At 36.4% G+C, this 230,686-nt stretch carries 195 protein-coding genes, 2 tRNA genes and 1 pseudogene (2 of these 198 only partly in view); 103 read left to right on the forward strand and 95 right to left on the reverse strand.

Features of this window, described 5'->3' with window-relative positions; all coding sequences use genetic code 11:
- Positions 1 to 2,186 carry the 5' portion of a BamA/TamA family outer membrane protein gene (locus MUB18_RS10330; RefSeq protein ID WP_248755843.1) on the reverse strand. It extends 118 nt beyond the left edge of the window, so the window shows 2,186 of its 2,304 coding nt (coding positions 1-2,186); its start codon is at positions 2,184 to 2,186; its stop codon lies beyond the left edge, outside the window.
- Positions 2,176 to 7,449, reverse strand: a complete 5,274-nt coding sequence (locus MUB18_RS10335; protein WP_248755844.1) for a translocation/assembly module TamB domain-containing protein — start codon at positions 7,447 to 7,449, stop codon at positions 2,176 to 2,178. The genes MUB18_RS10330 and MUB18_RS10335 overlap by 11 nt, the downstream gene beginning before the upstream one ends.
- A 278-nt stretch (positions 7,450 to 7,727) precedes the next feature.
- Between MUB18_RS10335 and MUB18_RS10340 the strand changes: the two genes are divergently transcribed.
- A complete protein-coding gene (locus tag MUB18_RS10340; protein WP_248755845.1) occupies positions 7,728 to 8,162 on the forward strand; it encodes a Dabb family protein in 435 nt (144 codons plus the stop codon).
- A gap of 43 nt (positions 8,163 to 8,205) precedes the next feature.
- Here the strand turns inward: MUB18_RS10340 and MUB18_RS10345 are convergent, their stop codons facing one another.
- The 4 genes from MUB18_RS10345 to MUB18_RS10360 all read right to left on the reverse strand — a co-directional run bounded on the left by MUB18_RS10345 (position 8,206) and on the right by MUB18_RS10360 (position 12,602).
- Positions 8,206 to 8,493: a DUF4342 domain-containing protein gene (locus tag MUB18_RS10345; RefSeq protein ID WP_248755846.1), complete on the reverse strand. Its 288-nt coding sequence runs from the start codon at positions 8,491 to 8,493 to the stop codon at positions 8,206 to 8,208.
- A gap of 68 nt (positions 8,494 to 8,561) precedes the next feature.
- Positions 8,562 to 8,756, reverse strand: coding sequence for a YqaE/Pmp3 family membrane protein (locus MUB18_RS10350; RefSeq protein WP_108159051.1), 195 nt, complete (start codon positions 8,754 to 8,756; stop codon positions 8,562 to 8,564).
- A 136-nt stretch (positions 8,757 to 8,892) separates the two neighbouring features.
- Positions 8,893 to 9,765, reverse strand: coding sequence for a hypothetical protein (locus MUB18_RS10355; protein ID WP_248755847.1), 873 nt, complete (start codon positions 9,763 to 9,765; stop codon positions 8,893 to 8,895).
- Between the two features lie 221 nt (positions 9,766 to 9,986).
- The gene (locus MUB18_RS10360) at positions 9,987 to 12,602 is read right to left on the reverse strand and encodes a valine--tRNA ligase (protein WP_248755848.1); all 2,616 of its coding nucleotides are present in this window, start codon (positions 12,600 to 12,602) and stop codon (positions 9,987 to 9,989) included.
- Positions 12,603 to 12,940: 338 nt separating this feature from the next.
- Between MUB18_RS10360 and MUB18_RS10365 the strand changes: the two genes are divergently transcribed.
- The 3 genes from MUB18_RS10365 (at position 12,941) to mnmE (ending at position 18,262) form a co-directional block, all read left to right on the forward strand.
- Positions 12,941 to 14,821 carry an LTA synthase family protein gene (locus tag MUB18_RS10365; protein WP_248755849.1) on the forward strand — a complete coding sequence of 627 codons (1,881 nt, stop codon included), beginning with the start codon at positions 12,941 to 12,943 and terminating at the stop codon, positions 14,819 to 14,821.
- Between the two features lie 9 nt (positions 14,822 to 14,830).
- On the forward strand, positions 14,831 to 16,762 hold the full coding sequence (locus tag MUB18_RS10370) for an LTA synthase family protein (protein ID WP_248755850.1): 1,932 nt from the start codon (positions 14,831 to 14,833) through the stop codon (positions 16,760 to 16,762).
- A gap of 123 nt (positions 16,763 to 16,885) precedes the next feature.
- Entirely contained in the window at positions 16,886 to 18,262 is a 1,377-nt protein-coding gene (mnmE, locus tag MUB18_RS10375) for a tRNA uridine-5-carboxymethylaminomethyl(34) synthesis GTPase MnmE (RefSeq protein ID WP_045753722.1), read from the forward strand.
- 259 nt (positions 18,263 to 18,521) lie between these two features.
- Here mnmE and MUB18_RS10380 read toward each other — a convergent pair whose 3' ends face one another.
- On the reverse strand, positions 18,522 to 21,164 hold the full coding sequence (locus MUB18_RS10380) for an alpha-L-rhamnosidase (RefSeq protein WP_248755851.1): 2,643 nt from the start codon (positions 21,162 to 21,164) through the stop codon (positions 18,522 to 18,524).
- Between the two features lie 571 nt (positions 21,165 to 21,735).
- On the opposite strand from MUB18_RS10380, the gene MUB18_RS10385 reads away from it, so the two are divergent.
- The 3 genes from MUB18_RS10385 (at position 21,736) to MUB18_RS10395 (ending at position 25,250) form a co-directional block, all read left to right on the forward strand.
- Entirely contained in the window at positions 21,736 to 23,019 is a 1,284-nt protein-coding gene (locus MUB18_RS10385; RefSeq protein WP_248755852.1) for a Gfo/Idh/MocA family protein, read from the forward strand.
- 148 nt (positions 23,020 to 23,167) lie between these two features.
- Entirely contained in the window at positions 23,168 to 24,451 is a 1,284-nt protein-coding gene (locus MUB18_RS10390; protein ID WP_248755853.1) for a Gfo/Idh/MocA family protein, read from the forward strand.
- Positions 24,452 to 25,076: 625 nt separating this feature from the next.
- The gene (locus tag MUB18_RS10395; protein WP_248755854.1) at positions 25,077 to 25,250 is read left to right on the forward strand and encodes a hypothetical protein; all 174 of its coding nucleotides are present in this window, start codon (positions 25,077 to 25,079) and stop codon (positions 25,248 to 25,250) included.
- A 122-nt stretch (positions 25,251 to 25,372) separates the two neighbouring features.
- On the opposite strand, the gene MUB18_RS10400 is transcribed toward MUB18_RS10395, so the two are convergent.
- Together MUB18_RS10400 and MUB18_RS10405 are read right to left on the reverse strand one after the other, a co-directional pair.
- Positions 25,373 to 25,654, reverse strand: a complete 282-nt coding sequence (locus MUB18_RS10400; protein ID WP_045752696.1) for a hypothetical protein — start codon at positions 25,652 to 25,654, stop codon at positions 25,373 to 25,375.
- 525 nt (positions 25,655 to 26,179) lie between these two features.
- Positions 26,180 to 27,178: a beta-ketoacyl-ACP synthase III gene (locus MUB18_RS10405; RefSeq protein ID WP_045752697.1), complete on the reverse strand. Its 999-nt coding sequence runs from the start codon at positions 27,176 to 27,178 to the stop codon at positions 26,180 to 26,182.
- 480 nt (positions 27,179 to 27,658) lie between these two features.
- On the opposite strand from MUB18_RS10405, the gene MUB18_RS10410 reads away from it, so the two are divergent.
- The 5 genes from MUB18_RS10410 to MUB18_RS10430 all read left to right on the forward strand — a co-directional run bounded on the left by MUB18_RS10410 (position 27,659) and on the right by MUB18_RS10430 (position 35,759).
- On the forward strand, positions 27,659 to 28,198 hold the full coding sequence (locus tag MUB18_RS10410; protein ID WP_045752698.1) for a GNAT family N-acetyltransferase: 540 nt from the start codon (positions 27,659 to 27,661) through the stop codon (positions 28,196 to 28,198).
- A gap of 431 nt (positions 28,199 to 28,629) precedes the next feature.
- Positions 28,630 to 30,393, forward strand: coding sequence for an aromatic amino acid hydroxylase (locus MUB18_RS10415; RefSeq protein ID WP_248755855.1), 1,764 nt, complete (start codon positions 28,630 to 28,632; stop codon positions 30,391 to 30,393).
- Between the two features lie 197 nt (positions 30,394 to 30,590).
- Entirely contained in the window at positions 30,591 to 33,401 is a 2,811-nt protein-coding gene (locus tag MUB18_RS10420; protein ID WP_248755856.1) for a TonB-dependent receptor, read from the forward strand.
- 256 nt (positions 33,402 to 33,657) lie between these two features.
- On the forward strand, positions 33,658 to 34,662 hold the full coding sequence (locus MUB18_RS10425) for a metallophosphoesterase (protein WP_248755857.1): 1,005 nt from the start codon (positions 33,658 to 33,660) through the stop codon (positions 34,660 to 34,662).
- Positions 34,663 to 34,685: 23 nt separating this feature from the next.
- The gene (locus MUB18_RS10430) at positions 34,686 to 35,759 is read left to right on the forward strand and encodes a phytase (protein ID WP_248755858.1); all 1,074 of its coding nucleotides are present in this window, start codon (positions 34,686 to 34,688) and stop codon (positions 35,757 to 35,759) included.
- A gap of 84 nt (positions 35,760 to 35,843) precedes the next feature.
- Here MUB18_RS10430 and MUB18_RS10435 read toward each other — a convergent pair whose 3' ends face one another.
- Positions 35,844 to 36,752, reverse strand: a complete 909-nt coding sequence (locus MUB18_RS10435; RefSeq protein ID WP_248755859.1) for a flavin reductase family protein — start codon at positions 36,750 to 36,752, stop codon at positions 35,844 to 35,846.
- Between the two features lie 31 nt (positions 36,753 to 36,783).
- Complete coding sequence (locus tag MUB18_RS10440) at positions 36,784 to 37,758, reverse strand: fumarylacetoacetate hydrolase family protein (protein WP_248755860.1); 975 nt, start codon at positions 37,756 to 37,758, stop codon at positions 36,784 to 36,786.
- A gap of 380 nt (positions 37,759 to 38,138) precedes the next feature.
- On the opposite strand from MUB18_RS10440, the gene MUB18_RS10445 reads away from it, so the two are divergent.
- The 3 genes from MUB18_RS10445 to MUB18_RS10455 are packed head-to-tail and all read left to right on the forward strand — an operon-like array spanning position 38,139 to position 41,739.
- Positions 38,139 to 39,299, forward strand: a complete 1,161-nt coding sequence (locus MUB18_RS10445; protein ID WP_045752704.1) for a homogentisate 1,2-dioxygenase — start codon at positions 38,139 to 38,141, stop codon at positions 39,297 to 39,299.
- Between the two features lie 29 nt (positions 39,300 to 39,328).
- Positions 39,329 to 40,456 (forward strand): 4-hydroxyphenylpyruvate dioxygenase, encoded by a 1,128-nt coding sequence (hppD, locus tag MUB18_RS10450; RefSeq protein ID WP_248755861.1) that lies wholly within the window; start codon positions 39,329 to 39,331, stop codon positions 40,454 to 40,456.
- Between the two features lie 47 nt (positions 40,457 to 40,503).
- A complete protein-coding gene (locus MUB18_RS10455) occupies positions 40,504 to 41,739 on the forward strand; it encodes a Glu/Leu/Phe/Val dehydrogenase dimerization domain-containing protein (RefSeq protein ID WP_248755862.1) in 1,236 nt (411 codons plus the stop codon).
- A 102-nt stretch (positions 41,740 to 41,841) separates the two neighbouring features.
- On the opposite strand, the gene MUB18_RS10460 is transcribed toward MUB18_RS10455, so the two are convergent.
- From MUB18_RS10460 to MUB18_RS10475, 4 genes are all read right to left on the reverse strand, one after another.
- Positions 41,842 to 42,492 (reverse strand): hypothetical protein, encoded by a 651-nt coding sequence (locus MUB18_RS10460; protein WP_045752706.1) that lies wholly within the window; start codon positions 42,490 to 42,492, stop codon positions 41,842 to 41,844.
- Positions 42,482 to 42,994, reverse strand: a complete 513-nt coding sequence (locus tag MUB18_RS10465) for an RNA polymerase sigma factor (protein ID WP_248755863.1) — start codon at positions 42,992 to 42,994, stop codon at positions 42,482 to 42,484. The genes MUB18_RS10460 and MUB18_RS10465 overlap by 11 nt, the downstream gene beginning before the upstream one ends.
- A gap of 190 nt (positions 42,995 to 43,184) precedes the next feature.
- Entirely contained in the window at positions 43,185 to 43,562 is a 378-nt protein-coding gene (locus tag MUB18_RS10470) for a YidH family protein (RefSeq protein WP_045752708.1), read from the reverse strand.
- 337 nt (positions 43,563 to 43,899) lie between these two features.
- Positions 43,900 to 45,432, reverse strand: coding sequence for an NYN domain-containing protein (locus MUB18_RS10475; RefSeq protein ID WP_248755864.1), 1,533 nt, complete (start codon positions 45,430 to 45,432; stop codon positions 43,900 to 43,902).
- Positions 45,433 to 45,953: 521 nt separating this feature from the next.
- Between MUB18_RS10475 and MUB18_RS10480 the strand changes: the two genes are divergently transcribed.
- A complete protein-coding gene (locus MUB18_RS10480) occupies positions 45,954 to 46,937 on the forward strand; it encodes a lipoate--protein ligase (RefSeq protein WP_045756511.1) in 984 nt (327 codons plus the stop codon).
- Between the two features lie 273 nt (positions 46,938 to 47,210).
- Positions 47,211 to 48,335, forward strand: coding sequence for a lipid II:glycine glycyltransferase FemX (locus MUB18_RS10485; RefSeq protein ID WP_248755865.1), 1,125 nt, complete (start codon positions 47,211 to 47,213; stop codon positions 48,333 to 48,335).
- Between the two features lie 103 nt (positions 48,336 to 48,438).
- On the opposite strand, the gene MUB18_RS10490 is transcribed toward MUB18_RS10485, so the two are convergent.
- On the reverse strand, positions 48,439 to 49,830 hold the full coding sequence (locus tag MUB18_RS10490) for a family 10 glycosylhydrolase (protein ID WP_248755866.1): 1,392 nt from the start codon (positions 49,828 to 49,830) through the stop codon (positions 48,439 to 48,441).
- 868 nt (positions 49,831 to 50,698) lie between these two features.
- On the opposite strand from MUB18_RS10490, the gene MUB18_RS10495 reads away from it, so the two are divergent.
- A complete protein-coding gene (locus MUB18_RS10495; protein WP_248755867.1) occupies positions 50,699 to 52,720 on the forward strand; it encodes a site-specific recombinase in 2,022 nt (673 codons plus the stop codon).
- A gap of 112 nt (positions 52,721 to 52,832) precedes the next feature.
- On the opposite strand, the gene MUB18_RS10500 is transcribed toward MUB18_RS10495, so the two are convergent.
- Together MUB18_RS10500 and MUB18_RS10505 are read right to left on the reverse strand one after the other, a co-directional pair.
- Positions 52,833 to 54,047, reverse strand: coding sequence for a trans-sulfuration enzyme family protein (locus MUB18_RS10500; protein ID WP_052627832.1), 1,215 nt, complete (start codon positions 54,045 to 54,047; stop codon positions 52,833 to 52,835).
- 271 nt (positions 54,048 to 54,318) lie between these two features.
- Complete coding sequence (locus tag MUB18_RS10505; RefSeq protein ID WP_248755868.1) at positions 54,319 to 55,533, reverse strand: DUF763 domain-containing protein; 1,215 nt, start codon at positions 55,531 to 55,533, stop codon at positions 54,319 to 54,321.
- A 257-nt stretch (positions 55,534 to 55,790) separates the two neighbouring features.
- On the opposite strand from MUB18_RS10505, the gene MUB18_RS10510 reads away from it, so the two are divergent.
- Both MUB18_RS10510 and MUB18_RS10515 read left to right on the forward strand, forming a co-directional pair.
- On the forward strand, positions 55,791 to 57,272 hold the full coding sequence (locus MUB18_RS10510) for an ATP-binding protein (protein ID WP_094772309.1): 1,482 nt from the start codon (positions 55,791 to 55,793) through the stop codon (positions 57,270 to 57,272).
- 120 nt (positions 57,273 to 57,392) lie between these two features.
- A complete protein-coding gene (locus MUB18_RS10515; protein ID WP_248755869.1) occupies positions 57,393 to 57,758 on the forward strand; it encodes a response regulator in 366 nt (121 codons plus the stop codon).
- A gap of 125 nt (positions 57,759 to 57,883) precedes the next feature.
- On the opposite strand, the gene MUB18_RS10520 is transcribed toward MUB18_RS10515, so the two are convergent.
- Genes MUB18_RS10520 through MUB18_RS10530 form a run of 3 tightly spaced genes read right to left on the reverse strand, consistent with a single transcriptional unit; the run spans position 57,884 to position 60,365 of the window.
- A complete protein-coding gene (locus MUB18_RS10520; protein WP_248755870.1) occupies positions 57,884 to 58,756 on the reverse strand; it encodes a phospholipase domain-containing protein in 873 nt (290 codons plus the stop codon).
- Complete coding sequence (locus MUB18_RS10525; RefSeq protein WP_248755926.1) at positions 58,693 to 59,289, reverse strand: alkaline phosphatase family protein; 597 nt, start codon at positions 59,287 to 59,289, stop codon at positions 58,693 to 58,695. Before MUB18_RS10525 ends, MUB18_RS10520 begins: the two co-directional genes overlap by 64 nt.
- Positions 59,214 to 60,365 carry an alkaline phosphatase family protein gene (locus MUB18_RS10530; RefSeq protein WP_248755871.1) on the reverse strand — a complete coding sequence of 384 codons (1,152 nt, stop codon included), beginning with the start codon at positions 60,363 to 60,365 and terminating at the stop codon, positions 59,214 to 59,216. The genes MUB18_RS10525 and MUB18_RS10530 overlap by 76 nt, the downstream gene beginning before the upstream one ends.
- A 164-nt stretch (positions 60,366 to 60,529) precedes the next feature.
- Between MUB18_RS10530 and MUB18_RS10535 the strand changes: the two genes are divergently transcribed.
- A complete protein-coding gene (locus MUB18_RS10535; RefSeq protein ID WP_248755872.1) occupies positions 60,530 to 61,324 on the forward strand; it encodes an HAEPLYID family protein in 795 nt (264 codons plus the stop codon).
- 73 nt (positions 61,325 to 61,397) lie between these two features.
- On the opposite strand, the gene MUB18_RS10540 is transcribed toward MUB18_RS10535, so the two are convergent.
- The 3 genes from MUB18_RS10540 to MUB18_RS10550 all read right to left on the reverse strand — a co-directional run bounded on the left by MUB18_RS10540 (position 61,398) and on the right by MUB18_RS10550 (position 64,214).
- Positions 61,398 to 61,470: transfer RNA gene (locus tag MUB18_RS10540), tRNA-Ala, on the reverse strand.
- A 207-nt stretch (positions 61,471 to 61,677) separates the two neighbouring features.
- Positions 61,678 to 63,327 carry a serine hydrolase domain-containing protein gene (locus tag MUB18_RS10545; protein WP_248755873.1) on the reverse strand — a complete coding sequence of 550 codons (1,650 nt, stop codon included), beginning with the start codon at positions 63,325 to 63,327 and terminating at the stop codon, positions 61,678 to 61,680.
- 62 nt (positions 63,328 to 63,389) lie between these two features.
- Complete coding sequence (locus tag MUB18_RS10550; RefSeq protein ID WP_248755874.1) at positions 63,390 to 64,214, reverse strand: helix-turn-helix domain-containing protein; 825 nt, start codon at positions 64,212 to 64,214, stop codon at positions 63,390 to 63,392.
- Between the two features lie 207 nt (positions 64,215 to 64,421).
- Here MUB18_RS10550 and MUB18_RS10555 point away from each other — a divergent pair, with 207 nt between their 5' ends.
- Positions 64,422 to 64,724 carry a hypothetical protein gene (locus tag MUB18_RS10555; RefSeq protein ID WP_248755875.1) on the forward strand — a complete coding sequence of 101 codons (303 nt, stop codon included), beginning with the start codon at positions 64,422 to 64,424 and terminating at the stop codon, positions 64,722 to 64,724.
- A 219-nt stretch (positions 64,725 to 64,943) separates the two neighbouring features.
- On the opposite strand, the gene MUB18_RS10560 is transcribed toward MUB18_RS10555, so the two are convergent.
- Positions 64,944 to 66,125 (reverse strand): glycosyltransferase, encoded by a 1,182-nt coding sequence (locus tag MUB18_RS10560; RefSeq protein ID WP_248755876.1) that lies wholly within the window; start codon positions 66,123 to 66,125, stop codon positions 64,944 to 64,946.
- Positions 66,126 to 66,553: 428 nt separating this feature from the next.
- Between MUB18_RS10560 and MUB18_RS10565 the strand changes: the two genes are divergently transcribed.
- Positions 66,554 to 67,708, forward strand: coding sequence for an esterase (locus tag MUB18_RS10565; protein WP_094772316.1), 1,155 nt, complete (start codon positions 66,554 to 66,556; stop codon positions 67,706 to 67,708).
- A gap of 71 nt (positions 67,709 to 67,779) precedes the next feature.
- Here the strand turns inward: MUB18_RS10565 and MUB18_RS10570 are convergent, their stop codons facing one another.
- The gene (locus MUB18_RS10570; RefSeq protein WP_248755877.1) at positions 67,780 to 68,520 is read right to left on the reverse strand and encodes a CPBP family intramembrane glutamic endopeptidase; all 741 of its coding nucleotides are present in this window, start codon (positions 68,518 to 68,520) and stop codon (positions 67,780 to 67,782) included.
- Positions 68,521 to 68,870: 350 nt separating this feature from the next.
- Between MUB18_RS10570 and MUB18_RS10575 the strand changes: the two genes are divergently transcribed.
- Entirely contained in the window at positions 68,871 to 69,653 is a 783-nt protein-coding gene (locus MUB18_RS10575; RefSeq protein ID WP_094772317.1) for a hypothetical protein, read from the forward strand.
- 298 nt (positions 69,654 to 69,951) lie between these two features.
- Here MUB18_RS10575 and MUB18_RS10580 read toward each other — a convergent pair.
- The 3 genes from MUB18_RS10580 to MUB18_RS10590 form a co-directional block, all read right to left on the reverse strand.
- Positions 69,952 to 70,033, reverse strand: a tRNA-Leu gene (locus MUB18_RS10580).
- A 279-nt stretch (positions 70,034 to 70,312) separates the two neighbouring features.
- Positions 70,313 to 70,948 (reverse strand): helix-turn-helix domain-containing protein, encoded by a 636-nt coding sequence (locus MUB18_RS10585; RefSeq protein ID WP_248755878.1) that lies wholly within the window; start codon positions 70,946 to 70,948, stop codon positions 70,313 to 70,315.
- A gap of 11 nt (positions 70,949 to 70,959) precedes the next feature.
- The gene (locus MUB18_RS10590) at positions 70,960 to 71,091 is read right to left on the reverse strand and encodes a cytochrome c oxidase subunit 2A (protein WP_248755879.1); all 132 of its coding nucleotides are present in this window, start codon (positions 71,089 to 71,091) and stop codon (positions 70,960 to 70,962) included.
- Positions 71,092 to 71,569: 478 nt separating this feature from the next.
- Here MUB18_RS10590 and MUB18_RS10595 point away from each other — a divergent pair, with 478 nt between their 5' ends.
- Positions 71,570 to 73,813: a GH92 family glycosyl hydrolase gene (locus MUB18_RS10595; protein ID WP_248755880.1), complete on the forward strand. Its 2,244-nt coding sequence runs from the start codon at positions 71,570 to 71,572 to the stop codon at positions 73,811 to 73,813.
- 275 nt (positions 73,814 to 74,088) lie between these two features.
- On the opposite strand, the gene MUB18_RS10600 is transcribed toward MUB18_RS10595, so the two are convergent.
- Positions 74,089 to 74,631, reverse strand: a complete 543-nt coding sequence (locus MUB18_RS10600; RefSeq protein WP_248755881.1) for a GNAT family N-acetyltransferase — start codon at positions 74,629 to 74,631, stop codon at positions 74,089 to 74,091.
- Positions 74,613 to 75,089 (reverse strand): GNAT family N-acetyltransferase, encoded by a 477-nt coding sequence (locus tag MUB18_RS10605; RefSeq protein ID WP_045754558.1) that lies wholly within the window; start codon positions 75,087 to 75,089, stop codon positions 74,613 to 74,615. Before MUB18_RS10605 ends, MUB18_RS10600 begins: the two co-directional genes overlap by 19 nt.
- 86 nt (positions 75,090 to 75,175) lie before the next feature.
- On the opposite strand from MUB18_RS10605, the gene MUB18_RS10610 reads away from it, so the two are divergent.
- The 3 genes from MUB18_RS10610 to MUB18_RS10620 all read left to right on the forward strand — a co-directional run bounded on the left by MUB18_RS10610 (position 75,176) and on the right by MUB18_RS10620 (position 78,088).
- The gene (locus MUB18_RS10610) at positions 75,176 to 76,033 is read left to right on the forward strand and encodes a LysR family transcriptional regulator (protein ID WP_248755882.1); all 858 of its coding nucleotides are present in this window, start codon (positions 75,176 to 75,178) and stop codon (positions 76,031 to 76,033) included.
- A 541-nt stretch (positions 76,034 to 76,574) separates the two neighbouring features.
- Positions 76,575 to 77,399 carry a sensor histidine kinase gene (locus MUB18_RS10615; protein WP_248755883.1) on the forward strand — a complete coding sequence of 275 codons (825 nt, stop codon included), beginning with the start codon at positions 76,575 to 76,577 and terminating at the stop codon, positions 77,397 to 77,399.
- Positions 77,396 to 78,088 (forward strand): LytR/AlgR family response regulator transcription factor, encoded by a 693-nt coding sequence (locus tag MUB18_RS10620; protein WP_045754562.1) that lies wholly within the window; start codon positions 77,396 to 77,398, stop codon positions 78,086 to 78,088. Before MUB18_RS10615 ends, MUB18_RS10620 begins: the two co-directional genes overlap by 4 nt.
- A gap of 459 nt (positions 78,089 to 78,547) precedes the next feature.
- Here the strand turns inward: MUB18_RS10620 and MUB18_RS10625 are convergent, their stop codons facing one another.
- Complete coding sequence (locus tag MUB18_RS10625) at positions 78,548 to 78,916, reverse strand: nuclear transport factor 2 family protein (protein WP_248755884.1); 369 nt, start codon at positions 78,914 to 78,916, stop codon at positions 78,548 to 78,550.
- A 170-nt stretch (positions 78,917 to 79,086) separates the two neighbouring features.
- Here MUB18_RS10625 and MUB18_RS10630 point away from each other — a divergent pair, with 170 nt between their 5' ends.
- From MUB18_RS10630 to MUB18_RS10655, 6 genes are all read left to right on the forward strand, one after another.
- Entirely contained in the window at positions 79,087 to 79,410 is a 324-nt protein-coding gene (locus tag MUB18_RS10630) for a hypothetical protein (protein ID WP_248755885.1), read from the forward strand.
- A gap of 39 nt (positions 79,411 to 79,449) precedes the next feature.
- Entirely contained in the window at positions 79,450 to 83,475 is a 4,026-nt protein-coding gene (locus MUB18_RS10635) for a hybrid sensor histidine kinase/response regulator transcription factor (RefSeq protein ID WP_248755886.1), read from the forward strand.
- Between the two features lie 246 nt (positions 83,476 to 83,721).
- Positions 83,722 to 86,811: a SusC/RagA family TonB-linked outer membrane protein gene (locus tag MUB18_RS10640; protein ID WP_248755887.1), complete on the forward strand. Its 3,090-nt coding sequence runs from the start codon at positions 83,722 to 83,724 to the stop codon at positions 86,809 to 86,811.
- A 12-nt stretch (positions 86,812 to 86,823) separates the two neighbouring features.
- Positions 86,824 to 88,539, forward strand: a complete 1,716-nt coding sequence (locus tag MUB18_RS10645) for a RagB/SusD family nutrient uptake outer membrane protein (RefSeq protein WP_094772328.1) — start codon at positions 86,824 to 86,826, stop codon at positions 88,537 to 88,539.
- A 109-nt stretch (positions 88,540 to 88,648) separates the two neighbouring features.
- On the forward strand, positions 88,649 to 90,550 hold the full coding sequence (locus MUB18_RS10650; RefSeq protein ID WP_248755888.1) for a family 43 glycosylhydrolase: 1,902 nt from the start codon (positions 88,649 to 88,651) through the stop codon (positions 90,548 to 90,550).
- 26 nt (positions 90,551 to 90,576) lie between these two features.
- On the forward strand, positions 90,577 to 93,075 hold the full coding sequence (locus tag MUB18_RS10655) for a sugar-binding domain-containing protein (protein WP_248755889.1): 2,499 nt from the start codon (positions 90,577 to 90,579) through the stop codon (positions 93,073 to 93,075).
- Positions 93,076 to 93,268: 193 nt separating this feature from the next.
- Here MUB18_RS10655 and MUB18_RS10660 read toward each other — a convergent pair whose 3' ends face one another.
- The 4 genes and pseudogenes from MUB18_RS10660 to MUB18_RS10675 form a co-directional block, all read right to left on the reverse strand.
- Positions 93,269 to 93,460, reverse strand: a complete 192-nt coding sequence (locus MUB18_RS10660) for a DUF2306 domain-containing protein (RefSeq protein WP_248755890.1) — start codon at positions 93,458 to 93,460, stop codon at positions 93,269 to 93,271.
- Between the two features lie 468 nt (positions 93,461 to 93,928).
- Positions 93,929 to 94,351 (reverse strand): annotated as a pseudogene (locus tag MUB18_RS10665) (DUF4385 domain-containing protein).
- Between the two features lie 679 nt (positions 94,352 to 95,030).
- Positions 95,031 to 95,747, reverse strand: a complete 717-nt coding sequence (locus MUB18_RS10670; protein WP_045752879.1) for a LytR/AlgR family response regulator transcription factor — start codon at positions 95,745 to 95,747, stop codon at positions 95,031 to 95,033.
- Complete coding sequence (locus MUB18_RS10675) at positions 95,744 to 96,799, reverse strand: sensor histidine kinase (RefSeq protein ID WP_248755892.1); 1,056 nt, start codon at positions 96,797 to 96,799, stop codon at positions 95,744 to 95,746. Before MUB18_RS10675 ends, MUB18_RS10670 begins: the two co-directional genes overlap by 4 nt.
- Before the next feature lie 279 nt (positions 96,800 to 97,078).
- Between MUB18_RS10675 and MUB18_RS10680 the strand changes: the two genes are divergently transcribed.
- Positions 97,079 to 98,125 (forward strand): hypothetical protein, encoded by a 1,047-nt coding sequence (locus MUB18_RS10680; protein ID WP_248755893.1) that lies wholly within the window; start codon positions 97,079 to 97,081, stop codon positions 98,123 to 98,125.
- Between the two features lie 167 nt (positions 98,126 to 98,292).
- Here the strand turns inward: MUB18_RS10680 and MUB18_RS10685 are convergent, their stop codons facing one another.
- A complete protein-coding gene (locus MUB18_RS10685; protein ID WP_248755894.1) occupies positions 98,293 to 98,778 on the reverse strand; it encodes a hypothetical protein in 486 nt (161 codons plus the stop codon).
- Between the two features lie 36 nt (positions 98,779 to 98,814).
- Positions 98,815 to 99,978, reverse strand: a complete 1,164-nt coding sequence (locus tag MUB18_RS10690; protein ID WP_248755895.1) for an FAD-dependent oxidoreductase — start codon at positions 99,976 to 99,978, stop codon at positions 98,815 to 98,817.
- Positions 99,979 to 100,332: 354 nt separating this feature from the next.
- Here MUB18_RS10690 and MUB18_RS10695 point away from each other — a divergent pair, with 354 nt between their 5' ends.
- Positions 100,333 to 101,298: a helix-turn-helix domain-containing protein gene (locus MUB18_RS10695; RefSeq protein ID WP_248755896.1), complete on the forward strand. Its 966-nt coding sequence runs from the start codon at positions 100,333 to 100,335 to the stop codon at positions 101,296 to 101,298.
- Positions 101,299 to 101,519: 221 nt separating this feature from the next.
- Here the strand turns inward: MUB18_RS10695 and MUB18_RS10700 are convergent, their stop codons facing one another.
- Positions 101,520 to 101,714, reverse strand: coding sequence for a cold-shock protein (locus tag MUB18_RS10700; RefSeq protein WP_094772339.1), 195 nt, complete (start codon positions 101,712 to 101,714; stop codon positions 101,520 to 101,522).
- A 552-nt stretch (positions 101,715 to 102,266) separates the two neighbouring features.
- Complete coding sequence (locus MUB18_RS10705; RefSeq protein WP_248755897.1) at positions 102,267 to 102,701, reverse strand: GNAT family N-acetyltransferase; 435 nt, start codon at positions 102,699 to 102,701, stop codon at positions 102,267 to 102,269.
- Between the two features lie 124 nt (positions 102,702 to 102,825).
- Here MUB18_RS10705 and MUB18_RS21980 point away from each other — a divergent pair, with 124 nt between their 5' ends.
- The 5 genes from MUB18_RS21980 (at position 102,826) to MUB18_RS10725 (ending at position 107,123) form a co-directional block, all read left to right on the forward strand.
- A complete protein-coding gene (locus MUB18_RS21980) occupies positions 102,826 to 102,939 on the forward strand; it encodes a hypothetical protein (RefSeq protein ID WP_411028119.1) in 114 nt (37 codons plus the stop codon).
- Between the two features lie 506 nt (positions 102,940 to 103,445).
- Positions 103,446 to 103,835 carry a cupin domain-containing protein gene (locus tag MUB18_RS10710; protein WP_248755898.1) on the forward strand — a complete coding sequence of 130 codons (390 nt, stop codon included), beginning with the start codon at positions 103,446 to 103,448 and terminating at the stop codon, positions 103,833 to 103,835.
- A 395-nt stretch (positions 103,836 to 104,230) separates the two neighbouring features.
- Complete coding sequence (locus MUB18_RS10715; protein ID WP_248755899.1) at positions 104,231 to 105,055, forward strand: helix-turn-helix domain-containing protein; 825 nt, start codon at positions 104,231 to 104,233, stop codon at positions 105,053 to 105,055.
- A 220-nt stretch (positions 105,056 to 105,275) separates the two neighbouring features.
- A complete protein-coding gene (locus tag MUB18_RS10720) occupies positions 105,276 to 106,097 on the forward strand; it encodes an alpha/beta fold hydrolase (RefSeq protein WP_248755900.1) in 822 nt (273 codons plus the stop codon).
- A 117-nt stretch (positions 106,098 to 106,214) separates the two neighbouring features.
- Complete coding sequence (locus tag MUB18_RS10725; protein WP_248755901.1) at positions 106,215 to 107,123, forward strand: alpha/beta fold hydrolase; 909 nt, start codon at positions 106,215 to 106,217, stop codon at positions 107,121 to 107,123.
- Between the two features lie 445 nt (positions 107,124 to 107,568).
- Here MUB18_RS10725 and MUB18_RS10730 read toward each other — a convergent pair whose 3' ends face one another.
- Entirely contained in the window at positions 107,569 to 108,399 is an 831-nt protein-coding gene (locus MUB18_RS10730) for a hypothetical protein (RefSeq protein WP_248755902.1), read from the reverse strand.
- 157 nt (positions 108,400 to 108,556) lie between these two features.
- Between MUB18_RS10730 and MUB18_RS10735 the strand changes: the two genes are divergently transcribed.
- The 4 genes from MUB18_RS10735 (at position 108,557) to MUB18_RS10750 (ending at position 111,427) form a co-directional block, all read left to right on the forward strand.
- Positions 108,557 to 108,736, forward strand: coding sequence for a hypothetical protein (locus tag MUB18_RS10735; protein ID WP_248755903.1), 180 nt, complete (start codon positions 108,557 to 108,559; stop codon positions 108,734 to 108,736).
- Positions 108,737 to 108,806: 70 nt separating this feature from the next.
- Positions 108,807 to 109,592 (forward strand): hypothetical protein, encoded by a 786-nt coding sequence (locus MUB18_RS10740; RefSeq protein ID WP_248755904.1) that lies wholly within the window; start codon positions 108,807 to 108,809, stop codon positions 109,590 to 109,592.
- 258 nt (positions 109,593 to 109,850) lie between these two features.
- Positions 109,851 to 110,768, forward strand: coding sequence for an Rpn family recombination-promoting nuclease/putative transposase (locus MUB18_RS10745; RefSeq protein WP_248755905.1), 918 nt, complete (start codon positions 109,851 to 109,853; stop codon positions 110,766 to 110,768).
- A 197-nt stretch (positions 110,769 to 110,965) separates the two neighbouring features.
- Positions 110,966 to 111,427 (forward strand): PDDEXK nuclease domain-containing protein, encoded by a 462-nt coding sequence (locus tag MUB18_RS10750; RefSeq protein ID WP_248755906.1) that lies wholly within the window; start codon positions 110,966 to 110,968, stop codon positions 111,425 to 111,427.
- On the opposite strand, the gene MUB18_RS10755 is transcribed toward MUB18_RS10750, so the two are convergent.
- Complete coding sequence (locus MUB18_RS10755; protein ID WP_248755907.1) at positions 111,413 to 112,300, reverse strand: hypothetical protein; 888 nt, start codon at positions 112,298 to 112,300, stop codon at positions 111,413 to 111,415. The two genes, MUB18_RS10750 and MUB18_RS10755, sit on opposite strands and share 15 nt — an antisense overlap.
- A gap of 784 nt (positions 112,301 to 113,084) precedes the next feature.
- Here MUB18_RS10755 and MUB18_RS10765 point away from each other — a divergent pair.
- Together MUB18_RS10765 and MUB18_RS10770 are read left to right on the forward strand one after the other, a co-directional pair.
- Positions 113,085 to 113,264, forward strand: a complete 180-nt coding sequence (locus MUB18_RS10765) for a type II toxin-antitoxin system HicA family toxin (protein WP_248755908.1) — start codon at positions 113,085 to 113,087, stop codon at positions 113,262 to 113,264.
- Positions 113,265 to 113,302: 38 nt separating this feature from the next.
- Complete coding sequence (locus tag MUB18_RS10770; RefSeq protein WP_248755909.1) at positions 113,303 to 113,704, forward strand: type II toxin-antitoxin system HicB family antitoxin; 402 nt, start codon at positions 113,303 to 113,305, stop codon at positions 113,702 to 113,704.
- Positions 113,705 to 113,826: 122 nt separating this feature from the next.
- Here MUB18_RS10770 and MUB18_RS10775 read toward each other — a convergent pair whose 3' ends face one another.
- The 3 genes from MUB18_RS10775 to MUB18_RS10785 all read right to left on the reverse strand — a co-directional run bounded on the left by MUB18_RS10775 (position 113,827) and on the right by MUB18_RS10785 (position 116,385).
- Positions 113,827 to 114,834: a hypothetical protein gene (locus MUB18_RS10775; protein WP_248755910.1), complete on the reverse strand. Its 1,008-nt coding sequence runs from the start codon at positions 114,832 to 114,834 to the stop codon at positions 113,827 to 113,829.
- A gap of 532 nt (positions 114,835 to 115,366) precedes the next feature.
- On the reverse strand, positions 115,367 to 115,894 hold the full coding sequence (locus MUB18_RS10780) for a hypothetical protein (protein WP_248755911.1): 528 nt from the start codon (positions 115,892 to 115,894) through the stop codon (positions 115,367 to 115,369).
- A 47-nt stretch (positions 115,895 to 115,941) separates the two neighbouring features.
- Complete coding sequence (locus MUB18_RS10785) at positions 115,942 to 116,385, reverse strand: hypothetical protein (RefSeq protein WP_248755912.1); 444 nt, start codon at positions 116,383 to 116,385, stop codon at positions 115,942 to 115,944.
- An 88-nt stretch (positions 116,386 to 116,473) separates the two neighbouring features.
- Here MUB18_RS10785 and MUB18_RS10790 point away from each other — a divergent pair, with 88 nt between their 5' ends.
- The 4 genes from MUB18_RS10790 to MUB18_RS21985 all read left to right on the forward strand — a co-directional run bounded on the left by MUB18_RS10790 (position 116,474) and on the right by MUB18_RS21985 (position 119,914).
- Entirely contained in the window at positions 116,474 to 116,812 is a 339-nt protein-coding gene (locus tag MUB18_RS10790; protein WP_248755913.1) for a hypothetical protein, read from the forward strand.
- A gap of 70 nt (positions 116,813 to 116,882) precedes the next feature.
- The gene (locus tag MUB18_RS10795) at positions 116,883 to 117,668 is read left to right on the forward strand and encodes a hypothetical protein (RefSeq protein WP_248755914.1); all 786 of its coding nucleotides are present in this window, start codon (positions 116,883 to 116,885) and stop codon (positions 117,666 to 117,668) included.
- 301 nt (positions 117,669 to 117,969) lie between these two features.
- The gene (locus MUB18_RS10800) at positions 117,970 to 119,355 is read left to right on the forward strand and encodes an ATP-binding protein (protein ID WP_262917526.1); all 1,386 of its coding nucleotides are present in this window, start codon (positions 117,970 to 117,972) and stop codon (positions 119,353 to 119,355) included.
- Positions 119,356 to 119,749: 394 nt separating this feature from the next.
- The gene (locus MUB18_RS21985) at positions 119,750 to 119,914 is read left to right on the forward strand and encodes a heavy metal-binding domain-containing protein (protein WP_411028120.1); all 165 of its coding nucleotides are present in this window, start codon (positions 119,750 to 119,752) and stop codon (positions 119,912 to 119,914) included.
- 165 nt (positions 119,915 to 120,079) lie between these two features.
- Here the strand turns inward: MUB18_RS21985 and MUB18_RS10805 are convergent, their stop codons facing one another.
- Both MUB18_RS10805 and MUB18_RS10810 read right to left on the reverse strand, forming a co-directional pair.
- Entirely contained in the window at positions 120,080 to 121,441 is a 1,362-nt protein-coding gene (locus MUB18_RS10805; RefSeq protein WP_248753055.1) for a HEPN domain-containing protein, read from the reverse strand.
- Positions 121,442 to 121,564: 123 nt separating this feature from the next.
- Entirely contained in the window at positions 121,565 to 122,068 is a 504-nt protein-coding gene (locus MUB18_RS10810; protein WP_248753056.1) for a hypothetical protein, read from the reverse strand.
- Positions 122,069 to 122,658: 590 nt separating this feature from the next.
- Here MUB18_RS10810 and MUB18_RS10815 point away from each other — a divergent pair.
- From MUB18_RS10815 to MUB18_RS10825, 3 genes are all read left to right on the forward strand, one after another.
- On the forward strand, positions 122,659 to 126,180 hold the full coding sequence (locus MUB18_RS10815; protein ID WP_248753057.1) for a SusC/RagA family TonB-linked outer membrane protein: 3,522 nt from the start codon (positions 122,659 to 122,661) through the stop codon (positions 126,178 to 126,180).
- 10 nt (positions 126,181 to 126,190) lie between these two features.
- Positions 126,191 to 127,543, forward strand: a complete 1,353-nt coding sequence (locus MUB18_RS10820; RefSeq protein WP_248753058.1) for a RagB/SusD family nutrient uptake outer membrane protein — start codon at positions 126,191 to 126,193, stop codon at positions 127,541 to 127,543.
- Between the two features lie 100 nt (positions 127,544 to 127,643).
- Positions 127,644 to 128,888, forward strand: a complete 1,245-nt coding sequence (locus MUB18_RS10825; protein WP_248753059.1) for a TlpA family protein disulfide reductase — start codon at positions 127,644 to 127,646, stop codon at positions 128,886 to 128,888.
- A 380-nt stretch (positions 128,889 to 129,268) separates the two neighbouring features.
- On the opposite strand, the gene MUB18_RS10830 is transcribed toward MUB18_RS10825, so the two are convergent.
- From MUB18_RS10830 to MUB18_RS10840, 3 genes are all read right to left on the reverse strand, one after another.
- Positions 129,269 to 129,493, reverse strand: a complete 225-nt coding sequence (locus tag MUB18_RS10830) for a hypothetical protein (protein ID WP_248753060.1) — start codon at positions 129,491 to 129,493, stop codon at positions 129,269 to 129,271.
- A 446-nt stretch (positions 129,494 to 129,939) separates the two neighbouring features.
- Positions 129,940 to 130,518 carry a hypothetical protein gene (locus MUB18_RS10835; RefSeq protein WP_248753061.1) on the reverse strand — a complete coding sequence of 193 codons (579 nt, stop codon included), beginning with the start codon at positions 130,516 to 130,518 and terminating at the stop codon, positions 129,940 to 129,942.
- Positions 130,519 to 130,741: 223 nt separating this feature from the next.
- Positions 130,742 to 131,131 (reverse strand): hypothetical protein, encoded by a 390-nt coding sequence (locus tag MUB18_RS10840; protein WP_248753062.1) that lies wholly within the window; start codon positions 131,129 to 131,131, stop codon positions 130,742 to 130,744.
- Between the two features lie 280 nt (positions 131,132 to 131,411).
- Between MUB18_RS10840 and MUB18_RS10845 the strand changes: the two genes are divergently transcribed.
- The 8 genes from MUB18_RS10845 to MUB18_RS10880 all read left to right on the forward strand — a co-directional run bounded on the left by MUB18_RS10845 (position 131,412) and on the right by MUB18_RS10880 (position 137,264).
- Positions 131,412 to 132,704, forward strand: a complete 1,293-nt coding sequence (locus MUB18_RS10845; RefSeq protein WP_248753063.1) for a hypothetical protein — start codon at positions 131,412 to 131,414, stop codon at positions 132,702 to 132,704.
- Between the two features lie 178 nt (positions 132,705 to 132,882).
- A complete protein-coding gene (locus MUB18_RS10850) occupies positions 132,883 to 133,197 on the forward strand; it encodes a helix-turn-helix domain-containing protein (protein WP_094772378.1) in 315 nt (104 codons plus the stop codon).
- 436 nt (positions 133,198 to 133,633) lie between these two features.
- The gene (locus MUB18_RS10855) at positions 133,634 to 134,278 is read left to right on the forward strand and encodes a DUF6266 family protein (RefSeq protein WP_094772379.1); all 645 of its coding nucleotides are present in this window, start codon (positions 133,634 to 133,636) and stop codon (positions 134,276 to 134,278) included.
- A gap of 73 nt (positions 134,279 to 134,351) precedes the next feature.
- Positions 134,352 to 134,903, forward strand: a complete 552-nt coding sequence (locus MUB18_RS10860; RefSeq protein WP_248753064.1) for a DUF6266 family protein — start codon at positions 134,352 to 134,354, stop codon at positions 134,901 to 134,903.
- Between the two features lie 22 nt (positions 134,904 to 134,925).
- Entirely contained in the window at positions 134,926 to 135,390 is a 465-nt protein-coding gene (locus MUB18_RS10865) for a DUF5675 family protein (RefSeq protein ID WP_248753065.1), read from the forward strand.
- Positions 135,391 to 135,543: 153 nt separating this feature from the next.
- Entirely contained in the window at positions 135,544 to 135,768 is a 225-nt protein-coding gene (locus MUB18_RS10870) for a hypothetical protein (RefSeq protein ID WP_094772381.1), read from the forward strand.
- A complete protein-coding gene (locus tag MUB18_RS10875; protein ID WP_248753066.1) occupies positions 135,755 to 135,919 on the forward strand; it encodes a hypothetical protein in 165 nt (54 codons plus the stop codon). Before MUB18_RS10870 ends, MUB18_RS10875 begins: the two co-directional genes overlap by 14 nt.
- A 238-nt stretch (positions 135,920 to 136,157) precedes the next feature.
- Positions 136,158 to 137,264 (forward strand): DUF4932 domain-containing protein, encoded by a 1,107-nt coding sequence (locus tag MUB18_RS10880; protein WP_248753067.1) that lies wholly within the window; start codon positions 136,158 to 136,160, stop codon positions 137,262 to 137,264.
- Positions 137,265 to 137,367: 103 nt separating this feature from the next.
- Here the strand turns inward: MUB18_RS10880 and MUB18_RS10885 are convergent, their stop codons facing one another.
- The 3 genes from MUB18_RS10885 to MUB18_RS10895 form a co-directional block, all read right to left on the reverse strand.
- Positions 137,368 to 137,760, reverse strand: coding sequence for a hypothetical protein (locus tag MUB18_RS10885; RefSeq protein ID WP_248753068.1), 393 nt, complete (start codon positions 137,758 to 137,760; stop codon positions 137,368 to 137,370).
- A gap of 30 nt (positions 137,761 to 137,790) precedes the next feature.
- Positions 137,791 to 138,183, reverse strand: coding sequence for a hypothetical protein (locus tag MUB18_RS10890; RefSeq protein ID WP_094772384.1), 393 nt, complete (start codon positions 138,181 to 138,183; stop codon positions 137,791 to 137,793).
- A gap of 266 nt (positions 138,184 to 138,449) precedes the next feature.
- Positions 138,450 to 139,043 (reverse strand): Crp/Fnr family transcriptional regulator, encoded by a 594-nt coding sequence (locus tag MUB18_RS10895; RefSeq protein ID WP_094772385.1) that lies wholly within the window; start codon positions 139,041 to 139,043, stop codon positions 138,450 to 138,452.
- A gap of 451 nt (positions 139,044 to 139,494) precedes the next feature.
- On the opposite strand from MUB18_RS10895, the gene MUB18_RS10900 reads away from it, so the two are divergent.
- Entirely contained in the window at positions 139,495 to 139,695 is a 201-nt protein-coding gene (locus tag MUB18_RS10900; RefSeq protein ID WP_248753069.1) for a hypothetical protein, read from the forward strand.
- A gap of 296 nt (positions 139,696 to 139,991) precedes the next feature.
- Here MUB18_RS10900 and fabF read toward each other — a convergent pair whose 3' ends face one another.
- The 3 genes from fabF to MUB18_RS10915 all read right to left on the reverse strand — a co-directional run bounded on the left by fabF (position 139,992) and on the right by MUB18_RS10915 (position 142,385).
- Positions 139,992 to 141,230: a beta-ketoacyl-ACP synthase II gene (gene fabF, locus MUB18_RS10905; RefSeq protein ID WP_248753070.1), complete on the reverse strand. Its 1,239-nt coding sequence runs from the start codon at positions 141,228 to 141,230 to the stop codon at positions 139,992 to 139,994.
- On the reverse strand, positions 141,227 to 141,664 hold the full coding sequence (locus MUB18_RS10910) for a PaaI family thioesterase (protein ID WP_248753071.1): 438 nt from the start codon (positions 141,662 to 141,664) through the stop codon (positions 141,227 to 141,229). The genes fabF and MUB18_RS10910 overlap by 4 nt, the downstream gene beginning before the upstream one ends.
- 127 nt (positions 141,665 to 141,791) lie before the next feature.
- Positions 141,792 to 142,385 (reverse strand): TetR/AcrR family transcriptional regulator, encoded by a 594-nt coding sequence (locus MUB18_RS10915; RefSeq protein ID WP_248753072.1) that lies wholly within the window; start codon positions 142,383 to 142,385, stop codon positions 141,792 to 141,794.
- Between the two features lie 342 nt (positions 142,386 to 142,727).
- On the opposite strand from MUB18_RS10915, the gene MUB18_RS10920 reads away from it, so the two are divergent.
- Together MUB18_RS10920 and MUB18_RS21845 are read left to right on the forward strand one after the other, a co-directional pair.
- Positions 142,728 to 142,898, forward strand: a complete 171-nt coding sequence (locus MUB18_RS10920; RefSeq protein WP_084405240.1) for a class IIb bacteriocin, lactobin A/cerein 7B family — start codon at positions 142,728 to 142,730, stop codon at positions 142,896 to 142,898.
- A 10-nt stretch (positions 142,899 to 142,908) separates the two neighbouring features.
- Positions 142,909 to 143,037 (forward strand): hypothetical protein, encoded by a 129-nt coding sequence (locus MUB18_RS21845; RefSeq protein ID WP_262917491.1) that lies wholly within the window; start codon positions 142,909 to 142,911, stop codon positions 143,035 to 143,037.
- 426 nt (positions 143,038 to 143,463) lie between these two features.
- On the opposite strand, the gene MUB18_RS10925 is transcribed toward MUB18_RS21845, so the two are convergent.
- Positions 143,464 to 143,760, reverse strand: coding sequence for a helix-turn-helix domain-containing protein (locus MUB18_RS10925; RefSeq protein WP_045752172.1), 297 nt, complete (start codon positions 143,758 to 143,760; stop codon positions 143,464 to 143,466).
- Between the two features lie 156 nt (positions 143,761 to 143,916).
- Here MUB18_RS10925 and MUB18_RS10930 point away from each other — a divergent pair, with 156 nt between their 5' ends.
- Positions 143,917 to 144,054, forward strand: coding sequence for a hypothetical protein (locus MUB18_RS10930; RefSeq protein ID WP_248753073.1), 138 nt, complete (start codon positions 143,917 to 143,919; stop codon positions 144,052 to 144,054).
- A 306-nt stretch (positions 144,055 to 144,360) separates the two neighbouring features.
- Here the strand turns inward: MUB18_RS10930 and MUB18_RS10935 are convergent, their stop codons facing one another.
- Both MUB18_RS10935 and MUB18_RS10940 read right to left on the reverse strand, forming a co-directional pair.
- Positions 144,361 to 146,079, reverse strand: coding sequence for an IPT/TIG domain-containing protein (locus MUB18_RS10935; protein WP_248753074.1), 1,719 nt, complete (start codon positions 146,077 to 146,079; stop codon positions 144,361 to 144,363).
- A 19-nt stretch (positions 146,080 to 146,098) separates the two neighbouring features.
- A complete protein-coding gene (locus MUB18_RS10940; RefSeq protein ID WP_248753075.1) occupies positions 146,099 to 147,829 on the reverse strand; it encodes an IPT/TIG domain-containing protein in 1,731 nt (576 codons plus the stop codon).
- A 337-nt stretch (positions 147,830 to 148,166) separates the two neighbouring features.
- On the opposite strand from MUB18_RS10940, the gene MUB18_RS10945 reads away from it, so the two are divergent.
- Positions 148,167 to 148,403, forward strand: a complete 237-nt coding sequence (locus MUB18_RS10945) for a hypothetical protein (RefSeq protein WP_248753076.1) — start codon at positions 148,167 to 148,169, stop codon at positions 148,401 to 148,403.
- Positions 148,404 to 148,522: 119 nt separating this feature from the next.
- On the opposite strand, the gene MUB18_RS10950 is transcribed toward MUB18_RS10945, so the two are convergent.
- On the reverse strand, positions 148,523 to 149,173 hold the full coding sequence (locus tag MUB18_RS10950; RefSeq protein WP_248753077.1) for a rhomboid family intramembrane serine protease: 651 nt from the start codon (positions 149,171 to 149,173) through the stop codon (positions 148,523 to 148,525).
- Between the two features lie 111 nt (positions 149,174 to 149,284).
- Between MUB18_RS10950 and MUB18_RS10955 the strand changes: the two genes are divergently transcribed.
- The 7 genes from MUB18_RS10955 (at position 149,285) to MUB18_RS10985 (ending at position 155,601) form a co-directional block, all read left to right on the forward strand.
- A complete protein-coding gene (locus MUB18_RS10955) occupies positions 149,285 to 150,379 on the forward strand; it encodes an HlyD family secretion protein (RefSeq protein ID WP_248753078.1) in 1,095 nt (364 codons plus the stop codon).
- A gap of 148 nt (positions 150,380 to 150,527) precedes the next feature.
- Positions 150,528 to 152,690, forward strand: coding sequence for a peptidase domain-containing ABC transporter (locus MUB18_RS10960; protein WP_248753079.1), 2,163 nt, complete (start codon positions 150,528 to 150,530; stop codon positions 152,688 to 152,690).
- Positions 152,691 to 152,693: 3 nt separating this feature from the next.
- Complete coding sequence (locus tag MUB18_RS10965) at positions 152,694 to 154,037, forward strand: TolC family protein (RefSeq protein WP_248753080.1); 1,344 nt, start codon at positions 152,694 to 152,696, stop codon at positions 154,035 to 154,037.
- Between the two features lie 10 nt (positions 154,038 to 154,047).
- On the forward strand, positions 154,048 to 154,365 hold the full coding sequence (locus MUB18_RS10970) for a hypothetical protein (protein ID WP_248753081.1): 318 nt from the start codon (positions 154,048 to 154,050) through the stop codon (positions 154,363 to 154,365).
- Positions 154,366 to 154,451: 86 nt separating this feature from the next.
- On the forward strand, positions 154,452 to 154,622 hold the full coding sequence (locus tag MUB18_RS10975; RefSeq protein ID WP_084405257.1) for a class IIb bacteriocin, lactobin A/cerein 7B family: 171 nt from the start codon (positions 154,452 to 154,454) through the stop codon (positions 154,620 to 154,622).
- 15 nt (positions 154,623 to 154,637) lie between these two features.
- Entirely contained in the window at positions 154,638 to 154,814 is a 177-nt protein-coding gene (locus tag MUB18_RS10980) for a hypothetical protein (protein WP_248753082.1), read from the forward strand.
- 184 nt (positions 154,815 to 154,998) lie between these two features.
- On the forward strand, positions 154,999 to 155,601 hold the full coding sequence (locus MUB18_RS10985; RefSeq protein ID WP_248753083.1) for a DUF3267 domain-containing protein: 603 nt from the start codon (positions 154,999 to 155,001) through the stop codon (positions 155,599 to 155,601).
- Positions 155,602 to 156,791: 1,190 nt separating this feature from the next.
- Here MUB18_RS10985 and MUB18_RS10990 read toward each other — a convergent pair.
- Complete coding sequence (locus MUB18_RS10990; RefSeq protein WP_248753084.1) at positions 156,792 to 158,123, reverse strand: hypothetical protein; 1,332 nt, start codon at positions 158,121 to 158,123, stop codon at positions 156,792 to 156,794.
- Between the two features lie 402 nt (positions 158,124 to 158,525).
- On the opposite strand from MUB18_RS10990, the gene MUB18_RS10995 reads away from it, so the two are divergent.
- From MUB18_RS10995 to MUB18_RS11015, 5 genes are all read left to right on the forward strand, one after another.
- On the forward strand, positions 158,526 to 158,678 hold the full coding sequence (locus tag MUB18_RS10995) for a hypothetical protein (RefSeq protein ID WP_248753085.1): 153 nt from the start codon (positions 158,526 to 158,528) through the stop codon (positions 158,676 to 158,678).
- Positions 158,679 to 158,956: 278 nt separating this feature from the next.
- A complete protein-coding gene (locus MUB18_RS11000) occupies positions 158,957 to 160,570 on the forward strand; it encodes an ATP-binding protein (protein ID WP_248753086.1) in 1,614 nt (537 codons plus the stop codon).
- Positions 160,571 to 160,747: 177 nt separating this feature from the next.
- The gene (locus MUB18_RS11005) at positions 160,748 to 162,361 is read left to right on the forward strand and encodes a tetratricopeptide repeat protein (protein WP_248753087.1); all 1,614 of its coding nucleotides are present in this window, start codon (positions 160,748 to 160,750) and stop codon (positions 162,359 to 162,361) included.
- 198 nt (positions 162,362 to 162,559) lie between these two features.
- On the forward strand, positions 162,560 to 164,173 hold the full coding sequence (locus tag MUB18_RS11010) for a tetratricopeptide repeat protein (RefSeq protein WP_248753088.1): 1,614 nt from the start codon (positions 162,560 to 162,562) through the stop codon (positions 164,171 to 164,173).
- A 14-nt stretch (positions 164,174 to 164,187) separates the two neighbouring features.
- On the forward strand, positions 164,188 to 164,853 hold the full coding sequence (locus tag MUB18_RS11015) for a response regulator (RefSeq protein ID WP_248753089.1): 666 nt from the start codon (positions 164,188 to 164,190) through the stop codon (positions 164,851 to 164,853).
- Positions 164,854 to 164,944: 91 nt separating this feature from the next.
- Here the strand turns inward: MUB18_RS11015 and MUB18_RS11020 are convergent, their stop codons facing one another.
- The 5 genes from MUB18_RS11020 to MUB18_RS11040 form a co-directional block, all read right to left on the reverse strand.
- Positions 164,945 to 165,661, reverse strand: a complete 717-nt coding sequence (locus tag MUB18_RS11020; RefSeq protein ID WP_248753090.1) for a hypothetical protein — start codon at positions 165,659 to 165,661, stop codon at positions 164,945 to 164,947.
- Positions 165,662 to 166,292: 631 nt separating this feature from the next.
- The gene (locus MUB18_RS11025; RefSeq protein ID WP_248753091.1) at positions 166,293 to 167,816 is read right to left on the reverse strand and encodes an acyl-CoA dehydrogenase family protein; all 1,524 of its coding nucleotides are present in this window, start codon (positions 167,814 to 167,816) and stop codon (positions 166,293 to 166,295) included.
- Between the two features lie 279 nt (positions 167,817 to 168,095).
- Positions 168,096 to 168,962 (reverse strand): helix-turn-helix domain-containing protein, encoded by an 867-nt coding sequence (locus MUB18_RS11030; protein ID WP_248753092.1) that lies wholly within the window; start codon positions 168,960 to 168,962, stop codon positions 168,096 to 168,098.
- Positions 168,963 to 169,299: 337 nt separating this feature from the next.
- Positions 169,300 to 169,932 (reverse strand): NAD(P)H-dependent oxidoreductase, encoded by a 633-nt coding sequence (locus tag MUB18_RS11035; protein ID WP_045754871.1) that lies wholly within the window; start codon positions 169,930 to 169,932, stop codon positions 169,300 to 169,302.
- A 139-nt stretch (positions 169,933 to 170,071) separates the two neighbouring features.
- On the reverse strand, positions 170,072 to 170,494 hold the full coding sequence (locus MUB18_RS11040; protein ID WP_248753093.1) for a MarR family winged helix-turn-helix transcriptional regulator: 423 nt from the start codon (positions 170,492 to 170,494) through the stop codon (positions 170,072 to 170,074).
- 491 nt (positions 170,495 to 170,985) lie between these two features.
- On the opposite strand from MUB18_RS11040, the gene aspA reads away from it, so the two are divergent.
- Both aspA and MUB18_RS11050 read left to right on the forward strand, forming a co-directional pair.
- Positions 170,986 to 172,398, forward strand: a complete 1,413-nt coding sequence (gene aspA / locus MUB18_RS11045) for an aspartate ammonia-lyase (RefSeq protein WP_248753094.1) — start codon at positions 170,986 to 170,988, stop codon at positions 172,396 to 172,398.
- Positions 172,399 to 172,659: 261 nt separating this feature from the next.
- On the forward strand, positions 172,660 to 173,904 hold the full coding sequence (locus tag MUB18_RS11050) for a PQQ-binding-like beta-propeller repeat protein (protein ID WP_248753095.1): 1,245 nt from the start codon (positions 172,660 to 172,662) through the stop codon (positions 173,902 to 173,904).
- Positions 173,905 to 174,016: 112 nt separating this feature from the next.
- On the opposite strand, the gene MUB18_RS11055 is transcribed toward MUB18_RS11050, so the two are convergent.
- Positions 174,017 to 174,823 (reverse strand): helix-turn-helix transcriptional regulator, encoded by an 807-nt coding sequence (locus MUB18_RS11055; RefSeq protein WP_248753096.1) that lies wholly within the window; start codon positions 174,821 to 174,823, stop codon positions 174,017 to 174,019.
- Positions 174,824 to 175,018: 195 nt separating this feature from the next.
- Between MUB18_RS11055 and MUB18_RS11060 the strand changes: the two genes are divergently transcribed.
- Both MUB18_RS11060 and MUB18_RS11065 read left to right on the forward strand, forming a co-directional pair.
- Positions 175,019 to 176,449 carry an exonuclease domain-containing protein gene (locus MUB18_RS11060; protein ID WP_248753097.1) on the forward strand — a complete coding sequence of 477 codons (1,431 nt, stop codon included), beginning with the start codon at positions 175,019 to 175,021 and terminating at the stop codon, positions 176,447 to 176,449.
- Positions 176,450 to 176,485: 36 nt separating this feature from the next.
- The gene (locus tag MUB18_RS11065; RefSeq protein WP_248753098.1) at positions 176,486 to 176,908 is read left to right on the forward strand and encodes a DUF3995 domain-containing protein; all 423 of its coding nucleotides are present in this window, start codon (positions 176,486 to 176,488) and stop codon (positions 176,906 to 176,908) included.
- Here MUB18_RS11065 and MUB18_RS11070 read toward each other — a convergent pair whose 3' ends face one another.
- The 3 genes from MUB18_RS11070 to yiaA all read right to left on the reverse strand — a co-directional run bounded on the left by MUB18_RS11070 (position 176,909) and on the right by yiaA (position 180,044).
- Positions 176,909 to 178,708: a mechanosensitive ion channel family protein gene (locus tag MUB18_RS11070; RefSeq protein ID WP_248753099.1), complete on the reverse strand. Its 1,800-nt coding sequence runs from the start codon at positions 178,706 to 178,708 to the stop codon at positions 176,909 to 176,911.
- 262 nt (positions 178,709 to 178,970) lie between these two features.
- Positions 178,971 to 179,402 carry a hypothetical protein gene (locus tag MUB18_RS11075; RefSeq protein WP_248753100.1) on the reverse strand — a complete coding sequence of 144 codons (432 nt, stop codon included), beginning with the start codon at positions 179,400 to 179,402 and terminating at the stop codon, positions 178,971 to 178,973.
- A 174-nt stretch (positions 179,403 to 179,576) separates the two neighbouring features.
- Positions 179,577 to 180,044: an inner membrane protein YiaA gene (gene yiaA, locus MUB18_RS11080; protein ID WP_248753101.1), complete on the reverse strand. Its 468-nt coding sequence runs from the start codon at positions 180,042 to 180,044 to the stop codon at positions 179,577 to 179,579.
- Positions 180,045 to 180,176: 132 nt separating this feature from the next.
- On the opposite strand from yiaA, the gene MUB18_RS11085 reads away from it, so the two are divergent.
- Both MUB18_RS11085 and MUB18_RS11090 read left to right on the forward strand, forming a co-directional pair.
- Positions 180,177 to 181,661 (forward strand): hypothetical protein, encoded by a 1,485-nt coding sequence (locus tag MUB18_RS11085; RefSeq protein ID WP_248753102.1) that lies wholly within the window; start codon positions 180,177 to 180,179, stop codon positions 181,659 to 181,661.
- Positions 181,662 to 181,779: 118 nt separating this feature from the next.
- Positions 181,780 to 182,532: a DUF72 domain-containing protein gene (locus MUB18_RS11090; RefSeq protein ID WP_248753103.1), complete on the forward strand. Its 753-nt coding sequence runs from the start codon at positions 181,780 to 181,782 to the stop codon at positions 182,530 to 182,532.
- Between the two features lie 190 nt (positions 182,533 to 182,722).
- On the opposite strand, the gene MUB18_RS11095 is transcribed toward MUB18_RS11090, so the two are convergent.
- Positions 182,723 to 184,057: a GH1 family beta-glucosidase gene (locus MUB18_RS11095; protein WP_248753104.1), complete on the reverse strand. Its 1,335-nt coding sequence runs from the start codon at positions 184,055 to 184,057 to the stop codon at positions 182,723 to 182,725.
- 410 nt (positions 184,058 to 184,467) lie between these two features.
- The gene (locus MUB18_RS11100; RefSeq protein ID WP_248753105.1) at positions 184,468 to 185,256 is read right to left on the reverse strand and encodes a helix-turn-helix domain-containing protein; all 789 of its coding nucleotides are present in this window, start codon (positions 185,254 to 185,256) and stop codon (positions 184,468 to 184,470) included.
- A 75-nt stretch (positions 185,257 to 185,331) separates the two neighbouring features.
- Here MUB18_RS11100 and MUB18_RS11105 point away from each other — a divergent pair, with 75 nt between their 5' ends.
- The gene (locus MUB18_RS11105; protein WP_248753106.1) at positions 185,332 to 186,492 is read left to right on the forward strand and encodes a 2-isopropylmalate synthase; all 1,161 of its coding nucleotides are present in this window, start codon (positions 185,332 to 185,334) and stop codon (positions 186,490 to 186,492) included.
- Between the two features lie 143 nt (positions 186,493 to 186,635).
- Here the strand turns inward: MUB18_RS11105 and MUB18_RS11110 are convergent, their stop codons facing one another.
- A complete protein-coding gene (locus tag MUB18_RS11110) occupies positions 186,636 to 188,921 on the reverse strand; it encodes a TonB-dependent receptor (RefSeq protein ID WP_248753107.1) in 2,286 nt (761 codons plus the stop codon).
- 109 nt (positions 188,922 to 189,030) lie between these two features.
- Between MUB18_RS11110 and MUB18_RS11115 the strand changes: the two genes are divergently transcribed.
- The gene (locus MUB18_RS11115) at positions 189,031 to 189,693 is read left to right on the forward strand and encodes a metal-dependent transcriptional regulator (protein WP_248753108.1); all 663 of its coding nucleotides are present in this window, start codon (positions 189,031 to 189,033) and stop codon (positions 189,691 to 189,693) included.
- A 56-nt stretch (positions 189,694 to 189,749) separates the two neighbouring features.
- Here the strand turns inward: MUB18_RS11115 and MUB18_RS11120 are convergent, their stop codons facing one another.
- A complete protein-coding gene (locus MUB18_RS11120) occupies positions 189,750 to 191,405 on the reverse strand; it encodes a DUF3472 domain-containing protein (RefSeq protein ID WP_248753109.1) in 1,656 nt (551 codons plus the stop codon).
- Positions 191,406 to 191,893: 488 nt separating this feature from the next.
- Between MUB18_RS11120 and MUB18_RS11125 the strand changes: the two genes are divergently transcribed.
- The 7 genes from MUB18_RS11125 to MUB18_RS11155 all read left to right on the forward strand — a co-directional run bounded on the left by MUB18_RS11125 (position 191,894) and on the right by MUB18_RS11155 (position 199,352).
- The gene (locus tag MUB18_RS11125; RefSeq protein ID WP_248753110.1) at positions 191,894 to 192,046 is read left to right on the forward strand and encodes a lmo0937 family membrane protein; all 153 of its coding nucleotides are present in this window, start codon (positions 191,894 to 191,896) and stop codon (positions 192,044 to 192,046) included.
- Between the two features lie 193 nt (positions 192,047 to 192,239).
- Positions 192,240 to 193,244, forward strand: coding sequence for a metallophosphoesterase family protein (locus MUB18_RS11130; RefSeq protein WP_248753111.1), 1,005 nt, complete (start codon positions 192,240 to 192,242; stop codon positions 193,242 to 193,244).
- A 401-nt stretch (positions 193,245 to 193,645) separates the two neighbouring features.
- Positions 193,646 to 193,873: a hypothetical protein gene (locus MUB18_RS11135; RefSeq protein ID WP_146171053.1), complete on the forward strand. Its 228-nt coding sequence runs from the start codon at positions 193,646 to 193,648 to the stop codon at positions 193,871 to 193,873.
- A gap of 544 nt (positions 193,874 to 194,417) precedes the next feature.
- Complete coding sequence (locus MUB18_RS11140; RefSeq protein WP_248753112.1) at positions 194,418 to 195,341, forward strand: hypothetical protein; 924 nt, start codon at positions 194,418 to 194,420, stop codon at positions 195,339 to 195,341.
- 2 nt (positions 195,342 to 195,343) lie between these two features.
- Positions 195,344 to 197,335 carry a TonB-dependent receptor plug domain-containing protein gene (locus MUB18_RS11145; RefSeq protein WP_248753113.1) on the forward strand — a complete coding sequence of 664 codons (1,992 nt, stop codon included), beginning with the start codon at positions 195,344 to 195,346 and terminating at the stop codon, positions 197,333 to 197,335.
- A 50-nt stretch (positions 197,336 to 197,385) separates the two neighbouring features.
- On the forward strand, positions 197,386 to 198,249 hold the full coding sequence (locus tag MUB18_RS11150) for an MbnP family protein (RefSeq protein ID WP_248753114.1): 864 nt from the start codon (positions 197,386 to 197,388) through the stop codon (positions 198,247 to 198,249).
- 74 nt (positions 198,250 to 198,323) lie between these two features.
- Positions 198,324 to 199,352, forward strand: a complete 1,029-nt coding sequence (locus MUB18_RS11155) for a cytochrome-c peroxidase (RefSeq protein WP_248753115.1) — start codon at positions 198,324 to 198,326, stop codon at positions 199,350 to 199,352.
- Between the two features lie 62 nt (positions 199,353 to 199,414).
- Here the strand turns inward: MUB18_RS11155 and MUB18_RS11160 are convergent, their stop codons facing one another.
- From MUB18_RS11160 to MUB18_RS11170, 4 genes are all read right to left on the reverse strand, one after another.
- Positions 199,415 to 199,663 carry a redox-active disulfide protein 2 gene (locus MUB18_RS11160; RefSeq protein WP_248753116.1) on the reverse strand — a complete coding sequence of 83 codons (249 nt, stop codon included), beginning with the start codon at positions 199,661 to 199,663 and terminating at the stop codon, positions 199,415 to 199,417.
- Positions 199,664 to 199,788: 125 nt separating this feature from the next.
- A complete protein-coding gene (locus MUB18_RS11165) occupies positions 199,789 to 200,628 on the reverse strand; it encodes an acyltransferase family protein (RefSeq protein ID WP_262917492.1) in 840 nt (279 codons plus the stop codon).
- The gene (locus MUB18_RS21850; protein WP_262917493.1) at positions 200,616 to 200,909 is read right to left on the reverse strand and encodes an acyltransferase family protein; all 294 of its coding nucleotides are present in this window, start codon (positions 200,907 to 200,909) and stop codon (positions 200,616 to 200,618) included. The genes MUB18_RS11165 and MUB18_RS21850 overlap by 13 nt, the downstream gene beginning before the upstream one ends.
- 535 nt (positions 200,910 to 201,444) lie before the next feature.
- Entirely contained in the window at positions 201,445 to 202,509 is a 1,065-nt protein-coding gene (locus MUB18_RS11170; protein WP_248753117.1) for an NADH:flavin oxidoreductase, read from the reverse strand.
- A gap of 112 nt (positions 202,510 to 202,621) precedes the next feature.
- Between MUB18_RS11170 and MUB18_RS11175 the strand changes: the two genes are divergently transcribed.
- The 6 genes from MUB18_RS11175 to MUB18_RS11200 all read left to right on the forward strand — a co-directional run bounded on the left by MUB18_RS11175 (position 202,622) and on the right by MUB18_RS11200 (position 207,533).
- Complete coding sequence (locus tag MUB18_RS11175; RefSeq protein WP_248753118.1) at positions 202,622 to 202,963, forward strand: winged helix-turn-helix transcriptional regulator; 342 nt, start codon at positions 202,622 to 202,624, stop codon at positions 202,961 to 202,963.
- A gap of 310 nt (positions 202,964 to 203,273) precedes the next feature.
- Positions 203,274 to 205,022: a GAF domain-containing protein gene (locus MUB18_RS11180; protein ID WP_248753119.1), complete on the forward strand. Its 1,749-nt coding sequence runs from the start codon at positions 203,274 to 203,276 to the stop codon at positions 205,020 to 205,022.
- Between the two features lie 84 nt (positions 205,023 to 205,106).
- On the forward strand, positions 205,107 to 205,451 hold the full coding sequence (locus MUB18_RS11185; protein WP_262917527.1) for a sensor histidine kinase: 345 nt from the start codon (positions 205,107 to 205,109) through the stop codon (positions 205,449 to 205,451).
- A gap of 405 nt (positions 205,452 to 205,856) precedes the next feature.
- Positions 205,857 to 206,324: a ferritin-like domain-containing protein gene (locus tag MUB18_RS11190; RefSeq protein WP_045754850.1), complete on the forward strand. Its 468-nt coding sequence runs from the start codon at positions 205,857 to 205,859 to the stop codon at positions 206,322 to 206,324.
- 185 nt (positions 206,325 to 206,509) lie between these two features.
- Complete coding sequence (locus MUB18_RS11195; RefSeq protein WP_045754849.1) at positions 206,510 to 207,031, forward strand: hypothetical protein; 522 nt, start codon at positions 206,510 to 206,512, stop codon at positions 207,029 to 207,031.
- Positions 207,032 to 207,128: 97 nt separating this feature from the next.
- Positions 207,129 to 207,533 carry a hypothetical protein gene (locus MUB18_RS11200; protein WP_248753121.1) on the forward strand — a complete coding sequence of 135 codons (405 nt, stop codon included), beginning with the start codon at positions 207,129 to 207,131 and terminating at the stop codon, positions 207,531 to 207,533.
- An 831-nt stretch (positions 207,534 to 208,364) separates the two neighbouring features.
- Here MUB18_RS11200 and MUB18_RS11205 read toward each other — a convergent pair.
- The 5 genes from MUB18_RS11205 to MUB18_RS11225 all read right to left on the reverse strand — a co-directional run bounded on the left by MUB18_RS11205 (position 208,365) and on the right by MUB18_RS11225 (position 213,051).
- Entirely contained in the window at positions 208,365 to 209,801 is a 1,437-nt protein-coding gene (locus MUB18_RS11205; protein ID WP_094772561.1) for a glycosyltransferase family 2 protein, read from the reverse strand.
- An 847-nt stretch (positions 209,802 to 210,648) separates the two neighbouring features.
- Positions 210,649 to 211,329 carry a type 1 glutamine amidotransferase domain-containing protein gene (locus tag MUB18_RS11210; RefSeq protein WP_411028121.1) on the reverse strand — a complete coding sequence of 227 codons (681 nt, stop codon included), beginning with the start codon at positions 211,327 to 211,329 and terminating at the stop codon, positions 210,649 to 210,651.
- 122 nt (positions 211,330 to 211,451) lie between these two features.
- Positions 211,452 to 212,042 carry a Crp/Fnr family transcriptional regulator gene (locus tag MUB18_RS11215; RefSeq protein WP_228115825.1) on the reverse strand — a complete coding sequence of 197 codons (591 nt, stop codon included), beginning with the start codon at positions 212,040 to 212,042 and terminating at the stop codon, positions 211,452 to 211,454.
- Positions 212,043 to 212,118: 76 nt separating this feature from the next.
- Positions 212,119 to 212,334, reverse strand: coding sequence for a hypothetical protein (locus MUB18_RS11220; protein ID WP_045754847.1), 216 nt, complete (start codon positions 212,332 to 212,334; stop codon positions 212,119 to 212,121).
- A 3-nt stretch (positions 212,335 to 212,337) separates the two neighbouring features.
- A complete protein-coding gene (locus tag MUB18_RS11225; RefSeq protein ID WP_248753123.1) occupies positions 212,338 to 213,051 on the reverse strand; it encodes a DUF3667 domain-containing protein in 714 nt (237 codons plus the stop codon).
- A gap of 703 nt (positions 213,052 to 213,754) precedes the next feature.
- On the opposite strand from MUB18_RS11225, the gene MUB18_RS11230 reads away from it, so the two are divergent.
- Positions 213,755 to 214,420, forward strand: a complete 666-nt coding sequence (locus MUB18_RS11230) for a hypothetical protein (protein WP_248753124.1) — start codon at positions 213,755 to 213,757, stop codon at positions 214,418 to 214,420.
- A 24-nt stretch (positions 214,421 to 214,444) separates the two neighbouring features.
- Here the strand turns inward: MUB18_RS11230 and MUB18_RS11235 are convergent, their stop codons facing one another.
- From MUB18_RS11235 to MUB18_RS11245, 3 genes are all read right to left on the reverse strand, one after another.
- On the reverse strand, positions 214,445 to 214,891 hold the full coding sequence (locus tag MUB18_RS11235) for a GNAT family N-acetyltransferase (RefSeq protein WP_153195684.1): 447 nt from the start codon (positions 214,889 to 214,891) through the stop codon (positions 214,445 to 214,447).
- Between the two features lie 262 nt (positions 214,892 to 215,153).
- A complete protein-coding gene (locus MUB18_RS11240; RefSeq protein WP_248753125.1) occupies positions 215,154 to 216,017 on the reverse strand; it encodes a hypothetical protein in 864 nt (287 codons plus the stop codon).
- Positions 216,018 to 216,221: 204 nt separating this feature from the next.
- Positions 216,222 to 217,439 (reverse strand): hypothetical protein, encoded by a 1,218-nt coding sequence (locus MUB18_RS11245; protein WP_248753126.1) that lies wholly within the window; start codon positions 217,437 to 217,439, stop codon positions 216,222 to 216,224.
- Between the two features lie 131 nt (positions 217,440 to 217,570).
- On the opposite strand from MUB18_RS11245, the gene MUB18_RS11250 reads away from it, so the two are divergent.
- Positions 217,571 to 218,248 (forward strand): hypothetical protein, encoded by a 678-nt coding sequence (locus tag MUB18_RS11250; RefSeq protein WP_248753127.1) that lies wholly within the window; start codon positions 217,571 to 217,573, stop codon positions 218,246 to 218,248.
- A gap of 85 nt (positions 218,249 to 218,333) precedes the next feature.
- Here MUB18_RS11250 and MUB18_RS11255 read toward each other — a convergent pair whose 3' ends face one another.
- Positions 218,334 to 219,389, reverse strand: coding sequence for a 3-oxoacyl-ACP synthase III family protein (locus tag MUB18_RS11255; RefSeq protein ID WP_248753128.1), 1,056 nt, complete (start codon positions 219,387 to 219,389; stop codon positions 218,334 to 218,336).
- Positions 219,390 to 219,701: 312 nt separating this feature from the next.
- Between MUB18_RS11255 and MUB18_RS11260 the strand changes: the two genes are divergently transcribed.
- Complete coding sequence (locus MUB18_RS11260; RefSeq protein ID WP_248753129.1) at positions 219,702 to 220,019, forward strand: hypothetical protein; 318 nt, start codon at positions 219,702 to 219,704, stop codon at positions 220,017 to 220,019.
- A gap of 455 nt (positions 220,020 to 220,474) precedes the next feature.
- Here MUB18_RS11260 and MUB18_RS11265 read toward each other — a convergent pair whose 3' ends face one another.
- From MUB18_RS11265 to MUB18_RS11300, 8 genes are all read right to left on the reverse strand, one after another.
- The gene (locus MUB18_RS11265; protein WP_248753130.1) at positions 220,475 to 221,137 is read right to left on the reverse strand and encodes an alpha/beta hydrolase; all 663 of its coding nucleotides are present in this window, start codon (positions 221,135 to 221,137) and stop codon (positions 220,475 to 220,477) included.
- Between the two features lie 345 nt (positions 221,138 to 221,482).
- A complete protein-coding gene (locus tag MUB18_RS11270; protein WP_248753131.1) occupies positions 221,483 to 221,986 on the reverse strand; it encodes a hypothetical protein in 504 nt (167 codons plus the stop codon).
- Between the two features lie 128 nt (positions 221,987 to 222,114).
- The gene (locus MUB18_RS11275) at positions 222,115 to 222,420 is read right to left on the reverse strand and encodes a hypothetical protein (RefSeq protein WP_248753132.1); all 306 of its coding nucleotides are present in this window, start codon (positions 222,418 to 222,420) and stop codon (positions 222,115 to 222,117) included.
- A gap of 153 nt (positions 222,421 to 222,573) precedes the next feature.
- Entirely contained in the window at positions 222,574 to 224,103 is a 1,530-nt protein-coding gene (locus MUB18_RS11280; protein WP_248753133.1) for a sulfatase, read from the reverse strand.
- Complete coding sequence (locus MUB18_RS11285; RefSeq protein WP_248753134.1) at positions 224,100 to 224,483, reverse strand: hypothetical protein; 384 nt, start codon at positions 224,481 to 224,483, stop codon at positions 224,100 to 224,102. Before MUB18_RS11285 ends, MUB18_RS11280 begins: the two co-directional genes overlap by 4 nt.
- 10 nt (positions 224,484 to 224,493) lie before the next feature.
- Positions 224,494 to 226,320 (reverse strand): RagB/SusD family nutrient uptake outer membrane protein, encoded by a 1,827-nt coding sequence (locus MUB18_RS11290; protein ID WP_248753135.1) that lies wholly within the window; start codon positions 226,318 to 226,320, stop codon positions 224,494 to 224,496.
- A gap of 10 nt (positions 226,321 to 226,330) precedes the next feature.
- Positions 226,331 to 229,825 carry a SusC/RagA family TonB-linked outer membrane protein gene (locus MUB18_RS11295; RefSeq protein WP_248753136.1) on the reverse strand — a complete coding sequence of 1,165 codons (3,495 nt, stop codon included), beginning with the start codon at positions 229,823 to 229,825 and terminating at the stop codon, positions 226,331 to 226,333.
- Between the two features lie 131 nt (positions 229,826 to 229,956).
- Positions 229,957 to 230,686: the 3' portion of a FecR family protein gene (locus tag MUB18_RS11300; protein WP_248753137.1), read on the reverse strand. Its footprint extends 347 nt past the window's final position; only the last 730 of its 1,077 coding nucleotides appear in the window; its start codon lies beyond the right edge, outside the window; its stop codon occupies positions 229,957 to 229,959.

Below are 230,686 nucleotides of genomic sequence, written 5' to 3' on the forward strand. Positions count from 1 at the left end.
AATGGAATTGCAAAATCTGTTCTTAAAATTAAAAAAGTAAAGTCAAATCTTAAACCTAGTCCACCGCCAACAGCCAATTCTGTTAGGAAATCCTTACTAAACTTCGCCCCTGGTTTTTCATCATCCGTATTTTGCAACCACACATTACCGGCGTCAATAAACGCTGCCCAGTGTACAAATCCTGCAAGTTTAGCACGATATTCAGTGTTGAGTTCCAATTTAATATCACCCGTTTGATCCGCATAAAATTTGTCCGTACCAATATTCTGAGGTTTCAACGTTCCAGGACCGATTGCACGTGCTGCAAATGCTCGGATACTATTAGGACCACCCACATAATATTGTTTTAAATAGGGCAGTGCACGTGAGTTTCCATAGGAATAACTTAAACCCACACTAACGCGAGAAGCCAATTGCGAATTTTCACTCAATTTGAGATAGTGTCTACCATCACCACTTATTTTAATATATTGAGAAAAGTAAGCGTTAAATAATTTAAAAGTCTTCCCTTCGTTATAATTAGCACCCTTGAGCAATCCCAAAACGTTACCTGATAAATCCAAATTTCCTTTAAAATAAAAAGTGTTCTTTAAAGTTTTATTCATCGTGTTTGACAAGGTGAAATTGTAGTTTGGACCAATGGTGAATTGCGGCTCAATAGCATGTCTTAACGTAGGCACAGTATCCAATTGAGCTTTATATTCATCAGACACACGACTAGGTTGTACATAAGTGATTTCTAATAATCCTAGATCATGTTGTTTTTCTTGTGATTCTTGCCAAATATAACCGTAGTCGAGTTTGAGTGATCGTAAAGTATACGCTTTGGTTCTATTCAAGAATTCAAACCCTGTTTTAATATATGTTTTTGGTATGTACCTACGACTCGGATCTATTTTAAAAGGTGACAGGATACGCGGTAGTGTCAAGGTCAGATCAGCTCCATAGCGATAATAGCTCGAATTTAAGCTAACACTTCCGCCCGTCTGTGTTTCATAACCACCAAATACATTGAGACTAAGTAATTCAGCTCCTCTAAAGGCATTGTGCAATTGCCAGTTTACATTAAGCTCCGTACCATTATAAACGGATGCCATTTTACCCAAAAGCTCCACCCGAATTGATTTTTTAGGAAGAGGAGTAAGGTAGTAGTAAACATCTAATCCATTTTTAACATCCTTACTATCTACAAAATTGTTTTTAACAAATTTGAAACTGTTTAAATTGACAAGATGACTGATCGTCTTGTTATGTGCATCACGGTTATAAAGATCCCCTTTTCTGAAGAAAATATGATTCGCAAGAACGGGTTTTCTAAAGGTGTTTTGCCTATCTATAAAATAATACGAACTATCAAATAGTTCGGCATTACGAGGTGCACGCTGATAACCTGTTCCGGCATCTGTATAATTTGGATAGATGTATATATTATTAATTTTCGATGGCGCTTTGGCAATTTCTGGTGTTTCAGGCTTCAGGGTTACATACAAATTTACTTTATTGTTTCCAATGGTGCTATCCACTTGTACCAGTAAATAATCAGGACTGAAATAATAGTAACCAATCTTTTTGAGTTCATTGTCTATTCGGTCGCGTTCGTTTAATATATCATCAAGATCATAATGTTTACCCACTATTAAGAGTGATTTTTCACGTGATTGCAATATATCTTGACCAAGCTGAGTGGTGCTATCCACGTCAAATTTGACTGATTTTATTCGGTAGATTAAATTGGTTGTAGCAATATAGTGAATAGTCGCTTCTTTATCTTTAATGGTTGTATCAGATTTAACCTCAGCATTAAAAAAACCGATATTTTCTAGTCGATTCCGAAGTAAATTCTCATTGTATTCTCGGTTAACATCACTTAACAGAACCGGCTCTTCCCCCATTTTTTTCAATTGCTTCTTTATGAAATTTCTTCCAACTGAATCACCAGCCATATTATTGAAAGCTAGTTTATAACGCCATCCAAATAATGATTTATTAGGTTTTGGCATAAGCACTTGTTCCAAATGTGTCGCTAATATCTTTTTTTGTTCTTTAGGAATAGTATCTGATTCAATATCAACATGACCGTCCACATATAAGGATTCACCTTCTTTTAGATTTTTAGTTGTTGAACAAGAAGCAATGAAGAGCCCCAATAATAAAACAAAAGCTATAAATTGATTACTATTTTTCATTCTTCTCCCTTTCTTCATTTCTGATCACTTTTTGTCCAATTGTGTCTGCTTTCTGATTTGTTGAATCAGTTTTATTGTTTGAATCCGTTTTTTGTATTTTTTGCTTTTGATTATTGTAGCGTTCCTTATATTTTTTAGGATCGTTGCGCATAATGCTATCACGTATCACATACCTGACGCTATCACGATAAACAGAATCTGTTTCCATCCGCTCTACATCAAAACGTTTTCTAAAACTTTTGCTGCCAGAATTATATTCGTTAAGCTTCTTAGAATTCATCCAAATTTCTTTGAATTTATTATAGCTCATATTGATGATAAATCCAATACCAGTTTCTACATATTGTCCCTGAAGGGTTACTTGATACTGATTTTTACGATATACCCTTGCAAAATATCTTCCATCAGGAGATAATTGATAGTCCAAACTAATATCTCCAGCAATATTAGCAGCCTGTTCTCCAGGTCTTGAATTACCTTCAACCTCAAAGTTTGAACCAATCGTTATCTTCAATCGATCATTGAATAACATTTTTGAAACCCCAATATTTAAGTCAGTGCGTGTTTCTCCTACTCCGGTGGTGAAATCTTGTTCTGATTGTAAGTCAAAATCTAATTCCACACCTTTTATAAGATCTGATGCCAAGCGATTTAGTTGTGAGGTAAGTAACGAACTAACGCTATTTCGAGCCATGGATTCAACACCACCTCCACCAGATAAACTTTCAAATGGATTGGAAGCCATAAACCGACCTAGCACAATCAAAGAAAAAACTTGCTTATTGATTTCTGAAGGATCTGTACGAAGCTGTGCAAGAGCATTATTGACTTTACTTACAACATCTTGAGAGGCGATTGCATTATTTTCATCCAAATCAATATCAAATCCCAATTTAGGCTCAAAAAGTTGTTCTGTAATCAATAGATTCACATTAAAAGGAACACGTTGTTTGTAAAGATTAGCGTTCTCCGCACCCAGCTGCGTCTGTACGAGTTCTAGGGTAGGAGCTTTTACTTTATACACGGCAGTAATATCCAATCTTGCATCTAAAGGATCACCAGCCCAAGTAATTGTGCTACCTTCTTTAAATAAGAATTCACGTTTAACAGGTCCAAATGAGAAGGAGTAGCTACCTTTTTCAACCGTATATGTTCCTGACATAGTGATTTTATTACTTGCATCAATTCCAGCATTTAATTCTGCCTCCCCTTGAATATTTAGGGCGTCTTGAGAACCTTCATCTAAAATGACTTTAAATTTAGCATTTTTATCCGTTTGTAAATTTAATGTAACATCTATACCTGTAAGCTTAGTGGTGGTTAATGAATCTAATTTAGCAAATACATTAGTCCTTGTCGTATCACTTTTATCCACAAATTCTACCACTCCTTTTCTTTCTACCATTCCAGGCTCATCATTTGGCATAATGAATACAAAATCAGTTTTGTCTTGGACTTTAATATTTCCATCAACAACAGGTTTATCCAGCGTGCCACGTATTCTTAAGTCCGAAGAAACATACATTTTACCAAAAAATAGATCATTATCTTGTCGCGTAGAATTCACGACTTCAAAATTATCTGTTTTAAGATTTAAATTAAAATCATAATCGATGTAGTTTTGAGTTAGAATGGTGCCATTCATAGTACCACTATTTCCTTTCTTATCTTTTATGTTGAAATCCGATAATGTAATGCCTCTATTATTAAAGGCAATTTTTTCGTTATCAATAAAGAATGCCGCATTTAGCATAGCAACATTAAACTCTGCTTTATTAAAGTTCAAATCACCATTGATGGCGGGTTTATCGGTAGTTCCTGAAATTTTTAATTGTCCCTCAACATCTCCCTTTGATTCTTTTAAATAACCAAAACTAAATGCTTGGATGGTTTTCATCTTTAAAGGGGCGATGTTTAGAACAGCATCAAATGTTGCTGCCCCTTTTGGAGGACTTATAAATTCACCGATTAAACTGACGTTATTACCATTTTCAGTAATACTCACATTTGCTGCATATGTATTTTCTTTTTCATTATTTACTTTAATATTGACATTACCAATTGTATCTGTCCCTAAGTAAAATTTATCAATGCCAATGTCAGAAACAAAAACAGGACTGCTTTCCAGACGCGAAATAGTTGCTTGTCCATTAATACCCCCGCCTAAATTCATATCATCTGCAGCGACCATTTTACTGAGAGTTTCAATTCTAAAATTTTTGAAAACGAGATCAATAGGCGAGTTTAGAACACTATCTTGTGATTTAATTTCTAATAATTGTCCGTTGTTTTCAAGGACGAAGTTATGTGCTTGAATACCAGCATTTCCAAATGAAATAACATTTGTACTATCGACATTCCATTTTTCATAGTTTAACATCAGCCCATTTTCAAGTAAGCTAAAGAGAAAGTTTCCACGGTCGACTTTCATATTAGCACCTAAATGATATTGTTCCTTATCTTGTTTATCCTTAATCCAAAGACCAAAATCAAGGTTGTTTTTAATGACCTTACCACTGAAAACAGTATTGATCAATTCAATGTTACTTACTTTAATCTTATTGATAAGAGCTGAATAGTACATTGTGCTGTCAACTGTTGTTAAATCTAGAGATACGCTATTGATATCCGTACCTGCATAAACAATTTTTGGAGCATTGAGTTTAGCTTGGATCAATTTATTCTTACTGTCAAACATACCGTCCAGAGTAATGTCTTTCATCTCAGTAAGATCTGGTAGAAAATCTTTAATAAATTTGGTTCTAGTCAACTGTGCCGAAAATTCGAATCGCTGATCTTCATATTTTGGGAGAACAACTGGTGCACCAGGTTGGTAATAAACATGTGCGATATCCTGGATAGCAGTGCCTAACTCCATTAATTTATATTTACCGACTAAATGGGCATTCAAAAATGCTGATTTCAGCATCAAGAGATTGGAACTAGTGTCCGATTTCGCAATCAGCGATATACTATCAACACTATAGCGATCATTATTATAAGCAATAGAAGAATTGATGATATGTGCTTCCCCATTTAAATAATTTGGATCGGCAGTTTCAAAATTTCCAACCATTTTACCATGATAACGAAAGTCATCATCCATCAATTTTAAATTTTGAAGATTGACACTATCCACCATCAATTCAAAATTAACTTTTGGATATTTTTGACTCATATCGGCCGTAGCATTTAAATTAAATTTGATATTAGGATCAATACTAGTAATATTTGCTTTAATATCTCCTGAATTGGCATTCATGTTCATGTCGATATTATGATAACGGTATCCAAGTGCATCCAATTGAATGAGTTTGCCATCTACGTTAGCAATGGCTTTCTTAGGATCAAGTCCGTGACCTTTTACATTGGCTTCAAAGGATAATATACCTAATACAGAATCTTGCTTTAAAATCTTTCCGATATCAAAGTCCTTAATAGATACAAAAGCATCATATGTCGTATCACGCTTTGAAATATCAAATTTACCATTGACTTTGGCTGTTCCTTTTTCTGTGAGCAATGCCAAGTTGGTATTGAATGATTGCATTCCACCCTTAAATGTTCCCGTTAATCCAATCGCGTTTGGAAGCTCAAGGTTTTTAGGGAAGAGCGATTTCGCAACGAGTTGCTCAATATCTGATCGTCCAGTAGTGAATTTTTTAAGGGTAAGGTCTATGGACATCTTGTCTACATCAGGAAGTCCCTTAATTCGGGCACTGGCAATTACTTTTGTGTTCGATAATGTACTGAAATCTAAGTGTGGGATATTGAGATCATTCAATCTTCCTATAACTTTTCCGTCGATGTTGAACTTTTTATTCATTAATGGATGCATGATCTCCATCGTATCCAAAAAAGGAGCAAAATAATAAATATCGCGCATATCAACGTGACTCTTTTTTATATTGGCATTGACAGTAAGTAATTCTGGTTTCTCTGCTATTGCTTCCAGAGAGGGATATGATATCTTAATATAATCTTGTAATAATGTTTTGGCAGTTGCTGCATATAGATTTTTGATTTCAGCACCAGTATTGGTATAGATGAAATCACCTTTTAAGCTTTTAATTTCGAAACCAGAGTGATCCTTTGCTGTTAAGGATTTTAAAGATCCACTAATCGAGTCTGCACTGTAAAATAAGTCCGTCATTGCAGTATTAATCGCGGGAACTTTGATGTTAAAATAATCAAATCCCTTCATGCGAGCCTGATTATCATCTTTATACCAAACATTGGTATTATTGATGTTGATATCAGAAACAGATACAACCCAATTTACTTTAGTAGGAGGTGATGACGCAGTATTTTTATCCGATACAGGTAAAGTTTTTTTTGCTATTTTATCAAAAAAAACTTGTGAATCAGATCCTTCCAAACTTATTTTTTTTATATCGACAATTTCCTTATTAAGATCAATATTGTTGATATCAGCATATAGTTTTTGAATCGAAAACTTTGTTCTCAATTTGGATGATTTATCCTCATAGTGAACATTTATGTTTCTCAAATCAGCGATGTTAATACCAATATCAGGTAAAAGAGAAGTCGCAATAGTTGTGGGATCTGTAATTCCAAAATCCTCAACACTGGGGCCGTCTCCTTCTTCTGTAGGATTCCATTGTGTTATGATAGCACCCAGACCATCAATATTAATTTTTGGCATGTCAAATGCCATATTTTTCGTTAGGTCAAATTTCTTGATGCGTGTGTCAAAATGTTTTAAATAGACATCGGCATTTGTACCAATGACATCATCTGCATAAACGATATGAAAACGGTCAAATATGACTTTATCCATGTTAAACACCATTGCTGAGGTAGTATCGGATTTTGCTTTGGACGGTTCAGGGCTAGCAAATGCTTTAATTATGTAATCAAAGTTGAAACTGCTATCAGGCATAGATCTATGAATTTTTGCTGTTATACCTGTGGCCTCCAATTGTTGAATCTCGACTGTGCTTTTAAGCAATTTTATCATATTGATCTCGACCTTTATGGCTTCTCCGGCAACTAAGGTATCCTTAGACTGATCTTCAAGATAAATATTCTCTAAAACAAGTTTTTTAGGAAATTCTATGTTAACACGCCCTATACGGACAGGAGTTCCTATCTTTCCTTCCACATAAGTAGTTACTTTTCCCGCAATATAAGTTTGCACAGAAGGAAGTCGTATTAAAAAAATAATGAGAAGTATGAGTCCTATTACAGATCCAATGATCCATAATAGGGTCTTTAATGCGATACGGCTAAATTTATTCAAAATATATTCTAGTCTTTGTAAACCCCTAAATTTAATATTATAACGTAAAACAAGTAAATATGTTTATACTGTGCTCATTATTTTATAAACTTTTATGGTTGCTTGATATGATAATATCCCCCCTCTAATAGTTGAAGGAGGTCAATTTTGCAATATTAGCGATATTAAACAAAAATAATGCCTTAATTTTACAAAAATAGCATACTATTATCGCGGTTTTAGCAAGATTGATAATTAATTTTTTTCTGTGTATATTCGTTAAAATCAACATTAAACAAATGGAAAGAAAAAAATTTTTAAGTTCATTGGCGATAGCAGGCGTCGGTGGCACTATATTCACATCATGCTTAAATTCTGAAGATAAATTACAAAAAGAAAATACAGGTACAGGTTTTTATGATGGATTTATTTTTCATAGTGTCTATTTTTGGCTAAAAGATGGGATTAGTAAAGAAGAAGAAAAGGATTTTTTTAATTTTTTTGAAATTTTAAAAAAAGTGCCGGGAGTTGAATCTTGTCATATTGGAAAACCAGCCGCTACAAATCCAAGACCAGTTGTAGATAATACTTTTTCATACCATATTATGCTCACTTTTGCCAATATTGAAGCAATAACAAAATATGAAACACATCCAGATCATTTAGCAGGTATTGATCAATATAGTAAGTATTGGAATAAAGTGGAAGTAAAAGATACTCTACTAGGAGAGTAGTTCGTTTAAGTAGTTTATGGAGAACTTAATAGTTCTCCATAAACTACTTAACTTCGATATGCTGGGAAGTATCTGGTTTGTCTTGATCATCTTTATCCTTCCTTTCGACGGTTATCGTACACTCTGTTAGTAATGCTGCCATTGCTCCGACTGCTGCAAATATGGGGGCAAATATGAGTCCGATAGCACCCACTGTAACAGGAAAACTCATTATTTCTTTCCCTGATTTATCAGAAATACTGATCTTCGTTACGTTTCCATCAGCAATGAGTTCTTTAATCTTCTTTAATAGATTTTCACCAGTAATCGAAAATGTTTCTTTAATACTCATAATGTTTTGATTTTTAATTGATGACTTTTAAATATAACCATTTTTCATCAGTAATTATAGTGAAAATTTTAAAAGCGGTGTTCGCGTTTAAATTCATTAAATCTGGATTTATTTTTACCATCTACCCTTGATGCTACCGCCCATATTGCTGCGGGCAACCAACCGATAAGTGTACACTGCAAAATCAAACATAAAATTCCAGAAAAAATTTTCCCTCTTAAAAAAAAGGACAACCAGGGTAATAATACAGCTATTAAAATCATATCTTCTATTTTTAAACTTGTTCAAATATAAATTCTATTTTACTGGACATTCGCTGGTTTTAGGTAAGACTATTGAAAATATCGGCGAATACATGCTATTAAAAGGTAAAAGAAGTGTGCGATAATGGGCCATGATTTACTTCAATTCAATCAGCTCGCTTAAAATATGACCATCCCACCTATACTTGATTTGGCTTTTAGTCTCCATATAATTAGGCTCAACCAAATTGTCATCGATATTCTCAGCCTCTACTATTTTTTTATAAATCATCGTCGGATCGCCTTTATGTTCTGAAGGGAATAAAACTGTTTCGTCACGATAGAATACTCCTGCATCAGAAATGGTCATTTTACTTGGAAAATGAATGAGTTCTTGACCATTCCACGCAAAATAGTAATATTGGGTAGCTATCCCACATGCTTCACCTAAAAAAGCTGAACGATGAATATTTTTAATATTTTTTAACCCCATTGCTCCTAAGATCTTAGTATCGGTACCAGTTTGATCGTTTACTTCTGCTTGATATGAAGCGCGAGCAATGACTTTTTTTTCTCGATCAAAGACTTTGATCTCAGCATCATAGTAAGATGCTGAATTTTCTGTAGATGGTCTAAATTTTTTAAAACCATAAATGAATTGTTCGCCATCTTGATTTTGTATACTATTAAGAGCTAACAAACCTAGCCAGATGAAACCTTCTTTTTTAACATTATCTTTTACATAGCTTATTTTATGCCATGGAGCATAAAATCCTCTTACTGTACTACCATTGTATCCATCACTTTTAATTATAACCATTTTACCTTCTTGAAGAGAATCTACTAATTTAGATTTTGTATCTGCATATTCTCGAATATAAGCCATTTCAGCAAAGACATAAGTTGTGTCACCTTTTTGAAGATTCCATAAGTTATACTCTTCGTTTAAAGCATAAGCGGCAGGTTGCTCCTGTGCATGAATCAATAAAAATGCTAAGGAAGATATCAATACCGTGATTATTTTTTTCATTTTTTATTAACTAATTTTCAGTTGTAAAATTCATTTAGTGTGTAAAATCCCAATGTTAATTACAAATCTGAGTCCAAAAAAATAGTTGCGTTTTGACTATCTATTTTTCAATAATAATTTTATCAACAATGAAGATTTTATACTATAATCAGTGGGATAGGCATAAAAATGCCTCAAAAAATAAACATTTTTTGAGGCATTTTTATATTTTACGAGATGAATTAAGATAAACTCGCCAAGCTTTCTGCCAATATTTTCATCTTGGATTCAGCATCAGCTTTTTTATTTTGTTCATTTTGAATAATTTCAGGTTTCGCATTTTGAACGAACCTTTCATTTGATAATTTCTTGTCTACAGAAGACAAAAAGCCTTTTAAATAGTCAATTTCTTTTGTTATCCTTTCGCGTTCAGCGTCCACATCTATGTTTTCTTCAAGAGCGACATAACATTCTTCTTTACCTGCCAAGAAACTAACTGCTCCAATGACTTTCTCTTGTACAAAAGTTAATTGCTCAATATTGGCCAATTTGATGATGCTTTCTTGATAATTTGTAAAATCAATCTCTGTCGCATTGATCGCAAGGGGTAAAGCAATCTTAGGAGAGATTTGTTTGGTATTGCGGATATTCCGAACTTCAGATATAATCTGTTGTACAAAAGTAAACTCTTTGATGATTTTTTGATCGATATCACCTACGGTAGGATATTCAGCAACGATAATACAATCTTTCACATCGCGTTGTCCAAACAATTCATCATGCCATAATTCTTCAGATAAGAAAGGCATAAATGGATGTACTAGTGTCAGTATACGTTTGAAAAATCCTTTTACGACTTCAAACGTTTCCGTTTCAATAGGCGCCTGATATGCTGGTTTTACCAATTCTAAGTACCAAGCACAGAAATCATCCCATATCAATTTATAAGTTGACATCAAGGCATCCGATAGGCGATAATGGTTAAAATGATCTTCTATCTCGATTAATGTAGCATTAAATTTACTTTCAAACCATTTTGCAGCAGTTTTCTGAGCTTCAGTGGCAGGAGTATTTGTGGTCTCCCATCCTTTAACTAAGCGAAATGCATTCCAGATTTTATTCGCAAAATTACGACCTTGTTCACAATACGACACATCAAACATTAAGTCATTTCCAGCAGGAGAAGACAGCAACATACCTACACGTACACCATCTGTTCCGTATTGTGCCATTAATTCGATAGGATCAGGAGAATTACCCAATGATTTAGACATTTTACGTCCTAGTTTATCACGAACGATACCAGTTAAATATACATTTTTGAAAGGAGCTTTACCGGTATATTCATGTCCCATAATCATCATGCGGGCTACCCAGAAAAATAGAATTTCAGGAGCTGTAACCAGATCATTGGTAGGATAGTAATAATTAAATTCTTCATTTTTAGGATTGCGAACGCCATCAAAAACCGACATTGGCCATAAACCAGATGAAAACCAAGTATCAAGAACATCTTCTTCCTGACGGATATTTGATGAAACTTTTCCCTGTGCTTCAAACTCGGTAATGGCTTCAGCTTCAGTTTTGGCAACCACCCATTCATTTTTCTCATTATACCAAGCTGGTATACGTTGTCCCCACCATAATTGGCGGGAAATACACCAATCTTTGACATTTTCCATCCAATGTTTGTAGCTGGATGTAAATTTATCAGGAATTAGATTAACCTCTCCACTGACAACATAATCAAGTGCTGGTTGTGCCAACTTATCCATTTTGCACCACCATTGCATCGATAGCTTGGGTTCAATTGCAGCATCAGTACGTTCTGAAAAACCTACTTGAGATTTATAATCTTCGATTTTTTCGATTTGACCTACTTCTTCTAAAAGTTTTGCAATCTTTTTACGAGCTATAAAACGATCTTCACCTACTAATATTTGAGCATGAGCATTTAATGTTCCATCATCATTTAATAAATCGATAATTTCTAAATTATGCTTTTGACCTAACGCATAATCGTTTAAATCGTGAGCTGGAGTTACTTTTAAACATCCTGTCCCGAACTCTATATCTACATATTCATCTTCGATTATTGGAATCTCGCGATTTATTAAAGGGATGATCACCGTTTTACCTTTTAGGTGCGTATAACGTTCATCATTAGGATTGATACAGATGGCAGCATCTGCCATAATTGTCTCTGGACGAGTCGTAGCAATGATGATGAATTCATTCGAATCCTTAATCTTATAACGGATATAATATAATTTTTGATTCACTTCCCGACGGATTACCTCTTCATCAGATAACGCTGTTTTTCCTTGAGGATCCCAGTTTACCATACGGACACCACGGTAGATATATCCTTCTTTATAGAATTTAATAAAGGTATCGATAACCGATTCAGAAAGATCGGCATCCATGGTGAATTTAGTGCGCTCCCAATCACAAGAAGCACCTAATTTTTCTAATTGCTTTAAGATAATACCGCCATATTTTTCTTTCCATTCCCATGCATGTTTAAGAAAATCTTCACGAGATAATGATTTTTTATCAATTCCTTGTTCTTTTAGCATAGCTACAACCTTAGCTTCGGTAGCAATAGAGGCATGGTCGGTACCAGGGACCCAACATGCATTTTTACCTTGCATACGTGCGCGACGAATCAATACATCTTGAATAGTATTGTTCAGCATATGTCCCATGTGCAATACGCCAGTGACGTTTGGAGGAGGCATTACGATAGTATAAGGTTCACGCTCATCGGGTGTAGAACGGAAAAATCCATTCTCCATCCAATAGCTGTACCATTTGTCTTCAGCTTCTTTAGGATTGTAAGTTTTTGCTATACTCATGATAATTTTTTTTCAAAATCGTTTGCAAATTTAACGATTTTAGTTGTTTTATAGAAGTTTAATATTGCTATTTCAAAAAATGGTTTTTGGACTGTTTTTCAAGATTTGTGGAAAGAGCAAATTAGGTCTAATGGAGGTACCGTTGCACGATTTCGTATTAGCTGCTGAATTGAGGTTTAACTTATTGATCACTTGGTTTTTATTTTTCCATCTCATCTTAAAGCATCATGTTATGAAATTATTGATGATATCGTAATATTTTTATAACATAATCTTCACAATCCAATCAATTATTATTGAAATAGCGTACATTTGCGTCTTTTAATTAAATACTAAAAATGAACAAAATTGCCAGTGAGTTAAAGGCCTTGACTCAGTATTTTTTATTTTGGCTTATCATATGCTTTATTGATCGATTAATTTTTATAACTGCTTTTTATGATAAAATTGGATCGAAGCACTTCTTTGATGTTTTTAAAATCTATTATCATGGCCTGAGTTTAGATTTTTCAGCAGTATCATACATCTGTGTTATTCCTTTTGTTATTTATTGTATCTTATCTTTTATACCACATAAACGCTTTAAAAGAAAAGTTTTAGATATTTATACCATTAGTTTATTGGTCCTTTACTTTGTTGTATCTTTCATTAATATCAACATTTACAGAGAGTGGGGAGATAAGATTTCAAAGCGGGCCATTGACGCTTTCTTGGCATCACCTTCAGGGGCAGTAGCTTCTGCTGAATCGACACCTGTTTTTTTTCCTGTTTTTGGCATGATCATAGGTATTGTGGTAGGTTATTTTTTATATCGATGGATGTTTAAAAAAGTTCACTTTTATAACATCAAATTGCCACGTCAGAATACGATAAAATTGATATTAGGTGCCCTGTTGTTATTTACCTTTATAAGAGGTGGATATGGAAGAGCTACTTTAAACCCCAGTAAAGCTTATTTCTCTGAACAGAGTTTTTATAATCATGCTGCGGTAAATACGCAATGGGCCTTATTACGTGATTATTTCTCTCAAAGCACCCGTTTAAAGAGTCCCTATCATTTTTATGATGATCAGTCACAGGTACATGCTATATTAAAACCTGCATTCCAATCAAATCCAGATTCATCTGTTTCAATACTGACTACAAAGCAACCAAATATTGTTGTCATTATGTTGGAAAGTTTTGTGGGTGGTTTGATTGAATCCATGGGTGGAGAAAAAGGAATTACGCCAAATTTCGAAAAGCTCATTAATCAGGGTGTATTTTTTGATCATGTGTATGCCGCTGCAGATCGATCAGATAAAGGTATGATTGGTATCTTTAGTGCTTTTCCTGCCCAAGGACCGGAAAGTATTATTAAGTATATCGATAAACATGAAAACTTACCCGCAGTTGGTCAAGAACTTAGCACCGCAGGTTATCATGGATCATTTTATCATGGTGGGCAAAGTGAATTTTATAATTTTAAGTCTTACATGCTCATGCATGGCGTTTCTAAAGTGGTTGATAATGCTAACTTTGGAGTAGATGCGGCAAGAGCATCATGGGGAGTTTATGATCATATTGTTTTCAAGCGAATGTTGCATGATTTTGATAGTGAAAAAACTCCCTTTTTCTCCACTATTTTTACATTAATCAATCACGAGCCCTTTAACTTACCGGATGGTTATAAATTTGGAACTAAAACCAATGCTGATAAATTTAGAAGTACAGCTTTTTATACAGATTCTGTAGTGTATGACTTTATCAATCAAGCAAAAAGTAAAAGCTGGTACAAAAACACGTTATTTGTTGTCGTTGCAGATCATGGGCATCGACTTCCTGCTGAAAAATGGGAGTTGTCAAATCCACATCGCTTTCATATTCCGTTATTATTTTTTGGCGACGTTATTAAACCTGAATTTAGAGGTAAGAAAATTGAAAAAATTGGTAACCAGACTGATATAGTAGCCACTTTGCTTCATCAGTTAAATCTTCCTTCGGAAAGATACCATTGGAGTCGAGATCTGCTCAATCCCACAACCCCTCAAATCGCATTTTACAATTCCAAAGATGCCTTTGGTGTGATTACGCCTGAGCAGGTTGTCAGTTTCGATAATGTAGGAAAAATCATCAATTATAAAAAACATAGTGATTATTCCCAATCGAAAACAGATAGTTTGCTGAATATCGGAAAAGCTTATTATCAGGAAGTGTACAAAGAGTTTTTAAAATATTAGCTAGTAAAAATGATAAAGTTGAAAGGTTCATTTGCTCCATATTTGGGTCTGTTGATTCGATTCCTGATGTTGCTGTTGATTTACGCTTTTTTGAGATTAGGATTTTATTGGTTTAATTATTCGTTATTTCCGAATATCAGTGCAGATCAATTGTTATACATGTTTTGGGGAGGAGTTAAATTTGATATTGTAGCATTATTATATTTAAATGTGCTCTATCTATTGATGCAGATTATACCAGCTCCATTTAAATATAGTACAACTTATCAAAATATCGCGAAAAAGATTTTTATCATCACCAATTCAATAGGAATTGCCTTAAATCTAGCTGATTTTGCATATTATCCCTTTACGTTGAAGAGAACAACTGGAACGGTCTTCGACCAGTTTTCGCATGAACAAAATCTAGGATCTTTAGCTCTTGATTTTTGTATGGATTATTGGTATCTTTTTGTACTACTAGCAGTATTGATATATATACTGGTCAAGATCTATGATTTAGTATATATAGTCAGACCGAAATCTTTCAAGTGGACTGCATATGGTATTCAAACCGCGTGTTTTTTATTTGGTATTTTTCTATTTATAGGTGGAGTTCGCGGAGGATGGGCACATAGTACTAGACCCATTACATTGAGTAATGCAGGGGACTATGTAACAAATCCTGAAGAGATGAATATTGTGCTGAATACTCCTTTTAGCTTAATGAAAACATTGAAAGCTGTTAATCTAAAACCTATTCATACTTATACCCCAAAAGAATTAACAGCGATATATAATCCGATCCATTATCCACAAAGTAAAGAGCCATTCAAAAAGATGAACGTCGTGTTTTTAATTTTGGAAAGCTTTGCTAAAGAACATTTCGGTGAGTTAAATAAAGATATTCAAGACGGAAATTATAGAGGGTATACACCATTTTTAGATTCATTGATACGTGAAGGTTTTACATTTGAACATACCTATGCAAACGGACGTAAATCTATCGATGCGCTTCCCTCTGTTATAACCGGTATTCCTTCGATAGGGGAGCCATTTGTATTATCAGTGTATTCGGGCAATAAAACCACTAGTATTGCTAAATTATTGGGAGATGAAGGCTATGAGACAGCATTCTTTCATGGAGCTCCAAATGGTAGTATGGGATTTTCAGCTTACATGAAATTAGCAGGTATTCAACATTACTATGGTAAAAATGAATATAATAATGATGCAGATTTTGATGGTATATGGGGCATTTGGGATGAACCTTTTATGCAGTATATGGCAAAGGAAATCAATACCTTTAAGCAACCATTTTTTGCCAGTTTCTTTTCACTATCCTCACATCATCCTTTTAAGGTTCCAGCAAAGTATGAAGGAGTTTTTCCAAAAGGACCTTTACCTGTACAGGAACCAATCGGATATACGGATAATGCCCTGCGTCAATTTTTTAAAACTGCATCTAAAATGTCTTGGTACAGAAATACCTTGTTTGTCATCTGTGCAGATCATGCAACTGTAAGCGCTTTGCCAGAATATCAAACAGCTGCAAATAGCTTTGCTATTCCTATTATTCTATATACTCCAGGAGGGGAATTAAAAGGCAGAAGTGATAAGTTAGCACAGCAAATTGATATTATGCCAACCGTTTTGAATTATTTGCATTACGATAAACCTTATTTTGCTTTTGGGTTTGATGCATTGAACCCTACAAAAGAAAATTTTGTCGTGAATAATAATGCAGGAATTTATAATTTTTACTACAAAGATTATCTGTTGATTAATGACGGGAGAAAAAATCTATCATTACATAATCTTAAAGATGACCGTTTCATGAAACAAGATCTATTAAAACTTTCACCAAGAGTTTTAGATACGATGGAAACCAAGTTCAAGGCTTTTGAACAACAGTATAACAACAGGATGATTGACAATAAACTTATTTACGAAGGCGAATAAAAAACAGGGAATGAGTGTTAAGCTCAAACGAGCTATTATTTAATCACTATTCATGTGTGTAAATATGTCAATTTGTAAGTTATTTAGCCCGTTAACTACAACCGTAATCCTTATCTTTGTACTATGTCTGAACACACTATTTTGGAACAAGAAACAATTGTGGCCTTAGCTACAGCAAGTGGTAATGGTGCTATCGCAGTTATTCGTCTCTCAGGAAAAGATGCAATTGTGATTACCAATCAGGTATTTAGAGGAAAAGATTTATTAAAACAACCCTCACATACCCTTCATTTTGGTACAATTCGTGACGGTCAGGAGATCATTGATGAAGTGTTGGTTTCACTATTTGTTGGCCCCAATTCCTATACTAAAGAAAATGTGGTAGAAATTTCTACACATAATTCAAAGTATATTATTGAAAGAGTCATGAGCTTACTGATTAGAAAGGGAGCTCGCGCTGCTAAAGCTGGAGAGTTTACACTTCGTGCTTTTTTGAATGGTGGCATGGACCTTTCTCAAGCAGAGGCAGTTGCGGATTTGATTGCATCAAACTCTGCCGCTTCTCATCAGATTGCGATGCAGCAAATGCGGGGAGGTTTCTCCAATCAATTGAAAAAGTTAAGGGACGACTTAATCCATTTTGCATCCTTGATCGAATTGGAATTAGATTTTTCTGAAGAAGATGTTGAATTTGCAAACCGCGATCAATTGAAAAATCTGATCAAAGAAATTAATCGGGTGGTAAGCCAATTAATCTCATCCTTTGAACAAGGAAACGTACTGAAGAATGGAGTGCCAGTAGTAATTGCGGGTAAGCCTAATGTGGGTAAATCGACTTTATTGAATGCTTTATTAAATGAAGAGCGCGCCATTGTATCCGATATTGCAGGTACTACAAGGGATACTATTGAAGATGAAATAAATATTAAAGGGATTACATTCCGATTTATTGATACGGCTGGTATCCGCGAGACAATCGATGTGATCGAAGCCAAAGGTGTAGAGCGAACACGCGAGAAAATGAAGCAGGCACGTTTGATCATCTATCTATTTGATCCGACCCAAGATCAAGTGCAAGATATTCAAAATCAGATCACTGAAGTTTCGGTATTAAATATTCCGTTTGTTACGATTATTAATAAAGCAGATTTGCTTACACAAGAACAAAAACTACAATTTGATCTCCTTAAACCACTATATATATCTGCAAAAGAGCAAATAGGGGTGGAAGAACTTAAAGATGAACTATTGGCACAAGTAAATCTGGCGAATTTAAATACGGATGATGTTCTAGTGACCAACATTCGACATGTAGAAGCTTTGCAACATACACGTTCATCCTTAGAACGTGTGCTGTATGGTATTGATAATCCTGTAACATCCGACTTTTTAGCCATGGATATTCGTCAATCTTTATATCACTTAGGAGAAATTACAGGATCTGTTTCAACAGATGATTTACTTGATAATATATTTTCAAAGTTCTGTATCGGGAAGTAATTTGAGAGCTCTTTAAGAAACTTACTCTTACTCCGAATATATGTTTGATAAAAGTTTACCAAAGTAATACAATATCTTTCCAACAATCGATGAAGATGGTGAAAATACAAAAAAGGCCGTTTAAGATTAATCTTAAACGGCCTTTTTTGTATAATATTAGTTATAAAAAGATTCTTTGGATCTTGCAATTTACATATTCAATGCTGAGACGTTTACACCAACTTCTCGGATATGCTCATCTTAACGAACAAGTTGCAGTTTATATCAGCGTAAATATAAGTTTATGTTTACCTGAGCCTAGTTGTATAGTTGCTTGGTCTTTTACATTGGTTGGGGTATAAAATGTAGCTGTAGTATTAGCTGGTATCACAATATCATAGGTTATAGTCTTCTTGTTTTTTTTCCATTTAGAGATAATGGTGCCATAAGCTGATCGATGCTTTACTTCAGATTGATCAAGCGCATTCGGGAATATCGGTTTTAATAAAATATGTTTAAATCCCGGTTGAGAAGTGTCAGGTAAAATACCTCCCAGAGACTTAAAGAACCAACCGCCTATTTCACCAAACATCATATGGTTATCCGATATATCTCTTTCAGCTTGCAGATCCCAATTCTCCAGCAATGTTGTAGCTCCATTCACAACCCACCAGCCCCATGAAGGGTAAGTGTCCTGTACAGCCACTTGATATGCCGTTTCCTCATAACCATTATTTTTTAAAGCATTTAATAAAGCTTTTGCTCCTAGCACACCAACATCCAGATGAAAATCTGTTTCTTGAACTTTTTTGTTCAGATTGGCGGCTACCTGAGATTTCATATCCTCAGGAACAACGTCCCAATGCAACGGCATACTTAATTCTGTTTGCGTTCCGCTTGCATAAATTCCAGTTGATAGATCTAAAAATTTATTATTGATGGCATTTTTGATTTTTTTACTTAAAGCATCATATTTCACATAATCATCCTGTTTGCCAAATAGCTTCGCTGCAGATGCCAATATGGTCGCATCAACGTAGAAATAGATAGAAGAGGTAAGCTCAAGATTGGATGTTGATTTAACAGGTACCCAGTCTCCTCTACCAAAGGTAGTCAGTCCCTCTGGGCTTATGCGGGACACGTAGTTAACATAGCGTTTTATATTTTCATAACAATCCTCCAATAGCCTGCTATCTCCGTAAAACAGATATATTTGCCATGGGATAATGGCGATTGTACTGGTCCAGTCCAACCCATTTGCAGTGCCATATCCCCATCCTCCTGTGGGAATAATATCGGGCAGTACCCCATTGGGTTGTTGTTCATCGCGATGATCAGCTAACCATTTTTCATAAACTGTAATACCATCAAAATTGTATAGAGCAGTTTCAATAGCGAGATGTCCATCGCCTGTCCAACCATTTTTTTCTCTTTGTGGACAATCTGTTGGATACCCCATTAAATTAGAAAGATAAGCGTTATTGGTTACTTTCCAAAGATCATTGACCAGTTTCGAAGATGTCTTGACTTCGCCAATTGCATCAACATCACTATGCATGAAATAAGAAGTAATTTTTAAATCTTGAAGTGCAACAGGTTCTGTACTGGTTATCTCAACATAGCGAAATCCCTTATAATTAAATTTAGGAGTGAATTTATCCTCCTTTCTACCACTTAGAGTGAAGATATCCGTTTGGAAGGGATCTGTAGCCTTATCGCCGCGAAAATAAACATCGATATTAGCTAAATTAATTCGACCACGATCATCCAGACGTTCTCCATGTTTTATTTTCAGGATCGTTCCAGCAGCTCCTTTTGCTTTCACTTCTGTTACACCTGCCATATTTTGACCCATGTCAAATACATAAGTTCTATTATCTATTTTTTTGATGGAAATTGGTGAACAGGGGGTGATTAATCGAATTGGTACTGTTTGTTGAGAAATAATAAGATCTGCCGGAGCGCTCCGATATTTCACACCTTTCCATTTTGAGTCATCAAAATGAGCTTTATTCCAACCATCCTGTTCTAATCTTGCATCATAGTGCTCGCCCGTATAAATACTATTATAAGTGATCGGTCCAGCAGAAGTTTTCCAATCTTGCTCAGATACAATCGTTTCTTCGGTACCATCTGTATAGACGATACGCAAATCCATGCAAAATGCCGGACGATTTCTCCAAGGTGCTTTATCGAAATCCCATACTGCCAGAGATTGGTGATTGTACCAACCATTTCCCAGAATAACACCAATAGCATTTTCACCCGATTGCAATTGTTTTGTGACATCATGTACAACGTATAGTGTGCGTTTGTCGAAACGCGTATACATCGGATCAAGCATGTTTTTACCCACCTTTTCTCCATTTAGAGACAGCTCATACAACCCTGCTGCCGCAATATATGCTCGTGCAGATTGAATTGTTTTTTTTATTTCAAATGCCTTTCTGAAGTATGGAGCTGCTTTGTGATGGATGTCGTGATAGTCACTAATCCATGAACCTTTCCAATTCGATCGTCCCATCATCCCAGTTTCAAAAGTGGAAACTTGCGAAGAAGTTGGTTTTCCGTCTTTGTCCCACACATTCACTTTCCAATAATACTTTGTTAAGGGATTAAGCTTTTTACCCTTATATACAGCAATAATATCCGATTTGAGCTGCTTCCCGGTATTCCAACTTTCACCGATATTATGAGTAACAGCTATTGAATCTGTTCCAATAACGATTTGATATGCCGTTTGCATAGCGTCTTGCCGGGTATCTTTAAGCATCCATGTCAATCTGGGATTTGGAATATCTATACCCAAAGGATTGCTGAGATGTTCGCATTTCAGTCCTATCGGTTCACAAATGTTTACATTCTCTTGTGCATATAGATGAGTATGTATGACTAGGTATGTAATAAATAAGGCTATCTTCATTCTAAATGGTTTATTATCCTCTCTTATTGAATAAGCAATCGCTTCATCGAGTATTTGAGATGGTCAGTTTGGTTTATATCTAATGTAAAGATACATTTTTACTTAATTATTTAACAATGCTAATGCGATTTAGTGATTAAATAAATGGTTTATCCAAATTTTAATGATTTTTATCATTCTGATTCAAGTAATCTTTTAGCCGATCAATCGCGGTTAATAGCAGATCGTTTTGTAACTTATTTAATATATAAGGAAAACATATACTGACCATAAAATCTGGTTATTTTTTGTAAATAATGCTTCTACCTAACGATAAACAAGATAAATCAGGTTTTATATGATGGTCTTTGGTTGCTATGATATGTGTATTTATGAAATGTCTTAATATACAGTAGTTTGAGTCAAACAATATTTTTTCTATATTAGAAAGTATAAACTAAACAAAAACCTAAAATCAGCTGATTTTTACTTAAGGATAACATGAAAACTGAAAAGTAATAAGCTATTCAATTAACCATAACTTCATAGCGTTTTCATGTGATCTCTGAAAAATTGGGGCTACTGTATGATCATGAATAGACAAAAATTTCTTAAAACGTCAACATTACTAGCTGCGTCGGCATTATTATTTAAAGGAACTCAAGGGCTTGCTCAAACAAAAGCAATCCGTATTGGGGTGATCGGTGTGAATGGAATGGGGTGGTCTAACTTAATGGCTATATTACAAAATAAAAATGTGGTCTGTACAGCACTGTGCGATGTCGATGAGAATGTGCTTAAAAAGCGTATTGCTGAACTAGATAAACGTAATATAAAAGTTCAATCTTATATTGATTACCAGGCATTGTTAAAAGACCAAAATGTAGATGCTGTCATTATTGCGACGCCCGATCATTGGCATTGCTTGATGATGGTAGATGCTGTAAAAGCAGGTAAACATGTTTATATAGAAAAACCAATAGGCAATTCGATCAAAGAATGTGAGGTCATGGTGAGTGCTGCTCAGAAATACAATGCCATTGTTCAGGTAGGGCAGTGGCAAAGAAGTCAACAGCATTTTGAAGATGCGATGAAATTTTTACATGGTGGCAGTCTAGGTAAGGTGCGGATGGTTAAAGTGTGGGCATATCTAGGTTGGAAGAAAGATGTTCCAATTGTACCAGATACCGCAATTCCATCAGGAGTACATTATGACCGTTGGTTAGGTCCCGCTCCGAAAAGACCATTTAATATGAATCGCTTTCATTTTAATTTTCGTTGGTTTTGGGATTATGCAGGCGGCTTGATGACAGATTGGGGAGTACATATGCTTGATTTTGCACTCATCGGGATGAAAGTTTCTGATCCACGCTCTATTATGGCAGCTGGAGGTAAATTTGCCTACCCAGAGGATGTCGAAGAAACTCCTGATACCTTGACCACTTTGTATGAGTTTGATGGGTTCAATGTGCAGTGGGAGCATGCCATTGGGATTGATCAAGGTCCTTATAATAAAGGGCATGGAGTCGCTTTTATAGGTAACAACGGAACTTTAGTGCTCAATCGACAAGGTTGGGAAGTATTGCCCGAAGGCAATCGAATGCAAGGAGTTCCACTACAAAAAGCAAAAGACGATGGATTGGAAAGACATATGAACAATTTTGTGGAAGCGATCTTTGCTCAAAACAAAGCTATACTCAAAGCACCAATTGAAGCTGGTGCACATATTGCTGTTTTATCACAAATGGGAAATATTGCTTATAGAACAGGCAAAAAGTTGTATTGGAATAAAGATAAACAACAATTTTCAGATAAAGAGGCCAATAGATACTTAGCTGCAGCTTACCATAACGGCTATACATATCCTAAAATTTAGATTTAGTAATCTTAGGATGTTTATTTAAACTAAACCTGTAGCGGAAAACCGTTATTAGTAAAAAGTTTAATGACATCAATAAAAATCATACAGATCAGAAATATTAAAATATAAACCTAAAAAGGACTTAACCAAGTAAATTCTAATTATGAATAGGAGAGATTTTATAGATAAAAGTGTGAAGGCTAGTTTGGCTTTTACAATTGTTCCCCGATCGGTATTGGGAGGAGTAAATTTTATAGCACCTAGTGATCGGATCAACCTGGCATATATCGGAGTAGGTAAGCAGTCTTATACCCTTATGAATGGGTTAGCGAATTGTAAAGAGGTATTGATCCATGCGGCATCTGATGTCGATTCTAAAAAGTTGAATAATTTTATTTTAGAGACGACTAAAACACAGACAAATTTGAAAAAACCATCTATCCAAATGAAAGGTTATGGGTTATATCGCGAGCTGTTGGAACGTAGGGATATCGATGCTGTGGTCATTGCTACTCCCGATCATTGGCATGCACAAGTTGCTGTAGATGCAGCTCGCGCAGGAAAGGATATCTATTGCGAAAAACCACTAGCATTGACCATTGCCGAAGGCCGAGCGATGGTTAATGCGAGTAAAAAGTATGATCGAGTTTTTCAAACAGGAAGCATGCAAAGATCTTCTTACAATTTTAGACAAGCAGTGAATCTGATACGAAATGGATATATAGGGCAGGTGAAGGAAGTCAACGTCGCCATAGGAGAACCGGTGAAACAATGTGATCTACCAACGATGCCAGTTCCAAAGGAACTGGACTGGGATATGTGGGTCGGACCATCTATGTATCGTGGATACCATCCGATATTAGCCCCAACGCTGGAAGATCCAGAGTGGGCTGGTTGGAGATGGTACCGCGATTTTGGTGGTGGTTATATTGCAGATTGGGGTGCGCATATGTTTGATATCGTGCAATGGGCTTTGGATATGGATCAAAGCGGACCAGAATTATTTCTCCCCCCTAAAAAACCGATGGCTCAACATGGCCTTTCATTTATTTATAAAAATGGTGTAAAGGTCAATCATACGCCTTGGGGAGAGCACAATGCTATACAGTTTATCGGTACAGAAGGTAAGATAGAAGTGAGCCGTTCCTTTCTCCGAACAAGTCCAGAGCGTTTAGCCTCTCTTAAGTTGACTGCACAAGATAAACTTGTTTATCACAGTGATAATCATTATCAAGACTGGATAGATGCCATTAAGAAAAGGTCAAAACCAATATGTGACGTTGAGATTGGGCATCGTACAAGTTCGGTTTGTAATGCCGTAAATATTGCATATGAATTGCAAAAGGATTTAAAATGGAATCCTGAAAAAGAAGAGTTTAATGATTATTCCGCTAACTTAATGATGGGTAGATCATATCGGGGAGAATGGGATTTTAATACATTTTAAAGAAATCAAGTGATTTTCCGTGCGTCCCAAGATCGCTGCTGCTTCTTTGGGACAGATACATAGACGATATTTATTTTTCATTGTAAGTTTACTTTGAGGGATGATCTTTTGACCAGATCATCGTGTGAATGAATATGGATGGTGTGGTACCGTACACAGACATTCCATCTCAAACTATCTGCTAGGCAAGGATCAAGCATTCATACCGTATGGGTAAGGCTTGTTTGCCTATGTGCGGTATTGACATCGGGTAAGAGTATAGTAAGTGCATGGTAAGTGTATCAAACACCCTGTTTTAATACTCTATCTATGCACTATCTATGCTTTACATATGCATATGCCATGCTTTATCTATGCATAGCATCTATTTGACCGATCCGGTATGACGTTTCAATTTTTGCAAAGCAGGTTTGATTCCTCTCCAGAAAAATGCTGTTATTGGTTATTGGTGTACTGAAATAAGTTTTTCCTATAGAAATCAGTTTTATTCCTGATGATTTAGATTTTTATGGCCTAGGATGAAGTAAAACGGTATCATTATTCCCCATATTTCAGCCTATCTCCACTTTTGGACCTACTGCTCTTGGATGGATGGCCATCTTCGTAGTGTCAAAACAATAATGTCATGGCAAGAGGAGAAAGTTTAATCAAATTCAATGGAACGATCGGTGATCTTTCCTTTTACAAATCAAAAAGTGCGAGTTACCGAGCACGGATGAAAATACGACATGTCGAACAGATCAGCATTTCCGTTCTACTGGGACCCGAAGCCATCTTGCTTCATGAGTCCTATTATTAATGGTGGGCATGTTTTTTTGAGTATTATTGTAAAAAAAGATATCATCCAATCACTCTGGGATATCTTTTTTTTGGAGCTTAAATTTTAGAATTTGGAACGATAGGTCATCGTACAATTGGAAATTAATTTGAAACAGCGATAATGCTTTCAAATACTTTATCCATAAAGAGTACCGTATCCATATTTTTTTCATACTTCCTATGCTCAAAGAGAAGTTCAAAATTGCCGTTATATTTCATTGCAACAAGTTCAAATTTGCGTAGTTCTAACCAGCTTGGGATCTCCTCTATAGCGGGTACTGCACAGGTGATGGTTTTAAAATTCCCTTGTTGCGTAATGATATAATGAACATGGACTGGAGTAGAGGTCTTTTTCGGGTAGCTGACCATAATGTTTTGTTTCATACTGAATATAAAAATGTAATAAATAGTTGATGCTGCTCACTACGAAGAGTCAGAATCGCTAAGTGCAGACGATCTGCCTAAAGCCAGAAAGATAGAAGGAGAGATGTCGTTATCAATGAACGAGGACGTAGCGTAATCTCAGTTTTTTAATCACATTTCAGTAAGATACTGAAATTAAGTTGAATAAACAAATTTCGGAACTTGACTATATATGAAAAAGATATTCTTATATAGGTAAAAAGATACTCAAAGTATTTGATAGGAAATCTTGGAAAATGAAAAGTATTTTTATTTCTAGAGTATTAGCTCTTAAATTGATATGGGTAAGTACAGGTCTACAGCTTGAATGTGAAACTCACGATGTTCAAGCCAAATACAGATAGGGAGATTGGGGCATGATTGTTAAGGATTAGTCTTTACATCATATCGGCTTAGATCTGGTCGGTAAGAGTTAAAAATAAAAAAAATTGATCAGCTCCTGACAGCGGATCAATTTTATATATCATCACTTATTAAAATAATTTATTATATCATCCAGCGTAAGATACTTGCTCCCCAGGAAAATCCAGCTCCAAAAGCTGTAAGCATTACTAAATCTCCAGTTTTCATCAATTTAACATTTTCCCAAATACATAACGGGATAGTAGCTGCTATGGTGTTACCGAGATATTCAATATTGCTTAAAGTACGACCCTCCGGAATATTCAATGATCTACCTACAGCATCAATAATGCGTTGATTTGCTTGGTGGGGTACTACCCAGTTTACATCTTCAACAGTTATATGATTACGCTCCATTACTTTTGTACAAGCATCGCTCATGGATTGAACTGCTTTTTTAAATACCGTTTTTCCATCTTGGCGGAGGTATCTTTTTTGAGTATCGTTGTCCGCTAAACAGATCGGATATTGCGTTCCCCCAGCTTCAATATTTAAAAATGCACGTCCATCTCCATTACTTTGAAGATATGCATCCATGATGCCACCTTCTGTAGAAGGTTGCAAAAGCACTACACCAGCACCATCTCCAAATAAAATATTCGTTGATCGATCATGGATATCAACATACGTGCTGATATTATCAGCACCCACAATCAGTACATTTTTGTACCGACCTGTCTCTACAAGTGAGGCGCCCATATCCAAAGCATATAAAAATCCTGAACACGCTGCATTAATATCAAATGCCCAAACATGATTAAGACCTAACTTTTCTGCAATAATGTTTGCAGTTGCGGGCATCGGCATATCAGGAGTGGAGGTCGCGACTAAAATAGCGTCTACTTCATCCAGATTTTTACCATACTTTACAACAAGATCTTCAATCGCACGAACAGCCATGTCCGAAGTCGCCAATTCATCTTCTAAAATGCGACGTTCTTTGATACCTGTTCTTTTGATGATCCACTCATCATTCGTATCACATAATTTTTCTAAGTCAGAATTTGTTCGTTTATTTTGAGGGATGTAACCTCCAATTGCGGTAATTGCAGCGTAAAGTTTATTCGGGAGAGTTGTATTCATATATTATGGTTATCATATTCAAGTATGATCCGCCTTTTGTAATTTTAGTTTAATCTTATTTTATCGCCAATGCGCTTATTTATTGTTATAACCTTTATTAATCTTCCAAAAAAGACTTGTAAAGGAGGTGTAAAAATAGAATAATTTATACAACAGTATGAAAAATATTAAGATTGTGACAAAATCATTACGATGAGGCTCTTTTTTGAACCGAATCGCAAAACGGTCTAGTATTGATACCGTCTTAATTTTAATGTTTAGAATTTAATTTTGATAAAGAGGATGTTTGCAAAATATATGAGATTATTGTAATGCGGATAAAACATGCTTCAAAACAAGTAGTTATCATGATCTTTCTCTTCAGTAATATTTTAAATTGAAACTTTTACTATGCATTTTTATGAAAAATATTTTTTAACACCTTTATATTAAAAACAGTTTGCTTAAATTGTTGTCAACTATTCGCATTACTAAATAAATATGGTAACACCATTTTCGATTCAAATTCAGCTTGAAAATAGTCAAGTTAGATTAATTCCAGTTCAGCAAGATGACTTTGAAAGACTCTATGCTGTCGCTAAAGATCCTAGAGTATGGGAACAGCATCCCAATAAAAATAGATTTGAACGGTCCGTATTTGAAAATTTCTTTGAAGGCGCTCTGCTCAGTAAAGGTGCATATTTGATACAAGATAAACACTCAAATGAGATATTAGGAAGTACACGATTTTACAATTATAATGCAGACGAGAAAGCGATTTTCATTGGCTACACATTTTATGGCACAAAGACATGGGGTCAAGGTATTAATCCTCAAGTAAAAAAAATGATGCTTGATTATGTGTTCGATCACGTTGATATCGTTTATTTCCATGTTGGAAATACTAACGAGCGGTCTAAAAAAGCAATGGAAAAATTAGGAGCAAAAAAAGTCAGATTGGAAGAAGTAGCATATCATGGTGAACCCAATCGTATCAATGTACTTTATGCCATTAGAAAAGAAGCATATCGTGATAGATAGCCGTCTTTTTCAAATGAATAAATTTACTGCATCAAGGAGTGTATTTTTATATTTGATCTTGAGCTTAATCTAGTTTTCAGTATTTCTAGACTGATATTCATAAAGATTTCAAATACTATTATTGCTAGCCACTAGTAAACCTGCTGATATATATTATTTTATGATCTTGACCAAATTATAGTAGGTATTAAAATGATATGCTCAATGAGAATTGGAAATTATTTATTTTTTACAAAAATCAACAACAGTGTGCATTTTTTTTAAATGATTGCTAAGAGAGATTGAATAAGTTTGTAAAAAAAATAAAAAATACTTCTATTGATTATTATTATTATTACTGTATTGAAAATGTGGTAATGCTGTAACTGTTTCATATTCTAGTGCTTAGGTGTGAGAAAATAAGTTAAATTTGTATATAGCTTAATATGCAAATGGAAACTTACGGTAACCCAGTATTAAATCAACTACCTCAACATTTAAAACGTTATATCGTGCCACAGCACTATCAGCGTTACACAGCGATTGATCAAGCAGTATGGCGATATGTCATGCGACAAAACTATGCCTATCTCCGAGATATTGCCTATTATCCCTATATTCCCGGGCTTCGTAAAGCAGGATTGACTATTGAGGAAATCCCAAATTTGCAAGCTATGAATGATAGCCTCAAAAAGATAGGATGGGGAGCCGCAGCCGTTGATGGATTTATACCCCCAGCGGCCTTTATGGAATTTCAAGCGTATCGGGTACTCGTTGTGGCAGCAGATATACGTCAGATTGAACATATTGAATACACACCAGCACCAGATATTATCCATGAGTCATCGGGGCATGCTCCAATTATTGGAGAACCTGAATATGCCGCATACTTGCAATATTTTGGAGAAATCGGTACAAAAGCGATGTTTTCAGAAAAGGATTTCGAATTGTATGAGGCCATTAGGCATTTATCTATTCTCAAAGAAAGTAGCAGTGCCACTATCAAGCAAATTGAAACGGCTGAGGGAAAACTAGTTGATATACAGTCCAATATGGGGGAGCCTTCCGAGATGGCATTGCTTAGTAGACTACATTGGTGGACTGTCGAATATGGATTAATTGGGACTGTTGACGATCCCAAAATTTATGGTGCAGGATTGCTGTCGTCCATTGGTGAAAGCGCATCATGTATGCGTAAAGAGATTCCCAAATTACCTTATACTCTCAAGGCATTAGACTACTCTTATGATATCACTAAGCCGCAACCTCAATTATTTGTTACTTCAGATTTCAATCAATTACGTGAAGTATTAGATCAATTTGCAAATACCATGTCATTTCGTATAGGAGGAAAATTAGGATTAGAAAAAGCTATTGCCTGCAAAAACCTGTGTACAATTGTATATAGCTCAGGCTTACAAATATCTGGTCTATTTCAACCAGGTATCGTCGATGAAACCATCGCATATATCAAAACAGTAGGACCTACCGCACTGGCATATCAAGATAAACAACTCATGGGGCATGGCAAGTCATACCATGCTGATGGATTTAGTTCCCCAGTTGGGCGTTTATCGGGATCTGATAAAGCATTTGAAGATTTCGATGAATCTGATATGAACCGTTATGGTATTGAGATAGATAAGGAGAGTATATTCCTATTCGAATCTGGTATTGAGGTAAGGGGAATAGTTCGTTCCATAGTGAAGCAAGATAACAAAATTCAATTGATTACTTTGGCACCTTGTCAGGTTATCGATAGTCGGTCTTGTCAGATCTTATTTGATCCCGAGTGGGGAACTTATGATATGGCAGTAGGTGAGCATATTGTCTCTGTTTTCTGTGGTGCAGCAGATAAAGAAGCCTATGAGCAAGGAGTCTCCGTATCTGCAAATAAAACAATTGTTCAAGAGCAGGATGAAGTTGGAAAAGCTAAAAATAAATTATATAGTTTAATTCGTCAACGTAGAAAAGGAGAATCGCAAATTTCATTAACAGAAATCTATGAAATGATTGCGCAAAATTTTTCAATGGACTGGTTAGCCTATGTCGAAACATTAGAATTGGCTGTACATGATCAACATGAACACTTAGCAAAGCAAATCGAAAATCGACTTCAAGAAATTATCAGTCATCATAAGCACTTGAGAAAATTAATTTTGGATGGCATACAATTAGCTAAAAATAATCAAATAGCATTGCTTCTTAGTAAATAACCCTTAGCTTTCTTTAGTGGTTAGCTTTAAAGTTTGAAAGTATATCACTATGAATATACTTTCAAACTTTAAAACTGTTTTGTTAAGTAGTATGGAACTTAATTGTTTTTTTAATATATTAACGATTATGTAACATTAGATTAGCATTATCATCATGTCAGACTTATAGTTTTGCGACATTATAAATAACGCAAACTATGAGAATTTTTTACACGATGATTTTGTTGATCGTTACTGTGAGCACCTATGCACAGTCTACGTTATTAACGGGCAAAGTAATGGATGATACGGACAATCTATCCTTGCCAGGAGCAACCATAAAACTGCTTGAAGGCAATCGTTATACTGTATCGGATCAAAATGGTCACTTTGAATTTTTGAACTTACCGACAGGTAATTACACTGTTTCTGTGGTTTACATTGGTTATCAGCCAATCCGGAAAAATATAGTAGTAAAAAATGGCCAAAAAAATTATATAACGATTCAACTTTCATCCTCTTCTTTATCGCTAGCGGAAGCAGTTGTTCTTGGAGATATGGCTCGGGGGCAAGCTAAAGCATTGAATCAACAGAAAAACAATCAAAACATTACTAATATCATTTCTTCAGATCAAGTTGGCCGATTCCCAGATGCAAATATTGGCGATGCTTTGAAGCGTGTTCCAGGGATTACCATGCAGAATGATCAAGGAGAGGCTCGCAATATTATCATCAGAGGTTTAGCTCCACATCTTAATTCAGTCACCTTAAACGGAGACCGTATCCCTTCTGCAGAAGGAGATAATCGTAATGTACAGATGGATCTAATTCCATCGGATATGATTTCTACTATTGAAGTGAATAAAACCTTGACACCAGATATGGATGCAGATGCGATTGGCGGATCAGTAAATCTAATTACACGAGCTTCGCCAAATGGGCAACGATTATCCGCAACAGCAGCTGGAGGGTATGGTCCTATTCGTGAAAAAGGAAATTATACAGCTGGTTTGGTATATGGTAATCGTTTCTCAAGTAATAAATTTGGAATCGTCTTGAGTGGGTCTTACAATAATAATCGCTTCGGATCTGATAATGTCGAAGGAGTTTGGACTCAAGGAAAGAAAGATCAGGTATTTATGAAAGAAATGGATATTCGTAAATACGATGTTCAACGCATTCGCAGAAGCACTGCATTAGCATTTGATTATAAGATTAATGATAAGCATATGTTATATGCCAATGGTATGTACAATTGGCGTGATGATCGCGAGAACCGTTATCGTGTGCGATACCGTGATATCGAAGCTATTTATGATGCTCAAGAAAATATTACAGGATATAAGGGTAATATCCGCAGGGAAACAAAAGGGGGCATAGACGATAATAAAAATAAAAATAGTCGCCTCGAAACCCAAAAAGTGCAGAATTATTCAATCGGTGGTGAACACCTATTAAATCCAAAAGTCGCACTTGATTGGTCGGCAAACTATGCAACGGCAAGTGAAGATAGACCACATGAACGCTATATAGACTTTCGTGCAAAAGATGTATTAATTACAGAAGACTTATCTAACAGCCGATTTCCTTTAGTGACCTCTGCAGGAGATGTGCCCGAAAACTTTAAACTTGGTACAATCTCTGAAAATGATAATTATACAGAAGAAAGTGAATTTGGGGCAAAACTTAATATTCGTTTTCCTCTTACGATGATCAAAGATCAGAAAGGTCGTATCAGGACAGGATTTCGTATGCGTCTGAAGGACAAGTCTCGTGATAATATCTTTTATGAGTATACACCCATCAATGCGCTTGGCAAGCTGGATGCTGTACCCAATAACTTCTATTCGGGAGAAGATTATCAAGCAGGAAGTAAATATGTACCAGGATATTTTGTAAACCGTGAATACTTGGGAAACTTTGACCTTAAAAATGCTGCTCTTTTTAAGGAAAAAGCCAAGCAAAGTGAATATCTGACTCAAAATTATAATGCGAAAGAGAAGATTTTTGCTGGCTATGTGCGATGGGATCAAGATATCAGTACAAAATTAGCTATGATTGTAGGTGCTCGAGTAGAACATACAAAAATCGATTATACCGGTAATTATGTGGTAGATGAGGAAGATTTAGAAGGGAGTGTTCAGCATAAAAATGATTACACCAATGTACTTCCAAGTCTATCTTTCAAATATAACGTAGATGATTCATTCATTTTACGTACTGCATTTACCACTGCTTTAGCTAGACCCAATTATTATGCTTTAGCGCCTTATGTAAGTGCATTATCTGAAGATGCAGAAATTTTTGCGGGTAATCCCAGTTTGAAAGCGACCTTCTCCTATAATTTTGATTTAATGGCTGAAAAATACTACAAATCTATTGGTTTGATATCTGCTGGTCTATTTTATAAAAATTTAAATGATTTCATCTACACTTATGTTGACAAGCAATTTACAAATGACAAATTTTCATCAAATTTTCCGGGACAGAAAAATCCAATTCCACATGATCAAAACTGGAAGTTTGTGCAACAACGTAATGGCGACAATGTTGATGTATATGGATTTGAAATCGCATTTCAACGTCAATTAGATTTCTTACCAGGCGCATTTTTAAAAGGGTTCGGTGTATATGTCAATTATACGCACACCAATTCAAAAGCTAAAGGTATCACCAATGAAGACGGAGAGGAGCGCACTGATGTGAAGTTGCCCGGTACTGCACCACATATGTTTAACGGATCATTATCTTGGGAAAACAATAGATTTTCATCTCGAGTATCGCTCAATTATACTGCAGGTTACATTGATGGATTAGGTGGGAGTGATTTTGAGGACTTATTTTACGGAAAGCAACTTTTTGTAGATGCCAATGCAGCATTCAAAATAACAAAGAAGCTACGCATATTTGCCGAAGCCAATAACCTAACAAATCAACCTTTGCGTTATTATCAAGGCATCTCATCCCGTACGAGTCAAATGGAATATTACCAAGCTCGTTATAATTTAGGACTTAAATTTGACTTATAAGTTAAGCATGATCTAAAAGATATCATCCTGCATGGCGCATGATCGCAATGCAGGATTTTTAACAAAATTCGATAAGACCATTTCAATTTCTTGAAGTATATCTATGTTAATGAGTTTGTTAGGATCTTATTTAATTTCATGAATTAAAAATTTTAAAGATCATCTGCAACCAATATCTGTCAGTACAAAAGCGAAATCAACAAACTGAACTAATAGAAGTTCAGTAAAACAAAAATATATACATATATTAAAATTGATGAAAAAAAGATTATTCTTAACCATTTTTACAGTGTTGGTGCTGCAACAAATCTTTGCACAAACCGTGCTACAGCAAGAAGAAAGACAATCTGGATATAAAGGTGGGTTCACACCTGAGCTCACATTGCTAAAGGATGGATTTACCTTCTTAGCATTAGGAGATTTTGGACGTGTTGGCGAATATTATCAAAAAGATGTGGCAGCAGAATTAGGGCGGACTGCGATTACTCTGGATGCCGAGTTTATAGTATCGGTAGGCGATAATTTTTACCCTTCTGGAGTAGCAAGTACACAAGATCAACATTGGAAATCTTCTTTTGAAGAGATTTATACACATCCCAATCTATATCAGGATTGGTATGTTATTTTAGGCAATCATGATTATAGAGGAAATATCAGTGCGCAGATTAACTACACTCAGATTAGCCGTAGATGGAATATGCCAAGTCCTTATTTTAAGAAAAAATTCAAGTTGGAGGATGGTAGTACACTATTGATGGTGTTTATGGATACCAATCCTTTTATTGAAAGTTATCATCATAATGATGGTAAGTATCCAGATTTAGCACAACAAGATACAGTTGCTCAAAAAAAGTGGTTAATTGAAACTTTATCCGATACCGATCCAGCTATCAAATGGAAGGTCGTAGTAGGACATCATCCTTTATATAGTGGTGGCAAGCGAAAAGATAATAAAGATACCAAGTCTTTTGAAGCAAAATTTGCAACTCTTTTTGATCAATATGGCGTGCAGGCTTACATATGTGGACACGAGCACGACCTTCAGGTCATTCGTCCCAAAAATCGCTTTACGACGCAGTTTCTGACAGGGGCAGGAAGTGAAGTGAGACCTACAGGAGAGCGTGAAGGTACGATTTTTGCAGCTGCAGAACCAGGTTTTATGGCATTTACGATAGTAGGAGAGACTATGCTTATACAAGCCATTCAAGCCAAAACTGGTAACGCCAAATTATTAAAGAGTATCACGATTAAATCAAAATAATTATATCTTATAACGTAAGCAAAATGAAATCAATATCTATTTTATACGGATTATTAGCGTTGACATTAACGGTGTCATGTAGTGATCAGCTTGCCCCAGTGGCATCCAATGCACTGAGACCGACAGTAGTGACTGAGCAGACCGAATACGATACAGATGATCCCGCAATTTGGATTAACCCACGAGACCCTAGCAAAAGTTTGATCGTAGGTACAGACAAAGAAATAAATGGTGGTTTATATCTGTATGATCTAAAAGGAAAGATTGTCAATAAAGTAACGGGATTGCAACGCCCTAATAATGTAGATATCGCTTACGGTATCATGATCAATGGTAAAAAGATAGATATAGCTATTACCACCGAACGTAAATCTCATAAAATAAGAATATATAGTCTTCCAGATCTGAAACCAGTAGATGGAGGTGGTATAGAGGTGTTTGTCGGTGAAAAAGGAGAAGATGAACGAGATGGTATGGGGATAGCAGTATATACCAAAAAGATCGACTCTTTAACGAATGAAATCTATGCTATTGTTGGCAGAAAAACTGGATCTTCAGGCAGCTATTTATGGCAGTATAAGTTAAGTGGGAAACCTGATGGCACTATTCAGGCAGAAGTTGTACGCAAGTTTGGTGCTTATAGCGGAGCAAAGGAAATCGAAGCGATTGCTGTAGACAATGAGTTAGGTTATGTGTATTATTCAGATGAAACAGTAGGAGTGCGCAAGTATTTTGCTGATCCCGCTCTAAATAATAATAAAGAATTAGCTCTCTTTGCTAAAGGAGAAGCTAAACGTGATCATGAAGGTATTGCTATTTATAAAACAGGGGAGAAAACAGGTTATATTCTAGTTTCTAATCAACAGAATAATTCTTTTTTAGTTTATCCAAGAGAAGGTGAAGCTTCCAATCCCCACGCTTACAAATTATTGGCAGACATTCCCGTTGCTGCTGTAGAGTGCGACGGTGCAGATGCAACGCATGTCAATCTAGGTCCTGAATTTCCAAATGGTATGTTAGTAGCCATGAGTAATGGTAAAGTATTTCATATATATGACTGGAATGAAGTTCAAAAACGTATTGAAGTAGGAAAATAGTGGTTATTTAAAAAAATTAGTTGCCCACCGATATGCTTCAACCTGAACCATATCGGTGGGCAACTTTAGTTAAAAAAATCTTATTTATTCGATCTCCAATAAAAGGACCTGCCAAGCGAGAGTCAACTTATCTTCATCCAATAGCTTAGCGGCATACATCTGGAGAAGTTTCCGTCTTAATGGTAGCTGCTCTTGCGATTGATCCCATATCGCTTTGACATTTGGATCTAAACTTAATCTGTTTTCATCAGTCAATACAGGTAATTGCTCGACATTAGCTAATCTTCCCAAATGATTACCTGTTAGGATTTCCGAAAAGCGAATATGTTCAGGAAGTGCATCAACTCCAATTCCTAGATTTCTCAGGGGTTTTGGAACCTCAAATAAAGATTCTTTGGTGACGCGACAGTACCAGTTACCACCTAAGCGAGCAACAAGATCGAGGGACTCTTGTGTGATCTGATGGTCATCATCCAATAAAGTTTTGTGAATATGCATTCTAACAACTTCTGCAATAACCATATTGCCACCTCCAGGGCCATCTCCAAGACTGATGATTTCTTTAACTTTACATTCCAACTGTATGGGTGATTCTGCAACACGAGGCGGTTTGATCAGTTCCGATGCAATTGCTGTGAAACCCGATTTTTCAAATTCATTTATACCTTTTCCATATTCAGTACTCGCGAGTGATTGTTGCTGTACCATAGCATAATTTACAATATTGATCACTACTTCTGGTACCTCTTCGATATTATCTAATGTATGTTTTGTTGAGCCATCTCGCATCCTTAATAAGGGAGAAAAAACACATATAGGTGGTTGCTGAGACATGAAATTAAAATAGCTGAAGGGGCTCAAGTTGACCTCACCTGCAGCATCTATCGTGCTGGCAAAACAGATAGGACGCGGTGCTACAGCATATTTGATGAGATCATCAAAGATAGCTTGTTGTGCTACAGGATCTATTACTGTTGTTTTTTCTGGTTTCATAAGCTATATTGCTAATTTAAATTTATTATTCTTAATTATTTATTCGCACAATGTGATTCTCCAGCTGACCAAGACCAGTTACGTTCATGGTGATCTCATCACCCTCTGTCAACCATTGTTCTTTGTAATCTGGATCATTTAATTTTCCAGTTCCATTGAGCTCTAAGAAACAGCCAGTACCTACAGTTCCTGAGCCAATTACATCTCCCGGAAATATATCCACACCATAAGAAATGCGTTCAATGATTTCGGCAAACGTCCAGTCCATATCTCGAAGATTACCCATGGAGACCAGTTTTCCATTTACCGAGCACGACATTTCAAGATTATAAGTGGCGCCAACATGGCCTTTAGGAGGATCTACTCTATATTTTTCCAATTCATCGGCTGTTACTAGGCACGGTCCTATGACCGTCGCAAAATCTTTTCCTTTGGCTGGTCCCAAATTGAGCTTCATCTCTTCCATCTGAAGTGTTCGAGCACTGATGTCGTTCATGATCATATAACCAGCTATATAGTCATCAGCTTCCGAAGCGGGTATATTCCGCCCCTGCTTCTGTATGACAATAGCAACTTCCAGTTCAAAATCAAGTTTATCAAAATGTTTAGGCATGCAAGCCACTGCTCCAGGTCCACAGATAGCTCTATGATTTGAAAAATAAAAGACAGGAAATTGGTCAAACTCGGCAATCATTTCTAGTCCACGATTGCGACGAGAGGTGTAAACATGCTGACGAAAGGCATAGGCATCACGCAGTGAACCCGGACGAGGTACAGGTGCATTTATAATGGTATTATCAATCGTATACGGTGTGCTATTAGTAGTTGCAGTGCAAAGTGAAAGGTATGCCTCACGCATAGTTCTCTTTACCGTATGGTCTGTAAGTAAATAGCGATCCATGGTATTCGGAAAGGATTTGTCGACCTTGTCACAAGGATAGATATGTGTGCCAATTAAAAAAGCCAAACACTCGTTTTCTCCCAGAATACAGGTAATGAGTTTCATAATCTGATGTATATAATATTAAAATTGGTTTCTGTTCTTTATGCTCTTAAATGCAATAAAAAAGATTATAGTCGCATGTCCTCTGCAACGCAATTGGGTTAAATATAGGAAGTTCGCTAATCATTTTATATATTTAATTTGAAATATTAAAAAATAAAATATTATATTTGATTAAATAAAAAATCCAATTATGAACACCAGTAGACTCATAAATAAGAGAGTCATTTTAGGAATGAGTGCTTTCTTGAAGGCATTGATCGCTGATGTGGTGTTTGCTCAATATTAAATAATCTTCCCTCTTCGTTATTTATTTGTGCTAGAGTTACTTGTCTAACCCTTGCCGCAGCATATATCATTTCACTTTTTTAATTTAGTTACTTATGCCACTTTATCATCAATTGGGAAAAGTTCCTCCTAAAAGACATACCGTATTTCGGAAGCCTAATGGTGCACTCTACTCCGAAGAATTGGTTTCTACACATGGTTTTTCGAGTACTTATTCATTAGTTTATCACTGCCATCCGCCAACACTGGTCAAACAGATTGGAGAAGCCTATGATGTTTCCCCAAAAATAGCGCGTAGCAAGCATCTCAAGCACACGAGCTTAAAAGGTTTTGCGGTACAAAAAAAAGACGATTACTTAGAAAGTCGTATTCCCGTTCTGGTCAATGATGATCTCCATATTTCACTCGCTGCACCTCAGACATCAATGACCAATTATTTTTATAAGAATAGTCAAGCTGACGAGATCATCTTTATTCATGAAGGCTCAGGTATCATCAAAACAGGATATGGGCAAATTCCTTTTGCTTATGGCGACTATATTGTTATTCCTAGAGGAGTGATTTATCAGATTCATTTTGATCATCCTGACAATCGCTTGTTTATAATCGAATCATTTTCCCCAATTCGTACTCCCAAACGTTATCGTAATGAATTTGGGCAATTGATGGAGCACGCTCCTTTTTATGAAAGGGATATCAGAAGGCCTGCTGCATTAGAAACTATTGATGAAATCGGAGAATTTGAAGTTAAAATTAAAAAACAAGGATTGATCTATCCCTATATTTATGGTAGTCATCCTTTTGATTTCATTGGTTGGGATGGTTATCATTATCCATGGGCATTCTCTATTCACGATTTTATGCCTATCACAGGAAAACTGCATCAACCACCACCTGTACACCAAACTTTTGAGACCGATACTTTTGTTGTGTGTAGCTTTTGTCCTCGTCTGTATGATTATCATCCAGAGTCCATTCCCGCCCCTTACAGCCATAGTAATGTAGATTCTGATGAAGTCTTATATTATGTTGATGGCGATTTTATGAGCCGCAAAAGTGTAGAACGTGGGCAGATAACGTTACATCCTGGTGGCATTCCCCACGGCCCACATCCAGGTACCGTGGAGAAAAGTATCGGACAGAAGCAGACCGATGAATTGGCGGTTATGATTGACCCATTTAGACCATTAATGTTGACAGAAGAAGCACTAGCCATTGAAGATCCAGATTATTACAAATCGTGGTTGAGTGAATAATATTAAATATACTCTTAAAATATAAGATAATGAAACAGACTTTTGCTGAGAAAATAGCTTTAGCGCAAGATTTTCTGCCCATCAATGGCACAGATTATATTGAATTTTATGTGGGCAATGCCAAGCAAGCAGCTCACTTTTATAAAACAGCTTTTGGATTTCAGTCCGAAGCTTATGCTGGACCAGAAACAGGAATCCGAGATCGAGCTTCCTATGTATTGAGACAAGGTAAGATCCGGTTGGTATTGACTACTGCTCTACGATCGGATCATCCGATATCAGAACATGTGAAACAGCATGGTGATGGAGTCAAGATTCTTGCCCTTTGGGTAGATGATGCGACTAAAGCTTTTGAAGAAACCACTAAAAGAGGAGCTCGTGTGTATCAAGAACCGAAGGTACTCACTGATGAATATGGTGAAGCAGTTACTTCGGGGATATATACCTATGGCGAAACAGTACACCTCTTTGTCGAACGTAAGCATTATAATGGTGTGTTCTTGCCCGGATATCAAGCATGGAGCAGTGACTATCAACCCGATGAAGTTGGGTTATTATATATTGATCATTGTGTTGGTAATGTGGGTTGGAACAAAATGAATGAAACAGTAGATTGGTACCAGCGCGTCATGGGATTTGTTAATGTGCTTTCTTTTGATGATAAGCAGATCAATACGGAGTATTCGGCATTAATGAGTAAGGTGATGAGCAATGGGAATGGTTATGTTAAATTTCCAATCAATGAACCAGCAGAGGGGCAGAAGAAATCCCAGATCGAAGAGTACCTCGAATTTTATGAAGGAGAGGGTGTACAGCATGCTGCTTTGGCAACACATGATATTGTAAAGACAATCAAAGCCTTGAAAGCTCGCGGTGTAGAGTTTTTAGGTGCGCCGCCAGAAGCCTATTACGATATGTTGCCCGAACGAGTAGGTCAGATTGATGAAGAAATAAAAATTATTCAAGATCTCGGTATTTTAGTTGATCGTGACGATGAAGGTTACCTTTTACAGATCTTCACAAAACCAGTAGAAGATCGTCCCACGTTATTCTTTGAAATTATACAACGCAAAGGAGCTCAAAGTTTTGGTGCAGGTAATTTTAAAGCTTTATTTGAAGCTATCGAACGGGAACAGGAGAAAAGAGGGAATTTATAATCAGTATACCAATAGCTTGTATAAGTTAAAAATAGAATGTAGATACTATGGAAAATATGAAAGAGCTTCTGCAAGCTTTTGAACAAAAAAGACCTGAGATCATTTTTGAATGGAAAGATACAGAAACTGAGGCAGAAGGATGGGTTGTTATTAATTCGTTGCGTGGTGGAGCAGCTGGAGGAGGTACAAGGATGCGGTTGGGATTGGATAAGAACGAAGTAGAATCATTAGCCAAGACCATGGAGGTGAAGTTTACCGTTTCGGGACCTCCTATAGGAGGAGCCAAATCAGGAATTAATTTTGATCCATCTGATCCGAGAAAAATAGGTGTATTGGATAGGTGGTTTAAAGTTGTCACTCCTTTGCTTAAAAATTACTACGGTACAGGCGGTGATCTCAATGTCGATGAAATTCACGACGTCATTCCGTTAACAGAACAATATGGTCTCTGGCACCCTCAAGAAGGTGTGTTGAATGGTCATTTCAAGGTGCGTGAAAATGAACGCATCCATCAGATCGGTCAACTTAGGTATGGCGTTTCTAAAGTTTTAGAAGACCCAGCATATAGTCCTGATATGAAAAGAAAATATAAGATAGCGGATATGATTACAGGCTATGGCGTGGCAGAAGCTGTTAAACATTTTTACAGATGCTATGAGAGTAATTGTGCGGGTAAGAGTGCAATCATTCAAGGTTGGGGAAATGTTGCAGCAGCAGCAGCATTTTATCTCAGTAAGATAGGGGTAAAGATTGTCGGAATTATTGACCGTGCTGGCGGATTGATTAATCCTCTAGGTTTTACCGAAGCAGAAATCACGACCTTGTTTCTCAATCGTAAAGGAAACGAATTGTATAGCCCTGAATTACTTTCTTTTGAAGAAGTGAACCAGCAGATCTGGCATATGGGCGCAGCTATTTTTATTCCTGCTGCCGCTTCACGGCTGGTTTCTAAAGAGCAGGTCAGTGAATTGGTCGCGCATGGACTTGAACTGATTGCTTCAGGAGCCAATGTTCCTTTTTCAGATCGTGAAATTTTTTATGGACCCGTGATGGAATATGCCGATACGCAGGTATCCGTCATTCCCGATTTTATAGCAAATTGTGGTATGGCACGTGTTTTTGCATATCTGATGCAGCCCAATGTAGAGATCAGTGATGATGCATTATTCTCAGATGTATCGCGTATTATCGGACAAGCGATCGATCAAATAAGAGCAGTATCCGATTCCAAAACACATCTATCATCCAAAGCATATGAAATTGCCCTAAAGCAATTGATTTGATTAGTTCTCCCATGCAAAGATGGATATATGAAAAAGCATTTGTGAGAAAAACCACAAATGCTTTTTTTATAATAATTGATGCTATATCTTATTCTTCTCTAGTTAGGTCATCTTTTTTTTAGCGGTTTGGCCGTCCTTCAGTTCTTCAGCTTTTAGCTCATCCAATACTTTTTTCAATTGGTTGACATATGGGCCATAAAAATACCGTGTCCACGCCAGTATAGATAAGATAAAACTTAAACTGACCACCAGCGTAAGAATAATAAGTGTTACTTTGAATTGAGGAGAGATGGACGAAAAATCTTTTCCTTTTTCCAATAAAGTACTGTATACATATAAAGCTATAGCAATCAGCGCTGTAGGGAGTAGAAGAAAACCAAAAGCGTGATAGCGCTCTATATTTAATTTAAAATCGTAATATATTTCGGTCAAGCTATCTTTTGTATCAGCAGTGTAATGGTTAATCCTATTATAAAATAATCGGAATAAGTTCAAATAATATGCTGAAATAACAACTAATAAGGCATAAGAAGCATAATAGATAACATGCAATGAAGGATGGAGATGAAACAGTGGTGGGAAAAATCCCAAAAATAGGATTGCTACAATCTGTATATACCATTCCTTCTTCATATTTTGCTTGAGTTTATCTAAAGGATGTTTAGCTTGTCTCAATTGTTTTATTTGTGCTGGAATATGGACATCGTCCGTGTTTTCAGTATTCCACGCCGATTTTAATTTATCAAGATTCATAACCTGTTTTTTTTATGATTTGTTGTAATTTTTCTTTAGTTCTATTGAGTTTTACGCGTACATTTCCTTCACTTATTCCTAGCTGAAATCCCGTTTCACGATGCGAAAGTCCTTCCATAAAGTAAAATATCAAAGCCTTTTCTACGGGATTTAACTGCTGTACAGCCTGATAGAATACCTCGAGTTGTCGATCCTTTTCTGGGTTGTAGGCTTCATTTTCTGGTTCTTTAGCACTTGCATAATCATAAATATCACTTCTGCGCTTTTCCTTTTTAAAGTAAGAAATAGCTGTATTAATCGCTACTCGATACATCCAAGAAGAAAAAGCACTATCTCCTTTAAAGTTTTGGTAAGATTTCCATAATTGAATTATGATTTCCTGCTGTAAGTCTTCTCGGTCTTCTGGGCTGTCCATATAGAGACGAGCTACCTTATGTAGGATACCTTTGTGAACCTCCATCAGATTCAGAAATGTTTTTTCACTTGAATAATCTACTAACATCTTATATTATTGCAAAAATTTTAGTGGTCTGGACAGCATTTTCAACGTTTAATGCTTAAAAATACATTCCTTTTTTGTTGTTTTAATTAGTAAGTACAAGTGGAACTCCTTTCGTTACACTTTTTTTAAAAAAAACAAACATTGCGGACCGAGGTGTAGATCCTATCTATTTTAGATAGATAAAACTTTTTTAAATACTATCTATGAGGTACCATATCAATAATGCGCTGACGAATATAAGCCCAAAAGTAGACAGCATGATAAGCGGATTGGAGCTTCCATACGTATCTGCATCGATCTCTTTTTCTATTTTTTTATAATTGAGGTAAGCAAACAGTGCTGTCATAGCTCCAAGTGCAACCAGTGTGACACCAATTGCGCCAGAATACCCCTTTTGTAGAATATGTTGGTTGTTATGTAGTATTAAGCTCACTTGTTTTACAAATAATGAAAATTTTACGACCACAAACCCAAATCCCATGATTCCGATACTCGTGCGTATCCATGCTAAGAATGTACGTTCATTGGCCAAATGGTCACTTGTTTTTTTCTGAGGTTGATTATCCATAATATTTCCGATATACGATATAACAATCAAAAAGCGAGATTGATTTACTTTGTCTGGTCTTGGTAAATGAATACATACCTTATTTCGAGGATTTTTAATTTTAAAAATTATGGTAATTATTTATCTAAGTTATGTCGAATAATAAGCTGTATATCTTTATTGATATGTTGGGCATGTTGTCATAATGAAAATGCCTAAAGCTGGGAACTTCAGGCATTTTCTAACCAATTATTAATCTAAATTATGAATAAAAGTTATTTCAAATGTTGTGCCAAGAAATAAACTTATCGTTATTTTGTGATATTGCATTAATAAAATTACAAAGCTTATAATAATTTTAGTTACTTTCTTTGCTTATTTTCTCTAACTGATAGGAGTTATCTCCCAATTTTACCAATTTAATCTTTGTGCCAGCTTCAAGTTCAAGTTCTTCCGCAGCATGTTGTCCCAAACTGAGGACATGAGAACGATCTCTTCTGTAAGAAAAAGCACACTCGTATTCATTTTTAATCAGTATTATAATCTTTTTAGTCTTATTTGGAAATAAAGGTTTTAGATCCTTCGTGATTCTAATTTGATTTTTAGTCACATCTTCTGCTGTAATTTGATTTCCTTTTGAAGGAATAATTGCATAATCCACCTCTGTCACATGTCCTTTTCCTGTCGTTGTAGGGGTACTAGCACTTGCTGTTTGTGTTCCTAAATCCTCAGGTTGTGAAGGTAAGTTTGTTTTTGTCTGACTATTTGTTTTCTTTACTTCTTTTTGAATGGTGTTAGGTCGTTCAGTAGATGGTTGGACAGTAGGAGTTGAAAGTTTTGCCTGTTGATTAGCTATATTGACCTCGGACGCAGTTATAGTAGGATTTGTATTTTTTGATTTTCCTTTTGATTTTCCTTGCTTTGGCGACAGGTTATTTCGTTCAGTCGGTGCAGGTACGGGCAGCGGTATAGATTTGGCTTGTTGAGTTGTTGGATTTATAGGTTGGTTGGGCGCAACATGAGGTTTTGCATGATGAGAAGTACTATTCGTTGGAGCAGCTTGAGTACTAGTTGCGCTTGCTGCTGTCGTAAGAGCAGGATTTGCTTGTAGGGGTTTATTGATGATATTTCTGATGTAGTAATTTTTTATTCTTGATTTTTCCGTATTACGCTCCTCAATTTCAAAATCTTCTTTGTAAGCCTTAAAAAGATGTGATATTTTCTCATAACCGTAGTTTCTAGCATCAAAATCTGGTTTTCTTTTATTAAATAGGCTACCTATTTCACCTAAAAACGCCCATCCGCTTTCATCAGCAGTATCATCTACCGTATCTTTTAATAGCTCCAGTGTCTCTTCATCCAAGGCAGAAATTTTATTTCGGTCAATAACGGGATTGGGAGTTGAACCGGAATTATTATTTTTCTTTTTCACAGCTTTTTTAGAAACTTCTTTTTCTAATATTTCGACATATATAAATTTGTCGCAAGAAGAAATAAAAGGTTTAGGTGTTTTCCGTTCGCCAATACCGATCACTAATTTACCTGATTCGCGAAGCCTAGTCGCTAAACGGGTGAAATCACTGTCACTGGATACAATACAAAATCCATCTACACGATCCGAGTGTAAAATATCCATCGCATCGATAATTAAAGCCGAATCTGTTGAATTTTTACCCTGGGTGTAGCTATATTGTTGAATAGGGGTGATCGCATGGGTTAAGAGGCTATCTTTCCAATTTTCTACATAAGGACTGGTCCAGTCACCGTAGATACGCTTGATCGTAGGGATTCCATATCGTTTTACTTCATTCAATATCTCTTCTATTTTTTTATATGAGATATTATCAGCATCAATCAAGATCGCTATTTTTTTTTCTGTTTCTTCTGGCATCCCTTGTGTTTTTAATATGCGCTATAAATTGAATTCTCCTGAAATGATAAGTTATTTATTTACCTTAATTTGATTTTAACGCACTAGAACAATCTGAACATTCAGATGATATAGTTTGTATTGAATATGTTAAGTTTAACAACTCTACTCTTGTAAACTTAGATAAATTTGATTAGATACGCAATATATTTGAAGTGATCCATGATCAAGATATTGGTATGATTTATTTTATTCTCAAGAAGAACAGGATTCGTTTTTAGTGTGAATATTGCTGTACTCGACGTTTTTTTCTATACATTGTATCTAATTCCGAATGGCTTATCTACTTTTTGTCTACACAAATTGTCTTTGAAATAAATATTAAATATGATTTTCTATTATACAACAGTTGTTTTTCAAATAAGTTGCGCCGACCGCTCCCTTGTTATGATCGGATCCTTCATTTAAAAGTGATACTCTAATCCAGATGAGCACTCGCTTTTCTATTAAAAACTTATTATTTTTGTTTAAATTATAGTTTTATGCTCATCATTGATTCTCCCTCCAACAACGCTTATTTTAATATAGCTTCTGAAGAATATTTACTGTATAAATATCCAAAAGAAGACATTTTCTTATTGTATAGCAATGCACCATCGATTATTATCGGAAAATTTCAAAATACACTGGCGGAGATTAACTTGGATTATGTTCAAAGTCAAGAAATAAAAGTAGTTAGGCGTATGTCTGGAGGAGGAGCAGTTTATCATGACCTTGGAAATTTAAATTTCTCTTTTCATACGCTTTTAGGTACAAATGACTTTATGGATTTTTCAACCTTCACACAGCCTGTCTTATCTTTATTAAATCATTTGGGGATCCCCGCAAAATTAGAAGGTAGAAACGATCTGTTGGTGGAGGGAAAGAAATTTAGTGGAAATGCAAAACTTGCCAAAAATGGGAAGATGATCCAACACGGTACGCTTTTGATCAATTCTCAAATGGAGGTTCTCGGGTCGGCTTTGAAAGTCAATCCTTTAAAATTTGTGGATAAGGCAGTAAAATCGAACCGCGCCCGTGTGATCAATCTAAGTGAATATCTACCTAAAGAAATTACAGCATTACCTTTCAAAGAATTGCTGATCGCAGAAATGATGAAAAATAATCCGCAAGCAGTCCGCCATGCATTTACAGAAGATGATATCTTGGGTATTGAAAAATTAATAATAGAAAAGTACAATACATGGGAGTGGAATTTTGGGTTTTCGCCACAATATAATTTTAAAAAAGCGCTTAAAATACCAGCGGGCTTTATTGAAATTCATTTAGACGTGCATAAAGGCTATATTGAAAAAGCCAAAATATTTGGAGACTTCTTTGCATCCAAACCGATTGAGGAGCTAGAATCAGCACTAATCGGGCAAAAGCATGACATTGCTCATCTCACAGCGTGGTTGGATCAGCAAGATCTAACAGCATATTTTGGGAAAGTCAGCACATCAGAATTATTAGAGCTGTTTAAATAATAATCTTTTATAAACCTAAAAGATTTCTGATTTAACCAATTTTATAGGTTTATAGTCACATAAACTCATGTTTTTTATGAGATTTTCCGGCAGTTCTTAAATTAACACAAAGATTAAGTCCTAAAATATAACTTAAATATGGCTTTTTAACAAGTACCTGACAAATGGACTTGGTGAGATTAATCTTTATGGTTATGTTTGTCGTTTTGGGCATTGAAATTTGAAACATCACATTCAAATTTCAATGCCCATTGATTTAATGTTAAAAACATCATGATTGCCGACATAGAAGACAAAGAAATTAAACAAATTTATCAAACATCTATTATTCAACAAACAGCCTATTGGTCTGAAGTGAAACGATTACAAGGAGTAACCTCAAAAGCATTTAATTTTAAAACAAAAACAGCAGACCTTTACGTAGACTCAGATGACAGCACTTATTTTATCGGAGATTTGCTGATTTTGATTCAAACTTTAGATCAAGATCACAGCATCGCTTATGTTCCCTATGGGCCAGAAGTGGAGCCATCAGTAGAAAATCAAGGCTATTTTTTAGAACAATTATCCGAAAGCCTAAGATCCTGCTTACCCACAAACTGCATCATGATCCGTTATGACTTATCTTGGGAATCACATTGGGCAAAAGAAGACGACTGTTACGACATAAATGGGAACTGGTTGGGAGTTCCAGATAAAAAAATTCAGGAAATCCGTTTTAACTTCAATACAACTAATTGGAATTTAAGAAAAGCGAATACAGATATCTTACCCTCAAATACTATTTTTGTGGATTTAAAGAAAAATGAGGAAGCTCTATTAGGCGCTATGAAAACCAAAACTCGCTATAATGTCAATCTTTCTCAGAGAAAAGGAGTCAAAATTCGTTCATTAGGTCTGGATAGTTTAGCAATTTGGTATGATCTCTATCGACAAACGGCTGCACGAAATCATTTCTTTTTACATGATATCAGCTATTTTAGAGTTGTACTTTCTGCGCGAGCCAATGACACACTCTCTCCAGCAGATGTCTATTTATTAGTCGCAGAGATTGAAGATAAGCCATTAGCAGCAATGTTTTTGGTCGTATCGGCAAATCGAGGAACATATTTGTACGGAGCATCGGCTACAGAAAATAGAAATTATATGGCTACTTATGCGTTACAATGGCGCGCCATGCAGATTGCTAAAGAAAAAGGCTGTACCGAATATGATTTTTTTGGCGTAGCTCCCCAAGCAGATGCTTCCCATCCATTATATGGACTGTACAGATTCAAAACTGGTTTTGGTGGTGAAATTTTTCATCGTATGGGGTGTTGGGATTATCCGCTAGATAATGAAAAGTATAAATATTATACCTCTATGGAATTCAAAAATCAAAGTTATCATCTGAGCTAAAAAAGGCGGGTACAGCAATATTTCTTCTGCACCCGCCTTTTAATCTTTAGATAAGCAGGATAGTACCCATGCCTATAACTGTATTCTATTCATCATAATGTGATTAAGTTGTCGTGTCTACATTCCATCCTGACAATATTCCTCCATAAAAATAGAAAGTGACATGAAATTTTTTATTACTTAATTCATCCGAAACCAGATAGCGTTCCGTAACATCATAAGATGCCACCTTTTTGAAACTTGATAATTTTACCTCAGGAAGATTGTCGGTTGTTGCTGATCCCGCAACCATATGCTGTATTTTAGCGGTAATTAAATTCATAATTCCTTCTTTTTTGAATGGATTACGTACAATTTGATTTTTACCAATAATAGGCATTACACCATTATTTGCTCGTTTTTTCGCCTTTGCCTCTGCAGTATAGCTTTTAAATTTCTCTTTAATTTTAGGATCACGGATGCTATTAATTGTAAATATGGCTATTCCCTGTGCTCCATGATTCAACGCCTCATCCATTTCTGTAAACATGACATCACTATCACTCGCCATTAGTCCGCAGAATAAAGTCGTCATCTTATTTTTGTCGTTTACATTTTCGATTGTGCAATCTCTAATAAAACTTGGATCTTCTGTGTAGAAATTACTGTATACCATCGGAAATACCATATCCAATTTCCATTTCCCCCAATCTTGCCTTACCATTCGAGAAGCCATTTTAGGTGTTGGAAAGGGGGATGCAGCCATTATTTTACCACTCGCATGCACCACATCTGCAATCATATTGGCTATATCTGTAATTTGATCACAACGAAACTGTCTCCATTTGAGATCGCTAGAGGGATCTTTCTGTGTACGTGGATCATAACCATATTGATCTTTGAATTTTTGGATCGCTACTGGATGATAGCCATAATCCCAAGCGGCATATTCGCGATCTTGCACGATATGATATTTGGGCCAAAGTGTGGTAGGAAGTACCACATCGACGTAGCGGTTATAGTCGATAGAGATCCCATCCAAACCCTCTACATCGCAATAGGATTGAATTTTTTCTTTGATATAATTTTTGACTTCTGGAAGAACAGGAGATAAGAATTTATAATAACCCACATATGCCGTTGTATCAGCTAAACTTTTACCATTTCTATTCACACTAAACCACTCCGGATGTTTTTTCAAAATCTGTTCCCGATCATGTTCAAGATTTAACGTCCATAACCAGGCAACTACTTTAATCCCATATTTATGCGCAATCGGAATGGCTACTCTATAATCATCAGGGGTAGGAGCATTGAGCATGACACCATCGATACCTAAGTATTGCATTTCACGACATAGGGAATCAAAATTACTGGTAGGTCTGTAATCTAACCAAGTCCAAAACATGGGTTGATCTGTGTTGTTTGCAGCAGCAGCTTGTTTGCTGGTCAAAAGAAATAATCCTAAGAAAAAAAGAACGCAAATACGTAATTTAAGCGAATGATGGTGGTTCATAATCTATACTTTATTAATACAAAGAAATCAGATAGTATTTAAATGGATAATATTTACGTGCAATATAAATAATTTCAGTCGAAAGTCAGGTAAGCTATACCCTTTTAGCATATCTTAATCTTGAGTAATCTTATTTATGTGAGCAATCAGATTGAATGTCAATTCTTTTGTCATAAAAAACGCCTGAAGCGGGGAACTTCAGGCGTTTTAACTAACCAATTATTAACCTAAATTATGAATACCTATTAAACGTTTTGTTTTAAGCAATTGTTGTATTTGCATTTTTATTTTAACACATTTTAACGATTGTAATGGGTGATTGTATCCGGTATAATCAAAAATATTAATTTCAATTCCATAACATAAAAAAACGCCTGAAGTGGGGAACCTCAGGCGTTTTAACTAACCAATTATTAACCTAAATTATGAATACTTTATAAACGCCACAATTTGTGGTATTGTTACTTATCGTATTCTTTTTTAACAGATTTTAACTTTTTGAAGCATTTATAAACTTATTAATCAATTATTATACTCCTTCAAATAAAGGTGCAAGGACCTCTTTAAAGCGCACAAACTAGATCTTGATCGGTATAACTTTGTTTTCATTGGCGTATTTCCATTTGGCATATGCTCATTCATTTAAATGGATAGACTCCAATTGGCATTATCCTTGAAGAAAAGTACACTTGAAAGTAGAAGAATTTGCGAGATACCCTATTTTGTTTTATCATTTTCGAAATTTACAACATCCGAAATCAAAATTTTCAATATATTATCCATCATGATCGTTTTTTGCGATCATGGGCGGCATACATTAAATAATAAAAAAGAAATGTTGCGATTTCGCAATTTGAGCCATTTCCAAATGAAAGAAAAGTTAAATGCTAGTCAGGAAGTCACGTACTTGTTTGATAAATACTATTTGCAACTAGGTGATATATCATACATCGAACTGGATTTCTTGTCGTCTTTAATAGCTATATTCAGACCAAAACGAAAATCACTATATTATCAGGTCGATATCGATCCTTTATTGAGTTATTTACAACAATTTACCCAGCATAAGGATCAGTTTGTTCAATATGTGCATCGTGTTCTTGACCAGAAAGATTTTGATCAATTGATAACGGATACGGGCATTATTAGTTATGCCGATTTTAGGTATGAGATTAAAAAAAGATTTACTGAAAAGTATTTACCTTCGCAACCGCCCAAATCGACCTTACAGTACGTACTCAATCAAATTTTTTACCACTCAAAAGATGCGGATTGGGTTGCTTCGATCCCACAAGAACAGTTGCATCAGTTATATACGATTTGTCAATTCCATTCACTTTATGAAAACGACCACAATTTTGAAATAAAAGAAATTTTATATGGGTTAGAGGTACTCGTGCAACGTATTACAGGAAGAGCTATGGAAACAGATGTAAATAAGATGGTTCCAGACTTTCAAAATTTTGATAGTCCATTTATTGCTATTATGCGTGAGTTCAATGAGTTGAATGATCGCTTCTTACGTGACGATCTGCATTTTATGACTTCCGATGATCTTGCCTACAAGCAAATATTGGTTTTGCATAGGCAATGTGAAAATTATATTGATACTGCATTTTCCAATTCCCATCGTTTTGGTATCTCGATCAAAGTCAATCAGTCATTATTACGAATCAGGCAGCAATTGGAAAGGATCAAAGCAATTTTATCTTTTTTGGTGATCAACGATAATCACGAAAAAGTGACCAAAAGTATTGCCTTTGCACAGACCTTAATTGATTATAATTGTCGTAAAAGCAATATTCGAAAACTGGTGGGGCAAAGCACACAATTGTTAGCTTATGAGATCACGCATCATACTGCACAAACGGGAGAGCATTATATTACTTCCACTAAAAAAGAATATTGGCGTATGTTTCGTTCGGCTTGTGGCGGAGGGATCATCGTGGGCATTATGTGTATCATAAAATTGTTTCTAGGAAAAGTAGAGACGAGTGAATTTGGACATGCGTTACTTTACAGTATGAATTATGCCATAGGATTTACTGCTATTTATCTTTTTGGAGCAACATTAGCAACAAAACAACCCGCGATGACAGCCTCAGCGTTAATTGCTGCTATTGAAAATGGTCCCTCTGGACAGGATCAAAATCGACATAAGTATTGGAGTTTTGCTATTTTCTTTGCCCGACTATTCCGTTCACAATTTATTGCATTTGTTGGCAATGTGATGATGGCTTTTCCAGTCAGTTTAATTTTGATATGGGGTATTCAGGAGGTTTTCCACTACAATGCAGCGGCCGCTAAGTGGTTAAAACTGGTTAATGAATTAAATCCCACAGAGACACCGATGATAGTGCATGCTTGCATTGCGGGAGTCTTTTTATTTTTGTCTGGAATTATTGCCGGTAGTATATCCAATAGGGACAAACATAATTCGGTCTATTATCGAATTGAGGAACAACCCGTGTTAAAGAAAGTGTTTGGTAAAGAAAAAACAGCCAAAGTCGCTCGATTTTATGAAAAAAAATGGGCAGGAATAGTCTCCAATATTTGGTTTGGCGTTTTTATGGGAACAACAGCTTCTGTTGGTATGTTTTTAGGGCTAAATCTAGATATTAGGCACATCACCTTTGCCAGTGGTAATCTGGCATTAGCCTGGTTTGGTCACGATAGTTATCTGAGCACAGAAATGTGGATATGGGGTATACTTGGGATTGGTATTATAGGTTTTTTTAATTTTGTAGTTAGTTTTTCCCTTTCATTGATATTGGCATTTCGATCTCGAAACCTTTCCTTTGGAGAATTGATTAAAATGGCCAAAGCCGTATGGATCTATTTTAAAATAAACCCAAAATCATTTTTTTTACCGCCAGAAGAGAAAAAATAAATAAGTGGGTTGTCATTTTAGATTAAGATGTAAAGTACTCCCCAGAATTGTTCAAATTCTGGGAGGATGGTCAGGAATGTAAAACCGTTGCGCAGCTTTTTCCTGATGATAGCTATCCGAGCGCTTGCTTTAAATCGGAGATTAAATCATCAATTGATTCTAGCCCAACGCTAATACGAATAAGACCATCGGTAATACCTGTTTTTAATCGGATCTCTCTAGGTATTCCAGCATGGGACATGGAAGCAGGGTGGGAGACTAATGTATCGACAGTGCCGATTGAAACTGCTCGCGTACATATCTGAAGTTTATTGACAAAATCAATTGCTTTTTCATATCCGCCTTTCAGCTCTATGCTCATCACAGATCCGGCATGTCGCATTTGCTTTTTGCTAATCGCATAATCGGGATGAGTTGTAAGTCCATTATAATGCACTTGCGAGATCTCCGGATGGTGATCTAGAAATGTGGCCACATCCATGGCATTGCGACAATGTTGTTCCATTCGTAAGGGTAAAGTTTTAATACCCTGTAAAACAAGAAAAGCATCAAAAGGGTTACTGTTGACTCCCAGTAATTTATGTGTTTGATGCACATACGTATCCATAGCGCTTAGATCTCGACCGACCAATACTCCTCCAATAGCATTACCATGGCCATTTAAAAATTTTGTCGTAGAATGAAACACATAATCCACTCCGTATTTAAAAGGTTGCTGGAGATAAGGAGTAGAAAAGGTATTATCAACAGAAATCAATTTATTGTATTTTTTTGCAAGCTCCACCACACGTTCGATATCAATACACTGCATTGTTGGATTTGCAGGAGATTCAAAGTGAATCAGCTTAATTTCCGGTTTTTCTTTTAAAATAGTTTCCAATTCGTCCGCATCAGTCATATTCGAAAAATAGGCTTTGATACCAAATTTAGGGAGCATCTTCGTAATAAACTCGTGGGTTCCACCATATAAAGATGGAGTAGCAAGTATCCCATCGCCAGCATTAAGGCAGGATATAAATAGCGTGGACATCGCCGACTGTCCACTCGATGTCAATAGAGCACGAGCACGCAAAGGAGTTCCATCAGGATTTAGGATCTTCCAGGTTTCTAGGTCTGCTATAGCTTGTGCTGTCGCATCAGTGGTTGGATTGCCAAATCGAGAGTAAATATATCCTGCATCTTCACCAGAAAATTTACGCATTCCCTGTTCCACGCTATCAAAAGTGAAGGTAGAACTAGCATATATAGGTGCTAAATGGGCATGATGACCATCCGTATGCTCCTGATGAATGGCTAGTGTTCCAAAGTCAATATCATTTCTGGTCATAGGAATAGCTTAAAATTAAATGTTGATCGTTGTTGTACATCTTTGTTCGGTATGTAGGTGTAAGTTGTCAATCCTAAATTTAGGAATAAAAAGATTAAAAAACAGATTGAATATAAGAATCATCTATTTTCGATATTGTGTTAACTACTATTTTATAACAGCTTATATTGTACTAAGATTAAAAAAAAGTAAAACAAACTATTGATCATTTTATTGCCAATGCTATCAGGTGCATGCACCCTATAATTATGTTAATTGACGCCACATGCTATTAAAACATCGATAATTGAATACCCGGACGATTTTTACTGGGTTTTTGCGCTTTTCCCATTACGGTTTGACCATTATATTTCCATGAGTCTCTGCGTTCTTGCTCCAAGACTTCCTGTATGTCAAACTGTGGAGTAAAATTTGCCTCTGCCTGTAGTACGATCTGATGTAGTTTATTGATTGTTTTTAATTTATCCAGATGTCCCAATTTTGATTTTTCTATTCCTTTTCTAAGTACAGTAATACTCTCATCATAAATCGTTAAAGGAACAGGGAATGGATGACCATCTTTACCTCCATGAGCAAAAGCAAATCGTGCAGGGTCTTTAAATCTAGACGGACCACCGTGAATGACCTCACTTACTAAAGCAAGAGATTGCATAGTACGAGGACCGACACCTTTCAGCAGTAACAATTCTTCAAAATTATCGGTCTGCAATTCCCTTGTCACATATAAGAGTGCTCCTAGCCTTTTTAGATCCACATCCGATGCACGGATATCATGTCTGTTAGGCATTACAAGATGGGCAAATTCCTGCATGATCCGAGCAGGATCATTTTGCGCAATAGCTAAGATTCCTTGCCTATTAGATGCTGCCGCTGCTGCTGTTAAGTTTAATATCTTTCCGCGAGAGACGCCATTAATACCCGTATGTGGTTCATCTATAAAAGATTTTAGATGCTGAGAATGCCAGTGATAACGTCTTGCTGTACCATCATTTTCATGCATACCCTGTTGCACAACAGTCCAATTACCTTTGTCTGAAACAATGAAATTATGGAGATAAAGTTGATATCCATCTTGTATAGCTGTATTATCGACTTTTGCAGTCAATTTACTTGCACGTACCAGCGCATCCCCCGAAAGTCCCGTATGGTCCGCTATCCGTAATAATTCTGCGGGTGTTTCTCTCGAAAACTTTCCTTTGCCTCCACAAATATAGAGTCCTAAAGAGGCCGATTGTGGATTAATAGCACGTTTTAAAGCACCCATGACAGAGGTTGTGATCCCAGACGAATGCCAATCCATACCCAACACAGCACCAAAACTTTGAAACCAAAAAGGATCCGATAAGCGGCGCAATACCTCATCTTTACCGTAGTCTGCTAAAATGGCCTCTACGATAGAAAGTCCTAAGGCAGACATGCGTTCATAGAGCCAGGCAGGTACTTTCCCATAATGTAAGGGTAGATCGGCAGTTCCCGAACGTTTCATATTGTTTCGCTAAATATTTTAGTGTAAAATTAGGTAATAAAATCAACAGTTGATTTTAATATCAGAGATTTACGTTTCTAAAATTAAACCTATTTTTTTTCATTTTAACTCTTTATGAGTTAGTTTGTCTTTTTGGATTGATTTTTGATTTTAAATATTTAAATAAATGACATCTACAAAAATTATTTTAATAACAATTGTATATTGTTTACTATCCAGTATAAAATAATTGTAATTAGCAAAACTAAGTTGAAAATATGATTTTAATCGTTGATGATAAACCTGAGAATATCTATTCCCTGCAACAACTGTTAGAGTCTAGAGGTTTTAGTGTGGATACGGCATTATCCGGAGAAGAAGCTTTGAAAAAAGCATTTAAAAACCAATATGCACTTATTATTTTGGACGTTCAAATGCCAGATATGGATGGCTTTGAAGTCGCGAGGTATTTAGCAAACTATAGTAAAACTAAAGATATTTCTATCATATTTTTATCTGCAGCTAATCGCGATAAGCGATTTATTGAACAAGGTTATGCCTCTGGAGGTATTGACTATGTTACAAAACCTGTAGATATGGATGTTTTATTAATGAAAGTCAAAAATTTCTATCAGTTACATGAGAAGACTTTGGCTTTAAATGCGGTACAACAAGATTTACTTAGTGAAATTGAACGACGTAAGCGGGCACAATCCTCCTTGTTAGAAAAAGCAAATCATTTACGCTCTATATTAGAATCTCTTCCTCAAATTGCTTTTTCGGTAGATCCACAAGGTAAAATTGATTTTGTAAATTACAATTGGTTTCTATTTTCAGCATCCGAAAATCAATTTCCGGAATGCCATCCGGATGATCCCGCTATGAAGGACGTTGTAAACTCCCATATTCAAAAAGGTAAGGCTGTGGAAATGGAAGTTCGGATAAAACCATTAAATTCCCAACTTTATCGCTATCATTTACTGCGCATTGTCCCCATTGAAGAAAATCATGTGATTGCTCATTGGGTCGGAACCTTTACGGATATCGATGATCAAAAACAGATTGAACAAAAGAAGGATGAATTTATAAGTATTGCTTCGCACGAATTAAAAACGCCATTGACCAGTATGCGTGGGTATGTCCAATTACTGGCTCGTGCTTTGCGTGGTGAGCAAAATGTTAAGGTGCAGAAATATATGGATCGTGTCCAAGGCCAATTGGACAAATTAAGTACATTGGTTGCTGATCTACTGGATATTTCAAAAATTGACAATGGCAAATTAAAGATTAACCATCATGTGTTTGATTTAGATGTTTTAATAGATACTGTCATTGAAACTATGCGGCAGACCCATGATAATAAGATGTTGCATATCGAACGCGAGGGTGCTCGATTAGATCGCTTAATCTTAGGAGATGAGTTGCGTATTGAACAGGTACTGGTCAATTTTGTGACCAATGCAATCAAATATGGTCCTGATTCTGATCGTATTATTATCCATACTGAAATGAACGGGCACGAAGTGAAAGTAAGTGTGCAAGATTTTGGAATAGGTGTTCCTGCAAAAAATCAACCGCCGATATTTGATAAGTTTTATCGGGTCGAAGAAACCTCTGTCCGATTTCAAGGATTAGGTTTAGGACTTTATATTTGCGCGGAAATTATTAGACAGCATCAAGGGCAGTATGGTATGACGAGTAAATTTGGTGAGGGATCGACTTTTTATTTTACTTTACCATTGAATACAGCACATTTATGATTATAAACTTAAGAGAATGGCTTTTATAATGGCTTCGGTAATAGAAAAATACTGCGCACAAGATGCGATTAATTATAAAGAATAAGATCATGTTAACTATACAATTTTAAAGAAAGAGCCATGGAAACCAATAAAAAAATTTTAATCTTCGAAGATGATATATCCATTTTAGAGATCGTCACTATTATTCTCGAAGACGCAGGCTATCGAGTTGAAACATCACAAACATCTCATGATATAATTGAAAAAGTTGCTGCAATAAAACCAGATTTAATTTTGATGGACAACTGGATTCCCAATATTGGTGGAAAAGAAGCGACAAAACTACTAAAAAGAGATCCTAATTTTAATCAGATACCAGTTATTTATATAACCGCAAATAGTGACATCGCCGAACTTGCTAAGGATGCTGGAGCAGATGATTTCCTGGCGAAACCTTTTGATTTGGTCGATCTTGAAAAAATAGTGTCTAAATATTTAAAATAGCATTTTAAACACATCAAGTATCTGTTAACCGGATGTTGAAAAATAAATACGATCGTCTCTAAACATCAATTATATGCTGGAGACGATCGGCTGATAAGTTTCAAACTAGCCCATCATATCGTGCGTTAACTCAGCTGTGGATCCGTTTTTGAATGTTTTCCAGTTTCCACCCGTCCCGCAAAATGACGCTCAAATGGACTATTTAGTAGCGTAACACTGATATCGTACCAACCGTACTCTTGTTGAGTGTCGATTATTGAAGTCGCTGATTGACCTGCTTTCAAGGTAATTTCCTTATTCCAAAGACGATATGCATTGTCTTTCATACTTATGTCCAAGGTTTCTTGCCCTTCATTCTTGAGGTGTAATACTAGATTGCCAGTCGGTTTTTTAGTTGATCCTAGTTCATAAGATGCGCTAATACGTAGTGCTTCATCTTGTCCCTTAAATCCTCGCATAAATCCATTTGGTCCATAAGCAGTAAACGCATAAATATTATCTTTAAAATCTGATAAATTCCAGCTGAAATCCAGTGACTGACCTGCAAATACCGCAAATGGCCAAAATTGAACACCATCGTGATAAGAATCGCCGGTATAGATATTAAATGGACTATTCAAAGATGCCTCACCAAAAAAAGTATTTCCAACCTTCATATGTATAGAGATCTTATCCTCTTTCTTACTGATCTCTTCATCGATATATAGTTCATAAGCCAACGCACTTGAAGGACGTTGTCCCTTTTCTTGTTTGGCCAACCATGGAGATATGTTTCGTTGTTTCTTTAGATTTGCGATATCGCCTAAAGACCATTGATGATAATTATGAGGTAAGGGCAATTTTTTAGATTGGTCAATAGCCCAAATCTGTGCGTTGCGGTCTAAAAAAGGCAATTTGCGATCAGGATTAGATTCTGGAGTACGAAATACTGAAGTTAGATCGCCAGTAATTGCTCTGCGCCATGAACTGATGTTATTTTCATAAATATGTTTTTCCATATTTTTTTATTCAGGAAATATTCCAAAAACTGTATAGTAGAAGTGATGTCGAAAACCTCAGAATTGACCCATCCACCTTTTGACCATGGCGAAGCAACGATCAGCGGAACGCGGTATCCGAGTCCGACAGGACCCTCAGTTGCATTTTCTTGATTCTCTCCAGCATCTAGCTCCTGCTGTAGACTGACATACTCACCAGAGATATCCATTCCTGGAGAAACCTTACCTGATGTTGGATCGGCTGGGTTGGGGGCTACGAAGGGTGGAATATGATCAAAATAACCATCATTTTCATCGTAATTTAAGATGAAAATTGTTTTGCGCCACAGATCAGGATTTTCTGTTAAAATATTCAAAATCTCGGAAGTATACCAGGCCCCATACATCGGTGCGCTAGGATGATCAGAAAAATATTCAGGTGCTACTAACCAAGAAACTGTTGGAAGTTTTCCAGACCTTACATCCTGTCTAAATTGATGCAGTATATCGCCTTTCGGAACTCGAATTTCTGCTTCATGCTCTTCGGTATTGATGGCTTCACGATACGATGGGTCTTGTTCATTCGTCTGGAAAGCACGCTTAAAAAGAGCTTGCTCCAAGGGCGGTAGTTTGTTAAAGGCCTCTGGAGTAAAAGTTTGAAGTTTTTTTCAAAACTTGTCAACTGTTCCCGCTTTTGCTTTAATTTATTTTTTTCCTTTTGTACACTTTCCGCTTTACCGTCTTCCAAGAGTTTTTCTATTTTCCTGATTTCATCAGGTAGCTCTGCGATACGCTTTCTTAAAAAAGCGAGATGACTCTCTTTAAATTCAATATGATATTGTGAAAACCATTCCAGATTATTGTCCGTATAGTTACCCAATAATCCTTCATCCTGCAGACCAGATTGTATGCTCACCTCATTTTGATATACCTTCCAGAAAATATCTGCTGCCTCCAATTTTTCTGGAAAGGTCTTCCAATTAGCCCATCGATTGAAATAGATATCCGAGTTGCGAACTAGAGGTTTCTCTCCTTTAGCTGGTACGCAGGTACCTGTCCAAAAAAAGTGACGATTGGTCGTTGTACCCGTTATCGATGAACAGAAGTTTTGATCACAAATGGTAAAAGCATCGGCAAATGCATAGTAAAAAGGATTGTCTTCACGGGTGTAGTAACCCATTGTCAATGGGATATCTTGGTAATGTTTGTGGCCAGACCGTTTGGCATCTATCCAATTATCATGTTTTCCTTGGTTACGTGCAGCTGATTGATTTTCCCAAGAATGAGGTAGATAGCTTGTCCAGGCAGCTTTAGATCTTTTGATATCGAGGCGAAAAGGAGAAAATGTTTTACCGTCTTTTCCAGATTGTAACCATACCGGATTTCCATTAGGCAATCGTATAGCTCTAGGATCTCCATATCCGCGTACACCAGATAGCGTACCAAAGCTATGGTCAAAAGAGCGGTTTTCTTGCATTAGCATAACAATATGCTCCGCATCGAGAAAACTAGATCCAGAAAGAGGTTCAATTGCCATGGCTTGCTGTATGGCGGCAGGCAGTCCCCATTCCAAACCCATCGCTCCAGTTAAAAGTGAGGCTTTCTTTAAGAAATCTCTTCTATTATCCATGTATTACTGTATTATTCGTTTTTAGATTTAAAATTTAAAAGTATAAAGAATTTGGATGTAGTAGTGTAACGATTAGGTTTCATAAGTACATTTTCAGAATCGGGATTTAAAATTCCTAAGTTTTTCCTAAATATGGCTATAGGTTTGTTTCAAACAATAAAATCATGAAAATTTTATATACAATTTTACTTTCAATATTCGCTTATACTTTTTCATTTGCTCAAGTCAATACGCGACCAAAACTACCTAAAGTAAAACATGCAGAACCTCTTTATCTCGATCTGATGCGTGATCTTGGAGCTCGAAAAGGGGAGGCCGAAGTAAATGTTGGTTATGGGACAGGACGTTTCAAAAATAAAATCGAGCACCATGCTTTTGTTGAATATGAATGGGCAGTTGCCAACCGTTTGGGAGTAGAAATCGAAATCCCTGTACTTTTTGCAAAAGATGATCTAGGACATAGAACCAATCGGGTAGAGGGATTAAAATTTGGAACTCAATATACGTTTTTAGTTGATGAGAAACGTCAGACTTCCTTGGCTATTGGTTATGTGCATGAAATGGAATTTGGCAAATCTAATCCAGCTATCAGAAATACACCTCTTTTCGGAGGATTCATATCGTCACCATTTTTTATAGCAGCTAAAAACTTTAACCACATCAGTACATTGATTTATACAGGACCAGAGTTTGAATATCGTTTTAAAAATAGAGCAATGCAAACCAATTTTGTTCTAAATGCCAACATACATTATATGGTTCCTAATTCAAGTCATTATATCGGTATTGAAAATGATATGCGCATAGAACGCGGTCAATTGGAATACATTATGAGACCCCAAGTCAAGCTTGCCTTATCACCAAGCATCGCAGTAGGACTTGTATGCGGTGTTCCAATAAAATCCCAAGAATTTCAAATGGATTTTATGACCCGTCTGATCTGGGAACCTAAGTTTTAGGACTATTATCCTTTGGTAAGGATAATTAATACAAGAGTCCCATACATTTAAATGTATGGGACTCTTGTATTTGTGGAGCATATCGGAATCGAACCGATCACCTCTTCACTGCCAGCGAAGCGCTCTACCAAATGAGCTAATACCCCTTTTGATCCTAAGACAGCGGCAAGATAGTATTTTTCTATGAAATAGTGAAGACTTAAGAATGATTTTTATTTCGTTTTAAAAATGTGATTTCTTTTATGATCGTGTTCGTTTTATTGACTCCAACCTGAGCAACCGCATCATCAATATCTACAGGGATCGTACTTAAAAGTGACCGGAAAAAATAAGTTAGTGATCACATTTCGCGATTATCTTTTATAGATGGCGGGGATTAAATAATCTTGCATCATTTTATCCACTTGCGTGTGTCCGTATGGTTTATTATAAGCTGTTGAGCTGATCACAATGACGAGGGGCTGATCTTTGAAAATGAAGACTTTATTTCCCCCATTACCGCTAGAGTAGTATACCTCATAATTCTTATCATCGACACGATATCTTTTGTTCCAAAATAAATAACCATAATATTCATTTTCAGATATGGCAATTTGTCTAGAAAGACTTTTATCTATCCATTCTTGTGCAATAACTTGTTTTCCCTTCCAGATACCTTGATTTTTATACAACTGTCCATACTTAGCAAAATCCAGTGAGCGTAATTGTATACCACCAGCAGTATTCGCTACTTTTTGAGGAGTGAGTTGCCATTTATAATGGGTGATTCCTAAAGGTTGAAATAAGTGGCTATCGGCATATTTTTCTAAACCATTTGGAACAGATTGATTAATGACATCGCCAAGAATGACAACGCCTGCAGTAAAATAATCCCATTTTTTAGTTTTAGCTTTATGTTGGTCTATAGGTAGATCTAAAGCAAAGTTAACCCAGTTTTCCGTCGGATACATATTTTCTTCGTTCCCGGGAGACTCCGCATCCATATCATTTCCGTCAAATGAAGAACTCATTGTCAATAGATCTTTTAGTGAGATTTGCTCTTTTTCCTGCACATAATTTTTAAATGATTTCAAATTGTAAAATTCATTCAGTAGCTGCATTTCACTTTTTAGGTATCCCTCCTGAATAGCAACCCCCATCATGGTCGAAGCAAATGATTTGCCCACTGAACGCATATCATGAAGACTGTGTCTATTCGCACCATTGAAATATTCTTCGATTAAAAGCTCACCATTTTTTATTACGATTATACTTGTTATATCCTTATATACCTGCGTAATTATTTTTTTATTGAGTTCTTCAATTTGAGCAGTATCAATTGAATTGGTAGAAATTTGCCAGTCCTGCAAATGTTTTATAGCTTGAATTTTAACTAGTTTTTCATTGATTTTTATTTTTGGGACTCTAATATTCAACTCTCCTTCCGCAATTTTATTCCCGATCAAAACCGAGTCTAGCTTTACGTAGGGTCTAATTTCAATTTTGAGCAGATGTTTACCACTTGTAAAAGCCTCTTCTCCACCATGCATTAAAAATCTATTCCAAAGAAATCTTCCCCACGAATCTTCGTTAGTAGTGCTTATCAAAGGAACTCTAAAAGTTGTTTTTTGATTTTTACTGTCTAAGTTTCCAGCTCCAACATGAAGATTTTCCACATAGGTCACGTGATCATCGACAAAGAAGGTAAATTGATAATTTCCATTTTTTGTTAACTCCTGAGCAGATAGTTCAGGAGCCAGTATATGCAGGTAATTGGTTAGTGAATTTCCTAAGAAAACTTGAATATTCAGATCCTTTTTATCTTGCAATTCAACCTCAGTTAGGAAATCAGACGGTTTGATATTTTGAATGTTTTTTCCTTTACCTGTAAAAGCAATTTTACCAATATTCACGCTATGGACTGGAGATACAATGCCATCGCTCATGACCAAGTCGGCAGTTTGACCAACAGCTGTCTCCAACATAAGGAGTATGATCGAAATTATGAGGTATATTTTTTTCATCAATTAATAGTTAGCATTGATGGACAAGATACAACATGAAAGTGTAGTCAAATAGAACAGGATTAACATGAAGGAAATTTATTGGCAATCATTTTTCTAAAATTGTTGGGACTGATTCCACTGATCGATTTAAAGCATCTATTGAAATGACTTTGATCTGAAAAACCACAACCATATGCGATTTCAGTCAATGAAAGATTGTTTTCAGCTAATAGTGCATACGCTTTTTCAACCTTCAGCTTCCGTAGATATTCACCTAAATTACAATGAAAATATTTTGAAAAATCTCTTGAAAGATGCACCGGATGCATACCCAATGTTTGCGCCAGATAGTTAAGGGTTAGACGATCTGTACATTCATAGAATAGGATCTCTTTAATCTTATGAACCCAAAGTGGATTTTTATCCGCATCAATATATGATTTATCAAACATCTTTACAAGTGTTTTTAAGACCAACGTTTCGATCGCCAGTGAGGTGGTGGTGTCTCCCAACTTTGTCTCTTTAAATATATTGTATATTAAAAATTTAATATCAATATCTATGATTTTTATACTGCCTTGCAAATTATCTATATTAAAATCCAATTGATCGAACCAATGATTTTGAAGCTCAATATGGAAACCTCTGGTAAAACCCTTTGGTTTTATATTGTAGTGAGGATCTTGCCAGTTATGAAACAGAAGACTACCTGCAGCACAATTATAGATTTCCTTTTTATTCCCTTCGATAACATTTCCCTGTAAAATAAAAGTGAAGTAAGGATTTTCGTGGTAATGCCAATCCACCCGGTCAAGATTATATTCGGTATCGGTCAAGGTTATTCCCTCCAAATGAATGGTCTGATTAGTCTGTCCATAAAACTCACCCGTCTGTAATTGTTTCATTTATTATGGTTTAAAAAAGGAAATCTTGCTATTGGAATATTATTTTTTTAATAAATATAAGGTTTAAAATCAAAACTCACCTCTGTATTTCTTTCGTTTATCGAGTTACTGTGTGTGTTGATCTAAAACAGATAGAATGATCGCTTTTTCCAGTATACTTTTGAATCACCAAATAAAAGTAAAAAAATACACACATGATTTAAAGATATGATGAAAACTTTAATAAAAGCATACGCCATAGCAACCTTGATTACAGTATCCACATTCACGATTGCAGCAGGCAAGCCAATTGTAGATTCGCCCGAAAAAATGATTCTAAACTTATCAGCAGCTCATCTCGCTATTGATCATTATGTTGCGGTCATGAGTGAAGGGCAATCAACAGGTGTGGAGCAGTTGTTTACTGCTGATTTTAGTCAGCTCGTACACGTTCAACAGCCCATAAGCTATACCGATAAAGAAGTGGTTTCTTTTTTGAAGAAGCAAAAAGGAATGCAGTTGAATTGTTAAATCAACACGGTTATCTTAGAGGATTCTGGAGATTATATGGTCGCTAAAGTGTTTATGAATTTTGAAGATTTCATAAAAATGGATGTAGTTACTTTAGTCAATGAACACGGTCAGTAGAAAATTACGAAATCAATCAATTCCTACAAGTAGGCTAAAGAATCAAGTAATCTATCACGTCATTAAAAAGCCTTGCCATGATCATGCCAAGGCTTTTGTTATTTATGCTTCTCTTCTGATATCAAAAGAAATGTAATTTTCGTAATATTCGAGCGATCTCACTGGACTGGTGAAGTTGTACAAAAGTTCTAAGTATATTTTGGATATTAAGGCCCAAGTAGTTTGTTCTCCAAAATTGCGTGCCTTAAATCGGTGCCAAGCCAGTAGTCGTTGTGAGTGATACAATTGGCTGATGTTTTCACGCATAGCATCGATGTCGTTAAAAGGAGTGAGGATACCACGGTCATCTCTCAGTAGATCTTGAGCGTGCCAATATGGAGTAGCAATAACAGCCGCTCCAGCGCCTATTGCAAACGAAAGTGTTCCACTACTGATCTGTTCTTCATGTTGATAAGGAGATAGGTAGATATCACATGCCGTTAAATAATCTTTCAGTTGCTCATCAGACAAGAATTCATCCACGAAAATAACTTTTTCCTGCAATTGCAATTGTTCAACCAAGTCCTGTAACTCATAACGATAAGATTCACCTTCACGTGCCAGTACGTTGGGATGTGTTTTTCCAACGATCAAATATTTAAAATCGGGCAAATCCAGTCCAGACAAAGATTTGATCGCATATTCTAAGCCTTTTCCTCTTCCTATCAGACCAAAAGTCATCATCACAAAATTGGCGTGCATACCTAACTTTTCTTTTGCTGCCTGTTGGTTGTAATCAAATTGCGGCACCCCGTGCGGTATCATCTTGAATTTATACTGGTCACAATTTGGAAATAGCTCCTTCAAGATCTCACATCCTTTTGGCGATAGACTCACCACAGCATGAGATTTTGTAATAAGCGTCTCCATGATTTCCTTTTTTTGTAAAGACGTAGATGCTAATATGGTGTGGAAAATAGTCAACAAAGGAATATTTAACTTGTTGACCAAGTTGTTGATGAAAATACCATCAACACCCCCAAAAATGCCATATTCATGTTGCAAGATGCAATAGTCATATTCTTCATTGATAATATAAGAAGCTTGAATATAACTGTCCAATCGATCCTTATCAATAACAAACCGTACCGAATGATCAAATTGGTCTTGACCAATTTTAGATACGGCAATCACATCGATGGTCACATTAGGATCCAATTCCATCCCTTTCTTCAGGTCCTTTGTAAAAGTTGCTAATCCACATTGTTGAGGCGGGCAGGTACTTATGATTACAATTTTTTTCATAGGAATTATACCGTTTCGATGTTATGTTCTTCGTTATCAACAGGAATATCCAAAATAGCCATCAATAACAAATAGTATCCTCTATCTAATCCTATTTTTTCTGCTTTTTGATCTATATTTTCCATGTGTATGCTATTTTTAAAATGTAATTATCTTTTCGTTTGTTAAAACAAAAGCTGTACCCAACATTCCCTTAGACATGCATAAACGTAGTTTTTGATGCATAACCCGTAGCATAACCCGTATTATCCGTAAAAAAACGGAGCGAATAGGTATTTTTTTACCCGTTGATCTACCATGCAGTTTCATGGTGCTGAATGCTAGTTTATAGCATAAGTATCGTTATATTTATAGTTGACAAATTTTGCTTACAATGAGTTTGTCGCATTTTTATTGTTAAACCGATCACCTTATAGATATCATTTGTTATGAAATTGAAACATATCCTTTATTTTCTTATCCTGTTCCATTCATTTGCTTATGCACAGGAAAACCTAGATTTTAATGCTAAAAAGAATATCATCTCGCCAGAGGTCAATGAAAAAAAAGTGACCTTCCGACTTTTAGCTCCGCAAGCCAAAACTGTAAAGCTACAGGGGAATTGGATGGAATCAAGTCCTGTTGAACTGCAAAAAGGTGCCGACGGAGTCTGGTCATTGTCACAAGCCGATTTCAAACCAGATATTTACACCTATTCTTATTTAGTTGATGGTGTTAAGGCCAATGATCCAAACAATCCCTATCAAGTTCGTGATGTTTCCTCTGTGATGAGTATGTTTTTAGTGGCGGGGCCACAGTCATTATCCTACGAAGTACAACGCGTTCCGCATGGAAGTGTTACTAAACGATGGTATGCTTCCAAAGGACTTCAAGAAGATCGAAGACTCACGGTGTATACACCCCCAGGTTATGAATCTAATAAGGGGAAATACCCTGTTCTCTATCTTTTACATGGTATGGGTGGGGATGAAGAAGCATGGATGACACTAGGTAGAGCTTCTCAGATCTTAGATAATCTGATTGCCGCTGGTAAGGCAAAGCCAATGATCGTTGTGATGCCAAATGGACACACCAGCAATGCTGCAGCCCCAGGTGAGTCGGCAAAAGGTTTTTATAAAATCGATATGATGACTCCTGATATTTTTACGGGTGATATGGAAACTTATTTTAATGAAATCATAAATTTTACGGAGCAAAATTACCGAGTAAAATCAGATGCTAAAGACCGGGCGATTGCAGGACTTTCCATGGGTGGCTTTCATTCCCTATATATTTCAGCAAACCAACCAAAGATGTTTGGCTATGTCGGATTATTTTCACCAGCAATTCTGCCCCCACAAAATAAACAGAGCCCGATTTACATGAATCTAGATACTAAATTGGATATTCAAAGAAAACAGGGATATCAGTTGTATTGGATTGCCATAGGAAAGACTGATTTTTTGTATAAAAGTGTAACGGATTTCCGAAATAAATTGGATAGAAGTGGTTTTAAATATACCTATGTAGAATCTGACGGCGGTCACACCTGGAGCAATTGGCGAACCTATCTGACAGATTTTGTTCCGCAATTATTTAAATAGCACCTGTATCACCTATTCAAGATGCAGCAACAGCAGGTATTTCTGTATCTTGAATAGATGTGAGGGCTATTTTAGCTATTCCCATTGTTAATAAAACGTGATTTACCTCTTTTCTTGAATAGCTTTCTGTCCCAGGTTAATAGCATGATTACAAAAATAATAAAACAGATCAAGGTTACGATGTTTGTTCTAATCAATAAGGCATGTATGGTAGCAGGAACAAGGATAGCTTTGGTTTTTGAAACAGAAAAAGTTAAAATAAATGAAAAAATAATACTAAAAAGAAGGAAAACTCCAAATCCACCATATTGATCGAAATCATTGAATATAAGAAGATGCCAAAATCCCCAAAATATTCCAGAAATAACGCTTTTAACAATGAGATTAATTTTCCCTAGACCTTCAATTAAATACCCCCTCCAAGTATATTCCTCCATGATATCATAAACGATAGTAAATAGACAAAATATAAATGCCCATAGATGTTCATTTATACCATTGTTGTTGCTAAATCCATAAACTGAATATCCGATAAATAATAGTAGCGGGAAGAGTGCGCTTTTTAGCTTGTTATCTCCAAATAGCGAATACGTGGACTTTACTGGACTGAACTTGTAAAATAAAAAGGAAACTAGAAGGATCGCAATGCCGTGATTATAATTCCAATTGACCTCTAAATTGGTGAATGCATGGATAACCGATTGCAATACATTTGGAAGTTTTCTGGAAAAATAAGTTAAAATCAGGATGAGTCCATAAAAAGATAAAATAAGGAACCAGTTTACTTTTTTAATTTCATTAATTAATTTCATTGTATGTAAGAGTATGCTTTAATAGGTTTTACTACGAACAAAATTTTAGGATTTTTTGAACGCATAGTTTCCAAAGAACTGCTAATATAATAACTCTTTGCATTAGTGCATAGTAAGATTTTAAAAAAAAATTACCTTGATCTGCGTTCACAAAATTATATAGTAGTCTCGTATTTCACAGTCCTTTATACACTTTGTTTGGATAAAATATCCTCTATAAAAAGATTGGCTTCTATTTTGATATCTAATTACTCATATAGTGATCTATCTACATAGGAGAGCAAATTTACTAAAACTACTACCATGCTAAAATTGTTACTATAAACTGATTTTACTAAAGTGATAAAGAGATGAAAAAAATAACTTTGGCTATACTGAATGCCGTCTGTCTTATTGCGACGCTATTTGTAAATTATCGCGCTAATACCGGAGCAATAAACGGTAATACAATGAAAATAGTATCCGATACCTACCACAATTTATTTACACCAGCAGGTTATGCCTTTTCTATTTGGGGATTGATCTATCTGTTCTTGATCGGTTTTGTCATCTATTCATTTGTCATCTTAAAAAAACCAAAAGAAAGTCATATCATCCATAGAGTTGGGTTATGGTTTATCACGTCATGTGTGCTCAATAGCTTTTGGATAGTAGCTTGGTTAAATGATTATATTGGTTTTTCAGTACTGATCATGATCCTATTATTAATCACCTTAATTAGGATTATTGTCAATATCAAAGCACAACTGACTGACCCTCCCTTTCGTATTGTTGCTTTGGTATGGTGGCCATTTTCGTTATATTCTGGATGGATATCAGTAGCATTGATTGCCAATGTTGCCGCTTATCTAACCAAAATTCATTGGGATGGATGGCAGTTATCTCAGGTCACCTGGACAGTCATCATGATTATTATCGCAGGCTTGCTTTATATTTATATGACTTGGAAACGTAACATGAGAGAATATGCATTGGTCGGCTCTTGGGCACTTATAGCTGTTGCTGTAGCAAATTCAGCAGGCAGTTATACTATTTATACCACAGCAATTACAACGGCAGTTGTTATAGCTGTAAGTGGATTGCTGCATGGAATCAAAAACTTTCGTGGATTTGGCAATCAACTTGGGATCTAAAAAAGCGGGTCTAAGATTGAAGATCTTAAGTATCAATGAATTTTTATCCAACATGGTGTATTGTATTTTTTATTCAAGATTCTTAGCGCTTCATATAAAAACACCATTTTTGAATCAGCAAAAGACCACTCTCAATTTTAATAAGGGAGAGATCTTATTTTACTAATATCATCAACTTTTTTATCGTGCTCTCACATGGCTTTTTTGGCTTTTTATTCGCATATTATTTTAAAAAACATGATATTAAGATAGGTGTAAAAAAAACCTCCCGAACGTTAACATTCGGGAGGTTGTCCAGTGCGGAAGAAGGGACTCGAACCCCCACGCCTTGCGGCGCCAGATCCTAAGTCTGGTGCGGCTACCAATTACGCCACTTCCGCATTAGGATTTTTTATGATGACGTAAAGATAAAATCGAAATTTATATTTTGCAAGTGTTTTCTTTGCATTCTATAGATTAAATGCAGATCATGCTGTTTATGAATAAGATATTTTTTGCGTGCTCTAGTTGCCTTCTATACGAAGATCTATCTGGTTGTAGTCCGATTTTATAAAAAAAACAATACCGCCTGTTTTAAAATTTTGTTTTCCTTTATACTTAGAAGCTGATCCATAGAAATCAATATTAGTCATGTTATATAGAGTCTTCGCAGATTGCCATTAAGATTTATTATAGTACTGTTTCCTAAAAGCTTCAGGAGTAAATAGCGTGTATTTTTTGAAAAATTTGATAAAATATGATGTGTTAAAAAAATTGAGTTCCATTCCTATTGTTGCTACTGAAAGTTCAAAATTTACTAACATCCTTTTTGCCTCGAGCAATACTCTATTACGTATGATTTCTCCAGCTGACATATTAATCTGGTCTTTGCAGATAAAATTCAAATGATTCGAAGTGATGTAAAGCAGGGCTGCATAATCTTTAGGAAGTCTAACATCTTTAAAGTTCTCCTCGATTAGATTCAGAAATTGTTTCAGTAAGACAGAGTTATAACCTGTTTTAGTCAAAATTGGTGATTCAGAATTTACCTCTCTACTGGATAAGACAAATAGTTTAAGCATATTTGCTGCAATAGCTACAGACGTAAAATCTAAATGATTATCCCATTCTTTTAAAATTTCTTCAAAAATAGTAACGGCTTTAGGGCGGCTATTTTTCTGCAGTTTTAGCATTTGACCACTAGCGAAAATATTAAAGAAGGGAAATCGACTATATGAATTGTACAATACAGCAAAAAAGAAAACCGATAAGAGTATTCCACTTAGAATAATTGCTCGTAATTCGTATTTATCCATTATTAAAATAATTAAGTGCGGTCTATCTGAATATAATAAACACTAAACCATACAAGTGCCGTCAAAATGAATAGGACGACCATAAATGCAATGGTTCCATAAGGTTTAAATTGTTCATCATTTGTGCTTTTAGTATCCATCATATTGATCTTTTTAAATTTCTATGCAAAGCTATCGGGCATAGCAATTTTTATCAAGGTACAATCGAGACCTTAAATAGTATTATTCATGGAGAATCAAAAAAGAAGATGATCATATCCTTTTTTTATACCAATCGTGATGCTGAGCTGCGCGAATACACTATTTATGGAGAGAAAAGAATAAATATCTGTTATTTCTTAGTTTAAATTATAGGATAGTTTGCATTCTTAACAGGAGGGTGTGGTTTTAGTGATGTATTTTATGGTAATTTTTTCGGATCGCCCCATTTATCTTATATTTGGCATCTTGTTTTTCTTGATCAATACAGTTCTTAGGTTTATTCACTTTTAGGCAGACCTATAAAATCTTAAAGTTAATGATCTGAAAATTAGTTAGAAAATAGACCCCTCACTATTCCTGATGATCTACCGTTTAGTGAGGGAAGTATTTGTAAATAAAATTTAAAAAGCGATATATACGATGAAATATATGAAGTATATGGTCTGTGCAAGTCTACTCGTGTTTTTAGGCTGTGCTTCCAAAAAAGATATCCAAAATGATTCTTACGCAAAATTTGTTAATCCATTTATTGGCACAGATTTTACAGGAAATACCTATCCCGGAGCGCAGGTTCCTTTTGGTATGGTGCAGTTAAGTCCTGACAATGGTTTACCAGGCTGGGACCGTATCTCGGGTTATTTCTATCCGGATAGCACCATCGCCGGTTTTAGTCATACACACCTGAGTGGTACAGGAGCAGGAGATCTCTATGATATCTCCTTTATGCCCGTTACCCTTCCTTATAAGGAGGCAGAGGCTCCATTAGGCATTCATTCCAAATTCACCCATGAGGCTGAACAGGCGCATGCTGGTTATTATCAAGTAAAACTTACAGATTACGATATCAACGTTGAATTGACAGCAACCCCTCGTTGCGGTATTCAACGCTATACTTTCCCAGAAGCAGAGGCTGCTGTATTTTTAGATCTCAAGAAAGCCATGAACTGGGATGCAACAGTAGATTCCCATATTGAAGTAGTCGATTCAGTCACGATCCGCGGTTATCGATTTTCTGAAGGCTGGGCGAGAGGACAACGTGTCTATTTCGAAACACGCTTTTCAAGACCATTTTCTGCCGTGCACCTCGATAGTACTGCGATATTATCCGTGACAGATACCATCACAAAAGCGACTAAACGGATCGGTACAGCTTTTAAAGCCCGTTTTGATTTTAAAACAGCTCAAGGAGACCAGATCACATTGAGTACAGCGCTTTCTGGAGTGAGTATGGAAGGAGCGTCTAACAACTTAAAAGCAGAGGCACCAAAGGATGATTTTGAGTATTATCTTGCTCAGTCCGAAAAAAATTGGAATGATGAACTTGGGAAGATTGCTATACAGACGACAGATCAAGATTCTCGTGTAAAATTTTATACCGCATTATACCATAGTATGTTAGCACCTACCATATTTGGAGATGTGGATGGATCTTACTTTGGTGCTGATCGAAAAACGCATAAAGCTGAAAATTGGACCAATTACAGCACATTTTCATTGTGGGATACTTATAGGGCATCACATCCATTATTTACGATAACCGATCCTCATCGTGTCAATGACATGATTAAGTCCTTTCTTGCCTTTTACGAGCAACATGGTCGTTTACCGGTATGGAATATCTATGGAAGCGAAACCGATATGATGATCGGACACCATGCCATACCCGTTATCGTAGATGCCTATTTAAAAGGTATCGGCGACTTTGACGTCAATAAAGCACTTGAAGCTTGTGTCGCTTCGGCAAATACCGATGCTTATAGGGGAGTAGGTCTGTATAAAAAACTGGGCTATGTTCCCTATGATGTTGCAGATCAATATAATGCAGAAAACTGGTCCTTATCCCGCACATTGGAATATGCTTTCGATGATCATTGTATTGCAGTAATGGCAAGTAAGATGGGAAAAGAGGATATTGCAGCAACATTTTTGACCAGATCAAAAAATTATAAAAATGTCTATAATCCGGCAACGTCGTTTATGCAGCCCCGCCATAGTAATGGTCAGTTCATAAGACCATTTGATCCCGAAGATTATAGCGAACATATTTGTGAAAGTAACGCATGGCAATATTTTTGGTCGGTACAGCATGATATTCCAGGCTTGATCAATTTGGTTGGTGGCCAAGAACGCTTTGCGCAAAAGCTTGATAGCATGTTTACTTTCCACCCTTCAGATACGACCAAGCTGCCTATTTTTAGTACAGGCATGATTGGACAGTATGCACATGGCAATGAGCCGAGCCATCATGCTTTATATCTATTCAACGCTGCCGGGCAGCCTTGGAAAACACAGCAGTACGCAGCCGAGGTAATGGAAAAGCTATATCTGAATAATCCTTCTGGTCTCAGTGGCAATGAAGATTGTGGGCAGATGTCTGCTTGGTATGTATTCAGTGCATTAGGTTTTTATCCAGTAGATCCTGTCAGTGGCAGATATGAGATTGGTACGCCGCTTTTTGAGCATAGTGAAATTACACTTGCTAACGGTAAGAAATTTACAGTCAAAGCCAATCACGTCAGTAAACAGAATATTTATATCCAATCGGTTTCAATAGATGGCAAACCGCTTGAAACCAGTTATATTACGCATCAGCAAATGATGTCGGGAGTGACGTTGGTATTCGAAATGGGAAACAAACCAGGGCCGGTGTGGTATAAGAAATAATCGGGTATAGTAAAGCTGTATGGTTTAATTCATTAAAAGAGCAATGAATCCATCTATATGTTAATACAAGCGATCTCAAGAATTTTATAAGTTAATTGATGATGTTGACAAAATAATACCAATGCCTATTGTTGTCATAAAAAATCTGTAATATATATATGATGTTTCCTCTTCCGATGGCTGTGTTCGTCATCGGAAGAGAAAAACTAGACAATGCTTTTCCAAGAATCAGCATACAAAGATGCTGTTTTGCTGTCGCAAAATATTCAAGTGCATCACAGTATTTTTTTCATCAGGATGTCAGTTTGCTCATCATCACCTAATATAAATACATGCTTATCGAATTCTTCAAACCCATTTTTTTTGTAGAAATTTATAGCTCTTGGATTTTCTTCCCAGACACCCAACCAGACATACTTAGACTTTCTTGTCATTGCCACCTCTATAGCTTTCTCATATAGGATCTGACCGACTTTTTTTCCATGATAATTTTGTAGCACATAGATGCGCTCTATTTCCAAACTTTCAATTTCCTGCACTTCTGTTTGGGCATCTCCTGTATTTAGCTTTAAGTATCCTATAGCTTCTTGGCCGTCCAGTGCAAAATAAAATTCCGAGTGTTTATGAGCAAGTTCATCTGCCAGCTTCTTAGCTGAGAAACCATCTTCTAGATATTTCTTCATATTATCTTCCGTATTGCTTTGTGAAAATGTTTCAAAAAAGGTCTGTCTTCCTATTTTTTGTAAAATTTCGATGTCACTTGATGTAACTTTTTTAATCTTAATGTTTTCCATATCCGTTACAGTGAAATATTCCATTCATAATTTAACCATTCTGTATTTTCATTGGCACCCAGTCTCTCATAAAATTTTTTACCTGATTCATTCCACGTTGCCACTGTCCATTTGATCTGTCCACATTTCTTGTTTCCCGCCTCTTTACGAAGTGCACCCATCAATTGTTCTCCAATCTTCTGACCTCTGTAATATGAGTCCACATACAATTCTTTTAGATATATGGAAGGCCTGTTTTGAGCGGTATAAGGAAGAAAATAATAGACCAGCATACCTACGATTGAGTCGCCATGTTCAGCAACGATAGCATAAAAATCAGGCGGATTTTTTTTGAACCCACTTTCTAAAACAATCGCTGGTGTAATAGCAAAAGATTCGATGTAATTTTCAAATACTGCTAATTCCTTCATGAGGACCCATAGCTTTTCACTGTCAGCAGCAACTGCATTTCTTATTTTTATTTCTCGATGATTTGTATTCATATTTTGTATTTTAATTGATCAATTTGTTTTTCAATAAGGATTTATCAGTTTATTGAAAATTCTACTATTTATGGTTAATTTGCATCATGGACATCCAACAAATAAAATATTTTCTGATCTTAGCTGAGGAATTGCATTTCTGGAATACCTCAGAAAAAGTTGGTATCACCCAATCTGCGCTCAGTAGACAAATCATGTCTTTGGAAAGTGAGCTGAACCTGAAGTTATTTGACCGTGACAAACGTAATGTCAGTCTTACATCTGCAGGGCAATATCTAAAAGAGAAGTGGCAGTTCGAATTATCTACTTTAGAAATAGTTCATCAACAGGCTCTTCAGATTCATTTAGGGAAATTAGGTACCATAAAAATTGCTCATCCAGATTCAATATCTTCCACTATCATTCCCGAAATTATTTCCAAGATTTCATATGCATTTCCTCAATTAAATATGGAACTCCTTCAACTTCCATATAGCCAAGAAGAAGAAGCTCTGAAAAACTATAAAATTGATATTTTGCTTAGCAGAGACATGAATCAGTCCGTTTTTCTCCATTCAAAAAAACTTAGTTCCGATAACCTGTGTTTGGTTGTTCCGACCGATCATGATTTCAAAACTCCTGAAGATATTACTTCTGTAAATTTAGCCAATCAAAAATTTATTTTGACCTATGGCGGTTCAGACAGCAGGTATGATTCATTACTTCAAGATATCTTCAAACATTATAATATCCATCCCAGCTCTTTTATCTCTTCTCAATTTGGATCCACCATTATTTCTTTAATTAAGAAAGGCTTGGGTATAGCTATTTTGCCACAGTCATATACTCATTATGATCCTATTGGATTACGATTTATTCCACTTCCTTTTTTTTCAGATCTTTATATCAACTGGCGAAAAGACGATCCTAATATCATCATCAAAAACATAATGGATCTGATTTAAAGATTACTGATATTGATTTTTATAAATGCCGCTCTTTCTAGATGTAAAAGTAGGAAATGTATTCTGGTTGAAAAATGCTATTTTAGCATTGTTTAACTCATTTTTTGCATCAATTAGTTTTTTCAATTTATTGCATTTTTTTTATAGAAAGTGCGTGGGAGAAGGTAAGAAACTATACCATATAAGTACCCGTCAATACTTCGTCAAAGCTATATTTGAAAGCATCTTCTTTATGCCATATTATGCAAGAAGGGAAACTTTTAAAACAAGATCCATATATCTACCTATTTAGGCTTTAAAAATGGAATGTTTGCATTTAAATTATGTTCTGGGAGCAATGTTTTTAATGAAATGGATTAACTCTCCTATTTTTTTACTTGTAGTGCAGCAATATATGGGATGAACTATTCTAGTTCTGTGAGGTAACATGGAAACTGTATATCAAATGCTTTCATCACTCATTTTCAACAGTTCAAATTTCCATATTGGTTGTTTGTCAACTTATTTTTTCATCAAGCTTTATTAATTTAAATTTGTGATTATGATTTTAAAAATAAATAACAACAGGTGGAATTTCATCAAGAAAATTGCTCTATTTTTAGTAGTAACTCCTTTGATTTTAATATTTTTAGTAGTGATTACTTCAAATAAAAATTCCGTAGTTCTTTTTGAAAACTTTAGTCCAAAACTTAGCATTTCCATTATTACCTTCTATTTTTTGTTGTGTTTGGTATTGATTTCTTTTGGTATTTACTGGTTGGTCATGCAGATTATTGCCATCTTTAAATTAAAAAATGAAAAGACAAAAGCCGAATTGATGCTATTGAAGAGCCAGGTCAACCCACATTTCTTTTTCAATACGCTCAATAACTTGTATGGTTTGGTAGATAAAGATGCTCAAAAAGCGCGAGAAATGATATTAAAACTTTCAGATCTAATGCGTTACAGTATTTATGAAGGCGAAAAGGAAACGGTTGCTATTCAGGAAGAAATTGATTTTTTGAAAAACTATATCGAATTGCATCAGATGCGATACCATAAAGAGATCAGCATTGATTTTAAATGTGATATTGATAATAATCGAAAAGTAGTTCCTTTATTGTATATTATACTTTTGGAGAATGCTTTTAAACACGGAATCGAAAATTTAAGAGACCATGCTTACATCAAAATGGAATTAAAAACTTCACAACATGAAATCAGTTTTACCATTGAAAATAATTATGAAAAAATTGAAAAACAATCAGGAATTGGATTGGGAAATCTAAAAAGAAGATTAGAATTAATTTATCCAAATCAGCATGAATTGACTTATTTTTCAACAGATAGCGTCTATCAGGCACGACTAATTTTGAAAACATTATGATCAGCTATTTAATCATTGATGATGAACATATTGCCCACGATATCATTAAAGGATATGGTGACTTGATACCCAATATGCAACTGCAGAAAAACTGTTATGATGCTTTGGAAGCTTTTGAATTTTTGAACAAAAATAAAGTTGATTTAATATTTTTGGATTTGAATATGCCCGTTTTAAAGGGTTTTGAATTTCTCAAAACATTACATAGTCCACCCAAAGTCATTGTGACCACGGCTTATCAGGAATTTGCTTTGGAAGGTTATGAACACAATATTTCGGATTATCTGCTTAAGCCCTTTGGTTTTGAGCGATTTTTAAAAGCCGTAAATAAAGCAATCGGCTCGAAGGGTGAACAAAATATATTTTTCGAAATGAAAAATATTTCAAATAGGATTTTTGTGCAAAGCAATAAAAATCATATTCAATTGGAAATAGAAAATATTTTATTCATCGAAGCAACAGGAAACTACACCAAAATAATAACGACGATTGAAACCATTATTATCCGTGAAAAATTTTCGTCATTTTTGGAACAATTACCCAAAAATGAGTTTATACAAGTTCATAAGTCATTTGCTGTTGCCCCAAAACATATTAATCGTGTTGAAGGCAACATCATCGTTATTTTACATTATAAGATACCAATCGGTAAAATATTCAAATTGAATATTATTCAATTGTTGAAATAAGGTTCACCGTATTAGTTTTGTCATTTTAAGCTCTAGACAACTAAGTATGCAAATAATTACTATTTCAATCAGAAAATATAGGATTCCTACTGTTGTAAGTAAATTATCATATTTAATCAATAATCCTAATATTAAGGAACCATAGAACAGGTTGGCAAAGCTAATAATCTTGATAAAAAAAGCCCAATGTTCTTTTAAAAACAAAAAACAAGAGATCGAATAAATACAAAAAACACTTGCAATAATGGAAAGGTAAGTCAATGCTGTATTGGGTATTCTAAAATAATGGTTGAAATACCATTTTATTAGAAATAATGAAAATGTAGTCAAAATTGCCCCTAAACTGTCAATAAGAAAAATCGTTCTTGGTTTTTCTGATAAATGATTCAATAGGTTTTTTATTATTCTTTGCATTTATCTGATACCATTTGAAATTGTCTTTAAAATAACATAATCACTTTACACATTAACAATCATTCCGCTTCCACCAATTACTTTTATTCCAGAGGAGAATGCTTTCCAAACCCGGATGTAACGAAACTTGCTTTCAAAATCATCTCCACCGTAATTGCCTTTCAATTCTAGGGTCAAGGTAATCACGGCCGTATCATCGATGATATTTAGATGTTCAACATGAGGAATAAGGTTCCTGATCATTAGATTACCATCACGATAGCTTTGTAGATCCATTTCCTTTGTGATAACGGCTCCACTTGGAATGACAAAAAGTAAATCATCGTGCAATAGTTCCTCAAGCACATTTATATCACGATCTTTGATCGCGCCATATAGCTTGTTTTCCTGACTTAAAATATCTGCTTTTGTCATGGGTTATAATTTTTCTGGGGCGCACTTATATGATTAGTATTTGATCTACTAATTTAATCAATTTATATTAAAGCTTTCAGTAAACACCACTTTATTTATAAATGTTTCTTCTACATTTATAAATAAAGTATTACCTTTAACATTCAAATAACCATTACTTGAATAATCCTATGTTGCGTTTATACACTTGTAATTTTAATTATTTAATTTGCACAATCATCAGATGCAGTCTTGTTGGCGTTCTATTTTTCACATCTTATTCCATTACTTTTGGACAAGATCTCTCTTTATCGAGTTCAGATCGGAAACTAGTGGTCAACTCAAGTAGTGCAAATAAGGGTCTGTTTTATCGATGTACAATAGGAGGAGCGGAGACGTTAGAAGATATTAATGATACCAAACTATTGGAATGTAAGCAGCCAGTGGCACTAAAAAAAGAGAAAACAATTGAATTGACATTACATCCCCACGGTGGAGCTTTACTGTTTGGATAGTCGAAATTTTATAAACTTATTGCAAGAGGAGGGGAGGTTATGAAGAATTTGTTGATTGTCATTTTTTCATTGTGGCAATTTAGCCTAGCTCTTGGGCAGCCCAATCATGTCCGTTTTTTCTCCCTTCAAGATGGACTGACCAATCAACAAGTTTTAGATGTCGTCCACGATGAGGATGGCTATTTATGGGTAGCAACAGAATTGGGCTTAAATCGGTTTGCGGGTAAGGCTTTCAAATCGTATTATACTTCAGATAACCAAGATGGCCGTTCAATCAACAGTAACGAGATCAATACGCTCTTATACGACGATCAAAAAATATATATCGGTACACGATCCAATGGTTTAAACGTATTGGACCTCCATACCAACAAATTTTCCTATTATTTGCATGATCCGGCCGATCCAAAATCTATTGCTACAAATGATATAACAGACATTATCAAAAGTAAAAATGGTAATTTATGGATAGCGACCTATCATCAAGGTCTACAGCATTTTGATCCCATTAAAAAAGAATTTAGACGCTATAATAGAAAAAATTTCCCTAAGCTTCCTGAAAATAGCATCTGGTCACTCGTAGAAGATAAAAAAAATACACTTTATATCGGTCATGTCAATAAAGGGCTCTCTATCTTAGACCCCACAACTGGTGTACTTAAGCATCTGACAAGTCAAAACACAGCGAATCAATTGGCTGACAATGAAGTCAAAATACTGTATTGTGATCGATATGATAATATATGGATTGGAACAAGAAAAGGACTGTCCATTTATCATCCTTTAACAGGTCATATACAGCATATTCCGTTAGCCAAATTAGCGAAAAATGGAAGAGAGCCATTCATTTATACCATTAAAGAAATTGGAGATGAGATTTGGATCGGAGGCGAATCTTCTCAGCTTTTTATTGTGCAGCCCACATACCGAGTTGACAAGCAAGTAGCGGGTATGAAGCACCTTCAGCTATTTGATGTAGGCAAAGGAAATAATGTCATGATACAGCATATTTCTTCCGATCGCTTTGGCAATATCTGGCTAGGCTTGTATGGTGGCGGGTTAGGTTTTGTGAGCCATCTAGCTCCATTCTTCTATGTTTTTCCAGATCCATCAACATCCACTCCTATCGCAACAGTCAGCAGTATTGTAGAAAGGAATGAACAAACGATGTTTCTTTCTACAGAAGGGACAGGACTAGTTCAGATGGACAAAAAGGGAAAACTATTAAGCCATATTGGACAGAAAAATGGCGATCCAGATGATTATATATTGACCTCATTCAAAGATCATAATCAAAATATTTGGATAGGTATGCGCAGGGGCGGTGTGGCTGTCCAACGGCCAAATACAAATACTTGGCATGAGATTGACTTGGGGGAACAAGCAACCGATGTTCGTGCGATTTTAGAAGATCATCACGGACACATCTGGATTGCAGCCCTGCAAGGCATCTTTATTTACAACCCCCATCGTAGTACCGTAGAGAAATTACTCATCAATAAACCCATGATGGGAGATTATGCACCTCGCGCCCTGGTAGAAGACGACCGTGGAAACATGTGGGTAGGCACATACGGACAGGGACTGTATATCTTTGATTCCAATCGAAAATTACTTCAAAATATAACAAACCATACTGGGCTCCGAAGCAATACGGTTAACGATTTATTGCGTGACAAGCATCATAATATTTGGGTCGCAACAAATAGCGGGATTGTTTTTCAGCATGCACAAAAGGAAATCGGAAAACTGGATATACTTACTCCACCAGGAGCAGATGCTTGGTTATTTATCAATGCAATAGCAGAAGACCAACATGGAAATATATGGTGTTCGACTAAGTCGGGTTTGATGCGTTATTTACCATTAGAAAAACAGTTTCTACAGTATGATCAGGCGTTTGGTTTGCCTCTCGGAGGTTTTATCAATGGAAGTGTCGGTCAAGATCACAATGGACATTTATATTTCGGGATGCAAGAAGGCATTTCTTATTTTGATCCCAAAGATATTCCATTGAGCCTTCCGACATCGCCAGTTCGCATAAGTCGATTTATTGTCTTTAGGTCAGGTGAATCCAATACTACAGTAGATAAATATCCCTCTCAGCAGCAAGAGATCAATTTAAGCCACGAAGAAAATAGTTTCCGAGTAGAACTGGCCGTAATGGATTTTGCTTTGCATGGATTGGTTGAATTTAGTTATCAGTTGCAAGGCCTGAACAATGATTGGATTTTTTTAGGAAATGAGACTAATTTGGATTTTCGTAATATTCCTTATGGCGAGCATGAGCTGATCATTCGTACTCGCATGAGAAATGGCCAGTGGTCCAATGATTATCAGCGTTTGTTGGTTAAGATTGCACCGCCAATTTATTTGAGTTTACCGGCTAAGATCTTGTATTTCGGCATTCTCGCAAGTATACTGTATGTCTTGATTTTCTTTTACAATAAAAAGCTGAAAGCAGAGTCCGAGCTTAAGCTCAAGGAGAGGCAACACGAACAGGATCAAAAACTATATACCGAGCGGATCAACTTTTATACCCATATCACCCATGAACTGCGTACCCCTTTAACATTAATTTTAGGACCGCTTGATGATCTAGCCGATGAAAAGCAGCTTTCAGCAAAAAATAAAGGATTAGTACTTGCTGTTCAGAAAAGTGCCAACAGGCTTTTTACTTTAGTAAATCAGCTTTTAGAATTTAGAAAAATAGAATCTCAATATAAACCGTTAGTACTCGGAGAAGGGTATTTGGCAGAGATGCTCCATGAACTCGTCGAGAAGTATAAACTGTTGAACAGTAAAAAAGATCTCCAAGTGATCTCCAGATTGCCAGATCCCGATATCCGAACTTTATTTGACGCCGAGATTGTTCAGCTTATTGTAGAGAACTTATTGTCAAATGCCTATAAGTATAGTGAAAAGGGAAATATTGAAGTCAGTCTTCATTATGAAAAAAATCAATTAGTCAACTGGGCAGTATTGACAGTCTCCGATACAGGATGTGGAATTTCAGCAAAAAATATCGATTCAATCTTTGATAAGTTTTATCAGGTATCAAGACCTGGAGTGCAAGGTACTGGTATCGGTTTGGCTATGGTCAAAGAATTGATTGTGATTCATCAGGGCAAAATTAATGTAGACAGCACGGAAGGCGTAGGCACGACCTTTACAGTACGATTTTTAGCAAACCATGTTATTGTCGAAAAAGAAGAAGAGCCAACAACTGCCAACTGGGATCAGGAAAATGGTGAAATAGAAAGCGTACGTCCGCTACTTCTATTGGTCGAAGATGACCCTGATCTACGGGATTATCTAGGTGATATCCTACAGACACATTATGAAGTCTTACGAGCAGAAAACGGCCTGAGCGGATTTAAAATCGCAAAAGAGCAAGTTCCAGATTTGCTCATAAGCGATATTATGATGCCCGATATGGATGGCTTTCAATTGGCTGAAAAATTAAAAGAAGATCGGGTCACGAGTCATATCCCCTTAATTCTGTTGACCGCTAAAGACACCGATTTAGATCGACAGCGCGGCTATGACTTAGGAATAGATTCCTACCTGACCAAACCGATCGGACGAACATTACTGTTTAAACGTATAGACAATTTATTACGTAAGCAGAAGAATATGTATGCAACTATTTTACAAAAGATAAAAGCCGATACGTTCGAAAGCCAGCCTTCAGAACAAGCGATGCCCAAAGAAGATCTTTGGCGGGAAAATATTTTTGTGCAAGACTTTGCAAAGATCGTGGAGCAGCATATGCAAGATGAGGTGCTTGATGCCACTACATTAGCAGAGAGAATGAACATGAGTCAATCCACCTTGTATCGAAAACTCAAAGGGATAACAGGTAAAAATATCAATCAGCTTGTGCGTAAGATACGAATTCATAAAGCCGCCGAATTGCTCCTTTCCGGACGTTACAATGTCACTGAGGTCTCTTTTATGGTAGGCATCAATAGTGCCATTTATTTCCGGCAATGCTTCAAAGAAGAATTTGGAAAGCTCCCTTCCGAATACCAAAAATCAACTATCAATAGCAAAAAAGCTTAAAATTAGAAAATCTGTCTCAGATGTTCTAAAAACGTATATTTTGACCGAAAAACATATGTTAATTGACGGATTTATATATGGTCAGACTGCTCAAAATGGGCTAAGTTTGACCTTATAATTCAATTATAAATCTAGTTAAGAGCCGCAGCGATGCAATTTATATAACCCATATAAATTATGATTAACCATCCTGATGTATTTGCTGACTAGATTCATTTATTTACTGTTTAATTAGTATAACTATTTATGAACAACCTAAAAATTGTTTCTGTTTATGCCATGTTGAGCGTTGCGCCAGCTTTGGTATATGCTCAAGGAAAGATTACGGGGCAGGTTACAAACAAATCAAATGAGCCTATTCTAGGAGCGAGTGTTATTGTTGAAGGCGGAACGAATGGAACCACCACAGACAAGTCGGGTAAATTTGAACTGAATGCCAATAAAGGTGTTCTCGTCGTATCTTATATTGGGTACAAAACGCAGAGAATACCATTAGATGGTACGACAAATCTCAAGATTCAACTGGACAATGATGACCATGTCTTAGAAGATGTCGTTGTTGTCGGTTACGGAACACAGCGCAAAGCGACGTTAACCGGATCTATTTCCGAAGTGAAAGGTAAAGATCTTGTTAAAAGTCCCCAACCCAATTTATCTAATTCCCTAGCAGGACGCTTTTCAGGAGTGGTCATCAACAACCGTAGCGGTGAACCCGGATATGACGGATCTTCAATTACAGTACGTGGACAAGCAACAACAGGAAATAATGATGTCCTAGTTGTCGTAGATGGAGTACCCGGGCAAGTAGGAGGGTTAGAACGGTTAGATCCAAATGATATTGAGAGTATCTCCGTACTCAAAGATGCTTCAGCAGCAATCTATGGTAACCGTGCCGCCAATGGGGTTATTCTAGTCACAACAAAAAAAGGAAAAAGCGGTAAACCATCCATATCCTATAGTGGAAATTTGGGCTTAAGTTCTCCAACCCGATTGCCAAAGATGGCAGATGCGGCCACTTATGCCCTATTGAGAAATGAGATAGCTCAAGGCACCAATGAAGCAGGAGGCATGAATCAAATTTATTCCGAAGATCAGATCAAATGGTTTAAAGATGGTTCCAATCCACTCTTGTATCCCAATACAAATTGGGCAGATGTCACATTGAAAAATACCGCCCTTCAAAGTCAACATAATCTATCGGTTTCAGGAGGCAAAGAAGACGTTCGTTATTTCATGTCTCTAGGATCAGTATATCAAGATGGTCTGTTCAAAGAAGGAGTGACAAAATATAAGCAGTATAACTTCCGTTCCAATCTAGAAGCAGATGTTACAGAACGTTTAAAAGTTGGTTTATCCCTCGCCGGAAGACAGGAAAGTAGAAAATTTCCAACGGCATCGGCTGGAGATATTTTTAGATCCATCTATCGTGCATATCCTACAGTAAATGCATTTTACCCCAATGGATTACCATCAAGAGGTATTGAAGGAACAAATCCAGCCGTAATCGCAACAGACAAAGGCGGTACAGTAGATAATCCAAAGCAAGTGTTCAATGGGATCTTACGAGCAAGTTATAAATTACCTTGGGTAGAAGGTCTATCTGTAGACGGTTTCCTCTCCGTAGATAAATCGATGAATTTTAGCAAAAACTTCAGTGTACCTTATGTTTTATATGATTACATTCAATCAGAAGATAAGTATAAAGAATCCATTGTAGGAGGAAATAACAATAAAGCGACCTTGACTGAGTCCCACACAAATGAATCGTTGATTACCAACAACATTAAATTGAATTTTGAACGAAAATTTGGAGCACATTCAATCAGTGCGTTTGTTGGGTATGAGCAAAGTAAAGGGCATTTAGAATACTTTGATGCGCAGCGTTTCAATTATCTGTCGACCAAATTGCCAGAACTGTCACAAGGAGGATCTGCTGCTACAGATTACCTAAATTCGGGTTATAGTACCAATTATACCCGTAGAAGTATCATTAGCCGTGTCGCCTACAACTTTAGCGAAAAGTATTTATTTGAAGGACAGCTTCGGGCAGATGGATCATCCATATTTCCAGAAGGAAAAAAATGGGGATATTTCCCATCCGTCTCAGCAGGTTGGCGTGTAAGTAAAGAAGACTGGTTTGCTGATCAAATAGGTTTCTTTGATGATCTCAAGATCAGAGCTTCTTATGGTACATTAGGAAATGACAATGTAAAAGGATTTCAATACTATGATAACTATACCTTAGTAGGAAATGGCTTTGTTGCACTGCTGGACGATAAAAGTCAAATCGAGCCCAATGTGAAACTGGCAAAATTAGCAAATCCAGCCATCACTTGGGAAGTCTCTAAAAAACTGGACATCGGTTTGAATGCACAGTTCTTAAAAAACTTTACTATTGAAGCGATTTATTTTCAACAAAAAAGATCAGATATCTTAACAGAAAGAAATGCATCGATTCCAGCAATATCAGGTATCGTCAATCCATATAAAGAAAGTAGTTCCACACCTCTTGTACCTTCGGAAAATATCGGTAAGGTAAACAGTTCAGGTGTTGAAGGAACCTTGACTTATCAAAAATCAGGAGACTTTAGCTGGGGTGCATCAGGTAATATTACTTACGCAAAAAGCAAAATTATATTCATCGATGAAGCCAGCGGTACCCTTGACTATCAACGTCAAACAGGGAGACCACTAGGGACATATTTGCTCTACAATGCAATAGGACTCAACAGATCAACAGAAGATCTTGCTGGATCACCTCAAGCAAAAGGTGCTCAGGTCGGAGATTTGATCTACGAAGATTTCAATAATGACGGTAAGATCAGTGCAGATGATATGTACCGTACAAAATATGGTAACATTCCACAGATCACTTATGGGTTCAATCTAAATGCGGCCTATAAAAATTTCGATGCTTCCATTTTATTTGCAGGTCAAGCCAAGGTCAGCCAATATGTACTTCCCGAGTCCGGTACCGTAGGAAATTTTTACAGCACATGGGCAGACAATCGTTTTCATGCCATCGGCAATCCGCAAGGAACATATCCAAAAGTATCTGACCGAGCATCTTCGGCTGTCAGTGGCGGACAGTACAATAATACCTTTTGGTTAAATGATGCCTCTTTTTTACGATTGAAGAATGTTGAGATCGGATATTCACTATCAAGTGACGTATTATCAAGATTAAAATTGGGAGGTCTACGCTTTTATGTCAACGGATTTAATCTATTGACCTTTACAAAAGTAAAAGATTACGATCCCGAAGGAAACAGTGGAAGCGGTCAGTTTTATCCGCAACAGCGCATAATTAATTTTGGTGCAAATTTAAAATTCTAAGGAGGTTTAACAATGAAATCATTACATAAATATATCGCATTATTAGGCTTAGGAGCTATTATTTTGTCCGCCTGTAATAAAAATCTGCTGGAAGTGACCGCTACAGATCGAATCTCCACAGATGCCATCGAAAGCGATACTGCAGTCCTCGAAGCTTTTATCATGAATAGGTATCTGGGGGAGAAAATTATATCCAATGAAGCAGACGGCACAAATCCAGGTTTTGGACGTGGATTTGAATATTCATTATGGTCATCCGTCACAGACGAATCGATGTACACCAATGATGACGCAACTTGGGTTGTGCTACGTGGACAGCTATCCCCTGAAAATACGGGTGCTACAGGATCAATTTGGGCACGTAGCTACCGCAGTATCAGAGAATGCAATTATGCCAAAAAAGTGTTGGCCAATATCACCATGAGCGCAACACATAAACGTCATCTCGAAGGTGAACTTCAATTTATACGCGCCTTCAGATACCATGATTTGATTCGCAATTTTGGACGTGTTGTCTTGATGGGAGATACCGTATATGGTTTAAATGATGATCTAACCAAAGCAAGTCTGTTTGAAAGAAAATCGATCCAAGAAAGCATGGATTATGTCATTAAAGAATTAAATGAAGCAATTGAAAAATTGCCAGCAGACAATCATCAAGCGACTTGGGTAGCTGGTCGAGCGACCAAAGGAGCAGCGATGGCATTAAAGTCCAGATTACTACTGTACGCAGCAAGTCCACTTTATAATGCAGGAACATGGGCAGACGCCGCAAAAGCAGCGCAGGATTTGATTTCGCTCAATAAATATAGCCTGTTTACAGGTGGTTATCGAGAATTATTTTTAACAGATCGTAACCCCGAAACTATTTTTGCACGCTATTATACCAAAAATGCCAACCATGTGCATTTAGAAATCGCCAATGGCCCCAATGGTTATGGCGGTTGGGGAGGCAACACACCATTTCAAAATTTAGTCGATGCGTATGCCATGAAAAATGGACAAGTTCCATTCAACGAAGATGGTACAGTAAACACCGCTTCCGGCTACAATCCAAACAATCCTTATGTCGATCGTGATCCTCGTTTTGATGCGACCATTTTATACAATGGATCCATTTACAGAGGACGCGCTGTTGAAACTTTTACACCAAAAGGTCAAGACAGTCAAGAGGGTAATGACAACTGGAACACATCAAAAACAGGATATTACCTGCGTAAATTTATGAATGACGCATATCCATTGCAAAATCCTTGGGGAAATGCAGGATTCCAGCCTTGGAATTATTTCAGGTATGCCGAGATTTTATTGAATTATGCAGAAGCAGCAAATGAAGCCTATGGACCAGATGTTCTTCCAGCTGGAGGTACGCTGACTGCAAGACAGGCATTAAATCAAGTGCGTGCTAGACCATCAGTTGAAATGCCGGCGATAACCGGCGGAACATCAAAAGACGAATTTAGAAAGCATGTACGCTATGAACGCCGTGTAGAATTAGCATTTGAAGAACATCGCTTCTATGATGTCAGACGATGGAAAATTGCGATGGTCACTGAAAATGTTCCAGCATACGGTGTGACGATCACAAAAGATGCAAATGGCTTTGTCTATAAACGCAAAGAAGCCATCTCCGGACGTTCATTTGAGGAAAAACATTATTGGCTTCCGATACCACGTTCCGAAATATTATCTTCAAATGGGCAGTTGGAACAAAATCCATCCTATTAGTCCAGTTAGTTGAAGGTAGATAGGTATGCATGTTTGAGAAATGATACATTTCAGGCATGCATACCTATCTCGTTAAATTTTATTTTATAAAGAAAAACAGATCATATACATGCGGTTTACAATTATAACATTCTTATTGATCAACATTGCAGCAAGTGTCTTTGCACAAGGATATAAGTACGGTCCTGCAGACAAAGATTTTGCTGGTTATTTATTTGCGTATTTCAAAGGAAATGCGGTAGAAGACGAAGCAGTATGTTTTGCTATCAGTACCGACGGTTATACTTATCGGGCATTAAACAACAATCAGCCAGTCCTAGATTCAAAGAAAATCAGCAAAACAGGTGGAGTGCGCGATCCACATATCCTTCGTGGAGAGGATGGTAAAACTTTTTACATGGTCATTACCGATATGACCTCATCTACTGGTTGGGATTCCAATAGGGGGATGATCCTCTTAACATCCCAGGACCTGACAAACTGGAGCCATTCGCGCATTGACATACAAGAGCGCTTTAAAGGTCAAGAAGATCTCAAAAGAGTATGGGCACCACAGACCATATTCGATCCGGCAGTTGGAAAATATATGGTTTATTGGTCTATGCAGCATGGTGCAGGAGCTGATATTATCTACTATGCGTATGCAAATAAGGAATTTACAGATTTCGAAGCAGAACCAAAAGTACTTTATCTTCCCAAAAATGGCAAATCATGTATCGATGGAGATATAATATTGAAAAATGGACTATTCTATCTCTTTTATAAAACCGAAGGCCATGGCAATGGCATTAAACTAGCAATAACAGATTCCCTGACTTCAGGAAAGTGGATAGAACAGCCCGGTTACAAACAGCAGACCAAAGATGCGGTAGAAGGATCGAGCGTTTTTAAATTAAATCATTCCGATCAGTACATCTTAATGTATGATGTATATGGAGTAGGCAAATATCAGTTTTGTGTATCCGAAGACCTTGATCGTTTTAAAGTTATAGACCATGAGATCGATATGGATTTCCATCCGAGACATGGATCCATCATACCCGTTTCAAGACAAGAACTATTAAATCTGACGGCAAAGTGGGGGACACCAAAAGGAATAAATCTAACATTTAAGAAAAATCCCATATTAGATGGTTTTTATGCTGACCCTGATGTGTTATATTCCAATAAAACCAACGCATATTATATCTATCCCACTAGCGATGGCTTTGATGGTTGGGGCGGTCATTATTTCAAAACTTTTTCATCTTCAGACCTCAAAAGCTGGAAGGATGAGGGCGTCATTTTAGATCTAAAAAAAGATGTGCCTTGGGGACCCCGTCATGCATGGGCACCTACCATTACCGAAAAAAAGATCAAGGGAGACTACAAGTATTACTATTACTTCACTGCTGCGCAAAAAATAGGAGTTGCAGTATCCGATCTTCCGACAGGACCATTCAAAGATTCAGGCAAACCTCTGATTGATTTCAAACCCGCAGGAATAACAGGAGGGCAAGAGATAGATCCAGCAGTATTTAATGACCCCAAGTCGGGCAAAAGTTATCTGTACTGGGGAAATGGATATCTTGCCGTAGCAGAACTTAATAAAGATATGATCTCCATTAAGAAAAATACCGTCAAGGTACTTACACCTGATAAAACCTTTCGCGAAGGCATATATGTATTTTATCGTCATGGTCTTTATTACTTTATGTGGTCGGAGGAAGATACCCGTAGCGAAAATTACCGTGTACGTTATGGAACATCCAATTCACCTGATGGTCCCATAACGATTCCACAACATAATTTGATATTACAAAAAGATGCAGCTCAGGGTATTTACGGTACAGGGCATAATTCGGTATTACAGATACCCGGAACTGACGAATGGTATATCCTCTATCATCGGTTTAACTACCCTGATGGTATCAATATGGGCGATGCTGCAGGCTATAACCGTGAAGTGTGTATGGATCGTTTATATTTTGATGCACAGGGCGCCGTTATACCAGTTATTCCCACACATTAGTACATTACTTAGCATAAAAAAGTACCATGATAAAATCATTCAAAAATATCACCCTTTTACTGGCTTCCTTAAGTATAGGATGCAGTTTAGGGTATGGCCAGCCAGGATTTGGTGTCGCACAACGTATCAATACAGAGTGGCGATTTCACCTGGGAGATACCGACGGACAGCTTTCAAAAGACCAACATGATCGTGCTTGGAGCAAGGTCCAGTTGCCGCATGATTGGAGCGTCAAATATCCATTGAGCCCAAGCTTAGCAAGTGCAACAGGCTATTTGCCAGGAGGTATTGGCTGGTATCAAAAACAATTATCAGTACCGGTGGAAGATCAAGGTAAAAAAATCTTTCTTTACTTTGAAGGCGTTTACAACAGAAGTGAAGTTTTCATAAACGGAAAATCAATCGGCAAACGACCAAATGGATACATTTCATTTTCGTACGACATTACACCCTATATCGAGTTTGGAAAAGCCAATACAGTTTCAGTCCGCGTAGACCATAGCCAAAGTGCAGATTCGCGCTGGTATACCGGATCAGGTATTTACCGTGATGTCTGGATCGTAAAATCCAATCCCATCCATATCGATCAGTGGGGTGTATACGCCTATCCGGAGTTGAAATCAGGAAAAGGTAGCTTACATAGCGAAGTCACCGTGGTCAACAGTCAAAATACGAGTAGTCCCATTCTTATAAAACAAGAGTTGATCGATCTCAATAGCAAAATCGTAGCACAGAAATCGCATAAGCTAACATTAGCTGCATCTGATAGAGCCACCATTCAGCAACAGCTTTCTGTTGCAAATCCACAACTATGGAGCTTGGCCAATCCGGTGCAGTACACGTTGAAGACCACGATCTGGCAAAACGGTCAGTTGATCGACCAGTCCGAAGTCAAGACCGGTTTCCGTACCTTCACATTCGATCCCAACAAAGGTTTCGCATTAAATGGAGAGTGGATGAAAGTAAAAGGAGTCTGTATTCATCATGATGCCGGAGTCTTAGGCGCAGAAGTATATCCAGAGGTGTGGAGACAACGATTGCTCACCTTAAAATCACTTGGTGTCAACGCCATTCGGACCAGTCATAATCCGCAGGCCACTTCCCTTTATACCTTATGTGACGAACTGGGTTTACTCGTCATGAATGAAGCATTTGACGAATGGGAATTTCCTAAAAGAAAATGGTTGCAAGGTTGGAATTTTGGCACACCCGGTTTTCAGGGAACCTACGATTTTTTTGAAGAGTGGGGAGAAAGAGATCTGGCCGATATGGTCAAACGAGATCGAAATCACCTTTCGATCTTTGCCTGGAGTATAGGCAATGAAGTCGATTATCCCAACGATCCCTATTCACATCCCATTCTTGGAGGAGAGAAAACGGAGGGCGGCTTTACCCAGGCCTCTTATGGAGGATATAAAAAAGATGCTCCAGACGCCATGCGCTTAGGTGATATCGCTAAAAAACTGGTAGCAGTCGTCAAAAAATTTGACAGCAGTAGACCGGTTACAGCGGGCTTGGCAGGAGTCGCGATGTCTAATGAAACAGCCTATCCAACAGCACTTGATATTGCAGGGTACAATTACACCGAAAGCAAATATCAGGAAGATCACCAGCGCTATCCAAAACGTATTATTTTCGGTAGTGAAAATAGGCATGATATGGCAGCATGGCAGGCTGTGCGCGACCAAGAGTATATATTTGGACAGTTTTTATGGACAGGCATAGATTATTTAGGAGAGTCAGGAAGGTGGCCTTCACGCGGGTTTTATTCAGGTCTGTTGGATTTTGCCGGATTTATCAAGCCTCGCGGTTACTTTCGTAAAGCTTTATGGTCAGATACACCCACCGCTTATCTAGGAACATATCCATTGAGCGGTCGCGCAGGAGCGACAGATGTCTGGTCCGCTTTAGAGGCAGAAGAAGGAAAACGCAAAAATGAAGCACCTTCGATGGATGCTTGGCCAATTTGGAATTATCAAGAAGGACAACAGATAAGAGTAGTCTGCTATACCAATAGTGCACATGCACGACTGGAATTAAATGGACAACTTGTAGGCCAAGAAAAGACCTATGATGATCGATCGGGAATTATCTTTTGGGATATCCCTTATGCAGCAGGAAGGCTCGAAGTTGTTGGATTAGATCAAGATCACAAAGAAATCGTGCGACATGCTATCCAGTCAAGTCAGCGTCCAGCAGCTATCCAATCCACCCGAGTTGGAGATCCTAAGGTACACCATGATGGCGTTATTCAAATTGCTTTACAGATTGTTGATGAGCAGGGTATCCCGGTGGTGCTTTCTGAAGATGAGATCACATGTGATATCGTTGGAAATGGAAAACTATTGGGTATGGAAGCAGGAAACAATGCTGACATGGGAGATTATACCGATAATAAACAACGAGTTTATCATGGCAAAATGATTGTCTACATTCAAGCATCCGGAAAATCAGGAGATCAGATTGACGTAAGATTTACCGCACCTTGGTTAAAATCAGCACGTGTACAATACACCATTAACTAAGATGTATGCAGCAGAAGAGGATCAGTATATGGATCCTCTTCTGCTGTATTGATCTGTTTTTGCCTGTTTCATATTTTTTGCTTTGCTATTAGATCCAGAGTTATGAAATAGATAGGCAGAGTCACTGTTTCTGAAAGATTTGCATTAACGGTTGTACAGCTTCAAATAGCATTAATTTTAAAAAGGAGGAAGATTAAACATTCCGCGAATGAATGGATTTAGCAAATCGGGCAGTTATAAAATATGCTACCAATAAATTTGGAACCCAACATAACCATGAAACAATCATATAAGCAATTATAAAGTTTTGGAAAAAAGTTATAAGTATTAGTAGCCAAATCCGTAAAGTAACGGCAGAAAAACAAAGAGCATAGCTATAAATCATCTTCTTTTCTACATTCCCCTTAATGGATAGCTATGTCCATAAATTTAATAGAAAAACGAAGTAAGAGATAAAAAATTTATATAAAAGTAGTTTACCTATATCTATCTATACCTTTGCGTCTATTTTATCTTTGTATTTATGAACTTCTTCATTTCTTCTGTGTTAGTGGTGGCAATGGGCTCGAACCTATAGTCCTAAAAATACGGAAAAGGATAGTAGGTGCTTTTTAACCAAGGAGTGTTAAGACAAGTTAAATAATTACATAACAAAAAAACGCTTGAATCTGAGAAATTCAAGCGTTTTTAATCTAACCAATTATTAACCTAATTTATGAATTTGTTATACTACATTTTTTGTGCCAAGTTTGATTATTATATAATCAACCAAAATACAATCATAGCATATTATATATTTTTTCAGATACATCAGCAATTCAAAATTTTGAGATACTCTTATTTTGTATTTAGCCTATCCAAACTGTCTTGTCCAATTGACCTTTAGATTGGTATACTTCTGATTGGCTTCTGCCTCTTTCCATTTTTTATAAAATATATCAGCGGCCATTTTTTTCTCAGGATCTCCGGTTCCGCGTGCCAGTTGCTGTTAGTTCTTTTCTTTATCATATTTTTTACCGCCTTTATAATTAAAATACCTTCTAGCCCTAGTAAAACCCATCTGCAGATGTTTCCTTGCCATATCTGCACCCACAAAATCACCATGTTCTAGATAATTAATAAACATTGCAAAAATCTTATTTGAACTTTCCATGGCAATTTCTGAGTTTTTAAATCGCCAAAACTTTCCGATCTTCGTTTTGTAGGGTTCACAGATCAATACGCCCAGTTCCGCTTTTCCAACTTGATATTTTTCTGGGTGTAACCGATAATTAATGTCTGGCTTTCATACATAATCTGCAGATCTGAAATTTAAATAGCTTGGTTTGTAATTGCTCATCGCAATGAACAAACAAACAGATTTGCAATTCGTTTTATCGATTTTTTGATAAAAACATGATGATCCAAATTGCTGTTTCCATTTATTATTCAACAACTTTATCGTTTTGATTGCAAGACAGCAAGAAATATGATGAGCACACGCATCTGCTTGCTATTACCGCAAAGTATCGTGCCCCTTGACCTAGCGGATTGTGATCAGATTCCTTCGTGAAGAAGGGAATATTCCCGTTCTTTAACATATGATAAGTTTAACTTGAATGGCATTCATGATTGCTTCGCAGTTCCACGAGCAAATGCAGTACCGACTCCAGCATTCACCTGCAGAACAATACCTTTAAGTAGTTGGAAATCTACCAATAGTATTGGATTAATTCGATTTCCCTAAAATAATAGCTGTAGCTTTAGCAAATTATAATGAGTGCTAATTTCCATGATATTGACTCCAATATGGGATGATGTCAAATATTGCAACGAATAATAAGGGATTATAATGTTCATTTTGACTTTATTGACTTATCAAATGTTGATGAATTAGTAAGAAAAGCAAATTACAATAAATCGGCTCAATAAACTGGACAATAAAAACAATTTTTTAAGGGCGTGTAACATAGAGATCAATTCCTAAGATTAACCCCAAATCTTTCAAAAAAAGATTCTTTATATACTTCACCCAGTGGAATTTCATCTTCTCCCAGATAGATAGTGTGATGATCGAAAGAGGCGATATGATTCACGTTGACCACATAAGATTTACCCACTCGGTGGAAAATGCTTTCGGGAATTTTTAGATGGATGGTCTTTAGGTTCATTGCAGTGATCAGTTTCTGACATGTGGTATGTAACACGACGTAATCCTTTAGCCCTTCAATAAATTTAATATCGGCATACATGACCTTATGGAATTTTCTATCCGCTTTGATCAATATAAATTCGGAAGTGCTAGATGCTATTACGTTTTTTTGTTGATCGTTTGCGAGTAGTTGATGGTATAATTTTGCCTTCTCTATGGCCTTAGCTAATCTGGTCTTTATAATCGGCTTCAACAAATAATCAATCGCATCCAATTCGTAGCTTTTTAAAGCATATTGCGGATAAGAGGTGGTGAAAATCACCAGTGTTTCCTTAGGCAGGTTTTCTGCAAATTCTATCCCTGATATCAGTGGCATTTCGATATCCAAAAATATCAGATCAACTTTATGGTCTTTCAGGTATAATTGTGCTGCAGGCACATTGGAGAAGCTACCCGATAGCTCCAGGTCGGACACCTCCAGTATCAAGGTTTCCATTTCAGCTCTTGCCAAAGGCTCGTCTTCTATGACTATATAATTCATAAGGGTATACTTAGTTTGACGGTATGAGTATATTCATCGGCGATGGTTTGAAGTCGGCAGTCATCTCCGTAGAGGAGTTCCAGCCGCCGGCGTATGTTCGCTAGTCCGATGCCCCCTGGCTTTTTGTTTATTCTATGGCTGTATACAGGATCTTTTGAATTGGCACAAGTGACGCATAGCCTGTTGTCTCGTTTTTCAAAGTGAATGTTGACATAGGACTCTTCCAGCCCGATAGATACACTATGTTTCACCGCATTTTCTACAAAAATAGTAAATAAATTGGGCGGTATTAACAGGCTATTGATTTCCTCTTGAGGGATATCTGTAGTAATGGAGGTCGTAAAATTTTCACGTCTGGTTTTTTCGAGTTCGATCAAATTGGTAAGAAAATTCAATTCTGACTTGAAAAAGGTTTTATCAGCCGTGTTTTCGTACAACTGGTAGCGTAAAAAATCGGATAATTTGAAGATCATACTCTCGGCCTTTTGAGTGTCGGTACGCATCGTGGCTTTGATCCCATTGAGCATATTAAAAAGGAAATGCGGCGATATCTGATTTCGGAGTATATCCATCTCGATGGCGACAGAATTATCTTTTAACTCATTGATTTCCGCATTGTCCAACGTCCATCGCTGAAAAAGCTTAATCATCGTGGTAACGAGGATAATAGGGATTAAAGACATCAGTGCGTCATAAAATCCCGTACGATAAGTATCTGTTGACTTTTCGAAAGCTAGGTCGGATGGAATTTGCCGAAGCAGCCAGGAGATTGAAAGCAAAAAAACAAATACCAATAAAAACAACAGGAAGAAATATCCAATATAATGTTCCCTAAAAAATAGCCGAGGTACAAGTATATAAATATTGGCATAGCTCATCATCATCATACTTACGTACACAGTGGCAAGATTATAATATTTATGTGGACTTGGAATATCTCTTATCCAATAGGAAAATGCCAGCAATATCAAAACGCCTGTCAATAGACACAGATGTCTTGCCAACCTGTATCGGTTTTCCACCATAAAGTGGCTTACTTTTATGACCTTCATTTTAGGCTTACTATTCATATCAAAACATGATGGATTATTGTGTTTGTATAACAAATATACGCTCAAACCTTGCGCTATACATCTATTATTATACAAAATAACCTCGTTTTTATACGAAAATTGTGTGCAGGAGTTTTTTGTATAATTTCTGGCAGGCTTGGTATAATTAAAAAAGTCCCTCTCTACCTTATTAGTTTCTTTGTAGAAGATGATCGTCAAAAATGAGTTTTGGAGTGATAAGATTGAAACTATCCTCCATTTCAAAATCACCTTGAGTATATGGAAATAATAAAAAAAATGATATTACTGGCTGTGCTGTGTTTTTTGTCCTCAAAAGGTAAATCACAGACAGCGGATACACTATCGCAAAAGCAAAAACTTCAGGACACGACCAACATGAGGCGTAATGCTTTGGCTTATGCCTCTCGACAATTCGCTATGGTTCGGCCTTTCCATGTCGAATTCAGTCAACTTGCTCCTTACAGATATACAGCGAAAAGAGATGGTATCAGCCTTCCCGATAACCAGGTTTCTACCTATCATCAGATAAAAGCCAATGCCAATTTGTATTTTTTAGCAAAGAAGAAGTTGATACTAGGAGCAACTTTTTCATATCGGTATATCACTGCTGAAAATAACTTTACAATACCATCTAGCGGGCTTATGAAAACCGTGGAAGATGATTTTACGTACCATTCTACGGCGCTCAACTTCACCTATATTTCCAAAATATTCAATAAACCTTTCGTTTTAAATACCAGTCTCGTTGTTGACGGAAGCGCGAAACATTTTGAAAGACTAAAAGGATTAGCTATGGGTACTATGGTACTTAAAGCGGATAAGCGAACGAAATTAATGACTGGCATCTTGGTAAATGTGGATCCGAGTACGAAACTACCTTTGCTGCCAATGATTACGTATGAACGTAGATTGACTAACGGAATAATGATCGATTTGATGATGCCCAAGCAGTTGCTTGTTCGAAAGCAGGTTTTGGGGCGGGGCAGAATTTCGCTGGGAACAGAACTTGACCGAAACGGTTTTTATCTCGACAATATGCATGAGCAGATGCGTTCGCAGAGATATGAATACAGACAGATTGAACTTGATAATGGCGTGATATATGAACACCTGATTGGGAATTATCTTATATTGACCGCCCGAACAGGAGCAAAATGGATAGCGATAAGCCGGTTGTTTGAAAAAGAGAAAACGTTTAGTGAAGAGTGGTTAGCAATTGCTGCGAAGCCCACCGCTTATTTTAATCTAGGAATTTCCTTCAATCCGTTTGCAAAAAAAATGTTAGCCAAATCATATATTAAATAATTTAAAATGCGAAACGTAAAAATTTTCAGTACAGATAGAGAAAATAGAGCTCAGCTATTTATATCCGCGCAGCCATCTGCTTGCTATTTCGGCACAGCATCGTGACCGTTGAGCTGGAGGATTGCGATAAGGTGCTTTGTGTAGAGGGATACATTCTAGTCGTCCGGCTATATTCCCTTCAAAAGCATTTTCAAATACCTATTCAGCGATAGACTATACATTACCGGAATTACGGCTAAAACAAATGACCGAAACCAATTGAGTATACTCCATTGATGGAAGGTTCTCTGGATCAGTGTTATATCTTGTGTTTCACCAAAAAGTACCTCATTAAGAGGAAAGAAAAATACGAAGGTAAGTAAGTCGTTCAATAGGATTGCGAGTAATGCGGTCACATGATACGAACGTATTTTCTTGTCGGTTTTCCAAAATCGAATAACGCAGTTGATACCGACGATGTGCACCAATGGCGCATGGAATTTGAAAAAATCAGCCGGACTTTTAAAAGCAAAATAGTTTCTGGCAACATCAATAGATTGCGGAAGCTGGTGACCCCAATTGGGCGCATCAACGAAAGAATGATACAGGTTTACAAACAGTAATCCGCTGCTGATCACAATAGCCATATGCAGTACAAAAATTTTAATCTTCATTTTTTAAAATTGGATGAAATTGTGATGGAGTTTTGATCAGTGGGTCAGGCGAAACATATCTACCAAAAATTTCAGGCCATCTTTAGCGTGCATATTTTCCATAGATTGCAACGTCACCTCAGTGATTTCGGCAGCACGCTGGCACATTGCCCTTTCATATTTTGAAATAGCCGTTTTGATAGCGCTGACATCTGGTGCTGTAAGTTGTTCTACGAGTTCCAGTGCATCCAACATAGCCATATTTACCCCTTCACCAGCGTAGGGAGGCATACGATGTGCTGCATCACCCAACATCGTTAGGTTCGACAAACTTTCCCATTGCTGCTCGGGAGGAAAGTGATATTGCGGACGTGGGACAAAATAACTGTCATCACTTTCAAATAGTTCATGCCATTCACTCCCCCAATCGGCAAAACGCTCTTTAAACCAATCGTATATTTCCTGCTTGTTTTCAAAGTTGATACCCGAAGTTTTTACCCAGTCTTCTCTTTCCTTAGTTCCGGTGTAAAAGGATAGTGATCCATCGCCTTTTGCACTTAGAATAATGCTTTTTTCCATTCCCAGCGCAAATATTTTTCCTCCTTTAACCAGTTTCCAGAGTTCCGGCGCATGGGTTGCTGCATGGTAAATATTTCCCTCTACAATGGTTAAGCCTGAATAAATTGGATCAATATTGGTGAGGTATTTTCTAAGTTTTGAATTTGCGCCATCTGCAGCAATGACCAGATCAGCGTACACTGCACTGCCATTATCGAAGCAGATATTCCACCCATTATTGAGGGGCTGCATCGATACAAATTTCGAATTCCAGACCATGGTATCTTTTTCAAGAGCAGCAATAAGCAGATCGCGGAATGGTCCCCTGTCAATTTCTGGTCGGAAAGAAGCACCGCTTTTCTCTAGCGGAGCTCCACTCGTATGATCGTCAACATGTATCACCGCATTGTGGTCGGTTAAACGCAGTTTATCGGCATGGGGACGATAGTGTTTTTTAAATTCATTTAACAAATCAGCGGCAATCAAGGCCTTCAGTCCCGATTCTTCATGTAAGTCCAAGGTGGCACCTTGCTGACGTACATATTGGTCTTTATCCCTTTCATACACTTTTACCTTATACCCCTTCATCTGTAACAATCTGGCAAGGGTCAGTCCTCCAGGACCACCTCCAATAACGGCTATTATTTTATTTTTCAATGACATTATTTTTTCATTTTGATAATACAAAATTATCTAGTCTGTACCGAATATAATAATTGAATAGGACTTAAAAATAGTCGTAAACGGCTTTTTAGACAGTCAAATGACCTAAGCTTATTTTCGGCATTTCAGTCTTTTTAGGTAGCAAACGACCCATGTCAGAGACAGTATAATAGCAATCACAAATCAACTACGCTTAACTGGAAAATTAATTGATCCTGATCATCGTGCAGTAGCAAATACCGAGTTAATAGCTGCCGCACCAATGCTGTTGGAGAACTGTTGCACTGCAAAAATATTGTTGTATAATGAGGTAAAATAGCTTATTTTAGTCCAGAAATACTCGTAAGTGGTATCATGAAAATTGAAATTAAATCAAAAGATGGATTAGGAATGCTCGCCGCTTTTGCCCAAAAAGTAGGTAGCACCATCGAAAATGGAAGGGTAGAAGTGCCCGAAGAGGTTGGAGGAGGCTTTATACAGGGCTATAGTTTTGATGAGCGATTGCGGATGATGATATTGAACTATCAGCTCCATCAAGACTTTGCTATTAGCCGGAGCAATCAGCCGACTCATATGCTCCTATTTAACTTTCAACATATCATCAATTCCCCTCTATCGCAAGCAGGAGCCAAATTCCAACCTTCGGTTCAAATTACGACCCAAGGATTAAATGTGGAACTTTTCATCCCAAAAAATACCATTCAAAATTCGATCTCATTGAGTATTGATGCCAGCTACCTACGAGAATTGATAGGAGTGCGCATAGATCATCCTTTAGTAAACACCATTTTGGAAAATAAGCATCCCTTATTGTTTGAGGAGTTGGTATGTATTCCGCTGCTGGAGGTTGTCGATGATATCGTGACCAGTAAGGTGCCGATACTGCTTCAGGATTTTTACTATAAGCTAAAAGCGCAGGAACTCATTTGTCAATTACTGATTTCGCTTGTCAGCAGGGATGAGAAAAAAGTGCACGCTTTGAATATTGCCGATATCAAGATGTTGTATCAAGTTAAAGAACGTTTACTCGATAACCTTGCAGAAGCGCCTTCCATTGCCGAACTATCAAAATTTAGCGGTATGAGCGAAACTAAATTAAAAAGATTATTTCACCAGGTATTCGGTAAGAGCATCTTTCAGTATTTCCAAAATTTCAGAATGCAGGAAGCTGCCCGCTTGCTGAGAGAAAAACGGCTGTCTGTTTCGGAAGTGGGATATCAGCTTGGTTTTTCCAATTTGGGTCATTTCACTAAAGTTTTTGAAGCGGTAATTGGAGTTAAGCCCAAAAAGTATAGTAAGTTAGGTCATGAAGTTATTTGAAGGATTACTTATGTTGAATACCAGGGTCAGATCAAAAGGTTATTGACACGATTCATCTAATGGAAGATTTTCCCTAGATTCGAAGTCTTTTTTTACAGCCAGTCGTCGATCATGAAATGATTTTGGACGGGAGGTTTAAATGCAAAAAAAATGTAGTTAATTAGCATTTAGCTAATTACTACATCAAAAATACCGAGAATTAGAACAATTCTCGAATTCTTTTATCTTGCTACGCGCACATTGAATGCGTTAACACCTTTTTGACCGTTTTCTACTTCGTAAGTAACACTTTCGTTTTCGCGAATGTCATCCATCAAACCTGTTGAATGTACAAATACGTCCTGACCACCGTTTGCTGGTGTAATAAAACCGAAACCTTTGGTAACGTTGAAGAATTTTACTGTTCCTTGTTGCATTATATTATTGTTTTTATTGAAAATTATTTAAATCTGAACTTTTGTAAAGTCATTCAATATGACTTACAGAAGTTAATCGATCTGCTAGAAAGAAAAAGGAGGTGTGTAATTTGAAGGTTGATTGGAGTCAAGCTCTAAGAGTACTGCGCACTTTTTATGAATAACAAAAATTAGCAATTGATAGGTGAAGAAAAGGCAGATAGAAAATACCTACTTTTTTTAACTTGCCGCAATCATGCTTGATTCTATCACAAAGGTAAGTTAAAATTATTTATAATCAAAATATTTTTTCAAAAAGAATCAATTTTTATTTTTTGTAAAATATTAAAACTGTTACTCAATAATTAGTTTAAATTTCAATATCGTGCTTTTATCCATGTTTAACAACAAAATCAAAGCAATCTAACGAAAGGGGTTGGTAAATATTTAGTAGCTACTTTATAAAACCATGATTTGATGATCCATAAAAAAGTTTGTACGTGCGGCGATGATCTCAACCTAATAAATAATAAAATTAGATTATTTCCGATAGCAATTGAGATCAATAATACCTCAAATCAATTTTTTTGTTAAGTAAATACGTCTATAGTTTTTAGGATAGTCTTTTATTTCACCGATGATTTTATAGCCATTTTTTAGATAAAATTCTTCGGCTTGGAAGTCGAATGTGTCCAAGACTGCAATGGTGGCGCCATTTTCTATTGCGACTGTTTCCATATGTTTTAATAATGTGGAACCTAATCCTTTTGTTCTATATTCTTCTTTTACCCAAAGGATATTTATTTCTAGACCCAAGTAACAATCTATTCCGCCCAATACTCCGGCAATTTCTAATCCATGCTCATTTTTTACAATAAATTCAAGCGGTTTCCAATTTTCCGATAGGGCAGGCACCTTTAAAAAATTATATTCATTAATTCCATCTACAATTCTTTGGGCATTTTCCGGAGTACATACTTCTATTTTAAAATTCTGATCACCAGTCATAGTTTATTTTTATTTGTAAGTATAAAGAAAAAGTAAAATAAAACACGTGTTATATGGGAATAGACTGTCTCTTTTTAGAATATCCAGCGATCGTAGTGCAAAAATATGGATATCCATCAGATAGATCAGGGTAGATAATAATGTCTGGTTCCGTGGAATTGTAATCGTATTGCCTAGCGTTATCATTGGAGATAATTCTATTATTGGAGCAGGTAGTGTTCTCATTTTGACTCTATAGGTGTATCAAATGTTGATGAATTAGTAAGAGAAGCAAAAGAAGATTATAACAAATCGACACAAGACACTGGAAAATAAAATAAATTTCTAATGACTTTATTCTTCTAAAAATAACGTTTTTGCGCAAAGAATATTATTCTTCAGATACATAGTACTTTAAATCAGCCGAAAATACTTTGAAAATTAATCTTACACACATGCACCAAAAGATAATGTTAAGCCATACCGGTATATTGCCCTCACTCAGTTGCAAAGTCAAAATACTACCATATCCTGTAATCACAATAACAAGCATATTATAAATAACAAATAGAAAGACGCATACCGCGTTGAATAATAAGTGTAGTCCCCCATATAGATGCGGTACCAATAATCAGAAGTTATTTGATAAATTAATTCAAATAGGCAAGAAGTGCAGTACAAAGCGAAAAGAATCCATTGATATGCGTTTAAAATCAGCCCATCTTTGTAATATTAAAAATAACAACAATAACAAATTTGGAGATCATGAAAAATTTACTTTTAACAATCGGACTGATTACAGCATTAATATCCAGTAACGTACTGGCGCAACAATCGCCAATCAAGCGTACAGATCTACAGCGACATAATCTTGGGGTTTTGGGATATGAAACCATTCAGGCCAGAATCGACCTAGAACCTGGTGCAGCTGTCGCCATGCATTCGCATCCCGGAGAAGAGGTGATTTATGTGCTTGAAGGGATATTTGAATATCAGTTGGAAGGGGAGAAGCCCGTTGTCCTGAAAGCAGGTGAAGTCCTCTTTGTGCCGGCAGGAAAAAATCACTCTGCGAAGAATATCGGTAAATTCAGGGCTTCCGAACTTGCTACATACATCGTCAAAAAGGACAAGCCGCTGCTTGTATTCAAAAAATAATCTGATTTAGTTAATCTTTTAAGCTACTATACTGTTAAATGCGACCTATTTTGATAACGTAAGGTGATTATTTAGAAAATGGTATTAAAAAATAGTAATATGAGAACAAATGAGCCATTCTTAACTTATTGAAGCGAAGAATAGCTCGTTTGTTTTGTAATTTTGAATGACCCATGGTTAGCATGGATGAAAATTATCTAATCTGTCATCAACATAATTTGTTATTCAATTTTTATATGATAATTTTAGCCTTTATGACATTGTTGGATTTTAAGTAAATATGATGAGTCATCAAATAAAAAGAAATCCTGCACGCATTACTGCCATTTTATTCCCTATTTTTACATAGAATTTTTTTTTAAAGATATCTACATAGCAATCTTTTAAATCACATCATGATCAAGGAATTTTCATTCAAAAAATTTGGCAACTTAGAATTCAGTAAAACCTCCGTCCAAAGCGATTCCCTCACTAAAATCACCGAACATATTAAAGTTCTGTTTATTCCTAAAAATGCGACCATTCAAGTAGATTTTCAGGAGATAGCAATGAAAACAGACACCTTACTGTTCATTAATCCCCATGTTATTTTAAAACCTTGTGAAACCATTGGTGGGCAATTAATTCATTTTAACAAGGACTTTTATTGCGTAGAAATTCATGATCATGAAGTTGCCTGTGATGGTATTCTTTATAATAATGTGTTTGAAATTCCATTTATAAGTCTGAATGAAGAACAGTCTGCTGAGATCCAAAAAATAATCGGCGATATTCAGGCTGAATTGAAAAATGAAGATTCGGGTACGGAAGAAATGTTGAGGACATTGTTGAAACTGATTATTCTAAAATCTACACGTATCTGGAAGCAACAGCATCAATTAGCTGAGAATATACAGCAGGGCGATGTCCAATTCTTGCGTAAATTCAGTAAATTGGTTGAACAACATTTCAAGAAACTTCATACCGTCGCCGACTATGCGGATCTGCTTTGTATTACGCCAAAAAATTTAAGTAAAAAAATTAGCTTAGTAAGTAAAGAAACTCCAAATGATATTATAAAAAAACGTATAATTCTAGAAAGTAAGCGCCTTTTAGCACATACCATAATGAATGTGAAAGAAATTGCTTACACATTGAATTATGAAGACGACGCCTATTTTGTCCGTTTTTTTACAAAACATGCAGGTATTTCACCAACAAACTTTAGGAAACAGTTTTAATACGCTACTTCATTTATTCCCAATAAAGCGCAATCTATAAGGCTGTGCTTTTTTCATGTTTGCACCTTCCTATTTCTAAAAAACAGGCTATTCTTCTTCCATTAAGATTCATTTGGGCAAAAAGTGCAATTCAAAGCGAAAAGCATCCATTGATGCACCTTCTAAATTACCCCAACTTTGTAATAACAAAAGAGAACAATAACAATTAAATATTAAAGACATGAACAAGTTTACAGTAAAAGACGGAACAGAAATTTATTTCAAGGATTTGGGGGTAGGCCAACCGATATTTTTTCACCATGGATGGCCATTGTCATCAGATGATTGGGATGCTCAGATTATGTTCTTCCTAGAGAAAGGATTTAGAGTGATCTCCCATGATAGAAGAGGTCATGGAAGATCTGCTCAAACGTATCAGGGTAATGACATGGATACTTATGCTTCCGACGTAGCAGAATTAGTAGATTTTCTGGAGCTGAAGAATACCATCCATGTGGGCCATTCAACAGGTGGAGGTGAAGCGATAAGATATGCTGCTCAATATGGAAAGGATCGGGTATCAAAAGTTGTTTTAATAAGTGCAATTACGCCTTATATGATTGCTGATGTCAATAATCCAGAAGGAGTTCCGCTCGCAGTTTTTGATGATATCCGCTATAATACGCGTCATAATAGACAGCAATTTTATCATGATCTTACAGTACCTTTTTACGGTTACAACAGAGGAGGTGCTGTCATTAAAAAAGGTATTCAGGACAACTGGTGGAGACAGGGAATGATGGGTGGTATCAAAGCACAATATGATTGTATCAAAGTCTTTTCGGAGACCGATTTCACTGAAGATCTCAAAGGTGTTGAAATACCCGTTTTGGTTCTTCATGGAGATGATGATCAAATTGTACCCTATGCAACCACTGCCGTTAAAGCTGCAGAACTTTTAAAAAACAGCAAACTGATCATTTATCCCGGATTCTCTCATGGTATGCCCACCATTAATGCTGATGTAATCAATGAGGATATTTTATCATTTATAAGAGGGTAAAAATTATGTTGGGCAAAAAGCGCAATTCAAGGCAAAAGCATTCCATGTTAGACCCCACAGAATAAAAGGAATTTTGTCTTATCAAAAAATAACAATAATAATAAATATTTAAAGATCATGAAAAATTTAACTTTAGCAATCGTATTATTTACAACACTGATTTCAAATGCCATTTTTGCACAAATTAAAAGACCACCGGCATCTTTTGGAAGAGAGGAATATATTGAAGTAGAGAGGAATGTGAAGCTTCATGTAACCGATCTTGGTGAGGGAGAGCCTATCGTTTTAATTCATGGATGGCCATTGAGTGACGCCATGTACGAATATCAGTATACCGATTTCATTCAAAAAGGGTATCGGGTGATTGGTATCACTTTAAGAGGATTCGGATTATCTGATAAACCGGGCGGGAAATATAATTATGATGTATTTGCCGATGATATCAAGGTTGTTTTAGACAAGTTGAATGTTAAAAATGCTACAATTGGTGGATTTTCCATGGGTGGTGCTACAGTGATTCACTATGTCGCCAAATACAATGCAGCCCACGTTTCCAAAATGGCATTATTTGGGGCCGCAGCACCGATCTGGACAAAACGAGCAGACTTTAATTATGGTCTATGGACTAAGGAAGATGTTAATGGATTGATCAATTTGAACAATACTAACCGTCCTGAACTATTTGCCACTTTCGGTAAGATTTTTCCAGCCAATGAAACTAGTGTATCCGAAGGTCACGGCGCTTGGTTGGGACTCATCCAGGCTCAAGCATCACCTTATGCAATGGCTGAAGGATTGAAAACTTTGAGAGATAGTGATTTACGTGATGATCTGAAGAAAATAACAATTCCTGCTTTAATCTTGCATGGTAAGTTAGATAAAATCTGTTCTTATGAACTTGCAGAACAAATGAATGCCTTACTAAAAAACTCAACTTTAGTTCCTTTCGAAAAAAGTGGTCATGCACTGTTTATTGAAGAGCTCGATAAATTTAATGGCGAATTATTAAAGTTCATCAAAAAATAGAGCACTCCAGCATGAGGTTAGTTTAGAAAGCTAACCTCATTTTTCATCTTAAATCAATTGAAACGAACCATATTCTTTTACTTTTCATAACACTGACATTTTTGTCCTGTAGCACACAAACACAAATTGCAGCAGAGCGAGAGCTAACAGAAAGGTGGCAAGTGAACCTGACCGGACAGATGGGTTTTGTACCCTTATTTCCAGTTTCTTTCAAGTGAGTTAGTTATGATCTGCAAAATATGTTTGTAACGGCTGCGGTCAATTATCGTATTTGGTAGTTTTCATTACTATATGGACATAAATTTATAGCTAATCTACATTTCTACAAATTGTAATTAACAATCATATCCCATAAAAAGCCCACCATTTGTTTTAAATGGTGGGCTTTTTAGTTGAATTTCATCCTGAAAATATTATAGAAAGACTTCTAGCTTATTCTTACATTCTATTTTAAAGGAATTCGCTTGGCCAATGTTTTCAATGCCCCTTTATAAGAATCTACACCACCCATAAATGGTTTTCTTGAATCCGAAAATAGCTGTCTTCCATTAGCATCGTAAATCGTCATCAAGACCTTTGTGTCATAAATTGTAGTTGTGTAGGAATTATTGGACTGGTATACGCTGCCCTTGCTTTTATCATCTTTCTTCTTATCGTTATATGTCGCCGATCCTGAACCGAAACTGGATGTTCCTTTATTCTCAATATCATAAACTCCTAAGATAATATAGTCTACTCCAAGTAGTTTGGCAAGTTCCTCAGGAGTGTGATTTGCGATATCGGCAATATTAATATTTGATTTAGCAAGGGTAGCGTTTGTCGTTCTAGGATCTTGGATTTGAAAAGAAAGAGATCTTGATCGCAATGCCTCAGCGCAGGCCTGTTGTACTTCTCGTCTCATGACATCCGTTGTCAGTCCCTGATCGTTGCTCGCAATTTCAAATGGGACAATAGCAAGTTTATTTCCGTTTGACACGCTGTTCATCTGACCAGTAGTTGTATTGCCTGCATTGGAAGCTGTGTTCGTTTCTTTAAATAATTCTACTCTTCCATTGCCAAAAACAATCTTTTCAATTAATGACTTTTTAAGTTCATATTGAAGTTCTTCTCCTGTATAATTAAACTTGACGATTTCATCTCCGATTGTAATTACTTTACCTTTTTTCTGACCACCATCTAACAGATATACAATATCTTCTTTCTGTTGGGCAATTAGGCTAGAAATGCTCAATATTAGTGAGAATAGAAAAACTAATACATGTAAATTCTTTTTCATAAATAGATGTTTAAATAATTTCTAAATGTTTTTTATAAAACATCTATTCTTAAAAAAGGTTCAAAAAGAAACAATTTTTTAAAATCCATAACGTAATTTTTGTGTAATTAAATACGCTAGTTATTTTACATTTAAAACTAACTATGCAGGCACTACCATGGATGATATGCAACGTCTGTTTCCGACAGCCGTAAAAGGTAGGTTGGGCATGGACAAAGAAGGAAAACTGTGGGTCATACAGTTAAAAGAGGATGAAAATGGCAGCTCCGATGGGCACATCAAACTATTTTTTAAGAATGGAAAGGTATATTTTATGCACTGGTGGTTTCCTTGCTAGAACGTGCGGGTGGCACATGAAATAACCGATGGATATTTAAAAGGAACCAGCTATTAAAATTTCAATGCACATGAGAAGTAAGTTTTTGAAAAAAATATCAGTAATTGTTTTTCTGTCCATAGTGGTGCTATCCTGTGATCAGAAAGGAACAACAAACCGTGGTGTCCCATCCAAAGCAAGGCAAGTATCTGTCGCAAATGAAGGGCCGGCACCTCTTAAGTCCAGACCACAAACTATTGACTTGGCAATAGAAAAAATAAGTAGCGCAGAATTCCTTTCTGCAAAACAACGTGCTAAAGTAAATATCCCTTTGGAGAAGATTACAGATTTAAAGATCGTTCAGGAAAAATTGGCAGGAATCGTAGAATTTGAAGATCAGGGAAATTACCTGGGTATAAAAAAGATTAATTTCAGGAATGGTTATTCTGTCCAAAATGAGGTTGACCTCAGTGAATGTGCTTTCGTTTCATACTTTCCTTCCGAGGACGTTTTGCTGTTGGAATGCGGCCACACCATGGATGTAAGCTTTGATCTGTCCACAGGACAGACTACCTATGAGGTAGGAAACCTAAACTTTGTGACCATATCACCATCTGGAAAATACAGATTGAACAAGATATTCGAAGGGCAGGAATGCTACAGCCATTTTATCCAGGTAAGCAACAATGGTAAATTTAAAAAGATCGCCGAGCTCAATGATTTCTTTGAAAAGAAAACCGGCAAATGGCTTTGCGTAATAGAGCAGGAATTTTGGTCAGACGATTCTACTCTTTATTTTGGGCTGTTGACCGAATATAAAGAAGAAGGAAACGAATATGAATTTTATAGAGTAAACATGACCAATGGTCGTAATTAACTGGAAAATATCCAAATCGATCAATTCTTATAAGTAATTTACTGTTTAATCATATGTTTAGTTAAGGCCATGTCGCTAGATGTGGCTTTTTTTGTGTCCGGCAAGGAAGACTAGGTTAACAAGTTGATGCTTTTTTTTGACTGCTAGCCGACAACAAACGTTTACAAACGACTACAAACGTTTAATAACCGGCTAATAATTTTAGTTTTTCTGATGTTTGCTTAGCAATAGTTAATTATTTCAGCAAATGCTAAAATTATGAAAAATCACGTTCAACCCGTTTTTATTGATCCGACTACCGATGAGGGCTTCAAACGGTTATTCGGAGACAAGATCAACCTAATTAATTTTCTCAATATTATCTTTCGTGGTCGAAAGACCATCACAGACCTTACTTATCGGGATACCGAGCGTATTGGTGCAACCGAAGAGATCGGCAAAGTTATCTTTGATTTGGTAGTCCAGATCAGTACAGGAGAAGAGATCATCATCGAGATGCAGACCAGCAGTCAGACTAATCTAAAGCAACGCATGCTCTATTATGCTAGCAAGGTTATTTCAGACACAGCACCCAAAGGAAACCGCAACGCCTGGGGTTATGCCATTCCCGAGGTTTACACCATTGTCCTGATGGATGGTTTTCATATGCCAGGAGGTGATCGGAGTACATATTTTCATGATACTTGCCTGTGTAATAGAGATTCAGGGAAAATTTTTTACGAGGGTTTGGGGTTTATCTATTTAGAAATTATTAACTTTGTTAAAAGCGAAGCTGAGGTTGAAGACGAACTGGATAAAGTATTTTATATGCTTAAGAATATGTCTACGTTAAAGACCTTCCCACGGATCATGAAATCGGCTGTATTTCAACGCTTCTTTCAGTTGGCCAGCTACGCAAAATTGACAAAGGAGGAACGAACTATGTATGATATTAGTTTAAAACGTAAATGGGATGCCGAAGCAGTGCGCATGTACCAAGAAGGACTAGAAAATCAATTGGAAGGACTAGAAAATCAATTGCAAGAAGCTAAAAAAGCTGTTGTAATTGCTAAAGCCGAAGGCGAGCGCAAAAAAGCCATTGAGACTGCATTAGAGTTCAAGAAAATGGGTTTACCTATTGCAGATATTGCAAAAGGTACTGGTCTTAGTATTGACGAAATCGAAAAGCTGAAATAAACGATCTTAGATCATATAAATAAAAACAAACAAAGCCATTCTCCGAAGAATGGCTTTGTTTGTTTACCCTCCTTACGACTTGCCGTATTTTTTAATCAAACCGATCAACACAAAAATCCCGTTTCAGCAACAGCTTTTATTGTATCCAATGCTCTGAGTTAGAACGTCAAATATCAATAGGTTATTTTGAACGTACCATGATCGGAAATACAAAACTCTCAACAGTGTTGAGAGAATTTAATTTTGGTATAACACATGCATTTAAAGATAGTTATATTTTTGATTTTCTGAAACTTCCAGAGTCATATAACGAAAGTGATCTACAAAGAGGCTTAATTCATCAAATGAAAAATTTCATTTTAGAACTAGGAAAAGAATTTTTGTTTATTGCCGAAGAATATAAAGTACAAGTTGGGAATAGTGATTTTTATGTTGATTTATTATTTTATCATCGAGGATTACAATGTCTGGTCGCTTTTGAGTTGAAAGCCGACAAGTTTAAACCCGAACATTTAGGGCAATTGAATTTCTATCTCGAAGCTCTAGACCGTGATGTAAAAAAAGCTAATGAAAACCCTAATATTGGCGTTTTACTGTGTAAAGACAAAGATAGCGAGGTGGTAGAATGGGGAGCCACTGATACCCTAATTCCGTTTTAATGTATAAAATATTTTTTTCATTTCTTCTTTTGCCTCCTCGTTAAAATTATGGCCGATCAACAAATACGTGTAATCCGAATCGGATATCGTAATAAAATAGCCTTGAGTAGGTTGCCCACTTTTCTTCCCAATTAGGTTTACTAGCATTTCTATTCCGTTCAATCCATCTACAACTACAGATTTAGAATAGACAACTTTCTGCGGTTTAAAATTTATGAGATCTATTAAATTATAAATGTACGATTCAAAATCTTGGATAGGATTTTGAATCGTACGTCTCATCAATAGAAATGTACTCGGAGTAATATTTCCCTCTTTAGGTCTAGAATACGTTATTGCGCTTCCCGATTGTGATACCATGCTGTAGGTTGATTTAGATAGATCTATACTATAACCCAGTTTCAGATCAGGTTTTTTCTCTTCTTCAGGTGCATAAATAACAGAAAGAATTCCTTTCAGAATTTTTTCTTCTGTATCGGTATTTGCAATAGCGTAATAACAGTTTAAAGCGATGGTTTGATTTTCTGTTCCAAGTACAAGAAACATTCGATTGAAAGTTCTTCCATCATCGCTTTTTTGTGTTCCTTTATAAAGCTTAGCAGGCAATCCATTGATCATGTAACCGGATTTTTCGACCATCTGTGTAAGATTGTTATTTATTATTGATGGAATCGCTTTTTCAATATATCTAGCATATGGTGTAGAGCTTTCTACTACTGAAATACTTGCCGTTGGACTTTGAACTCCCTTAAAGGTTGAAGCTGCTTCAAAACCACTAGGAATTAATAATTTAACCTGAGTTCCCTCTATATGATAGTATTGTTCGGTTAATACGTTTTTTATAACTTCTTGGCAATATACTTTTTGTGGCATTACAAAGTTCAGTGCTATAAAGCTAATAGTACATACTGTGGTGAATAACCTATATGTAGTTTTACATCTTATCATTTAATAATGGTTTATTAGGTAAACAAAAATAGTAATTATAAATATCAATTATATGTATCCGTCCTAAGAACTACATCTTTGATTTTTGAAAGAATTTTATGTTCTGTGGGTAACATCAGGCCGCCCAACGTAGTGCCATACTATACTCTTTCATCGGTACATGGAAACTACCGTGACGAATGTGACCTCCTCCCAAAAAACTGGAGTATTTAAAAGTAGATAATTCGGATTTGAGTTGATAATTTTAATAGGAGAAAAAACTATGGAAAGATCGAAATTATACTTCGTATGAGCTCCCATCGGTCGGTTTAACGAAGCTCAGGTCACCTTTGCGATCAAGCAATCCGAGACAGGCACCCGTGTGGAGGAAGCCTGACGTAAGATGGGTATAAGTAAACCTACATTCTACAATTGGAAGAATAAATACGGTTATCTAAGAGTTTCGGAAATCCGAAAAATGCGGTAGCTTGAAGAAGAGAATTCCTAACTGAAAAAGATTTAAGAGATGCCAGTCTTGACAAGATGATGCTTTGATGCAATCTTAGTATAAGATATTGTGTATTAGTCGTTGTTAATATCTCAGTTTAAAATTGAATTTAATATTATTTTCATAATAGTAGTATTTGTACTACCTTTGTGTTGTGGTATTCGAGATGTGTATGGTAGTTTAAGGCATAAATTATCCACTCACATTTAAATCTGTTTCAATATGAAATCAAGTGAATTCCACAAGATTTTGCGAAAAAGTGGCTGGAACCATATCCGCACGAGTGGATGTCACTACATTTATGAGAAGGAGGGTAAAACATACCCAGTTCCCTATCATGGAAGTAAAGAAATTGGAGAAGGTCTTCGCAAGAAAATCATGAAGGATCTGGGGCTTAAATAAGCCCCAGATCCTTCATGAAAACAGAAAGGAGCAAAAATATGAAAACCTTAAAAATTGTTATTGAACGTAGTGAAGATCTGTTTAGTGCATATGCAGAGAATGCAGAAGGCATCTATGGCGGAGGGTATACTGTCGAAGAGGCAAAACAAACCATTTTAGATGCTATTAAAATCATAACTGAAGAGTTTACTTCAGAGAATATACCTTCCATTCTAAAAGGCAAGTACAATATTGTGTATCACTTCGATGCAGAGAGTTTTCTCACCTATTACAAGGGGATCTTTACCAATGCTGCTTTAGAGAAGATTACAGGCATTAATCAGCGTCAGCTGCAACATTACTCCTCTGGCTTAAAAAAGCCTCGACAGCCGCAGCTTAAGAAGATTGAGGATGGGTTACATCGTCTTGCAGCGGAACTACAAGCGGTGGAGTTGGTGTAGAAATGTCATCGATAATTTAATCTATGCTTTTGATTTAGCAAGGTTTTCATCGCTTTTATCAAGAGTGGATTGTTTAAAAATGCTCTTCTTTCCATATCGCTTTGATGGATAATAGTTCATCCTTATTCTTCTGTCAGGAAGCTACGTAGCGTTTCTTTATTTATATTTTTAGATAAACTTCTGATTAATTGTCCTCTGGTATTCAATAATATAAATGCAGGTATTTTCTCAGAACCTAGATAATGAAGTTGAATTTTTTCGCCACGTTTACCTACTGTCATATTGGTTCCCTTATCTTCATTTTGGCTCTGAGAGTTTTCGGTTTTAGTTTTATCGTCAGTGTATAAGGTAACAAACATGAATTTATCGAAAAGTAATTCATTTATTTGCATATCGTTAAATAACGAGACTTCTAGTTTTCTACTATCCACATGCCCCCAACCTGTAAAATAGATCACGACATTTCTATTAATTCTTTCAGCTTCCTTAAGAATTTCGGGAAGCGCCATATAATAATACTTATCTGATAAAATTTCATTTTTACGTTTAGTATTAATTTTGACATTTTCCCGTGCTGTACCCGTAGTTTTTTCGAGTTGTTCGTGCTCAAAATTTTTAAAAAGGCTCCAAGCTTCAAAATATGAGTTATCATTTGATAAATTATCTTTTAGATAGCTATGAAAGCGCTGTACTTCGTTCGAATCCAACGGAATTTGTAAAAGAAGCTCTTGAGCTGATACCCAATCATTGAGGTCAACACTTTTACTTTTAAGGATTTTTGATGCATGGTGTGACCTTCTTAATAAAGGGAATTCGCTAGAATTTTGAAATTCCATCACTATGTTAAAGATATCTTGATAGGTTGTTATTTTGTTACTAGATGCCAAAGGTAGAATTAACGTAGCAAAGAGTGGGGGAGTACTAATTATTTCAAGTGCCATACTGTCGAGTCCACATTCACTTAACTGTGCAAAATCCTTAAAAATGCCTTCTACCTTATTAGGCTCTATATCTTCCAAGCTTAATTTCTTTTTTAATAGCTGTTTGCAATTGACCTGTGCATTTACAAAATGCAGATTAAAAAAGTTTATCAGGATAATAAAGCTGACAATATGGTATATTCTTTTCATTTCTCAAATATAGGATCTATCAAATATATTCATTTGCAACTTCAGTTAAATGGGTTTTTAATGTATTTCATTTACGGTAGCTCAAATGTTATCTTTTTCAATTTTGAAAGTAGTTTTTTTTAGACTGTGTTGTAGATGGTCTAATTTTGAAGGCGAAGCACAATTACTGGGATAAACAAGCTGTAGAGCTTAAAGTTGTAGATGGTCTAATTTTGAAGGCGAAGCACAATTGGATATCAGAACTGGCATTGGAATTCGTAGTTTTAGATGGCCTCATTTTGAAGGTTAATACAATAGCGCGGAAGATTATTTACCATCGGGAACAAACCGATAACTATTGATCCACTCTCTCGCGAAGTGCAATTTTTCATGTTAAATAATTGATATCAAAATGATTTATAAGAATACCAGCTAGAATAGGAGATATTATATAATTGAACGAATGTTTGTGAACATTATCCAGCAGTGACTGATTTCAGTAGAAAAGCGCTTACTGGTTATCCAATAAGCGTTTTTAATCCATATATTTTTTCTATTTTAAGGTCCATTTGAGGAAACTATTCATGACTTCCTTCCAGTGTGGATTATCATAGTCAACTTCTCCCATGTTATTAACTTCAAAAAAATTATGTTCAAAATTCAAGTAACGCTTGTAGGTCAGGTTATGTTTATTTTCACGAATAAAATATAAGGGTACCAAGTCACAAAAATCACTAGCAATATCACTCGTTCCATAAGCCATATATATTGGCTTATTAAAAGAAAGCCAATCATTTAACTGTGGGGTAGAAAATGACTTCCATGGAATAAGACTAGGGTTTGCACTAACCTTTTCAGTATCATGTACTGCCTTATAGAATTGGTATTCCTGTTCAATTTTTTTATCAGCTTGTTGCCAAGTAATAGTTTTATTTTCAGCATCTTTCCTATGTTTTCTAATGTTTTGATCAATTCTTCCAAGGGGATTTGCGCTAAATAGACCAAGTTTAGAAACATATTTATAATTAATAGCAATTTCAGTAGCCACTTTACTTCCTTGAGAATGTCCTGCAACTATCAAGGTTGAATTGTCTACCCACCTTTGTTTCTTTAAAAACTGAAGTACTGTTATTGCTCTATTACGATAATTTTCGAGGTAATCTTTTTTTGAAAAGCAACACTCGGTGTATTGTTATCTGGTGAGTCTCCAATATAAAAATATGATTTACTAATATTAGACTCATCGACAATTAATGGTGTTTGAGGCATTGATATCACTACTAAATGATAGTGTTTTTTTATTTCTTCGTAATCAAAATTAGAAATTCCTCCACCTATCAACCATAGACCATCTTTTTTAAAGTTAATATAAAGAGGGACAGGTTGTGATCCTTGACACCATAAAAATATTGGTTTCTTTTTCTTTAAATCATTATCAACCACTATGAAATCTATGGTGTCTTTTTTTAGTTCCAGTTTAAATGAGGTTGATTCATTATTGATAACTTGTGTTTTTTGAGCAAAGCTGAAATGGCAAAGTAATAAAAATAGAAGTTGAATTTTAAATTTCATTTTAATAAATATATTTGGAGAGCTGCTATTTTGCTAATTTATAAAACTTTCCTTTATTTTTAAAAAATCAATAATTCTGGCGCCATGTATGACCATATTCGACACCGAAGCCCCGGATGATCAATACCTCTACAAAAGCGGTTCCCGATTTGAAACCAGCAAGGATAAAGTAGCTATTGATGAGTTTTGGTTTTTGAATGGAAATTTTATCACATATAAGGGTATCAGGATTGATGCAGGCACTACCATGGATGATATGCAACGTCTGTTTCCGACAGCCGTAAAAGGTAGGTTGGGCATGGACAAAGAAGGAAAACTGTGGGTCATACAGTTGAAAGAGGATGAAAATAGCAGCTCCGACGGGCATATCAAAATGTTTTTTAAGAATGGAAGGGTATATTTTATGCATTGGTGGTTTCCTTGCTAGAACGTGAGGGTGGCACATGAAATAACCGATGGATATTTAAAAGGAACCAGCTATTAAAATTTCAATGCACATGAGAATTAAGTTTTTGAAAAAAATATCCGTAATTGTTTTTCTGTCCATAGTGGTGCTATCCTGTGATCAGAAAGGAACAACAAACCGTGGTGTCCCATCCAAAGCAAGGCAAGTATCTGTCGCAAATGAAGGGCTGGCAGCTCTTAAGTCCAGACCACAAACTATTGAATTGGCAATAGAAAAAATAAGTAGTGCAAAATTCCTTTCTGCAAAACAAAGTGCTAAAGTAAATATCCCTTTGGAGAAGATTACAGATTTAAAGATCGTTCAGGAAAAATTGACAGGAATCGTAGAATTTGAAGATCAGGGAAATTACCTGAGTATAAAAAAAATTAATTTCAGGAATGGTCATTCTGTCCAAAATGAGGTTGACCTCAGTGAATGTGCTTTCGTTTCATACTTTCCTTCCGAGGACGTTTTACTGTTGGAATGCGGTCACACCATGGATGTAAGCTTTGGTCTGTCCACAGGACAGACTACCTATGAGATAGGAAACCTCAACTTTGTGACCATATCACCATCTGGAAAATACAGATTGAACAAGGTATTCGAAGGGCAGGAATGCTACAGCCATTTTATCCAGGTAAGGGAGAATGGTAAATTTAAAAAGATCGCCGAGCTCAATGATTTCTTTGAAAAGAAAACCGGCAAATGGCTTTGCGTAATAGAGCAGGAATTTTGGTCAGACGATTCTACTCTTTATTTTGGGCTGTTGACCGAATATAAAGAAGAAGGAAACGAATATGAATTTTATAGAGTAAATATTATCGAGGGTAGTAATTAACTACAAGAGCATGCGATCATTTAATTTTTATTGGTGTCTGTAGTCCTCATAACGGAAAGCCATTAAGTACACTTGATCTGAAATATGCATAAGAAACAAAATCATCAATTACCGGGACCCATCAGAACCATTAAAGGTTTTGCTAATAAGATGCTCATAAATATGTGTTTATACTTTGTAAAACAAAATAAGTCTGTAAATTAGAAGACTATAATTACTGTAGCCATTTAAAATATATTCATTATGGATAGTGAACAATTAGAATCCCTTATGCAGCAATTACTATCAACAGGTAAAGAGACTGAGTGGCTGGAATTCAAAGAAAACTTTCATTCTAGAGGAAATTGGTGAGAGGATTTCTGCAATTTCTAACGCATCCTCCATTCATGGTAAACAATATGGATATTTGGTTTATGGTGTTAAAGATAAAAGTCATGAGGTAGTGGGCACATCTTTCAATCCTTTAGAAGAACTGGTCGGAAAAGAAGAATTGGAGCATTGGATTGTCCAGAGATTATCTCCTCGTATTGATTTTAGAATATTCGTTTTTGAGTATGAAGGTAAAAATCTAGTAGTTTTTTGCATTCCCGCAACTCAGCATCAACCTGTCAGATTTATGCATAATTCCTATATCAGAATTGGTTCTTATACTAGGAAATTACATGACTTCCCAGAAAAGGAAGCAAAAATATGGAATAGAAATACTTCAGCTTTTGAAAAGGAAATTGCATTGAACGGATTAAATAAGTCTGATATCATTCATTACTTAAGTGCTGAGAGATATTTTGATCTATTAAAGCTTCCTTATCCAACAACAATCGACGGTGTGATCTCTAAATTTATTCAAGAGAGATTTATTATTCAAGACAGGGGCGGTTTTGCGATCACAAAATTAGGAGCATTGTTGTTAGCTAAAGATCTTAATAGTTTTGAGTCAGTTTCTCGTAAATCCGTACGTGTAATAATTTATAAAGGGAAAAATAAAGTAGAAACTGTTAGAGAGCAGATTGGTATAAAGGGGTATGCTTTAGGGTTTGAAGGTTTAGTAGATTGGATAAATGGTCAATTGCCGGCTAATGAGCAAATCGGAAAAGCTCTTCGAGAAGACTCTAGGATGTACCCAGAGATTGTTATAAGAGAATTGGTTGCCAATGCACTGATCCATCAAGATTTAAATGAGAAAGGATTCCCAATGATTGAAATTTTCAGTGATAGGATTGAATTTTCTAATCCAGGTACCCCTGAAATATCACCTGAACGTTTTATTGATTCTTATTACTCCAGAAATGAACTATTAGCAGACATCATGAGAAGAATGGGGTTTTGCGAAGAAAAAGGAAGTGGATTAGATAAAGTATACTATTACAATGAATTATATCAATTGCCACCTTTAGATTTTAACGTTGATGAAAAACGGACAAAAGTTGTTATATTTTCTTATAAAGAATTAAATAAATTGGATAAAAAAGAGAAGATTAGGGCTTGCTATCAACATGCGTGTTTACGGCATGTTTCTAATGACAAACTAACAAACGAATCTCTAAGGGAAAGATTCGGTATTGAAGAGAGAAATTCGGCTATAGCTTCAAGAATTATAAAGGATTGTTTTGTGGAAGGATTGATTAAAGAAGATGACCCGGATAGTAACTCTCGTAAATTTAAAAAATATGTCCCTTTTTGGGCTTAAAGATTTTATGTCGTAGTATCCTTATTTGATGGCTATTTGATAATAAGAATCTTTTTAGATATAACACCTTGTAAATCAGTAACTCTTTATTTGACGGCTATTTGATAATAATAATATTTTTAGATATAACGTACTGTAAATCAAATACAAGTTATTTGATGGTTATTTCATAATCATATTTCGCATTGACTTTGAAACGTTATTATTATTCTTGGATTACAACAGATAAATCAATTTTGATCATAAAAGTAAGATATAAAGCCATTCTGACAAGAATGGCTTTATAGGTTTTATACCCACCTTACGGCTTTCCGTATTTTTTAATCAAACCGATCTTTTATTTTCGGGCTTTTTAAACAGTATTCATCATACACCATGATCGTTACCCGTACCAATACCATCGAGGGGAGAGAAGTCCTGCGTTTATTTTGATCTTATTTCAGCAACAGCTGTTATTGGAGCCAATGCATTTAGTGAAATAGGAGCGAGCTTCGTAGACTTTTTCGGTGGGCGCTCCCGCAATTATGAAAACAAAAACAGTAGCTATCTAAGAGCGTAGTCGAGTCTTTAAAGCAAAATGCATATAGCTTCTAACAGATGCCGTAATAGGCTTCCGCGTCAATATTGATGAGCTCCTGACGTTGAGTTGAATATTGGTTATGCTAAAGAGGAGGGGAAAACAGATCTAACTTCTCAAGAATTGTTTCAAGCTATAACGTGAATATCAAGAATTTTTGACAAAATAATATCTTCTTTGCCAAAATTTTATCATTGATTGATTTAAAAAAGCACGTTCTACTCCAAGATGAGATAAAAGAAAAAATATTAAAGCAATATTTATTTTTATAGTAGCATAAATTATATCATTCTCAAAAATTTGGGACTTTCTAGAATCAGATAAGTGTGTGTGTAAATTTCTAGTATTTTTTATTTTTTTGCAAAATTCTTCATTAAATTCAATATGTTCAAGGAAATCTCCGCCATGAATCTCTATTAAATTATCAAGCCTGTCTTTTAAATTCATTTGGTTCGAGAATGCAATATTATTAGATATAAAAGTATAATCTTCTTTATCTAAAGAGGCTTTAATACGTTTAAATAAAGCTTTAAAATCATCGGCTGGAATTTTTGTTTTATCAAAAAGTATACGGTGATAAGCTTCAAGAGCCTGAGCTAAATTTAAAAATTGATTGGTCGAAAACTGACCTGTGTGGTTCAAATTGTCGTAAACTATAATATAAATATCACGTAGGTCTTCGAATTCTCTAAGATATTTCGATAAAATGATTTCTAATGTTTCAGAAGAGTTATTCAATTCTAATATATTCTCATGAAATCGCAATTGAGATAATTTGTTGTCTAAATCAGTTTTTTGAGAATGAATTTTAAAGTAATTCTGTATAAATACGACGGAATTATAATCATAAGTGATAATTTTTTGGTTAAATAGGATACTGAAAAATACTTCTATTTTTTCACAAATACTCATTAAGTTTTGAAGGGGCATTTTTTTTATAACTACAACTTCTACTGCAACGTCTTTAGAAATTGTTTGACTTAATCCTTCTAATTTTGTATTGACAAAATGTGACCATTTAAAACTCACAGATATATTGTCGTCAATTTGGATTTTTTTATCTTTAGGTAATTTACTGCTTATTTGCACTGAATTATCATCGCGCTGAAAATTTACTTTTCCAGTATTTAAATAATTACTTAGTCCAGAAATCTTAAAACTGATTTTTCGACAAGAAATGGTATTTATAGATGAAAAATTACAGCCTTCTAGAAGATGCTTAAATGTAAAAGTTAGTATGTAAATTCCACTTGAAAGTATTTTTTTAGCCAAAAATGGGTTTAGAATTGTATATTTTTTTCCATTATTAAGTATACCCGATATAATTTTTATGGGTTGTTTCAGTGCTAATTCTCTTTGATCTATTATTTTATTAAATGTCTTACTCGATATAGTAATTGTCCCTCCAGATTGATAAGTGAAATGAATATGTCCAGCAAAATTCGTTTTTGAAATTTCTTTAAATATTGCATTACAGGTTCCTTCGATCTTAAAATTTTTGTCAATCATAACTTTGATGGATAAATAATGGTTATTTGAATATAATAATTGGAGAACGAGTGAAAAGTTTTAACTTTTTACAGATGATTAAAATTGTGATCATCAGATTCTTTGATCGAAATGTAGAAAATTCTATAATTTGACTGAAAGATAATAGTTTTTAGTACCAATTCTTATACTTTCTAAAGAATTTTGTTTTACAATGGGACGTAAAATATCTGTTAAATCTTTATTTGTGAGATTAAGTTTAAAGTATAATTCTTGTTGATTAAGCTTTTCAATGATCTCTTTAATCGACTTTTTTGTATCGAAAAAATTAGAATTAATTAAACTATCCACACCGAATTTGATATGTTTAACTCGTTCAAGTTCTGCTTGTAAATTTTTCTTAGGTAACGGTTGGTCTGTCGCAATATCCGGATAAAATTTACGAGGTGATATCCCGACATCAAGAGCAATTGCATTTATTTGATCGTGCGTATACATTTCAGGTCTATTAGGATTCTCTATGTGACCAATATAACCTTCTGTCACATCTAACAACATTGCAAAATACGATTGTGGTTTGTTAAGGTTGTTTCTAATCTGGATAATGTTTTTTACAATTTCAAGTTCATATTGTGATTTCTTCGACATAGCAAAATAATTTTTTGCAATGTCTATAGTTATTACTATATTTGTCTATAGTAATAACTATATAAATTTAATTATGTATGATTAAAAAGTAAATAAACTGTATTTTCACTTTCTATTCCATTTGGAAAAATAGGAGGTGTTTACTTGTAAGATCTCGTTCGAGCAATGTGGTAATTGATTAGGACACGAGTAGTAAGTAGACACCTCGGTGCAATGATATTTATTATTGGGCCGAGGTCTTACTGATTGTGTCTGGTAGTTTTGCTACCCCCGATTACCACCGGGAGCTCGAACTTTCAGTAGCCTCGGCCTAATTAATATTTGACTTTGAGGCTCTACCAAATTAGAGCTATGTATCAAAAAAAACAAATCACCAAAAACATTATCAAGCCAGCAGATTAAAATCTGTTGCGCAAAGTCAATATGCTGACTATCCATTCAAAATGCAATCACGAAGACCAAATATAACCTTGATGATAACAGTATAATTGCATTTTTCAAATCTTATTTTTTAACTATTGAATGGTTGAGCAGGGAGCTTATGGCGTAAGTTTTAGCACTCGCTTTACCTTCAATGTAATCTTAAAAAAATGCAAAAAACTTGCAATAGGGAGAGCTATGCACTATCCCGAAGGAAAAGTACTGTCCTAAGTCGAGCGTTATTTTTTGGTCTTCCATCTAAAACTGACCAAAAAATAAACACATTGAAAAGTTCTATACTAAAAATTGGAAACCTCAGGAAGGATTCTTCTCAACAAGAGAATCATCAACCTCCGGTTTCAGCGCTAAAAGCATCTTGGAACCAAGTAGTACTATGCTATTTGCTTTCTCCAATGTTACATGCCTTTAATCTGATCTTCTGCTTATTAAAGGCACTTAAAGTGATTGCGATACCATGCATCATGGTTATCGCAGTGTTTCATAGTTTATGTTTATATGCTCAGACACCCCGCAAGGACAGCGGGGTGAACGGGCAGCACGAATTATTAGGACGTGTGGTGTCCTCCATGGATGGCAAAGCGCTACAGGGTGTTTCCGTGCTTGTGGATGCCGAATACAAAAAGGTATCGACTAAAGATGATGGTACATTTCGGTTGACCATAACGGCTAATAAAGGGAAAGTCAAGTTTACCCACGTTGGCTATAAAACTGCTGAAGTTGATTATGCTGTAGGCATAACACTCAATGTGGCCATGATTCCTTCGGAAAATCAACTGGATGAAGTAGAAGTGGTCAATACAGGCTATCAAAATATCCCTAAAGAACGATCGGCAGGTAGTTTTGAATTTGTGGATAACAAATTACTAAATCGTAAAGTATCACTTGATTTTATCAGCCGTCTGGAGGATGTGGTACCGAGCATTTCTTCCACGAAAACATACGACGAGAATAGGGGTGTTTTCCCTAATTTCAATGTGCGTGGACAGAGCTCGATCCGCTCCAATGTCTGGCCATTGATCGTTGTGGACGGATTTCCATATCATGGTAATTTTAATAATATCAACCCCAATGATATCGAAAATATATCCATCTTAAAAGATGCTTCGGCTTCTTCGATCTGGGGATCACAGTCAGGGAACGGGGTGGTCGTCATTACGACCAAGAAAGGCAAGCTAAATGAAAGCCTTAAAGTTTCGTTTAATGGAAACCTGACTTTTGAAAACAAACCCAATCTGTATTATTTTCCGCAGATGAATACCTCAGACTATATCGACGTTGAAATGTCTCTGTATGAAAAAGGATATTACAATAGCCGTATGTCTGATATCACTTATGCAGTAACGCCAGTGGTGCAGTTATTAAAAGATAACCGGGATGGCAAAATATCGGAACAGCAGCTGAATAGCAGTATAGATAGACTTCGTGGTATCGACATGCGGGATGATTTTCTGAAATATATCTATCGAAAAGCAGTCAAACAGCAGTACAACGTACAGCTGTCGGCAGGATCTGCAAAGCTCTCAAATATCTTTTCCATAGGCTATGATAAGCAGCTTAAAGATGTGGTCACATCGTCGGCAGACCGATTTACATTTAGAAGTCAATCTAATTTTAAACCAACACAACGTTTGGAATTCAATCTCAGTACCCAGTTTTCCAGTTACAACACCGGAGAATCTCTGGATCCTGTTCTGTACAACCAATTAGGGAAAGGTTCTGGAAATTTCCCTTATATGGAAATGGCCGATGAATTTGGAAATCCTTTGATCGTGGAAGCTACTGCTATGAATCGCGAATTTCGGGATACCGTGGCACAGGGGCGGTTATTAGATTGGAGCTATAGACCACTGGCCGAATTATATGAATCGTCTATAAAAACGGATAATCGGGAAAATATGCTCGGCTTGCAGACTAAATATACGGTAATGAAAGGTCTTAATCTTTCTTTATTATATAATTTTAGGGCTGCTGATGGGAAAACTAGCGAACAGCGCGATCAAGGAAGTATTGAGCAGCGTTCAGCAAACAATTATTTTGCTGTTTGGGATGACAATACTGTCAAATGGAACTATCCGCTAGGAGGGCGATTACTTGTTTTTAATCAACGAAATAATGCGCATCAGGGTCGTTTCCAGATCGACTATCAAGGTACATGGGGCATAGATCATAGTCTCAATCTACTGGCAGGTACGGAGATCAGACAGCAGAAGGAACTACTCTATACATCGCAATTTTTTGGTTATGATTCAAAAACGCATGCTTTTCAACCCGTAGATCTGGTTAATGATCTTCCTTACCTGAATGGCCGTTTTGGAGTACGTAGGATCTCCGACTACAGCAAGTTTGCGGAGATTACCAATCGCTTTACTTCTTTTTTTGCCAATGTAGGTTATACCTATAAAAAAAGATACATCATCAATGCCAGTGCTCGCAAGGATGCTTCCAATCTTTTTGGTGTGAATACCAATGATAAGGGACAGCCATTTTGGTCTATCGGAGGCGCATGGATCGCATCGGAAGAGGGATTTATGAAAGACGGTCCCTTTGAATACTTGAAATTCAGGGCTACTTACGGTAAAAATGGTAATGTCAACAATACCACTTCTGCCTATGCCATCATGCAAAAATCCAATCAAACAAATTTCCTAACCGGACTCCCTTATGCCAGCATGCGAAGTCCTGAAAATCCTTATCTCAGATGGGAATCTGTCGGCATGTTCAATGTTGGTATGGATTTTCGCACAAAAGGAGGCAGGTTTGGTGGAGCGGTAGAATACTATATCAAAACACCAAAGGATCTGATCCTAGAATCGCAGGTAGATCCGACAACGGGATTTGCAGTGCTGGTACAGAACAGTGCCGATCTGAAGGGAAAGGGAGTGGATATTTCCCTGAACTCGAAAAATATACAAAGCTCAACCTTTGAATGGAATACCGATCTGGTATTTGCCTATAGCCGAACAAAAGTGACGAAGTCCTATCTGGATGCCCCATTTGGTAAGGTTTATCGCACAGGTGCATATTCCGCCCGCAATACACCTATCGTTGGTTCAGATTTGACAGGTGTGGTGACCTATAAGTGGGCTGGACTTGACCCTCTGACTGGAAAACCGAGGGGGTATATTGATGGTGAACTGTCGACAGATTATACGAATATTGTAAACAGTACCCCGTTGACAGACATGGATATAGCAGGTTCTGCTTTACCGCTTTACTTCGGTTCGCTGCGCAATACGTTTCGCTATAAAAATATAGACTTTTCATTTAATATCAGTTACCAATTGGGGCATAAGTTTGTCCGCAAATCTATTCATTACTCCAATCTGGTCACAGGTGGAGTAGGACACAGTGACTATGCACTGCGCTGGCAGAATCCTGGAGATGAAGTGAAAACCGATGTGCCGGTCTTTACCTATCCGGCCAATAAGAACGAGTCTGATTTTTACAATTATTCGTCAGCACTGGTAGAGCCTGCAGGGCAGATCAAACTGCGCGATATACAGGTTGGATATAGTCTTAAGAACAGATACTTGAAAGATTTGAGGATCTATGCCTATGCGGCCAATATCATGACCTTATGGCGCGAAAATAAGTGGGGATTGGATCCTGAATTTGGAAATAATCCGCCCGATCCTTTTGCAGGTTCCCTAGGTATCAGTTTTAACTTTTAGATCGATTGTTATGAAATATTATATTATTTTTTTGTTGTCCATAGGTCTGACCTCTTGTTCTAAGTTTTTGGAACTCAAGCCTGACCAAAATATGGAGATTCCGAGTACGCTCGCGGATTGCGAATTGCTTTTGAATGATTTTACCGCGATGAATATGTCGTACCCTGTTATGACCACGCTAATGGGTGAAGAATTCTATATGCATACCGAAGATTGGCAGACCATAGTTGATATGGATGAACGAATGGGCTATATCTGGACGGACGAACCTGTGGTTGGAAGTTTAAACTGGCAGGGACCTTATAAAACCATATATGTGTCCAATCAGATCTTTGCCATATACAATAAGCTCTCTCAGCAGGATAAGTTTTCGGAGCAAGGTAAGCAGATATTGGGCAATGCACATTTCTTTAGAGCATTTGCCTATCAGCAGCTTCTGGAGCTCTATACGCTTCCTTATGACCCTGCTACGGCATCGAACGAATTGGGTTTGCCACTCAAGTTAACACCTGATGTCGTTCCTGCAGAGGGTAGAGCAAGTCTAGCGGTTACTTATGATCAGGTGGTACAGGATTATAAACAGGCGATCAGTCTGTTAAACCCCACATCGATAGCTAAAAGTAGACCTACGAAAGGAGCGGCGCACGCAGGGTTGAGCCGTTTATATCTGGATATGCGCGATTATGAAAATGCTTATCTCTATGCTGACTCTGCATGGAATATGCAACCGACATTGATCGACTACAATACCCTCGATCTCTATGATGAAATGGCTATCCCTAAAAATAATCAGGAGATCTATTTTACAGCATTGACCGGTAATTCCGGATCGATAGGTCCATTCTACAATCGGATAAATCCGGATCTGATCGATCTCTACGAATCCAATGATCTGCGGATGTCCATCTACTTTCAAAACAATTACTTTGATCCCGGTACCTATGGCTACAAAACCAATTATGATCAAAGTTACATCGGTACTTTTATTGGTTTGACTACCAGTGAAATGCTGCTGATCCGTTCAGAAGCAGCGGCACGTACCGGTAAATCGGCGATCGCATTATCAGACATTAACTTGCTTCGCAAGCATCGCTTTGCTCCAGAGGATTATCAAGAAGTACAATGGGGTAATGCTATTTTACTGCAGGAGATTTTAAAAGAAAGAAGAAGAGAACTGGTGTTTCGAGGAAGACGTTGGGCAGATGTCAAACGGCTCAATCAGGATGCTGCGACTCAGCGTACCTTGACAAGAACGGTTGACGGCGAGTCCTATCAATTGGTACCTGGCAGTCTAAAATTTGCGGCACTGATCCCGCTGATCGTGACACAATTGAATCCTACGATCCAACAAAATAGAAGATAATACGAAGGAGTCTCCAAGTCTAGATTGGGTGCCATAAGTATCCACTAGACTTGAAGATTTCAATATTAAAAAATTAATAATATTACAGATGAAAAGCTACATGATTATCATATACATATTACTCGGCATCATGCCCTTATATGCTCAACAAAACAAAAAAGTGGACCTGTCCAAACGACTTACCATAGGATCGACAGTTCCTGATATGCCTGTTATGGATATATTAAATTTTCCGTCCAGTACCATAGATCTGGACGATTATAAGGATAAGGTTTTGATCCTTGATTTTTGGGATACCTATTGCAGTACCTGTATTGAGTTGATGCCCCATGTCAAAGAAGTACAGAAAACAGTAGGGGACAAAGCGCAGATCATTACGGTGACCTGGCAGTCTAAGGAAGTCATTGATCAATTTTTTAAAGGTAATAAATACCTGAAGGAGCATCAGGCCTATTTACCTACAATCATTGCAGATTCTTTGCTCAAAAGTTATTTTCCTCATCAAGGGGTACCGCATACAGTCTTTATTTATAAAGGTAAAGTTAAAGCCATCACGTATTTTGATTATATCAAACCGGAGTATATTGAGAAACTGATCGCTGAAGACAGATTGGATATTCCGGTGAAAGATGACTTTAGTACGAAAGACGTGATTCCAGATCAGGAAAACTTAAATTTAAAAGGAAAAGTATTGATCACCGGATATCAGGATGGGTTGGAGTTTAAAGGTGGGCTACCGATCGAGCAAGATTCGGTAACAGGTCTGTTTGTGACCAGCATGATCAATACCGGAATTCTGGATGCATTCACTCGGTTACATGCTATAATCAGTCCCAAGTACTTCCTTTGGATCCCCGGAAGGATGGAATGGTATGTCAAAGATCAGAATGACTATCAATATAAACCGAATTCTATAGGTCCTAGAATATGGGACACGAAAAATGCCATCTGCTATCAACGTTTTAGTCAGGATACTGTATCCAAGGAAGAGATGGCTAAGTTGGTTATGCAAGATCTGGTTTCATTTTTAGGAGTAAGCGTAACGATCGAGAAAAAGGAAAAAGAAGTTGTCGTGATCAGAAAAACGACGAAATCGAGAGTAGGTATTGCAAAACCGGAGAGTAACCGTCGGGTTGAAGGAATGGAAAATCTTGCCTTTTTAATGGATTACAGTAAAATGTATCCACCAACATTAGATGAATCTGGATTTACCGAAATCATTGATGTCCCTGATTTTTCTTCATTAGAAAAACTTAATCAACAAATACTTTATTATGGCTTGGAAGCTGTATTGGCAAAAAGGGTTATTGATGTGATGGTAATAAGAGAATTAAACAAAAATTAAAAATGTCCACCTGACATCAAAAGTTTAGATAGGAGAGAATTCATAAAAGGCGTCTACGGACGCCTTTTATGTTCTTCTGGGTGACATTTAAGGATTGGTTGTCAATTCACCATTGTTTTTTATTCTGAGTGCAGTAATTCTTTCGTTTCTTACTGCTGTAATCATGGATTATTATTTGAGTATGCACTTTTTTTTTCGATCGCACAGACTTGATTAAGACTGTATATTGTGGTGCATTATTGTCATTTGTATCTCTCGGATAACTTTCCGGAACAAAATCAAACCAGGCCATAATTATTTGTTTTAAGATTAGTAAAATTAAACTTTGCTAAAAAAGGGCGCCTTTGGAGCGCCCTCTACCATAAGGCTTGTGACCTTATTTACGGATTTGTTCTCAATTGAACATTTGTACTACTGGAGTTTGTGTTTAACGCAGTAATCATTTCATTTCGCAGTGGAGTTGTAATGATCGGTTTATTACTTGCGTCAGGACTTGTCTGAATAGCACAAATATGATTAGAACCTAGACATGAAGGTCCACCTACAGCATTGTAATCATTAGGATCTGTAGCATCCCCATTGGCAACTAATTGGAACCAGGCCATAATAGATGATTTTAATTGTAAAAAAATGTTTATATTACTTATGTTTATAATCGAACATCATATGTTTTCATTGATGGCCACATAAGAGCTTCCATACGTTGGAGGCTTTTATTATTAAAGTGGACTTTCATTTCTTGCCCCGGCCACCGGGGAATGTCGCAAATTTGCGACGGTATACTTTGATACCTAAGTTGTTTATACTTATGTTTTTCATGGTAGTACTTTATTCGTTTATTTATCAAGCATTATCTTATTTAAGATGCTTACTGTAAAATTAGATCCCTTCTTCTTCAGCTTCATATAGCAATGCTATAGATTGCATTTTTTTCGTATTTGTCAGACTATATTGCTCTTGATCTTCGACAGCTCCTATTATTTTTTTGATACTTGCTTTTCGCAAAAATATAATCCTTCGGTACGCTCTGATAATAGCAATGCGATATACTTTAGCTCTTTCCAAGATGATAGCGTAAAGATTTATAATAATCACGATCACAGGAAATGTTTAAAAAGGAACGACGTTCTTTGATGGTAAGTAAAGGCATAATATGAGGCATCTTGATAGAAAGCTCATGTACCCGATGTAAGGGGGGGAGCTTCAGAACATGTACAACGTCCTGCAGTCTATTGAGCCTGTGCTGCTTCAGGATATGGAATATCGTACTCAGCTCAGGGTACTGTTTGAGTGCGTGTTTGAAATGGCTATTGCTGATCTCATATAAAATAGTGGGTTGCAAAAATTTGATAGCGACGGATGTTGCCTGATCACTATAGGGGTGATTGCTACCCGTAAAATATTCGTTCTTCCCATTGATGCGTTCGATGCGAATGAATGTGTCTGCTTCGAGCACTTCTTTGGCGACTACACCATCAATTATAAAGCACCAGGTCGACATCGGAATACCAGCGATCTTGTAGTAACTTCCTTTTTTATAAAAATGGAGCTTTCCATGTTCTTTGATATAAGTTTTTGCTGATGCGCTGAGCTGATGGTATCTACTGAAAAAATCTTGCATTCTTTCCATAATTTAAGGTCGTATGTTTAGTAAGTTGGAGTAATCAGATCGACTTCTATAGACAGCTGTTTTATTTAAGCTAAATTTTGGCGTGGTTCTTTTCATTGAGTTTTATTTAGGTTTATAAAAGACTCGAGGTTTACTTAGAGGTTATATATAGGAGTATTTGAAATACACAAGGGGCTGGGGATCTCGCTGCCAGCCCTCAAGGAGATTTGTGGATTTTAATGGATCAACTGTAGTGGATGCGGATCATTAATGGCGTCACGATCATAGTTGCTGAAGAGGTTTCTAATGGGGTTTGCCACTTATCCATTCCATGCACAACGATACTTTTTTTGTCGGGCACTTCGTCATCCTCTTTGTCGTCTTTACTAAAAACGACCATGACGCCTGCAGCATAACTGTTGGCGATGGCGTAAGCTAACTCTTGCTTAAAGATGAGATCCATGGACTGCAGCTGAACGAGTTGAGTGGTCGTGAAGCTAAAAAACTTATTGATCCAGCTATCAAAATCGCTTCGGATTTCAGTCAATTCAATCTGTAATAGTTCAGGAGACCTTCCAAGGACAATGGCTTGCATACTATTGACACCCTCTTGGTCAAAGTTTAACGTGTTCATGATTTACTGTTTATTGGTGAATTCCAAATTTGGCAAATCTATCTTTTTGAGAAAAGAGATGGTGGCCAGTAATAGGCTAAGGCATAATAAGAAGAGTCGTTAAACTGATTTTTCTAGTTTAAGGGTATCTAGAAAGTACCTTTAAACTTTAAAAGTACCGGCAAAATACCTCTTTAAAGCTTGTTTTTTGAGTTTTTAGACCAATCTGCAGTTTTGTTTTATAATGAAATATTGTTAATTTGCATTTCAACCTAATTAATTATTACTTTTTTCTATACGAATGATCCACCTATTTGAAAATCGCTTTTTAAATATAAATGCCTTATCTGGACATTTTAGGGCATATTATTTTTATTATCTGATGTTTGTTTTGTTACCCTTACTGTATAATAAGATTACCTATAATTATACCTGGACAGACTTATCGGTTTTCTCTTATAGATTTGCATCTCTTTTTCTGCTTACGATGTTTGTGGTTGTTTTTATAACGGCTATTTCGCTTGTTATCCAGCTGCTGTTCACTTATGACCATGATAAACAAAATATCCTCTGGAAGAAAAGAAGTGCTCGGATTCTGTTTTATGTGCTGCCAACAGGACTTGGGCTATGCATTTTGATCGTATTTAAATATATGTGGTATGATGGGGAGCAGATGTACGTGATCTTGTGGGAGCATGCTAAATCCCGGTTTTTGTTGTATCTGGTGATGATGATCGCTTTCTCGATCTGGTTGGACACAGATCCAAAGCGCAATTTGTTTATTACTTATTTTCAGCATGAATACCCTGCAACAGCAGCTGAAGAGCAAAAATCTTCTGCTATTGACCTTATTAATCGTCCCATCGAGGAGCAGCGGGATGCTCAGCTGGATACTGTTATTGAAAAATTTTCTCAAGTGGTCGAAGATAAGCTGACATCCGTACTGGACCATAAGTGGGAAGATCGAAATGAAGAACAAAGGAGCCTGGTCAAGAAGGCACTAATCGAGTTTGTAACTGATCATCAAGTGCAGCAAGATAAAGATGAGCAGATAGTAAGTCATCTTCCGCTGAAAGACATCGTTAAGGAGGCGATCGAGGAATGGCAAAGTGAGCGCGATGATCTGCCTGATGAGGTATTGCTCGAAAATCTGTACGCCAGTTTGTATGCAAAGAGTCCGACCAAACTTATGCCCTCTTTTAATGAGCTGGGAGCTGTGGTATTATTCCATATTTTTGCTATTGAGTCGCACACAAAGCATGCTGTTGTGATCTTGACTGATGGAACCCGGATTGACTCGCCTAAAATTTTAGAGACATTGAAAAATCTTGGTCTCTTAATCTGGTTGGTGAAAGTTAATAAAGATCATTATATCAATATGATGCATGTCTGTTTTATGGATTATAAAAATGGTCAGTTTGTCAAGATTCAGAGCCAGACGATGCAAGCATTAAGTACAAACCTAACGAAGAGTGAAGTATTAAAGATGTGTACTTTAGGAAGTAAAGTGAAGAATAAATATATAGAGGAGTTTTTGAAATCGAGATTTGAACTGCGTTATAGAGGTTGGAATACCTGTGTACCGTTGAATTAAAGTCCTATATTTCCAATTATAAACTAGACCGATTGAGCTGATCAATAGGCCTTCATGGTGCTATATCAGTCAGGATCTCGGCGGTAGGTCGCCCTTATCTTACCTACATATGTTTTTTTATCAAAACACGGCTTCCACTCAGGAGTCAGGCCACTGCTTTGGATCCAATGCAACCTCTATGGCTCAAGCAGTATCCTATCATTTTACAACACAATCCACCTCATCAGACTCCGATCTGCATACCAAAGTGGATCGGATGCTCAGGCTGCTTGAAGGACGGCAGCAGGACGAAGGGAGCAAGCTCGTCGGCACCATGAGCACGCAGGAGGCTGCGGATTTTGTTGCCATTTCCAAACGCACTTTTGAACGTAAAGTACAGCAGGGCCTGATCAGTCCGATCGCTAAGCATAAGAAGAAGAATCAATTTTCAAAGCAGGCTGTCCTCGAGTTTTTTATCGCTTATCGGGGCTATCAGCCCGCGCAATTGCCTTAGGCAGATCAAGCTGAGATCGGTACTTGCTTTTAACCTTGTTCGTACCTGCTTTTAACCTTGTTTTAAGGTATCCCATAGGTGCACCGTCCCTGCAAAGTCCCTGGACCGTCCTTTTCCCGGTACAGGGACGGTATAGGAGCGGTGCAAAGACGGTGTATAGAGGCCTTTGGTTAAAACGAGGTGCGTAGCTGGTAGCCTCTTGGCTAGGAAGAGGTGTTGTTTTTCTCGGTCTGAGCATCAGGATTTTTAGAACCTGTTTAATACTAAACCGACAAACACCGACAATATGTTACCGGTACACCGACATACACCGACAAGATCATTTTGGCTCTTGACAAGCCCTATGTCCAGGTGCTATGTTTGTCATCGTAAAGCAGAATATACCGGTATGCATGAAGCCTTTACGTATGGTCAAATCTTTTAAAAAATTAGAAAAATGGGAACAATTAGACAAGGTGCCAATGGGAGTTTTCGAGGTAAAGCCGGCAGCGTGATAGGTTCAAGCTGGAAGGGTATCGACTACATCAAAGGGCTGCCCAAAAAGCGGACAAAAGGAGCTACAGAAGAGCAGCTTATCGTGCAGGCACGATTTTATGTGATGTCAAAATTCTTGATGCCCATAGCCCCAATCTTGCGCCTGGGTTTTGGTCAGGTCAATGCCAATCGGATGACGCCGACCAATGCGGCCCTGCAGCAGAATATCAGTCAGGCAGTGGTGGGCTCTTATCCAAATTTTGAACTGGACTACAGTAAGATCATGATCAGTTCGGGCTCCTATATCGGTGGCGGTGCGATGGCCGTATCGGCATCGCTTGGGGTACTTTCGGTAGACTGGGATTTTTCGCTCAACAGCCTATATGATTCCAAGGCAGATGATCAGGTCATTATCTTACTTTATCAGCCCAAGGCGGATGAATTTATGACGACCCCTACGCCGGCCACACGTGCCAATGGAACCATCGATATTACGGTACCACCGCATCTGCTGGGGTCAAAGGGGCATGTATGGATCTTCTTTGCCGACCGTAAAGGGACCAAGGTATCCAGAAGTACCTATCTGGGAGAAGTGGACTTACTGTAAACTGTTGTACAGCATGTCGAATCGGGAGAAGCGTCGGGCTTCTCCCGATTTCGATATGATAAACCAATCGAATATGTTGATGATATCCAATAAAGAAAAAACGCAGGAGCAGCCCAACAAGGCCAAATCGACCCAGCTTGGATTTAAGTTGGTCCGCTATTTCCTCAATCCGCTCAATCTGTTGATCCAGATTGGCTTTGCGACCCGTAAGAAAGGAAAAACAGCACTTGGCAGGGCCATGTCGCATCATTTACGCAATGCGGTCACCGGAGAGTATCCGGATATGAAGATCGATCCGGCCAAAGCAAAAATAAGTGAAGGAACCCTAGCTCCGTTGCTGTCCCCTCAAGCCGAACGTGTGGGCGACTGTATGACGGTGAAGTGGGCATTACCAAATCAATTTATCGCAGACCATAGCCACTGGGACGATCAAGTGATCCTGTGTGTCTATGATATCGAGGCCGGAAATGCAGCGGTCAATGAGCAGCAGGTGATCAGAAAAGATGCCTATATGAAGCTGCAGTTGCCTTCTGTCTTACGGGATAGACCCGTGCACCTGTACCTGATGCTGCACGATCGGGATAAACGGATGGTCTCCAACAGTCTGTATCTGGGTAGTTTTTAATGCAATTCTAAACAAAAATCGTATGCTGCTACAAGTCATCCGTATCAAACAGGGGAAGGACAGTACCCTGTCTGAAATCTATCTGAACCATCGGTTTATCTGCTATGGTCTGGAGGATATCCCCCGTGAGCAGAAGATCCCGGGGAGTACTTGTATCCCTTTGGGTACCTATACATTGGGCTTCAACCGAGATGGGGGTATGAATGGTAACTACTATGACCGCTATCCTCAGATGCATCGGGGTATGATCGAGATCCAGGATATCCCTGGTTTTAGTTATGTCTACATCCACATCGGCAATACGCATAAGCAAACTGCGGGCTGCCTGCTCGTGGGCACAAAGTATGTGTTTGAAAAAGGTGACTATCGCTTGGAACAGTCCGTTACGGCTTACAAAAAATTGTATCCCTTACTGGTGGAGCTTATGATGAAAGGGGAGGTTGTTATGGAAGTAACGAAGTTAAGTAGTGACGGAGTAACAAAGTAACTAGTGACGCAGTGATCGAGTGATGGAGTTCAGTGTAAAGTAGTTACGGAGTAAATAGTAACGTAGTGATGGAGTAACGAAGTAATCAGTAACATAGTGAAGCAGTATGATTTTCTAACCTACTAACTATTTAACCTTTTAACTTTTATACAAATGAAAAAAATAATCAATAAAATTGGCCAGATCTTGCAAGTGATCCTGCTAGCGCCGATCAAATTACCGGGCAAGGCACTGCATATCATCAAATATATCGCGCTGGGTCTTGGTATAGTAGAGACGGTGCTGGATGATCCGGACAAAAAAGGAGAGGAGGAGCCTCCGCCGGATGAGTCTATCGTGCAGCAGAAAGAAAAGGAGGTGCCCGATGAAATGGAATGATATCCGATTGGGTGCGATGGGTGGCACGCTCTGCTCAATCTGGGCTTCATTCTCTTTTGGCGATCTTGCGCAAACAGTATTGATGGCTGCAGTAGGTACGGTGGTCAGTTTTGTGACGAGTAGGCTATTGGGAAATATCAAGCGTAAATAATCCAATAAATAGGCTTATCTGTCATCGGATAAGCCTATTTAAAATACGCTGCTCAACATCAATTCATTCAGCATGTTTGATCGGGTTTATCAATTTTGCTCGTACTGATTTTCTGTCCCTGTGCTCTCTATAGGATAAGTTTAAAAAAATAAAGTCGCTTTAAATAGGAATTATCGTGTTATTTTTATATTTGCATCCAGAAGAATATCATATTAATAAAACCTATAAATCAATACCAGTGAAAAAGTTAACCTTAGTACTTCTATTTATCTCTTTCTTTGCGCAAGCACAGGAGAAAGTGAATTTTACAGAAAAGTTTAAAAAAGCGAATCAAGGCAAATATCAAGTAGAGGTCAATGAAGTGAAAGAGCTGCTTCAGATTATGATCGCCATTACCAAAACGGGCTTGGAAAATGAGGATATGATGCAGCAAGAAGGACCCTATTATCAAGCTGTACTGAAACAGTTCAAGGCTTATGAAAATGAGCCCATTATTCACACCTTTGATTCATTATTGGTACAAACCCTGATCAATAATGTGTTTTTAACGGGCAATGGTATTTCTTACTATTTCAAAGGCGACAGACTCGTGAAAAGTGATGTCTATATTTTCCCTGCGGGAGGGGTAAATGGGGTGAAAGTTGTTGAAAATCCGATCACACAATATAAGCAGGAACTGGAAGATTTTGCGAAAAAGTCCAACTTTCGCTCGTTTTATAAAAAACACAGAAAGTATTATGCCGAGATCATCGCTCAATACGAAAAAGAAGCCAATGTTGGAAAACAATGGAAATGGCTGGAACAGAATTTTGATACGCGTATCAATGCTTATACGATCTACTGTTCGCCGCTCATCAATGGACTGAATTATACGTCTGAGTTCAACAATAACAATTTTCGATTGATTTATATGAGTTTGCCACCATTATCCACCAACTCTTATATGAGTGCCATTGAAAACGAATTGTTTAATACCAGGGTGATGTTTACAGAAATTGATCATAATTATGTCGCTAAACCTACAAAAGAGCATAAAGCCCAGATTGATGAAGCATTTAAAGATCGTACATATTGGGTTGATGAAACCGTAGAGGGGATAGATGCGTATACGTCACCAAGGTATATCTTTGATGAATATATGACCTATGCTGTGTACTTGTTGTATTGCAAACATCACTATAAAGAAGCTGATTTTCAAAAAGCATTTACAGCAACAGTTGCAGTAATGAAGGATAGAGGTTTTACTAAAATGAAAGAATTTACGGATAAATTGTTAACCGTTTGTGCAGAAAATCCAGAAAAAAAGATCGAATATGTGTATCCAGACTTTTTGACCAAATTATAACCCTGGGAAATAGGAGAGAAATTTCTTATTAATAGTGATATCGTGTCTTGCGAGTGCACTTTTAGATTACTGGCCTGAAATAGCCTAAGATTTACAGTTGATCCTAAAAAGCTTGATATCTATTTTCAGGATGATAAGGAACTCGGTTAGGCTCAATTTCTTTCCACGATTTGTACTCGTAATCCGCACTTATTAATATATAATATGACCATCGCCAAAAACATAGTGGATTTATCCAGTAGAGCCGATATACCTGTTGATTCTTTTTCTCTGGATGGGTGTCTTTAATATATTGATCAATATACCATTGATCAATAGGCGAAGACTTAAAATCAAAGGTGTCATGCCAAGTAAAAGAAGCATCCCCATTGGAATATTTAAATAGTTCCCCATCAATACGATGACGTATGTATCCACTCACGAAAGGTAGATTACTCATGAAGCCTGCGATCAGGTATACATAGATAAATCGTAATAAGTATTTTTTAGTTTTCATATGAATTACAATTTGTGTAAACTGATGGGCTTAAAAATCTTGATATCTATTCTCAGGATTGTAAGGAACTCGGTTAGGCTCAATCTCTTTCCAAGATTTATAATCAAAATCTCTACTTGTTATGAGATAGTGAGACCATCGCCAAAAACATAATGGATTAATTCTGTAGAGCCTATATACCTGTTCATTCTTTGTATCTGGATGAAATTCAGTTATATAGCGATCGATTAACCGTTGGCTTATGGGCGAAAACTTAAAATCAAAGATTTCATGCAAAGTAAATGATGCATTTGCGTTAGAATATTTAAATAGATCTCCATCAAAACGATGAAGTAGGTAACTGTTCACAAATGGTAGATTACTAATAAAGCCTGCGATCAGGTATACATAGATAAATCTTAATAGATATTTTTTAGTTTTCATATGAATTGCAATTTGTACTACTAGCAGGTATGGGTAGTGATAAACTACCCAGACTTATTGAATTGTCATTAAATCGATTTGATCATGTTATAGTTTATAAAAGAAATAACTTCATATTTTTCATTCAAGAATAACTGTCTTTCCTATACAGTCGAACATCATTAAATCTACATTAGAATGAATGACACTAAATTAAGGGTAGTAAAACGATATCTCTTTGACAAAAGGCAAAAAATATAAATAGTTGAAAGAAGAGTAGTTTAAGCTTAGATCTTCGCTCGAATCCTGCTTAGGGTAGATTGCGTTATTCCTAAATAGGATGCGATGTAACCTAGGGGCACACGTCTTAGAATTTGAGGTTTTCTAAGGATCAATTCCTGATATCTTTCTTTTGCCGAAAGCATACGTAGCGCATTAGCTTTACTTTCGCTTTCGATATAATATTGCTCCGTGAGGTACCGTCCTATAACATTAAACTCCAGATGCTGCTGATAGAGATGGGAAAGTGCGGTATGCGTCAGTTCCAAGGTAACACAGTCCTCTAAAGCTTCAATGGCTTCAAAACTTTTTTGCTGACTATAAAAACTATATACTGATATGGCGAGTTCCCCTTCGGTCAGCAGCCAAGAGGTATGTTCCTCGCCATCATCATTCAGATAATAGGTCCTCACGCAACCCTGCAAGATAAAATATATCGATTTATTGACTTCGTTGAATTGCAATAAATGCGCTTTTTTGTTAAATGTAGTAAGCTTACTCTGCTGGCGAATGCTCTTTTCAAGCGCTTCACTCATGGGGTAAATACTATTAAAGATATGCAGAATCTGTACTTGCGCTTGGTCAAGATCAATTTTTGTCATGTTAAAAATTAAGGTCTATGATGCTCAATATCTATAAAAGCTATTCCTAAATATAAGGAAAGAATTGATTAATCAAAAATGATAGTCCTCAAGCTTCGTGGTTGATTTAAAAATCTGGATTTTCCATTTTAGGATTATGCATTGCTCTTGGAGATGCAATTTCTTTCCATGGTTTATAATCAATACCTGTTATCAAGTTATAATATATTAGAAGTTGGAAATCACTGTTGGTTTCTATGGTTGGATAAGTGATTTATTACATCAAAAAGGGAATACGTGCTATATTTTTTTCTTAATAAGCCTCCAAATCATTATTTCAATTTATAAGTGTATTAAAAACTTATTTCAAAATAAACTAGAGATCGAAGCTTCAATAGCAACTCTAAGATATACTTCTGGGACTGGATACCATCACCTACGTCTGTCGAGCTTGATAAAAGGCTGGAGAATCATGATAAGGAATTCATGGAATATCATCAGTAACTTATATGGAAATATCCATTTTTTTCCCATGATATCGGTCACCGGAATGGTCGCTGGCTTTGATTGGAATATAGACCAGATGGTGTCCAGTGGAGAAGTTTTGGTTTCGACTTTAATACATGATACAAATGGAGGTCGTGTTCAACCTCCATTTGTATTTAAAAAATAGGGGTGCATACATTACTGATGCACAAAAGGTATGAACCGTTGTAAAATCCGGTTCATCAGAAATACCTGCAAATTTTGAAGCTTGTCTTGTAGGAGACTGCCCTAGGTTTGCAGGCCAAACAGCGGCATGTAAATACGATGCCTATTTTGGGGGTAGCTGTGTATGGCACCTCTTATTTCCTAAGATTATTGCTGCTTCCCATTTAGCGGCTGGAACTTAGTAAATTTCCTAAGAACCACCCCATAAATTGATATTTGTTTGGATATCGGAACTATTTCTTTCCTTGTTCTTTAAATTTAGATGTTACGAAAAACCAAAGTAGCATTGTGTCCACCAAATCCAAAAGCGTTGCTCATCGCGGTTTTGATGATCTTTTCCATGGGTTTGTTTTTGACAATTTGAATAGTTTCTGGAATGTCCGTATCCAGTTCTTCAATATTGATGGTTGGCGGAATGATATTGTCAGTAATCGATTTTATAGCTAAAATAGCTTCAATTGCTCCAGCTGCTCCCAACAAATGGCCGGTCATGGATTTGGTGGCACTGACCCACAAATTTTTGGAACCTTTGAACGTTTTTTCTACGGCTTTTAGTTCTGCAATGTCGCCAACAGGTGTGGAGGTGGCGTGCAAATTTAAATAATCCAAATCCGAAAAATTGAGTTTTGCTTCTTCCATGGCAAGCTGCATGGCTTTTGCGGCTCCTATACCCTCAGGATGTGGCGATGTCATATGGTATGCATCTGCAGTCATGGACGCCCCCACCAATTCGGCATAAATTTTGGCTCCGCGCTTTTTGGCATGCTCATATTCTTCCAAAATCAACGCTCCAGCTCCTTCTCCCATCACAAAACCATCGCGATTTTTATCAAACGGACGACTGGCTGTTTTCGGGTCTTCATTTCTCGTGCTCATCGCTTTCATTGCAGCAAAACCACCTACCGAAGCTGCGGTAATGGGCGCTTCGGAACCACCGCTCACAAAGACTTTTGCTTTGCCCATGCGGATGTAATTAAACGCATCCATAATCGCTGTATTGGCTGTGGCGCAAGCTGAGACCGTGGTATAATTGATACCCTGTAAACCAAATTTCATCGAAATCATTCCTGAAGCCATATTAACAATCAATCTGGGCACAAAAAATGGGCTGAATCGGGGGATATAATTCCCAGTTACGTAATTTTCAACTTCTGTTTCAAAAGTTTCCATTCCGCCTTGTCCTACTCCCCAAATCACGCCAATGTCGAATGGATCGATGATGGAAATATCTAAACCCGAATCTTCCAAAGCTTGCGAGGCACTGTATAAGGCGTACTGCGTAAATAAATCGCTTCGTTTTATTTCGTTACGATCCAAGTATTTTTGGGGCTCAAAATCTTTTATTTCGGATGCAATTTGGGTGCGAAATTTGGACGCATCAAAACGGGAAATAATGCCCGTATTGTTTTTTCCTTCCAGGCTGTTTTTCCAAAAGGTGTCTACATCATTTCCCAATGGATTGATGGTACCTAAACCTGTTATGACAACTCGTTTCATGTATTTTTTTTTATTTCAGTTTTAAATAAATTGGAAGAACCTTTGGCAATTAATCTCGTCTTATCGGCATTCCAAATCTCACATTCTGCGTTGATGAATTGCCTTCCTTTCTTGATAATAAGCGTTTTTGCGATGATGGTCTCCCCTGATTTTGCGGTTGAAAAATAATCAATCACATTGTTGATGGTGGTGTAAAAATATGCTTCATTTAAAGAAAACATGGTAGCACCCAAAACGTCATCAACAATAGCTGCAGTTACACCGCCGTGCAGATTTCCAATGGGATTGAGCCACTCGGGGCGAATCCGGTATTCAAATTCTAATGCACCCGTTTCTACACTTTTCACAATAGGATTTAACCAATGCATAAATGGGGATGGCGATGCCGTAAACTCTTGACCGATACAGGATTTCATTATTTCTAATGGACTCATATTATATATTTTCTAAGTGTTCTTTCTGATGCTTCCTTAAAATCAAGCTGTGTTAATGGTACTCATCTCAAAAAGATTGGATGGTTAATGGTCAACATACCGATGGATATATTGTTTGTCCAGTTTTTTAGATGACGATTTCATCATTGATAATTTTTACAATCCGATCTAAAGCCCAATATAAATTTTGGGGTGCATTCGTTACTTTTGAAAGCAAAATTCCGCCTTCAATCAACATTAAAAAGGTGGTTGCGTATTCTTTTGAATTGATATCTGGACGAAATTCATGTTGTTCTATTCCCAATTCAATCATATGCTCCAATCTTTTAGTCCAACTGGCAAAAGCATCTTGAACGGCAGAGGTCATAAATGGCAGCGCATCGTCTGTTTCGATAGCCGCATTTAACATGGGACAACCGCCGGTTTCGGAAATAGCAAACCAGTTGTTTCGATAAAATTGGGTATATGCAATGAGTTTATCGTAGGCGCTGGTTTCCAAGGAAACAGCGCGATCAGCATTCTTCGCTAATTCCGCTGAACTATATTTGAATACAGCAATCATGACCTCTTCTTTATTTTCAAAGTTGCCATAAATACTACCTTTTGTCAAGCCGGTAGCAGTGGTCATATCTGATAAAGAAGTTCCGGCAAATCCATTTTTATTAAAAAGTACAGCCGTTTTTTCGATGATGAATTGCCGAGTTTGTTCTGCTTTTGACATTATTTTTTAAAAATATTTTTTAGTCATGATTGAACAAAGATACGATTATATACCGAACGGTATATATTTTTATGAGATTTATAATTTAAACCTCGTACGGTTAGCTGGTATTGGTTTAGTGTATTTATAATCTTCATCTTGCTAATGGTTGGCAGGATGATGAAAAAAGGTCGAGCACTACCAACTTTACTCCAATCATCAGGGAAATTTTTTACTTACAGAAATGTTTTAAATGCTTTTTTTGTGCATTGGTCGATCGTAATTTAGTATTGTTGATCAACACAGCAGTCATCCGAAAAGGCTTATCAAATAGAGTAGGAGTAATTCTTTTATAAACAAAATATGAATAATTTAGAATTAAAAACGATCGGCGTCCAAGAAATGGATATGAACGAAATGGTACAGGTTGATGGAGGTATAATTCCTGTACTTGCTCTAGGTTTTGCTGCAGGAACTTTTTCTTTGGCTTTAGGTTATTATGCTGGTAAAGCATTATATTATGCAACTCATTAATTATAAAGTTATGATGGATTATCAATTTAAAGAATTATCTTTTGAGGAACAAAAAGATACCAATGGTGGTGGGCTTATTCCATTAATTCTATTGGCAATGTATGTTGGATATAAAGATGCTGAGGCCGCCAATAAATAAGTAATATTGAACACTAAAAAACTGGATTGGGAAAATGGTTAATAGGGGTCTGAAAATATTTTTTCTGTTGTCCCCATTTTAATTTCTCTATTACGGCTGATACTTTTATTAGCTTAGTAATTAAAGTTTTGTAGTTTTTAAATTTAGTTTATTCAACATTAGATTGACAACTTTAGATCTAGTGTTGAATAAACTTTTATATTCTAAAAATACACAAAAATATGCTGTAGTATTTGCTGCAACGCACGCTAGGATGATACTAGATCTCAAAGTAATCTCAATGACCTATGATAGGTGTCTTGCTGTATAGATCGTTAATTTAGACTCCTATGTCGGATAGATAATCCTAAATAATCCTGCCGTAACATTCTCCTGGATAAGCTTCACTATAATCTTCAAATAACTTCGTGATTCTGACAGTACTGCCTATTTTAATGTGGATTTGATTTTCCTTATTCCTACAAGTAGGTATTGATATACTAAACCAAAAATGTTTTCTCCGGTAAAATCACTGGCCAGTGATGGTGGTAAAAGTTCGTAAATACTGATACCAAAATACTCGGCAATTTTGTAGACCTGATCTACTTTTACTTTTGTTTCATTCCTTTCAATTTTTGAATACGCGGCTTGCGACATCTCCAGATGATAAGCAACTGCTTCTTGCGATATTTTGAGCGTTTCTCTCTTCTCCCTAATGAAAGTTCCAATCTTATGTTTTGACATAACTTATATTAAAATTTCCAATAGACAAATTTAAGAATATAACTTGAGGTTATAAAATTTACATGTGTTAAAACTGTAGGTTGTAGTTTAAAACCTGTGGTTGTGGTTTAGTGTGCTCTATTTCAGGAGTTTTGAGAGGTAATAAAATCAACAATCATGGAAGAAAAATTAAACAATAGTCATGTGGTGGCACTAAGTCCAGAGGAAACAAGAGAAATAAATGCGGGCAGTCAGCGAAGGGGCGAGAAGCTTAATAATTGGTTTGAAAAGATGTGGATGTTATTTACAAGCTAATCATTTAACTGAGAATCGCAGTAAAGATTTCTAATCCAGCTTGAGGCCGTACAATCTGTGCTAGAAGGGTTGCAATAAGATAGGCTGATAGATGTAAATATTTATTAATCGAACTATTTTTAATCTGAGCTAATTATAATAAGATCAATAATCAGAAGATCCAACTTTGCATGGTACTATTTCGTTCCAATTTGTGGTGAAATAGTGGTGTTCGTATCATAAAAACCTCCTGAAATACTCGATTCAGGAGGTTTTATTTCTAATATGAGAATGCAATAATTCTGATGGGCTATCTGTATCAATCGCCTATAAAACTTCGAAAAGGTCCTTATATTTTACTGTCGTACCATTTAATTTCATTTCAATCGCGGATTTTCCTTTTGGCGCAAAGGCTGGAATAATAAAACGAATTTCATCAGTGCTTCGATAGATACTATTGGCATATGCTCCTCCTAGAGTGGTTTGTATGTAGAGCAATCCCTTACCTTTAATGGTTACAACATCTCCTGGATAGCCCTTGAGTGGTGATATGTTATCGACCTGAAAATCGTGTATATACAGCTTTTGCTTTTTAGGGGCATAATAACTTTCATTGTAATTGATATTTACACCATATCCTATCTGAATTTCTGTTTCTCCGATGACGTAGCCCGGAATGATGAAAGATATTTGACCATTTTGAGCGATAGCACCTTCTCCGATCCCATTTCCGATAATGGAATATCCGTGACCATCAATAAAATTACCGGTTATTGTAAATGGCTCGCCGACATATCGTGTTGTATTGGCAGGTGTATCCCATTTCAAGTTTCTAACTTCCACTTGCTCTGTACTAGTTACGCTATAAAAAGGACTGCTGTAACTAAAATTGTAAACACCATCTGGAATATTACGCACAGTAAATGATTGAGTTTCATAAGAACTGTTAAAATAATGCGGTAAGCTATGTTTGCCTAGATAATACTTGGGTTGATCGGGATTCATAATGTAGGTGTACAGATCGATACCGTTTATATTCATTAAAGAGGGAGAATGAATGACCTTTCTTTCAAAGTGGATATTACTGCCAAGGGGCTTGATCAGTTCTATGGAATCTTTGAAGACGACCGAGTCTTTTCCATTGTAATAACCCAATTGAAATTTAGATCCTTTTAGCCCTTCGATCTCATGAAGATAAATCTGTGATCTGTATTCTATTTTTTTTCCATTGATCAGGATATAAAATGGGGCAGAAAATGGTATTGCATCTCCATTTACCGCTATCCCGGTGAGTTGTATAGGTTCGTTGAGATAGATCTTAGTTTGTGCAGGCGGATTTAACGAGCCCAAGATCTGAATACTGGCGACTTCTCTATTGGTTTGATAGCCCGATTGATCCCTGATCTGCAAGAAAATAGATACAGTATTGCCATGATAGAATTTGCCCGACTTTGGCAAGGTAAAGGTAAGGCTTTTACGGTCGCTAGAAACTTGAAAAGGTAGCTGGACCTCCTGTTGGTATTGATGTTGATAATACATCTTAATGTTTTCCGTGAGAAATTGGAAATCGCCGGTAACGGTTATTTTATCGTTATTGGGAACTAATTTTAGCTGTAAAAGATCTATTTTAATTCCATCTACTTCAAAAATATTACTTTCGCCACGATAGAATCCGTTTTTAGTTTTGACATATAGTGTATAACGATAACGATCGCCTAATTCGAAATTGCTGCTATGTTGATACTGCAATGTGACCTCACCGACGGAAACTTTGCTTCCAATGCTGACGACAATTTCTTTTTCATTTTCTTTTATCTTTTGGATTATAAATCCATAATCTTCCACCGGCATTCCATTTAATCGAGAAATATTCCCTTTTAAAGTAACCGTTTTTCCTGCCAAGTTACTAAAAGAGGTTGTTTTCAATTGTACAGGGCTGTAGTCAATAGGCTCAATGACTTCTTTTTCTTTACATCCAATAAGTATCCCCAGACAGAATATAGGAATCCAGAATAAGAAAATTTTAGCTATAGATTTTGTTTTCATAATAATTTCTCTTTTTCGATTAATAGATTTCAAGATATTCTGTAGCTGAAACTGTATTGTCGAAATCGAAAGCAGTATCACTAATGTTTATTCTGTATTTACCTTTTGGTAAGTCATCCGGTATTTTAAATTGTATTTTGTTGTTTTGAGATAGGGTATGACGGACTTCAACATCAGCAATTTGTGCTTTGTAGCCATTCATTCCATTACCTTCAATTGTAATTAGACTTCCACTTTTAGCGCGTAGAGGATATATAGAATTAATAATTGTGCGCTTGATCTCCAAAGATACGGTATTGGATGGTCTTGTCGATCCGATCTCACTAAAATGCTGCACTTTGACTTGATAATTTCCTGCTTTCATCAATGGGATTTCAAAAGTTATTTCACCGTTAGTGGTGCAACTTGAATAGGCAGCAGATGTTTTATCTATTTCTAATGTATAAGATCTGCCCTTGATAAATAAACCTTTCAAGGTTATGATATCTCCGGTATAACTTGCACTGGGGCTGATTGAAGAAATATTTACTTTTCTTACTTTAATCTTGTTGTTGCTTTTATAGCTGAAGTGGTAATTGGTCATTTCCATTGGATATTCACCATCTGGAAGGTCGCCTATACTCAATTCTCCTTTTTTAGAAGCACTGCCTTCTTGCAAGTAATAGGCACGTTTATCTCCTACAGTGACATAACCATAGAAATTAAATTTGGCAGGATCTGGTCCTGACACTTCAAATGTTGTCCCGGGATGCACATAATCGGGTTTTACAATAAAATCATTGGGATCTGGCTCAATAAGATTTAGGGGCTGTGGAAAAGTGACCGTATCTCGTCCATTGGTATAACCCATAGGGAAAGACTTGCCTTTTTGATGGAGGATAAAATCAGAAATGCGTAAGTATTCCGAATGTTTTAAAAAAACATTTCCGATAAATACCTGCAATCCATTGTTATCATAATAATTTTTTGTTGTATATGGTAAATTAACAACATCATTAAAGTAATAACTGTAAGTGGATGGTAACGATAATTTTGCAACTATAAAGGCATTTGCGACGATGGCAGCCAACTGTGGTCCTTTTTGATCCTTGCTAACCAGTCTGAATGTGACATTGTTTCCCTGCTCTAATCCTTCGGGAATTTGAAAACGTATGCTTTTTCCTGCATTAATAATTTCAAAGGGTATCTTAAATTCTTCGTAAGTATAATAGGAATATACCAGGTCGTAATTATTTTCGATATTGGTAAACTCTCCATCGACGGTTACGGTTTCGCCAATGGCCATTATGAGATTATCTTTCGCCTGCACTTTGAGGTTACTTACCACAAATTGATTTAATTTACTGGTGTAAATTCCCTTTTTTGTATTTATAAAATATTTATACAGGAAATATGTACCCTCTTTATAAATCTCTGGATCAGGAACTTTAAACGTGATTCGGCCTGCTTTTAAAGGTGTTGATATGGAATATTCTTTTTTAATGTAAGTCTCTCCGCTTATCCCATCGACTATAAAACCATGCGATTGGATCGAATCACTATTGTTTAAATACCTGACTTCGGCGGAGAAGATCAGATTATTGCTAGTATTGCTTTCTGGTGACAAAATGACTACTTCTGTTGCGTTTGTATCTGGAGGGACAATGATCACTTCCTTTGCGCAGGAAAACAATAAAAATGTTAGAACACAACATATATAATGTCTAGTTCTTAACTTGCTTAAGGGACTATTTAAATTGGAAAAATTCATTAGATTATTATATAGGCTAAATCTGATGCGCGAATTTCAGATAAAATTCTTGTATTTTAAAATTATTTTATTGTTACCTACATATTTTTTTATTTATTATAAATAATATTTCTTTAAACCGTCGCCAGTATTAAATCAATTAATCTGGGTTAAGGATTTCCTTTAATTTGTCTCTCTCACATATTTATAGCGTCCACCTCTATCTTTCTTCAAGGGTTTTTCGAACATATTTTAAATGCTTTTTTTGTGCATTGGTCGATAGTAATTTAGTATTGTTGATCAACACAGCAATCATCCGAAAAGGCTTATCAAATAGAATAGGAATAATTTAAATTTTATGATTCCAAAATATTTTCTTCTTTGCTTTTGTATATTACTGTCAATACCTGTTGCTGGTCAAATAATTTTTGTTGATAGCGCAGATCATACTCCGATTTCAGGGGTAAATATTTATACGAGACACGGAGACTTAATTGGTTTTAGTAATAAAAATGGTCAGTTTGATTTGTGCTCTATTTCAGGAGTTTTGAGAGTTAATGAAATCAACAATCATGAAAGAAAAATTAAACAATAGTCATGTGGTGGCACTAAGTCCAGAGGAAACAAGAGTAATAAATTCGGGCAGTTAGCGAAGGGGCGAGAAGCTTAATAATTGGTTTGAAAAGATGTGGATGTTATTTACAAGCTACTCATTTAACTGAGAATCGCAGTAAAGATTTCTAATCCAGCTTGAGGCCGAACAATCTGTGCTAGAAGGGTTCCAATAAGATAGGCTGATAGATGTAAATATTTATTAATCGAACTGTTTTTAATCTGAGCTAATAATAATAAGATCAACAATCCGAAGATCCAACTTTGCATGGCACTATTAACAAATGGGACAATAGAGTTTTGCATCGGTTGCAATGGATAAAATAAGGCGGAAAAGCCATACAAACCAAAGCTGAGTCCAGAGGCTCCTAAAGCTGTAAAATAGAAATCTTTTCTTTTTTGATAGGTCTGGAAAAGATTAGGAAGAATAATTAATAAAAAAAATAATAAAGGAGTTAGCACATAGGCGGTATGCACACCATACTCTTGGCTAATCGTTCCAAACATATCGTATCCTAGTCCAAAAATAATAAATGCGTTGAACAATAAATGCCAACAATTGCGATGAATAAAGGCAGAGGTAAGCAGGGTATGGATACGCTTGCCTCGGGCTATTTCATAAGGATGTAAAATCAAGGCATGAAAATAGGATTTGCTGTAAAATCCGATGATGCTACTGATGAGCATGAGCGGCACGAAGAGGTACGAATAGGGAGCTTCTTGAAGGGTCGGAAATATATCGAAAAATTGCATCTGCTCGTTAGACTTAATATGTTTTCAAGATAGTGAAAAAATATAAAATACAACCTGTGGTTGTGGTGGATGATGTAGTTATTTGGGAAATTTGGTTAATTCATGATCATTATGGGAAAAACCAATATTATTTATGTGCTCTTGCTTATCGCGATTGTCGGTACGCTTACGGCCTTACCATTTGTCCATATTCCGATTTCGATATCTGCATCGGGAGTGATTAGACCGCAAACTGAAAACAGCAAGATCATATCGCTGGTCAGTGGCCGTGTTGTCGAAAGTCGTATCCAGGGAAACAATCAGAAGGTGGTGGAGGGTGATACCTTATTTGTAATCGTATCAAAAGATCTACAGAATAAATTGGAGCTGAATCAGCATCTGGAGGCTGACTATGCACAGCAGATCGCAGATCTAAAGCTCCTCCTTTCTAGCAATTATAAGGGCTTGCGAAGTGGCTTGTATCAGATGGAACTTGTCTCGATGCAGCAACGGATGTCGGAAGTGCAATCGCAACTGACCTTAGCTAAACGTGAATTGGATCGTAATGAACTGTTGTTTAAACAAGGTATCATAGCGCAGGCAGAATTTGATAAAAGTAGATATGCGTATGAACAATTGGAAAATCAAATGCTATCCATCGAGAAACAGCAGATGGCGCAATGGAGTGCCAAGTTGATCGAGCTGCAACAAAAACATCAATCTACAGCTTCGGAGCGCCATGCGATTTATATCGATGGTGAAAATTATATCGTCCGGGCTCCGCTTAGTGGTACGGTGATTAATTTGAAGGGTTTCCAAAAAGGAAGTCAAATTATACAGGGACAGGATATATTGGAAATATCACCAGAAGATAATCTGGTGGCTGAATGTATGGTGCCTGCAAATGCCATTGGCTATATCAAAGATAAGCAAGTGGTCAAATTTCAGATGGATACTTACAATTACAATCAATGGGGTTTCTTAACAGGATCTGTGAAAGACATTGATTATAATCTGGTCTCTGATCAGAAGAATGCTGCCTTCTTCAAAGTTCGCTGTCATATGGATGCCAATTATCTGAGTTTGCCAAACGGCAACAAAGTGATGGTCGGTAAAGGCAATACTTTTAATGCTCGTTTTTTTCTGGTGGACCGTACGCTCTGGCAATTGCTTTTTGATCGGGCTGATGATCTTTTTAACCCCAATCTGGGAAATAAAAACTCTTGATTTTTGGCTATTCGAATGAAAGAGGCATGTGCTGTGACGAGGTCGTAGCCATGAATAATGACTCATGATCGGGCCATAATAATGAATAAACGAAGGGAAAAAGCTGTATGAAGTGTCGGCTAAATATTAAAAATAGATAATAATTATCATGAAAAAATCTCCAGTCCGTATTAAGCAACATGATATTCGAGATTGCGGAGCTGCTTGTCTGGCTTCCGTTGCAAGTTACTATGGATTAGATATTCCAATAGCAAAGATCAGACAATACTGTCATACCGATACGCGAGGTACAAATGTATTGGGTATGATTCAAGGATTGCAGGAATTGGGTTTTACGGCTAAAGGAGTGAAAGGTAGTATCGATGCCATTCCACAGATACCGTTGCCAGCAATCGCACATGTGGTCTTAAATGGTCAGCTACAGCATTATGTCGTGATCTATAAGGTTCATAAAAACCAGATCACGGTAATGGATCCGGGGCCCGGAAAAGTACAGCAGTACAGCATGGAGGAATTTCAGAAGATCTGGACGGGTGTATTGATCTTATTGGAACCGAATGAATATTTTAAGCAGCGCAATGAAAAAAAAGGTGTCTACAATCGGTTCTGGAACTTGATTCAGCCGCATAAGTCCATTATTTTACAGGCGCTGGTCGGTGCGGTGATTTATACCTTACTCGGTCTGTCATCTTCCTTTTATATCCAGAAAATAACAGACTATGTACTGGTGGATGGCAATGTTCGGCTGCTCAATCTGCTTTCTGTGGCTATGTTGGTGATCTTGTTATTTCAATTGATCATCGGCACGCTCAAAAGTGTGATGGTCCTGCAGACGGGACAGCGTATTGACCGCTATTTGATCTTAGGTTATTATCAGCATTTGCTCCGTCTTCCACAGCGTTTTTTTGACACGATGAAGGTGGGTGAGATTATCTCAAGAGTCAATGATGCGGTCAAGATTCGGGCATTTATCAATGATGTTGCTATTCAGGCTGTTGTCAATGTACTGATTGTGATTTTCTCATTTGCATTGATGTTTTCCTATTTCTGGAAATTGGCACTGATTATTTTATTGGTGATCCCACTTTATTTTTTTGTGTATTGGCTGACCAATAAATTAAATAAAAAGGTGGAACGTCGGCTGATGGAAGAAGGGGCTGAATTGGAATCGCATCTGGTGGAGTCGCTCAATGCGGTCAAGACCATCAAGCAGTTTGGTATGGAAACTTATTTTAACAGCGGTACGGATCAGAAGTTTAGCCATCTGTTGAAAACTATTTACTCGTCTGTATTGAATGGTCTTTTTTCGGCAACATCGAGTGAGTTTCTTTCACGCCTGTTTACCATTATCTTGCTATGGGCTGGATCTTATTATGTGATCGATCGGACGATTACCCCCGGAGAGTTACTATCCTTCTATGCACTGATCGGATATTTAACAGGTCCGGTGAGCCAGTTGATCGGGATGAATAAAACATTGCAAAATGCATTGATTGCTGCGGATCGTCTGTTTGAAATCATGGATCTGGAACGTGAAGAAAGTGAAGGTAAACTGGACTTGGCAAGCAGCCAGGTGGGTGATATTGTTTTTGAAAATATTCGTTTTTCTTACGGTTCTCGTGTTGAAGTATTCAAGGATTTCAGTTGCCGATTTGAAAAAGGAAAGATGACTGCTATCATCGGTGAAAGCGGAAGTGGGAAAACAACCTTAGGGGCTCTGATCCAACAATTGTATCCTGTCCAATCGGGAAAGATCCACATCGGTCAATATGACCTCAGTTATATCTCTAAGCAATCGCTCCGCGAGCGAATCGCAGTGGTGCCGCAACAGATCGACCTGTTCTCTGGAAATGTGGTGGACAATATTGCGGTGGGAGAGCAGGTTCCAGATTTTCAACGGATGATGGATGTTGTAAAAGAACTGGATATGATGTCCTTTATTGAGAAATTGCCTGCTGGATTTGAAACGTATCTAGGTGAAAACGGCTCTATGCTTTCTGGTGGACAAAGGCAGCGTATCGCCATTGCTCGTGCACTATACCGCGATCCTGATATCTTGATCCTGGATGAAGCGACCTCGGCATTGGATACCGAAACAGAATTGATCATTCAGCGTGCTTTCGACCGATTTCGGGATGATGGAAAGACGATGTTGGTCATCGCTCATCGCTTGAGTACCATAGCTGGTGCGGACACGATTATGGTCATGAAAGAAGGGCAGATAATCGAACAGGGGAGTCATGAGGAACTATTGCTGAGCGAATCTGCTTATAGACAGATGTGGAAAAAACAATCGGTTATACTGGACTAATTCATGAAAAAATTACTTCTCATCATACTCGTGTTCTCTTGGACAATAGGGGCGGCATGGGCTCAGAAGCGATGGTCTCTGGCGGACTGTGTGGCTTATGCGATCGATCATAATCTGCCAATAAAACGTCAGGATATTTTAGTGGCGATTAAAAATCTGGATCAGGAAATGGCGCGTAGGGAACGTTTGCCTGCTGTAGGTGGATATTTTAATGGGTACAGCACATTTGGTCACTCGCAAGATGTATTTGGCACGATCCGCCGCAATGATAACTTCAATAGCAATATGGGGATCAATGCGGAGGTCACGCTGTATCAATATAATTATCTGCGCAATCAGGCGAAGAAAGCAACGCTGCAATCGGAACAGGAGGAACTGGAAAAGGGAATTTTAAAAAGGGATTTAACGCTTAAGGTCGTGCAAAGTTATTTGGAAGTGTTGCTGTCTCAGGCTTTAGTACAGGCGCAGGATTCGGCAATCAATTTTTCCTTGCAACTGCTTGATAAAGCGGAGAAAAGTACAGCTATAGGGGCATCTGCACCTGCGGTCGTATTTGAAGCCAAAGCGAATCTGGCAAGGGAAAAACAGCAATTTCAGCAGTATCACAAAGAAGCTCAGCAGGCAAAATTAACCTTGGCGCAGTATATGAATTATACGGATTATCATACGTTAATCGTAGACGACCCTGTGCTGGAAGCAGAGGTTTTTAAAACGGAGGTCAACAGGTCTACATCGGATCTTATCCCAGCAGCTTTTGAAAACAATCCCGTTCTTGCAAAACTTGAAAATCAGCTTCTGGAATTAGAGGTGGAAGCTAAGCTGATCAAAGCTGCAGACTATCCCATGGTCAAAGGCTCGGCTAGTCTGGGAACTACGTATTTCAATGCTTTTAAGGTGCCCAATGAACGCCTATTTTTTGTTCAGACCAAAGATAATTTTGCGCAGCAAATTGCTGTAGCGGTCACGGTTCCCATTTTTAATAAAGGGAAGACGAAGCGGCAGTTGCAGCAGCTGAATTTGCGTAAAAAGGAAATTGGACTGTTGGGGGATCATGAAAAACAGCAACAGGTACAGATCTTAGAAAAGTTGCAGCTCGACTGGATAGAGAGTAAGCAGCAATATGAGATCTCGACCGAAGCATTTGCTGCAACACAGGAATCATTGGCGTATTCTAAACTGAGTTTTATGGCTGGTAAAGCGTCCATTTACGATATTAATACGAGTAAAAATAATCTCATCAAATCCGAATCCGAAATGATACGAGCCCGATATAATTCGCTATTTAGCCTTTTGATGCTGCATTATCAGGTATCGGGCGATATTAAATTTTCTAATCATATACATTAAATCATAGGTTATGCAATTATTCAAATACATTGAAAGGATCAACTTAATGGATCGATTGATCCGTCAGAGGAGAACAGGTACACAAGCTGAATTTGCAACTCGTCTTGGACTTTCTGTATCGAGACTAGCGCGTATTATTGAGTACCTAAAGGGGATAGGGGCTCCGTTGGAGTATGATCGATCTCGAAATACTTATTATTATCAAGAAGAGTATTCTATTCAGATTAAGGTCGATATCCAGCAGCTCAATCATCAGCAGATCCGACATATTTCGGCAGGTAGATATTATTTTTCAAATACAATTGCAAATGCTTTTTTTGAGCATTGAAGGCACTTAATTTAGTATTGTTGATCAACAAAGCAGTTATCCGAAAAGGCTTAATAGAGTAGGAGTAATTTTTTATAAATACAAATATGAATAACTTAGAATTAAAATCAATCGGTGTTCAGGAATTGGATACTAATGAGATGGTAAATTTTGAAGGGGGATTTTTACCAGCTGTTGCTATCGGAATCATTTGGGGAGTACAATTGGGATTGTCAGCTGTAGGAGTAGGTATGTATTTAGCAAATAAAGATAAATAATTGAAATTTTAAAATATGGAACATTTAACATTGAAATTAGAGAATTTGAGTCAAGAAGAAATGATTCAAATTGATGGTGGGATATTACCAATCATTGCAGGGGCAGCAATTCTTAAAGGTGTTGGGATAGGTTTTGGTGCCGTAGCGGCTGGAGTTGGTTTAGTTGCAGCTGCTAAGGAGTTATTTTCTTAATGAACAGCAAAAAGCGATTTAAAAACTATTACAGAACTATATTCATTTTTGCTTGGATAATATGCTGTACTTGGTTTTTGATTAAGGCAGGAAAATATCTAGTCTCCTAAAATATAATATTAATCGAAAAACAATAAGCGTTTTTCGATTAATATTGAGAGAATTAAATTGATTTACTTTATTCATGATGAGTCGTATTTTAAGTGAAACAGAGAAAGAGGAATTTACAATTAAAGAGAAAGATGCTAGTAATTTGATATTAAAATTGGTGTTCCCTATCAGTTTGATGCTATTTATATGCTATTACGCTATTTGGAAACATCAATTTGAAATTGAAAATATTCGACATCATGTACACGGTATGAGCGCAGTTGATCTAAGTTTATACTGTCTGTATATCGTTATTTCTATATTATTTGGAATTGTATTACATGAATTACTACATGGACTTACGTGGGTACTCTGTTCAAATATTGGTGGATTTAAATCAATAAAATTTGGAATTATAAAAGAAACATTAACACCTTACTGCCATTGTAAGGCTCCTCTAAAAAGAAATTCTTATATTTTAGGTATAATTATGCCGGCAATTGTTTTAGGACTAGTTCCGATTTTGATAGGCTTGTCTATAGGTAATATATTGATTTATTTTTTCGGTTATATTTTTATTTTAGTTGCAATGGGCGATTTTATGATTACTTATTATTTACTCAAACATGTTAGTAAATCGTGCAGTGTGCAGGACCATCATAGTAAAATTGGTTTCTTTATTTTTAAGAAGGTTTAACATTTTAAAATAAGTAATTTTTCTATGTCACAAGGATATTGATAAAGGAAATGATATCTATTACTTCAATCTATTACGGATTTGTAATTGACACCTTTAAACAGTTCGATCATCTACAAATCAGATATATTTTTGCAGGTTAATATAATTTTTCAAATACTACTGCCAATGCTTTTTTTGAGCATTGAGCAACTGTAATTTGTGAAATGAAACAGAGTGATTTACAGTAGTTCGTCCCACTTTATTTTTGTTATTGATGTCGGAAAATTTATGTGGGTAAAGTATTTAATAGGCTATATTGCTATTTTGATTTCCTGTTTTTTGGCAGCTTTTATTAATTTATTTTAACCTACTCTTATAGCAATGAAGTCTTTTGCTGCTTAACTTTTTTAATTTAATAAGATGATAATTTTGCATGTAATTTATGGAATTGTTTGCTAATAAATAGTATTCAATTTTTCCTATTTCTTAAAAAGAGGAGTTCTGAAAATAAAAATACGAACGAAGATCTATTACATCTGAAAGCAGATTGATAGGAAATTTCTGCTCCATGTACATTCGATACTCAATAGTAGTTATAAGCGGGAAAAGGGGCAGCATGGATTGTAGCAGGTAGTATATTTGCAGCAGGTGTTTATGTGGGAGTAATTGAATAATTTTAAATTGGTTTATATGTATTCGTCGGGATTATTTTATTCGAAATCGGCAAATTTGTTGCTCATATTTTTAAAATAGGTATTTCTTTGAAAATAGAAATAAACATGAATCTTAGCGGCTCTGACCAAGAGAAAATTATTTGATCTTGATGCCGGATAAGTATAGAATTGGTCGAGTAGCAATTGCCGTTACTCGACTAATTTGTTTTGAGGAATTAATACATGATATTGAGATAGGTGCTTCTTTACAGTAAAAAAGCATTATGGAAATCCGTTTTCTGCATCTTATCTGAAGAAAGATAAGGTGGAGCAGATCAATGATATGGTGACACTGATGGTGGTCGACGAATCACTTATTCAACAGATATTGATCTTTTTAATAAATTGATCGATATTCACTCGAACGACAATGGGAAAGGTATCTGAACATCATCAGCATTTTAGATTTCCAAATCGTTTACTCATTTTTTGTAACTGTTTAATTAATCATATATGTTTGGTAAAGTCACGTTGAGAAATGTGGCTTTATTTATTTTAATCGCTTCTGTACTTTTTTAGGATACTCGCTTCTGTATGGTTTTCACCGGCATAGAGTAAGATAACATAGTGAGGTGTCGGTTTTATAGAGTCTCGTAGTGCTGGAGGATGGTGGGCTGTTGAATGGCCTGCTATAATACTAGCAGTCGATTTAGGATCTGAAATCCGATTGCTACCAGTTGCAGCTGAGGTCTGGGGAGGTGCTATTATTTTTTTTAAATAACTGAATTCACCTTGGTCAAGGAAAGGAATTTCTTGCTGCTTATCATAAGAGGGGTAGTCAGAAGTCACATACTGGACTTCAATCCAACACATGCGCAGCTTTGATGTTAAAAAATATGTGGTTATGCATAGTAAAATCATACATAATGTAAATCCCAATAGATAACAAAGATGTTTCCATTGGAAATTAAGACTTATGGTATTACTTTTTTTTTCCTTTGCTGCAATAGGGGTTCTGATCATGAAGAAACTATCCTGAGGGAATATCCAATCTTCTTTTGGATATATGTTGGATGATGATCGTGTCTTTTTTTGATGAAGACCAGAGCTACTATTTTTGTTCGATCCTTCTTTTTTTGTATATAATACATGTTGCTGTATTCCAGTCCATCTATTTTCTAACCTTTTTTCTTTCTTTATTTCGGCAAAGATTTCTTCTCCTCTATATCTATTTTTAAAGTGTGTTTTGGAATGTTGATTTTTAAAATTGGAATTTTCGATTAGGCTATCTTGAATGCCCTTTTCTTTACTCTTGTTACCTGCACCTTCTTTACTCTGTTTTTCGTCAAGATGTTGTTGAATGTCCTGATTCTCATCTATACGATTGTCGATTCCGACCATTCCACTCTCCTTCATACCAACTTGTTGACACCCTATTCCTTCATATTTTCCCTCTGTTTTAATTTTAATATTCTGGTTTTCTATATGTTCTAGATGTTTTGGAAGAACTGTTTTTTTTTGATGACGTAATTGACGCCATTTATGAAATGGTCTTGACGAAAATTGGATCAGTATAGCCAATAGTTTGACAATATTTTCATCTGGATTGCTTGTCTTGGCCATCATAAAGTTCTTGAGTGGCTTCAATTTATCCAATTCAAAACGACGAATGCCCGTTTCAAGATCAGCATACTTATTCGTAGGATTAAAGAAATCTTGAAATACTTGGATATCTTCTTTCGACAATCCATTTGCATACAATTTGAGGCTTAAATTTCTCAAATTGCCTGGCGTCGGATGCTCTAATCGAGTATCCAATTCATGTCGCAATAGCATGTCTCTATAGGTTCCAATAACCTCTTTTTTAAATTCTTCAAATTCAAACATTGTTCAAAATTAAACCAACGATATGGTCTGATTTTACGGTTTTCCGTAAAATTCAAGATCATTTATGAGCTTTTTACACATGGAATAATCGGAATTTTTGGAATAGTTGCGGAATATGTGGAAATATTGGAATTACCTGATAATTAGAATTTTAAGTGCTATAAATTTGATTTCGAAATCAGTTGATCGATCAACTAGTCCTTTCTAGGAAAGTGACGAATAGATTTTGAACGAGTACCTATTGCGGTAGTTTTTAACCGGTTTGGGAAGCAGTTAACAGCTCCCGCGATAGCCACTCACAGACTTCCCAAAAAATTCAGAAGGCCTTCTGAAAACATTGTAGTAACCCCGAGCACGAAGCTCGCGGGACTACCAGGTTTTTGACTTTTAATTTTTTGAAACATGTGGTATTTCATTTTAGCCCTTTTATTTGGAAATCCTTCCAATAGCAATACAAGTAACGACCAAACAATGTATAGTATACAGACGGACGATAATGACGGTGATGGAACGGATCATGGAGGTGTAACTATCCCTATTCGTCCAGGAAAATAGAAATGTATAATTACAAGATAAAAAGAAGTTTTCTCAATTTTAGAGAGAGCTTCTTTTTTATAAAATATAAAGAATTATTTGAATCATGTTATAATTTTATAGTGTAATATAAGAGTCTGGATTTTTGTATTTACTTATTTTGTTTTTAACAAGTTGGTTGTTTTTGAAGTAAAAATTCGATATTTTAGTACAAAATAGCTACCTTATTGAAACGCTTTAGTTTATATTTATACCTCATCATTTTTATTTCTTGTAGGCAAGAGCCTCTTCAAAAGGAGATGCCTATTGATAACTCTGCTTATGATAAAGCTTTTGAATATTTGGAGAATGGACATGCAGATAGTTCGTTTTATTATTTTAATGCAGCAAAACAAGTATTTTTAGAGCAGGGCGATAGTTTGCATGTTGCAAAGTGTCTAATTAATATGGCCATTACACAGCACGAAAAGGCTGATTATTTTGGTGCACAGGAAACAGCATTACAGGCAATCCCTTTTCTTGACGAACACAAAACTGAGCATCATACTTTCTTGAGTATGAATTACAATGTGCTGGGACTTGCTAGCTTTTATCTTAAAGATTATCCGCGGTCTATTTTTTTTTATGAACAGGCAATCAAATATTCTGATAATTCAGAAAACACATTGGCTTATCGCAATAATTTAGCGGTTAGTCTCATGGATAGTAAAGAATTTACCGAGGCTCAAGCAATTTACGCTAGTATATTAAAGAAAACGAATAAAAATTCTATCGAATATGCTCGGATTCTTGCTAATCTTGCACGTATAAAATGGAAACAAGATCCAACTTACCCGGCTGTTCATGAATTTTTAATCTCATTAAGAATCAGAGAAAAAGAAAAGGATTTTTGGGGTCAAAATGCTAGTTTGGCATATCTTACGGAATATTATGAGTTTAGTAAATCAGATTCCGCTTTGTTTTTTGCTAAAAAATGGTACAATATAGCAAAAAGGATAGAAAGCCCACATGATCAAATTAAAGCATTGAAAAAATTAATTAAATTGAGTCCTAATAACTCATCAAAATACTATTTCCAGACCTATAATGTGCTGAATGATAGCATACAGGAAGCTCGTCTTACTGCAAAAAATCAGTTTACCATGATTCGCTATGAGGTTGAAAAGAATAAGGCAGATAATCTAAGTCTTCAAAAAGATAATGCCGAGAAAGCTTATAATATCAGCCGTCAACGTATCTGGATCGGTGCTGTTTCTGTATTATGTTTAATACTAGTTGTAGGAGGGGGATTTTGGTACAAAAGACGTAAAGAGCGACTTCAGCTGGAAGCTCAAAATAGAATCAAAGCCAATCAGCTTAATATCTCCAGGAAAATTCATGATGTGGTGGCCAATGGACTGTATCGGGTAATGACGGAGATTGAAAATAGGGAGGATATCGATCGGGATGGTATACTCGATCGATTGGAAATGATGTACGAGAAATCACGTGATATTTCGTACGAAACCGAAGAAAAAAAACCGGAAGAACAGGATTATCATACCCAAATCGCAGAATTGCTTAAATCTTTTGTGACCGAAAACCGCAAAGTGATTATCGCGGGTAATGATGCTGAACAATGGACGCGCACCCATGCCGATACCAAAGAACAGATCCATCATATCCTTCAGGAATTGATGGTGAATATGCGCAAGCATAGTCAAGCAACAAATGTGGTCATACGCTTTGATTGGGATGCTGATGTATTACGTATTTATTACAGCGATAATGGAATCGGTATGCCAAAATCGTGCGCGATAGGAAATGGTCTAACAAGTATTGGAAATCGTATTGCAAGTTTAAACGGTCAGATTAACTTTGTAAATCAAGCAGAAAAGGGATTTAAAATTGAAGTTTCGATACCTATTCTTTAATTTATAATCCATTCAAAATATGATGAAGGCACTTTTTCTATTTTTGTAAGATGTTGGTTTTAATATGAAAAAATCAATACTTTCGAAAAAAAAATAGCTACTTTATTGAAACGCTTTAGTTTATATTTATACCTCATCTTTATTATTTCTTGTAGGCAACAGCCTCTTCAAAAGGAGATGCCTATCGATAACCCTGCTTATGACAAAGCTTTTGAATATTTGGAGAATGGACATGCAGATAGTTCGTTTTATTATTTTAATGCTGCTAAACAGTTTTTTTTAGAACAGGGTGATAGTTTGTTTGTCGCAAAGTGTCTAATTAATATGTCCATCACACAGCATGAAAAAGCTGATTATTTTGGGGCACAGGAAACAGCATTGCAGGCAATTCCTTTTCTAAATGAAAACAAAACCGAGCATCATGCTTTCTTGAGCATGAATTACAATGCACTTGGAATGGCTACAGATGATATAAAAGATTATCCACGTGCTATTTCTTTTTATGAACAGGCAATCAAATATTCGAATGATCCGCAAAACACATTGGTTTATCGCAATAATTTAGCATTTAGTCTTCTTAATAATAAAAAATTAGAAGAAGCTCAACAAATTTACACTGACATTATACAGGGAACCCATAAAAGCCCTGCTGAATACGCACGTGTATTAGCAAATCTTGCACGCATTAAATGGCAACAAGATCCAACTTATCCGGCTATTCATGAATATTTGATATCATTAAAAATCAGAAAACAAGAAAAAGATTTTTGGGGCCAAAATGCAAGTCTAGCTTTTATTACAGATTATTACGAAAAGCAAAATCCGGATTCAGCTCTTATTTTTGCCAAAAGAAGGTATGCTATCGCTAAAACAATAAAAAGTCCGAATGATCAAATTCTGGCATTGAAAAAATTAATTAAATTAAGTCCCAGTGATTCTTCAAAATACTATTTTGAGATTTATAATAGCCTAAACGACAGTCTACAGCAAGCACGGATTGCTGCTAAAAATCAGTTTACGATGATCCGTTATGAAGTGGAAAAGAATAAGGCAGAAAATCTAATTCTTCAAAAAGATAATGCCGATAAAGCTTATAATATCAGTCGCCAGCGTATGTGGACGGCAGGAATTTCCATATTTTCTGTGGTGGTGATTATTGGAGGAACATTTTGGTACAAAAGACGTCAGGAGCGACTTCAGCTGGAAGCTCAAAATAGAATCAAAGCCAATCAACTTAATATCTCCAGAAAAATTCATGATGTGGTGTCCAATGGATTGTATCGGGTAATGACGGAGATTGAAAATAGGGAGAATATCGATCGGGATGGTATAATCGACCGATTAGAAATGATGTACGAGAAATCACGTGATATTTCGTACGAAACCGAAGTAACGAAACCAGAACAACAGGATTATCATATCCAGATTGCTGAATTGCTTAAATCTTTTGTGACCGAAAACCGGAAAGTGATTATCGCAGGTAATGATGCCGAACAATGGGCGCGCATCCATGTCGATATCAAAGAGCAGATCACTTGTATATTACAAGAGTTGATGGTAAATATGCGCAAACATAGTCAAGCAACAAATGTGATCATTCGCTTTGATTGGGATGTTGATGTATTACGTATTTATTACAGCGATAATGGAGTTGGAATGTCCGAATCGCAAGTAGACGGAAATGGTTTAAGGAGTATTGGTAATCGTATTGAACGTTTAAATGGTAGTATTACCTTTATAAATCAAGAAGAAAAGGGGGTGAACATTGAAGTTTTAATGTCTATTCTTTAGATTATAAGCCATTATATTTAAAATAAAAATAATAGCACAGTTACAAAACTTCGTTCTATTTTATTTTGGTTAACAGGTTGTTTATACTGGCAAAAATCAATACTTTCGAAAAAAATAGTTACTTTATTGAAACGCTTTAGTGTATACTTATACTTAATAATTTTTATTTCTTGTAGGCAGGAGCCTCTTCAAAAAGAGATGCCTATTGATAACCCTGCTTATGAAAAAGCTTTCGAATATGTCAATAGTGGAAATGCAGATAGTGCTTTTTACTATTTTGATGCGGCAAAACTGGTGTTTTTAGAGCAGGGTGATAGTTTGCAAGTTGCAAAGTGTTTAATTAACATGGCCATCACTCAGAAAGAGAAGGGCGATTATTTTGGTTCACAGGAAACAGCACTGCAGGCAATCCTTTTTCTTGATGAGAAAAAACCTGAACATCAAACTATTCTCGGAATGAATTTCAATGCGCTTGGTCTTTCTACGGATGAACTTTATGATTACCCACGTGCTATTTTTTTTTATGAGCAGGCAATTAAATATTCGGATGATCCACAAAATACAATGGTCTATCGTAATAATTTAGCGAATGCCTATCTCTATAATAAAGAGTATGAAAAAGCGCGTAAAATATTTGATAATATCCTCCATGGTACGCATAAAAATCCAGTTGAATATGCACGTGTATTATCAAATCTGACAAGAGTCAAATGCAAGCAGGATTCAACATACGTTGCAATTCATGACTTTCAAAGAGCTTTACAGATCCGTGAGCATGAGCAGGATTTTCGTGGCCAAAATTCAAGTTTAGCACATATTACCGAATATTATGAAAAGCAAAATCCAGATTCGGCTTTAATATTTGCTAAAAGATGGTATGATATCGCTAAAAAAATAGAAAGTCCTGATGATCAAATTAGGGCTTTAAAAACATTAATAAAATTAAGTCCCAGCGATTCTTCGAAATATTATTTTAGTATTTATAATAGCCTGAACGACAGTTTACAGCAAGCAAGACTTGTTGCTAAAAATCAGTTTACCATGATTCGGTATGAGGTTGAAAAAAATAAGGCGGATAATCTGAGTCTTCAAAAAGATAATGCCGATAAAGCTTATAATATCAGTCGCCAGCGTATGTATACGGCAGTAATTTCCATATTTTCTATTATTGTGATCATTTCGGGAATATTTTGGTATAAAAGACGTCAGGAGCGACTTCAATTGGAAGCTCAAAATAGAATCAAAGAAAATCAGCTTAATATCTCCAGGAAAATTCATGATGTGGTGTCCAATGGATTGTATCGGGTAATGATGGAGATTGAAAATAGGGAGGATATCGATCAGGATGGTATACTCGACCGATTAGAAATGATGTACGAGAAATCACGTGATATCTCCTACGAAACCGAAGAAGCGAAATCTGAACAACAGGATTATCATATCCAGATTGCTGAATTGCTTAAATCTTTTGTGACCGAAAACCGGAAAGTGATTATCGCAGGTAATGATGCCGAACAATGGGCGCGCATCCATGTCGATACCAAAGAGCAGATCACTTGTATATTACAAGAGTTTATGGTAAATATGCGCAAACATAGTCAAGCAACAAATGTGATCATTCGCTTTGATTGGGATGTTGACTTATTACGTGTTTTTTACAGCGATAATGGAATTGGCATGTCCGATTCGCAGGTCAAAGGCAACGGTCTTACTAGTACGGGAAACCGTATTTTCAATTTAAATGGCAAGATTACCTTTGTAACTCAAGCAGAAGAGGGATTAAAAATTGAAATTTCGATGCCTATTCTATAAAAGATGTAAAATGTATGTTTAAAAAAGTACTCATAGCCGAAGATCACGAAATAGCTAATATTTCGGTTCAAAAAACTCTTCAAGAACTTGGAATTCAAGAGGCTAAATATGTTTATTATTGTGATGATGCATGGACTTGGATTAAAAACGCGCTAAGAGATGGTGAACCTTATGATCTTTTGATCACAGATCTTATTTTTGAAGCGGATCACAACCCTCAACGTTTAACGGGTGGTATTGAACTCATCCAGGCGGTCAAAGTTTTGCAGCCGAATTTGAAAATAATTGTTTTGTCTGCTGAAAGTCGCACTGCGGTCATTGATGAACTGTTTAAAAATCGAGCGATTAATGGCTATGTTCGTAAAGCAAGACGAGATGCACAATATCTCAAAGAGGCACTTCATGCTGCACAGCAGGATAAATCGTATCAATCTCCTGAAATTAAACAGTCGATTCGCGAAAAGAATTCTCACGAATTTAGTACCCTGGATATCCATATTATTTCGCTATTGTCACAAGGTGTTCGCCAAAAAGAAATCCCATTTTATTTGCAACAGCAACAAGTCAAACCTTCGGGATTGAGCAGTGTGGAGAAGCGTCTCAGCTTGATGAAAGAAGTATTGGAGTTTTCAAAAAATGAACAGCTTATTGCTTATTCGAAAGATATCGGGCTGATCTAATGGATCGAACGTATGCCCATACAAAATTCTCCATCTCTTTGAATAGCATGGAGGATTTTATATGGGTATTAAAAAGTTTGTTTGATCTGGATTAACGGATCGATGGTTTGATCAATTGATATTGGATACCAAATCGAAAGACATTCAATCGGGCTGGTTGGGCTGACCTACCATCCATGCCGGATGTATAATCTTTGGTACCCCAAGAGTATCCTGTGAATACGGTATAGCGATCGTAATTAACATTAAATTGCAATCGGGGTCTGACGTCTACTTTCATTAAATCAGTACCTCTGTCGTGCTCAAATTCTGTTATATTACCTTGTTTATCTTCGAAGCTTCCTTTTTCCTTTATGCTCAGTGTTTTGGCTAGATCTACACCCAATTGGATATCCATCGTCATCGGCTCGAAAAGCACACGATAACCAAAGAAAGGGTTGAAATTTAAAAATTGCTGATTTAATTTGGTCATGCCCCGGCTATTATTTAAAAAGTCGTTGCCCTCTAAATTTATTTTAGTTTGTAGTCGCTCCAACGATCCTTCGATACCCAATAGGAAATTACTGCTAAACACATAGCGGTAATTGATGGCGCCACCAATATTAATTCCATACTTTTTACCGAATGGATTGTTGGTGTAATAACTTTGTTTGTCTGTGCCATTTAAGCTACTGAGGGCTGCACTGCCTGATCCTGTGAAATTGGAAAAACCAGCGTTAATGCCTAACCGGAGTTCATGAGATTGGGAAAGAGCTAAAAAATGAATGCTGCACGTAAAAAGGCCAGCCAAAATAATTTTTTTCAACATAAACAGGAGTTTTTTAATGGTAATGAAAAAGAAACGCTTGTTCTCTTTTTATATCCTGTTTAAATTTAAGCAAATGACTGCGATATATCCTATTTTGATGTTGTATTTATGTGAAATGTATCTTTAAATTGAAAAAGGGTCAGCCTACGATCTGTATGCTAACCCTTTTTCTTGATAAACCAACTAACCGATTAATCAATGTGTTTACAGCAACTATCACTTTTTTGGGGAAAGCCATAGTCAGTTGAAAACTGTGTAAATAAAAATTCCCATCTACCTCAAATGTGAATATAACAAAGATAAAATTTCCCTTACAAGGGATTTTACGGGAAACCGGAAAATTTGAAATTATTTGTATTTAATTTTTTTATTATACATGTTAGAGTTTAAAAACAACTGATTTAATGCCTTTAAGCTTCAATAATAGCTATTTTTAAAATAGTGTCGTCATCACCTTTTTATCTTATCAAATTAAATTTTTTTATAAAATTCTTATTTTTAAGACAAGAGATAGATTATCGTATCAAAGGATCTGTATGTTATGGCGATCGCTACTCGATGTGCTGGAATGCAAATGGCTGCAAAATAGTTCGGATTATTTTGCAGCCATTGAAATATAAATACGTTAAAATTATAGCGATGTGAACTTCATCCAATCGGCATTTTCTTCATAATCCATTAATGGATCTGCCGTATTGTTGCTGTTTAACTGTCCGACAAACATCGATATATCCATATGGATATGCTGGCGGGTGATCTCGGTCATCTTATCGTTAAATCCGGCATTGTTTATCAATAAAACGTATTGAAAACAAACGACACGTGATATGATTCTTCCTATGGTCATCATTTCGCGTTGTTTGGGTTGATCCGGAAGATTGAAGTTTAAGATTTCGGAAAAGAATGGCGCAGCTAATTCTGTTCCCTTATATTGTTTCAAGAAGGACAACAGGTTATTCTCTTTTCCTTTTCGCATTAATTTTGCGATGGCTTCTGCAATCTGCGTGTATAGCATTTCATTGGATCCTTCAAAAATCTGGAAAGGTCTGCTGTCTACGACGCCTCGACCAGCAATGTGGTCTAATCGATATCCATTTGCTCCTGACAACTGCAAACATATTTGTGATGATTCTTGCATCAAATCGGTCACAAATGCTTTTACGCTATTGGCATCAACTCCATGGCTGGAAAGGTCATGACTGATTGAACTGACGGAGGTACTGTACGCACACATGGCCGAACAGAGTGTGAAGGCTGCTTGTAAACGTGATAATTGGAATTTTACAGTATCCATTTCATTTAAACGCATACCTGTCACGCGTCTTTCCTGACAGTGCTGCATCGCTTCGTCCAGCATACGCTTGATAAAACCCATACCCATGCCCGGAAACTGAAGCCTACTGCGGTGCAACGTATCCAACATTAATTTGATACCAGTGCTTTCTGGCGTTAAACGCTGTGCCGATGGGACTTGGATATCAATATGATTCAGCCCATAAGGAATGGCATACAGACCTAAACTATTGTAACGTTTTTCGACGATAATCTTTTGTTCTTCAAGTGCGTCTTCGGTTAAGAAGAAATCGATGTCGCGCGTCAGTTCGCCATTTTCATTTTTCTTGCGTGCGGTAACCAACCAATAGTCAGCGGCTCCCGTCAGGCCTTGCCAATGCTTTTGTCCTTGAATATGGTAAGCATCATCTTGTTGTACGTAAGAGGTACGCATATTGAGCGCATCACTACCAAAGTCAGGCTCTGTGATCATCAGACCACCCATTGCCTTATCTTCCAAAAATCGCTTGAATACTTTTTCCTGAACAGAAAGATTACCATATTTTGCTAGTGGTTCAAGGAATAAAGCGATATTGATACCAAATATGAGCGATAGGGATAACGACTCATAGGATGCAGCAGCAAGAACACCTAAACATTCTTTTACGTGAACACCACGGCCACCATGGCTTTCTGGAATAGCAACCGAAAGGGGAGTCATATCCATGATCTTGCTCAAAAAATCAGGTGGCAAATCGCGCGATAGACTTAGCTTATTGTAATCGTATTCGTGATTAAATAGACTGGATAATCTTTCCTTAAAAGTGGATATGAAAATATCGAAATCTTGGGTCATGGTTGATTGTTCTAAAAAGTTAAGCATCTTGAAATATAGAATTAAATGATGAACAATTACGAAAGGGCATATGCAGAAACGCTAGTTGTTCACCGTCTCTTAAATTTTCAGATGAAAAGTAAGAACATAGGTAAGGTAACGAAATTCCTGAATCCAAAAAATATTTTTTTTGGGGAGTAGCATAAATTTTGTTGAAAACTGACTGCATATCGACCATCGCTTTCTACAAAAATAAGCCTAAAAACGTAACCCATGTGTATTGTTTAGTATAAATAATAGGACAAATCGTGCATATGTCAATAAAATCTATTTGGATTCATTTCGATAAGAGGTTGGCGACATGCCTACAATTTTCTTAAAGATTCGCGAAAAATAGGATGGATCGGAGAAGTCTAATTCGTAACAAATGTCGGCTATGCTTTTTGTTGATTCGAATAGCAGCAACTGGCTATGCATGACCAATACTTCTAGAATAAGCTCTTTGGATGATTTTTTAAATACGGTGGATACACACCTGTTTAAGTAATTAGGGGATACGGCGAGCTTATCGGCATAAAATCCAATCTCCTTCTGTTTTAAAAAATTCTTGTGGACAAGCTGTTTAAACATCATGGCAATCTCTTGACTACGATTGAGCATCTTGTTGGTGGCAGAAAGCTTGATAATCTTTAATAATGCCGATTTTAAAAGACTCTCAAACAACTCTTTATACGGCGATGCGGTGTGAAGTTCTTTGTAAAGGAGCCTAAAGAGTTGATGCAGGTCATGATCATCCTCCGCGGAAAGGTTATGCAACGGTGAAATATTAAAAATATTTAAGATTTCTTGCTCTCGGAATATGGAAGTCATCGCGGCATCATTGACCAATATACAGTGTCCTTTGGCAGATTTGTCTACAGATTTGATCACCGATATATTTCCATAGTTACTCATTAGGATAGCAGGCGCTTGGACAACATATTCCTTCGGACCAATCTGGTGCTTGAAATAGCCTTCGGTAATGTGTACTAGTAAATTGTAACCTAGAAAAATGGGGGGAGTTGGAAATTTAATATAGGGTGCAATTTCGCTAAGTCGAAAGATCTTTACCGGTGAACGCATATATTTGAGGTGGTCTAAACTACCAAACATAAAACGTTCTACAAATTCATCTGCGTTTACTTGTTTTTCCATGATTTGATCCCTAATATGAGAATTTTTAATAAGAACAATAAAGCTAAAAGATGTTTTCTTTCCTTTCCAATATCGAGCTTGGAAATGACAGCAATTTTACACGAAAAATAATCAAACTGATCCACTTGCGGAAGATAACTACATATAACAATAACGTTGGTTCTCAATTTCTCAATCAAGTCATCATAGAACAACAAGGGTCTAGCGTAACGAACTGCTCTTAATAAATGTTTTACTTTATCGGAGCAATTGAAACGTTAGACCCTTTAAGTTATCGGGGTTGAAGTAGTCGATTAACGGTCAAAGACTGTCATTTTTTTACCTGCAACGTGAGATATTATTTATAAATTGCAAATTCTTCTAATGGATTTCTTACTTTTTTCATGGGTGCTAACCAATCTTTTTCTTCGTCTCGGTATCCAACATACATCAATGATACACTTTTTAAACCTAAACTAGCTAAGTCAAGTACTTTATCGATCACTTGGTTGTCAAAACCTTCTGCTGGAGTGCTGTCTACTCGCAATTCAGCAGCTTGTGCCAAGGCAAGACCCAGTCCAATATAAGACTGCTTTGAAGTGTGTATAAAATGTTCTTCTGCAGTTTGTGAAGCATATAGCTTTTTGATCATGTCGGTATAGCTATTGAAACGTCCAGCTGGTAGATCCCGCTCTTCGGTAGTACGGTTGTAAATGCTATCGATACGCTCATCTGTATATTGATCCCAAGCGGCGAATACCAGTAGGTGTGAACAGTCGCGCATACATTCTGGATTTAATGCTCCAGCCATTAATTGCTCACGTATTTCTTGGCTTTCGACAACTATTATTCGAAAAGGCTGAAGTCCCGATGATGTTGGTGCTAAACGGGCTGCTTCTACAATTTTTTCGATATCCTCTTTACTTACTTTCTTGGTCGGGTCATATGCTTTTGCAGCATGACGCCACTGTAGATCTGCTATTAATGTCATTGTTTTTAATTTTAAAAGGTGTTAACCCTAATCTGAAATGCGACTCCAATTGTTTTTGATCTGTGGAAAAGATGTTTTTTCCGTAGATGTTGATGGGCATGGAGTCACAATCAACGATTCAGGCTTTTACTACTTGTTGTTATTTTAATTTTAATATTTTGTCCGCTATGCTGCGTATAGAGTCAATTTCTTCTTGTGTTATTTCCAGTTCTTGAATTAATTTCTCTGGGATGCATTTTGCTTTTTTCTTTAACTCAATCCCTATAGTTGTTAAGGAAATTTCAACGACTCGCTCATCTACCGTACTGCGTTGTCTCAGGACAATCTCCTTTTGCTCCAGACGCTTTAGTAAGGGAGTCAGTGTACCACTATCCAACAATAATTTGTGTCCGATCTGGTTGACTGTCTGCTTATCATTTTCCCACAACACCATCAATACAAGGTATTGTGGATAGGTGAGTCCGATCTCATCAAGATGAGGGCGGTAACGCTGTATGATTTCACGACTCAATGCATAGAGCGGAAAACAGAGCTGGTTGTCCAACTTTAAAAGATCTTTCATATCATTTTTGTTTGCGCTACAAATATAACAAGTTATCTGCAATTATATTGTGCGCAATATAAAAAAAATATTTATTTGAAGTATTTGTTGACAATTCTGTGGCATTTTTCTTTGCCAGATGCATATCAGAGTATTGTTAGAATGGATGGATAATTTAAGAGTGATTTTTTACTCTGATTAAGGGAAATGAATACGCGTTATAGACCTTAGCTGCTCAACTGAAAAGTTTGTTTTTTGTGGTTGACATCGTGCTACTTTTGATTAATCTGGTTTGCATCAGGTATATGCTTTATAATTTTGATTTTCATAAAACATTTTGTGTTACACAAGGGTTTTACAACAGGGAGCAGTGCTCGATCGAAGCACTGCTCCCTGTACGACTCTATGGATTAGATATCTGAAACAGAAATGGTAGCTAAATACACAACTAAGATGAAAACAGCTCTATTCCTGATCCGTGAATCTGCGATTTAATATAAAAAATACAATATATGATGACATCATCTCGAATTGAACATGATTTTTTAGGAGAAAAGGAAATTAGCAACGATTGCTATTATGGTGTACAGACATTGCGCGCCAAGGAGAATTTCGATATTACCGGAATCCCAATCGGTAGTGAACCTCTTTTTATCCAGGCATTTGGTTATGTAAAGAAGGCGGCGGCTTTGGCAAACCGGGATCTGGGAATTTTGGATCCCAAAAAAGCGGAAGCGATCGCTTATGCTTGTGACCGTTTGATCGCAGGTGAATTTACGGATCAGTTTATCAGTGATCTGATACAGGGGGGAGCAGGTACTTCTACCAATATGAATGCCAATGAAGTGATTGCTAATCTAGGACTGGAATACTTGGGGCATAAAAAGGGAGAATATATTTACTTGCATCCCAACAACGATGTCAATTTATCACAGAGTACCAATGATGCTTATCCTACTGCTTTTCGAATTGCGGTATACTTAAAAATTGCCTCCTTTTCTGTTGCTTTGGAAGAATTACAAGCGGCTTTTTTTGATAAAGGAAGAGAATTTGATGGCATTTTAAAAATGGGACGTACGCAATTGCAGGATGCAGTTCCAATGACTCTTGGTCAAGAATTTAATGCTTTTGCAACGACTTTAGGTGAAGATGTTTTGCGCATGCGGGAAGCTTCACTGTTGATCACGGAAGTGAATATGGGAGCTACGGCCATCGGTACGGGTGTAAATGCTCCTGAAGGTTATGCGCAACTTTGTGTCAAGTATCTAGCAGAGATCAGTGAGGTACCGGTGACCCTTGCTGCCGATTTAATAGAGGCGACCTATGACACGGGAGCACTGGTGCAATTGAGTGGCACCATGAAGCGAAATGCCATAAAATTGAGTAAAATATGCAATGACCTCCGTTTGCTGAGTAGCGGACCGCGATGTGGTCTCAATGAAATCAACTTACCTGCTATGCAGCCAGGTTCTTCCATCATGCCTGGAAAGGTTAATCCTGTGATCCCCGAAGTGATGAATCAGACTTGCTATTATGTGATAGGTGCTGATCTTACCGTGACGATGGCAGCAGAGGCTGGGCAATTGCAACTAAATGTGATGGAACCTGTAATAGGGATGGCGCTGTTTACGTCTTTACAGTATTTGACTAAGGCTTGCCGTACATTGAAGGATAAATGTGTCGTCGGAATCACGGCGAATGTGGAGCATAGTAAAAATCTGGTGATGCAAAGTATAGGAATTGTCACGCAATTAAATCCGATCTTAGGTTACGAAGAATGTTCTTTGATCGCGAAAGAGGCCTTGAAAACAGGAAAGTCCATCTATGAAATCGTGGTGATCGAACGGAAGTTGATCACGCAGGCGAAATGGGAAGAAATCTATTCAATTGAAAATTTAATTCACCCTAAATTTATATCACATTGATCCTGCTGTTTGTGATGTTGCACAGTATAACGATGCAAGGCATCACAGAAGCAGTGGAATTGGTATGATCTAAGAAACATAGTGTAACACAGTTGTTTAAGAAGCGTATAGGAGGTGTGTGCGTATAGAACAAAGTGAAAAATGAGCTTACTTTTTAGTATATTTGATTAGCATGAGCTTACTTTTTTCTGTTGCCTACAAACCTCATGTATTCACTGATTGACCAATTTAAAAAATTAGGGTGTCTTTATGCGCTGTTTCATGAAATATTTGTTTTCTTTTTTCTATATCTCCCTCTTTTTATTGGGTGCCAGATCGGCCTTGTATGCTCAGCAATTGGCGAGAACTGCGGATCGACAGAATGTGGTGTCTGGTTCGAAAATCACAAACAAACTTCAGCTTAAATGGAAGGTTCAAACGGGGGGACTATTGTATGGATCACCTATTGTTTATGAGGATCAAGTATTTATAGGTTCTTGTGATAGTACGCTATACGCACTTGATAAGCATAATGGATCGATCATCTGGAGATATAAAACAGGTGGAGAGGTGAGGTCGACAGTGGCGATTGACCAGCAAATGCTGTTTTTTTTGAGTTCAGATGGTATTTTTTATGCCTTAGATGTACATAGTGGAACATTGTTGTGGACTTTCGAGACTCAAGGGGAGCGGTTATATGATACTTGGGATTATTTTCAGTCTTCGCCTGCGGTGGAAGCTGGTACAGTATTTTTTGGATCGGGAGATCATCATGTGTATGCTCTTGATGCAAAGAGTGGTAAATTGATCTGGAAATTTAAAACTGGAGGGATTGTGCATGCAGCACCTACGGTTACCGCAAAGGAGGTGATGGTTGGTAGTTTTGATGGTTATTTTTATTGCTTAGAAAAGAATGGTGATTTACGCTGGAAATTTAAAACGATTGGTGAACATTATTTTCCAAAAGGGGAAATTCAGTTTCACGCGGTGGCGGCTGATAGTTCTGTGTATTTTGGATCAAGGGACTTTAATATGTATGCGCTGAAAATAAAAGATGGAAGCGGTCATTGGGTATACCATCAACCTGGGAGCTGGACAAGTGTGCCGAGTCTGGCTGGAAAAAAATTGATTGTGACGATGTCTGACTCTTATAGTGTGCTGGTCTTGGACCCTGTTTATGGTGGAAAGATTGTTGAGCCTGCTGTTCCTTTAAATGTGTTTAGTAGTGCATCCATCAGCGATTCCGTTGCTTACTTTGGTGCATTGGATGGTACGCTGTATCAATTAGATCTATTAAAAGGTGAGATTTTTCCTGTTTTCCAGCTGGACTTGAGTAAGAAAAATAGCGCATACTTTTTTGATGAAGAAGGAAGATTAAAATCAGACCTTCAAGATCGATATGGACATGATATCCATAAATTGTTTAGGGGATACTTGGAAATGGGAAGTATTTTTTCTACGGTATGGATTGATGATGCGACTTTATATTTTGGGGCAGCGGATGGGGCTATTTATGCTCTACAATAGCACCTATTTACTTTTTAATTGTAGTCTGAATGTGGCGTATGGATAGTCTGTTTTATACTACTTAAAAGTCATTTTTAAATGGAGCGTAGTTTGGATCTAACTCTTTTTTTCTTTAATTCTTATTGGTGATGAGATTTTTAATTTCTTCTAAACTTTGCAGCACGGATTCTATGACTGTTGGTGTTTCTGGCAAGGATGTAGTGTGATAGCTATGGAATTCCCATACTTCTAATACCTGTTCAAAGGGGATGGAAAAGACTTCATAAATCTGATTTAATGATCGGCACTGTAAAAAGCCGCCTTCGAGTATGCTGATGGATTTGAAGACAATATCTTGCCCCTTGAGGACGACGGCGGCCAATGTTTCGGGCTTAACCTGATCCCAGTTTTCGATAAACTTACCCGTGACATCCATTTTTTGTGGAAAAGGCAACATGGAATCCCCATGGATGGGAAAGGTGCGATAGGTGCGATGTTTAGGAAGATTTGGGATCTGATATTTTGGAAGTTCAGCTAGATAGAGCGGGTCTGCATATCCTCCTGTGATATATCCTGCCTTTCCTTGTAAGGGTACGTAATCTGCATTTTCATGATCCGTCTTGTCGACAGTGATGGCAAGTACCCGTAAATTTCCACCTTTGATATAGATATCATTTCCGGCCTGTAGATCGCGAATTTTCAATTCTCCAAGTTTACTGATATCGACCGTCAATAAGGTATCTAAGCTGATCTTAAAATAATTGGATATGGACAATAGGAAATGCGGTTCCATCGCCTTGGTTTTTCCAATTTCGATCAGCGCAAGTTTGGTGCGCGTTACATTGATGGCATCTGCAAGTACCGTCTGACTCACTTTTTTACGCTCACGAAGGAACTTGAGGTTATTAGTGAAAAATATTTTTGGTTCTTTATCTTTCATTTGTTATTATTAGAAACATATGATTGTTTCTAATAGAAACAAATATAGTGTAAAATATTGAGAAATATTGGATTGGGTTTAGCGTTATAAGGTAGAGAGATGCGTTGAAGGAGATCTCTTTCTTATAGTGGAATAATAGGAGATTCATACCGTGTCAACTCATTTAATTGGATGAAGGTGAATAAATTTAAAAATATGGAATACGCCATTGTCGATATCGAAACTACGGGCGGACATGCGCGAAGTAGCCGAATGACAGAAATTGCTATTTTGATACACGATGGTCATCATGTTGTCGAGCGTTGGGAATCATTGATCAATCCTGAGCAGGATATTCCACTGGCGATTTTTGCATTGACGGGTATTGATAATGATCTGGTCGCAAATGCTCCGGTATTTGGTGATATTGCGCAGCACGTATTTGATCTGCTTGAGGGGCGCATATTTGTTGCTCATAATGTCAATTTTGATTACTCCTTTATTCGTCATCAATTGGAAGAGGAGGGTTTTAAATGGGGGGCTAGAAAATTGTGTACTGTCAGGTTGAGCCGAAAAATCAAACCTGGTTTTCCATCCTACAGTTTAGGCAAGCTGTGTGATGATTTAGGCATTCCAATTTCCAATCGTCACCGTGCTGGTGGTGATGCTGAAGCAACTGCTTTATTATTTGCATCTCTTCTAGAATCAGACCATGAAGGAGTGCTGGAGGAGATGCTGAAAAAAACCTCAACGGACCAACGTTTTCCTCCTAATCTTGCTATCGAGGATTTTGAAGCGCTTCCAGCAGAGCCCGGGGTTTATTATTTTTTGAATCAGCAGGGTAAGGTCATTTATGTAGGAAAGGCAGTTCATCTTAAAAAACGTGTCACTTCTCATTTTACAGGACATAGTATCCATAAGCAAAGACAACATTTCTTAAAGGAGATTTACCATATCACTTTTGAAGTCTGTGCGACCGAATTGATGGCCTTATTGCTCGAATGTACTGAAATAAAAAGGCTATGGCCGGCGTATAATCGTGCTTTAAAACGTTTTGAACCAAAATTTGGTTTGTTCAGATATGAAGCACAAAATGGATATCACTACCTTGCTGTCGGGAAATTGAAAAAGCATTGTCCATGTTTGCAAACCTTTAATGTGGAATATGAAGGAATTCATGTCTTACGCCAGTTGATGATCAACTTTGACTTGGATCCGCGCATGTGTATGTTTGCGGCATCTGATACGCCGTACGCCAATAGAATTAAAGAGACTGATGTCTCTCTTCCTAATATCGAAGCGCATAATGCGCAAGTTGATTTGGCGGTCGATCATCTTTTGGGTCAGCAGCAGACTTTTGTAATCGTGGACAAAGGTAGAACGTTGGATGAAAAGAGTTACGTATGGGTGGAACAGGGTAATTTTTACGCCATGGGTTATCTCGATCACGATGCACAGCTAGCCTCAATGGAAGATATCCGCTCGAGTTTAAAGCGTTATTATGGTAATCATTATATGATGCAGCTGATCAATTCATATGTCAGTAAATACCCCAGAAAGGTGACATATCTGAATTATTTTCACAAAGCTGTCGTTTTACCCGAAGTGACCGATGATTGCGATGGAGAATCTTTGATCTTGTTTTAAGTATACCTATTATTGAATTAAAATAAAAATGAACGGATGGATTACATATTATCAATAGCGAATAGTGTTATTTTCTTATTTCTGGCATTGATGCATTTATATTGGGTCTGTAATGGCCAAGTGGGTATCGCAGCAACAATTCCAACGAAGTTGAATGGGAAGCGCGTGTTTACACCCAGTCGTTTTGGTACTTTTGTCGTAGCCGCAGGATTGTTTATGTTTGCGGTCACCAACTTGATTTTTGGAGGAATGATTGAATCGCCTATAGGGCTTTCTTATATAAATTATGCCATGTGGGGTATTGCTGGTATCTTTCTGATCCGTTTTATTGGTGATTTTAAATATGTCGGTATTACCAAAAGGTTCCGACAATCTGTTTTCGCTCAGAAAGATACTTTTTTCTATAGTCCGTTATGTTTTTTACTGGCCGTATCTCATGCTATTTTGCTTATGGATTAGCTAGATCTGATCAATTCCACCTTTAAATTGTGGTACAAAGTCTACTTTACTGTAAATATGAGGGGCGTTCATTTCAATACCAGCAGCTAGGAAATCGTTCAGGATCGACTGAAATATTTCAGATTTGGCGAGTTCAATTTCCCCAGATTTGGTGATGTAGACATTCAATTCATATAATACATAAAAATCATCTAATTTCTTTTGTAACACAAAAGGAGCTGGGGTTGTATTGACTCGAGCGACGCGGGGTGGTATACTCAGTAATAGCTCATGGATCCGCTCCCAGGGTTCTTCATATCCCACAGATAATTCGACTTGAAAACAAATACCTTGATCTGAAAAAGTGGAATAGTTAACCGTGTTGCCCGATAATATAGATGAATTGGGGATTGTAATTTCTTCGTTTTTAATGGTTCGAAGCCGTGTTACTAGTGGAGACTTTTCAATGACGACTCCTGTTTTATCGGCTATGGTGATTCGATCTCCTATGCGGAAGGGTCTCATGTAAGTGATAACAAGACCGGCAATAATGTTGGATATCGCAGATGAAGATCCTAACGAAAACAATACCCCGATAAATACCGATATACCTTTGAAAATATCGGAGTTTGATCCTGGTAGATAGGGAAATATGAGAACGAGTGTGAAAGCCTGTAATAGAAAGCGGACAATGGTAAAAGTGGGCATGGCAAATTCTCGGTGAAAACCATTGATCTCTAATTTTCCTTTATCGATTTCAGTGAAAATATACTTCACAAAACGTACCGCATAGCGCATGACAAATAGGATCACAAATACCGTAATCAGATTGGGGATGTAAGCCCAGATCGCTAAGATCGCTTTTTTTAAGGGTTTGGTGAAAAGGCCTATTAAACTGTTTGCCCAGCTTTGTGTAAACGGAAATACACTGAATATAATAGGTAGCATGATAAAAGCCATCACAACGATCAATATCCAGCGCAACATGTCGATGCTGCTGATGAGTATGCGTGTTTTCTGAACGGAACTGATCAGGACATAGTTTTTAATTTTTACATCCTTGATCCGTTGGGTACGCTCGGTGATGATCCGTTGAATGCTGTAATTTTTAATTCTGTTGATCAACAGAATTAAAAGATAAAACACAAATAAAATGAGGATAATAAGTCCGATGCGGATCACTACTTTTGTGATACTATTTTCCTCTTTTTCCTGGGAAATGGCTTGTTGAATGCTTTTTAAATATTGGGCGGCTACTTCTTCTTTACTCTTTCCTTCTAATAAGGCGTCGAGTTCTGTAATTGAAGTAATGATCAAATCTTTGTATACAATATCGGAGCTGATTTCATTGTTTTCTATCTTAAAGGAATCAACACGAACAAAGTCATCTTCGTACAGATTATGAATACGATTGACCACGTTGGCAGCACGGTCTTTTGCTAAAGATGAACCTAGTTTATTGTAAACGTAAAAAAGGGTATCCTGAAAAGGTGCAACGGCATAGCCTTTGGTATTTTTCTTAATGGAATCGACTTTAAGCTTTGCCTGTTGGTTGCGGATGAGATTTTCTTCATCCAAATTATTCAATTGCTGTTTGAGATTTTCTTTTTTAGTGCTGTTTTGAGTCTTTAGATTGGTAATCTCATTTTGAAGCTTCACGCGCTCTAAGGAATCGTTGATCTGCTGTTGTCGAATACCATTTAAAATGGAGCTCAATCCGAGTTCTTTTGCATCTACGGAGTCTATCTCTTGCGCCGACAGTGGGTTAAGGGCGGTAAAACAGAGTGAAGAAAAAAGGAAACATATGTAAAGTCTTTTCATGTGTACGGGCTTTTTGATGATACTTCCATCTGGATGGTTGTCGATCGGGCTGTTTTAGAAAAATCAAACATAGATAAATTTGCTTGTAAACGCAATCAAATAACCTGATAAAATTTTGAAAGGTATCGCCTTTTCTGAGTTTTTTTGGGTTGCACTGATTCCGTTTAGGGAATATTGGCTACTAATAAGATAAGTGATTGAGTTTGGTTCTTGTTATAGCTGGAGAAACAAGTTCAGAAAAGGCCAATAAGATGATATGTCTTTACTTTTTTAATTTCGATAACACAAGATCAAGATGAAGAATGATTAGTGTAATGGCCGCTAAGATGATGATCGGTATGGCCGAAGTATACAGCGTACAATAGATTTCGCCTTTTAAATCATAAGTACTCCAAGAAGATTCGCGATCCACAAAAATCGTGTAATCCCAGAAAAACCATCCAGCCATTAATAATATCCATTTTGCTGCGACCTTGACGCTATTTTTCTTGATGAGATCCAGCAGTACAAATAGAACAGTCAAAATCAGAGTGGAAAATAAAGAAATGAAAAAAGCATCATGAAAGAAGCTACAGTCCAAACATCCGCTTGATGTGTTGTCTGTCAGTACACCCATGGACCAATATATCTGGATGAAGGTGCATATCCAGATCAGGATGGCAGTTCGTGCTGTGTTTGTCAGTAAGTTGATCATCAGTCCTTATTTAGCAGTCTTTATCAGTTGATGTATTCCTTTTTTTTAACATCTTATGTTGTGTCCGATTTTTTGAACAGGCTAAAATAATGAATAATTAATGAATATCTACTGAGTTGATGACATAAACCCGCAGGATTGCTGAGCAATACTCTGCGGGTGGCAACCGCTAAGTTACAGTTCGTTTTCCTCAAACATCTTGGCGTCGCGGGTGTTTTTTTGAACAGCAATAGCTGAAAACATACTTAAGCAAAATGACATGGCATAAAATCCTTTTTCACTAAGCAATAAATCTGCATTCCATAGACCTACAGTGAGTAGGATCATAGCAGCTATGGTGGCAAACCAACTTAATCCATAATAAAGATCGGTCACTACAATACCTTCTGATCGATCTCTGACACTTTTTTGTACCGAGATGACGGCGAATAATCCAAATAGTAGTATAGTAAAATAGTATCCTTTTTCGTTGAGTTCCATTGTGGCATTCCATAAGCCAATACAAAAGCCGACTGTTCCTGTCAGTAAAGCAAACCAAGATGCACCGATAAATGCAGCTGTGGGTTTAAATGGGTTTTTTACTTTTTCTTCGTGTTTTGTAAGTGGAGCATGCTCCTCAGTTTTGTTTTTTAGCGGTTCCATATTTTTTAGTTTTTAATGTTTTACTGAAAGCAAATGTCCGATCTAAACCATACCTGTACAAATTAAATATAGTAAAATACTGACGATATAATTAATCAATAATGCGTATATTTATCATTAAATTTAATGGATATGGATACACTTTCGGCATTACTGAATTTACTAGGAGATGATGATAAAAAGGTATTTAGGTCATTTTTGCAAAGAAGGAACAAGCGAGATGATGCGCGCAATATTGTCTTGTTTGATTTATTAAATACTGATGATATAAGTGGTGTCGAAAAGCTCTATAAAAAAGCAAAAAATAGAGATTCATATCATGCTTTGCGTAAACGGTTACAAGATAACCTGCTGTTATTTCTTTCGCACAAAACATTTGAGAAAAGCAATAGCCAGTCGTCTGAAGCGATGCGTTTGATTATAGTAAGCCGTTTCCTCTTGGAAAACAATTTGGATAAAACGGCTTTCAAGTCTTTAGCAAAGGCAGAACTGCTCGCTGTAAAATTGGAAGAATATAACCTCTTGAATGATATTTTGCTGCTTAAAATACAATATGCCCACAGCGCATATGCTGAAAATCTGGAACTGTTGACAGATCGTTTACTGATCAATCAGCAACAGATGCAGCGTGAAGCAAAATTAAATCTTGCCTATGCCTTCCTACGTCAAGAACTGCGTGATGTAAATCTGAAAGGTAAAGTTGTTAATCTGAGCACACTGATGGTGACTACCATCCGTAAATATCAAATCGCTGTCAGTGATCTGATGAACTATAAGTCGATCTATCAGATTCTTTTTATTGCCAATGAATATGCCGCTATTTATCAAGATTATCGTTTTATAGAACGTTACATCAAACGGATTCACCATTTCTTAAAGAACCAAACAAAAACCAATGAGCAGCAGCTTTTCTATCATTTGTATGTACTCTATTTTCTAGCTAATTTTCATTTTCGTAATAAAGATTTTGCTCCAAGTAGGGAATATCTTGTTGAGATGAAACTGCATATGGATGCGAATAGCGTGTATGTCACTCCATTTTATCCTAGGCAACAATTGTTGTTTGCGCTCAATCTTTATTTTACAGGGAATAGTGGGGACGCAACCTCCATATTGCAGCAGATCTTACTCGGATCGACCCAAAAGTATAAGCAGGAGGATATAGAGGATATCAGGATTTGTCTGACCATGTTTTTGTCCTTACAACATGATCACAGTTGTCTACGTCAGCTTGCCATGTTTCAACATACGGACCTGTGGTACGAAAAGAAAATGGGCATGCTCTGGACGATTCGAAAAAACCTGATGGAAATCTTGATCCATGCGCAGTTTGAACATCTGGATCTTGCCGTGTCAAGATTGAATAGTTTTAAGCGTAGGTATAATGCATATCTGGCAAGCACTCATGAAGAAAGGGTGTTGCAGTTTGTGAATTTCATTGAAAAATATTTGATTAAGCCTGATGTTGTATTTCATCCGGCATTTCAACAGGATGTTCAACATCTCTTAAAAGCTAATCAGGATATTTTTCACCTTTGTTTTCTCTCTTGGCTGATCGCGACTTGGAAGAAGAAGTCTGCCTATCAAATTGTATTGGAACATCTTGAAAGTAGCTGATGTTTTTTTAGACCCGATCAGGATTTTAAAATATGGGGTCTTGAGCTAGGTCTTATTTTTATAGATAGAATCGTTTAAGCTTCAGACAACTTATTGTGAGGTTGCTTGTTTTATAGTTATGGATGCATCGTATTATTCTGGCACGAGCGGTATTCTTTTACCGTATAAAAATAAAAATTTTTATCCTGAAAGTTTTCAGGGTAAAAGCAGGCTTACGGTATGTAGTCTCCTTTTCAATTCTTTGGAAGTAAACAGTTCATTCTATAAAATACCACGACTGGAAACCGTACAGCGGTGGTCAGAGGAAGTAACTGCTGGTTTTCGCTTTACCTTCAAATTATGGCGTGGCATAACCCACAATAAGGGATTGATTTTTGATCCTCAGGATGTGGATCGATTTCTGAATGTCATCACTGCGGTTGGAGACAAGAAGGGATGCCTCCTAGTACAATTGCCACCCTCAATTTCTTTCCATCATCGCGCACAAGTAGACCTGTTACTGAAAACGATCATGAAAAATGATCAAAGTAATGGTTGGAGGGTGTGTGTGGAATTTAGACATGAGTCGTGGTATCGGGAGGAAACATACCAACTGTTGGAGGACTATGGAATTGCTTCTGTGATACATGATAAACATGGTCGTGGTATACACCTACAGGATACCGTAACGCCATTTGTCTATGTTCGTTTTCATGGTCCTGATGGGAATTATAAAGGTTCTTACGAAGATGCATTTTTGCAAGAATACAGTTATTACATTAAAGATTGGCTTGACGCTAAAAAAGAAGTATATGTCTATTTCAATAATACCATTGGAGCTGCTATTGATAACTTAAATACTTTGTCTGCATATGTTGCGGAACGTGATTGATTGCTTGTTGCGTCACTTTTTATGAACAGATGAAGTGCTGAAATGCGAGTAGCGCAGATGCTAATTTTTTGCGGAGTAAAGAGGAGCAAAACTTATAGCTCTTAATCAGGCTTTCATGCCATAGGTTTTCGAATTGAACTAAAAACATCTCTTAAAAAGCAATCAATTGTAAGAGATGTTTTTAGTTTATCTATTTTAAAAAATCAGCATACCAATGTCCTGATGATTTAATAATGCGCTGCTGCGTTTCAAAGTCAACATAAACCAAACCAAATCGTGGTTCATAACCCTCTGCCCATTCGAAGTTATCGAGAAAAGTCCATGCAAAATAACCGTTTACTTGAACACCTTCTTGTTTCGCTCGATATACTTGTTCAATAATCGCTTGTAAATACTGTACTCTTTTGGGATCATCTACCCTGTTATTTTCTACTTGATCAGGAAAAGCAGCGCCATTTTCTGTGATAATCAAAGGCGGCATATTTTCGTAGGCATGGAATTTTTTAAGGATGTGATACATGGACTCTGGATAGACTTCCCATTTCATGGCTGTCATGGAGACTTTACGATCCTTGGCACTTACAATTTTTGCTTGCAGGTAGGGGACAAATAAGGAATGGCGGATAATCTCTCGAGTATAGTTTTGTACACCAATGAAATCCATGTCAAATTTTAGATCTTGTTCATCGTTTTGTTTGATGTACTTCTCGATTCTTTTTAGAATTTTGATTTCACTAGTCGGATAGCCCTTGCCTAGTAACGGTTCTATAAAGAGTCTATTCAATAGTACGTCTGCTCGTTGTGCAGCACGGATATCTTTTTCCCGCGTGGAGAACGGTTCAACATGTGAGCATGAGAAGGTCGTGCCTACAAAACTGTCTTTTTGTAACGATTTAATGATTCTGGCACCATGTGCCTGTGCTAAAGTGGCATGATGTGCGGCGGCTAAGAAATAATCAATTCCTTTTTTTCCAGGGGCATGTACTCCAAAGAAATATCCTGCTGCGGTAAATACGGCAGGTTCATTGAGCACCATCCAGTTTTTTACCCGATCACCAAATGATCTGACACAGACTGCTACGTAATTGCCAAACCATTCTTTAACATCGCGGTTGAGCCAGCCCCCTTTTTTTTCAAGGGCATGGGGTAGGTCCCAATGGTATAAGGTCACCCAGGGCGTAATACCTAACTCCAAAGACAGGTCGATAAGCCGATTGTAAAAATCGATTCCTAATGGATTGATTGTTCCGGTACCTTCTGGAACTATGCGGCTCCATGAAATGGAAAATCTATAGTTTCGAATATTTAAACTGTACATCAAATACAGATCTTGGGTATATTGATTGTAAAAATCGCAAGCTATATCTCCGCTATGGTTTTTGAATATTTTATTTCTTTTCTGAACAAAAACGTCCCATATGGAAAGTCCTTTTCCATCTAGATTATGTGCTCCTTCGATTTGGTAAGCTGCGGTTGAGACACCCCAGATAAAATCTTCACCAAAGGATTTTTTAGTTAAAGGCATTTACTCGTATAAATTTTCAGGTGCAGTAAAAAAATGTTCTATTATATCTTCTAGTTTTTATGGAATCTAAGAGGTGAATAGAATGAACTAAACTGTACAAGAAAGAGACGAAATATCATCCTTTGAAATAAATGAGTGATCGTTTTCATAATTCAAATGTTTTAAACCACAGGCTATGTAAATTTACTTGTCTAAATATACATCGTCAGTGTGAACTGTAGGTTAATAACCTATTAATTTTCAAAACATGATGATGGTGGCTTTCTTGTCCTCTATATTAGATCTTATTTTGATTTTAGATCATGCCATAAAGCTTAAAGATACCTTTTTATTTTCCTATTTGCTATGTGTTTGATTTTTTTGATCTTTTGAATAATTTTTATTTCCTAAATGGGCATTAAACTCTGGACTTAGAGCAGTCCTTGTCTATATCTTTGGGGGCTGATTCCTATTAATTCTTTGAATAGGTTTGAAAAAGTGGGAATACTGTCGTAACCGATTTTGTAAACAATTTCACTAATATGCAATGATTGGTCTTCTAATAATTCTAATGCGAGCTGCATACGGCTTAATTTTATAAACTGAAAGATGCTTATATCTGTTTCTTTCTTAAATTGTCTTGACAAGGTCCGCTCGGGAATATTTACGTGTTGCGATAAGGATGCTATTGTAATCTGTTCACTAATGGATTGGGTAATACATTCAACAACTTTTAAGAGTGATTCGGACTTTGGTGGTTGTGCATGAAGTTTTAGGGGGCTGATCAATATATGTGCTAACATTTTTTTTAAAGACGCTAGCCCAACTTCTTTCAGTTCTTTATCGGACCAATGTTGTACGCCAAATGCTAAAAGATGATCAAGTAAGTTTGATGGAGAGAAAATAGCGATATTTCCCCAATGAGCAATAGGATACGTTTCCTTATTCAAATCAAGAAAGATCGTCTTGAGTTTTAAATTGGGCGATCTTGATATTAATTTATGTTTGACATGTGCGTCAACATAAGCATAGTGTCGGGCAGGAATACAAAAACTTCCCTTTTCTGAGTAAAGATATACAGCACTCATTTCAGGGGAGATCAGCTGTGCTTTTTCATGATGATGTATTTCGGTATTAAATTGACCAAAATACCGGATCTCAATATCTCCATCATCAATAACTTTTGTACAATCTAGTGTTGATATGTAAGCTTTTGGCATAATTAGATAAGTATTGCTTTATTTTCAAATATAACAAAATAAAAACGCTCATTATTTTTGATAAAACAAAAGATCATGAATAAGAAAAAAATAGATATTTTCGATACCACTCTCCGTGATGGTGAGCAGGGGCCTGGGTGCTTGCTGACTCTTCAATCAAAACTGGAAATAGCCGAACAGCTTGAATTTCTCGGTGTTGATATTATAGAAGCGGGTTTCCCTGTGAGTTCTCCTGCAGATTTTAAGGCGGTACAGGAAGTTTCAAAATTAATTAAAAATGCTAAAGTGTGCGCATTGGCCAGAGCCCGTGAGCTAGATATTGACACTGCGGTTAATGCGCTCAAAAATGCGGTGTGTCCTAGAGTACAACTTGGAATCGGGACTTCGGATATTCATATTAAAAATAAATTTAATAGTACCAGAGATGATATTTTAGCTGTAGCATTTAAAATGGTGCGGTATGCCTCTAATAAAATTGAGGAGGTGCAATTTTTTGCTGAAGATGCGGGTAGAGCCGATAATTTATTTTTAGCAAAAATGGTTGAAAATGTGATTGAGGCAGGTGCAACTATTGTTAATCTACCTGATACCAATGGTTTTTGTACTCCTTTTGAATATTATGAAAAGATCAAATTTGTTATAGAAAATGTCCCGAATATGGACAAAGCTAAAATTTCGGTACACTGTCATAACGATCTAGGCATGGCAACTGCAAATACAATTGCGGGGCTGCTGGCTGGTGCAAGTCAGGCGGAAGGAACAATAAATGGTGTCGGGGAGCGGGCTGGTAATGCGGCATTGGAAGAAATTGTAATGACTCTTATTATTAAAGATTTACCCATATTTACTACTGTTGATCCTAGTTATATAAGCAAGTTGAGTAAAATGGTTGAAATGGCCATGTCCAATCCTATACAAGCGAATAAGGCTATCGTGGGACGGAATGCTTTTTCCCATTCGTCTGGAATACACCAAGACGGCGTTCTGAAAGATAGGAGCAATTATGAAATTATTGATCCGGCTGTGATTGGGTTTGAAATGCCAGATCTTATACTGACTGCCCGCAGTGGTCGTGCAGCTTTGCGACATCGAATGGAAATTCTTGATATTCATGTTCAGGAAAATGAATTTGAACAGTACTATGCCTATTTTTTGCAATTAGCAGATACCAAATCTATTGTGGCGGATAGCGATCTTATTGACTTATGCACATCGCTCTCAAGAAAAGTCTTCTAATTATCATCAAGCAATTGTAGGGCTTTTGTAATTGAATCGTGTTTTTAATCCTATCTTCATTGCGCCGATATATGGAGGAGAAAGAAAGTTTCCATCTTTCCCCTCTATAATCGTGGTCTTTAGGTATTAGGTGGATCTAAAATTTACATCAGTCCAAATTTTAATCCTAAGAAAAATGTTCTAGGCCTACTCGGGCCATAAATATAGTTGCTGTCTCTATTTTTGCCCGTATCAAAATCGCGTTGATATTGATTGAATATATTTTGAATACCAATATGGAATTGTAAATCTTGCTTGATTTGTTTTAGTGTACATGTATAAGATAGCTTAATATTGTTTTCAAAGAATGTAGGGGAGGTGTAGAGAACATCCTGATCGATACCTGGAGCACCTGCAAAATGAGGAACTTGCATGGGACCGGTCAAGACGCCGGACAATACAGCATTGAATGGATTTTGAGGCCAAAAACTAAGGGTATAATAACCATAAAGATCAGGAGAGCGCAGATATTGTTTCGTGCCTGGAAGATCGGATGACCAGGATACAGTTTGATCATAGGTGGATTTTTGTAAGGTCAAACCGGTCTCCAGTTGTATTTTTTGATCATAATTTAATCTACCTTCCACTGTTACCCCTCGTACGGATGAGTTTCCTCCGTTTTTTCGTAAGAGTTGCTGATTGTTATTTTGATCAGTACCGATTTCTTCCAAAACGAATGTGTTGTACAAGCGGGTGAAAAATCCATCTACTGTAAACCCATAAATCATGTGTTCACTGGCTCTGTTAAAGTCCAAAGAACTATTCAAACTATTGGACGTTTCTGCTATCAAATTTGCATCGGTGCGAATGACGGAAACGCCACCTCCGGCAAAAGCCATATGCATATCGGTTTCTAACGCTTGTGGGGCTTTAAATCCTCTTGCATATGATGTTCTCCATTGGGTTTCATGGCCAATTTTATATAACGTGCTGAGTCTCGGTGTGAGAACCATGTTGTCCATACGGTTGGATTTGTTTAAGCGAAGTCCGGATAGTAATGTTAATTTACGGGTTACTTCCCAGTCACTCTGTAAAAAAGCTCCGAGTAAATTGACCTGTTGGTCAATCAGGTAATCGTATGCTTTAATTTCATCAAACGTGTATTCGTATTGATTTTCTACTCCAGCGGTAAAGGTGTTTTTTCCATTTAGGAATTCCGAACTGATATAATTGTATTGAACTCCGTTTTGTACCGAATAATTTTTTGTATGTCCCCATGCATCGATTTGGTCTATACCTGTGTAATGTGTTCTTTTTGTATTTTGGGCAGAACCATAGATACTGAATGAACTTGATTTGTCTTTTGCCTGACGTTCGTAATTGAAGCCTGCTACCAGAATATGATGCAAGCGGTATTCAGATTGATCGGCTTTGTCGGCTTGAAGATCTAATTTGTTTCCGCCCTTTCTTTCTTCATTGATACTCCATCCATTGATCTCCAGTTTATCTTGCGGAGATAACTTAAAAAATGAATTGAAACCGAAAGAGTTGTTTTGTAAGATGGGCATTTCAGAAAATCCATCGCCATTTGCATCATAGGAGTCACGATTGCGATGAGATGCGAAAAGAGAAACTCCAGCATTCTGCTCATCATTAACTGCTGTTAGATTGGCATTGAAAAAATGATCCCAGGTTTTGTTCCCGATTAATGAGCTGTTATTGGAAAGTGTGAACGAGCTTTTTCGCGGTTCCTTTGTTAAGATATTGACCGTTCCAGCAATGGCTGAGGATCCATATAAAACCGATCCACCACCTTTTACAATTTCGACGCGGTCAATCATATTGGCAGGTATCTGTTCCAGTCCATACAGACTCATCAATGAACTGAATACGGGGCGGCTATTAATTAGGATCTGGGAATAGGAGCCCCCAAGCCCATTCATCCTTAACTGAGAATAGTTACACGTCTGACAGTCTGTTTCCATACGCAATCCCGGTTGAAAACATAGACCATCTGCTAAGGTGTTGGATTGCGTAATATCGAAAGTTCTACTGTCTAGAATATGGACTGCTATAGGACTTTCGGATTTTCGGTGCGCTGTTCGGGTGCCGGTAACGACAACGCTATTTAATCGGTTTGAGCTAGCGCTCAGTTCTAGATTTTTTACTTGAACTACCCTCTCTACTATGGTTACCGATAAGAGCTTGGTTTCAAAACCAATAAAACTGACCTTTAATAGATAGGATCCTGCTGGAATAGGAGGTAATTCATAATTTCCAATGCTATCCGCTTTTGTAGCCATACCTAATCGTGGAATGCTGATAGTAGCCCACTCAATGGGGGCTCCTTCGGGATCGGTTATCTTACCTTTTAATTGCCCTGTCTGTGCAGAAAGGGTCAAACTCGATAAGATGAGGGTACCCATTATTAGAAAATGATTGATCTTCATTATGTAAATGTTATTTGTTAGTATTGCAAATCTATAAAGTTTGTATGAGCTAACAAATTATTTATAACAATATTGTTAGATTGTACTAATAATTTGTATTTTTGTTATCATGATATCACAGACGGAAGAAAATTATCTGAAAGCATTATTTGCTTTGACGAGTACAAAAGGTGAAGCTAGTGTAAATGAATTAAGTAAAATGCTGGACATTAAAATGCCTACCGTAAATGGTATGATGAAACGTCTTAGTGAAAAAGATTTTGTTATTTATGAAAGTTATAAACCTTTGAAACTAACGGAAAAGGGAAGAAAAGAAGCATCATTAATTATTCGGAAACATCGTCTGACAGAAATGTATCTGGTGGAAAAAATGGGATTTGGTTGGGAGGAAGTACATGACATTGCTGAACAAATTGAACATATACAGTCTCCGGCTTTTTTTGGTAAAATGGATGAAATCTTAGGTTTTCCTGAGGTGGATCCACATGGTTCGCCTATACCTGATGAAAATGGTAAAGTGATCGTTAAGGATTTTGATAGGTTGAGTGATTGTGAAAGTGGCGATGTTGTAAAATTTATGGCAGTGAAACCGTCTTCGGAAGAATTGCTTAAATTTTTAAATAGCCGCGAATTGGTACTGGGAGCTGTGATTACTATACAATCTGTTGAATTGTTTGATAAAAGCATGTCGGTCAATTATGCGCATAGAGAGATGGAGGTCTTGAGTAATATGGTTTGTGAAAAATTACTTGTAGAACGTGTTGCTAAATAAATGATTTAATTTCCAGCAGCCCTTTATTGATTTGAATAGCTGCTGGAAATGTTTATTTATTGTTTCTCTAAGACCCACCTTTGATTGTTGCTGCCAAGATTATTATTGATACTGTATAATACGACTTGCGTATTGTCGCTTGTACTGCTTCCAGGGTTGTCTATGATCAATCCTTTGCTCAGTATACTTCTTATAAAGACTGTATTGCTGATATCTAAAAAGTTAAAGGTCCATTGTTGATTTTGATTTGTTGAGCTACTGTACTGAATCAATCCGGTGTTGAGATCATCTGTACTGGCCGGGATATCGACGGATTTGGAACTTCCAACATTAACTAATGTATATCCGGAACTGCCACTGACAATTTTCCATTTTTGAAAATCGCTTGTATGAGCACTGTATTGTACAATTTGAGCAGAATTGGCTGTACTATTATCCCGAACTGTGAGATACTTACCGCTACTGACATTTTTAATCTTATACGTATCATTAGTATTGAAAACTGTTATAGGAACTAATTTTGCCGGAGCTTGTTGATTAAAGATATCTGTCAATGTGATCCTAATGGTATAATTTCCATTTGCTAAAGTACTGGAAAGGGTATCTATTCTTTTCTCTGGTTTTATTTTTTCTTGTGTCTGTAAAACGGAACCTGAAGCATTTAATAGTTCAAGTTTATAGCGTAGTTGTGGAGATTTGTTCTCGTTGATTCCCCAAGAAACAATTAATTTATTATTATGATAACGAGCGGTACTATAGCTATTTTCAATCGTCGTCAATATTGGAGCGGTTCCTTGTCCTGCCTGTTCTGGTAAGTTTAAGACACGACCAGTACCAAAAGCTGGATCTGGAGTCGTGGAACCTCCATGCTCCATAAAATACGCGTCCTCGGCACTATTGTAACCGACATTAAATGCTCGATCAAATTGCCCATTTCGTGCAGCATCATTATCATTGGCCGAGAAATAACGACTGCTCGATTTTTCCCAAACATTATTCACACTGAGGTTCCAATTATCTTTCAACAATGCTTTTCTATGGAATCTGCCATCATAGCTCGGATTGTCGCCTACCCAGTTTTCTAAAAATGTACCACTGCCCGAACCTAAATATCCTGCGCTAGCTTCTCTACCGATGGTGGAGGTGTGTAACCATTTTCCCGTTGAGAGGTCTTGAACGAAATTGGCAATGTATATTTTTCCGTTTTCCTTCCAAGAACGGATGACCATATTGTACCACGTATTGATGCTCCAATGATATGGATTCAATGTTTTTTGACCATCTCCTTCACCTCCGAAACGACTAGCAACTGTTTTGCTATCTAAATATGAATAGAAAGCGAGATTATTTGTTGCGGTATTTTTATCCCACAGCGAAGCAAGCATAATATTGGATGTTCCATAACGCAGATCTGGTGTGTCTTGTAAACCCATATATCCACCATCATAATTGAGCACCGAGAAATATTCGGTTTTAGCTGTATTTGTAATCTTTATTTTGCCCATCTTCAATACCGCATCATTTGGAAAACTATAGACGAGATGCTGTGAGGGTGCAGCATTACTTCCTGTTAATATCAGATTGGGTAGATCTTTATCACTCTGTGAGATGGTCGCAGAGGGTTTTTCTAATCTTGATTTTACAATTTCTTTTGAGCAGGAAATCGTAGCGAGTGTTGCGAATAGTACGCCTGTGAGATGTGTTTTTTTCATAACTGGAATGGATTCATAAGGGTTTATTATTGATTTTGGTTAACATAATGGTATTAAGTTAGCCGTTTTGTTTGGATAATTTATGGGCTTATTAAATGAAATCGATTGCGTAATTTTTATTATTCATGATATCTATTGTAAGGGGTAACTGATTGATAGCTAGATTTGAGCGTGACGCATGCTTCACATTGCTTATCTCTTAAAATCAAGCAGGCTGTAAATTACTTTCGATAGGGTATCTTTTATCTTGCTTCTGGTGGATTAGTTATTTTACGTTATCTGGATTGATCAAAAACATTAAAAGCTGCTGTGTCTGTACGCTGTTTTTTTCGATTTGTAAGAATTGATCAGCGGTCTATTTTTCTATTGATGAGGGGCAATTAGGCATTTTTAATAATTTTTTATTGAGTGCAAAAAACCAATATCCCATTTCAATTGTTATATAAGCAGGTTACTAAATATTAAACATCATAAAACTACATTATACTATGGGAAATTTATTATACATCATCGCAGTAATTTTAGTCATTATCTGGGCGATCAGTTTTTTAGGAGGATTTTACAGTGGAGGTATTATCCATGTTTTGTTAGTAATCGCAATTATTGTCGTGTTACTACGGGTTATTCGAGGAAATGCATAAACTTTTAGCTTATTCATAACATTCAGAATATTTCAAGTTGATAAGCTATGAAAAAGAGACTTTAAAGTCTCTTTTTTGCTTTATATGATATCATGTCTATGGTAATCAGTAAGCCTTATTTTTTTGTTATGCAAAATGGTATTTTAAAATTATAGTGATACATTTGAGGTTCTATATATTCAATAGACTTTTTATGAAATTTTACTCCTCTATTTGTTTTCTACTTTCATTGTATGCTATTCATCCTGTATTTTCACAATCATCCACTCGGGATCTGAATCAAGAAAAGATCAATAAAAATCTTAAGATTTTGGTCTTATCAGATTTAAATGACGGCTATGGGTCGACCACTTATAGTCAAGAAGTATTGGATGTGGTAGACCGAATTGCTGAGCTGAAGCCAGATCTTATTTTATGTGGCGGAGATATGGTCGCTGGTCAGAAAAAAACTTTGACGCGAGTAGATCTAGAGGCCATGTGGGCAGGATTTGATCGGGTTGTTTTACAACCAATAAAGACAGCTGCTGTACCTTTTGGATTTACCATGGGCAATCATGATGCTTCTCCTGGTTACGCTTTAGATCGTGAAGTTTCAGCGTTATTTTGGAACAATCATAAGCGTGATGTGAATCTGACTTTTATAGACAGCAGTCATTTTCCATATTATTATTCCTACTTGAAAAATAACGTATTGATCATCTCATGGGATGCCTCTTCTGCTCAGATACCAAATGATATAAAAAGTTGGATGAAAGAACAATTGAACTCTTCCTTGGCTAGAAAAACAAGATTTAAAATTGTACTCGGGCATCTTCCTTTATATGCTCTCGTTGAATCCAAGAACAAACCTGGTGAAGTATTGGAACAAGCTGATGAAACCTTAGCTTTTTTAAAGGAAAATGGAGTTGATCTATATCTGTCTGGTCATCAACATGTCTATTACCCCGCACAGAAAGAAAGTGTCATATTATATCATAGTGGATGTTTAGGTGGGGGACCACGATCTTTATTAGGAGATGATCAAGTGCCTTATAAGGCATATGGTCTGATTGAAATACCGAAGAAGATCAATAAAAAAAAGGATGTCAAAATCAATGGTATAAAGGCGGTTGATCATCAGGAAATTGAACTTCACAAGTTACCTGTTCAGGTGTCGGGTTTTAATGGTACATTGAATCGGATAGATGTTGTTAAGTAGAGCAAGGAACATAAAAAGCTAGTCTTTTTTCTATTTGAGTTGTCATCATAGGTTGTTTTACAGCTGTGTTTGTAGAATTACTACAATATCGATTACTTCCTCTTTTTAGATCCATCATCGGCTCGATGTACACCATAATAAAAATGTTTAGCTATTTTTTTAAATTAAGTGCTATTTTCCTGTTTTTTAAAGAAAATCATTCCGTATATTTGGCCATATTGAAAAAAAACTAAAAGGTTTTGAAACGTATCTGTACTTATATTCTTCTGATAACATTGACATTGCAGTCCTTCTATCGCAATGTCATGGTACTTGAATATGAGATACACTTACCCGATTATATTGCTCAATGTATCAATAAGGATCGTCCTCAGATTCATTGTAATGGGCAATGTGTATTTATGAAAAAAATAAGAGCAGAAGAGCAGAAGGAAACAAAAAAGAATCTGGTGATATATGAGCGTAATGCTTTTTATATGCATAAGGAAAGTGTTTTTTTTACTATGCATCCACCAGAAGAAAATCTTTCTGTTAAACATTTTTCTCCTTATTTGGCGGATTACAGATTTACATTTACCACACCTATTTTTCGTCCCCCTATCCCGTTTTTGCTTACCAGCAAAGCTTAGTCATTAACGTCAGCTATTTTAAATTTAGTGATCTGATTTTATTACGATATTATCGAGACAGATACTGATATCCTATATCATGAATTTCTTGATGTATTGTTAAAGACAGATTTTTATCGGATCCTATTCATGTCGTTGTACCTGCGATAGATCAATATTGAAAATGATGCTCTGCATCATGAATTTTATTGATCATTTTGGAGAACAGACTTCAACATGTTGATTAGTGGCTGAAACAGGAATGAATTGAAGTATAGCATTTATTAAAGTACTATCAGATCATCAATTAATGATCCGCATAAATTATTTCTGCAGGATACGCTCCATATCATAGTCGGTATGTAGCAGTGGAAGATTTATATTGGGTAATTGTTATATTTTGATAACCTCTTTTCTACCTGCTGATGATTACGATGAATCAAAGTCATTCCCAACTCTGAGATTGAGGTGAAGATAGTCCCTATCTATAGATTTGACGTTGTACTACATATATGTAGAAGCTAAGCTGGATTTCCCATTTTTTTTCACAAAACAGTAAATAATAATGAAAATACTATTATTTATGGCCGCGCTATGCGTTGTGGTCATGTCATGTACAAAGGGTAAAACGGATTACGAAGCTGAAATCGATACTGTAGTAACGGACCATGTCGAGTTTAAAGAGGCTGCAACTGTTACTACTAACGGTTATCATATTCGTATTGAAGCTTTGAATGGAACATTCTATAAGGGTTATAATGAAATCCGTTTAAAAATCACCAATAGTCAGACTGGCGAAATATCTAATACTTCTGGAGTTACATTTTTGCCTATTATGACTAATGCAATGGGGGAGCATCAGTCCTGTCCTCATCGGTATCAATTGATGGAGAGATCTGATGAAAAATATTTTTCTGGATATGCTGTATTTACAGAGAAAAGTAGTTTAGATGACAGTTGGAACCTATACCTCAGCCTGACCATTAATGGGCAAACTTTCCAGGTCGCGAAAAGCATAAATGTTCAGGAACAAGCAAATAAAAATCTCAACATGACGGTTTTTACGGGGAAGGATAATGAACAATATATCATCGCTTTAATATCTCCTCAGAAGCCAAAAGTTTCTGAAAACGAACTGTTAGCTGGAATCTATAGATATCAAAAACCTATAGATAATCCATCGGGAGTATTTCCAGATCCGACACAGTTTTCCTACACTGAGGTTAATGGTTATATGTTGCAGCTGGATCCGCGAATGCCAGAACCTTCTATGGGGAATCATTCGTCACCCAACAATAAAGATCTGACGCAACAGAACGACGGGTTGTATCATGGCGTAGTGAATTATACCATGACCGGAAACTGGACATTGAATTTTATTATGCAGAACCAAGATGGACAGATCATAAAAGGAACTGTTGTACCGGATGATTTTACACCTGGCATTGCAGGTGCTAAAAGCGACCTGCATATTGATATTTTATTTTAACCATGATGAAGAAATTAAGTGTTGGCTTAGTGCTTCTGGTATTTGGTATATATGCTAAAGCGCAAGATTCGCAGATAAAACAAGATAGTACGCGTCGTATCGATGAAGTACAGGTAAATAGGATGGTCAAAAAGAAAATAGAGACTGAAATGAAAATGTCCGTGTCGGTTGATGAATTTTTGGCATCCTCGGAAAATATAAGTTTTATCAAACGTGGTGCTTATGCTTGGGAGCCCTTGTTGAATAATATGAGTTCAGAACGGACGAATCTGACCATTGATGGTATGCATATCTTCGGAGCTTGTACCGATAAAATGGATCCGATCACCTCTTATGTGGAGAGTAACAACCTTTCTGCGATTGACATTACATCGGGGCAGGCTGGAAGTATGCACGGATCTACCGTGTCGGGAAGTATTGATCTGAAGCGAAAAAGTACCCCGTTTAGTCTGGATCCGAAGTGGAGTGGTACCTACCAAACAGGATTCGAATGGAATAATAAACAGTTTTTCAATATGGGAAATTTGTCTTATTCAGATGACAAATTTGTAGCAGATGGAAGTATTTCTTTTAGAAAAGCGGGTAATTATGCTGATGGACATAACGATGAAGTCAAGCATTCGCAGTACAATAAATTTAATACGTCTTTAGGTATGGCTTATAAAACAAGTCCATTGTCTGCATTAAGAGTGGATGCTATTTTTGATATGGCCAAGGATGTCGGTTTCCCAGCATTACCGATGGACCTCTGGCTATCCCGAGCATTGATCACATCTGCTTCTTATAAGCAAATGTTTGAGGATGGGCCAGTCAAAGTGTGGGATTCAAAAATCTATTTTAATGCAGTAGAGCACTATATGGATGATACAACTCGGCCTGAAAATCTAGTGCATATGGATATGCCTGGATGGAGTACGACTTACGGACTTGTGAGTAAGATTAATCTAAAAAAAGATGATTACGCTTCCGAAATACAGTTGAATGCTTACGAGAATGTATCGATCGCTGAAATGAGAATGTATCCTCAAGATCGAAGCAACCGTACCATGTTTGCCTACAGTTGGCCATGGGTAACGACTCGATATGGAGGACTTTCGATGAATAATGCATGGGAAATCTCCGACAAGAGTCAAGTAAATGTTGGTGGAACATTGGGGTTGAACTACAATCATGCTAAGTACGTGGAATTTAATTGGATTTTCCATCCGGGTACACCACAAGAAAAAACAAGAGTCTTGCCAAGTCTTCATGCAAATTATCAGCTTAATTTTGACAGTTTTCATTTTTCTGCGGGAACGGGTTATGGACATAGGTCACCATCTGTTTCCGAAGGTTATGGTTATTATATCTACAATAGTTTCGATCGATACGATTATATCGGAAATCCGGATTTGAAAAATGAAATTTCATATGAAATGAATGCGAGTTTGGGCTTTAAGAAAGAAAAAGTCGGGATTGACGTTAAGGCAAACAACTTCTATATCCAAAACTATATCGTTGGTCGCATTTTAAGTATGGGTAGCCCAATGAATTACCAATCGGTAGGTGTCAAAGGTTATACCTCTTTGGACCATGCTACACTTTTCAATTTTTCTATTGGTGGTCATTACGACATCTTGCAAAATCTGCAATGGAAAGGTCTGCTGACTTATGCTCGCGGTCAAGATGACAGAGGTGGAAATTTACCCTTTAAACGTCCCCTAAGTTATCAGACATCAGTCCATTTTACACATCATAAAATTGGGTTGCAAACCAGTTTGAATGGTGATTTTACACAAAATAATTACAGTCCGGAGTATGGAGAAGATAAAACTTCCTCTTATAAGATTTGGAATGTTTCGGCAGACTATCGATTTAAGATCAAGAATTGTAAAGCTGTTGTACAGGTAGGTGCCGAAAACTTATGGAATGAATACTACAGTACATACGCTGACTGGGGAAATATTCCCCGAATGGGTCGTAATATATTTACATCCTTAAAAGTGGGTTTTTAGAAAACCCATAGTGCTAACAATAAATAATGTTTAATTAAATAAAAATTGAAATGAAGAATCTAAAAAACTATCTATTATTATCAGCCTGTACACTGGCCATGGTTTCATGTAGTAAAAGTGATGACATGCCTGTGGCTAATCATGTAACCTTACATTTTAATAATACCTTTAAAAATACAACGATAATCTTAGGGGGTGCGAGTTCAACTACTGCTACAACAAATACTTCTGCAGTAGGACAAGTCCATCATTTATCTGAATTGAAATATGTGATTAGCAATATCCGTCTTATCAAAGCTGATGGTGGGGAGATACCTTACCATGTTAATGATCTGGATAAGGGAGCAACAGTTATTGATCAAGCGAAGCAAGCTAGTCTCGATTATGTCTTAACGAACATTCCATCAGGTACCTATAAGCAGATCAAATTTGGTTTGGGTGTAAAACAGGATTTGAATACCATCGATCAAGTAAGATTTCCAACATTTTATGCCACTGCTGGTGCTAATGATACTAAAATGATGTGGGAGTGGGGAACAGGTTATCGATTTACAAAATTGGAAGGCTTTTATGAAGTCGATAATAAGACCATGTCTATACACACCGGTAGCACTATTGAAGGAAAGGAAGGAGCTTACACGCAAGGAGTGGATGCATACCGGGATATCACCTTAGATCTGACAACAGATGCTATCGTGGGTCAACATGGTCCTAAAATAACCATCACCGCAGATTTTAATAAACTCTTGAGTGGTAAAACCAATATTACGCTGTCAACGGGGACAGGTATGGGGAATAATGCTACACCAAATGTTCATACTGCTGTTCAAATGCTAAAATTTGTGGACAATCTAGGCGGTAATGGTTCTAGTGATATATCTGGAATGTTTTCTATAAGTAAAGTAGAAAACTAATTTTTAGCACGAGCTGATCAAATGAGCTGATTTGGGCAGCTCGTGTATTGTTTAATTTAAAAATAGCTATACAAGTGAAAAAAATAGTAGGGATTATAGTCGTGCTCGCATTGTTGCTCTCTTGTAGTAAAGAAGATGATAAAACTTCCTTTTCTTTTGATAACCCAGAGCTTTCATTGGAAATTCCTGCTGGGTTTCCTATTTTAAATAATAGTGTGAAAAATAATAGGCCAACAAAATATGGAGCAGAACTGGGCGAAAAGTTATTTAATGAAAGAAAATTAAGTGGAAATAATAGTATATCCTGTGCGAGCTGTCACAATCAGTCCAATGCTTTTGCTGATCAAAATCCTAGAGCTATTGGTATCTATGGACGGATCGGTCTGAGAAATACTCCACCAATACAAAATATGGCCTTTATGCAGTTTTATAATTGGGATGGGAATGTTCTGCAGCTAGAAAAGCAACCTTTGGTGCCTATTATAACACATGAAGAGATGAATTCTTCTATTGTGGAAGTTATTGGGAAATTAGGAGGAGACGTGGTATATCAAGATATGTTTAAAAAAGCCTTTGGTGACGAGCATATTACACCTGATCGCATTTATCGTAGTATTGCTCAGTACTCCTATACGCTTATCAGTGCTAATAGTAGATATGATCAAGTAATGCGAAATATGGGGGGGGAATTTACTAAAAGTGAAGCGCAGGGTTATCAGATATTTAAACAGAAATGCCAGAGCTGTCATAGTACGGAGCTTTTTACGGATCAAACTTTCAGAAACGTGGGCTTTCCGCTACACAGTAGTTCTGAGGAAGCGGGACGAGCTCGGGTGACGGGGATACTTTCCGATTATATGAGCTTTCGTGTTCCTAGTTTAAGGAATATTGAATATACTGCGCCTTATGGCAGCTTCGGACAGTTTGCAACTTTATTAGAGGTGTTGGATTACTTTGATAAAGGTGTTATAGATGCTGAAAATCTGGATCCTATTTTAAAAGAAAATGGCAATCGGATTCCATTAACTGATCAAGAAAAACAAGATATCATTTCATTTTTGAAAACGCTAAGTGATCCTGAATTTTTAAGATCAGGATCCTAACTTTGGATAATATAATCTGCTGGGGCTTATAATAAAAATAAGTGAAAGTTATGATTGATAAATTAGGATATTCCTCTTGTCTTGAGTTCTTGATTGATTTTCTTTAAATTTTTAAAATTAATGATAGTGATGGGTGACAAAGCAAAAGGAATAGCTACCAATGCACTGAATTTTTTGGTTACGGAAATATAGATTCCCATTCCCAATAGGATAAGTAACATAACGGTCAATAGAACTGCAGCTATTGTTGTTACTTTTTTAGCATTGATTAGTTCTTCATTGCTCATTTCATGGTATGATTTCTTATTCATGGTAGGTTGTAGTTGATTGATTGTTAGTTAAAGATAAAAACCTTTGTTTATTAATTTGATTTTTTTATAAAAAAATCAAATCATATAGCATTTTTAAGAATTGTTTAATGATGATTTACTAGTTTTTAAAGTCGTTTTATTAAATACTTTCTTACTGGTATGTCGTAAAATTTTAAACAGATATAAGCGAGTATAATACTTCCAATAAGAACAGCGGCTGCACCAGGTAATGACTCTTCAAATGTAAGTTTATGATTTTTTACCCAGGCATAGTACAGATAGATAAAAGGATAATGAACCGTATATAAAGGATACGAAATATCGCCTAAAAATTTACATATCTGAGTTGTAAACTTATCGCTGGTTTTTCCAGATGCTCCAAGGTAAACTAATATTGGAAAAATCAAGATACAGCATAAGGTATCATATAGCCCGTTTATCCATAAATACTCTGCTCCGCCAATACGTGGTACGGCAAGAAGAGCAACTAATAGGAGACTACACATCCAAAAAGCTCTTTTTATATGAACGGGATTGAAAACACGTGAGAGTAATAAACCTGCAGAAAAAGAAAATAGCATCCTTAAAAATCCAGCAGTAAATTCGATTTCGGTCAGCGAGAATCCAGCACAGAGATCTCCGTATGGGCCTACTATTGCAAATGTCGCTAAGCCACAACCTGCAGTAAAGACTAAACCTGCAAGAATCTTGGTAGAAAATCTTCGGATAATCAAAGCATAGAGTATATTTCCGATATATTCAAAAAATAAAGACCAGCTTGGGCCATTCAAAGGGAACATTTCACCTAGACCGCGTACTTCATGCCCTGGCATTGCAGGGATCAAAAATGCGTTTAATAATGTCGCACCGAGCAAAGCCATGATACTCACAGTAGAAACATCCCACACCGAGCAGCCTTGGAAGTAAAATAGAATAGCGCCAATGATCGCACCTATAAAGACCATGGGATGGAGTCGATTATTCGGCGTTTGATAAAATCTAAGGTCGATGTTGTTGCCCAACGATCATCATAAGCATAACCAATCACAAATCCCGATAGCATAAAGAAAAAATCGACGGCTAAATAACCATGATTGATGATCTGATCCAAATGACTCGTTGCAAAAGCTTCAAATATGTGAAAACATACCACCGTAATCGCTGCCACTCCTCGTAACCCATCGAGTATAGCGTAATGTGGCTTTGTATTACTGAAAGTCGCTGTTGACATTTGCGTATGGAGCATAACATATAAGTCGGTTGTTCGTATTGTTGGTTTTTGTAAGAGAAAGATGGTGAATATAGGAAATTATAACAATTTATAAAATAATTATTTATAATCAGATACCATCAACTTGTTTGGACTTGTTTATCTCAGCGTATTAAGAGCTAATAAAACGGTGTATAGAATATTTAGGTTGATATCTTAAGAGTGAGGGAGGCTTGTTGTAATGATGCTGTAATGGTATTATGCATGTAGATGTTAGAATACATCAAATATGATATCAAAGGAATGAAATTAGGTCATGATAAATAGAACAGGATAAGAATATTGCTCGACTTGCAAAAGTTTATATATTCATCTTATTACGTTAATGAATACGTTAAGGGAAATAAAAAACTTATTTTAAAAACACAATTAGGAATGGAAATATCGGTATTTTATCTATAGACTGTATATGCTATAGATAAAATACTTGATGATATCACAACAATCAATTTTTATAAAATCATGATATAAAATTAGTTTGGAATAGTGCCTTTTTAGTGCTTTGACCGATCTAAGACAAGCTACCCAAACTTTTTGCTTCAAATGTCGACAGTTCATCGAACTTCTCTGCATGTACTTTTTTGACCCAATTTGGATCTTGTAAAATTGCTCTACCTACGGCAACAAGATCAAAATCTCCTCTTTCATATCTGCGAACCAATTCATCTAAGGCAACTGGAGCTGATTTTGATTCGGAATTGGTAAATACATCCCCAAAATCTTGATCAAGACCTACAGAACCTACGGTAATAGTGGGTTGTCCAGAGACTTTTTTCAGCCAACCTGCAAAATTTAGGTCACTGCCTTCAAATTCCGGTTCCCAATAACGGCGTTGGCTACCATGAAAAATATCTACTCCAGCATCGACCAGTGGTAAGATCCAATCTTCTAAAGATGTAGGTGTTGGAGCCAATTTAGCAGTATAATCCTGTTGTTTCCATTGCGACAGGCGTAGGATAATAACAAAATCAGGGCCTACTGCTTGGCGCATCGCTTTTATGACTTCAACAGCAAATCTGGATCTTTCTTTGATTGTTTTACCTCCAAATTCGTCAGTTCTATGATTCATACCTTCCCAGAAAAACTGGTCAATTAAATAGCCATGTGCACCATGAATTTCAAATGCATCGAATCCTAGATCTTTCGCTGCTTTTGCCGCATGCGCATAAGCTTGTATCGTATGTTCAATATCTGCTAAGCTCATCGAGTCTGGACTTTCAAAAGGTGCTGGAGGAGTCCATTGCATCGGTGTATAGCCTACATGCCATATTTGAGGGGCTATTTTTCCACCTTTTTGGTGTACGGCATCAGCAATATTTTTCCAAGCTGCTAATGCTTGGTCACCATAAAAATTTGGAATATCCTTTAGGTTTTTTGAAGAAGGTCTGTCAATGACAGTACCTTCTGTCAGGATCAATCCAACTTCAGCAGCAGCACGACGTTCGTAATAACCTTTGACATTATCACCAGGAATACCATCAATAGAAAATGCTCTTGTCATCGGTGCCATAACAAAGCGATTGTTCAGAACGAGTTTTTTGTACTGAAATGGATTAAATAGTGTTTGTATACTCATTATCTTTTTATTTTAAAATTTGATTGTTGCAAATATATTTCAATTAGTATACTTTTGTAACTATTAATAGTATAAAGTAGTTACCTATATGTAACTATTCAAGAATTTGTATATGAAAAGAACTGATTTGAAAAGCTGCTCGTGCGCCATGCAGCGTTCGATGGGAATTTTAGGAACAAGATGGAAGCCTGTCATCATCTATACTTTGCGAGATCGAAAAGCACGTTTTGGACAATTGGATGCTTTGATAGAACATATATCAAGAAAGGTATTGACAAGCTCGTTGAAAGAGTTAGAAGAGGATGGTGTTATTTTTAGAGAGGAGTTTAAAGAATTGCCCCCTCGAGTCGAGTATTCTTTAACCGAAAAAGGAAAAGCATTGATTCCAATCATGTGTCAATTGGCAAAATGGAATGAAGAATATCATGAAAAGCCAGAAATGGAAATGGTTTAGTTGGCTTTTTTGTTGTATAGGTAGATGAAATTGATGATTCATCTTGTCTTTTCACATCTTAACTATATCCGCAACAATAGGAGAGCTGCGTGTTTTTTAATAAATTGAAAAGTTCATGTAAAAATATAAATTATAAGGGATTCAATCTTCAGTTTTTAAGCGATCGTTTGTGTATTGATTAGTGATTTTTTAATTATATTAGTCACTGGTTTCTGATATTTGAAAAAGTTAATGCTTAATTTATAATATAGCCTTACCTCTTAAATAATTTCTTAAGATTACCGCAATAAATTTTAAAAATTAGCAATTTATGCGTCAATTGGAGTGTCATCAAGAAGAAATACATTTATGTGGTAAGATTCAGTTTGGAGGATTTCTTTTTGTTTTTAATAATAGTGGTTGTGTGGCTATTAGTGAAAATATAACAGATCTTTTAAATAGGACTGTAGATCAAGTATTGGGTTTACAAATTGAAGATATATTAAGTTTACTGTCTCAAGAAACGGAATGGAATCTTGCAGAAATAGAGCGTCAGATCAACGGGCAGGTGTTTATACGTTTTGTTGAACGGATCCAGATCGACAAAATAGAATATTACTTAAGTATATATAGCTATGATGAAAAGAAATATATCGAAATAGAACCTTGTAATGAAACTCATTTAAAGGAAACACGATTATTTTACTATGCTAAATACCTGGAAGAAGAGCATGATCGCGCATGGCAATCTTTGACGGTTCTAATAAGACAAATCATTGGATTTGATCGGGTGATGGTTTATCAGTTCCTTAAAGATCACAGTGGTCAGGTTATTGCGGAATCCATTTCTGAGGATATGACTTCTCTCATTGGTTATCGATATCCTGAATTTGATATTCCCGAGCAAGAACGAGCACTATATACCAAATTTCTGGCTCGAAATATTGCAGATATTGATGCGTCTACAGTTAATGTAAAGGGGATAGATCCAAAGGAATTAGATCTTACAAGATGTAGTCTCAGAGCTTTATCGCCGATCCATTTGCAGTACCTACGAAATGCTGGGATGCGCGCTAGTGCAAGTTTTTCCATTATTATGAATGGAAAGCTTTGGGGATTGGTTGCTTGTCAAAATCGGCAACCACTGCATGTTGACCTTGCGCAACGACATTTAGGCGCTTTCCTTACGCAATATGCCGTGAACTATTATCTTTCGGAACATCAGAAAATGAATCTGTTCAATCAGGAAGTCATGGTAGCGATGGAGATTGACCTCAAGTCCGAGCTTCTAATCAAGACAGATATGTATGCTGTTCTTGAAAAGTTTGCACCACAAATTATGAAAATTGCCGAAGCTGATGGGTTGATCATTTTACATGATCGGGGACTTAAATCATTTGGAGATGTACCGACTGAGGAGCTTCATGCGCAAATCGACCAAAGTTTAATAAATCATGAAGAAAATTTATATGCCACTTCAAATTTTGTTTATGATATACCAGCTCACATAATAGATCCGATTATCTTTCCAGGTGTGATCAGAATAAATGTTCAGCCTGGGAGTAAAGTATATATGTATTTGTTTAGAAAGGAGCATGTATATGAAGAGATATGGGCAGGCAAACCGGAGAAAATATTTAAATATGATCCAGAGAATAATGTAAAATTTCCTTCACCCAGAACATCGTTTGATGCATGGATCGAACACACAAAAGGTAATGCTCCGAAATGGAAACAATCTGAACTGTCGTTTATGGGCAGAATCGTACAGATAATACAGCAGGCCATTGCTCAGCGAAGTGTCGAAATAGCCAACTTAAATAAAGAGCTTGTTCGATCAAATAATGCACTAGATACATTTAGCTATACGCTGACACATGATCTTAAAAACCCACTTTCTTCAATACAGCTTGCAGCACAAATGATTCTTTTAAAAAATGACATCTCAAAAGAACTGTTGCATAAATTAGGTGAAAATATTTTGGATGCTACTCGTTTGATTACAGAGATGATGGATAATGTATACCAATTATCTCAGTCTAACTATGTGGCATTCAAGAATGAATTGATCGATCCGTGAACAAAAATTCTGAGTATTTTAGAAAGTTGTAAGCAACAGTATGGTATTGTAGATCTTGACTTTAGGCTTGGTCCTACGATTCCTATTTTAGGAGAAAGAACGTTACTATATCAATTGTTTTTAAATTTGATGGGTAACGCTATTAAATATAGGAGTACGATTCAAAAGCCATTTGTTGAGATATCCAGTGAGAACGTAGGCAACTCTGTTTTTTATTATATTAAGGACAATGGAATAGGTATGGACCTTAGAGAAGGCGTCAATATATTTGATATCTTTAAGCGATTGCCTAATTCTCAGGGATATGAGGGATCGGGTATTGGACTTTCTATTGTCAAGCGTATCATTGATCGTTTAAATGCTGAAATTACTGTTAAAAGCGAACTTCAAGTTGGAACTACTTTTTGTATTGAATTTAAAAAAGAATAATCGACATCTGTAGTCGCTTTGCGCCAGAGATAATCGAAATAAAGATAATTTGAATATCTTTATCTGGTCAACTATATCTACTGTTTAAATAGGCTGGGAGTGACGCAGGTTTAGCTTGGGCTAAACAAACTTATTAAAGCTTATCAAAATATTGGAGTTCTTACTCATATGATTTATTCATGTATAAATATCTATTCATCAAATAGATGTTTTCAAGATCTCTTTAGTGGATCTGAGTTGGGCGTCTAAAAGCGAAATTATTATATCCACGACCCAACCACTTTTTATTGCTGGAGGTAAATACGTTATCGCAGTGTTAATACCCGAAATGAATTTAAGACTGAACCTATTGCTGATGTTGTTGTTTTCAATGCAATGATTTACAACTCAAATAACATAATTGCTATGGAAAATCAAATTAATAATCCAGAAATTATCAATGATCTTATCAAGATCAACAATGATCGCATAGAAGGATATAAAACAGCATCTGATCTTGCAAACAATATGGGAGTGGATAGCTTAGGTGGTATTTTCGGGAAATATATGCAGCAATCAAAACAATTTATAGAAGAGTTAACACCTTATGTTAAACTCGAGGGTGAGGAGCCAACGGAAAGTACGATGATGAGTGGTAAACTTTTTAGATTGTGGATGAATGTTAAAGTAAATATTTCAGGAAATGATAAGAGAAGCTTATTGGAAAGTTGTGAAAAAGGAGAAGATGCTTTTAAGGAAACCTATAAAAACACACTAGAAGAGGATGCTGATCAGTTATCAATAGAAGTGAAAAATATGGTGTTGAACCAATTGGGTAAGCAGCTAGCTGCGCATAATGATATTAAAATGTTACGTGATAACGCATCGTTATAAAATAAGACTTTATTATGTAATTGTAGTTTGAATATAAATATAGTATATTTAAATTACTGAATTAAATGAAAAGGGGACCCATGTCCCCTTTTCAACATAAGGCTTATATCACCTGATGGTATGCTGCACAACATTCATTTTATAAACTTAGAAATTGGAATATAAACATCATAATTGGAGAGAATATGGGAAAACGTTTTTTTGTGTGTATATTTTTTGTGTTAAGTACAATTATTTGCTTTGGTCAAATTGATATTGATAAAATAAGATCGGACTATTCGGTAGCTGTTAAAGATAAAAAACTCTGTGAGAACAATCTAAAAACCTTAGAATCTGGAGCCAAAACTGCAACAGAACAAGGATATCTCGCAGCATATGAGATATTATGGGCAAAGCATAAGAACAATCCATTTACAAAGCTAAGCCAGTTTAAAAAAGGTAAGAATAGACTAGAATCTGTTATATCAAAAAATAAAGATAATATTGATCTGCATTTTATAAGATGGTCTGTCCAAACACATGCTCCCTCATTTCTAGATTATCATAAAGATCGATTAGTGGATAAAAATTTTTTAGTTCAAAATCTTAAAAAATTGCCAAGTCAAGAAGGTAAAAAAATAATTTTCAAATATCTGAAGGAAGCAAATAGTTATTTGAAAGGGGATCATGTATTCACGAAAGATGAACTTGCGGAACTGTCAAAATAGAGACTTTCTGTGGAGTTTTAAAAATATTGTCATTATAAAAAACCTTTGTCCATTGTCGGTTGTATCTATACTGATCGATATTGATAAAATAAATAATATGCTGACGAATCAATCCTATTTTCAAAAGGTAAGCAGAATTGCTCTCGGTACGTTTTTAATGACTGCTGGTATCTCACATCTAACATTTGCTCGTAAAGAATTTCGGGCTCAGGTGCCTAATTGGGTTCCTCTTAAAAAGGATGATACGGTGGTGTTTTCTGGACTAGCGGAAATTTCTTTAGGTGCTGCTCTAATTTTTACAAATGAAAAACATAGAGAAACTGTTGGTCAAATAGCGGCTGGATTTTTTACATCTGTGTTTCCTGGCAATATCACCCAATATGTAGAAAAACGTGATGCCTTTGGTCTCGATACTAATGCTAAGAGATTTGCACGACTGTTCTTTCAACCCGTACTTATTGCTTGGGCATTAGCGAGTACGAAGGATAACAAAAGCAAATAAAATAACTTTCTTTTTTTATTCAAAACATATTATTTTATCTCATATAGTAATATGATGGATATATTATTTTTAATAAAATTCCTGTATTAATTTCTTAATACCATTTTCAACAATATATACCTAGCCTTTATGCTATGTTTTGAGTCACATTGGTTCAGTACAAGGAGTATAATGGATCCAATTATGCACAACATGCCTAAGCATGATTAATACGTGCTGATATTATCAATTGGTTATAATTTGTAGATGCTCCTTTCCTATGGATATATCTGCTTTGGCATGTCTTAGTTTTGCAATCTACGGTATGCTGAATTTACTTGGATGTGTTGAGAAAGTGCCTCATTGCCATTTACAAATAAAGGGGTAGAGTCTGAGTGAAAATTTTGGATTTTGATATGCGACACTAGTCATCTCATGATGGATTGAAATTTCATTTGGCAATTCTTCATCAATTTCCATTTTTAAACAATTTTCTTTGCTTTTATCAGTTTCGATCTTTCTTCCCCGAAATTTTCATTTCAATATAGTGTTCATTAAATTAGAACGGTTAGATTAATACTTTTTGATCATGTTATAGTGATGGGTCCAGAGTAGCATGGTGGATTAAAAATAGATATTCTAACCTTTTAAAATTGTCGTATCTGATTGTCATAGATGCTTTATCATGTTCATTCATGTATCAAGATTGTGTATGATAAATTACTTACTAAAATGGCTTAGGGATTGTATTAAATACCGAAAGGGCAAGCATTATGCGAAAACGCATAACCTTGCCCAAATCGTAATCATATTAATTAAATATGATACATGGAATATTATTATTTACTGGGGTTACCCTCTTGTCAACCATCCGCTGCGTCCTGCTGTAGCAATTGCATATGGAGTAATCCAGAATAGAGAGAATGCATAGAATATACTGTAAGTATAAGCCCAAAATGCTTCTTTTTTATTGTCACTTTTTGAGGCAAAGAAGAATGCTTGAATACTTGAAAAAATTAGTATTCCTACAAAAGTTGAACTCAAGAACATTAAAGGATAATGAAATATTGTCCACATCATTAACAAAAGCAGCGGATAGGAAAGCAATACTTTTTTCCATTGCATAAGTAATAAAATACGCGTTCCTAATTTTTTGCCCTCACGGAAATTGGTAAAAGCAAAACGGCTCATCATAATATTTTCACGCACATTACTTCTTTCCCAACGAATAAACATCTTATATAAGTTTTTATAACGTACAGGAGTATCGGTATAGACATATGCATTGGATTGAAACAAAACATGGTAACCTTGTTTCAAAATCATGTTGGTCATAGCCCTGTCTTCTCCAATATCCGAAGGTTGATTCATGAATGTTTGATTCATCCAATCTTCTAAACAATTCATGACGGCATCTTTTCGATATGCTGATAAAGCTCCCGGTGTACACATGACCGAACCTAATACACTTTGTGCGGAGCGGACAAATTCAAAACTGAATATAAAACTCACACTAAGCATGCGTGGTATTATAGCTTTTTTATTATTGAGTACACGAACATTTCCAGCAACAGCACCACAATCTTTATTTTTCACAAAAGGAGAGGCCATATTTCTAAGTGTATCTTTTTTTACCACAGAATCACTATCAACAGTAATGAATATATCACCTTTACCTAATTTGAAACCACGGTAAAGCGCATGTCGTTTTCCCATGTTCTTAGGTTGTTGATAAATTTCGACGCGATCACCCAACTCTGCTTTAGCGCGTTGTATCCACGAGAATGTATCATCTTTACTACCATCATCGATTGCTATTAATTGGAGCTTGTGACCAGGATAATCGCTATTTGCAAGACTACGTAAAGTATCATAGACAAGATGTCCTTCATTGTAAGCTGGTACTATAACTGTACAAGAAGGCAATTCTTCATCAGATACAGAGGCAATAGGCTTATATTTTGTATGTAAAATTATCAAATAGACCAAGAAACTGATACTGGATAGTAAAAGGAAAATACCGAATCCAATAATTATAGTTCCGCCAATGCTATCTAGACGTTCAAAACGTAATGCTTCGAATTCTGTCTGAAGCATATATAGACCAAATACTGACGTTAATAAAATCAAAAATGTTATGCCCCATATACTATACTCTTTGAGACCATATTGAATTGATTTGCGTAACAAACTGTTTTTTTGTTGTTTTAATTGCTGCTCGTTTGAATTTAATACAGCTGGCTTTACTAGCACCTTAACCTCCTTTGTAGGAGTGAGAACTTCTTCCATGTAATTCATATCCTATATTATTTAGTGTGTGTTAATGCATTTGATCTTAGATACAAATGACAAACTTACCATTTGTAATAAAAATATTACGATTTGGTATTTACAAAAGACATGCCTCAATAATTGGTACGAATTGAACTAAATTTATAATTGTAACAAACTTGATATAATAAGAGGTGTTGTAAACAGTTGATTTACAGTGATATTTGTGTGAATATTTTTATTTAAATCTTTTTTAACATGATATATGGTATGTGCATTTTTTAAGGTTTTTTAACATTTCGATCATTTTTTCATTATATTCTTTATGGTTATGATTTCGAATTTGTACTGCAATTTGGGATAATTATCCATAGATCTTATTCCATTGTGACGAATATTTGGATGGTTTTCTTTTAGAATTGCTGTTCTAGTAAACAAGATCATCCTACCTAAATTTGTTATTTAGATGGCTCTCCTTAATATAATTTGATGTTCAAATAGATATTTCCACTTTATAGATGCAAATAGGGTGGTTTGATGATAAAAAATGAACTAGTGCCATGTAAAAGAATGATAGAGTAGTTGTAAATCTCTGCCAATATAAAAAAGAAGGATAGATGATTTCTAGTTACACATCTGTTACTGGATCTGGTAGTAAAGAATTTGCTGCTCTTTCTGTTTTTTAGAAAGTATAATTAAAACTTATGTCAAATGTTGCTATTTCAGCTGCAGATGCAACGGGTCGAGGTTCTAAGGCGACTTTTGTGAAATAAAAAACTAGTCTGATATACGAGAAATAGAAAACGGATTGGCCCTAAGGGATCAATCCGTTGATTAATAGTTTAAAACTGTATTGGATTAATATCTATTTCGATAAGAGGGCGAGTAATTCCTTTGCCGTTTCTTCTGAAGAACCTGGATTTTGACCTGTGATCAAATTGCCATCTTTTAAAACATAACTACCCCAATCTTCTCCTTTACTATAATCACCACCAAGTTTTATAAGTTCATCTTCTACTAAAAAGGGAACAACATCTGTCAATTGAACAGCCTCTTCTTCAGAATTCGAAAATCCAGTAACTTTTTTACCTTTTACTAATGGGATACCATCGCTGTCTTTAACAAACCGGAATACACCCGGAGCGTGGCATACTGCGGCAACAGGCTTATTGTTTTTCCAAAAATCTTCTATAAGTGTTATAGAGGTTTTATCATTCGCCAAATCCCAAAGTGGGCCATGTCCGCCGGGATAAAAAATAGCATCGTAATCCTGTTCGTCTACTTCACTCAATATTATGCTATTGGCCAATTTAGCTTGTAATTCCTTGTCCTCATCAAATCGTTTTGTCGCTTCAGTCTGGAATTCTGGAAGTGCGCTTTTAGGATCTATCGGAGGTTGTCCACCTTTTGGAGAAGCGATTGTCACATCGACTCCTGCATCAGCCATAACATAATAGGGTGCAGCAAATTCTTCGACCCAAAAACCTGTTTTATTTCCTGTATCTCCAAGTTGATCATGAGAGGTAAGTACGACTAATACTTTCAAATTTTCTTTTTCCATCTTTAAAATTTTTTAAATGATATCACAAAATAGGGTATAAATTATCGAACCCTTATGTGATATACATCACATTTTAAAGAATGTTTGTTTTGGCGACATATATCACCCTATCTGGCATGATACAGGCGGCTTAGGGTTTCGCGGGATACACCAAGATACGCCGCAATTAAATGTTTTGGAACCAGGTTGTAGAGTTCTGGATATTGTTGCATCAATTCTTCATACCGACTTCGGGCATCGTTGTTAAGTAAGGAGAGTATTCTTTTTTGTAAACCTATATAACCCTTATTGGAACGCCACCTTAGAAAAGTTTCCACTTCGTGTATTTCTTTGCACACTTTTTCTCGGTCTTCACTAAACAGGCAAAGGGTATCTGCATCACTTACACAATCCAGATTAACTGTTGCTTTTTTATTGTTATGTAACGCATTATAATCAGATGCCCACCAGGTTTTTGTTGCAAATTGTAGGATGTGCATCTTTTGTTCATCATTAACAAAAAATGTTTTAAGACAGCCATTTAAAACAAAATACTCGCATGGTACATCATCACCAATTTGGATGATGGATTGTTTCTTCTTAAATGATACGGGTTTAAAAAAAGAAAAGAAATAATCAAACTGTTCATCGTTGAGTTGAATAGTTTGATCGATATGTCGTCTAAGAATTTCGCGATCCTTCATGAGTAGAAGATACATTTTTTATAGCAAAGTTCAATAATATCTCGATTATTGAACTTTGCTCTTTCTTATTATTAAGAATAATCATCAGCTTCTAAACGATATTTTGATCTTTATTTTTGTTTTTAAGTTTGTTCTTTAGATTTTTCCCGAGTATGTAAATGGAAAATATAAAGACAACGCTGTAAACAATAGCTAGTGCTGGTTTCTCAAATTTTAGATTTTCAAAGTCGAATTCTTTATATAATCTTACCCCAATTATGATCGCTATAATACCAAAAATAAAGGATGATGCTTTTTTATTTTCCATATGTTAATGTTTTATAAGTATGTCAATTAATGTTCCTATTGCAACAGCTAAAATTGCAGCACTCACGACCCCTAACATATATGCAGCAAATCCTTTTAGATAATTACTGAGTTTCTTGTCAAAAAATTGTCCAATAGCCCAACTGAAATATGCAATTCCAATAATGCCTCCATATTGCATGATGTCAATTTTTATTAAACCTTGTAAGAGTGCGCAACATGCAAAAATGAGCATCTCTATCCCCATGACAAAACAAAGTAAGATTAGAATCTCAAATAGATTGTAGTTATAGTTTTTAAAAAATATTTTAACCCAGAAAGCAATGAATATTCCAAGTATAATATTGGAATAACCATAGTGAGCTTGCACCCAAGTAAAAATTTTTCCTGTCGTTGTTTGCTCGATTTCTTGATAATTTATATAGCCGTCTTCTATATGGAAAAAACCATTAATCAACGAATAAATAAGAGAAGTTACAATAATAAATATGATTGGTTTTACAAGTCGAGCACGATTTTCTGAAATATAATGCCTGACATTATCACCGGGTTTGGTTAGTAATTCTCTTATCGTATATAAAATCCCTCTTTCGAAATGTAAAACATGCTCGATTTCGTGCGTAATGTAGTGTCTATCAATTCTTTTAAGGATTACGGGTTGTCCACAATTTGGACAATAGTTTTGAAAGACTTCGGTGTTGCAGTTTTTACAATTCATTTATTTTTTAATATTTTAGACAATATTTAGTTAAGGTTAGTTCGGTTAAAACTGCTATTTATATACAAATATGTAAAAGTTTCATCAAATATGCAATCGGCATATCTGTAAAAAGGAAGGTTTATATGATTTAGAAGTTTCAAAGGTATGATAATGATTTATCCGATATGTTCCTTTTAGAATTGAGATGTGTAAAAATTTAGGTTTTCAATCTTAGTAATCCAATGATTGCCAGATCATTTTTAATATTGATGTATTGTACTATATTAGAAGAAAGCTTATTGTTAACAATTTTCAGACAATGATATACATTTTAGCACCATATTTGATTCATATATTTAACATAAGTGGTTAGCGAGCAACAACAATAATTGAACTGAAATTTTGAGAGGAACAATTGGTTGAAAATTGGTGTTATATTTTTTACTGATGAGGATTCTAGGTCCGTTATTTTCTTTATTGAGTTGCTGCGCTCCTATTTTTTGTTGTTAATTATTATTTTTTCAAAGATATTAAAGTTAATAGCTTGCTCAAAAGGATTATGGCATATATGATTCTCCTCCTTGTAGTCTCCATTTTATTTGGTTACGGCGGAGATTGGTTTTTTTAATAATGACATATTTTGATCAGGATCTGATTGCATAAAAGGATAGGCAATCAACAGAAATATCCTTTACTATTTCCATATTTAATTATCTTAATCATGACATTACTTTTTAATTTCCTATCATTACCTGATCACGTTGTATCACAGATAAAGGCTTTGGCTAAAATCATCTATCGGCAACAAATGATCAACTGGATGAAATTTTTAAAAGTGACTATCTTATTTTTTTGTTATCAACAAGTAGAGGCTCAAGTTTCAAAAGATGCTTTAGATGGGATGACCTCTTATATGCTAATAGAGAAGATCAATATCAATGGGTTTCATCATCAGGTATATATAAAGAATATTAAAGAAAATACGGTAGAAGCGGAGATACCCCCCGAAGACCCTAATGCTCCGCAGCAAGTTACTGCACTAAAAAAAATGATGGATTATGATGCTGATCAAAAAGGGGAGGAATATGTTCTTTATTGGCTGGACGATAAAAGTCAAAAGATATTGGAATTGACCTTTCCTAAACAAATTAAGGATGCAGAAAATAAGATTATAGCTGAAGGGAGTTACTCAATCATAGGTAAAAATTTAAAAATTGTAATCTTGCATTTCGATTATCATTTTCCAGCAAAAATGGTTACCATGTATCGCTTAAATAGGATAGGGAGAATTTCTTTTGTTGATCGGAAAGCGATGACCTTGGATCCGGATAGTTTTAGCAATGATTATGTAAAAAGAGCAAGGGAGAAAAATATCATATCGAATTAATTAAAGTGGAACAGTGGTCCATGTCTATTTATTTTTCATTTCCATCATATATTTATCTATCCCCTTTCCAAAACCATCCTGTACAATAGCTATGGTATGAAATCCATTTTTTTCGTAAAATGCTGCAGTATGCTGTGAGGTTTCCAATACATATGTTTTATTCGGGTAGCAGTTTTTCATGATCTCTAGCCTGTATTGAGTAAGCAATTTACCTATTCCTTTTTTATGATGCTGGGCATGCACCATTCCCCATGCTAGACTGGCTTCGCCTTTTATTTCGTCAATAAAAATTCCTCCACAGGCTAATATCTGCTCACCTTCTTTAATCAGGTAGTAATTTTCATGAGTATGGTGATCTAAAAAGTTTTCAAATAGTGGCAACTCTTGCTGGTCAAAAAAGATTGGTAAATTACTTTTAAATATTTCGATACATTTTTCCCTGTAAAATGCTGTATAGTTTATGAATAGCATGAAAATAAAAAATTTAAGCAATTAAGATACAGCAAAAGTAGTAGAATACCTAACAGGTCATGGTTTTTTAAGAGATTGTATTATCTTCCAATTGATTCCAATAGCCTTTTAATGAAGAGTGTATTAAAAATGGTTGTTTACCATAACGTTAGTAGTACGATAGGAGTAATGATCAATGGATATGGTAATTTTTAAATATTGGGTTTGATTATCTATTATCATCATTTAATAATGGCATCATGAATAAAGGTATGGATCGTGTTTATTTACTTTCAATTCTCGTTAAGATCATGATATCTCGATCTATGGAATCAATTTTATATAAATTGTTTGATGGATAAAATGCACTGTCGAAATGGATCATATTCTTTGAAAATTTAAATCTTCCCTTTGTCGTTTGCTGATTATTGGGAATGGTATAAGACTCACGATACATGCGATCGTATTCCTTACGGTGACGCCATGCATTTTGATATGTAATTGTTTTTTTTCCTTTATAGGTTCCATCTTTGCTTAATTTAATTAAATAAGAAGTTTCTATATCATAAGATTCGGGACTCCATGCCGTGTCGGGTTTGACCGGATTCTCAAATCGATGGAGTAATCCGCCATTGAATTTGTTGTCAAAATTAGGATTATTTGTGATTGGGTTTTGAAGACGATAATTTTTATTGATCCCAAATAAGGTATCGAGATTTTTATTTGCAACAAATTGCCAGTTGTCGTAAATATAATCTTCAGGTTGGATTACCTCACTTATACGTTTAATATATAGGGTATCTAGATTGTCTATTGCACCCTTTGTTCTACCGCCACCATATCTGCTAAAAAAATCTTTGCTATAACTTTGATAACCTGGCTTTTCAATGTCCAATTCAAAAAATAAAGGCGGAGCCTCCATAACCATGATCTCTGATAATAAAAATTTACTTGACCTGATTTCTTTTAAATAAAATTTTCCGTTTTCATCAGTATGTGTTTCGCCAACTTTACAGCCAGGGATAGGCTTGTTGTCATAATCATAAATATAGCCTGTGATAGCGGGGCGGCTTAATCTTGAAATACAAGAATTAAAGAAGCATAAGATTGTACTTAAACACAAGATAATGATGATGCTTTTTTTCATGATTTTAATTTATTTGTATCTAAGCCTATTTTCTTTCAACGAATAATTGACTTATTTGTTTTCCAAAGTAATCGATTTTGAATTGGGTAATGTATTCTCAATAAAATTTCTTATTTATCAGGTTCGAATAGATTTTAATATCTATTTTGTAGATATTATCTTATCGATTTATAATCGATCCATTTGTCTGGGGATATACTAGTTCTATATATTTTTGAGATCAAAAGATTTTATATAACCTGTTCCTTGAAAGGAAACACGTGCACCTACAATTTTACCAATACTTTTTGCAAAACGATCTTCATAAATCTTCGTTCCATTCAAATCAATTTTTATAGATTTTGATTTTGAAATACAGCTGATTTGTACTGGTTTTTTAAAATCAGTCGAGAATGTTGATAAGTCATTTGTCATCCCATCAACTAACTTTTCACCAATCCTTAATTTAAGTTCCCCAACACATCCTGGTGTAGATAAAGGAATGGTAATCACACCTTCAGTTCCTAATAACATAATACTTGCTTGTTTGCAAGGATTATTGTAATGGTTAGCAGTATTTTGTAGCTCGAGCTTTAATGCAAAATTTTCACTGGAAACATTGAATTTTTTACTTACATGAGTAAGAATAAGCGTTGGTACTTCTTTTTGATTATCCAATTGTTCATTCTTTAAATCAGTTTCTTTAATCCCAACCCAATCGCCATGATTAACCGTCTTTTCTGGTAAATAAATGGGTATTGATTCCCTATGAAGCATTCCCATCCAATCTTTAGATTCTATCAGAATATCATGTTCACGAACGATCGAATCGTTGAGAATCAATTTAGCTCGGTAATAGCCAGGCATGTAATAGGTACTCGTATATTCATGTTTATTTTTATCTACTTTAAATCTTCTTTTAGGATCCCAGCTTTGTTGGATAAAAACACTGTCCGCATTACTTTTGCTCACATTGTATTTGAATATCACTGTATTGGGCACGCCAAAGGTGACAGGTCTACTGGAAAAAGTGATCTGACTATAGATTAGTTTTTTAGCATCTTTAATGAAGAATGCAAAGCTGATCAACAGTGTACATGCTAAGATTAAAAAAGCAAGAAAGAAAGGATGCTTGAAATCATATTTTTTACGATTTATTAGAGTATGGCTAGTATTTAACGAATTTGTAAAAGATCGCCAGTTAGGAAAATCAGCAAACTTTGCTAGGGCATCCAGTGTGCTCAAATTTGGAGTACTATTATATTGAATTTTACCCCAAATACGTTTTAAAGTACTGGCACTTAGCATGACATTGGTCTGCTCGAATATCAGATTGCTCAGATTCTCAAAATCTTGAGATTGCCACAAAGAGCTATTTCCCCAACCAAGTTTGTTTTCGATCAGTTCTTTGCATTTATCTATAAGCTGTTGATTTTTAAACATATATTTCTTGTGATCAATCTTGAAAAGACTTGAATGGCTTTGAATATACAACTTATCCAGCATATAAATATCTTAGTTGCCGAACAATAAGTTAATTAAATATAAATTTCAAACCCTAACACATGTTAAAGATGAATAGATTTAAAATTTTTCTATGTATTATAACTTTTATCAGTCTTACGTTAAGCACCCGTGCACAAGAAATTATTCTTAAACCAGTTCTCTCGCATCAGGCATTAGAAGTGATGAATAGAACAATAGTTGTTTTAAAAGATCAGCATAATAGGCCGATCGTGAATGTAAAGGCTCAACCTTATCCTGGTATTGCTTGGATAAAAGGAATTGAATTTCAAAATGGGATAATTGAATTTGATGTAAAAGGAAAGGATATTTTACAGGAGAGTTTTGTAGGAATTGCCTTTCATGGCATGCGTGATAGCATATATGAAGCAGTTTATTTTCGTCCGTTTAATTTTCATGCCAAAGATCCAATAAGAAGAAAACATGCTGTACAGTACATTGCAGTCCCTGAAAATGATTGGCCTTATTTAAGGGAGAATTTTCCGGATAAGTATGAAGCTCCTTTGTCAATCCCCGTCGATCCTAATGACTGGTTTCATGTCAAAATTATTATTCATAATAACAACATTAAAACCTTTATAAATGGAGATCCTAATCCTGCTCTTATTGTTGAATCTCTTCATCCGAATACAGGTGGCAAAATAGGTTTTTGGACTGGACACAAATCGGATGGTTATTTTTCGGATCTGGTTATTACTCGTGAAGGCAATAGTGTCTTAGTAGAATAATAAAAGATGAGTTAAATATATTTTAGTAAATAAATCCCATGTATAAGTTACTACTAACTTATACATGGGATTTATTTTGACAATTTTAAAATTTGTAGACAAACGCGTTGATATTCATGCCTGCTCCAACAGAGGCGAATAGCGTAATATCTCCTTTATTGATCGAATGCTCGGGTATTTCTCCGTGTAGAATCATTGCTAATAATGTAGGTATGGTTGCAACACTATTATTGCCCAATTTCTGAATGATCATAGGCATAACATTTGGCGGCTTCGGGAGATCGTATAGTTGATAGAACCTGCTTACGATCGCTTCGTCCATTTTCTCATTAGCTTGATGAATGATGATCTTAGAAAGTTCTTTTATGGAGTAACCGCTATTGTCAAAACACGTTTTCATAGCCTGAGATACATTTGTTAGCGCAAATTCATATATTTTACGTCCTTTCATTTTTAAATACTTGGTATTTGAATCCTGATGGAAGTAAGACTTGCCGAAATATAAATAATCGCTTTCATTAAGGGTGAAAGAAGCCGATAGATGAGATAGAAGTCCAGAATCATCTTGATTAGCATCTAGGATTACTGCACCAGCACCATCTGCATAAATCATGCTGTCTCTATCGTGAGGATCTATTACTCTAGATAATGTTTCTGCTCCGATAACCAGACATCTTTTAGCAATACCTGCTTGAATAAATGCATTGGCCTGGATGACGCCTTCAATCCACCCCGGACAACCGAATAATAAATCGTACGCAACACAAAAGTTATTTTTAACCTTTAAAAGGTGTTTAACACGAGAGGCTAAACTTGGAACCATGTCGGACTGTATAGATCCATGCACAACATCTCCATAATTATGAGCAAAGATGATATAATCTAGGGTTTCGGGATCGATCTGAGCATCTTCGATTGCTTTCTGTGCAGCAAGAAAACCAAGGTCAGATGCCACTTGGTCAGTTTCTGCATAACGCCTTTCTTCAATTCCAGTTATTTCCTTTAATTTTTGGGTTATAATTGCATTTGACTGTTTTAATGGTACTCCGTTTTCGTCAAAGAAAGTAGACTCGTCAAAAAATTTATTTATAACGGTATGTAAAGGAATATAATTTCCAGCGCCTATAATTTTGCTATTCATTTTTTTTTATATTACTTATTAATGTAGTCATTATTACTGATATCTGCAAATCTGCATCTCACGGCAATTGTAAATTTTATCAATCTAATATAATTTTCCTTTATTTGTGAATATTATATTTGTATATTAAGTTAAAGCTATACTTATGTAGTTTTTAAATTGGTTCACACACTATTATTTGATTTTATAATGGGTAATAATTGTAATTTGATATTAGGTTCGTTTTATACGAAAAATCTTGTAGATGAACTTCAGCTTTCGATGTGCGTGTTTATTAACAAGCATAAACAAAAGTCGATCGGGTTATTTCTCATGAGCGATCTAAAAGTAGATAATGAATTATTGGTCAGTTATGTACAGAAAAATGCAGGTCAAGGTCCAAAGCTTATCATCAATGAGGATTTGGTATTAAAGCATTTCAATAATAAAAAGGAACAATTTTACTATTGGAAGGGTACTGTCGCTACAATTCGAAGTATGGTACGACTATTGGATTTCTATTGTTTTACTGAATTGGGACAAAAACCGATTACTCCGATTGAAGGTCATCCATTTGTTATTCAAACAATGTATATGCTCGAGGAGGTGGAAAAGAGAAATTTGCAGATTGAAGCGAAGCTGAAGCAGTAATTGTTTTCGCTTTTATACATCATGTATATGAATTTAGAGTGACTTGTATTTGAATAAAACATTAAGATTGATTCTTCAAATTTGCTCGTTACGATGATTTGGTAATTCTCCGATTTTGGTTGATATTATTTATACAGGATGATTTCCTGAACTCGTGAAAAATTCAACCTCATTTCCAATCTTTGAGTACCATATCTTTCCTATATCTTCCATACTCAAAGTATCTTTATTCTCTAAAAGTTTTATAATCTATGTTTATCACGTGCTATAACCATATTGGGTTGGTTTTTAGCAGCGCAGTCTACTTTTTCAAATTTATCACCGTACCAACACATACATTCCTTAGATGTGAAGGTGTAGATTATAGTGGTAATAAAAAAAGTTAATAAAGGACAAGATTATGCTCGATCAAATCAGTTGGGACTGTGGAAACTATATGAAAATCCAGTATTTGATTAATGTCTACACGTTTCAATTAAAAGTTTTCTTAATAAAAGCTCGACCTCTTTAGCATGGGTAATGGTCATAAAATGACCAGCATGATCGATTACATAAGATGTCTTGATATTATTAATGGGGATTATACGATCTTTACTCCCATGGATATGAATGAGATCAGCTGAAATGATTTTATTTTTCCAGTTTAATATTTTATCGACTGCCCATGCTAAGAATTGTGGGTCAGTATCACGTAAAATCTGTTTGAGCATCAATTTGTCTTCTTCGTAAGTTATGCCAAAGAAATAATTCATCACCATAGTATGTTTTTTGAGTAAATTATTAGGAATAATATTATTGAGTTTTAGCGCTCCTATGATTCTGTAAAGTACGGGTATTTCCTTATTGCACTTTGCGGAGGCTAGCAGTATTATTTTTTTTACTTTAATTATCTTTGCTATTTCCATTGCCATCATGCCTCCAAAAGATAGCCCGATTAGGATGGGATTTTTGACTGTTATTTTTAATGATAACCTTTGAGCATATGATACCATTGACTCACTCGGAAGCGGAGACATCCAATCTAAGTATTCTATATTTATACCTTCAAAGGTTATTTTTGAAAATACTCTTCGATCTACGCCCAATCCGCTTAGTATATAAATATGACTGTTGCTCATGTACTAATTGATGATTATACTTGATGAATAATTCAATTCCTTAAAATTTATAGAGATATTGACCGGAATCTATATTTTATTATTAATACTTTTAAATTAGTGAAAATATCACAAAATCGATCTTATGAAAATTATTTTTTTGGTTTAATGGGAAGATGTTCAATATAAAATTTGAAGCAAACATGTTACATTATGATTTGGGAAATTAATTATTGTCAGAAAAAAAATATTTCTAATCAAAGGATTAGTCACTTCTTTTTGATCGCTGTAGAAATTTAGTTATTAAAAATGTGAATTTTGGATATAAGCTTACATGATTTGTCAGATCATGTAAGCTTAAACTAATTATTTTCCAGTTATTGCAATTTTGATTTCATTTCCTTTATCAAGTCCACTAACACCACCGCCCGTGTATTTTACGGTGTATTTTCCCGGCTTAATGGTGTAATTCTTGGCTAGATTATATATGGTGCTCACGCTATCATGTGGTTGCACATGAATAAAGCTGTCTATAGGAGGGGGCATTATTCTTCTAGCCATAGGACCAGTAAAAAGTGCTTCGTTGCCCTCCTCATCGAGAACTTCCATGTATTTTCCTAAAAATGGTTCAAAAGGTGTTTCCCATTTGCAAAAATGCTGCACCGTATCTGCATGATTGATCACAGTGAAAGACAATTGTACAGAATCTATTGAGAAATTATTACCTATTGTTCTTAAATGTGTTTGAAGTGTGGGTAGTGCGGAGTCATTTTGTTTTACTTCATTGGACGAGCTTACCGTTTTTTGATTTTGACAACCTGTTAACGTTACAGCTGCAATACATAATATTAAGGAATAGTGACGAATCATACATTTTTGAATTTTAATAATTAATTATTATTGTGTTTAGGATGTATTTAGATCGATGACATGTTACTGAGAAAGGGGAGTGCTAATGAACATTTTTCATATCTGAAATTGTATTGTGCTCAATATCATTACTTGAGCGAAATATCTGATACTTCAATCAATTCGGGTCCGCCCTCTAAAGGATAGCCTGCGAGCTTTTTACCTTTAATTATAACAGATTTATTTATATAATCATCCAACTTTATTTTAATACTTTTCAACGCATAGCTTTTATTCTCTGCATTTATCATGTGTGTTCCATATTGAAAGGTAGTTATTCCTAACGGAATTATTTCCCCTGTAATAACAAGATTGCTCTTATCTCCAGTATTTTTCATACTGCAGCAGCTAGAGAGAAAGCCTACAAGCATGGTGAATATCACGATCTTTTTCATACATACTAAACGATTAAAACAATATTTATGCTACACATTTAATGGTATTAAATAAATCAGCTTAGAAATTGATAAACATACTGGTGCCTGATATCTCTTTATATATACAAAACGCCCATATATATATGAGCGTTTTGCATTACTTTAAATATACTAATCTATATTTTTCTTATAGATTTCTTCTGCTTCTTTATCATCAAAAAGACGCATTTGTTTTACTAACTTTTTTTTCATCATCTTGACCACAGCGCCATATCCAGGATCAAGATATACATTATGAAGTTCTTGAGGATCTTTTTGTAAATCAAATAATTCCCAGGTTTCTAGACGTTTGTAATATCTGATCAATTTGTATCGGTCATCACGCACTCCAAAATGTGGACTTACTGCGTGCTCCCCATTTTCAAAATAATGATAGAAAAGATCTTTCCTATGTTCTTTGTTAGGTTTTTTGAGCACATGTACAAAAGATTTACCTTGGATATCCTTCGGCTTTTTGACCGATGCAAGTTCAAGTAGAGTCGGTGCAATATCGGCATTGACCACTTTGGCATTAATTTCAGTATGGGGTTTTATCAATGCTGGATAGCGCATGACCATCGGTGTACGGAAGGATTCTTCATACATCCAACGTTTATCAAACCAACCATGTTCGCCCATATAAAAACCTTGATCGGACAGATAGATGACGACTGTATTTTCCTTGAGTTGCTTACTGTCTATATAGTCCAATACTTTTCCGATGTTCCTGTCCATGGATTGTGCAGTATTGAGGTAATCGGTCATATAGCGCTTAAATTTCCACTCTGCTAAAGCTTTTCCCGTCAACTTGGATTGCTTAAGTTCTTCATAGATCGGTCTGTAATAATTGATGTATTTTTCTTGCTGTGCTGGTGTCATGCGTTTAAAATTACCATCCTGCATCATCGCTTCAACAGATTCGAACATCTTTAGATCGTAGCCCATGCGCATATCCTTATCAATAGACATCTCCTGAAGCTTGGCTGGTTTACGGCTTTCGTAGTCGTCGTAAAAGGTTTCCGGTAATTTAAAATCAACGCTGTCATAAGTGCCAAAATCTGCAGGATCGGGCATCCAGGTACGATGGGTCGCTTTATGACCGATAACCAAGCAAAAAGGTTGTTCTTGATTTATGGTATCGAGCCAATTTAAAGCTTTGTCGGTCACGATATCTGAAACATATCCTTCACTTTGTTTACGTCCTTGTTTACTGATAAAATCTGGATTGAAATAGGTGCCTTGATCAACCAAGATGTCATAATAATTGAATCCTTGTAATTTATCCCCCAAATGGATTTTACCGACCCAGGCGGTATTGTAACCGACCTGCTGGAACTGTTTGACAAATAAATCTTGACTGAAATCGAATTCGGAAGTCTCGTTATCCTTAAAACCATTTTTGTGGCTGTACTTTCCTGTCAATAAAGTGGCCCTACTGGGGCCACATATTGAATTGTTGACAAAAGCATTTTTAAAAATAGCCCCCTCATTGGCGATACGATCTATCTGGGGTGTTTTTCCGTATTTTGAACCATATGCTCCTATGGTTTGATAGGCATGGTCATCGGAAATGATGATCAAGACATTAGGTCTTTTTTGTCCGTAAGCATGTCTTCCTGTAGTCAAAGCAAGCGCTAGAATTACAATAAAACTTAATTTCATGAGCCTTTTTGTTTAAAGTTGATGGTTAATTCTTCTTTTGAAGTGGAGTTTATTTTGACCCATCCTGATCGATCTTGACCCGAATCATTTGCTTTGATCGTCAGCTTTTGTGTTACATTACCAGATCCGAATTTGCGTTCCACACTGTACCACTGTGCATTTGCCGGTAAAGTAACCCACCAGCCATTGGTGGTCCCCTCAATACTTATGGTATAAGTACCTGCTATTTTCTCTATTTCGTTTGTCACGGTACTGGTCACCTGAAATGGACCAGAGACAGGTTTAGCAGGAAGGTTTTCTTTTTTGCAAGCAATTAACGATAATAAGATTAGGAGTATAAGGAAACCGAAGTTTCCTTTTTTATAAATTAATGTCTTCATGATAGTGATTTTACCAGTTTGGGTTTTGTTTCCATTTACCATTTGTCAATTCGATCATCCGTTGCTGGATGGGAAGTAAGTAATCTCGATCGACTCTAAATCGATAGCCACTTGGCAATACTGCTTTGTAAGGATCCATGTAGCGTGTAGCATCACCAGGATTACCTGAAAGGAAGAAATTGACATTTTTTCCTGTTGGTGCTGTGTCATAGTATAAAAGATTGTCTTTGTAAAAACCTGCACTGCTGTTTTCTTGCGCAATATTGCTTCCCGTAAAAAGGATACCTAAAGGTCTTTTGCCAACGATCAGTTGATCAGCAGCTGCCCAACGGAAAATATCTTGCAAGCGCTGACCTTCAGCTACGAGTTCAACACGTCTTTCTCTTCTCACTGCTTGTATATATTTGTCTAGCTGTGCAAAAGGATAGTTTACTGAAGTATTATATTCTCGGTCGAAGTCCATGTCAGGCATATTAACGCGTGCACGCAATGGTCGTATCGCATCAATAATTTTACTCGGATCTTCTTTAAGTTCAGCTATAGCTTCCGCATAGTTGAGCAATACTTCTGCATAACGAAAATAAATGACAGGAGCAGCACTCATGCCATCATCAGATACGGCAGGAAGACTATTGTACTCGACATATTTGTACATCGGGTAACCTGTGGTGGAACGATTGAATCCACTTTGATTGATCGGTGGAAAATTGGCTGCAACAGCATCAGGTCGTAAAGGTGCCTGTGGCACTACTGCTGTTTGTGCCAATCGTGGATCACGAACTGTAGGTCTTAAATCTTGGCTGTATGTTTTTTGCACTTCGGTCTGTAGTGTACCTACAAATGGTTTCCCATCTGCTGTTAAATAATCACTCACGAGACTCTGGGTCAAACCGATATCTCCTCCTCCTGTTGATAGATATTTGGAAACACCGTGACCGACATTTTCTGAAGGATTATAGCGTCGATATAATAGAACCTCATTGTTTGTAGAAAGATTTGCCGTATTGAACATATTGCGATAATCATCATTGAATTTTCCGGTGGTATATATTTTCCAGCGATTACCATCTATAATAGTCTTGGCGGCATCACGTGCTTGAGTCAGATAACTCTTAATCTTATCTTCTGTAGCTTCCGTGCTCGCAAATGGTGTCCCTTTTAATTTATGGTACCGCTGCCACGTTCCTTCATAAAGACCAACTCGCGATTTTAATGCCAGAGCCACATCACGGTGCACACGCATACTCGCATTAGTAGATGCTGTAGGTAAAAGATCGATTGAACGGTTCAGGTCGTTGAGGATAGAGTCTACGATCATAATACGACTATCCCTAGCTAATAACGTGGATTCATCTTCGGAACTCAACAATTGATTGACCCACGTGACATCACCATATTTTTTCACCAACTCAAAATAATACCAAGCACGAAAGAAATATGCTTCGCCAACATATTTATTGATTTCAGTTTGATTTCCTTTTGCATTGTTGGATTTTTGGAGAAAAAAATTAATTGCTCTTATTTTATAATATTCAGGAATTGTATCGGCATTAGCAACCGTTAACTGTCCGCTAAGTCTCGGATCTACGCTGGTAAATATCATGTTATCGGTACGTGCGTCATCAAAAGCAGGCCCAATACCACCGGTAAAATTCGGATGACCGGGTAAAGTTTGATAGAATTGATTGACATACAATTTAAGCTCATTGGTCGAAGATAAACTCCCTGTTGTGGATAGCTGATCCAATGGTTCCCGATCCAGAAAATTACTGTTGCATGCTGAAAATATCGTAATAATTGCTGCAAGTAGGCATAAATATAGATTATATAGTTTCATGTTGCTCGGATTAAAAATTAATGTTTAGACCAAAAGAATACACTTTGCTCAAGGGATATATCTTCCCAGTACCTGAACCGCCGTTAATGGTTTCTGGGTCAAACATTTTCGCCAATGGGCTAAAAGTCAACAAGTTTTCGCCACTAACGAATAGATTGATGCGTTCGAATTTCCAGCGCTGTATTAATGATTTTGGAATATTATAACTGATAGTTAGATTTTTGAGGCGCAAGTACGCAGCACTTTGCAAATAACGGGTTGAAGATAGCTGTGTCTTATTGATATAAGAATTGATGGCACCTGCAGGTGCTGCATAAGGATTTGGATAGTAAGCATCAGGATTACTTTCAGAGAAATAATCTAAATGTTGTTTGAAAACGGTCACTTGTGCTAAGGCACCTGCTCCCCAGAAATAAGCATCGGCAACTGCTGGACTAAAATCTCTTTTACCAATACCTTGCCACAGTATATTCATCGATAAATTTTTCCACGTTAATCCACCAGAGATACTATAGCTATACCTTGGGGTGCTGTTTCCGATAATAGAAATGTCGCCCATATCACCTAAGCGATTGGTTCCATTATTGATTTTTCCATCATTGTTGATATCAAGGTACATGACATCTCCAGGGATCCAATCGCGAGCGGACAAAAATGACTGATCCAATTCATTATAAGCATCTGCTTCTGCCTGTGTACGGATCAATTGATGAGCAGTATAGCCCCAGATTTCACCAGATGTCTTGCCCTCGTACCATTGTGCATTCGGATTGAACTTGGTTGGATTTTGATATTTCGTAACCATTGATTTGTAATCTGTGAGGATTAAGCCCAAATTATAGCTCCAGTCTTCGGAAAGCTGATCACGCCATTTGACATTAACTTCCCAACCGCGTGTTCTTAAATCAGCATTGTTACTTTTTGCGGGTACTGTACCGAAAAGATCGGCTACATCTCGAGATGGACCGAGCATATCTTTGGTATTGCGCTGATAGATATCAATTGCACCGGTCAATCTATATTGGAATGCCGTAAAATCAAGACCAAAATTTGCGCTACGTACAGTTTCCCAGGTGATCAATGGATTGAAAGCACCCGGAGCGTTGATATAACTCTCGCGTCCATTTTCAAAATAATATCTTCCTCCTGCTCCGTTGGCACCTGGTACGATGATGCGCATGTTTTCCGAGTACGCATAAAGTCCTGCTCCAGCCTGATTTCCTAGTGATCCGTATGAACCTCTTATTTTCAGTTGATTGACCCAGCTGACTTCATCTTTAAAGAATGACTCTTCACTGATGTTGTATGCAGCCGATACCGATGGAAAGAATCCCCAACGATTGTCGGATGCGAAACGTGAAGAACCATCATAACGTCCATTCACTTCCAATAGGTATTTTTGGTCGAAATTGTAATTCAAACGCGCAAAGAAACCACGAGTTGCCCAATGATTACGGGCTTCTTTACTGGATTTGGTTCCTGTTGATAAGTCTATGCCAGGGCGGTCAAAACTAATCAAATCACTAGCGGATGTATAGATTTCCTTAAACTGATTTAGCTCTTGCTGAAAACCCGCTGTGAGATCAAAGTTGTGCTTGTCGACCGAAATTTTGTAATTGGTATAGATGTTGGGTGTGAGATAATTGTTAGTATTCATTTTACGTTCGAAACTGCCACCTAAGGGTATATTGTACTCAGAACGGTTAACAAGATAGGACGTTCCATCGATGCCATAGATCGTGCCTGGTAATTTTAAGATATCATTGGCATCATTATCCAATCTGTAATTGAGATCAGCAAATATTTTCCAGTTTTTTAGGGGACTTATTTCTACACCACCTAATATAGCTAATGTATTGTTTGTTAATTCATCTTTTGTACCCGATTGTAAATATGGCACCATGGATTGTTCATTCCAGTTTCCATAAAAATCATAGGGTGATACATTAGGACGCATACGAGCTAAATTGTGAAAGAACATGTCTTCGTATCCTGCTAAAGGTGTTTGATTGTTGTTTTTAGTATATTTAACATTGGCTTTGACTTTTAACCAAGAGGTCAGATCTGAAGAAATAGAACTGTTGAAATTATAGCGTTTATAGTCAATATCTGCATAGCGCAAGATTCCTTCTTCGTTGTAATAACCTGCCGATACGTAAAATTGAGTACCAGCATTACCTCCGCTCATGTTTACGGTATAATTCTGACGTAGAGCAGTAGGTTTATAGTGCAGATTGAACCAGTTAGTATTAGCAATTCCATTGGCACTGTTTTCCCAGCTTGCATAATTGTTCGTGTTGACTTCTGGAAAGATCGACAGACTGCTTGGATCATTAATATACTGTTGCAATAGCGCAATTTTGTCTTCCGAATATTGCTTTGTACCCAATGCATTAAAGGTTGCTGTATTGAAGAAATTGGCAAACTCTACCGAATTGGCCATATCGGGTAATCTTACAGGGGATGTGAGTCCAGTATTACCAGTAAAACTGATTACTTTTTTTCCTGCGGTACCTTTTTTAGTTGTTACCAAAATAACACCGTACGCAGCTCTTGATCCATATATCGCAGATGCTGATGCATCTTTTAATACCGAGATGTTTTCAATATCGCTGGGATTGATATCTGCTAGTGACATCTCCATTCCGTCGACAAGTACATAAGGACCATCGGTACCGCTGATATTTCCTACTCCACGTACATTGAGATTGAAACTTTGACCAGGCTTGGTATTCCCTCCAACATTCACATTTAGTCCTGGGACCACACCCTGCAAGCTTTGTGTGGCATTGACAACGGGTCTATTCTCCAATTCCCGACCGCTTATAGCGGAAACAGCACCTGTTAAGTTGACACGTTTTTGCGTTCCATAACCAACGACAACGACTTCTTCGAGTTGAGCAAGATCATCGGCCAATTGGATAGATTGAAAAGTCGATGAGTAAGATAATTCTCGCGAAACAAAACCGACACTACTGATCATGATCGTACTTTGAGTGTTTTTAACTGCAATTGTAAATTCACCTTTTTCATTTGTAAGTGTACTTCTATCAGATCCTTTTTCCTTAATGGATACGCCAGCTAAAGGCTCGCCTTTGCTATCGGTGACCTTACCATGAAATTTTGGATCTTGTATTACGATTGGTGAAATGATGATGCGACCACCATTGATCTCCTGTATTTTTAGTCCTGTTTTTTGTAAAATAGGTTCCAATAGTTCATACCATGGTTTTCTAATTGCATTGATATCACTGATCACAAATTTGTCGATCTGATTGTCATTGTAGATAAATCGCAGATCAGTTTGTTTTTCGATCAACTGCAGTAAAGTTTTAAATTTTATGCTTTTGTTTTTTAACGTAATGTTGCCTTGAGCAAGTGTCGAATTTGCATAACTACTGTAGCCAAAAGCTACAATAAGTAAAAGCGTAAATTTTACCATGAAGAGCCACTTTAGGTAATAAAGAATTGGCACATGACTGACGACATGTGAATTTTTTTTCATAATTTTAGATATTAGAAGTTAGTAATTAAGCACATTACTTTCCTAGGGCTTTGTGCTTGTTCATTCATCTTTAAGGGTGTATCATTACGATATACCCTTTTTTGTAAAGTTCTGATTCATAATTTTAAGTTTTAATAAATTAATATACTGTCTTGTTTTTCTGTATAATGTAAATTAACACCTGTTTTAATCAATAGGTCAAGTAAATCTTTACATGTTTTTTCCTCAAATACACCGCTGAAAGATTCATTCATAAGTTTTTCATTTTCGATTAGAATCGTTTTATTATACCAACGTTCCATTTTTTTTGTCATAAGCGCTAGTGGATCATTTTGAAAAACAAGCTTATTTTTAGTCCAAAGCATATCCAGTTGCTCACCGTCTTCAGAGTTAGCTTTTTTTATATCAATAATTACTTTCGTATTTTCAGTTGAGGCACTCTGACGATTTGTGTTGATCCGCATGGCATTGGTCATCATATTGGTCACTTCAATCTTGTCTCCAGGCTGCATGATATAGTGGCGAAATTTACCATTGTCCTTTATCTGCAAGTTGACCTTCCCTTCAATCAATGCTGTTTCCATTCTCTTTTCTTCGGGATATGCTCTGACATTAAATTGAGTCCCTAATACCTCGATTCGGTTGCCATAAGAATCGACATGAAAAGGTAGCTTTTTGTTTTTTGCAACATTAAAGTAAGCTTCACCAGAGAGTTTCACATCACGGTTACTATGTCCATATGACTTGTTGTACTCCAATTTGCTCTCACTATTGAGCCAAATCTCCGTACCGTCTTTCAAACGGTAGAATTTACGTTCCCCTTTGGCAGATATAAGTATGATGTTGTCATTGGTCATAGGT

It is taken from the genome of Sphingobacterium sp. PCS056 (assembly GCF_023273895.1).
Classification (GTDB): Bacteria; Bacteroidota; Bacteroidia; order Sphingobacteriales; family Sphingobacteriaceae; genus Sphingobacterium.

Bases quoted from the DNA above. Each gene is read 5' to 3' on its own strand.
- MUB18_RS10340 (WP_248755845.1), top strand. From the start codon at position 7,728: ATGGAAAGAAAAAAATTTTTAAGTTCATTGGCGATAGCAGGCGTCGGT.
- MUB18_RS10345 (WP_248755846.1), bottom strand. From the start codon at position 8,493: ATGAGTATTAAAGAAACATTTTCGATTACTGGTGAAAATCTATTAAAG.
- MUB18_RS10350 (WP_108159051.1), bottom strand. From the start codon at position 8,756: ATGATTTTAATAGCTGTATTATTACCCTGGTTGTCCTTTTTTTTAAGA.
- MUB18_RS10355 (WP_248755847.1), bottom strand. From the start codon at position 9,765: ATGAAAAAAATAATCACGGTATTGATATCTTCCTTAGCATTTTTATTG.
- MUB18_RS10360 (WP_248755848.1), bottom strand. From the start codon at position 12,602: ATGAGTATAGCAAAAACTTACAATCCTAAAGAAGCTGAAGACAAATGG.
- MUB18_RS10365 (WP_248755849.1), top strand. From the start codon at position 12,941: ATGAACAAAATTGCCAGTGAGTTAAAGGCCTTGACTCAGTATTTTTTA.
- MUB18_RS10370 (WP_248755850.1), top strand. From the start codon at position 14,831: ATGATAAAGTTGAAAGGTTCATTTGCTCCATATTTGGGTCTGTTGATT.
- mnmE (WP_045753722.1), top strand. From the start codon at position 16,886: ATGTCTGAACACACTATTTTGGAACAAGAAACAATTGTGGCCTTAGCT.
- MUB18_RS10380 (WP_248755851.1), bottom strand. From the start codon at position 21,164: ATGAAGATAGCCTTATTTATTACATACCTAGTCATACATACTCATCTA.
- MUB18_RS10385 (WP_248755852.1), top strand. From the start codon at position 21,736: ATGAATAGACAAAAATTTCTTAAAACGTCAACATTACTAGCTGCGTCG.
- MUB18_RS10390 (WP_248755853.1), top strand. From the start codon at position 23,168: ATGAATAGGAGAGATTTTATAGATAAAAGTGTGAAGGCTAGTTTGGCT.
- MUB18_RS10395 (WP_248755854.1), top strand. From the start codon at position 25,077: ATGGCAAGAGGAGAAAGTTTAATCAAATTCAATGGAACGATCGGTGAT.
- MUB18_RS10400 (WP_045752696.1), bottom strand. From the start codon at position 25,654: ATGAAACAAAACATTATGGTCAGCTACCCGAAAAAGACCTCTACTCCA.
- MUB18_RS10405 (WP_045752697.1), bottom strand. From the start codon at position 27,178: ATGAATACAACTCTCCCGAATAAACTTTACGCTGCAATTACCGCAATT.
- MUB18_RS10410 (WP_045752698.1), top strand. From the start codon at position 27,659: ATGGTAACACCATTTTCGATTCAAATTCAGCTTGAAAATAGTCAAGTT.
- MUB18_RS10415 (WP_248755855.1), top strand. From the start codon at position 28,630: ATGGAAACTTACGGTAACCCAGTATTAAATCAACTACCTCAACATTTA.
- MUB18_RS10420 (WP_248755856.1), top strand. From the start codon at position 30,591: ATGAGAATTTTTTACACGATGATTTTGTTGATCGTTACTGTGAGCACC.
- MUB18_RS10425 (WP_248755857.1), top strand. From the start codon at position 33,658: ATGAAAAAAAGATTATTCTTAACCATTTTTACAGTGTTGGTGCTGCAA.
- MUB18_RS10430 (WP_248755858.1), top strand. From the start codon at position 34,686: ATGAAATCAATATCTATTTTATACGGATTATTAGCGTTGACATTAACG.
- MUB18_RS10435 (WP_248755859.1), bottom strand. From the start codon at position 36,752: ATGAAACCAGAAAAAACAACAGTAATAGATCCTGTAGCACAACAAGCT.
- MUB18_RS10440 (WP_248755860.1), bottom strand. From the start codon at position 37,758: ATGAAACTCATTACCTGTATTCTGGGAGAAAACGAGTGTTTGGCTTTT.
- MUB18_RS10445 (WP_045752704.1), top strand. From the start codon at position 38,139: ATGCCACTTTATCATCAATTGGGAAAAGTTCCTCCTAAAAGACATACC.
- hppD (WP_248755861.1), top strand. From the start codon at position 39,329: ATGAAACAGACTTTTGCTGAGAAAATAGCTTTAGCGCAAGATTTTCTG.
- MUB18_RS10455 (WP_248755862.1), top strand. From the start codon at position 40,504: ATGGAAAATATGAAAGAGCTTCTGCAAGCTTTTGAACAAAAAAGACCT.
- MUB18_RS10460 (WP_045752706.1), bottom strand. From the start codon at position 42,492: ATGAATCTTGATAAATTAAAATCGGCGTGGAATACTGAAAACACGGAC.
- MUB18_RS10465 (WP_248755863.1), bottom strand. From the start codon at position 42,994: ATGTTAGTAGATTATTCAAGTGAAAAAACATTTCTGAATCTGATGGAG.
- MUB18_RS10470 (WP_045752708.1), bottom strand. From the start codon at position 43,562: ATGGATAATCAACCTCAGAAAAAAACAAGTGACCATTTGGCCAATGAA.
- MUB18_RS10475 (WP_248755864.1), bottom strand. From the start codon at position 45,432: ATGCCAGAAGAAACAGAAAAAAAAATAGCGATCTTGATTGATGCTGAT.
- MUB18_RS10480 (WP_045756511.1), top strand. From the start codon at position 45,954: ATGCTCATCATTGATTCTCCCTCCAACAACGCTTATTTTAATATAGCT.
- MUB18_RS10485 (WP_248755865.1), top strand. From the start codon at position 47,211: ATGATTGCCGACATAGAAGACAAAGAAATTAAACAAATTTATCAAACA.
- MUB18_RS10490 (WP_248755866.1), bottom strand. From the start codon at position 49,830: ATGAACCACCATCATTCGCTTAAATTACGTATTTGCGTTCTTTTTTTC.
- MUB18_RS10495 (WP_248755867.1), top strand. From the start codon at position 50,699: ATGAAAGAAAAGTTAAATGCTAGTCAGGAAGTCACGTACTTGTTTGAT.
- MUB18_RS10500 (WP_052627832.1), bottom strand. From the start codon at position 54,047: ATGACCAGAAATGATATTGACTTTGGAACACTAGCCATTCATCAGGAG.
- MUB18_RS10505 (WP_248755868.1), bottom strand. From the start codon at position 55,533: ATGAAACGTTCGGGAACTGCCGATCTACCCTTACATTATGGGAAAGTA.
- MUB18_RS10510 (WP_094772309.1), top strand. From the start codon at position 55,791: ATGATTTTAATCGTTGATGATAAACCTGAGAATATCTATTCCCTGCAA.
- MUB18_RS10515 (WP_248755869.1), top strand. From the start codon at position 57,393: ATGGAAACCAATAAAAAAATTTTAATCTTCGAAGATGATATATCCATT.
- MUB18_RS10520 (WP_248755870.1), bottom strand. From the start codon at position 58,756: ATGGAAAAACATATTTATGAAAATAACATCAGTTCATGGCGCAGAGCA.
- MUB18_RS10530 (WP_248755871.1), bottom strand. From the start codon at position 60,365: ATGGATAATAGAAGAGATTTCTTAAAGAAAGCCTCACTTTTAACTGGA.
- MUB18_RS10535 (WP_248755872.1), top strand. From the start codon at position 60,530: ATGAAAATTTTATATACAATTTTACTTTCAATATTCGCTTATACTTTT.
- MUB18_RS10545 (WP_248755873.1), bottom strand. From the start codon at position 63,327: ATGAAAAAAATATACCTCATAATTTCGATCATACTCCTTATGTTGGAG.
- MUB18_RS10550 (WP_248755874.1), bottom strand. From the start codon at position 64,214: ATGAAACAATTACAGACGGGTGAGTTTTATGGACAGACTAATCAGACC.
- MUB18_RS10555 (WP_248755875.1), top strand. From the start codon at position 64,422: ATGATGAAAACTTTAATAAAAGCATACGCCATAGCAACCTTGATTACA.
- MUB18_RS10560 (WP_248755876.1), bottom strand. From the start codon at position 66,125: ATGAAAAAAATTGTAATCATAAGTACCTGCCCGCCTCAACAATGTGGA.
- MUB18_RS10565 (WP_094772316.1), top strand. From the start codon at position 66,554: ATGAAATTGAAACATATCCTTTATTTTCTTATCCTGTTCCATTCATTT.
- MUB18_RS10570 (WP_248755877.1), bottom strand. From the start codon at position 68,520: ATGAAATTAATTAATGAAATTAAAAAAGTAAACTGGTTCCTTATTTTA.
- MUB18_RS10575 (WP_094772317.1), top strand. From the start codon at position 68,871: ATGAAAAAAATAACTTTGGCTATACTGAATGCCGTCTGTCTTATTGCG.
- MUB18_RS10585 (WP_248755878.1), bottom strand. From the start codon at position 70,948: ATGGATAAATACGAATTACGAGCAATTATTCTAAGTGGAATACTCTTA.
- MUB18_RS10590 (WP_248755879.1), bottom strand. From the start codon at position 71,091: ATGATGGATACTAAAAGCACAAATGATGAACAATTTAAACCTTATGGA.
- MUB18_RS10595 (WP_248755880.1), top strand. From the start codon at position 71,570: ATGAAATATATGAAGTATATGGTCTGTGCAAGTCTACTCGTGTTTTTA.
- MUB18_RS10600 (WP_248755881.1), bottom strand. From the start codon at position 74,631: ATGGAATATTTCACTGTAACGGATATGGAAAACATTAAGATTAAAAAA.
- MUB18_RS10605 (WP_045754558.1), bottom strand. From the start codon at position 75,089: ATGAATACAAATCATCGAGAAATAAAAATAAGAAATGCAGTTGCTGCT.
- MUB18_RS10610 (WP_248755882.1), top strand. From the start codon at position 75,176: ATGGACATCCAACAAATAAAATATTTTCTGATCTTAGCTGAGGAATTG.
- MUB18_RS10615 (WP_248755883.1), top strand. From the start codon at position 76,575: ATGATTTTAAAAATAAATAACAACAGGTGGAATTTCATCAAGAAAATT.
- MUB18_RS10620 (WP_045754562.1), top strand. From the start codon at position 77,396: ATGATCAGCTATTTAATCATTGATGATGAACATATTGCCCACGATATC.
- MUB18_RS10625 (WP_248755884.1), bottom strand. From the start codon at position 78,916: ATGACAAAAGCAGATATTTTAAGTCAGGAAAACAAGCTATATGGCGCG.
- MUB18_RS10630 (WP_248755885.1), top strand. From the start codon at position 79,087: ATGTTGCGTTTATACACTTGTAATTTTAATTATTTAATTTGCACAATC.
- MUB18_RS10635 (WP_248755886.1), top strand. From the start codon at position 79,450: ATGAAGAATTTGTTGATTGTCATTTTTTCATTGTGGCAATTTAGCCTA.
- MUB18_RS10640 (WP_248755887.1), top strand. From the start codon at position 83,722: ATGAACAACCTAAAAATTGTTTCTGTTTATGCCATGTTGAGCGTTGCG.
- MUB18_RS10645 (WP_094772328.1), top strand. From the start codon at position 86,824: ATGAAATCATTACATAAATATATCGCATTATTAGGCTTAGGAGCTATT.
- MUB18_RS10650 (WP_248755888.1), top strand. From the start codon at position 88,649: ATGCGGTTTACAATTATAACATTCTTATTGATCAACATTGCAGCAAGT.
- MUB18_RS10655 (WP_248755889.1), top strand. From the start codon at position 90,577: ATGATAAAATCATTCAAAAATATCACCCTTTTACTGGCTTCCTTAAGT.
- MUB18_RS10660 (WP_248755890.1), bottom strand. From the start codon at position 93,460: ATGATTTATAGCTATGCTCTTTGTTTTTCTGCCGTTACTTTACGGATT.
- MUB18_RS10670 (WP_045752879.1), bottom strand. From the start codon at position 95,747: ATGAATTATATAGTCATAGAAGACGAGCCTTTGGCAAGAGCTGAAATG.
- MUB18_RS10675 (WP_248755892.1), bottom strand. From the start codon at position 96,799: ATGAAGGTCATAAAAGTAAGCCACTTTATGGTGGAAAACCGATACAGG.
- MUB18_RS10680 (WP_248755893.1), top strand. From the start codon at position 97,079: ATGGAAATAATAAAAAAAATGATATTACTGGCTGTGCTGTGTTTTTTG.
- MUB18_RS10685 (WP_248755894.1), bottom strand. From the start codon at position 98,778: ATGAAGATTAAAATTTTTGTACTGCATATGGCTATTGTGATCAGCAGC.
- MUB18_RS10690 (WP_248755895.1), bottom strand. From the start codon at position 99,978: ATGTCATTGAAAAATAAAATAATAGCCGTTATTGGAGGTGGTCCTGGA.
- MUB18_RS10695 (WP_248755896.1), top strand. From the start codon at position 100,333: ATGAAAATTGAAATTAAATCAAAAGATGGATTAGGAATGCTCGCCGCT.
- MUB18_RS10700 (WP_094772339.1), bottom strand. From the start codon at position 101,714: ATGCAACAAGGAACAGTAAAATTCTTCAACGTTACCAAAGGTTTCGGT.
- MUB18_RS10705 (WP_248755897.1), bottom strand. From the start codon at position 102,701: ATGACTGGTGATCAGAATTTTAAAATAGAAGTATGTACTCCGGAAAAT.
- MUB18_RS10710 (WP_248755898.1), top strand. From the start codon at position 103,446: ATGAAAAATTTACTTTTAACAATCGGACTGATTACAGCATTAATATCC.
- MUB18_RS10715 (WP_248755899.1), top strand. From the start codon at position 104,231: ATGATCAAGGAATTTTCATTCAAAAAATTTGGCAACTTAGAATTCAGT.
- MUB18_RS10720 (WP_248755900.1), top strand. From the start codon at position 105,276: ATGAACAAGTTTACAGTAAAAGACGGAACAGAAATTTATTTCAAGGAT.
- MUB18_RS10725 (WP_248755901.1), top strand. From the start codon at position 106,215: ATGAAAAATTTAACTTTAGCAATCGTATTATTTACAACACTGATTTCA.
- MUB18_RS10730 (WP_248755902.1), bottom strand. From the start codon at position 108,399: ATGAAAAAGAATTTACATGTATTAGTTTTTCTATTCTCACTAATATTG.
- MUB18_RS10735 (WP_248755903.1), top strand. From the start codon at position 108,557: ATGGATGATATGCAACGTCTGTTTCCGACAGCCGTAAAAGGTAGGTTG.
- MUB18_RS10740 (WP_248755904.1), top strand. From the start codon at position 108,807: ATGAGAAGTAAGTTTTTGAAAAAAATATCAGTAATTGTTTTTCTGTCC.
- MUB18_RS10745 (WP_248755905.1), top strand. From the start codon at position 109,851: ATGAAAAATCACGTTCAACCCGTTTTTATTGATCCGACTACCGATGAG.
- MUB18_RS10750 (WP_248755906.1), top strand. From the start codon at position 110,966: ATGATCGGAAATACAAAACTCTCAACAGTGTTGAGAGAATTTAATTTT.
- MUB18_RS10755 (WP_248755907.1), bottom strand. From the start codon at position 112,300: ATGCCACAAAAAGTATATTGCCAAGAAGTTATAAAAAACGTATTAACC.
- MUB18_RS10765 (WP_248755908.1), top strand. From the start codon at position 113,085: ATGAAATCAAGTGAATTCCACAAGATTTTGCGAAAAAGTGGCTGGAAC.
- MUB18_RS10770 (WP_248755909.1), top strand. From the start codon at position 113,303: ATGAAAACCTTAAAAATTGTTATTGAACGTAGTGAAGATCTGTTTAGT.
- MUB18_RS10775 (WP_248755910.1), bottom strand. From the start codon at position 114,834: ATGAAAAGAATATACCATATTGTCAGCTTTATTATCCTGATAAACTTT.
- MUB18_RS10785 (WP_248755912.1), bottom strand. From the start codon at position 116,385: ATGAAATTTAAAATTCAACTTCTATTTTTATTACTTTGCCATTTCAGC.
- MUB18_RS10790 (WP_248755913.1), top strand. From the start codon at position 116,474: ATGACCATATTCGACACCGAAGCCCCGGATGATCAATACCTCTACAAA.
- MUB18_RS10795 (WP_248755914.1), top strand. From the start codon at position 116,883: ATGAGAATTAAGTTTTTGAAAAAAATATCCGTAATTGTTTTTCTGTCC.
- MUB18_RS10805 (WP_248753055.1), bottom strand. From the start codon at position 121,441: ATGATTGACAAAAATTTTAAGATCGAAGGAACCTGTAATGCAATATTT.
- MUB18_RS10810 (WP_248753056.1), bottom strand. From the start codon at position 122,068: ATGTCGAAGAAATCACAATATGAACTTGAAATTGTAAAAAACATTATC.
- MUB18_RS10815 (WP_248753057.1), top strand. From the start codon at position 122,659: ATGCAAAAAACTTGCAATAGGGAGAGCTATGCACTATCCCGAAGGAAA.
- MUB18_RS10820 (WP_248753058.1), top strand. From the start codon at position 126,191: ATGAAATATTATATTATTTTTTTGTTGTCCATAGGTCTGACCTCTTGT.
- MUB18_RS10825 (WP_248753059.1), top strand. From the start codon at position 127,644: ATGATTATCATATACATATTACTCGGCATCATGCCCTTATATGCTCAA.
- MUB18_RS10830 (WP_248753060.1), bottom strand. From the start codon at position 129,493: ATGGCCTGGTTCCAATTAGTTGCCAATGGGGATGCTACAGATCCTAAT.
- MUB18_RS10835 (WP_248753061.1), bottom strand. From the start codon at position 130,518: ATGGAAAGAATGCAAGATTTTTTCAGTAGATACCATCAGCTCAGCGCA.
- MUB18_RS10840 (WP_248753062.1), bottom strand. From the start codon at position 131,131: ATGAACACGTTAAACTTTGACCAAGAGGGTGTCAATAGTATGCAAGCC.
- MUB18_RS10845 (WP_248753063.1), top strand. From the start codon at position 131,412: ATGATCCACCTATTTGAAAATCGCTTTTTAAATATAAATGCCTTATCT.
- MUB18_RS10850 (WP_094772378.1), top strand. From the start codon at position 132,883: ATGGCTCAAGCAGTATCCTATCATTTTACAACACAATCCACCTCATCA.
- MUB18_RS10855 (WP_094772379.1), top strand. From the start codon at position 133,634: ATGGGAACAATTAGACAAGGTGCCAATGGGAGTTTTCGAGGTAAAGCC.
- MUB18_RS10860 (WP_248753064.1), top strand. From the start codon at position 134,352: ATGTTGATGATATCCAATAAAGAAAAAACGCAGGAGCAGCCCAACAAG.
- MUB18_RS10865 (WP_248753065.1), top strand. From the start codon at position 134,926: ATGCTGCTACAAGTCATCCGTATCAAACAGGGGAAGGACAGTACCCTG.
- MUB18_RS10870 (WP_094772381.1), top strand. From the start codon at position 135,544: ATGAAAAAAATAATCAATAAAATTGGCCAGATCTTGCAAGTGATCCTG.
- MUB18_RS10875 (WP_248753066.1), top strand. From the start codon at position 135,755: ATGAAATGGAATGATATCCGATTGGGTGCGATGGGTGGCACGCTCTGC.
- MUB18_RS10885 (WP_248753068.1), bottom strand. From the start codon at position 137,760: ATGAAAACTAAAAAATACTTATTACGATTTATCTATGTATACCTGATC.
- MUB18_RS10890 (WP_094772384.1), bottom strand. From the start codon at position 138,183: ATGAAAACTAAAAAATATCTATTAAGATTTATCTATGTATACCTGATC.
- MUB18_RS10895 (WP_094772385.1), bottom strand. From the start codon at position 139,043: ATGACAAAAATTGATCTTGACCAAGCGCAAGTACAGATTCTGCATATC.
- MUB18_RS10900 (WP_248753069.1), top strand. From the start codon at position 139,495: ATGATAAGGAATTCATGGAATATCATCAGTAACTTATATGGAAATATC.
- fabF (WP_248753070.1), bottom strand. From the start codon at position 141,230: ATGAAACGAGTTGTCATAACAGGTTTAGGTACCATCAATCCATTGGGA.
- MUB18_RS10910 (WP_248753071.1), bottom strand. From the start codon at position 141,664: ATGAGTCCATTAGAAATAATGAAATCCTGTATCGGTCAAGAGTTTACG.
- MUB18_RS10915 (WP_248753072.1), bottom strand. From the start codon at position 142,385: ATGTCAAAAGCAGAACAAACTCGGCAATTCATCATCGAAAAAACGGCT.
- MUB18_RS10920 (WP_084405240.1), top strand. From the start codon at position 142,728: ATGAATAATTTAGAATTAAAAACGATCGGCGTCCAAGAAATGGATATG.
- MUB18_RS21845 (WP_262917491.1), top strand. From the start codon at position 142,909: ATGATGGATTATCAATTTAAAGAATTATCTTTTGAGGAACAAAAAGAT.
- MUB18_RS10925 (WP_045752172.1), bottom strand. From the start codon at position 143,760: ATGTCAAAACATAAGATTGGAACTTTCATTAGGGAGAAGAGAGAAACG.
- MUB18_RS10930 (WP_248753073.1), top strand. From the start codon at position 143,917: ATGGAAGAAAAATTAAACAATAGTCATGTGGTGGCACTAAGTCCAGAG.
- MUB18_RS10935 (WP_248753074.1), bottom strand. From the start codon at position 146,079: ATGAAAACAAAATCTATAGCTAAAATTTTCTTATTCTGGATTCCTATA.
- MUB18_RS10940 (WP_248753075.1), bottom strand. From the start codon at position 147,829: ATGAATTTTTCCAATTTAAATAGTCCCTTAAGCAAGTTAAGAACTAGA.
- MUB18_RS10945 (WP_248753076.1), top strand. From the start codon at position 148,167: ATGATTCCAAAATATTTTCTTCTTTGCTTTTGTATATTACTGTCAATA.
- MUB18_RS10950 (WP_248753077.1), bottom strand. From the start codon at position 149,173: ATGCAATTTTTCGATATATTTCCGACCCTTCAAGAAGCTCCCTATTCG.
- MUB18_RS10955 (WP_248753078.1), top strand. From the start codon at position 149,285: ATGGGAAAAACCAATATTATTTATGTGCTCTTGCTTATCGCGATTGTC.
- MUB18_RS10960 (WP_248753079.1), top strand. From the start codon at position 150,528: ATGAAAAAATCTCCAGTCCGTATTAAGCAACATGATATTCGAGATTGC.
- MUB18_RS10965 (WP_248753080.1), top strand. From the start codon at position 152,694: ATGAAAAAATTACTTCTCATCATACTCGTGTTCTCTTGGACAATAGGG.
- MUB18_RS10970 (WP_248753081.1), top strand. From the start codon at position 154,048: ATGCAATTATTCAAATACATTGAAAGGATCAACTTAATGGATCGATTG.
- MUB18_RS10975 (WP_084405257.1), top strand. From the start codon at position 154,452: ATGAATAACTTAGAATTAAAATCAATCGGTGTTCAGGAATTGGATACT.
- MUB18_RS10980 (WP_248753082.1), top strand. From the start codon at position 154,638: ATGGAACATTTAACATTGAAATTAGAGAATTTGAGTCAAGAAGAAATG.
- MUB18_RS10985 (WP_248753083.1), top strand. From the start codon at position 154,999: ATGATGAGTCGTATTTTAAGTGAAACAGAGAAAGAGGAATTTACAATT.
- MUB18_RS10990 (WP_248753084.1), bottom strand. From the start codon at position 158,123: ATGTTTGAATTTGAAGAATTTAAAAAAGAGGTTATTGGAACCTATAGA.
- MUB18_RS10995 (WP_248753085.1), top strand. From the start codon at position 158,526: ATGTGGTATTTCATTTTAGCCCTTTTATTTGGAAATCCTTCCAATAGC.
- MUB18_RS11000 (WP_248753086.1), top strand. From the start codon at position 158,957: ATGCCTATTGATAACTCTGCTTATGATAAAGCTTTTGAATATTTGGAG.
- MUB18_RS11005 (WP_248753087.1), top strand. From the start codon at position 160,748: ATGCCTATCGATAACCCTGCTTATGACAAAGCTTTTGAATATTTGGAG.
- MUB18_RS11010 (WP_248753088.1), top strand. From the start codon at position 162,560: ATGCCTATTGATAACCCTGCTTATGAAAAAGCTTTCGAATATGTCAAT.
- MUB18_RS11015 (WP_248753089.1), top strand. From the start codon at position 164,188: ATGTTTAAAAAAGTACTCATAGCCGAAGATCACGAAATAGCTAATATT.
- MUB18_RS11020 (WP_248753090.1), bottom strand. From the start codon at position 165,661: ATGTTGAAAAAAATTATTTTGGCTGGCCTTTTTACGTGCAGCATTCAT.
- MUB18_RS11025 (WP_248753091.1), bottom strand. From the start codon at position 167,816: ATGCTTAACTTTTTAGAACAATCAACCATGACCCAAGATTTCGATATT.
- MUB18_RS11030 (WP_248753092.1), bottom strand. From the start codon at position 168,962: ATGGAAAAACAAGTAAACGCAGATGAATTTGTAGAACGTTTTATGTTT.
- MUB18_RS11035 (WP_045754871.1), bottom strand. From the start codon at position 169,932: ATGACATTAATAGCAGATCTACAGTGGCGTCATGCTGCAAAAGCATAT.
- MUB18_RS11040 (WP_248753093.1), bottom strand. From the start codon at position 170,494: ATGAAAGATCTTTTAAAGTTGGACAACCAGCTCTGTTTTCCGCTCTAT.
- aspA (WP_248753094.1), top strand. From the start codon at position 170,986: ATGATGACATCATCTCGAATTGAACATGATTTTTTAGGAGAAAAGGAA.
- MUB18_RS11050 (WP_248753095.1), top strand. From the start codon at position 172,660: ATGAAATATTTGTTTTCTTTTTTCTATATCTCCCTCTTTTTATTGGGT.
- MUB18_RS11055 (WP_248753096.1), bottom strand. From the start codon at position 174,823: ATGAAAGATAAAGAACCAAAAATATTTTTCACTAATAACCTCAAGTTC.
- MUB18_RS11060 (WP_248753097.1), top strand. From the start codon at position 175,019: ATGGAATACGCCATTGTCGATATCGAAACTACGGGCGGACATGCGCGA.
- MUB18_RS11065 (WP_248753098.1), top strand. From the start codon at position 176,486: ATGGATTACATATTATCAATAGCGAATAGTGTTATTTTCTTATTTCTG.
- MUB18_RS11070 (WP_248753099.1), bottom strand. From the start codon at position 178,708: ATGAAAAGACTTTACATATGTTTCCTTTTTTCTTCACTCTGTTTTACC.
- MUB18_RS11075 (WP_248753100.1), bottom strand. From the start codon at position 179,402: ATGATCAACTTACTGACAAACACAGCACGAACTGCCATCCTGATCTGG.
- yiaA (WP_248753101.1), bottom strand. From the start codon at position 180,044: ATGGAACCGCTAAAAAACAAAACTGAGGAGCATGCTCCACTTACAAAA.
- MUB18_RS11085 (WP_248753102.1), top strand. From the start codon at position 180,177: ATGGATACACTTTCGGCATTACTGAATTTACTAGGAGATGATGATAAA.
- MUB18_RS11090 (WP_248753103.1), top strand. From the start codon at position 181,780: ATGGATGCATCGTATTATTCTGGCACGAGCGGTATTCTTTTACCGTAT.
- MUB18_RS11095 (WP_248753104.1), bottom strand. From the start codon at position 184,057: ATGCCTTTAACTAAAAAATCCTTTGGTGAAGATTTTATCTGGGGTGTC.
- MUB18_RS11100 (WP_248753105.1), bottom strand. From the start codon at position 185,256: ATGCCAAAAGCTTACATATCAACACTAGATTGTACAAAAGTTATTGAT.
- MUB18_RS11105 (WP_248753106.1), top strand. From the start codon at position 185,332: ATGAATAAGAAAAAAATAGATATTTTCGATACCACTCTCCGTGATGGT.
- MUB18_RS11110 (WP_248753107.1), bottom strand. From the start codon at position 188,921: ATGAAGATCAATCATTTTCTAATAATGGGTACCCTCATCTTATCGAGT.
- MUB18_RS11115 (WP_248753108.1), top strand. From the start codon at position 189,031: ATGATATCACAGACGGAAGAAAATTATCTGAAAGCATTATTTGCTTTG.
- MUB18_RS11120 (WP_248753109.1), bottom strand. From the start codon at position 191,405: ATGAAAAAAACACATCTCACAGGCGTACTATTCGCAACACTCGCTACG.
- MUB18_RS11125 (WP_248753110.1), top strand. From the start codon at position 191,894: ATGGGAAATTTATTATACATCATCGCAGTAATTTTAGTCATTATCTGG.
- MUB18_RS11130 (WP_248753111.1), top strand. From the start codon at position 192,240: ATGAAATTTTACTCCTCTATTTGTTTTCTACTTTCATTGTATGCTATT.
- MUB18_RS11135 (WP_146171053.1), top strand. From the start codon at position 193,646: ATGAAAAAAATAAGAGCAGAAGAGCAGAAGGAAACAAAAAAGAATCTG.
- MUB18_RS11140 (WP_248753112.1), top strand. From the start codon at position 194,418: ATGAAAATACTATTATTTATGGCCGCGCTATGCGTTGTGGTCATGTCA.
- MUB18_RS11145 (WP_248753113.1), top strand. From the start codon at position 195,344: ATGATGAAGAAATTAAGTGTTGGCTTAGTGCTTCTGGTATTTGGTATA.
- MUB18_RS11150 (WP_248753114.1), top strand. From the start codon at position 197,386: ATGAAGAATCTAAAAAACTATCTATTATTATCAGCCTGTACACTGGCC.
- MUB18_RS11160 (WP_248753116.1), bottom strand. From the start codon at position 199,663: ATGAATAAGAAATCATACCATGAAATGAGCAATGAAGAACTAATCAAT.
- MUB18_RS11165 (WP_262917492.1), bottom strand. From the start codon at position 200,628: ATGGTCTTTATAGGTGCGATCATTGGCGCTATTCTATTTTACTTCCAA.
- MUB18_RS21850 (WP_262917493.1), bottom strand. From the start codon at position 200,909: ATGCTCCATACGCAAATGTCAACAGCGACTTTCAGTAATACAAAGCCA.
- MUB18_RS11170 (WP_248753117.1), bottom strand. From the start codon at position 202,509: ATGAGTATACAAACACTATTTAATCCATTTCAGTACAAAAAACTCGTT.
- MUB18_RS11175 (WP_248753118.1), top strand. From the start codon at position 202,622: ATGAAAAGAACTGATTTGAAAAGCTGCTCGTGCGCCATGCAGCGTTCG.
- MUB18_RS11180 (WP_248753119.1), top strand. From the start codon at position 203,274: ATGCGTCAATTGGAGTGTCATCAAGAAGAAATACATTTATGTGGTAAG.
- MUB18_RS11190 (WP_045754850.1), top strand. From the start codon at position 205,857: ATGGAAAATCAAATTAATAATCCAGAAATTATCAATGATCTTATCAAG.
- MUB18_RS11195 (WP_045754849.1), top strand. From the start codon at position 206,510: ATGGGAAAACGTTTTTTTGTGTGTATATTTTTTGTGTTAAGTACAATT.
- MUB18_RS11200 (WP_248753121.1), top strand. From the start codon at position 207,129: ATGCTGACGAATCAATCCTATTTTCAAAAGGTAAGCAGAATTGCTCTC.
- MUB18_RS11205 (WP_094772561.1), bottom strand. From the start codon at position 209,801: ATGGAAGAAGTTCTCACTCCTACAAAGGAGGTTAAGGTGCTAGTAAAG.
- MUB18_RS11215 (WP_228115825.1), bottom strand. From the start codon at position 212,042: ATGTATCTTCTACTCATGAAGGATCGCGAAATTCTTAGACGACATATC.
- MUB18_RS11220 (WP_045754847.1), bottom strand. From the start codon at position 212,334: ATGGAAAATAAAAAAGCATCATCCTTTATTTTTGGTATTATAGCGATC.
- MUB18_RS11225 (WP_248753123.1), bottom strand. From the start codon at position 213,051: ATGAATTGTAAAAACTGCAACACCGAAGTCTTTCAAAACTATTGTCCA.
- MUB18_RS11230 (WP_248753124.1), top strand. From the start codon at position 213,755: ATGACATTACTTTTTAATTTCCTATCATTACCTGATCACGTTGTATCA.
- MUB18_RS11235 (WP_153195684.1), bottom strand. From the start codon at position 214,891: ATGCTATTCATAAACTATACAGCATTTTACAGGGAAAAATGTATCGAA.
- MUB18_RS11240 (WP_248753125.1), bottom strand. From the start codon at position 216,017: ATGAAAAAAAGCATCATCATTATCTTGTGTTTAAGTACAATCTTATGC.
- MUB18_RS11245 (WP_248753126.1), bottom strand. From the start codon at position 217,439: ATGTTTAAAAATCAACAGCTTATAGATAAATGCAAAGAACTGATCGAA.
- MUB18_RS11250 (WP_248753127.1), top strand. From the start codon at position 217,571: ATGAATAGATTTAAAATTTTTCTATGTATTATAACTTTTATCAGTCTT.
- MUB18_RS11255 (WP_248753128.1), bottom strand. From the start codon at position 219,389: ATGAATAGCAAAATTATAGGCGCTGGAAATTATATTCCTTTACATACC.
- MUB18_RS11260 (WP_248753129.1), top strand. From the start codon at position 219,702: ATGAGCGATCTAAAAGTAGATAATGAATTATTGGTCAGTTATGTACAG.
- MUB18_RS11265 (WP_248753130.1), bottom strand. From the start codon at position 221,137: ATGAGCAACAGTCATATTTATATACTAAGCGGATTGGGCGTAGATCGA.
- MUB18_RS11270 (WP_248753131.1), bottom strand. From the start codon at position 221,986: ATGATTCGTCACTATTCCTTAATATTATGTATTGCAGCTGTAACGTTA.
- MUB18_RS11275 (WP_248753132.1), bottom strand. From the start codon at position 222,420: ATGAAAAAGATCGTGATATTCACCATGCTTGTAGGCTTTCTCTCTAGC.
- MUB18_RS11280 (WP_248753133.1), bottom strand. From the start codon at position 224,103: ATGAAATTAAGTTTTATTGTAATTCTAGCGCTTGCTTTGACTACAGGA.
- MUB18_RS11285 (WP_248753134.1), bottom strand. From the start codon at position 224,483: ATGAAGACATTAATTTATAAAAAAGGAAACTTCGGTTTCCTTATACTC.
- MUB18_RS11290 (WP_248753135.1), bottom strand. From the start codon at position 226,320: ATGAAACTATATAATCTATATTTATGCCTACTTGCAGCAATTATTACG.
- MUB18_RS11295 (WP_248753136.1), bottom strand. From the start codon at position 229,825: ATGAAAAAAAATTCACATGTCGTCAGTCATGTGCCAATTCTTTATTAC.